This is a genomic window from Prosthecobacter sp. SYSU 5D2, from assembly GCF_039655865.1.
Lineage (GTDB): Bacteria > Verrucomicrobiota > Verrucomicrobiia > Verrucomicrobiales > Verrucomicrobiaceae > Prosthecobacter.
The window spans coordinates 343611-574296 of sequence record NZ_JBBYXL010000003.1; the positions used below are offsets into that span (position 1 = coordinate 343611).

Sequence of the window (230686 nt, forward strand, 5' to 3'; positions counted from 1 at the left end):
ATCCGAAGCCCAAAAAGGCCCTTACCTCGGCAACATCGCCCAGACCTACAAACGCGCTGAGCTGGCCCAAAATATCCTCGATCCCAACAAGACCATCGCCCAGGGCTTCGCCAGCGAGATGATCACGCTGAAGGACGGCACCCAGCAGATGGGTTTCATCACCCTGGAAGGCTCCGCCGAAGTGAAGCTGCGCAACATCGCCGCCCAGGAGTTCACCTTCAAAACCGCCGATATCAAAGAGCGCCAGAAGCTCCCCATGTCCATGATGCCCCCCGGCCTCATGCTCAACTTCACCGTCCGCGAGTTCGCCTCCCTCCTCGATTACCTCGAAGCCCTGGCCAAGAAATAAGCAAAGCCCGCCCCTCCGCATCTTCTGACTGGAAAAGCCCGCATAACTCGCTGAAGTGAAGCCCTTATGACCGCAGGCAAACGTTTGATCAGCAGCGCCCTATGGGCAACAGGATGGCTCGCCTTCATGGGCAGCCTCCTGGGCCAGGCTGCACCGTCTCTGAGCGAGCAGAAAGCCCAGGCCGAGGCCCTGGAAAAGCGCCTCCCCGTCCCCACCCTGGACACCAAAAAGAGCTTCGATCTCAGCCCCGCCCGTCAGGAACACCTGCAAAAATACCTGCCCGAGACCTACCGCAAACTCTCCCAGCGCGAGCCCCTCCACCTCCTGGTCCTGGGAGATGCCAGCGCCCTCCAGATCCAGGAAGGCCCCGTCACCGACACCTTCCCAGGCGTCTTCGCCAGCCACTTGGCGGACCAGTTTTTCTACACCGGCGGCGTGCAGGAGACCGGACACGCAGAGTCCACCGACGTCATGCCCGCCATCGTCCTGCGCAGCCTCGCCCGGCCGGATGGCAGCGTCCTGGATGCCGCCGCCATCCTGGAATCCACCGCCCGTCAGACCCCCGTGGATGTCGTGCTCATCTGCTACGGTCAAAACGATGCAGCCATGCAGCCCCCCGCCTTTTCCCGCGCTATCGGGGCCGCTATCGCCGGGGCTCGCGCACTCGGCGCAGAGGTCATCCTTTGCAGCCCCTGGCTACCCGTGGCTGAGCGGTCGGAGGCCGTCCTGGGACTCGCGCGTCCCCTGGCAGATGCCCAGCAAGAGCTCGCCTCAGAGCTTGGCGTACTGCATTCGGACCTGGGCGATCTATCCCGCCTCCTCTCCATCCCCTCCCATCAGAGCTTGGATGAAGGCCAGGTGTTTGAGCGCATCGAGCGCACCTACCGCGAGTACTTTTACCTGGATGCTACTGGGGCCTTCACCCCCCGTCCCAGCCTTCATCATCAGCTTGGCTCCCTGCTTTATAAAGACCTCCTGGAGCCCCGCACCGCCCTGCCCTGGCAGCTCATTTCCTCCACCGCCCAGGAGTTAAAGCCCGGTGAACTCACCCTCACTTATCGCCTCAAAAACCTCACCCAAAATCCCCTCACCCTCACCGCCCTGCCCCTCATCGCCAACGGCTGGAAGCCCGTCAAAGCCCGATCCTCCGTCACCCTGGACGCCGCCGCGACCCAGTCACTCAGCGTTTCCTACGCCGCCGAATCCGAAGCCCCCCCGATCCAGGAAGCCCTGCTCCGCCAGCCCATCCTCATCAGTTCGGATACCATCGCCCGGGTCGAAACCCTCCGCGCTCCTCTCGCTCCCGTTTCCATTGTCTGGGGCTTGGAAACTCTCTTCAACCAGGAGTCCGCCTTCCTCGCCGGATGCCAGCTAGTCAACCCTTCCAAAAAAGCCCTCAAAGGCTCCTGGCAGGCCGACTTCGGCGGTCAGATCATCAAGGAGAACTTCGACCTCCCCAGCGAGGCCACCATCCCTCTCAACCTCCGTTTTGACCTGCCTAAAGACGCACCCGCCATCCGCAATGTGCCCCTCAAGCTCACCGTCACGCTTGATGGCCAGACGCTCACTTCCACCCGCCAGGTCCTCCTCACCCGCAATCTAGGCCTCGGGCAGAGCATCCCCCTCACCACAGACAACGGCCAGCCCCCTGCCCCTATCACCCTCACGCCCAAGGCGGACAACAACACCCTCACTCTCGTCTTTGACCTGCCCAGCGCCAGCCTCCTGCAGGAATCCCCTGATGGCAGGGGCCCCTCCTGGCAGGTGGAGCTGAACCTGGATGCCCGCAGCTACGGCAAGCGCCTGGAACCCGGCAGCACCGCCACCCTCCGCGCCACTGGCCAGGCCACCGACGGCCCCGGCAAAGTCCACCCCATCCCCGCATGGGCCTTTGGCAACGGTTACGCCGCCACCTTCGATCCCAAGGAATTTAGCGCCGTTCTCTCCAGCAGCGATGACAAACGCCAGATCACCTTCACCCTACCGCGCACTTATCTTTACCTGCACGAATGGGCCTTGGAAAACGGCAACAGTCAGCTCGGCCTTGCCGTCCGCCTTAGCCTTCAGGGCTCCGATGGTTATACCACCCATCATCTCCCCCTCACCGGTAAGCCCCGCAACGACATCGAATCCCTCGTCGTTCTCGAGCTCGCCAAACAGCCGACTCCCCGGGTGACTGTTGACATCGAATAAGGCGACCCGTCGCAGCCACCGTGAAGGCCGGCCCGGCTCAGTCCAGTTCTGATACTTCCGTGACACACCTTGCATTTCCCGCACAACCTGGCCCCGCCTCAGCGTCATTAACTCCTGATCATGCAAACCACACTCAAGGCCAAACTGTCCGTCTTCATGTTCCTCCAGTACTTCATCTGGGGGTCCTGGTATGCCAGCATGGCGGGGTATCTCATCAAAGGGCTTAACTTCACCGGCCCGCAGATCGGCGCCGCCTATGGCGCCCTCGCCATTGCCTCCATCATCTCCCCCTTCATCGTCGGCCTCATTGCCGACCGCTTCTTCGCCTCGGAAAAGCTGCTCTCAATTCTCGGCCTCATCGGCGGCATCGTCCTCTGCATCATCCCGCAGTGCGGCAGCTTCAGCAGTTTTTATCCCACCCTGTTGCTCTACTGCATCCTCTTTGCCCCCACCCTGGCGCTGGGCAATTCCCTCTCCCTCACCCACCTGGCCAATTCCAAGACGGACTTCCCTCGCGTCAAGCTCTGGTCCGCTGTGGGCTGGATCGCCGGGGGCGTTACCATCAGCCTCCTGAAGGCGGAGGAAAGCTCATTGCAGTTCTACCTCGCCGGCGGCATCTCCATCGTCTTCGGCCTCTTTGCCCTCGCCCTCCCGCACACCCCGCCGACCAAAACCGGGGCCAATGTCAGCGTCAAGGAGCTTCTCGGCCTGGACGCCCTTGCCCTGCTGAAGAAGCCCTCCTTTGCCATCTTCATGGGCTGCATGTTCCTCATCTGCATCCCGCTGTATTTTTACTTCGTGCTGATGCTCACTTACCTCCTGGAGATCGGCTGGACCAACCCCGCTGCAAAGATGACCCTCGCCCAGGTGTCCGACATCATTTTCCTCTTCCTGCTGCCCATCATGCTGCTGAAGCTCGGGTATAAAAAGACCATCTCCATCGGCATCCTCGCCTGGATGGCCCGTTACTTCCTCCTCGCCGGCAGCGTCGAAGGTGGCGGCCTCTCCGCCCCCATGATCTTCGCCGCCATCTTCCTCCATGGCGTCTGTTATGACTTCCTCTTCATTGCCGGCCAGCTTTATGTGGATGACGAAGCCACCCCCCGCATGCGCGGAGCCTGCCAGGGATTCATCGCCCTCGTCCTTTGGGGCGTCGGGGCCTACGTCGGCACCCTCGTCGCTGGCAACGTCCTGGAGATGCACGTCATCACCGATGCCCTCGGCAACAAAACCCACGACTGGTCCCAGATCTGGCTCACTCCCGCCTGGCTCGCCACCGGCGTCCTCGCCATCTTCCTCCTCTTCTTCCGCGATCCCCTCAAAAAACCCGCCCATGCCGATGACCTCATCACCGGCCGCAAAGAAGAAAACCTGGAGATTCCCTGACTTCACCAAGGCCTGACAGGAAGTGTGATCAAGACGGTCATGCGGCCAAGGCCGGCCCGGCGTAGATATGGAGGGAGGTGCCTCCTGGGCTCCGGCGCCAGCGGCGCTGCCGAGGCAAGCGACTTGCGTCTTGCCTCTCGGAGTGCGGCAAAAGCGCTCAAGCGCAGTGCCTCTTTTCTTTAAGGGCCCCTCACAACCTAACACCATGTGTGACCAAACGACACCTGCGTATCACAAGCTGTTAAGCCACACTTCCAAATGGGTCCAGCCCTCTGGGCCCGCCACCTTGGCCCCGTCTCTCGCGTCCCGTTCATCCAGCCCGTGCGCTCTTTCCCAGGCATCGGGCAGGCCGTCACCATCCTGGTCTGGCAGGGGATCGCCTCCATTCAAAAGCGGCCACACATCCTCCTCCACAGTCACCCGCTGGCGGCCCGTCCCATCACGCACCCCGGCGATGATGCGTTCGTCCACCGCGTCACGCTGGGGTTTCACCGCCCCCGCATTTTCAAGCACCCGCTCATAAGTGACCCCCGCATCAGGACTCTCCGGCAGCGACTCAAAATCCAGCGGCGTATCGCGCAGGATCAGCGTGCTGCCAGGATTCACCCGCAGCAGATCCGCCTGCGTCGTCAGGACTTGCTGCGGCTTATCCAGCCGGTTGCCTTCCATATAAAGTTCCGCCGTCGCCCCCTGGCTGATCGTAAACGCCTTGCCCCGTGAGGACGCCAGGGTATCCGCGCCCGGTTTGAGATAGTTGCCCACATAGTTCATGGCGATCCGTTCCCGCTCCGTGACCTTGCCTGTTCCCGTATAACCCGCCCCCGAATACCAGTTGAAGATCACATTGTGCCGGAAGTCCACTTGCGGTCCCCGCGACTCCTCGCGCCCCGCTTCTGCCTGGTATCCGCTCACTCTTGGATTACGGGCACGGTTGCTGGCGTATAGGTTGTTCAGAAAGGAAATCCGGCCTTCATACGCCCCGATGATCGACCCCAAAGCATGGCTCGTCAGCGCCTCCGCGATGAGGCAATGCTGCACGGTCACACGGTCAGAATTGCGGGTGATTGAAAAGCATTCGTCCGTACTCCAGGTGGCCGAGCAGTGATCCATGATCACGTCCCTCACTGAGTACAGGCTGATGGCATCCATCTCTCCTGCCCCGGAAGTTTTGTCACCCGGGCGGCAGCGCAAATGACGGACAATGACATCATACGTCGGCCCGATTTGGAATTCCTGCCCCTTTAGGCAGATCCCGTCCCCCGGTGCCGTCTGCCCGGCGATCGTGATGAACGGATGACGGATGCGCAAAGGTGTCTTCAGTTCAATCGTGCCGGACACCCGAAAGATCACCGTGCGCGGTTCCTTCCGTTCCACCGCCGCCCTCAGGCTGCCAGGTCCGTCATCCTCCAGGTTCGTCACCGGGATGACGATCCCCCCGCGCCCACCCTTTGCCCATTTCCCTGCTCCTTCCGCCCCAGGGAAAGCAGGCGTGCCAGGCACCTCTGCCTCCAGCAGACCCGCCATCATAAAACAATAAAACCACAGTCTCATGAATGGCGGGAAAAGACTGAACTGGAGGGCTTCATTTCACGCCTGCACCCTTCTTAGTGCCCTTCTTGGCGATCTTCGTTGCAGCTTTCTTCACGGCCTTTTTAACCACCGCTTTCTTAGCTGGTGCCTGGGTCACTGCCGCCTTGGCCGTCGCCTTCTTCACTGGAACTTTCTTCTCCGCCTTCTTCGCAACTGGAGATTTCTTTGCGACCTTCTTCGCTGCTTTCTTGGCCGCCGCTGCTTTGGCCCTCTTCTCCTCCTCCGTGCCCGTCACCAGGATGCCGATCCCTTCCACAACACCCGCCATCGTTCCAAGAACCGTCTGCACCATTTCCTCCGCCTTAGCCACCAACCCCGGCTCCTCAGAAACCGGTTTCACCAATGCAGGTGTTTTCTTTGCCTTCACACTCGACTTCGACGGAGATTTTTTGGCCATGCCCCATTCCACATCAAACCCGCCCCTGCATTCAAGCCAATTTTCAAACCGTCCCGACTCTCATTCTCATCCTGATAAACGGCGAATCCCATTGAACCCTACCCCTCCCGTGACTTCAAAAAGTCCATGATGGTCTCCGCCAGTGTCGTGCTGATGCCCGGCACTGTGGCCACCTCCGCCGCCGTCGCCTTGCGCAGCCGCGCCACGGAGCCGAATTTTTTCAGCAGTGTCGCCTTTCGTGCCTGGCTCACGCCCGGGCAGTCATCCAGAAGGCTTTCCTCCACCCGCTTGCCTAACAAAAGTTGATGATAGCCGTTGGCCCAGCGGTGCGCTTCGTCGCGGATGCGCTGCAGCAGCTTCAGTGCGCCCGTTTCATGCGGCAGCACCAGCGGGTCAGGCTCATGCGGGCGGTAGATTTCCTCCCGCTCTTTTGCCAGGCCAATGATGGGCAGATCCGCCAGGCCCAGGCGGTGCAGTTCTTTCATCGCCATGCCGAGCTGCCCCTTGCCGCCGTCCACGATGACCAGGTCTGGGAGGCGGATGAACTTCGTCTTTTTATCCTTCGTCACTGACGCCTTGGCAGCTGGTGGCATCTCATTCACCGCATCCGTTTCCGCCACCGCATCTCCCTCCAGTTCCACCACCTGCTCCAGCCGCCGCATCATCTCCAGCGGTGTCTCCTGGGAGAAGTCCGCCTCCTCCGCACCCATCACCTCCCGCCCTTCCAACAGAATGCGGGAGAACCGCCGCCGGATCACCTCCGCCATGCTGATGAAGTCATTCTGGCCGGTCACCGCGCGGATGCGGTAGCGCCGGTAGTTCGAGTTGTCCGGCACCCCATCCTTAAACCGCACCATGCTCGCCACACAGTGCGCCGTGCCGATGTTGGCGATGTCAAAGCACTCCATGACCAGCGGCGGCTTGCCCAGCCCCAGCGCATCTTGCAGCTCTTTCACGTCCGCCATCGGGTCCAGCGTGGACATCACGCGGATGCGGCTGCCACGCTGAAAGCTGCGCGTGGGGCTCAGCGTCTTGCGTAGATCCTCCACCATGTCGCGCAGTTCCGCCGCCTTCTCAAAGTCCAGCTTCATGGCCGCCTTCTGCATCTCCTCCTCCAGCAGCGCCACCAGGTCCTTCGTCCCCTTTCCATCCAGGAACGAGCAGGCCTGCTCCATGCGCTGCCGGTATTCCTCAATCGTCACCCGCCCGATGCAGGGTGCTGAGCAGTTTTTGATGATGTCATTGGAGCAGTGCTTGTACGTCAGCTCATCCGGCCGGATCGGCTTGCACACCCGCAGGCCAAATTTCTTGTTCAGCCAGTTCAGCGTCGTCCGCAATGCGCCGGAATGGGCAAAGGGGCCGAAATAACGTGCCCCGTCGTCCCGCTTCATCCGCGTCAGGGTGAATTTAGGGAAGTCATCCTGCAGGTTCACTCGTACCATCAGGAAGCGTTTGTCATCGCGAAAGCTGATGTTGTACTTCGGCCGGAATTCCTTGATCAGCTTACCCTCGAGCAGCAGCGATTCCGGCTCATTGCGCACCTCATGGATGTCAAAATCCCAAATGCTCGCGATGAGTGCACGCGTCTTCCTGTCCACCAGCTTTGAGCGTGCCGGGGTGAAGTAATTCGACAGCCGCTTCCGCAGATCCCGCGCCTTTCCCACATAGATAACGCTGTTCAGCCGGTCCCGCATCACATACACCCCCGGCGTGTGGGGCACGTCGCGCAGCTTCGCCATCAAGTCAGGTTTGGATCGGGGGTCAGGCACAGGGTTGGATGATGTACAAAATGGAACGTTTCCCTCCCTCCCGCAAGATGCGCTGAAAGTACGGTGGGCACTCCTGCCCGCCTCTTCCTGGAGCGCGCGCGTCCCGCGTGCCGTTTTCCGCGCCTCGCGGGAAACCGTTCCATGATCTGCTTCTTTGCTCCAAGCAAGCCCCTAGAACACCTTCATTCCACCGCATCCCTCAAAACTGCCCCTCATACCCCCAGTTCGCCAGCCTGTACCGATTTCCTCCCGGATAAATCCCTCCCCCGTTCCTTGACCTGCCATCCCCTCCCCGCTATCACCTTCCCATGATCCAACCTGAAACTGTCGGCCAATACACTTCTGTCTGGGGCGAAGGCCCCCTTTGGGACGCCAACCGCAGCCGTCTGCTGTATGTGGACATCGAAACCCACAAGATCTTGGCTTTTGATCCCGCCACTGGCACAGAAAAGATCTGGGATGTCGGCCAGCGTGTCGGCACCGTCGTCGTCCGCGAGCAGGGCGGCCTGGTGTGGGCCGGGGACCAGGGTTTCTTTTTCCTGGACGAGGAAACCGGCGTCAGCACCCCCATCGCCGATCCTGAGCCCGATCTGCTGGACAACCGTTTCAACGACGGCAAGTGCGACCCCTTGGGACGCCTCTGGGCCGGGACCATCAACCTGAAGAAAGTCCAAAACGCCTCTCTCTATTGCCTCGATACCGACCTCACGGTCACCAAAAAATTCGGCCCCGTCACCAACTCCAACGGCATCATCTGGAGCGGTGATGGCCAGACGATGTTTTATATCGACACTCCGAGCAAAAAGGTTCGTGCCTTTGACTTTGACCTCACCACCGCCGGCATTAGCCACGCACGTGTCATCTGGGACACCAGCGACGACTCCAGCAGCCCGGACGGCATGACCATTGACAGCGAAGACCGCCTCTGGATCGCCTTCTGCCACGGGGCCAAAGTTGTCTGCTTTGACCCCGCCTCCTCCAAGGTGGTAGAACAAATAGACTTCCCCTGCGTGGAAACAACCGCCTGCGCCTTCGGCGGCCCGGACCTGCGCGACCTTTACGTCACGACCGGTGTCAAAGGTGACCTCAAAGAAGACACCGCCGGCCGCCTCTTCGTCTGCCGTCCCGGTGCCCAGGGCGTGCCCAGCGTGGCCTTTGCCGGATAAACACGCGCATGTCCTTCCGGCTCGAAATGCTCCAGGTCGCCCGGGTGGCTCCCAAGCTCCTGGGGGAATCCGCCGAACTGGTCACCGCCTTCCTTAACTCGCGCCAGCATCCCGGCGGCGGCTTCATGGACCGCGACGGCAAGCCGGACCTCTATTACACCGTTTTCGGCATGGAAGGCCTGATGGCTCTGCAAGCCACGGTTCCAGTGGATTTGATACGCCAATGGTTAGGCCACTATGGCGATGGCGAAGGCCTGGACTTCGTCCACCTCTGCTGCCTGGCCCGCTGCTGGGCCGGCATCGGCATAGACGGCTTCCCTGAAACCTCCCGCTGCCGCCTGGCCGCACGCATCGAAGCCTACCGCACCCCGGACGGCGGCTACCACCAGGCCCCCGGCCGCAAGAACGGCAGCGCCTACGGCTGCCTCATCGCCTGGGGCGGCTACCAGGACCTCGGCCTGCTGCCGCCGGATGCCATGAACATCGCCCTCTGCATGGACAGCCTGGAGACGCCCGATGGCGCGTGGTCCAACGAGCCCGGCATCCGCCTCGGCTCCACCACGGCCACCTCCGCCATGCTCTCCCTCTACCGCCACCTGCAGATGCCCGCTCCCCCGGCCAGTGTCGAGTGGCTGGTGCGCCAATGCCTGCCCGGCGGCGGGTTCCTGGCCATCCCCGGCGCCCCCATCCCGGACCTCCTCTCCACCGCCGTCGCCCTCCACGCTTTGTCGGGTAACGACGCCGCCATCGAGCGCGTCCGCGAACCCTGCCTCGACTTTGTGGACAGCCTCTGGAGCGCCGAAGGCGGCTTCCACGGCAACTGGACCGACGACACGCTTGACCCTGAATATACCTATTACGGCCTCCTGGCCTTGGGTCACCTGGCTTTATAAAACAGGTGAATTAGCAGGCATCAGCCTCTTTCTGTGTCATTTATCGAACCCTCGGTAAATAGATCGTTAACTGCCACAGGTAGATGCTTTAGCCATTCATAAACCTGTTTGGAGCATAGATAAGACAGTTGGGGGAGTTAGGAAATAGGGCCCAACCCCCGCCCATTTCCAACCCATCTCAGGAGTCCCGTTTCGCGGAATCCTGTCCCGCTGTCTGCCCATGACCAACCATTCCAATACCTGCGCTCATAGGCTGCGTTTCTCCGCGCATCTGCCCATCCTCTTCAGCTCCCTGCTTTCCATCTATCTGCTCCTCCCTCATGGCTCCTGTGCGCTGGAGATCAATCTTACCGCCACTGGCGACTGGCTAAACACTGCCAACTGGAGCAGCGGAACCCTCCCAGGAACGGCCGACCGGGCCAATGTCATCAATGGCCATACCGCCACCCTTTCCGGTGATGGCGGCACTATCAATGCCTTGCGCATCGGCTTCGGCAGCAATGGCACCCTCATCATTGACGGAAGCGGCGGCGGAGCCCTCACCATCAATGACAGCAATGGCAACGGGGCGGATACCCTCATTGCCACAGCAGGAACCACCGGTCTTCTGCAAATCATCAATGGCGGCACGCTTGCTTCCAACAACGCCGGAGCGGATGGGGAGATCATCATTGGCCAAGGGACCGGCTCCTCCGGCACCCTCCTGCTGGATGAGGGCAGCATCACCGCAGCCAGAGGCTTTTACCTTGGCGAAGGCAGTCAAGACGCGACGGGCGAAGCCACCATAGGAGATGGCATCGGAACCGGCGATGCCATTCTAAATACCTCGGGCGGGAATTTGGAAGTGGGGAGCGCTGGCAGCGGCAAGCTCACGGTGAATGCCGATGCCCTCATCAACATCAATTCCAACAACATCGTCATTGCTCAAAGCCTCGGCTCATCGGGAGAAATGATTCTCAATGGCGGCACGGTCACCTTAAATGCCACCGGAGACATCAACATGAACTCCGGTGATTCCATCTTCACCATGAACGGTGGCAGCATCAACGCCCGCGCGGTCAACATGACCAATCATGAACAGGCCAGTGCAGTCCTGAACCTGAATGGCGGCATGCTGACCACCAGCCAGGACATCACCGAAGGCCCCGGTACCACCAGCATTAACTATAACGGCAGCCAGCTCATCATTGAGGGAGGGGACATCAGCACCCGCTCCCTCCATGTCGGCACCGCACAAGCCCTGACCTCCTCGTTGGTCATGAACCTCACCTCCGCCGCCTCGGCGCAGGGAGATGTGCAAACCCAGACTTTCACCGTTGCTGCAGGCATGACGCTCGGCAGCGCCGGGGTGGACACCACGGTCAACATCAACAACGGCTTCCTGGATGTGCGCGCAGGTATCCGCGATGGTGGCAGCGTCACCGCTTTGAACGTCGGCACCGCAGGCACTGCCGGACAACTCATCATCCAGGGCATCTCACCGGCAGTCTCAGTCAGTTCACAGCTCGACAGCTTCAGCCTTGGTGCCAACGGCACACTGACCGCCCGGCCCAATGCCTATGGCATCAATGCCATCCAGACGGCAGCCGCCAACCTCACCGGCGGCACCTTCGTGCTGGATGTCACGGCTTTTGGCGCAGCCACCAGCCTGCCTGCTTATGAATCCGTCTGGATCGGTGGGGATGGGGAATGGGGCGCTTCCCTCACCACCTGGGATGCCGGTCAGCCAGAAGGCTACACACTCACAGCAAACACCCAAATGACAGTGGTATCTTCCGCCACCCCCATCACGGGTGTCGTCACTCTGAGCACCCCCGGCTGGACTTTGGTGGACAATGGCAGCAGCACCGGGACCGTCATCATCAGCAACGATGCCAGCCTCAGCGCAGGCCCCGTCCGGGCAGTGCTGGCCGGCAGCGACGGGACGGTCGCCCAAATCGTCCGCAATACAGACCTCATCATCTCAAATTCCGTCAACTCCGGTTTCATCGGCTCCGCTTCAGCCGCCCATTTGGAAATCCTGGGAAGTGCCGGGCTGACCGTCAATGCCGATGTTTATGTCGGCGGTGCCAGCCAGGGAACGGTTGACCAGTCTGGAAACATGACGGTGAATGGAAACCTCTACTTCGGCCAGAACCCGGCAGGCGGTGACCAGGGCGGCACTTGGAACTTATACAACGGAGTCACCTTGACCGTCACGGGCGATCTCCTGGAACGGGCGGTCAGCACCAGTAATGCCCAGCTTTACATACGCGGCGGCACCCTGGATGTGGCGGGTGACATTACCGTCCAGCGGCTGGACCTGGGGGCTTTATCCGGCCAGAACAGCGTACTGGACATCAAAGAAGGGCAGACAGTCACCAGCACCGGCACCACCCAGATCGGTGCAGCCAGCCCGGGCATCGTCAATGTCACCCACGAGACCTCTGTTCTCCAGGCAGCAAATCTGACTTTGGGGGCTGGAAACGCCAACGGCAGCAGCCTCAATGTCAGCGCTGGACTGGCGGGCACCTTTAGCGGGAACCTGGTCGTTGGCAGCAATGGGGGAGGACAAAACCGGCCTAACCTAATCATCAGCGGCACCGGCACTGTCCATGTCTCCAACAGTGGAGACATCAACACAGTCAGCGGCAATGCCGATTTGGTCATTAATGCGGCAATCCTCTCCACCATATCTCTCAGCCAGCAGGGTTCCCTCAGCATCGCCCGTGACTTTCTTCTTCATAATAACACCACGGCAAATCATCGCGCCCAGGTGATCATGGCGGACGAGGCCAGCCTTTCCATCAACCGGGACCTGAACTACCGCGACGGTACAAGCCAGGTGCTCGTACGCGGCGGCAGCCTGTCCGTGGGGCGGGACCTGTTGCTCGACAGCCCGGCAGCCGCTGGCAGTTCCCTGCGCATCGAAGGGGCGCTGGGCAGCCTCAGCATCACCCGCCATTTCACCCATGCGGCAGGCAACCTCCTGAGCTTTGCCCCCCTTGGCGGCGGCCTCAGCACCATTCAGCTCACAGGAGCCAGCAGCATCGCGACGCTGGCCGGTGACATTGAGGTGGACATCGCCTCCTTCACTGATGCCGCCACCGCCCTGGCTACCACCAGCATCTGGAACACGGGCAGCGGCACCTGGACCGGCAGTGATGCCGAATGGTCCGGGTCCACCGGCACCGCTTTCAATCCTGATGGCGCGGGCGTCCTCGATACAGGGGACCGCTTCACCATTCTCGAAGTTTTGGGAGCCAGCGGCAGCATCGTCAACTCCGCTACCCTCCTGACTCCTGACTGGACGCTGGACACCACCACCGACCCCGCCAAGGCGGATCTGGTTTACAGCGGTGCCAGCCTGGACAGCCTGCCCGTCCATGCCATCCTCAGTGCAGAGTCCGCAGGTGTCCCGGTTGTCATCGAACGCAACACAGACCTCGTGGTCGCGCCTGTCGCCGGCAGCTCTGCCGCCCAGCTCACCATTGAGGACGATGTCACGCTGAATATCACTGACGGCACTTTGGACGGCACCGGCCCCCATCTCATCATCGGCAGCAGTTCAGCGACTGCACTGGCCACCCAGAATGGCGGCCAGGTGAATGGGGATGGCAACCTGATCTTTGGCGTCGGAGGCTCCAGCAAAGGCGGGCAGTATGATCTTTTCGGCGGCACTTTGCATGTCCATGGGGACGTGGTGGAAGGCGGTACCGGAGGCGTGGATTCCAGTGTGGACACGGCCCAGCTCTATGTGGACGGCGGCACCTTGATCGTGGAGGGCGACATCACCGTACAGTCCTTCCGGGTGGGCAATCTTGCGGGCAAGACCGGAAGCTACACCCAGAATAATGTGAACCAGACCCTGACCAATACCGGCACCTTTTACATCGCCGAATCAGGCACCGGCACTTATGCCCTGCAAAACGGATTCATGGTTCTGACCACCACTGAAGTGGCCAACAGCACAGGCAGCACCGGCACCTGGAACATCCAGGGCGGCAAGGTTTCCGCCGGCACCACTAACATCGGCCGCAATGGCACCGGCCTGGTGGAGATCACCGGTGTGGCCGCAGGTGAAGTGCATACCTTTGGCGCCGTCAACATCGGCCTCAGCAACAGTGACACCTCTGTTGGCCACATGGTCATTGATATGCCCAATGCGGAAGATGCCGTGAACACCGCACGCATCATCGTCGGCAATGGCGGCAAAGGCAGCCTGGAACTCATCTCCGGCACCCTGAATTCCGGCAACGGCATCTACCTGGCCAATGATGCAAACTCCAATGCCTCCAATGGCCGCATCTCCACCTTCATCATTGGTGACGGCCTGTCAGAACCGGTCCTGAACATCAGCGGTGCCAACCTGGAAACCGCCGTCAGCGGAACCGGTGTCATCACCATGAACAGCGGCACTTACAACCAGCTCACCAACAATCTGATCATCGGCCAGGGGGTGGGATCGGATGCCACCTTCAACATGAACGGCGGCGAGGTCAATATCCTCAGCCTCCTCCGCATCTCCAACAACGGCAAGGGCCTGCTTAATTTTACCGGCGGCATCATGAACGTAACCGGTCTCATTGACATCGGAAACACGGCCAACACGGATGCCGACGGCCGCATCCAGATGAGTGGCGGTGTACTGAATGCCAACAATGGACTGACCATCGCCACCCAGGCTGGCACATTGGGCTCCGTCAGCCTCAGCGGCGGACAGCTCATTGTCACCGGCACCACCATCGTCGGCAGCAGCGGCGAAGGCAGCCTGACTATCACCGGCGTGGCTGAGGGGCAGCAACATCAGTTTGGCATCATCAACATCGGCGCGTCTAACAATGACAGCTCCAGCGGGACCGTGCTTATTGACATGGCCGACCCCACCGACGCGATCACCATTGCAGGTGCCCTAAATATTGGCAATTCAGGCAAGGCTTCATTCACGTTCATAGAAGGCACGATCAATGCCACCACCGGGTTCACCAATGCGGCGAATGTGAATTCAAATGAGGCCAATGGCCGCACGGCCATTGTCATTATCGGAGACGGAACCAGCACCCCCACTCTGAATATCAGCGGCGATAATTTTGAAGCGGCGGACAATGGCACCGGCATCGTGACCATGAACAGCGGCACGCTGAACCAGACGAACAACAATCTCATCATCGGCCAGACCAGCACTTCCGACGGCACCTTTAATCTCAATGGTGGCACCCTGAATATCACCAACATGGTGCGCGTGGGCAACTCCGCCGGAGGCACCGGCACCTTCAATGTGGCAGGTGGCGACGTCTTTGCCAGCACTCTGGACTTCGGTGCCAACAACGGCACCGGCAGCTTCCACACCTACCACCAGACCGGCGGCAATGTGGAGGTGTCCAGCTTCCTCATTGCACGCGGGACACATTCCACCACCATCACTGCAGGCAGCCTCTCGACGGGCAGCATGGATCTGCACGCCTTTCCCAGCGATCCCGGAGCCACCCTTGAGTTTCTGGGGGGTGACATAGGGATTACCAACAACCTGAACTTCCGCACAGGCCGCACCGTGCTGACTGTTGGCGGCACGGCGGACCTCAGCATCGGAGGCAACCTCCTGCTGAATGCAGGTGGAACCACGGCAGAGCCCAGCAAGTTCATTGTCTCAGGACAGGAAGCCTCCATCACCGTGACAGGAAACCTGGTCATGACCGGAACCGATGAACGCTATCTGTCCTTCATCCCAGACGCAGCCTCACCTACCCTGGTCAGTGCCCTTGAGGTCAGCGGTGACGTGACCGCCGCAGGCACCCTGGAACTGCTCGACTGGGGCACCCTGCTCAGCTCCTCCTCAACCTACGGCACCATCACCCTCATCAACAACCTGGGCAGCAACCCCGTGAACGGCACCTTTTACCAGACCAGCGGCACCTTATGGAATGAAGGCGACTTCTGGCATCATGTGTACGCCGATAATTCTTCCTGGCAGCTCAGCTACCAAGGCGGCGACGGCAACGACATCACCCTCACCGCCGTCATCGTGCCCGAGCCCTCCAGGCTGCTGCTCCTTGTCCTCGCCGTCATAATGATGGGCAATCGTCGTCGCAGGCTCGGGTGAGGGTCCTGCATTTGCAGCAACTCTCAGCCGCCTGCCAGCTCCGCCATCAGTCCGCCCTGGTTCCAGCAATCCCAGCCTTCCACAAACTTTCCGTCCTTCACCCGAAACCACGTCGTCCCGCGAAAGGAGACCGCCTTCCCCGTCGGGGCCAGCCCCATGCCGTTCCCGGTATGCGTGGCCTTGGCCAGCCAAAGGACGCAGGCATCATCGCCATCACAAATCGCATTCAGGATCTCCACATGAATGTCAGGCAGCACCTCAATAAGAGCCTTCTGAAACTCCATGAAGGGGATGTGGCCAACAATCTCCTGCCCACCCTCCAAGTGCCCGATGGCATCTTCCGCCAGCAGTTGGGGAATCAGGTCCAGATTCCGCCGGTTCCAGACTTCTTCAAACCAGCGGACGCCGATTTCCTTGGGAGTGGGAGATGAGGACATATTTAAAGGGGTTCTGGTATTAGAAATTACACTCGGCTAATATTTTTTGTCGAGGTAATCTTCCAGCTAAATACCCTTCATCAGCACCGATGCCAAACCTCCGAAGCAGGCATCAAACCAACTTTTGGCGTCATCAATCCGCTGACTCCAATAGTAGGGACGCCGCTTCGCGTGGGCCACAGCGAGTATCACCACCTTTTCCCGCCAAATCATGTAAGCGATTTAGTACTCCCCAAAGCACGGCGTCAAATTAACGCGCCGGACATCCTTCCAGCGGACATTATACAGGAAGGGATTCTGACAGATTTGATATCTGCATCGGAGATACAGTTCCTCAAACTGGACCACCAATGATTCATCCACACCAGCGAAGAAGGTGATCAAATCATCATGTTCCAGTTTTGCAGCAGGATGAATCTCCCATTCCATCACGGACGATAAACAGGACGAGTTATTTCTTAACGGGCGAAGAGTGCATCGGTGTCACGATCACACTCCTCTCCTGAAATCAGTTCCACGCGGTCTTCGATGACGTCCTGCATGCGGCGGTCAATTTCGGCGTCCCATTCGGCTTCGATGGAGGTGGCTTCATCATCGGCAGGAGGGAGAACATACTCGTTTTGGAGATCACGCAGAAGAGCTTCGATCTCATCGGGACCGAGACTGCGGATCTCCTTTTTGATGTGCTCAACGGCGGCCGTCATTAGTCCAGTTTAAGGTATCACGGGGAATTTGTCCACGGGGGAGGCAGCTATTTGAAGACCTTGTCTTGGTCGTTGCCGCCGCTGATGAGGTAGGCGAGGAGGTCGAGTAGCTCGTCCTGGTTGAGGGCGTTGATGAGGCCCGGAGGCATCATGGAAACTTTGCGGATTTCCTTACTGGCGATCTCGTTTTCATCAATGGCAAGCTGGTCGTTGGGGGCAAAGGGGTTGGCCATGACGAAGACCTTGCCGTTCTCTTCCACAACGATGCGACCAAGGATGGTGCTGCCGTCTTTCTTGGTGATCTGGTGGCTTTCATATTGGTCGGAGATAACCTTGCTGGGGTCCACGATGTTTTCCATCAGGTCGTGCATGGTGTAGCGGTTGCCGCTGCCGGTGAGGTCGGGGCCGATGCTGCCGCCATCGCCATTGAAGCGGTGGCAGGTGGCGCACATGACGCTGCGGTACATGGCCTCGCCATTCTTGAAGTTGCGGCCTTTGAGCCCGCCAGCGGTGAGGGCCACCACTTCGTCCACGGACCAGGCTTTGCCAGGGCCTTGGGGGGCGACGTAGTTAGGAATGTCGGCCCCTTCCACCTTGCTGCTGATGGCTTCCATTTCGGCGAGTTCAGACTCAGGCACAAAGGTGGCCAGAGAGTCCTTGCGGATGTTTTCGATGAAGCCTTTGAAGCTGTTGCCGCCCTTCCAGGTGCGGGCGCGGGGGAACCAGGAGAAGAAGGTTTTGCGCAGCTCAGGCGTCCAGCCGGCCTTGGCATTCCGCAGCGCGAACATGTAGGAGATCTGCTGAGCATTCGGGCGGCTGCCTGCGGCGGCGCGGGCGGCATTGGCATAACCATCATTGCGACTGAGCACGGCATCCGTGGCGACGGCCTGGAAGTCATCTTTGGCGGTGGCCATGAGGGCGATGGTTTTGGCAGGGGCCTGGGTGGAGCCTAGCGCGATGAGGATCTGGCAAAGCTCGCGGTTGATGCTGTCGTCCTCACTGGGGTAGAGGGGCTCCAGCTTTTCAAGAATGGCCTCGCAAACTTCCGGGGCGGGTTTGCCCAGGCGGATGAAGATAAGCTGCAAAGCACGCAGCGCGCCGAGGTGCTGGTTAAGGCTAAGCTCGGCACCTTCCAGGCGGCTGAAGGTCTCCAACATCCGCAACTGAAGCTCGATATTTTCTGGAGAGACATCGCTGATGGCCGGTGAGGAGGAACCTGGAGTGGGCTTGGTGGCAGGGGCTTCTGTCTTGGTGCCATTAACACGGGCCAGGGCAATGGTGGCCTCGATGATGGCCATGGGGTGGCGCTCGCTGAGGGCTTTTTCCTGCCAGAGATCCGGGGGAAGTTTTTCAATGGCAACACGTGCTGCATAGCGCACATGGCGGTCGCTGTGGCTGAGGTAGGGCCAGGCGGCGATGAGGATTTTTTGCGGATCGCCACCTTCCTGATGCATGGCCTCCAGCGTTTGGCGCATGCGGGTTTCTTCATCCAGCGGCAGGGCCTGGACAGGGGCGGTGGATTCCTCGCCCACATAGCTGACGCGATAGACGCCGGACTGGGTGCGGCGGCCGCCGATGGCGAAGTACATGGCCCCATCCTGAGGATGGATGATGACATCGGTCAGGGGCAGCGGTTTGCCAAAAACGAACTCCTCTTTTTCAGCCAGGAAGCTGCCGCCTTTGGGCTGAAGGTTGATGGCCCACATGGTGCCGTAGGTCCAGTCGTTGATGAAAACCGCACGCTGGTATTTGGCGGGGAATTTGGCTCCTTTGCCGCTGACGACGCCGGTCGGGCTGCCGGGACCGATATCCAGCGTGGTGGGCAGGCTGTCAGGATAATACTGGGGCCATTTGCCACTGCCGCTGCGCCAGCCGTAGTCGGCCCCGCTGACGCAATGGTTCACTCGTGTGGGGCGGTACCAGGGGGAGCCGATGTCCCATTCCATGTCGGCATCATAGGTGAAGAGCTCGCCGCTGAGATCGAAGGTGATGTCGAACTCGTTGCGGAAGCCGTAGCAGAAAAGCTCCACGTCTTTCCCATCCGGCGTCATGCTGCAAATGAAACCGCCGGGGGCCATGCGACCACGGGCGTGACCATTGGCATCCCACATGCGGGGGAGAATGTGGTCTTCATCCCAAAGTTTGGCCGGGCGGCTTTTGCTGAGCTCTTCAGGCAGCTCGGTGTGGTTGCCGCCATTGAAATAGATGCGCTTGCCATCGGGGCTGACGACCATGCTGTGCAGGCCGTGCTCGCCGCCTCCGGCCATGGTGACAAGCTTTTCAATCTTGTCGTATTGGTCGTCCTTGTCGGTGTCCTGAAGGCGGTAGAGACCGTTGTCCTTGCCGTTCTCATTGACCATCACATACAGGCTGCCGAAGGCATGAAGAAGGCCGTGGGCCTTGCCGAAATCCACGGCCAGTTTTTCTGGCTTCAACAGCTCTGTCTTGCCGATGGCGGGGACGGCCATGCGATAAAGGCTACCGTATTGGTCGCAAGCGATGAGGCGGCCTTTGTCATCCGTGGTGAGGGCGACCCAGGAACCTTGTTCCTCTTTGGGCACGGAATACAGGAGCTCGACTTTAAAGCCTGCGGGGACCGTGATGTCGGCGGCGGCGATGACGGGCGCGTCTTTCTTCGAGGCACCTCTGCCTTTGCCATCGAAGATCTTGCCCCAGGGGCCGCTGCCATAATTGCCGAGCACGGCGACGGGCTTCCAATCGGTCTGGCCGGTCGGGGTGGACTGCCATTGGGCATTCGTCTCAATGACCTCGACACCACCCTGCTGTTTTTCCAGTTCCAGCTTGGCGATGAGGCCGGCGCTGCCGCCTTTGTTGGTGGCTTGCACTTCAATGAAATTGGTAGCCCCGAGTTCCAGGAACTTGATGACATCCACCTTGACGGGCCTCTGCCAGTCCTCATTCACGACCACCTTTTTGCCATTGATGAAAACGGTGGCCCCGTTGTCACAGGTGAGGCTGAGGATGGCGGACTTGGGCGTGAGCTTGAGATCGAAGGAGTGCTTGAAGGTCGCCTTCTCCTTGGCTTCGGCCTTTTTGGAAGACCATATCCACTGCGGCTCGGCGTGGAGGGTGCCGAGGGTCATTAGAGACAACAAGGTGAAAAGGCGGGCAGAGAGGATCATGGGGAAATTTGGGCTTAACAAACGTACCCGGAACAGGCTGCCTTGCAGGGAAGCAGGGCACATGGAATCAATACCGAACGATCACGCGATACATGGCGCGTGCCATTGGCACAGGACGAGGATCGGGCCAGATGATGTCGCCAGCTATGCCTTCAACAGTGGCCAGACTGGTCCAATCTTCTTCGAGGAGGTTGCTGGAGCTTTGCACCTCATAAAAACGTCCGGGCAGGCTTTTCCATTGCAGGACCGGTTGCGCTGAATTGGGAGGATAGAGCACCTTTAGCCGGAAGACCGAAGCCGGATCCTTTGGAATGGTGCCTGCCAAGTATTCGTGAGCATTGGAAAGGCTGTCTCCATCCGGGTCCAGGTGCGGTGCTCCCAGCGAGTTCTCTTCTCCGAAGAACTCCACCTGCCAGGCATCCTCCAAACCGTCGCCTGCATAGATGCCGAAGTCATCGGTATCCGTATTCGTCACGAGAAAGGAGAACTCGCCGCTCATGTGGGGAACATCTGCCCGGACCATTGCCGTGGTATCGGCGAAGACGGTTTGGGAGGTAAAGCCGCCTTCAGCGGTAATGGCTGAAACTGGGCCGCTCATCACGTTCCACTGGAGAGTCTCCGGATCGACGGCCAGGAAGGTATCGTCATCCAGCCGTTTGAGCACGGAGAGCTGACCGTTAGTTCTTTCAGGAACGGATTCTGGCGATACGGAGATTTCCAGGGCCTGTTCTTCGTATAGCTGGCCGATATAGCCATGTTTGATCATGGATAGGCCAGCCTCACCTGCCGGGGCCGTGGATAAGCCTCCGACAATACCGAAGCTGGCGTCCTGCTGATAATCTGCACTGCCGCCTGAACCTCCGCCAGAGTTGATGGATTCGGTGACGATCTGATAAGCCTGGCTCTCACGTTCCAATGCCATGGCTGAGGCCGGCAAGTTCATCCCAACTGACGCCATGATCAGCGGCAACATCCATTCATTTCGAAGAAGCGATTTCATACGGAACAATAAGTTCGGCAGATTCAAGGTTTCATGTATAGATACATGGGCTCTCCGGGAGTTAGCGTATAACTCCTGTCATTTAAACCGACTCCCCAGAAAATGAATTCCTCACCTGTCCAGACGCCAGTATAATGATATTGTGATGGGGGGGAACCGAGGAGACTCATTGCCGCCCATTTATCTGTTTGAGGGTTATACCGGTATCCAGAGCCGACTTGTGCGTACCCATGATTCCACACTAAAATTTCTTTACCAGTCCATACTGCCAATGCCCTGCCAAAAACAGGTTCATTTTTCCTGGAAAACGATTTCCAAGTGTCAGTTACTGGATTGTAAGCCCCTGAACCATACGATGATACAATGATCATTTCATTACCTGTCCATACTACATTGTTGAGGTCATATGATAAACTTAACGGACCCGATTGATTCATAGGCCGCCACTGATCGGTCGTCGGATTATAACGGGCACCTTGTCCCAAAGGGAGGTTGCTTGAATCTTGCCCACCCCAGATGATCATTTCTGAACCTGTCCAGACAGCCATATGATCGAATCTGCCTATCGGGGCAAACTGAGTGGAAACTGGCAACCATGTATTCGTGGCAGGATTGTATCGGGCACCATCGTTGTGATATCCGCTCGTGACACTTCGACCGCCCCATATGATTACCTCGGAACCCGTCCAAACAGCAGTCGGTGAATATCTAGGAGCAGGAGCACCCTCCTCTGAAGTGGCAGTCCATGCATTCAATGCCGGATCATACAAGCCACCAGATCGGACCCTTGGGGAAGTTGGTGCTTCAATTTCACCTCCCCATACCATCATCTTGTTTCCTGCCCAAATCTGCACATGCTGTTCTCTAGCCTGAGGGGCTCCAACTGTAGATAGCAACTGCCATGTTCCAGCTTGGGGATCATGGCGCAAGCCTTGGTTGCTGTATTTGTTTCCCCAAACAAGCATCTCAGAACCAGTCCATACTGCTTCATTTGAAGGAGCAATCCAGCTAAGATTGGCAATAGCATTCTGGCTCTCCCATTTGTCCGTCGGAATTTCATAAGGCAGTTTGGTGTAACCGGCGGCGAGGAGGGCGGTGTTGTTTTCGACGGGAGAGAGGACCACGCCGCCGCTGGTGACGCCGGACTGGCCGCTGGCTTGCAGGTTGGCCAGGGCGGAACCGCTGGCGAGGTTGGCGGCGGTCACGGCGCCGTTTGAAAGCTGGGCGGAGCCGATGGAGCCAGCGACGAGTTTGTCTGCGGAGATGACGCCGTTGGCGATCTGGGCAGCTCCCACGGAACCGGCGGAGAGGTGGCTGGAATTGACCGCGCCTGCGGCCAGGTGGCTGGCACCCACGGCCCCGGTGGCGAGTTTATCCGAGGTGATGGCTCCATCGGCCACGGAGCTGGCCATGATGGCATAACCCACCGCAGCGATGCGCTGGTCCGGGCTGAGCAACTGCATGCCGTGGACACCATCATCAAACCAGACCCGCAGATACACTTCCGGATGATCAAAGACGGATGGAGGAATGCTGCTCATGCCGGAAACAGCCGGGGAGCCGAGCAGCACAGAATACAGGCCCTTGGTCACGGGTAATGTCAGCGTGCTATGAGGTGCGGTGCCTGCGACGCTGGTTCCGTCGTGACTCCAGTAAGTCGTATAGACCATATCAGCCGAGCCGCTGACGGGTGGGGACACTGAGACTTCAGGAAGAGAGGTGTATCCCGAACCTGGGGAAACGATGACGATTTGCGTCACCTGACCACCGGAGACGATCGCACTGGCACTGGCCCCTGCTCCTTCACCGCCTGCAAGGGAGACGGCGGGAGCGGACTGGTAACCTGAACCCCCATCATTGACCACGATGCTGGTAACAAATCCTGAGGTCACCACGGCGGTGGCGGTTGCCACCCGTGCGCCGGGAAGGCTGGACATGCCGCCGTCCACCAAAGCAAATTTAAACTTGCCCGCTCCATCAAAGTTGATTCCTGCGGAGATGACGCGCCCCTGGTAGCTGAGCACCTGGGGTACCTGAGCGGACAAACTATGGCTGACAGCAAGACAGAAGAGGAGAGAACTAAGTTTTTTCGCCAGCGGGGCCAATCGGTAAAATGCGGGAGACATCATAAGGGCAATCTTGCCATCTTGAAGCACCTTTTTATGCCTGTCCACCTTGTGTTATTTCTGATCTTCTTTTCAGGAGCCAAGTGAGATCTCCCGAGGCGACCTCAATGCTGAGTGCGGGTGCGGGGGTCGTGCTGCCATAGGCAGAAGAGACGGCCATTTCGGCAAGGCTGATGTTCAGACCCTTTCCCTGAACGGCCAGATCCCAAGAATGCGAGCCACGGCTGATGACATAATCCCCAGCCGTGCCGGGGCTTGCTGGAATCAGGCGGCACTTGGGGCTGAAGACCAGACGGAGTTTGAAAGGCTGGCGGGCGGCTTCGAGGTCGGTGATCTGGATGCCGTGATTTAGAAAACGAACGGTTCTTTGGAAGGAGTGGGCTTCGTGATCGAACTGGGCGAGGAGGGTGCGGCCTTCCAAGGCGAGTTTGGGGACGGGATGGTGGCGGGACCAGAGAAAGGGGCCGAGGCGTTTGGGGGTTTTAAAACCGGACGACGGGAGGGGGCCGTTGTGGGAATCCCAGGCGGCGAGGGCGATGCGCCACTGCGGGTGGCCATAATAACCGCCGGTGCCGGGATCAATGAGCAGGGCCTCATCACCGTCCCAGAGGGAGAGATGGAGGGCATCGCCATGACCGTGGGCGGCGAGGGCGCCGAACCCGAGGGGGGAGGCATCCAGGCGGACTTTCCAGCCGTCTTCATGCATGACGGCCATGCCGCTGAAGGGGAAATGACGGCCAGGGTTGGTGGAAGGATGACCAGGGCGGGAACCTAACCAATAATGCAATGCGTTCTCACCGCCCTGAAACCAGCGGAGCCATTCCTGGGCGGCCTGGCTGCGGTCCTGGGTGAGGGGGAGGACCTGGGCATCGTCGTTGTCACCAAAGTCCCAGGGTTCCGGCCCATGGGCGAGCGCCTGGAAATAACCGGCAGCGGTGGCCAGGCGGTCATGCACGTCCCCTGCCCTGCAACCGACGGTGCGGGCGGCCAGCCAGGCCAGGTCAAAGGCGAAGAGATGATAATGCAGGGCCTGCTCACGCGAGCCGCCGTCCGGAGCGAACTGATGGAGCACTTCGTGCCCGAGCAGGTCCCAGGCGGTTTCCGCCGGGCAGGCGATGGCGGCCAGGGCGGGCCATCGGGAAACGGCGACGACGAGGGCGGCGAGCTCGCCTAACAAATGATTGTTTGCCGAAGATCCGGCGGAGCGATAACGCCAGATCCAGGCGGCATGGACGGGAACGATGCTGCGGACCAGAGCGTCCTGCGCTTTGAGAAGGGCGGGATTTCCCTGCGCCCTGACGAGGGCATCGAACCAGGTAAAGTTGATGAGACGCAGCGCCGCCTCCAGCGGACTGGTCCAGTTGATGCCCATGCCCGGGGGATTGCGCACGGTCCAGTCCTCCAGCCAGAGCTGGGCGGTGCGGATGGCGGCCACGTCGTCATTGAGCCAGCCGTGCATGGCCAGGCGGGTCATCTCGGCCCAGCGGTTGAGCTCCCAGATGGTGCGGGCATCGGCCCCATCAGGAAGCTGGCGATGGTTGAGCCGATGGGCCGGTTTGTCGGGATCTATGACGACACCGCAGGCGGCATCGCGATGCCAGCACGGAGGCGAGCCCACGTCCACGTTGCGCCAGCCGAAGAGCTGCCAGCGGCCGGCCTGGAGCTTGCGGGCGTTATCGGCCAGATGCGCGCGCAGGGACATGGAGGCGGCGGCTTTTTCTGGCAAACGCGGCTGCCTGTCAGCAGGCGGGCCGGGATCGAACCCTTCGAGCTTTTTCAGGAAGGCAGGCTGGGTCTGCTGGTTCCAGTGCTCAGTGAGGCGATGGGTGATTTCTGCGGGCGTCATGGCCCGCAGACGGTGCGCATACCAGGCGATGGACTTCGGCGCTTTCATCCGCTCAGACCGCCACGGCACCTCCCTGGCGCAGGCTTTCCAGGACAGCGAAGGTCAGGACCATGCTTTGACGGGCTTCCGGGTAGGCCAGCGGGTGGTCGCCGCCCTTCTTGAGGAAGGCGAGCCAGGCGGCCATTTCTTCGGCGTGGCCTTTGGAAGTGTATGCCATCGCGTTGCGCTTGCGATTGCGATAGAGGGTGAGCTTTTGAAAGTTCTCACACTCGGCGACAAACCCGGAGGCAAAGAGGCGGAAGCTTTCTTTGGGATAGGCCTGATCCCCTTCGGCTGAGTAGAGGATCTGGGCGGAGGAACCGTCGGCAAAGGCAATCTGGGCAGTGACGGAATCCGGAAAAGCGGGACGGCCGATGCTCTGGGCCATGACCTGGACGGGGCGGCCTAACAAGTGACAGGCGTAATCAAAAAAGTGGCAAGCCTCCCCAAGGACTCGTCCGCCGCTTTCTTCCACGTTGGCATACCAATGGTCCGGCGCGAGGGGACCGGCGAAGACGTGATAGGCGAGGGTTTTGGGACCGGGGATAGCGGCCAGGTGCTGCTTCAGTGCGACCGTGGCGGGAGCAAAACGGCGGTTGAATCCGACCATGAGGCTGCCCTGGGTGGAGGCCATGGCGGTGTCAATCTGGGTGAGTTCCTCGCGGGTGAGGCAGAGGGGCTTTTCGACAAAGATGTGCTGGCGGGCGGCGAGCCCCTGGAGGACCAAGGGGGCGTGGAGATGATGGCGGGTGCCGATCATGAGAGCATCACCGGAATGCTTGAAGACTTCAGCGGCATCGGCTTCGGCCTGGGCGAAACCAAACTTTTCTTTGACGTGGCGGGCGCTGAGGCCAGTGGCATTGACGATGGTGCCGAGGGGCAGGTTACCCTTGAGGTGCGGGAGGAGCATGGTGCGGGCGAAGTTGCCGGCGCCGAGCACGTGAAGGGATGAGGGTGGGGAGAAGGAGGAATTATCCGGCGAAGAGGCACCGAATGACGAACCTGAGAGATCGGTTTGAGGTGCGATGGTCGGGAGGAGGGGGGCGCTGTTACCGTAATCCAGGATGACGCCGATGTCGGTGTTGCCGGGTTGCATGAGGGCGTCATAGACGGAGACGGCGTCGGTGAAGGGCGCGCGGCGGGTGGTGAGGGGGGCCAGGGGGAGCTGGCCGGTTTTCATTAGCTGGAGGCAGGCGTCGAAGTTGCGGTTTTCGGTCCAGCGGACGTAGCCGATGGGGTAGTCCCTGCCGCCCCATTCGTACTGCGGATCGTAGCGGCCGGGGCCGTAGCTGCGGGAATAGCGGACCTGAATGTCCTTCATGTAGGCGATTTTCCAGGAAAGCTCAGCATCGTAAATGCCGACAATGACCATGACGCCCCGGTCGCGAAGGCAGGTGATGGCGGTATCGGCGGCTTCATTGCCCCGGCCACCGACACAGAGCAAGACAGCATCCACGCCATCACCGCCGGTCCAGTCGCGGACGGCATCAGGGAGGCTGGACTGGCCGGGATTGACGGTGCGCTCTGCCCCGAGGGTGAGGGCGGTATCCAGGCGGGTCTCGGCATAATCCGCCACGAGGACGCGGGCCCCGGAGGCGCGGAGGAGGCTGGTGGCAAGGAGGCCGACGAGACCCTGGCCAAGGACGAGGACCCGGTCCCCCAACTGCACACTGGCCTGGCGGACAGCCTGCATGGAGATGGAGGCGAGGGTGGTGTAGGCGGCCTGCCAGTCTTCGACACCCTCCGGCACGGGAGCGGCGAGGAGATCCGGCACGGCGATCATTTCGGCATGAAAGGCGCATTCGGCTCCGCCGCAGGCCACGCGGTCACCAATGCGAAAGCGTGTGTTCAGCTCATCCACGGCGATGACGATGCCGGCAGCGGAGTAACCAAGGGGAGAAGGCGATTCCAGACGGTTACGTACTTTTTCCAGGGCGGATTTCCAGCCGAGCGTGCGCGCGGTATCGAGCACTTTTTTGACCTGGTCCGGCCGGGCTTTGGCCTTTTGCAAAAGGGACATGCGGGCCTGCTCCACCTTCATTTTTTCCGTGCCGGGGGAAATGACGGAACAGGTGGTCTGCACCAGGATGCCGCCGGGCGGGGGCATGGGCGTGGGGACGTCCTGGAGTTCGAGACGGCCGTCCTGGTATTGGGCGAGCTGGCGCATGGATAGGCGGGACTTAAATTAGAAGCGACGAAGCACAACCGGCGTCTTACCATCGGCATTGGTTTCGAAGTTTTGATTCAGGCGGTAGGCAACCTGCATGTCAGGGCCGAAGCGAGAACGGAGCTCTTCCTGGACCTGGAGGAAAGCGGGATGGCGGTCAAAACCCTCGGCCGTACTTTCGATGTTCACCACGATGTTTGCGGCACCAGACTGCACGATCTGAAAACGGACGACTCCTGGCACAGCGCGGAATACGGTGTAAAAATTGACGGAGGGAAGCTGGCGGCCATCGGGGGTGAGGATGACGTCATCTTTGCGGCCCTGCACACGGGCGATCTTGCGCGGATAAGGCTCGCCAAGCGGGACCAAGGGATGAGGCGTTATGATGTCCCCTGTGTCATACCGGATGAAGGGCATGACGGGATTGTGGAGGCTGGTGGCGATGAGGCGGCAGTCTCCCGGAGCCAGAGTGGCATCGGGAATGAATTCAGGATGGCCATACTGCCAGACGATGTTCAGTCCGTCGTGATCGGTGCCTTCATAAGCGACGAGGGTGGGCTCCGTCATGCCATACCAGTCGAACAAGATGGGGCCGAAGACACACTGAATGACTTCACGCTCATGGGGCAAAAGGGTCTCTGAGGCGGTGAAGACGCCTTTGACGGAAGGGAGGCTCTGACCGGTGCGCTCCAGGTATCCCGCCAGGACCAGCAGGGAGGAAGGGTAGCTGCGGATGAATTTGGGCTGAAAGGAGGTGATGGCCTGCATGTACTGCGCCGCTGTGCCGGGTGAGAAGTGGTAGGCCGACATGAAGAGGGTGTTTTGCACCTGGTCATGCATCCAGAGGGAATCCTCCGCACGCGACGGCACGTAACTGCGCAGGGCCAGAAAACGGTCCCTGAAGCGGTAGCCTGCCTGGGACCACATCTGGTACATGCAGGCATAGTCCAGGGCGATGTAGCTTTCATTCAGCAGCATGCGCATGGGCATGCCGGTGGTGCCGCTGGTCTCCGCTTGCGCGCTGAAACGGCGGTAGCGGGGATTGATGAGATCGTGGAAACGCTCGCGAATGATTTCCTTGGTCAGCAACGGCAGTCTCGTCAGGGTCTCTGGGCCGGTGAAGTCCGTGCGTGGATCGAACCCGATGCCTTTAAACACCTCCGCGTAATAGCGTGTGCCGAGGTAGGCAGTGACGAGAGTGTGCTGGAGCTGGCGATGAATCCATGCCTGGCGGCGGTCTTCTGAATAAGCGGAGGTCCGCCGGAGGAAGGAATGGCAGGTCCACCAGCCATGAAGCTGAGCCAGGCGGCGGATGGACTTTTTATGCATGGACGGCGGGATGCGTGACGAGCTCAGCCAGGGCATGGGGACTGCTGCCGTGACGGGCGTTCCAATACAGCCGGTAGGCCTGTTTGGCCAGGGGAAGAAGCGGACGGGGAACGGCCAGGAAGCGTTTTACAGCATAGTATCCTGGAGCGTATCTGCGCTCCGCCGTGGTTGCAGACTGGGGCCGGGAGAGGATGCGAAAGGGAGTCTGGCGGCGGAGCATGGCGCGGACGGTCTCCTCCGCCGTGGCTGTGGCGACGATCTCGTTCACACACTGGCCGACATCCGCTTCATAATGGGCATCGCTGCCTCCAAAAAATGGCGGTGCCAGCTGTTCGTGAAGCTGGCGGGCCAGAAGATTGTCCGCGTGGCTGCCTTTGGCATTGTGGATCTCGTAAGCGTCAGCGGCGGTCATTTGCGCCAAATCCAGGCCGCGTGGGCCTAACAAACCGTCTTTCAAACGATACGGATGGGGCACCAGGACAAGACCGCCCTGGGCGTGGATCTCATCCATCACGTCCTGGGCATCCTGGGAGACGATGTCGCCATGAAGAAACAGGCCGATGAGATGGCAGCCGTTAGATAGGGTGCGTTCCTCGCCAATGAGAATCTGGGTGGCGGAGTTCTTTTTGCGGAACCATTTTTGAAACTCAACGGCTCCCCCGGTGGTGTCGTGATCCGTGATGGCAATGATATCCAGTTTTTGAAGAGCAGCCGCCTTTAGCAAGCCGTCGGGAGTGATCATACCATCACTGGAGGCGATGGTGTGACAGTGAAGCTCCGCACGGACCCGCTGGGAAGGTGATGGCTGAGAAAGCGACATGAACCCTGGAAACTTGGGAAGCGAAAGGGATGCCACCTTTGACTTGTCCGGGCTCGAACTGCCAGCTGCCAGGTGAATGGCCGCAATCAGCTCAGTTTGCGCCAGCGACGAAGCATGACGGCAAGGCCGAAGCAGCCAATCAGCAGGGCACCACCGGGCTCAGGCACCGGTGCGACGATGATGAGGGCGTCCTGATAATTGAAGGCATCACCTTCCGGGAAAAGGGTGTTGGCGATGTAGTAATCATTGACGACATCGTAGCTGGCGAAGAAACCGAGGCCGTCTTTGTCAGCCACATCCAGCAGGATGGACTGAAAGAGAGAGGAGCGGGCGAGGCCGGCTTCGCTGAGGTCCCCAGACCAGCGGTCTGCAAAGTCACCGAGGTCGGTGAAGTCCGTGTGGGTGGGCTTGCCATAAACCTCGGCGAGGAAATTCTGCACCGCGAACATGGAGTTGTAGAAGGTCTCATTATTGCCGTAGTGACCGGCATTTTCGCTGCCCTCCAGAAGTGCACCCGGGGTGGTGAGGGTGGCGATGGGCAGATACGTATCCAGCACATACTCCATGATGTTGATCTGCTTGCCCAGGGCAGCCTGTGCAGCCAGGGCATCTGGCGAGGTGGTGTAGTAGTCGTTGCGCTCGGTGTTCTGGCGGGTCCACGCATCCGTAAGGCTTAAGGCATCCCCGAGAAAACCATCTCCTGCAATGGGAGCAGGTGAGCCGTTTGGCTCCACGCAGAGCCACCAGTAATGCTGGTCATTGATGTCATAAACACCGATAAAGCCATCATTGTCCACGCCGTTGAAAGCCGTCTGGCTATGAGAGGCCGCCGTGAACGCCAAAAGAAAGCTGAAAATCAGAATGCCAAACTTCATACAGCCAAGTTTCTCATAAATTTCATAATAAATCTAGGGGATATTGATTAAATTTTAAGAAAGTTAATTTCGCTGTGCGGATAATCAGGAATACTTTAATAAATTCAAGCACCAATCACAACAGGCTTGTGAACTTTTTGAAGAAGGGTCTGCCGCCACGACATGGTCCAGACTTCCAGCCGGGGGCCGATTAGGATCAGGATGGCCATGACGATGGAGAATTCGATGAGCGTGTGCCACAGGGGGTAGCGATTGACCAGGCTTCCCCAGTGCATGTCCACAAAGTGGTCCAGCAGGAGCAGGAGCTGCATGTGCAGGATGTAGCAAGGGTAGCTGAACTTGCCAAGCCAGCGGCAGACCGGCGTGGCCCAGGCACGGGCGGAGAGGCGGGTGTAGCGCCCACCCAGGAGAAAAAGCATGAGACCAGGAATGGCACTCCACCCGGCCAGATGAACGGCCCAGGTAGGGTATTCTTTAAACTTGAGGATAATGAGCAGGCTCTCCGACAGGATACACAGGACGATGGAGGCGATCCAGGTGCGGCGGGAGATTTGCAAACGGGGGCTGCCCCAATGAGCGGCCAGCCAGGCTCCGCAGACCCAGACAGGGAGCAGCACGGAGACGATCCAGACACCCTGGACAAAAGCGCTGGACTCGAGGAGATGAAGCCCTTTCCAGAGGATCATGATCGTGGCGGCCACCAGAAGGACGGAGAAGATGGAGAGGGCCGCGGCAAGGCTGGCACGGCCCCGAGCAAAGAAGAGGGCCACGGGCCAGATGGCATAATAGATCATTTCACAACTGAGGCTCCATGAGGTCTCATAGGCCGGGAACGGGGTGGTGAGGATCTGGAGGCTAAAGAGCGTGGCGGCGAATTCGCGCTTGGGAGCGGGATTGTAACTGCCGCCGAAGGCCTCATGCAGCAGCCAGGCCGCCACGGCAAGGGCCAGGCCCAGCAGAAAAAGCGGGTAGATGCGGGTGATGCGCGCCAGGGCATACCGGCCGAATGAAAAGTCCCCGGCGGCGATGCTGCGGGAGATGGACTGGTGAATGCAAAAGCCTGAAATCATGAAAAAGCACCAGACCAAAAAGCTGCCATGCCCCAGGCTGGCACGCGCCCAGCGCCAGATTTCAGGGCTGCTGGCATAACTCCAGCCATAGGCATGGGCCACGGCCAGGTCAAAGGCGTGGGTGAAGACAATGAGCAGAGCTGCAATGCCACGCATGGCATCAATCATCAGCTCTGTGTCCCTGTCCAGTCTGCGGGTCATGAGGTATTTAATGAGCGGGCCGGCCTTCCGTCATGAAAGAAGTTTGAAAGCGGGGTGTCAGATTTTTGATCAGCGTGAGGATGACCTCCATGGTTTCTTCTGAACTCCGGCGGCGCTGGCCGGTTTCTGCCGGATCGAAATTTTCTGTGACCCAGGCGGTGACGCTGGGGTAGGCCCAGCGGTGATTGACGTTGCGGGTGATGTTGTCCCAACTGCTGAGCCAGACCCGTGTGGCATTGTGGGGAGTGGTGACATCTGTGCCGACAAACCAGTAAACATAGTGCGCACGCAGGGGTTTGCGGCTGCCGTCAGGGGCCACCCAGATGCGCTCGATGTGGAGGTCCTTTACCTCCAGGATGCGGCCGGGGAAGATCTCCACAGGAATGACACGGGACTCCAGCAGCGTCCAGCCCTGTCCGTCCAGGCAGACTTCGGGACGGTGGATGCTTCGGCGCTCGGCACCGGACAGCACGAGGGTGACGTTGGCCACATCCCGCATGTCTGGGGAGGATAGTGTGCGGTAGCGCTTTTTAACGATCTGAGTATCGGCAGGCAGAAGCTCTTTTTCGACTTTGTCAGGCTCTTCGGCATCGCCCACGAAGCGGCCAATGCCAGTGGGGAGTTCCATGACCACCCCGGCCTGGCTGCCCGCAGTGACTTCGGGCGAAAGGCGGCAGCCGGCGATGGCAGCCAGGACCAGGGCAGCCATGACCCAGGGGCGTAAAACAAAAGCAGCGGAGAGAGGCTGAGCAGCCTTTCCCGCAAGCAATGACTCACGAGGCTGATCCGGACCGGCGAAGCGGTTCAGGAGGACTGCGACGGTCTGCAATCCCAAAAGGGCGACGAGATAAACGGCGATGCCGGAGACAAAGTGGAAGGTGGAAACTTCCTTGTCCTCATTACCGACCGCGAAGTCCTGGCCAAAAACCACGGAGCCGCCTAACAAAATAAAGATGCGCGCCATGTTGGCGATGATGGCCAAAGGCAGGCTGCACGCGAAAATAACCAGGCGACGCCACAAGGTTCTTTGGCTGAAGTAACCGAAAAGAGCCGAAACCATCAGCAAGGCAAAGAGGGACCGCATGCCACTGCATGGACCGTCCACTTTCAGGCTGAAAAGCTGCCCCAAGGCATGGCCGGAAGCGGCATCAGGTGCTGAGGTCAGAGCAGTGCCGTCGCGGATGGTATCCACCTGGATGAAGTTCAGAACCATGGAGACACTTTCCACCATCAGGACCCGCAGGCGGTAGCCGACACTTTCTTCCAAAAAGACCAGAGGCCAGGTGAAGCCGAGCATGAGCCAGGCAAAGAACAAACGCTTCGAGTGCCCCACGCCCCAAATCCACAAGACGACACCTGCCACAAACCACTGGATGCCAAAGGCCCCGAAGTAATAGTTATTGGCCTTGTATCCCGCGTAGTAAAACAGCATGGCCACCACCATGATCAGCAGTCCCCAGGCACTGCCTCTGGCCGGCAGCGCGGCCAAGGCCGCGCGCTGACGCCACACCAGCCAGCCCGCGATGAACGGAGCCAGGAAACCGTGCTCCCAGGTAGGGTCCAGCCAGCGGATGACCAGTTCCCTCCCGATGGTGAGACGGAATTCGCCATACCCTGCGGCATACGGCTGCCAGCCGACGAGCAGCAGCAGGGCAATGCCACAGAGGGCGAGCGGCCACCCATGGCTTTTGAATAAGGCGGTCATGATTGCAGCAACTCCATATAGATTTTTTGCAGCCCCTGCCAGTGGGCTTTCCAGGTGAATTCTGCGGCCCGCTCCAGCCCGGCGGAGATCTTTTGCTGGCGCAAAGACGGGTCCGTGAGGATTTGCAGGCAGAGCGCGGCAGCCTGGGCGGCATCGGCCGGGTCGAAACCGAGACCTGCCTCTCCCGCCACTTCCGGCAGACTGGTGGCCAGGCTGTGGACAACAGGGCAGCCGGCGTGCATGGCCTCCAAAACGGGCAGGCCAAATCCTTCGTGAGTGGAAGGAACCAGGGTCAGGGCCGCCGTTGCATAGGCAGCCGCCAGGGCGGCATCGGAGACGCCCCCCAGCTCATGCAGGTCCGCATGCTGGCGGATTTCGGAAGCGAGGGATTCGTCCAGCCGGTCGCCTGCCCGCACCAAGGTGGCACGATGACCTTGCGCCGCCAGATGCCGGGCCAGAGGTGGCAGCAGAGCGAGATTTTTTCGCGGCCGTGAACTGCCGACGGTGAGGATGAAAGGCGGGAGTCCGCTGAGATGCTGGCGCATGCTTTCCTCCGGTGCGGGGAGGGTGGAGGTGCCGTTGGGAAGGACGTGGAGTTTTTCCTCCGGAATGTGCAGCAGCCGCCTGACCTCTGACCGGGTATGCTGCGAGACACAGACCACCCTGTCCGCCAGCGCCACGTTGGCCACGGTCCTTGCAAACCGTACCTGCTGGGACGCGGTGAGACCTGAGTGTTCCGTCAAGGGAATGAGATCATGCACGGTGATGACGGTTTTGACGCCAGGAGGAACCTTTTTTAAAAGGTCCGCAAAACTGTGATCCAGCAAATGCATGACCCCCGCTTTCACCTTGGAACGGATCAACTTGGGATAGGCAAAGCGGCGCACCCACAGGCGCACCCAACGCGGGCTGGCGGGAGATTCCACCGGCACCTCAGGAAACAAGGACCGGACATCTGCATCCCCGGCAGACTCAAGAAGGAGAGCCTGCCAATACCGGTTCATGCTGATCCAGCCCATGCAGGGATGAGCCGGGGCCAGATGAATGCGCGGTGCGGAGGTCATGCGCGGGCTTGAAGAAGGCCGGTATAAATTTCATCCAGGCGGGCAGCATAAGCTGCGGCATTCAGGCTGCTGGCCGGACCCGGTTTCATGGAGTGCCTGCCGGAACGCAGAAAGTCTGCAAGGCAGGCATCCACCCCTTCCTGGTCCCAAGGCAGCAAACATCCGTTTATACCCTCTTTTAGATACATTTCATGTCCGTCATAAGGAGTGATGAGAAGCGGCAGTCCGCAGGCGGAAGCCTCCAGTGCGACGAGGGAAAAGGTCTCATACCGCGAAGGAAAGAGAAAGGCGTCTGAGGCCGCGTACCAGCTTTCCACATCCGTGACTGGAGGCACAAGTTGAATCCAGTCACGCCAGCCAGGCACCAGTTCATTCAACTGGGGAATGAGGGACTGCTGTGCCCGGTCCCCTGCCCCGACGACGAGAAAGCGCAGATTCAGGCCGCATTCCTTACGGGCCATTTCCCGGCATGCACGGATGGCGCGAGCGGCTGGCCAAAGGCCTTTGCGGTGGTAATGGCCGGTGCTGACAAAGATGAAGATGTAATCCCGGTCATCTGCCTGAAGCCGGGTGCGTAGCGCGGCCCGGTGAAGCGGCCGGACGGAAAGATTGAAGCGTTTTTCATCCAATAAGTTAGGCAACACCAGAACTGATTTGTCCGGAGAGAGCTGGGGGCGGACGCGTTTGGCCAGGCCCTCGGAGACAGGTAGAAGGATGCGCCAGCGTTTCGAGCTCAGGGCCACCGTTTCCTGGATGAAGCCGATGACCGTGTGCAGAATCTTGAGGCGGTCTTTAAAAGAATGGGACAGCTCATGCACCTGAAGGCCGATCCAGGTCCGGTTGTGAAAATGCAGAGACATGACATCCGCGCCTGGAATGTCCGGCCCGCTGGTGTGGACGATGTCTTCATTATGACCACGCCATCGGCGGATGGTGAGCAGGCAGAAGGCCGCCAGCCAAAACCACAATGGCTCCAGCAGACGGAGCCAGCGTGCGCGCGGCAGCAGCCGCACTTTGACCCGCGGGTCCAGCGCCTCATCATGGTGCAGGCACCAAAGCTCCATCTGCCAGCCTTTCTCCAGAAGAAAAGGAAGAGCCAGGCAAAGGCTCTGCGCGGTGGGCCGGCTGGCGCGAAAAGCGGGGTCCATCCAGAGGAGTTTTCGCCCGTGCGGCTGTGAGGGGGGTGCCATCAGGCTGCTTTTTGAAACACAGTCAACAGCCCATAAGGACGCAGGGCGCGGCGTTCCTTGGGAGACAGGTGGGTCTCTCCGTCCACCAACACCACAGGCACAAACATACCACGCACAGGCAGCCGGGCGCAGCTCAGCATCCGGTCCACGGTATCCCGGGTGAGGAACCAGTCATGGGTGATCGTCTTCATGCCATAGGGGGCAAACAGGGCGGTCAGCTCCTCTTCGGTATAACCTTCCCGCATGTGGTCCGCATTGGGAAAGGGCTCCGGCGGCCGTGGCACGGTGATCACAGCAAATCCGCCGGGTTTGAGAATGCGGCACAGCTCAGCCGCTGCGCGTTCGTGATTCGTGATGTGCTCCAGCACCTGGGTGGAAAGGACAACGTCCACCGAAGCATCCGGCAAGGGGATATCCAGCAGCGATTCACGCATCGTGCGCACCTGCGGGAGGCGGCCGGCATTGGCCTGCAGACGGGCATAGTTCTCCTCATCGTATTCCAGGGCAATGGCTTCATCAAAACCCAGTTCAATGCAGCGGCGGACAAACTCACCCGATCCCGCACCGCCATCAAAGAGGACTCCGCGCAGGGGTACATGAGCCAGGAGCGCCTGCTCGATCCGGGGCCATTCCACACGGTAGCGGATGGTGTTAAAGGTAAACAGCCAGCGGCGGGCCATGGAGCGGAGCAGCGACATCAGGCTAAAGGATGAGTGAAGTAAAAATTGCCATCGGCAGGCCGTGCCTCCTGGTAACCGAGGCCGAGTATGAACTGCTGCAACTTTTCCCGGCTGCAACCAAATTCGCGGAGCTGATGGTCATAGGCCTCAACGATGAGGGCGGGTTTCTGCCGTTGCAGGAAGCCGGTCATGCCGTGCAGAGCCAGGAGTTCAGCTCCTTCGATGTCCATTTTCACGCAGTGGATACGCGGCTCGGGCCGTTGCTGACTCCACCATTCATCCCAGACAATGACCGGCACCTGGATATCCCCCGTGGCACCGTCCGCAGCCAGACGGGAATGCCCGGTGTTGGTCTCATGCAAACAGAAGGGCAGGACGCCAGGGACATTGCCCACGGCAAGGCGGTTGACGATGACCCGACCTCTCAGACCGTTCAACTGCACGCTTTCCTCCAGCAGCGTGGCAATGGGCGGATTGGGCTCAAAGGCATGGACCGTGGCCCCTGGACGTCCGGTGGCCACCCGCAGGGTGAAGTAACCGACATTGGCACCAATGTCTGCAAACCCGCCGCCCGGCGGTACATGAGCGAGAATGAACGCCTCAGTCACCGGTTCAATGTTGCCAAACAGCTTCAGCCCCATGGAAATGAAGTCATTGCCCGGATTGACGCACATGGAAAAACCAGCCCGCACCTGAACCCGCGAGGAACGGCCCGCGAGCGCATCCCGCCAGGCGGGCCTGCGGAGGATGTTCCTGAGCATGAAGTCACGCCCCCGCACGAACGGCCAGACACGGGCAAGCGCCCAGTAAACCTGGAAAAAACGTCTCATGAATGATGCATACCTCCCTGCCGGCTGCGTGGCCTCATCGGCACGATTCGCTCCCCTTTTGGTGGCAGGGTCAAAGAAGGAAAATCTGGAGAAGAGGCGTATTTTTCGCGCTTTTCCTGAATGGACTGCGCACGGGCCAGAACGGCCACGCCGGCCAGACACATCCAGAAGAATACATTGTTAGGAAAGACGGAAAGGATGCTGCCGCTGATGAGCGAAACGGCCAGGATGGCGAAACTGAGGGCGATCATGCGGGCGGCAAACTGGCGGTCCTGGCTCTCATGCAAACGCCAGGCCTGATGATGGCTGAGGCGCAAAAAGAGCAGGCCTGACACCACCAGCGTAAAGAGCACCACGGCACCGAAGCGCACCAAAATTTCGCTGAGCGGATCATGAAAATGAAAACGCCCTTCACCGTTTTCATCAATGCCCCAGCCAAACAGCCTGTAGGCATCCGGGTTCATCAGCACGGTGGCAAAGCCCTCCAGACGGTCCCAATAAGTCCCGACGACCACCATGCGGCCAATGAAAGTTTCACGGGGCGCGAGGCTAGAGATGAACTGGTTCAGATAATCCATCCTCTGCACCAGCCAGGGGGAGGCCACGATGAGAGTGATAAAAGCTCCGGCCGATACGGCATAAAAAAACTGGGTTCGTGATTTGGAATAAAAACACCAGCCACCGGCCAGCGCGATGGGAATGATGAGAATGGGGGTGCGGCTCGTGGCCGCGATCAGGCCGGCGCAGTGGATGCCAAAGCAGAGAATCGCGAGAGCAGGATGCAGCACTGGCGGCGTGTTCTTGTCACGCTGGGAGAAACCGAGAAAGAGGCTGGCCACGGCCAGGGTAGCGCAGACCACGGAAAGGGCGCTGGGAGAGTTCAGGGTGGAAAAGGCCCGCACCTCCTGGGTGACAAGCTGCTTGATCTCGATGCTGAGGCCGGTCTCCAGGTAATCCAGTTCAAACGCCGCAAAGCCCTGCATCTGCTGGATGACGCCATAGATGGCCACTGGCAAAAAGATAAGCACCAAAAAGCGCCACAGACGCTGCAGCTCATCCACTTTGCTGAACATCATGGGCAGGACAAAGAGCAGCAGAGCGTAGAGACCATTATTGGCCATGGCCTGAAGCACCCCGTTCAATCCGCTGCCCTCCTTCAGATAGGCGATGGCGCCGGTGGCAACCATGAGCACACAGCCAGCGATGATGGCGATGAGGTCCCGGAACATGAGCCGCCGGCCACCGATGAGGCCGCCCAGAATCAACGCCACGACCACACCGCCGAACATCGCCGGCGTGATGCCCAGGACAAACGGCAGGTCACCATGGGTGACACGGCCTCCCATGATCATGAGACGCTTGAGCAGGTCGTTATAACCGCAGAGCGTGAGCCAGATGTAAAACCCGGCACGGGGTGCAACGACACTGAGGAGAAAACCGCCGACCAGCAGGTAGCGGCAAAATTCTCCAATGGTGTTGCCTTCCGTCAGAAGGATGGAGGCAAGGGCAAACAGCCCGATGCCCCCCATGACAAACATGGGAAGCAATGCGCCTGAGCGTCCTTCATTCATGCGTTGAACCTGTAAAAATGCTCCAGGGCACGATCACACACCGTTTCCGGTGCAAGCGAGGAAAGACAGAAGGGCCGGAGCTTTTCATCGCGTGCTTCAGCCGGGACTTTGCAGGTCGTCGCACAGCAGGGCACGCAGGCCAGCGGTGCGTTGAGAGCCAGGCCGTGAGGCGCGCGGAAAGGCCCGGTGCGCGCCACCGCCGTGGGGCCAAACAAACCAACGGCAGGTATGCCCATGGCCAGGGCAATGTGGTATAACCCAGAGTCATTGCCAATGAGTCCGGCACAGCGGGAGATGTAACGGGAGACTTCCGTGACGTTGTGTTTGCCCAGCATGTCAACCGTGCCAGCGGGCATGGTTTTCATGTCGAGATCCCCTTCCCGACCGAGAACAACGGGGATCCATTTCTGCGCCAGGAGGCCTTCCGCCAGCCGCGGCCAGTGGCGCAGCGGCCATTGCTTCAGGTCTCCGGGCACCAGTTCATTTCCCGCACGGGGAACGAGGGCGATGTGACGCGCCAGGCGGCCCCCTTCTCTATCCTGGAGATGCCGCAAATCCGCCGCAAAACCATGATCCTTCACATCCGCAGCCCCGGCCCACAAACGCAGAAACCAAAGGGAGGTATGATCGGCATTGCGCGGGTAATCCAGCGGCACCGTGACATCAAAGTTGAAAGGAAAATACGGTTTCCACGACTCGGTCCGGAACCCGATACGCCAAGCCGCACGGACAGAGCGGGAATAGAGGCTGCGGGACCAGGAGAGATCCAGGCAGAAAAGAGCATCAAAGATTCCCTGCCTGCGAACCTGCCGCCAGAGGCGTTTATACAATGGATCCCTGCCAGAAGAAGCAAAGTCGGATGCGGGTAAAGCATGGACTTTGTCCACCCAGACGGAGCCGTGCAGCAAAGGGGCCACATTATCATTCAAGAAGACTTCCACCTGGGCCTGAGGGGCATCCTGCCGGATCTGCTGTAAGAGCGGGGTCATCTGCGCCACGTCGCCCAAACCACAGCAGCGCACGATGGCGATGCGGCGGAGATTGACGAGGTCCAGAGGGTCTGATTTCACTGCATGAGCACCCTCCACTGCCGGAGGTCTTTTGCCAGCCAAAAAGGGCTGGTCAGACCGGCGAATTGCTGGTGGCCGACAGGCCTCAAGGCTGGCAGGATGAGGGAGGCCACCAGCCAGACCAAGGTGTAGGCAATGGCAGTGGCCCAGGCGGCGCCAACTGCTCCATGGACGGGCACCAGCCAAAGGTTCAAGCCAATATTGATGAGCAGCCCTGCAAGCGCGCAACGGATGCTCCAGACGGTCTTCTTTTCGATCACCAGCACGGCACTGCGCAGTTCTCCATGAAGATAGGGAACGGCGGCGATGCCATGGACAAGCAGGACCAGTGCGGCCTGCTCAAAAGCCTCACCATACAAAATCCGCACCACGACCCCGCCCGCCAGCCACCAGAAGAGGATGGAGGCATACCCCACCAGACTCAGAGCACCGAACAACCACGCGCACTGCCGGTGATAACGGGCGGGATCCGTGTGAAAGGTACGCGTCAAGACAGGCATGAAGGTCATGATCATCAAAGGTCCGGCGGCATAGACGATTTCAGAAAGACGGGTAGCAGCGGCATAAACCCCCGCTTCCGCCGCGCCACGGAGCTGATAAATCATCAACTGGTCCGCGCGCAGCAAAAGCAGGGTGCCTGAATGGGCCAGGAAAAGCGGCAGTGATTCACGAAGCAGTGAACGGGCCACCTGGGCATCCCAGGCGAGGAGATCGGATGCCCAGCCATTTTTGACCGACCATCTCCAGGCGGCCGCCGCAGAGACGACCACCTCCAGCACTATGGTCAAGGCAGCCCAGCGGAGATCCGCCCCTGCCAGGATACAGATGACCCGTGCAATGGCGGCCAGCACATTGGCTAAAATGCCAAGGCGGGCGGTGCGCTGCGCCTGCTGGGCGGCATCCCAGCGTGAAAGGACGGCCAGGTAGGCATTCAGAGGGAGGGATGAATAAAGAATACTGCCGACGATGAGCATCTCCACCCCGCCCCACCACCAGGCCACGGCCGAGGCGATGAAAAAACACACCATGCCCCAGAAGAACATGATGCGCGCCGCCGTCCCAAAGACCAGCCCGGCATCCTCGCTGCGGACGGACAGCTCTTTGATCAGCACCTGGCGCAGACCAAGCTCCGCCGTGAAGCCCATGAGGGAGCTGATGACCAACGCGGTGCCCAGCAGGCCGTTTTTCTCCGGCCCCAGGGCACGGGTGAGCCAGGCTCCCACAAACAGGCCTGTGACCAGGCGCACCATCTGCGAGACCGTGAGCCAGGAGAGATTCCGCAAAATCATATCAGTCCAGCCGCATCCACCACATGGTTCTGCCGTAAAAGTGACGCAGGCCGAAACCCTGCCGGGTCAGCAGTTCTGCGGACTGGGCCAGCTCCTCATCATGGTGGATTTCGACAACCACCCAACGGACGGTTTGCAAGAGACTGGATGCTCCGCGCAGGGCCGGGGAGGCATGGCCCTCGATGTCCAGTTTCAGCAGCAGCGGTTTCTTCATCGGGGCACGCTGCAAATAGGCGTCCAGGGTATTGATCTCAACCGTGCGCTGAATACCGCCCATGGGGTTATCCAGGCTGTTGGTGCCTTCCATGGGATCGTCGAAACGGACCGTCATCCGGCCTTCGGCGTCGCCAACTGCTCCGAGGACAGGATACCAGTGGCTGCCCAGGTTTAAGACGCTCATGCAGCGTCCCGTGTAGTCCAGGGCCTCCTGCATCATGTCTATGCCGATGACATGGAGATCGGGATTCAGCGTGAGCCACCAGCGTGAGGTGATGCCGACATTGACCCCGACCTCGATGACTTCGCCAGCATCCGCGGAACGGAGCATTTTTTCCACCTCCGGGTGGCGCAGTTCACCGAGGATGAAGTTATCCAGGTAATTGACGCCTTCCCGCCAGTTGGTAAGGCAGAGCATGGGATGGATATGCACGGGCCACCAGAGACGGCGGAGGACAAAAACGGAGAGGGATAGATATGCGCCCTTCCAACCATGCTGCTTCAGACTTCTAAGCAAAGCCTGCGGAAAACTGGCAAAAAGGTCTCTCCAATACATGCGGTTCATGAGGATCAGCAGATCGAAGATGACAGCCTTCTGGCAGGGGGTGAGTCAGGACCACGCCTGCCTCTCAATCCTGAAACGCGGCTTCCACGTATTCACACAGCACGTGACCGGCCAGCAAATGGCACTCCTGAGCAAAGGCGGTCACGGTCGTGGGGACGCAATAGGCGTGATGGGCAAGCGCGGCGCAATCAGCCCCGTTTTCCGCCGTGAAGGAGACGACCACGCAACCGGCCTCACGGGCGGCTTTCAGGCCGGCGACGACGTTCTTGCTGGTGCCGGAGGTGGAGATGCCGACGACGACATCGCCAGGCTGGGCAAGAGCCTCGACTTGGCGGGCAAAGACGGTTTCAAAACCGTAGTCATTGCTATGGGCGGTGAGCACGGAAGTGTCCGTGGTGAGAGCCAGGCCGGCGAGGGCACGGCGGTTCAGGCGGTAACGCACGCAGAGTTCGGCTGCCAGATGCTGGGCATCCGCAGCGCTGCCGCCGTTGCCAAAAAAGAGGACTTTTTTGCCATTTTTAAGCGCGTCCACCCAGGCCTGAGCGATGGCGGCGAGCGTGTCGCGGCATTCATCAAGACGTTTCAGCGTGGCGAGGTGGCCATCCAGGTGGCCTTGAAGCATAGAGTTAAAGTCAGACATAGAGACAGGTCGGTTCAGTCTTCGAAGGCTTGCAGAAGCTCGTCTTTCATCACGCGGGCGGTGCCCAGCTTGCCAACGACGATGCCGCTGGCGTGGTTGGCAATGTCCGCCGCAGCCTCGGCACTGAAACCTGCTGCCATGGCGAGGGTGAGGAAGGCAATGGCCGTATCCCCTGCCCCGGACACGTCATACACTTCACGCGCACGGGTGGGGATGTGAAGCGGGGCCAGATCACGCTGAAACAGCATCATGCCCAGCTCACCGAGGGTGACGAGCACTTTGCCGACCGCCCATTGATCCAGCAATTGCTCTCCCACTTCCAGCAGACGGCGGTCCTCCAGCGGGGGGCCGGGCGTGCGATGATCCAGGATGCCAGCGGCGGCAAAGGCCTCCAGCCGGTTGGGCTTCACCAACGAAGCACCGCGCCAGCTCAGGGGATTGCGCGGTGAAGGATCCACGGTGACGAGCTTGCCAGCGGACTTAGCCAGGCCAAGGACCTGGTCCACAAAAGCCTGGGTGACGAATCCTTTGCCATAGTCCTCAATGATGAGGCCGTCCAGATCAGGCAGCATGGCGTCCACTTTCTGGCAGACCTCTTTGAGCTCCTCGGCGGAGAGTTTTTCAATCGTCTCCCGGTCCACCCGCACGACGTGCTGCTGGCGGGCGATGATGCGCGTTTTGGCGATGGTGGGCAGCACGCTGCTCTCCAGCATGGGGTCCGTATTGACGCCTTCCTCATGCAAAAGGCGGCGCAGTTCTCCTGCGGAACTGTCCCGGCCAACTCGGCCCATGAGGTAAGCATGGGGTGTGAAGGCGGACAGGTTGCGTGCGACGTTGGCTGCCCCCCCCGGGAAGGTGGTTTCCTTGGTCACTTCCACGATGGGCACAGGCGCCTCAGGAGAGATCCGCCTCACCGCCCCCCAGATGAAATGGTCCAGCATGACATCCCCGATCACAAGAATACGGGCTTTTGAAAAGGATTCGAGATGGGCGGCGGTCACGGATTTACAAGGCTTGGAATACCTCAAGTTGTCCAGGAGTGATAGTAGAAACGGCCAGTGTCTTCATCAACGATAAGATGCCATCCCCATGAGCCTTCATTCTTTTGGAAGAACCGGCCTCGTTGGATCACATCCACATCATAGAGACTGGTCAGCCATTTTTTTCCAAGAGCGCCAGGTTCACGGTGGTAGTTGGGCAGGAAGACCTTTTCCCCATTCATCATGAACGATTCATCTTTAAGCTGGTCCCGCCATATCTCGAGGTCCGCTAAACGTTTACCAGTCAGGCTAAGCACCACACCATCAAGATGTGAAAGGCTGTCCGTATAAGCAAGGAAGACCCGGTGATCCAGAAATCCGTCAATGTAATAATAGGCATCCCGCGAACTTGCAGACGGCACGAATTTAGCATCCATTTTCTTGATGGCCTGCCCATCGAAATAAACCTGAACGTCTTCCCATGCGGTAAAGGCTTGCCCAATAATATTCGCAAACCAAAAAAAGCCGACTGCCCCTGCACCTACTGACAATCCTGTCAGGAAAATGAACCAGGGGCGTTTAAACATGCCAGTCAAAGGTGCTCCAGGAAATCCGCCAGACTAAACCGCCCGGCGCGCACGCACGGCGGCGGAGAGTTCATCCAGCATGGCCTCTGTGGCGGCCCAGTTGACGCAGGCATCGGTGATGCTCTGACCGTAGGCCAGGGCCTGACCAGGTTTGGCATCCTGCCGTCCTTCCACCAGGTGGCTTTCGATCATGACACCGGTGATGGCCTGGCTGCCGGCGCTCATCTGTTCGGCCAAGGAAGCGGCAACGGCGGGTTGCTTGCGGTAATCTTTGAGGCTGTTGCCATGGCTGCAATCCACCATCACGCTGGCAGGCAGGCCACGGGTGCTGAGCTGGCTGACAACAGACTCGATGGACTGGGCATCGAAATTGGTGCCGGCTTTGCCACCCCGCAGGATGACATGGCAGGCGTCATTGCCACGGGTTTTGACGATGGCGGCGACGCCATCCTTGGTCACGGACAGGAAGCAATGCTGTCCGGCGGCGGCCTGGATGGCATCCAGGGCGGTCTGGATGCTGCCATCGGTGCCATTTTTGAAACCGACTGGCATCGAAAGTCCGGACGCGAGCTGGCGGTGAACCTGGCTCTCCGTGGTGCGGGCGCCAATGGCCCCCCAGGCCACCACATCGGCGATGTACTGCGGCGTGATGACATCCAGGAACTCGGTTGCGGCAGGCACCTTCATCTGGGCCAGGTCAATGAGCAGCCCACGGGCACCGCGCAATCCGGTGTTGATGTCGTAGCTTTCATTGAGGTGCGGATCATTGATGAAGCCCTTCCAGCCGACGGTGGTGCGCGGCTTTTCAAAATACACCCGCATCAGGATCTCCAGATCGTTGCCGTACTTTTCGCGGGCCTTGACCACCCGTTGGGCGTATTCAAGGGCGGAGAGGCGGTCATGGATGGAACAAGGGCCGACGATCACCAGCAGGCGGTCATCCTGGAGTTTTAAAATGGCTTCCGAACGGCGGCGGGCCTGCTCCACAAAGGCTGCCTCCTCTTCCCCGAGCGGAATATCGTGCATCAGCAGCGCAGGCTGGATCAATGGCAGGATCTCCGCCACGCGGAGGTCATCGGTAGGATGGGATTGGCTCACAGGTCAGTCAGGTTGGCAAAAAGGGCGCACAACGTGGGCTCTTTTGCGAAATTCGCAAGCAGGTGAATTGGTGAACCAGCCAACGGATGCTAATTAACGTAGCTGCCGCCCCCGGTCAGGCAACTTGCGCTGCCACCGCTCGCGACTCCTAGAAGTTCCGGGTGCAAGTCCACGCGGGGCACGATCACCCTGCCCTTGGGGGCATGGCAAATATGTCTGTTACGAAAATTTAGACCCATGAACTCAATTTGCAAAGCCTTAAGTTTAGGGATGCTAAAGCAAATGCCGTCACAGAACCACAGGGAGGTCGTCCAATTCTCGCAACCGAGGTGCGACGAGCCAAGCTCAATCCCATTCATTTTCGGAAGCACGGCGTCCGCGCTCCCGTGGTTTGGGCTTCTTGCCGCCCCGGCTCCTGTCATCCCAGTCGTTATAGCTGGGTGCTGGTGGACTGCGAAAACCGCCGGCATGACCCCTGTCTGGCTTCTTTTTGTGGCCGTCCGCATAGCCGCCGCCTCCGACCATAGGCCGGGGTCGCTCCTCTTTAGGTCTGGCCTCGACGATTTTCATGGCGCGTCCGGCCAGATTGGCCCCCTCCAGGCTGGACATGGCGATCTTGGCCTCCGCATCATCCGGCATGTCCACAAAGCCGAAGCCACGGGAACGCCCGGTCTCGCGGTCCATCACCACACGGACGCTGGACACCTGGCCAAAGGCAGCAAATTCGCTGCGCAGTTCATCATCAGTCACGCTGTAAGCAAGATTGCTGACGTAGAGGTTCATTGAAAAGTTCTGAGTCAAAAGCCGCCACTTGGATCTATAACGGAAGCCTGGCCCATGGCGTCGGAGTCAATCTTCAGTCCGCCATCACGAATGGAAGGCTGGCGAGGAAAATAGGCGGATGAATTTCTTCTGTCAATTGTCCCGAGAGGGACAAAAGAGGTTTTGCCGGACTTGCCAGCCCTCCTCTGCGTTGCAAAATCCCGGATGGAAACACCCGTGCGATCCCCTCGATTTGCCAGCCCGACAGGCGGCCTGCCTTCCGCCGTGCGCTGGGCCCAACTGCTCCTGGCTGATCGCTTGCAGGCAGGGGACATTGCGCTGGATGCCACAGCCGGCAACGGACATGACACCCTGTTTCTCTGCCAGTGCACAGGCACCTCCGGGCATGTCTATGCCATGGATGTGCAGGCCGCAGCGGTGGCCGCCACCCGCAGCCGGCTGCTGGAAGCAGGCATTCAGGAAAACCGGTTTACCGTGGTGCAGGCAGGCCATGAAACCATGGCCGGGACCGTTGTCCCGGAGCACCAGGGAAAGCTGGCAGGCATCATGTTCAACCTGGGCTACCTCCCCGGGTCCGATAAAACGGTCATTACCCGCACTGAGACGACGCTGGCTGCGGTGAATGCGGCAACCCGGCTGCTCAAACCAGGCGGCCTGCTGACCATCGCCGTCTATCCAGGGCACGAAGGCGGAGCCCAGGAGCAGCGGGCTTTAGGCGAATGGGCCGCAGGCTTGTCCCCGAGAGAGTTCGAGGTGCAGCATCTGCGCCCGGTCAACCGTAATGCGAATCCGCCGGAATGCTGGCTGGTGTGGAAGACGGCTCCTTCTCACGGGAAGTGACTTCAGCAAACCGCTTTTCATACTCCTCATGGTTGGTGCCCATAAGGCGGTCCCAGTAATTGAAGTAAAGCCCGTAATTCCCCCGCATCTTCTCATGATGCATGATGTGGTTGGTGGGCGTGTTCAGGATGTAGCGCAGGGGCGAGCGCATGAGCCAGCGCGGGTGGATTTCATACCCGGAATGGCCGACGATGTTAAAGGCGATCTGCCACATCATGAACAAGGCAAAGGCCAAACCGTGCATGGGCATGATGAAGACCAGGAGCGGAAAAATGAGCGCCTGCACGAGAGCCTCCAACGGTGAAAACGCATACGCCGCCCAGGGGGTGGGATTATGAGAAAGGTGATGCACACGATGAAACCAGCGAAACAGCCGGCGGTGATGCATGAGCCGGTGCGTCCAATAAAACCAGGCATCGTGAATGAGAATGGCGCAGCCGATGCTGAGCCAGAACCACAGCAGACCAAATTTGGCAATCTTGCCTCCATACAGCTGCGTCCATCCCTGACGGGTAGCATAGACAGTGGCCGCGCCGACCAGGCCAAAAATGAGCATGGAAAGCGCCGAGTAGCCAATGTCCCGCCAGACATCCGATGACCGGGGATACTTGGCAATGATTTTACGGTGGAACCACTGACGCTTGAAGATGAAATACCCAAGCAACCAAGCGACGCCGGCAAATAAAAAGTACCTCCCGCCCAAAGCCACGGTGCTCTCATAAGTATGCTCCAAAAAATTGAAGGGCTGGCGGGCAAACATCATGAAAAACAAAACGATGCGCTTTCGCGCCTCTGGCAAATCATTTCATGGAACCACAAAAAGTTATTCCATCATCAACACCCCCTGCTCCAGCACTTCTGGAACGGGTTCCACCGACCTGGCCTTGACCATTTTGAGAGTTTCCAGATCATGCACCAGGGATTCATTTTCTTCCGTCAGGCTTTTCACGCGACCACGCAGCTCCTCTAACTCTCCGGCCTGCTCGGTCTCTTCTTTTTCTCGGGCGGACGCTTCCAGGGCCTCACTGAGACGATATTCCAGTTCGGCTATTTTATAACCGTCTTCGCGCCCTTTCTTGCGCGCCTCGGCTTCCGTCTGGAGAAGCCTGGCCTCCAGCTCGCTCACGCGCCGGTCTGTCACGGCAGGGGAATCCGCCGCAGGAGGTGGCGGCAGCACCCCCACTGCATTCATATATTCCTTCTGCACCATCGCCGACTTGGCCTCGGCGGCAGCCAGCTGCCGCTGAAGGCTGCTGATACGGGACTCTGCCGTGGATTGATATGAAGAATGAAGCTCTTTGAGCCGGGCAGTCTCCTCATCCACGGTCGCCAGCCGCGCCTGATCCGCCGCCAGCGACTGCTCCCGTTCACTCAGCTGGATCAAAAGCGCGGCTTCCCGTTGCTGAGCTTTTTCCCGATGGTCGGTGAACTGGGACTGGACCTCCTGCAACTGGGCGCGCAGTTCATTGCCGCGCAAGGTGGTCACGACCAAGGTCTGCTCCAGCGCACTGAAACGGCCCCGCTCTGCCGTCAGTGTGGCTTCCAGATCTCCGGTCCGGGCCTGTGCAGCAGGCAGCAATGCCGCTGTCTCACGGGCTGCCGCGAGATCGGTTTCAAGCCGGCCGATGCGTGCCAGGGAATCACTTTCACGCCGCTGGGCGGCCTCACGGTGCATGCTGAAACGGTGCTCGGCCGCCGCGAGCTCTGCCGCTGCCTTTTCCAGGGCTTTTTGAGCCAGGGCTTCCTGCTGATAGAAGGCGGATTTTTCCGCATCGAGCTCCGCCTTCCAGTCCGTGCGCTCCTCGTCCAGCCGGGTTTGCATCCAAATGATTTTTTTCTGCTGCAACCACCAAACAATGGCTGAAGCAACCATGGCCGTCACAAGCATCGCGGCGAGCGCCGGAAACTCAAAAAGTGAGGCCAAAAAGAAGGGGGCTGTCATCGCGGCACTGAAAAGGACATCCCTGCCGATGTCGAGCACAGATCATGCCTGCCTGGCATCAAGACTGCCTTTTTCACCCTTGGACAATCAAACCTGCTTGAGCCTGCACCGGCTGTCGTATGATACATAAGTGCCAGTCACCAAACCTGCCATCACCGCTGAAATCGCCCCTGGAATTTTGCTGGATTCCAGGCGCGCATTGATCAATCCCATGGAAGGCTGGATGGCGCTGGCAGACCTTCATTATGGCTATGAAATCCACCGCAGCCGGGCTGGCGCCCTGCTGCCTGGATGGGGCATGCAAAAGTGCCGCGACACCCTTCTGGCGTTAATAGATGACCACGCTCCGCAAAGGCTCATCCTGGCGGGTGACATCATGGATGGCAGCGGTTCAGTGAGCGAGACTGGAATCCTCCTGGAAATCTTACGCAGCCGGGTGGAAGACCTGATCCTCATCGAGGGAAACCACGACCGCGCCGGGCTGAAAAAGGGATGGCGGCTGCAGCCTTTTTATCGTGAGAAAGACTTTGTCTTTCATCATGGCCATCAGGGCGCAGCTCCGCCATCAGTGGCAGGCTGCCTGCCAGCAGAAAGTCCACACATGACTTTCGTCACCGGTCATGAGCACCCGTGTGTCTCCTTGCGCGATGGTGCAGGCCTGCGTTTAAAACTGCCGGCGCTGGTGCAACAGCGTCTGCGGCAGGATTTGCATCATTGGATTCTTCCGGCTTTTTCGCCCTGGGCAGCTGGAGGAACCTTTAGGACCTCGCAGGAACATCTGGCCACCTGGGCCTGCACCCGGACAAAGGTCTGGAAACTCAGTTAAAATCAGACGTCCGGCAGGCTGTGCATGGCATGCTCCATCATTTCCCAGGCCCGCCTGAAATCGCTGATTTCCGCATACAAGGCGGCCAGCTCCAGCTTCATGTACACAGGCACATCAGGCAGCGCCACAACTTTTTCAGCAGTGGATTTTGCAGAATCAACATCTCCTGATGCCCGGTAGGCCAGATACAGTTCAATCCCCGGACGTACATCCGTGGGATTAAAGACGAAGGCCCGCTCCAGCCGCGCGAGATTGGCGACATCCTGGCTGCGTGAAGGACGCAGCGGCTTTTTTATGAATTTATTGGCGACGAAATAAGCTTGCTCATATCGTCCTGCGCGAGCCAGTTCCACGGCCATCGTTCTCCAACCATAAGGCTGCAGGCTGTGGTTCTTTTGCAGGAGGCTCACCAAAGCCTCTCGGTCCCCACGGTCATGCCAGGCACGCAGCAACGTCTGCAATTCTTTTGGTCCCAGGACTTCCAGCTTAGGATGCAGTTTCAGAAATTTGCCCAAATACTCCTCCCACTCACGGCCCTGGCTGGTATTCATGAGAAAAACAAGCTGCATTTCCGGCGTTTCCGCCAACGCCCATAGGGGGGGGCGCAGTTCTGGATAGAGCCCCGTCTTACTGAGCATGCTGGCATAAACGTCACGCAATTGAGACGAGCCAGGCTTATGTCGGCGCAAACATTCACGCCAGGGAATGATGGCCAGATCAGGGGCAAAGGGCAGCCAGTACACCCCTTCTTCAAAACAGGTCTTTGCATAATGGGGCTCCAACGTCCTGGAGCGCCCGAAATCCAGCAAGGCACGTTCCGGATTTTGCCGCAGTAGCAGGAGCATCTGGGCTCGCATGTAATACAGCCGGTAGTCCAGGGGTGCCAGATGGATGGCACGGTTAACCAGGGTGAGACAGTCACGATAACGCCCCTTCGCGGATTCTGTCCTTATCTGCTCCCGCAGCACCTGGACAGAAGTCGGTAAAGGCGGCATCCAATGATGCAGGCCAGTACCCAACCACATGATCCCCATGCCGAAAATCAACAGGCCCGCGAGACGAAACGCCCACGGCTGCAACCACCGAGCCGGTACTGACAGACACCGGGGACGGACAGCCAGGCCCAGCAGCAGGGCCGTCTGCATCCCATACCCCAGCCCGTGGTTTGGCACATCAAAGACGGAGTGCAGCAGAGCCATGCCCGCACCAATGGCAGCCGCCTGGCGCAACCGGCGGCCGGGACGGTCGCTCATTTCCTCGCGTCCCGGATGGCTGGTCCAGCTACCGCTTGAGCTTGCGGCCCAGAGGAGCAACACCAGGCAGGGCATAAGCAAGAACAAGCCGCCTTCAAAAAGAACCAGCAGCAGATCGCTCTCAGGATGCAAAAACCTGAAATGGGGAAACTTAAGATCCGAGATGAGCGGAAACACCTGATAAAAGGTATCCAGCCCCTGGCCCCAAAAGGGACTTTTGGCCGAAAGTGACAGAGTCTCCCTCGCCAGATCCATCCGCATCGAGGAGCTTAGCAAAGATCCGCCGTCCTCTTGAACAAGATCACGCAACCGGGAGCCAAGCCGGCCGCTGGAAACCAGCGCGACTGAAGCCACCACCATCAGCACAGCAGCCCCCACTGCCATCTTGCGGAACAGTCCTTTTTTCATGGCGGCAGTCGTCACCCAGGCGACCAGCCCCAAAAATAGCAAGCCCACGCCACCGCGGGAAGTGTTCAGGAAAATGGTACACAGAGGGAGCCAGAACAGCAGCAGAAACAACCAAGCCAATGAAGACTTCCTCCGGTATGCATCGTAAGCCGAGGCAGCACACAAAATGGCACTGATGGCACTCAGGCTGGATGCATGATTCCGGTTAAAAAACGGACCAAACCCTTCCGCTCTGTAAATGCCTTCCCGCGGCCACCAAGGAATGGCCGCCCAGGAATAGTCAATGAGGGAGGCTCCCGCGATGAGAGCCCCTCCAATAGCCAGCCCATAAATGCACCAGCGGCGGCCTTCTTCTGATGCACGCTGCCCAAGGCAAGCCCACAGCCAGACTGCACCCGCAGCCATGACCAGCCAGGATTCAAAAGTGGCATGCGGATCAGGGGAGAGGGTGGCCGGCAGGTAGATGCCCCATGATTCCGCCAGCATGCTGCGCCAGGGAGCCGGTCCGCCAAACCACGACACCGGCAGCAGGCCTGACAACGGAACCAGAAGGATCATCACCAAACTCACCGCAGCAACGTTTGGCAAGCGGTACAAGGGAGGTGCCAGCACTACAGCCATGCCCATCAGACACATTGAAGCCCCCAAGGACCACGTCACCTTGCCAGACCCCAGCATGAAACCCGCCGTCACAACGAATGCCAGCAACACCATCCGCCAGACCGGGGGTGCCAGCCCCTCCGCGTCTGCGCGCGGTCGCCTGCCCCGCCCCCTACGCCGGCCCTTCAAAGGCTGGGGAGTATCACTTTCAGAAACTTTTGGAGATGGGGACATGAACTTAATCAGTTTAATCGCGAGTCATGCACCTGCTTTTTGGCAGGGTCTTCCGGGGATGCTTCAAGGGTGCCATGTTCAGGGCGGCTAAATTCCAGAGCGGGAGGCAGGCTCCCCCAGCGCTCAATGCAACGCTCCAGAACGGTCTCCAGTTCATCAGCACGCCTCTGCCATTCCCCTTCTTCATGCAGATGCTCCGGACGGTAGAGGTGACAGATGCTGCCATCGGAAAACTGCATGCTGACCGGGCTCACCCCCTCTGCCCGGGACGTGTTGAAATCCATCCATTTCAGCCTCTGAACAAGCAGTGCGGAAAATTCCTCCAAATGACAGCAAAGTTCGATGTCAAAGTCCAAAACCCGCGCATGCGCTCTCGCGTGCTCAAGACGGTGGCGCCGTTCCATGGCCAGATTCATCTGTTCACGCAAATTCGACCAGCTGCGCACGTATCCAAGATACCGGGCAGCGCCTACCGCCAGGAGAAACAGGACGGCACCAGCCACCGGCAGCGCCACCCCCTTGGTCAGCAAAATGCTGATTCCAACCAGACTCAGCACCGCACAAACCGAATACATGGCCACCAGGGCCCGGCCTTTGCTGTAACCCAGTAAAATCAGCCGGTGGTGGATATGCTCCGCATCCGCACGGAAGATGGGCACACCACGAATGGCACGACGAAGAATGGCAAAGGCGGTATCCAGGATGGGTACCCCGAGGGCAATGACAATCACGAGCAAAGCCGCAACGATGGATCCTTTATTCGAGGATTTTAAGGATACCGATGCCACGAAAAAACCAATGAGATAAGCCCCGCCATCTCCCAGAAAAATTTTCGCAGGCGGAAAATTAAAGTACAAAAAACCCGACAGGGCTCCCGCCATCACGATGGACATGATCATGATGTCGTTAAACCCGGATACAAAACCGACAAACGCCAGCGTAAGTGACAGAAAAAGTCCAAACCCGCCCGCCAGCCCGTCCATCCCATCAATAAGATTGATGATGTTTGGGATGGCCACCAGCCAAAGCAAGGTCAGAGGCAGGCTCCACCAGCCAATCTCCAGTCCGCCCTCCCCAAATGGATTGCTCAGCACATCTATCGAGAGGCCAGATGAATAAAGAATAAGGGCCGCCCCAATCTGACCGGTCAGTTTAACCCGGGCACCCAGAGACTTGAAATCATCCGCCAGCCCCACCGAAAACATGAGAAAATTGCACAAAATCAGCGGGAGCCAGCCTTCAAATCGGACATCTAGGAACCAAAAGGCCGCAACGAACCCTAACATAAGCGTCAGGTAAATGGGCAGGCCGCCCAGTCTGGATACAGGCCTTGCATGCAGCTTGCGGCGGCCATCCGGTGTATCCATCCCCAGCTTTCCCTGGTGGCGGATCACCGCCATCGTCCCAGCCCAGGCAACCGCAAAAGAGCCTGCGTAAAACGCAACGACTGTTGGCCAGTCGAAAAGCAGCGGCTTCGGCGGTCCGACAAAATTCGACATATCCGCCGCTGGCAAAAAAACAGCCGTTATTAAATCCATCAAGCTCATTACTTTTGGGCCGCTTCCTCAATGACGCGGATCAGCCTGGAACGCAAGGCCTCCGTCGCAAACTCCCTGGCCAGCCTCTGCGCATCCAAGGATCTTCTCCCTGGACTTTCTGCAGCCTTCACCAAGTGGTGAACCACCTCCTCAACGCTGCCTGGCCGCGCCACATAGCTGTCACCCGCTGGCAGTTTTGCCGCAATGTCCCCCAGGTGGCTTTCCTCCGGGCCGATGGCCATGAAGGGTATGCCCAGCGTGAGAATATTGTAGATTTTACAAGGATGCACAATGCCAACGAAGGGCTCCCCCAACACCACCACATGAAGATCTGCGGCAGACAGCGAGGCCGCGAGGCTGGACATGGGTTGATATGGCAAGGTAGTGATATTGCCCAGTAGCTGCCGCTCCCGGAACTGTTTCACCTTTTCAAATTCACTGCCTCCGCCCACAAACAAAAAATGAAGATGCGACCGGTCGCGAACGGCCAGCGCAGCTTCCAGCAAAGTGTCCAGAGGATGGCAGGGACTGTGATTGCCGGAATACATAATCACGAATTTATCCTTGAGCCCGTGCAGGGACCGGAACTCCTCCCTGCCCTGTTCATCATACCGGACGGCCTCATCGTGTGACCATGGCGGATCGGTATGGATCACTTCAGGCGGGACCCCTTTCTCCATCAGCCTGCGTGCCATGAAGCGGTCCAGCGCCACAATGCGCGCCGCCCGCCGGAAACTCCATCGTTGCAGAAACCCGAGCAGCCTTTCCGCCAGCCCGCCAGCCCGCAGCCAGCCAGCCGCCACCGCCTCGTCCGGATTCAAATCCATCACCCATGGCACCACGCTGCCGCCTTTGAATGCAGCCATGACCGTGCCGAGAGTGGATATCAGCGGAGGTGAGGTCAGACAAACGGTGACATCGAAACGGGGCAGCCAAAGCAAAATCCACGTCGCGCTCAGCCAGAAGCTGCCAAAATCCACCAGCCGCCTCCATTTCGCCGATTTCCCAAGTCCAGGTGTCCAGATGCGGTGGATATCCATTCCCTGCCAGAACTCATGCGCCGGATAGCGAATCTGCGGACTGTCGTAACCGCGGGAACACGCCACGACCGTGACCTGATGCCCCGCTTTGGAAAGGCCCAGAGCGAGGTCGGTCAGATGCTGCGCGGTGGCCACATGATCTGGATAAAAGCACTGGTTAAGCAGCAGGATGCGCATCGTGTTCAGTGTCTCCTCTCCTCGCGAAGACGCCGGATCTTCAGGATGTCTTTCGCCATGAAAAGGGAATCCCGGACCAGGTGCACCTTGCCCCCCGGAATCTCAGACCAGTCCACCGGCACCTCCACGACTTTACAACCGCCGTCCAGCAGGGCGGCCAGCAGTTCGGCATCAAAGGCAAACCCTTTGATCTGCAGCCCCGCCGATATCTTCTCATAAGCCGGTGCTGGCACCAGTTTCAGGCCGCACTGTGAATCATATACACCGATGTCGAGCAGCTCAGACACCAGCGTGGCGTAGATCCGACCTAACAAATGACGCTTCAACAAACGCTCCACCCGGCGCCCCAGCAGTTTCACCCGCGAGGCAAACAATGCCTGCCCGGCATGCTCCGCCGACCTGGCCAGCCGTATCAGCCTGGCCACCTCCCGCGCCGGAGTGGCCCCGTCAGCATCCACAAAGCCCAGAAGCCCTGCCTCCTCCGCCCTTGCCCATCCGGCATACACGGCCCCTCCTTTGCCCAGGTTTTTGTCCAGCATCAACGGCTGGCCGAGGCAGGGATATTCGCTGCGCCAGACCGAAATTAAATCCCGCATGATCCCCTGCTCTTCAGCGTCCGAACCGTCTTCCACCACCATCACGACCACATCTCCGAGACGTTGCATTTCCTCGCACAACTCCGGCAGGAAGCTGCCAATCCGTCCGCTTTCCCGATAGCAGGGGACCACCAGATGCAATTTCATCATGCGGATTTCCCGGTCCTCCTGGCCTCTTGGATTTTCAGCCTGATCTCTCCAAAATAGCGCCGCTTGAGCATGCCAAAACGAAATCCGTTCATCCCATCCATAAACCCTTTCTTAATCCATACCGAGACCCCCCAGTACAGCCATGCCAGCCACCAGCGGTCAAGGTATCGGTACTTAAAACGCTGCCTGCCATTGAGCGGCAGCCAGGCGGAAGCATCCGCAGAATGCAACCACAGGAAACGGTTGGCCTCCCAGGACGAGTATTCATTGTGCCGGGCCAGATAGTTTTTGAGCCCCCGGTAGTCCTGGTGCTCCAGCCTGGATTTCATCTCCCCCGCAGTCCCTTCCAGCACAGGGTGTTCATGCACCTCCATGTCCAGATGGCTCCAGGCATCCTCGGCGAAGCGCTCATACTCCCCTGCCCCCGCTTTAAAAAGAGCCAGCTTATGAAACACATCCCCATGATGCAAAGGCGCCCCCATGAACCAGTTCGTAAACGATATCCAAAAGCCGGCATGTGAAGTCCCCGGAAGCACGCTGCGCAGTTCATTGGCAAAAGCTTCATTCATGCGCTCATCCGCATCCAGAAACAGCACCCAGGGGTGTTTGAAAACATGGTTCTTCAGCACCCAGTTGCGCTTCTTGGGCAACCGGCCGTCCCATTGAAATTGCAGCACCGTCGCCCCCGCCGCCGTCGCGATTTGCACCGTCCCGTCCGTGCTCCCAGAATCCACCACCACCACCTCATCAAAGTCCCCTAATCCCGCCAGGCAGGCAGGCAGGTTCAACGCCTCATCCTTGACTGGGATGCAAACGGATACTGGGAGAGCGGCGGCCATCATTTGATCAGCCCATTGGTTTTTCCGCCACCACCATCATGGTCATGGCCAAGGCGGGAACGCGTCCCAAACGGCGAATTTTGAGGACTTTGAATCCAGCTTCGGTGAGCAACTGCGAAATAGTTTCCCTGGACCAGAATTTAATGTGACCATGATCCCACAAGACCGTGAAATGTGAGTCCATTTTTCCAGTCAAAGCCAGCATGAGATTTTTCCAATAGCCATGATAGGGGGTGCTCAAAATAAAACGCCCCCCAGGTTCGAGCATTTCATAAACCCGGGCAACCATCTTTCGTGGATCATAAACATGCTCAATCACCTCAAGGGAATAGATCACCGGAAAGGTACCGAACCTGGCACCCAGATCTTCATAACCGGAACCAGTCTCCAGTTTTAAGTCTGGCCAGTGTCCCCGCGCCATCTCGATGCCCGTTACTGACGGGTCACATCCGGTCACCTGATACCCCGCCTTGGCCACCTCCGCAGCCACGCTGCCATTGCCACATCCGAGGTCAAACACGGGCATCCCTGTCCCGCGCATCTCCTGCCCGGCCCGAATTTCTTCAAGCAGGGCCGGAAGCAGCAGGCCATGCATGTGGCCGCACTCTACATCCCCATAACTATAACCATCAATCGATCCTGCCGTGCTCATAACTTCATTCATCTGTCCTTGATCCAACGCGCCGGGTTTCCAGCCACGACCGCCCCCCCTGCCACATCTTTCACCACCACGCTGCGCGCCCCCACGACCGCCCTGTCCGCCACCTTTACCCCAGGTCCGATGAAAGCATCTGCACAAATCCACACCTCAGAGCCAATGACGACCGGCGGCTTCAGCAGCGGCATGGAGGAATCCTGATAATCATGTGTACCTGCGCAGAGATGAACCCGCTGTGAAACCGTCACCCGCTCCCCGATGGTGACTTTTCCCAGATTATAAACAAGCGTCCATTCACCGATGCATGACCAGTCCCCAATCTCCAAGTTCCAAGGATAATACACATGGGAGGAGGGATAGACATGCACCTCCTTGCCAACAGAGGCACCAAACAAACGCAGCAGCCACCGTCGAAAACCAAAGCAGGGCCTCGGACTGAGGCGAAACAACCACAGGCCCGGCATCCAAAGAAGACGACGCCACATCTCACCGCGTCCATATTTCACAGCGGAGCGGTTTTCCTGGATATCGGGCTGGCTCATGGGGGGCGGAAAATCCGAATTAAACCATCATCACGCAAGAAGGCGGGCAGCCTCCTTCGACCATCCAACGGTACACACCCGCCATCTGTGCTCCCACCCGGCACCATGTAAAACGGGATTCCACCAGTTTTCTTCCGCGCAGTCCCATCGCCAGTCGCTCCGCCTCCGTCATTTGCATGAGCTTGATGAGTCCTTCAGTCAAACTGGCCGCCTCCGGTTCCACGGGGATGGCAGCCTCTGCCGCGAAACCCTCCGGCAGATTGCACATGCGTGTCATCAGAACCGGCTTTCCGTAGGCCCACGCCTCCAGGACCGACATAGGCAACCCTTCACTCAGCGATGGCAGGACAAAAGCATCACAATCACGCAAACAGGCTTCTTTCTCCGCGCCAAATTGCGGGCCGGAAAACACCAGCCTGGCTCCACCCTCGTTTCCCCTATTGACGGTTTCAAAGGGAATGTCCAGTTCATCAGCCAGCTTCATCAGCTCTTCCTCATGTCCCACTTCAGACCATCCTGCAATGGTCAGGTTCCAGCCCTTGCCTACCTCAGAACTCATGACGGCCTTCCAGGCGCGGAGCAAATTCATCAGACCTTTTTTCGGATGCAGGCGTCCTAAAAACAGCAGCCGGCGACGGCCGCCCGGAGCCTTGCGGAGTTGCACTTCATCCGGCAAATCCATCCCATTCGGAATCACGGCAAGCGGGTTGCCCAATCCAAACTCCCTGGCCGACCTTGCCTCCGCCTCCGACAGAACCTGGATGCAAGCAGCATCTTGCAGATTCCGGCGCTCATACAAAAACAGCGCCATTTGTTTCTTCCATGATGAATTTCTCAGAGCCCAGGCATCCAGCATGCCATGGAGCGTGATCATGTAAGGCCGCCCTGAAGTCCGGGCCGAGCGGTTGACGACAAGAGAAGGATACATCCACAGCATGTGCAAATGTACCACATCTGGATTCCAGGCTTCAAGCCCCTCTGACATGCCGGGCGAATAGCCAAACGCCTTTGGCCCAACACACTGGTAAAGCTTGGGCCGGAGCGGCAACCAGGAAGGCGCATCCGCAAGCGAATGAACATCTTCCCCGGAGAAAACCTCCACCTCATGCCCTAGCGGCCCCGCCAGTTCGAGACTCAATCGCCGCTCCACCTCAAATATGCCTCCCGCAGAGCGCGAAGCGGAAGAGGAAACCATCGCAATTTTCATCGGAGGCAAAGCAGTTTCAAAAGAACCCGGTCAAACAGTCCTGGCTGACGTGGACCTTTGGCTGTCGCCGCTTCTGCTGCGCCCAGCAGACCGTGGGCAAAGCGCTCAGGCCCCCATTGGCTGATGATTTCCTCCCCAGCCCGTCCCATGCGCCCCAACTCTTCATCAGACAGCCTGCTCATGCGCAGCATCAACTGTGCAAGTACCTCAGAATCACGGGGATCAAAAGTATAACCGTTGACCCCATCACGGACGAGATCCGCCGCACAACCGCATCGGTTCGAAACCAGCACCGGAAGCCCGCTTGCCATAGCCTCATTCACCACCAGTCCCCATTGCTCCGTCGTGCTGGCATGGATGAAGACCCTCGCATGCGCATAGTAGGCAGGCAGCTCCTCATACTGTTTGAAGCCTGGCAGAAGCACACAGTCCTCCAGTTTGAGCTCCACCACCAGCGCCTCAAGTTCCGCACGCATCGGACCATCCCCCAACAAGACCAACGACCAGGGCCGGCCCGCCGCTTCACGGTATCGGGCATAGGCACGCAGCAGCAACGGCAGATTTTTTTTGGTGATGAACCGCGCACTGGCCAGAAAGTACGGCGCAGTCAGATCTGCCATTGAAAGTGGCATCTTGCCTCCCGCCTTCGCCTTCTTGGCAGAGGTGCGGAAATACTCATTGTCCACCGCATCATAGCCCAGAAAAATCTGCTCCTCCGCCATCCCCAGCCGCATCAGATAATCCCGATGCAGACGGCCTCCCGCCAGCCCTGCAGAAAACAACCCCAGCACCCTGCCCTTCACCCACTCCGTCAGCCAGCTTCTCCGCTCATCATGCGCACAGCTCTCCGACATGACCACCGCAGGCACATTATTAGCCAGGCACCACTTTAGGGCCCAAAGAGACTCAAAAGCGCTCCATCCGGGAACGACCACGACCTCCGGTCTGAGTTCATTCAAAGCACCTTCCAGCGCCGTTTTAAAAGCCCCCTTCCAGCCAGCCGGCCGGCCCGCAGACAGAACCAGGGTCTCCACATTGGCCGCCCGCCCTTCAGCGACGGCCCAGCCATAATCCGCACTCCGCCTATAAAACTCAATACCTCTCACATCCGCCGCCCCCCCAGCCGCGCGCAGCCTGGCCAAGTGATACGGACCAAAGTGGTCAAACAAAAGAGCCACCATCACGGGTCAGTTTAAGATTTACTTGGATTCCAGACTTTGATAACGCCCGCAGCCAGCCGGGCTACTGAGATGATGGGAGCTGTAGTGGAGGGCCGTTGCCGGTTCCTGCCATTTTGCCCGGACTCGCCCGTCCAGCAGACGTAAACCTCGGACCTCGGTCTTGTGCATACAAAAGTCCGAGCCAAAGAAAAATGAACTGATATGTAAATCCGGGCAGGAAATCCACTGTCTGGTGGGTTACCGCACGCATGGCAGAAGTACAGATAAGCAGGTAAACTAGCTGGGCAAACATGGCGTGCGGGTGAATGGCGGCGAGCCAGAACGAACGGAAAATCAGCGCCACCAGCGCAAAGAAAAGACATCCGAACCAACCAAACTGTTTAAATGAGTCCCCCATGCCGGTCTGAGTTGAACCGGTCATAAATTCATGCGCAGTGCCTCTCTCGGCCTTGAACATATCCTCCACAGTATATCCAATCAGCAACGAATCTTTAAACTGCTTGCCCACCAATTGAGCAGGGACGAATCGAAATACCATTTGGTTCCAATATCCTGCCCCAAAGTCGTAATTGCCAAACCTTTGGGTGGATTCAATAACAGCCGCAGCATTGCGAAGCTCCAAAATAGATTCTTTGCCGAAGTAATCTTTGAAATTCTTAATCAGATCGAGCTTTCTGATTTCAACCATTCGTCCCTGATACGCAAGTTCCCTGTAGATGCCAGTGGCAGGAATGGCGAGCATGGCCAGACTCAACGCACCATACACTAACAGAACCGGGGGTTTTATGCGCCGATTAAAATACAAACTAAGAAAACCGACCAACCCCAATGCCGCAGCTGCTTCCCTGCGCCCAGCTAAGAACACTTCAACTAAAGGAATCAGAATTCCCAGGAAAGTCCAAAGCAAACGTGGAAGAGTAAATTCCCGCAGAAGAAGGCTGAAAACGATTGCCAGGCCTGGCAGTTTCAAGCTTGCAAAGAACAGATAAAGAGTCCCGGTCCCCGTCATTCCTCCTCTCTGGTCATTATACTCCACCTCGACCTGAGTCAGTTGATAACCAAAGAAATATCCACATAGAATAAAGAATGCGCCAATATGCAGCATACGGGCAGGCAACACCGGCCGGACAACCAGCCTGACCAGCTTCATTGAGGGAGCGATGCTATAGCCAATCACTGAGGCGGCAAAACACAAGCAGGTCATCAGCAGCGCATCATCCACCGCCCCATCAGATACACGACCGGGAAAGCGGGCTAGCGAAAAGGCCTGCGGAAGTATGAAAACTGCGAATACCGCAGACATAAAGTATGGGTATTCAAAGATCCGGGCAGAATCTCCTGCGACACGCAACAGAGTAGCAGCGATGCCGATAACTAGTAATATCAAATAAAGGTCACTCATCTTTTAAAGGGCCGACGCAATTAATCTAAACTTTATGGACTTTGGTTTGTCCTTCAATTCATCCTGACCTTGGAGACAATAAAAGTGGCCGCCTGCGGACAGCCCTCCGAGCAGCCGGGCTCCAATTCCACAACCACTCAGGTCCAATTTGGCATAAACGGTTGTTTTAACAGATTTAGTTCTCCGTGTTTTAACAGGATTTTCGACTTCATAACCACAACGGCCTCAATGCTGCCCGAGTATGTCACCAGAAACCCGCGCAGAGGCGGAGGCCATGTTCACATCGGCATATACCTGGGCGCATGAAACAGCCGCAGACCGCCAGGAGCAGAGGTCACCCAGCCATTTTTGACTTTCTACGGGAAGCGTGGCAACTCCCTGTGAAACCGCAGCGGCCAGTTTGGTATAATCCGCATCGTCACCAACATAAGCCTGAAATTTTTCCAACAGATCGCTACCCCCACCCACACAGGGAAATGCATAGATTGGCAGGCCGCTGCTTGCGGCTTCTAACAAAACAAGGCCAAAGGGCTCAACTTTTGAGGTGAACAGAAAAGCGTCAGCACATCCAAAAAGCTCGGCAGGATCTTCCACCATGCCGGTAAAAACAGGCAGGATGCCCAAGGATTGGTCCGCTAAGAGCTCTTTTAGCCAGGCCCCGTCCGGCCCGTCTCCCATCACCACCAGTTTAACCTGAGGAGAAAGGCACTTTGACACGCCTGCCAGCCGGTCCAGCCCCTTAGTCTCCCTGTCCAGGCGTCCAGCCCAGAGCAACAGGGTGTCACCCTCAGAGATTCCCAGACGTGACCGGACAGCACGACGGACATCAGCCTTCCTGCGAAAGAAACGCCGGCGGTCCACTCCGTTGGGAATCACGGTTAGTTTGCTCCCTGCCATGCCGCTGGAGGCCCAGCTTTCCGCCACCCAGCTGGAAATGGCAATGAGGTGATGGGTAGTCATCAGCGTCACCAGATGTGTCCACCACGCCGAAGAAAAAAAAAGTGCTGCGGGTGCGCCTACATGACCATGACTGACTTTAGCTATTCCCAGCCCCAAGCAGGCCAGTCGCGGCCATAGAATGCCATCGTGGTGATGGATGACATCCGGTTGCAGCCGCCTGACCAGACTTCGCAATGCCAGCAGCCCGCGGGTCCAGCGTGACTTGCGTGGGGCGGCACAGCAGATTTCAAAAGGCTCCAAAACCGCCTTTTCACTGGCGGCCGGATTTTCATAAAGACTGACCAGCCAGGCATCCATGCCCAGTTCCCTCTGAGCTTTGACCAGCGCTCTAGCCACGGTCAGGGAACCGCCAATGCTGGCATCTGAGCTTTGAACAAAATGCAAAATCTTCATGCCATGTTCTTGGAAAACGCAGCCGCGAGTCTCCTGGCGCGAACATCCCAGGTGTGTTCACCGGCCGCCTTTAGCATAGCAGGAAGACGCGCTCCGGGGCAGGCCTCCCTGCAGATCATCTCAGCCACCTGCTGCACAAAGCTGTCCTTCTGCCCTTTGATATGGATCATTTCATGAAATGAACTGACCTGGTCACAGCAGTCTGTCGCGACGACAGGTTTCCCTGCCGCCAAGTGATCATATAAACGCATGGGGGAGCAGGCACGGTTCAAGAGTGTATCCCGATAAGGGATCAAGGCCACGTCAAGGGCCTGCATCCAAACGGGAATCTTGTCATGTGGCTGCTGCCCTGCAAACACACACTTCGGGTGGGAAAGCAGCCGTGTCAGGCCTTCACTTTTAAAAGCCTTGTCCACACTTCCAACCAGCACCAGACTGCCCGTTTCAGCGAGATCAGCGCAGGATGCAATGAGATCAAAATCCAACCGGTCATTGATCCCCCCCACGACTCCGACCAGCGGCCGACGAAGTGTGGGAAAAGCATGAAAAAGATCGCCCATTTGCTGTTCATCCACCGCATCCAGACCTTTCGCATCAGTGGCGTTGGGTGAGACACTGACGCGGTCGGCAGATATTCCATATTCATGGACAGCGCGGTCTGCCAGCACCTGCGAGACAAAAAAGGCATGATTTACAGATCGGACCAGTTGCGCCTCCTTCTTTATTACTGTCTCACCACCCCAACCCTCATATTGTGTGTAATCATCGGAACAATAGTAGAATGTGGCCAGATGAGGTGATGCCAGTTTGACCAGTTCGACATAATGAAGTGAGGTCACCACCAAACCGTGAAGGCTTCCGATCTGATTTTGAGTGTGCTGCTGAACCAAGCTCCACAACCGTTTTCCAGTCCATTTTTGCCAGCGGGATGCCCAACCGGGGGGCATTAAAACCGGTTTCCCAAACTTTGCAGCAACCGAATTTGATGATCTTCCGGCGCGCAGGCGCCACGCAGCCAGGAGGTCCTGAGGTGCCAAACCGAGGACCGGCGTCATCGCAGACAAGGCCTCAAACGGCTTGGCACGCCATATCGTGTTAACGTCTGCGACGGCGATCATAAATTCAGCTCCTGGGCAGCAGAGCCACATTGGCCAGCACCACACCAGAAGCGTTTTTGACATCTACGATCTGGCCAGGATTTCCTTCGTCATCAAGATGGCGGAGACACCAACCGGCAGATTCCGCAGCGCACAGAAGATCACTCACGTCATATCCCGCATTATGGAGATTTTCAGGGCACAGTTCCACCAGCCCGGCCCGGCATCTGCCGCTTCGCAACAGCATATCCGCTCCGGCCAATACCGACGGCTCATGGCCCTCAACATCAATCTTCAAGAAAGCCACTTCGTCATCAAGGTATGGTTTGAGAAAACTGTCCAGACTGACCACGCTGACCTCCACGAAGGGTCCAGGTTCGCCATCCTCCGTCGTGACAAGGCGGTTGCTAGTAGGTGACCTGCTGTCATTAAGGAAACACTGCCGCCCATCTGCCTGACTGGCAGCGTACTGGCAGGGAATGACCCGGTCGGCATGGTTGCGCAGCAGGTTGGCCTTAAGGCAGGCAAAGCTTTCAGGCGAAGGTTCAAAGGCATGGACAATGCAGTCCGGGCGCAGATGCGCCAAGATCATGGCCATGCTGCCAATATTCGCACCCACATCTAGTATGATGCCCCTGGAGCCGGCAAAGCTGCTAATAAAATTCACCTCAGCAACCGGCGGGACCATGCCCTGCGCGCTTCGGTACTCGCTGAAACTCCTGAACCCGCGCATCACATCCCCCGAAGGAAGTTTCACTCCGGGCTCCAGTCCTACATGATGAAGTTTCCATCGCAGCCAGTCCCGCATCATGCCTGGGACGGTGAACAATGTGCACACATTTTTAAAGAAGCCCATGATTCGATCGGCTTTTATGGTTTTCTAACAACCACAGGCTTATGGCCTGAGAGAACTTGATCAAACATTCCAGGATGGCTGAGACATTCATATCCCCTGGACTTGAAAAACAAGATGGCGTCCATGACATCTATCGAAGCGCAGGCGTCACAGTCTGCTATAAAAACATCACTCCCCATATAAGGTTGCAATTCCTGATAATGCAGAGGCAGATGTGACCTTCCAAAATTCGCCAGCGCGCGCCATAGTCGGCGGGGCACACGCAGGCAGAACTTGACGCCCCTGTTGCGCAGGGCTGGCAATGAAATCTTCACAAGCTTGTCCATTCCTTTCAACTCTGAGTAGGAGCGAACGGGAATCAGCCGGTTTTGGATAAAGCTGCAGTTCCAGGCAGGATGCAAAATGGCATAGCCGCCAGGCGCCAGCACCCTGTCAACCTCCAGAAAGGCAAGGTCCGGCCGGGGCACATGCTCCAAGGTATTGAAAGAAAAAACCATCTCCATGGAAGAGTCTGTGAGAGGGATGTACTGCGCATCTCCAACAAAACGCCGGAAGTTTTCAAAGCCCTCCGCAAAAACACTGGAGCAGCTATAATCCATGCCAATGTACTTCGAGGAACAATCCGCAAAAATGCCCGTCCCGCAGCCGATCTCAAGTACCCAACCCCTAATCTTTTTTTCCTTTATGAAATGGCGCACCATTTCGCGTTCATGCGCCAGATAATCGGAGGCCAAATCTTCAAAACGGCTTCTCCCGCCGTAATGTTGAATATAAAATTTCTTCCTCTCCTCTTCCGTGATTTTTTCATCGCCCTCAATTCCCTCCAGAGGCAGCAAAACGGGCACTCCGGCAGTCAGTTGATAAACATTAGAGCTGAAAATTAAACTGCCAAACTCACGCTGCAATAAATGCGGACAGATGGTTGCGGTGGAGTTCCTCTGCTTGCTGAGCTGGGTCGGGCATATAAACGGCACTTCATTTACCCAATCGCTATTTAGTAAAATCGGAACCATATATTTAATACCGGCAGTCGTTTAGCATTGGAGATCCTCATTCCTGAACATGGTGTTAGCCCATAACGGTCCTTCTGATCCTCTATAAGCTGCAGGAATGCCGAATCTGCGAAACCCGAGAACAGCTCCGCCTAGAGGTTGGTAAACCTTGGGCTTAAAACCAATACCCCTCACTTTCCAGGAAATCCAGGCAGACAGCATTCGAGATGTCAAAAAAGGGTTTTTATATTTTGGCCAAGGCCATGATGAACCGCCACTATATTGGCGTTCTTACTTCTGAAACAAGTCAGTTATTATTCAACTAAAAATACTGCTTCATATATTTGAGCAAGCAGCACCGATCATATGTCGCCCTCCATCAATTAAAGTAACCTTCAATTGAAACAGGATGTCCTTCATTCTTTTTTTGCTTCCCAGTATTGAGAACACTCAGGGACAGCCATTGGAAATCTGATGGGATGTGTATCAAACCCCCCAAAATTTGAATTTTTATCCCTGTAACTGGATGGGATTACCTCACTAAATCCTGTTTTACGAATAAGTGACTCCAGCTCATTTTCTGAATATATATGCCGGTGATCATGCAGATAGAAAATATCATTGATCGGCTTGGTGTCATCTGGCTTTGAACGCACTTGTTCGATGAAATAATCAAGACTGGGGGTCGTAATTCGAATCCATCCCCCAGGCATTAGAGCTTGAAAACATCTGCTGAGCAGAGCCTCACCCTGCTCTTTTGAGATATGCTCAATGACTTCTTCCAGATAAAAGACATCAATGGAATTGGGAGGGAAAGGCAGCTGACCCGTCAAATCGGCCCAGACATCACTTCTGGGGTCTATGTCAGCTGTCAGCCAACGTTCATGCAGCACTGAACCTCCACCTAAATTGACAATATGGACATTCCCACTGACAAGCCATTGTTTAAGATATTTCCTGGTAACCCAAGGACCAACAAGACTCCAAAATAGAAAAGAATGCCGTCCAATGTAACTCAACACCGCATGCACATAACCATAACGCGAACCATAAAAATATAGGCGCTTCAAAAAAGAAGATGGCGGCAAAAGACGGCCCTCCATTGGATTATCTGTCACATGACAGGTTTTTTCCCTCATACTACTTATATTATATTTTGGTTATTTCCTGACATTCGTGAAGGTTACGTCATCCACATTTCGGCTGGCTTGCCAGGGTTTTTAGCCAGGAAAAGATTTCAACTCAGCCACCAGCCGATCCCCGTAGCATTTCCAGGTGTAGTTAGCAGCCCGAGTTCTGGCAGCAATGAAAAGAGCTTTGTGGATTCCCGAATGAAATTCAAACTAATGTGGATCGTCTGGAATTGTCAGTCTGGCTCCTGACGGTATCGTCACACATTGGATTCCGCTGAAGAAACGCTGGTGCAACCTTACGAGAGTGAATAGGCCATGTCTCCGGCTCATTGCAAAAATAAACTTATTGATGCGTGGCAAATACCTCTGCGTTGGAAAATTCGACATGCCGCTTTATAAAAAATTGATTTTGTGATCCTCAACACAAGAAGCTTTGATTTTACTCATCATGAAAGAATAAGATGCCCGGTGCACCTGATCTTGCCCCTCCATAGGGCCGTCTAATATTTCATTACCAACCTTCAGAATCCATCAGTTTTGTTCTACCCTGAGTTTGACAAACACACGACCATTGATGGGACAAATAATAACGCTTGAAACAGTTTCCGCCAAACTGGTTTCGCTTAATACAGATTCACTGCTGACATTTGCCCGAGACCACATCGTAAGATCATTGCTAACCATGAGCTGTAACGTAAGATCAGACAGCCATTTAGAACGGCGGTATAGGACTTCAATCCTGTCCACGCCTTGGGAAATATTTCTCTGGAGTTTTACCTGAACCGGTGATGCGGTCGTACCTTCAGCGGCAAATCCCATTGCATACCTCATGAGATTCGTCTGACCATCTCCAGTATAACTGGCGCATGGACTGCTGATCTCGGGATCACCCAGTTCCTCCTCTGTAAAATTTTCAATCTGCCAGTCGCTAAAGCTGCTGGCGGGCGATTCGAACGCCCCGATGTCATTGCGCCGTTTGAAAAATTGCCCGCTGTGATCTATGGCTGGTCCCAAGTCAAGGCCTGCGTTGATCAGCGGACTTCTGGGCTGAGGTCGCAGTCCGTCCAGCTCAGGATTTTCAATGTTGAAGCTGCCTGACTCCTGGCCCTTTGCCTGCCATTGGGAAAAGCTGAGGTTTTGACTGACATTATCTTCCTTGAACATGTGATGTATCTTCGATTCTCCAAGCTGATAAGCATTGTGGCTAAACTGAAGACTGTCCTGGCTTTCAAAATTTCCAAACACGCTGGCTAAAGGCACTGACTCAGGCATCAGCACCAAATTGTTTCGGAAAACAAATCCCAATTCTCCTTCTCTCGTGAACAGAGAAGACTGGGGCACCCCCCCCAAAATATCCGTCACCTGCAGAGCGTCAAAAGAACAAGACTGGATGTCCACACGTCCATGAACAGGATTGCGGCCTAGAGTTCCGGAAATCACATGGATGCAGTGTCGCTCATTTAAGGAAGCCCCTGGGTAAACCTGGTTCATGCCTTGAAAAGTGCAACGTTCGGCCACAACATCTGACAATAAGGCGAGAGTACCACAGCGAGTCCCCTGGAGAAAGGTTTCCTTAACCCCTCCACCTTGAATATTGCCTTTGCCAAAATCGCAGTCAATGAACTCAAACCTGTCAAACTGTTGGGGTTCATCTGGAAAACCCATGTTGTGGCAATAATAAACAGGATAATGCAGAGCCATCACTCCCTCAGCCGAGCCTATCAAACCCGAGTTTGCCAGGGAACGGCAGCGGTGAAAACGGTGAACGATTTGAAGATCCTCCTGCCAGTGGGTGAATGACACAAAAACAGACTGGCCACCAGGTCCTGGATAGGGGGAGCCTTGCTCACACTGGACATCATCAACCAATACATCGTCTCTAAGTCCTGCTTCTGCTATACCAATAAGGTGCTTGGACCCATAATACAGAAAGCAGTGCCTCACAACAGACTGTCCAGGAACCGCTGTGAATGCCAGACAATAACTGCCGATCGGGTCATTGGTCAGCGCATGGGCCAGACAAGTCTTACCAGTGCGGATGTCTTGCACCCTGGCATTGGAGGCATTGATCAATACCGCCCCGCCATCTGAAAAATTATGGCTCCTTTCATACCGCTTCCCATCTGTCCTTGGGTCCGTGCTGCCGAAAGGATGCACATACAGGGTGATTCCGTCTGTCCAGAAAGACCCGGGCGTTGATGTCAGCGCTTCCTGGACAGAGGCAAACGAATCCCCCGTCGGATGATGCATGAATTTGTCATCCTCCCATAGCACGATGTGATCCTGCGTATCTGATGTTGCGAAGACATTGGTCGTGGCGGTCACCACCCAGGATGTGGCTGGCAGATCACGGTGACTTTTGATGCGGATCCATTCTTGCCCCTCCGCAGCCCTCACGTTAAGTCCGGGAGTGGAGAATTTCAGTGCAATTCCGTCGAGGTCCAGTTCCTGCCCCGCAGTATTGATAATGAGTGTATCCCCCTCTTCGTAACTGCTAGCGGGCAGCATACCTGTGTAGAGACTTTCCTCGTTCACTTTGGCAGCCGATTTCCAGGCAGTTTGCGGAGAGGTGCCATCAGCTTCATCGTCACCGCTTAGGGGATCACAATACCAGGTCAGTCTGGATTCCGGCTCGATCAGATCAGCCGGATAAGCAACGTCGGAGAAGTCATTCTCTTCAAAAGCATAGGCTGAAGGAGCGCCGACCCGGCCTTTGAGGAAAGTTCCATAGGACCAGCTTCCTGCGAACGTGTATCCAAGAGAGGCAATGCCTGCATGGCCGTTATCAATGGGTGCCCAGGACTGCATGGGCTGGCCGACGTGCTTGTAATAAAAACGCACATCTGCAGTCGTGCCTGACTTGAGATGGATGGCTATGCCGAGATATATCCACTGGTTATTCCATGACACGCCGGCAGGAGTAAATGAATTGAACATGATGCCGCCGCCAAGCTTGCCATCCTGAATGGAAATATAGGGGGAGGTGTTGCCATAAATGTCACATAGACCAAGCAGGTCCACATATCCTCCCTGCAAATCTTTCAGCATAAACCAGGCTCCAACGAATATCTTCCGGCGGTCAGAGGAAGCAAAATTATACCAGCCAACAGCAGGAGCCCCCTGCCCTCTCAGCTCTGCACTGGAACCTGGACTGCCAGCCAAGTGCGGACCGCCAGGCCGTGACAGCAAATTTCCAGCTACCGAGGTGAAATTTTCTCCCGGACTCTCCGGCGTGAGGGCCTCTGCTGAAGTGAACATTTCACGGTGCAGCAGCATCATCTCCGCTCGCCCAGCCAGCTCTCCCAGCAGGAGCAAGACAGGAAGAAGCACCCAGAGTCTGAGGTGATTCGTGAGTGACTGCAGATGCATGATAAGCTTACCAAGTGACCGATCGGCAAAGGAGTAGGTGGCGGCTGAAACAACCGTCTGACGCATTCCCATCAAAGACTACGAATTTAGAAAGCATCACGGAACCCAAACCTTCCGTTTAGGTCGCTCCGGCTGAAAATAGGCATGCGCGCCATGCGCATCCAGCCGAGGTATGTTTTCCAAGGCACAGGCGTGCGGCAGCGGGCACAATTCCTCATCCCCTTCATTGCTGCCCACCACCAGCGGGGTTCCTTTATTACCCAGGCAGCGCCTACTGACCACGCATGACAAAACTGCCGGAGCACACGGAACAGCGTGACCGGGACTATCCAGAGCCCGGGGCACCGCATCCAGACACTCCAGATTTCATTTCTCGCATTTAAATGATGGGTGCGCAGCTCATCACGGTTTGCCTGGGAATAATGGTGGCGAATGGTCAGTGCAGGCTCAAACCACACACTCCGGCCCAGATGATACACTTGCAGTGCATAGTCAGGCTCTTCGTAAGCGTGCAGAAAAAATGACGGGAACCCGGCGGTGCGAAGGTAGTCCTGCCTGCGCATGGCTGCGGCACCGTTCGCATAGGCGGCCACATAATGTCCGGGAATCTGGGGTGATCTGAAGGGCGGCACGTAGGAGCCGTCATCACGCAGTTCAGGAAATGTGACCACGGAAACTTCAGGATGCCGGGCAAAACATTCTTTGAGCCGGTCCAAAAAATCATCGTCCACCGGGTAGCTGTCATCATCCAGGCTCAGCACAATGTCCTCTGTGGCGGTGCGCAGCATCCGGTCACGGGAATAGATGGAGCCCAGATTCTTCTCGTTCACAAAAAGCTGACACATGCTGAAATCCGTCCTCACCATTTCCACCGTGCCGTCACTGCATCCATCAGCCGTGACCAATATTTCATCGGGTGCAGGATTGAGGCGCATCACTCTCTCCAGCGTCCTTCGCAAATCCGCACATCTGTTGCGGGTGGTGATCATGACAGCAATTTGCAAGTAACTCATCTTGGCAGTTTTCCGGGATGCCGGGTAGGGGAATTGCGAATTAATTAGATTGGAGGATGGTGGACAGTCCGCGGCCATCAGGCTTCAGAAAGCCTGCCATGGATGCTGCTGAGAGCAGAGGCAAGAATGCGCGCATGGCAGTCCCGGGTATATTGGAGGGCTCTGGATTTTGCGGCCATGGCCATGCGCGAGCGAAGTTCCCGGTCATGGGTAAGCGTCAGGATGGCCTGAGCCCATGCCTCGCTGTCTCTGGGTTCCACCACCAGGCCGCTGACGCCATGCTCGACAATATCTGCACAGTAGGGAGAACAGATGACAGGGATGCCTGCCGCCATGGCCTCCAAAATGACGGCACCAAAGGAATCCGAAAGGGTGGGAAAAGCCAGGACGTCTGCAGTTTCATAAAGCTGGTTGATATCCACGCGGGGAACCCGTCCCAGAAAACGGATGGCTGAACAAAGCGGCTTGTGACGGACCACGTCGCTCACATCCCCGGCTGCGGTAAAAGATATCCGCCCCATGCCAGCACCCTGCGCGATGCGCTGGGCTGCCATGGCCAGATAATGGATGCCTTTCATGAGAGTACAACTTCCAACAAAGAGGACACTCCCAGGGTCGGGTCTGTTTTTGATGCTGAAAAAAGCCTCATCAATTCCGTAGGGAACCACATGGATGTGGGCTGCAGGGAAAAGTCCTTCCGCAACAATGTCCTCTTTGACCGCTTGAGTGGGGGCGATGACTTCGTCTGAAAGCTCACAAATGAACATGCGCAATCTTTCGGTGGGATTTGCACACGCCATGTAGGGAGGCTGAAGCTCCCAGTCCGGGAACCGGGCGTATTCATCCCGATGCACCTTCCAGTAGGAAGGCCGGACATAAAACTCAGTGACGACCCGCAACCCCTTCCGCCTTGCATGAGCAAGAAAAATTGGTGACCAGCCGAAGGAGGAGTATAACAAGTCCGCCTCACCCAGACCTTTTCGGATCATGGACATGCCAAGCATCCGCCCCTGGTTGCCAGCACCTGAGAGAGAGTCAGCCAGACTGTCCATGGCGGCCGAAATTGGAAACGTGCGGGTGAACGGCAGAACGCTTTCAGGAACTTTGCGGTTTTTCAGCAAGCTGAAACGCCTGCTCAAGGAAGAAATACCCGACAGCATGGATGCCACTTTTCCCAGCCCCTGGTTACCACACGCATCGGTGTAAAAACCCGAAAGCATTTCATGTCTGGCGAGCGCCAGAGGAACAGCATAATTGTGCCTCGCGCCATTTTGCACGACAAGCACCCGGCACTCTCGCGACATGGTGGTCATGCAGACAATCCCAGCATCCGATGAATAAGATTGAGATAGCTTCCCGCTACACGGGCAGGTTGAAATTGCTGCAGATGAGCTTCCCGGATTTCTTCCTGTTCTTCGACGCGCAAAGGCTGGGCTGCCAAATTTTCGATGGCTGCTGCCAGCGCTTCGACATTCCCATTGGGAACCGTCACTCCACAAGGGCCTATGGCTTCCGGAAGACCACCATCGCTTGTACCGATCACTTCACATCCACAGGCAATCGCTTCCACCGCAACGACTCCAAAGGGCTCGGCCCAGAAAGAAGGGATTACAGCCACGTGGTGGCGGTTCATCAGTTCAGCGAGGGAATCACCGGTCACACGGCCTGCCAGACTGATGTGATCTGTCAATCCATGAGCCTTCACCGCAGCCATGATCTCGTCCCGACAAGGCCCCTCCCCCACAACCGTCAGCGGGTAAGCAAGACCTCTTTTTTTGAGGTGTGCCAGGGCCTCAATCAGAACCAACGCTCCTTTTTCAGGCACCAGCCTCCCCACGAATATCAGAGACCCCGGCACGCGCTTAACCGGACGGATTCTGAAAATGGAAGATTCATAGGGATTGTAAATACAGGGAGCATCTCCGGTAACACTGGTCCCGACGGCTTTACTAATCACCACATTGGTGGCGCCGCGCAAGAGCAGGCGGCGCATAAAGTTAAGAGGTTGCTCAAGAATGCAGAAGCCGTGGTGTATGATCACCGTGGAGGAAGTCCGAAACAGTGCCGGCCATCCTAGATGGAGCGTGATGCCATGGATCAACACGCAGTCGGCTTGCAGAAATTGCCATAGAAGCGTCAAAACGGAAGGTCTGCGTATGATTTTGTAGGGTCTGCGGTCTGCCGCCTCTGTGTCTGCCAGGGTGACCAGCGTGACATCCTGGCCAAGCGCGGACATTTCATCGGCCAAGACTGCCGCCACTGTTTCAAGACCTCCTGTCATTGGGTAAAATGGAACCGCCAGCATGAGAATGCGCAACGGCCGGATGCATGCATGACTGTTGTTGACCATGGGGCAGCTCATCACAGGCACGGCTATTCTGTGCGGAAGGGTGCCCGGGCAGGCTCCGTCGCAAAACCGGTCTCCTGCAAACATGAGGCGTAAGTTTTGAGGATGCTGGCCGCTTCGTCTGAATATCCCCGCGTGTAACTTGCGTTGGCCAGCAGATTTTCCCGAAGGGACGCATCTGCAACAAACCGTTCCATTTGCGTGGCAAGAGCACCTTTTTCCAGCCAGTTGAAAAGCAGCCCGTTGTGGCCACATTGAATGGGCTCAGCAGCACTGGAATGGGTGGATGCAATCACAGGAGTTCCGTTAGCGAGGGATTCGACCACTGTCAGGGGAAGATTATCCAGCCAGACCGATGGAACAATCATGCAATGAATCTTTGAATGAGCCACGGCAATTGACTTTTCATCCGCCCCGTCAAACTCCCCCCATTCAATCCTCTCCTCGAAAGGCAGAAGGCAGCGCCGTGCGTCAGCAGCATACGGGCGGAACAGTTCACTTTTAGCGACGAACAATAGCAAACGGACATTGGGCCAAACGGCTGCAACCCTGGCAAAAGCCGCAGTCATCAGGTGAAATCCTTTTTCGTAAACAGGCCGTCCTGCATAACCAAAAACAATATCTCCCCCGTGCACTTTTTTTGACCGTGCCGGAGCAGCGTCAAATCCGTATGGGACATGGTCTATTGCCGATGGATTCACCCCATGAGCCCGCAATTTTTCAGACATTGCTATTGAGGGTGCTATCCAACGGCGTGTGACCCGCAGAAATGCGGGCCAGTTTTCCAGAGCTTCGCCGAGCCTCTTCCGGTTGCCTGCTGCATCTCTCGCCACCGTTGCCACGAAAGGCCAATCCACGGCCCTTTCCGGCAGCAAGCTTGAAGCCCGCCGGACCCATCTGATCAGTGGTGTGCGGCCGCTCATCAGGCACGATGAGCATTTTTCCCGCCCTGGATTTCCCTCGCAAATATCCCCCTGCCCCGTCACCAAAGTGGATCTGGCGCAAAATGGACCAAAGTCCAGAGCAGTAAAAACAACGGGAACAGCCCCGGTTCTTTCCAAGGCTTCCCCTAGCTGACCATGCCAGCATTCATATTGGAAGACATGTATCAGGTCAGGCTCAAACTCCCTGCAGACAGCCAATAGAGCGGCGGCCACTTCAGTCTCGCCCCCCTTTGGGGTCAGCAAACTGTCTCCAACAGACAGCGACCAGGTGGGCATCCCATTCCAAACTTTTTTCCTGAGGCGGCCATTGAAATTCTGCGCGGTCTCACCGTTAAAGACACCGCAACCAACCCCTGACCTGACCAGAGATCTGGCCACGCGCAAAGCCACTAAAGCCCCCCCGTTAAGCCCCCCGCTCAACGGAGGAAAATTCCCTGTTATAAACAGTACTTTCACAGGCGCCTTGGATTTTAAATGATCAGGCCAGCCTGACCACCCCGTACTCTTTAAACCGCATCGCCGGTTGCAGCCTGCTGTGGTCTGCATATGACGCGGCAATCGTAGTGCAGATCTGCCAATGCAGTCCTGTCCAGGCGTTTAAGTTCACCATCCCAGATGGTGTAACCGCATTCCTCCAGCATTTCAGGAATGCGGGCAGGATTGATGCCACGCTTTACCAGCATGGAACCATGAATTTCAAGAAAAAGAACGGGACGCACCCTCCTTAAAAAGCCCAGGCTTGCTCCAATGGCCTCATATTCAAAACTCTCAATGTCGAGCTTGACGTGCGTCGGCTCAAAGCCTGTCCTGGCCACTAAAGACTCCAGTGTAAGTTGCGGCACTGACACAGTATCTGACCTGGCTTCTGAAACCGAAACAAAATAATCCCCTCCGAGGGGTCCGGTGGAAAGCATCTCAAGCTGGCCATCAGCATCTCCAATGGCACAGTTAATAATTGTAACCTGTCTGTCTGCACCGTTCATCTCAAGATTGGCCCGCAGGATGTCCGCCGCTTTGGGCGATGCTTCCACACACAGGATCTGGGCAGATTTCCCGGCGAAGTGCCTGCAGGCCAGTGCAAACAGACCATAGTGCGCACCCACGTCCAAAAGCTTCATTGCGGGTGTGCATTGGGATGCAAAAGCCTGAAGTTCTTCAGCCTGGGAGGCATCGCTCCTGAACACTTCAAAACAGCTCCTAGCAGCAGGATGGCACCACAGCTCCCACCCTTCTGCGGGACTAACTTTGCGCCTGGCTCCCGCCAGGAAGGCGATTCGGTGAAATATATACTCACCTGATCTGGCCGGACTGCGCAGCCAGTTTCTCAGAGTACGGGGTACAAACCTCCTGGCTAAATTGTAATTCATCTAAAAATAAGGGTAACACGGTGGATCAAGCGGTCACGCTGTGCCCTCTCCAGGACACCATACCATAATGCCACGGACAGCATGACCGAAGTCAGCGTCAGGGCGGCAACAACGTTCAGCCATACGCCATAAGATCCCGAAAAGCGGGAGATAAAAAGTGACATCCAGAAACTCACCCCAAGCAGGATCAGCATGGGCACCACCACACGCACCAAATATGAGCGCATTCCAATCTGCAGCCTTTGCAAAGCACGATGGACCATATACCAATGGTTGGTCAGCAATTGGGCAATCAAGGTTCCCAGCGCGATGCCCAATACCCCATAGCGGTTGCCGAGCAGCCAGGAGAGCAGCACTTTGAGACCTCCCGCAGTGAGCGCCCAGACCACAAATGCCTCATCCTCAGTCGCACGGGATGCAGTTGTGAGGATGTAGGCCTGCGCCTCCAGCAGAAGCAAAGCAAAGAACACGGTAGCAACGGGCAGCCCGATAAAGCTGTCCGGCCCCAGCCAAAGATCGAAAAACTGCGATCCCAGCCCAAGTATGGAGCCGCCCCCGGCAGCCATCACAAACATGCCAAGACGGGAGTTCCGAATGACGATGCGCTGAATTTCAGAAATCTCCCCGCTTTGCCAGAGCTGGGTGATGAATACTGCCGAGATCGCAGCGACCGTCACTGCCAGCACATTCAGATTTAAAAAGATCAAATAGGCGGCCCTATACATAGGCAGGCTTGAAGCCCCCCCCATCCTGGCGACGAACAGGTGATCTGTATTCAACACCAATGTGAAGCCAAGTGCAGTCAGCCAGGTCCGCAGGGCCAGAGGTCGCATTTTCTGCCAGATCCGCTTCTGCCACACGCCTTTCATCCTGGAGATCTCAGGGTATCCGCGCAAGGTAAAGGCAAGAAATACAAATCGCTGGGTGATTGCACCGGTAACCGCCACCACGGCCAGGGTGACCAGGCCTCCGCCAAACAGCACCGCTACGATCTGGCCTGCCAGGGTGAGGGCATTGACAAAACTAAGCAAAAGAGAATCCCACCCGACGTATCCCACGCCTTGAAGCAGACAGCTCCAAGGTGTGGCCCAAGTATTGACCGCATAACTTAAGCACAAGATTCCCCACGCAATCCAGACTTCATAGGCCGGAATATCTTCAAGATTCAGCCCATTGAAATAAAGAGCCCCCAATCCGAAAGAGATAAGAAACGCAATGACTGCCAGAGCTTTGTAAATCCGCACACCTGTAGCCAGCACATCGCCTATTTCCGCCAGGCTTTCTTCATTGAGGCTTACCCCAGGATCAGATCCGCTCCTGCCTTTTGCAAACGCAATCTGCCGGGTTAACGTTGCTCCAAATCCCAGATCGAGAATGCCCATCGCAGCCCAGCTCTGGCCTAACAAAAGCCAGATCCCCAACTCCTCCTTCGGCAGATTTCTAAACAGAATGGGCAGCAACACCAGTCCCAGAACAATGGTGATCAGGCGGCTGAACCAGCTCGCTGCTGCTCCAAAGAAGATTCGTCTGGTAAAGGACATTGGTTTTGCTGACGGCGTGCCCCCTACCCCTGATTACCCAAATTTTCCCTTCCCTGCCAGCCATGCATTTTTCACGCATCCGATTTCCGGCCTCCAGCCTATTGATTCAGTTATCTTCGAGACATTGAGGGCATATCTCCAATCATGACCAGGACGGTCAATGACAAAGTCTATCAGTACCCGAGAGGCTGTTCCGGCCGGATGCTCTTCATCCCATAGATCACAAAGCTGCTCCACCAGCTCCACATTTTGCCACTCCTGCCCGGAGCCGATGTTATACACTTCCCCTGCCCTGCCTTTCAGCAGGACTTGCCAGAGAGCCTCCGCGTGGTCGCTGACGTGCAGCCATTCGCGGATTTGCCGGCCATCTCCATAAACGGGAATGGGGCGGCGGTCGCGGAGGCAGGCGAGGACGGTGGGGATGAGCTTTTCGGGGTGCTGGTGAGGGCCGTAGTTGTTGCAACTGCGGGTGATGATGGCGGGGAAACCGTAGGTGCTGTGGTAGCTGCGCACCACGCAGTCGGCGGCAGCCTTGCTGGCGGAGTAGGGAGAGTTGGGCAGCAGCGGGCTTTCTTCTGTAAACGGGGGATCAGACGGCCCCAGGCTGCCATACACTTCATCGGTTGAGACGTGGATAAAACGGTGGCCGGAATTTTCATTTCCCCAGGCAGCACGGCAGGCGTCCAGGAGGTGGTGGGTGCCCAGCACGTTGGTCTCCATGAAAGGGGTGGCGTTTTGGATGGAGCGGTCCACATGGGATTCAGCCGCCAGGTGGATCACATGGGTGATCTGATGCTGCCTTACACACTGATGGACGGCCGCACGTTCCCGGAGATCCACCTGCTCAAAGGTGTATTTGAGATGTTGCCCATGAATGCCGACCAAGTGATCCAGATTCCCGGCGTAGGTGAGTGCATCCAGATTGACCAGCTTCTGCACTTCCGGCCGGTCAATGATGTGACGGATAAGATGGGAACCGATAAAACCGGCCCCGCCTGTGATGAGGAGATTCATGACGGCAGCGGCAGATGCTGGCGGGCGGCCTCTTTTCCGATTCCCTCAAGGTAGTGACGGTATTCACAAGATGGCATGCTTGCGGCCAGTTTTTCAAAGGCTTCCAGGCTGAGAAATCCCCGCCTCAGTGCCGCTTCCTCCGGGCACCCCAGCTTGATCCCCTGCCGTTTTTCTATGGTCTGTACAAAGGCCGCTGCTTCAAACAGGCTGCTGCTGCTGCCAGCATCCAGCCAGGCAAAACCCCGGCTGAGACGGTTGACCTGAAGCTGGCCCCGGCTCAGATAGGCCCGGTTCACATCGGTGATCTCCAGTTCATTCCTTTCGGATGGCTTTAAGCTCCTGGCGATTTCCACCACCTGCCCGTCGTAGAGGTACACCCCGGGGACGGCGTATTGACTGCGGGGACGGGCAGGCTTTTCCTCCAGGGAAACGGCCTGGCCGCCGGCATCAAACTCCACCACTCCGTAGCACTCCGGGTTGGTGACATGGTAGGCAAAAATGGTGGCTCCTCCTTTGAAGTCTGCCAGGGCTCTGGGCAGAGCGTCTCCGCCAAAAAAAAGATTATCCCCTAAAATCAAAGTCACGGGGCCGTTCCCAATGAAATCCGCCGCGATGATAAAGGCCTGGGCGATGCCCTCCGGATGGGGCTGCACCCGGTATTCCAGTTTGATCCCCCATTGGCGGCCATCCCCTAACAACTGCTGAAACTTGGGCAGATCTCTTTCCATGGCGATGAGGCAAATTTCCCGGATGCCGCCTGCCATCAGAACCGTCAGCGGGTAGTACACCATGGGTTTGTCATAAACCGCCTGGAGCTGTTTGTTGACCACCTGGGTCAGCGGATAAAGCCGGGAGCCGCTGCCGCCCGCCATCAAAATGCCCTTCATGACACGGTTAAGATCCCTGGCCTCCCCCAGCCAGCCAAGCTGCCGCCTCTGGTCGCCCGGCATGAGGCGCCACTGACAGGATGATAATGGGGGTTTTCTGCCTCTTCAGGCATGAATAAGGGGGAGACTGTATCACGCTCATTATCAGCGCAAAGCTCAAACTCCAGCTTTGACAATTCAGCTTGACGCGACTGGCGATTTACCCCGAAAAAATCCCTCCCGTTCAGCTGGCGGAACTTTTTTGAATGAAGGAGCCGCTGGACTGTTCTATCCTTGAACTGTGATTGTGCGCTGTATCCTCTCCTGCCTGTTTCTTGCCTCGTTCTGGCTCGGACTCACCCTGAGCATTGCCTGGGGGCAGGTTCCTGCTGAAAAACTGGAGCATCGCAGCAATCTGGGGATGAAATTTGTCTCCGTTCCCGGCACCGCAGCCCTGCTGGCCGTCCATGAAACGCGTGTGGCAGACTGGCAGGCTTTTTTGTCCGCGACGGGTTATGACTGGACCTACAAGCCGCATTTTGAACAGGGGCCGGACCATCCGGTGGTGGGAATCACCCTGGCGGATGCCCGCGCCTTTTGCAGCTGGCTGACGGAGCAAGACCGGGCGGCAGGGACGATTAACACCGCGCAATCCTACCGCCTGCCAACGAGGACCGAGTGGGATGCCGCCGTCGGCCTGAAGCGGACACGCAAGCCGGATCTCACGGTCGAAGAAAAAGTGGACGATGAGCGGACGTTTCCATGGGGCATGGCCTGGCCGCCACCCGCCAAGACGGCCAATCTGGCGGAAGGGGAAATCCCTGGCTATTCGGACGGGTTTCCCTTCACGGCTCCTGTGGGCCAGTTCACTCCCAGCGCGGAGGGCCTGTATGACCTGACGGGCAATGTCTGGGAATGGTGCTGGGACCCTGAGGTCCGGGCGGAACAGGTGGGCGTGCTGCGGGGGGGCTCCTGGGCCTACTTCCGCCAGGAGTGCCTGCGCTCCTCCTATCTGTATCTGGTGCCCGTGGACATGCGCATGCCCACCATCGGCTTCCGCTGCGTGTTTGAAGACAGGCAGCGCACTGCCATCATGCTGGCAGCGGCAGAAAAGATCAAAACTGAGATCCGCACCCAGCGGCGCGAGGAGATCATTGGGGGAGCCGTCAATAAAGAGGAGCTGGCGGCCATGAAGGAAAAGCTCACTGCGGCTCCTGCTTTAGCCGGCCTCACGGATGCTTCCACCCCCCTTGTTCCGGCCAAACCGGGCCAGCCGCATACCAACAGCCTGGGGATGGAATTTGTCCCGCTGCCTGACAGTAATTTACTCTTCGGTGTCACCGAAGTGCGCGTGCAGGATTTTGAAACCTGGTTAAAAGACGCCGGCCGGAGCTGGGAAAACAAACCGCCCTTTCTTCTCAGCACCGAGCATCCTGCCGTGAGCGTCACCTGGGAAGAAGCCACCGCCTTTTGCGCATGGCTGACCGAAAAGGAGCGCAAGGAACAGCTCATTTCCGCCAATGCCAGCTACCGCCTCCCCGCGGACCTGGAATGGAGCCAGGCTGCGGGTCTGACCAACGAGACCGGGGCAGATCCCGCTGCCAGGGCGGAAGCAGTGACCCTGCATTACCCCTGGTCAGCAGAAGGCGTGTTCCCGCCACCGATCGCCAGCACCAATCTGGATTCTCTCAGCATTGATGGCTACCGGGACAGCCACTCCTACACCGCCCCGGTGATGAGTGAGGATGCCAATGCCCTCGGCATTCGCGGCCTGGGAGGAAATGCTTCTGAATGGTGTCTCGATATCTGGCCTGGCGCCCCGGATGAAAGGCTGGTCCGCGGGGGCTCCTGGCTCAGCCGTGACAAAGACCAGCTTCGTACCGGCAGCAGACAGCACCTTGCCAGCACCAGCAGCAACACCGGGGTGGGCTTTCGGGCCGTTCTGGAGATGCCTGCGCCGTGAATGCCAGTAATCAATGATAATCCCATCTGATGCCCCCTGACGGCCCGCCAGCCCCACCCGCCCTGCCGCCACAACGCCCCTGGCTGACGTGGATTTTGGGAGCTCTCTTTTTACTCGGGGCAGCCTACTGGCTGGTTGGCGGGCGGACAGTTCAGTTCCTGCGCTCCCAGGCCGCCATTTATTATGCAGGAAAGGCTCAGGAGCAGATCCGGCAAAAAGACTGGACGTCCGCCGGAAAAGAGCTGGCCCGCGCCCGCTCCTGGCAGGTCCACCAGCCGCAGGTTTTGCGCGCCTATGCGGATCTGCTCATTGCCACCCGCAGTGACAGCCTCTCGCTCCTCCAGGTCCTGCGCCTGCTGGAGTCCACCCCGGAGGCCAGTCCAAAGGACCGGCTTCACATCAGCCAGATTCTGATCTCGCTGGGGCACATTGCAGATGCCCGCGCCCAATACGACCAGATCCCCGAGGATTTGAAACAAACGCAGGAATCCATGGAACTGCTAGCCACCCTTTATCAAGCCGAAGGCCGCCACGAAGAGGCTGATAAGCTCATGCGCCACGCCCTGGCCATGACCCCGGGGGACCCAAAGTCCCGCCTGCGCCTTGCCATGCTGGATCACCGGGACAATTTCCCTGAAATCCAGCGGCGCGCCGAGGCGGAAATATGGGATCTTGCCGTGACGCAGGGTGATGATGTCGGGCTGAAAGCCATTGAATTTTTAACTTCCCAGGCCCGGCTGGACGGGGAGGAAGCAGAAAAGCTGCTGGCCCTTATCGAACAGCATCCTGATGCCACCCCTGCCACGCGCTATGCCGCCCTTTCCGCCCGCCTGCGTGCAAGGCCCCAGGACCGGCAAGCCGTGCTGAAAACGGAAGTGCAAAAACTTCAAGGCGCAGGAGTCACCATGCTGGTGCCCGCCGCAGCCTGGCTGCTTCAGGAAAAGCAGCCCCAGGAGGTACTCAACCTTTTGTCAGAAGATCTCTGCCTGAAATCGGCCCCGCTTTTTCATTCCCGACTCCTCGCCCTGGCGCAGCTGGACCAATGGCCAGAGATAGAGGCCGCATTGGAAAACCAGGGCAGACTTCCCGTCTCAACTCACTTTTTCCATCTTTGGAAGGCACGCACCGCAGAAAAGCTGGACAAGGGTATCCGCGCCGTGCGCCATCATCTGAACGCCGCCTTTGCTGAAACACTGGGCGGCCAGGATGAACCCGCTGCCATGATGGCAGCCGAGATGGCGGAGCAGATGCATCAGTGGGATCTCGCCTCCCGCTTTTACAATGACATTGCAGATCAGCACCCCATCAGCCGCAGCCGCATGCTGGAAAAAGTGTATGTGCTGGCCCTGCGCGGCAGGGACACTGATGCAGCCCTCCTGGCTGCGGCGGCGCTGGCGGCACTCCAGCCGGAAAACCGGATTTTCAGCCAGCGTCATCTTTACCTCAAACTTCTCGCCGGACAGGAGATCGAACGCTGGGTGCAAACTGCCCTGAACCTGCCCCCCTCCAACGACGCCACCTCCAGCCTCCTCCGTGCCTTGAGTTCCTACCGCATGGGGGATCTGGCCTCTGTCAAAACGCAGCTCAGGACTTTCCCAGATCAGACAGACCTCCCCCCCGGTCAGCGCGCGGTCCACGCGGGTCTGCTGTCTGTTTGTGGCCAGACAGGCCCCGCCTTCCGGCTGGCAGAAGGCATTCCATCACCCCTGATGCTGCCAGAAGAGCTGATTTTCCTGAAAAGAGCGCTGTGATCAGCCTCAGCCGGACAGGCGCTCTTTAACCGCCGTAGAAGCTGGCGATTTTTTCATTCACCGAGCGCAGACGGCGGGCGATTGTTTTGCCCACACCGATGAGCAACCAGGCGGCTGCACGGGGATACTCGTTGATGTAAGACTCCAGGCTCTTCGAATCAATGTACCAAACCTGGCTGAAGTCCACCGCTGTGACTGTGGCGCTGGCTGCAGAGGGGTCCAAAAGATTGATCTCCCCCACGGTCTCACCTGACTGCACACTGCCCAGCAGTACTTTGTGCCCGGTACGCATGGCGGTGGCATGAAGCTTGCCCGAAATGATGTAATAGAGCCCCGTTTGGACCATTCCCTCTTCGATCAAATGCTGACCAGGCTGCACGGGGCGGAATTCACCATATCCGCTCAGGATGTCCCGGTCTTCATCACCGAGGGGTTCAAGAATTCCGAGAGGGGGAAGCTGGGGAGTGGAGAAGTCTGCGCTCATTTTTCAGGAGAATTTTAGTTTTTAGGGGGTCATTCAGGGAATGGCAAGCCTGCTGAATAAGAAAGCATCAAATCAGCCATGCAACGGGCGAAAGGGATGGAAAAGAGCGGGCGTTCTTTGCTTGCACCTCAGGGGATTGCCATTCTCTGGCCCTCAGCACCTAAATTTTGCTGGATTTCCCAGGTGACCCGTTCAGAATCGACCCTCCTATTCCTCTCCCAACCTAGAAAACTAAAATGTCCGACATCCATTCCTCCTGCTGCCGCCGCCTTGACCTTGCTTTCGCCAATCTGATCACACGTCTTTGGGTGGCTCTGCGTCTCTTCATGGCAGGTGTGGACAAGTTTCGTGCGGGTGACGGTGCCGAGGCGACTTTCAACGCCGCCAATTACGAAACCAAGACCAAACTCATCGCGAACCTGATGACGGAGAACAGCATGCTGCCAGCTTTCCTGCCGCAGGCTGCCATTGAACAATATGCCCACAGCATCGGTTACGTCCTGCTGGCCGTCGGCGCCTGGGTCGCCATCGGTCTCCTGAGTGAGTTTGCCCTGCTGGCCGCCGGTCTGGCCTTCCTTTCCCTGGGTTTTGGTCTTTCCGCCCTGCCGGATGACATGGAACTCACCGCCAACATCGGTGTCGGCATCCTTCTCACAGCCTTTGCCCTTTATACGAACAAGAGTGGTTACCTCTCCCTGGACGGCATCTTTGGCCGGCATCGCGCCAAGAAGACGGTGATTGTTGAAGGCTGATTGCCGCCTCGCATCGTAACCAAAGAGAAGCTATGAGCATGTCCACCACCCCTTCCCACAACACTGGCGGCCTGTCCAAATTCATGGACCGCCGCTCCTTCCTGCGCACCAGCGCGGCCAGCGGTGCCGGTCTTTACCTTGCCACCAGCAAAAGCGCCATTGCCCAGGGCAGTGAAGCCGGGCGCACTGTCAAATGCGCCCTTGTCGGCTGCGGTGCCCAGGGCGACCGTATCCGCGTCGCCGCCTCCAAGATCATGACCGGCATCCAGTGGGTAGCCGTGTGTGACATCTGGAAGTACAACCGCAATCCGGTGGCCCGCCGCATGGAATATGAAAACAAGCACCAGGTCGAAGGCCCGGTGACCCAGTATGAGACCATTGAGGAAATGCTGGAAAAACAGACCGACATTGAAGCGGTCTTCATCGCCACTCCGGACCATCTTCATGCTCCATTCTCCCGCATGTGCCTGGAAAAGGGCCTGTCCGTTTACTGTGAGAAGATGATGTCCAACACCATCGAAGGCGCCCGCGACATGGTGCGGGCCGGACGCGATAACAACGGCATCTTCCAGATCGGCCACCAGCGCCATTCCAATCCCCGCTACATCCACCTTCGGGAGAAGATCGTCAAAAACGATCTCATGGGGCGCATCACCCACTGCTATGGCCAGTGGAACCGGGGCGTCGCCGCCTCCCAGCCTCTGGGCCTGATCAAAAACCAGGACATCCCCAGCGAGATGCTGGAAAAATACGGCTTCGGCAGCATGGAAGAATTCCGCAACTGGCGCTGGTTTGCCAAATACGGCGGCGGTCCGATTTCAGACCTGGGCGCCCACCAGATTGACATGTTCAACTGGATGTATGAGACCACCCCCGTCTCTCTTTATGCCGCAGGTGGCGTGGACTATTACGACGGCACCCCCGGCCCCGACGGGCAGCCAAAAGCCAAGTTCGAGCTTCCGGACAACGTCATGTGCCTTTATGAATACAAGCTGCCCACCGGCACCATGCGAGCCTACTACCAGGTGCTCACCACCACCGGCAGCCAGGGCTATTACGAAAAACACATGGGTGTGAACGGCTCCGCCATCATTTCCGAAAGCCCTACCTACAACCAGGTCTATGCTGAACCCGGCCAGGACTGGACCCAGTGGACCACCGGTGACGATCCCATGCTGGTCAAATCCCCGGATGCGGTGAAAAACAAGTTCTGGGAGCACACCCGTTCCTGGGTCAAGCCGGCACCCAAATCCTACGCCGTCAGCGGTGTGGCCAAGGCCGTCGCCGACGCCCGCGAATCCAAAGCCCTGGATCCCTGGGAAATCCCGGTCATCCTGGAAACCTATCCCCACACCCCGCACGTCGCCAATTTCATTGAAGCCGTTCAGCGCAAAGATCCGGCCCACCTCACCTGTAACGTGGTGGACGCCTTCAAGTCCTGCGTCACCGTCCTCAAGGCCTACGAGTGCCTCAAAACAGGTCAAAAATACACCTTCACCCCGGCTGATTTCGAGGTTTGATCCGTATCACAGAGCCGAGAACCCAAAGCGGCTTGATTTGCACTTTTCAGTTCTCAGCCTGCAATATTCCGCCTCATCATCCGTCCTATATCCAGGCTCATTCAGCCTGAACAAAAATCCCCCTACAGTATAGCAAACATGAAACACACGACCCTTGCCTTCGCTGCTATCGCAGCTCTCAGCACTTCCCTTTCCGCCCAGGAAATGGAAGAGATCAAAATCGAATTCCCCAAGCCAATGTTCATTGGTACTCCGGTCCCGGCCAAGCTGCCGAACCTGGAGCAGCCTGATCCTTCCAAGATCGTCAAATCCTTCCAGGCCCCCAAAGGCACGGTCAACCTGGCCAAGGACAAGGAAGTGACCTCCAGCGATCCAGCCCCGATCATCGGTGAGCTGACCCTCGTCACCGACGGTGATGCGGACGGTTCCGACGGTTGCTTTGTGGAACTCGCCCCGGGCCCGCAGTGGGTCCAGATTGACCTGGGTGCATCCACCAGCATCAACAAGATCGCCATGTGGCATTATCACAAGCAGGCTCAGGCCTACGTGGACGTCATCGTGCAGGTCTCTGACGACAAGGAATTCAAGACCGGTGTCACCACCCTCTTCAACTCCGATCACGACGATACCCTGAAAATGGGCGCAGGTGCAGACCCTGCCTACATCGAGACCAATCATGGTCGCGTCATTGACGGCAAAAACACCAAAGCCCAATACGTCCGCCTTTACAGCAATGGCAACACCTCCAACGAGATGAACCACTACTGCGAAGTCGCCGTCTATGGCGTTCCTGGGCAGTAAGCCTTCAGGGAGGTTAGTCCCCTTTTGTTTTAAAACCGCCGCCAGTTCGTTCTGGCGGCGGTTTTTTGTTTTTTGAAGAGCGCGGCGGCGGAAGGCAATCCAATCGCCAGATTTCGTGAAACTTCATCCCTGACCAAACCCTCAAAGGGCAGTCTTTAATCAGGATTAACCTGCAAGCTGTTCATCGCAGCGGCGGCACCGAACACCATGAGTCCGATCACCATCACGATCCCCAGACCAATTCCAACCAGGGTCAGCACACCGATGATTTTCCAGAACGAGCGCTGGGTGTTCAAGGCCATCACCAGGTCAGCAGAGGCACGGCTGACAGCCAGCCTGGCAATCTGGGTCCCATAGGCCCACAGCTTGACCGCCGGAAAGATATAAAAGAGGGCCATCAAGACATACATGACGGAGACGCCGATCAGAGGACCTGCTTCCGCAGCTCCCGTCGTACCACTGAAGCCAGCAACAGCGCCCAAGCCCATGGCCAAGCCACTCAGCAGCATGAGAATGGCCGAAATCCAAAGCAGCACCGAAACCAGGCGCACCCAAAACTTGGTGCGCACAAGCGGAGTGATCACATCTTGGGGCACGGTTTCCATTTCAGTGCCGGAGGATCCAAAGAGATTGGCAGACGGAGACGTATAGGGATTGCTTTCCATAGTTTAAGTAGGCTGAGGTTGTGACCCAAGCCCGTTTCTGACGGGCGGCTGGGATGAATGCCAGTGTGAAGACATTCCCATTCAAGGCAATCATCACTTTTGACAGCCCCCTATGTTCCTTGAACACACAGCCCAGGAATCAGCAGACCAGTTTCGTCAGCCGCTGAATCACTTCACTACCACCGCTAAGGCTTTCGGAGACAGCAGTTGCTGCAGAGGCTTCGGATAGACGCCCACGGCAATGATGACCACCGCCAGGACCAGAGCACCGGCTTTTGTCCCCAAGGAGAGACGCAGAGGCTCAAGCGTCTGCGCGTCGCTGGTGTACATGACCAGGATGGTCCGGAAATAATAATAAAAACCGGCGGCCGCACCGATGACTGCGCAGACCAGCGCGCCCCATGCAGCCTGGTCCACCAAGCCGATGAAGACAAACAGCTTGCCCATGAAACCGGCCGTCAGCGGCAGGCCTGCGAGTGAAGCCAGGGCAATGGTCATGAGCAGGGCCAGCAGGGGACTGCGTTTGGCCAGGCCCCGGAAATCACGCAGGTCTTCCCCGCCGCCGCTGGCGCGGATGAGGGCCAAGACCAGGAAGCTGAGGACCGTCATGGGCAGATAGGTGGCCAGATAGAATGCCACCACACCGCCAGAACCAAGGTCAAACCGGGCGGAACCCGCGCTCAGGGCCAGGAGCAGATAACCCGCGTGGCTGATGCTGGAATACGCCAGCAGGCGCTTGATGCTCGTCTGGAAAATGGCAGGCAGGCTGCCCAGGAGGACTGTGGCCGCACCGATGATGATCAGCAAGGCGTGCACTTCATTGGCAATGATGGAACCCTGGGCGGTGAAGGCTTCCACTGTACGTGTCAGCACCACAAAACCGGCCGCTTTGGACCCGACCGAGAGGAAGACCGTCACCGGAATCGGCGCGCCCTGATAGACATCCGGGACCCACATTTGGAAAGGAGCCGCAGCCACCTTGAAACCCAGGCCTGCAATCAGAAACGCAGCCCCAAGAAGCGCGGCCTGCTTGGAGACTGACCCACCGGCCAGAGCCGCAGAAATGCCCTCAAAACTCAGAGCTCCCGTGGATCCATAGACCCAGGCAATGCCATAGATCAGCACGCCAGTACTCAGCGCTCCCAGAATCAAATACTTCACCCCGGCCTCCAGCGCCAGATTGCTCTTGCGGGCAAAAGCGACGAGCACATAAAAAGACACGGTGACCAGTTCCAGACAGACAAACACGGTGACCAGATCCTTGGCGGAAGCCATCCACATCATGCCCACGCACACCAGCACCGGCAGACTGAACATCTCGCTGTAATTGCCGCCAGGGGCGAACTTGGTGAGGTAGGTGGCGCTTTCCACCGTCAGCCAAAGCACGATCAGGGTAATGACCAGGGCAAAGCCTTTGTAGAAGACAGCCAGGGTATCGAGCTGATGAAACGGCTGGATGTAAGCAGGCAGGTCAGCAGCGGATTTGGAAGCAAACAGGAACAGCACCAAGGCCAGCGCCACACCGCTGATGCTGATGGTGGACAGAGTGCGGCGGGTGATGGACGGAACCAGAGCCTCCAGGCTCAGCAGCGCCAGAGCAAAGACGACCAGGAAAATTTCGACGGAGAAAACGGACATGGAATCTAAAGAGCTTCGGTTTCTACATCGTAGCCACCGTGGCAGCAGAAAGGGACTTCAGCAGGCCGAGCAGAAGCCAGGGACAGCAACCGACGATGAGCAGGGCTGCGGCGAGAAGGAACAAAGGAATGCGCTGGCTGACGGCCGGGTCGTTCATGAACAGACCGGCGCTGGCCGTGCCCTGGAAGATGCTCCGGTAAGCACGCAGCATGTAAACCGCAGACATCACCACCCCCCACAGGGCCAAGATGACCGTCCACTGAAGAGGTCCCAGTTCGCTGCTGCCATCGCTGCCGAAAGCACCCAGGAAGATCATCACCTCACCTGCGAAGTTTGCCAGACCAGGCAGGCCAATGGAGGCAAAGGTACCGAACATGAAAAGAATGGCAAAAACCGGTGCATGCGAGGCCAGGCCGCCCAGCTTGCCCAGCTCCAGTGTGCCGAGCTGGATCCGCATCCGGCCGGCCAGGGCGAACAGCAGCGCGATGGAAATGCCATGGGCAAACATGAGCAGCACAGCCCCCTGCAAAGCAAGCTCCGTCCCTGCGGCGATGCCCAGGAAAATGTAACCCATGTGCATCACTGAGGAATTGCCCAAAATCTGGTCCAGGGACCGCTGGGCAATGGTGACAAAACCCATGATGAGGATGTTCCCCAGCAGCATGAAGAGCAGCGCCTGCTGCACCCACTCCACCTCAACGCCCTGCGGCAGCAAAGGCATGGCGATGCGGATGAGACCATACAGGCCGAATTTTTTCAGCACGCCTGCATGCAGCATCGCCACAGGAGTCGGTGCAGTGGCATAGGCAGGGGCGGCCCAGCTATGCAGCGGGAAGAGACTGACCAGCGTTCCAAAACCCAGCAGCAGGACAAAGAAGATCATCCCCTGTTTTTCCACCGGCAGCGGTGTGCTGGCGGCCTGGGCCTTCAATGCATTCAGGTCAAAGGTCAGCTTCTGGCCGCCGCTGTATTCCAGCACCAGCCAGGCAAGACCGGCCAGGAGAACCAGGCTGCCTGCACCGAGATAAATCGTGGTTTTCCAGGCGACCGCCTTGCGATGCGAATCCTCACCATGACCATAGAGGCCGATCATGAGGAAGGTGGGGATCAGCGCCAGCTCATGGAAGGCATAGATGAAAAAGATATCCGTCGAAAGGAAGGCTCCCAGTGCTCCGCCTGCGATGAGCAAGGAAGCGATATGATAGATCGCGGGTTTTTCCTTGGCGATCTGCCAGACGGCCGCAAAAGTCACCAGAACGGTCAGCAGCGCCATGATCAGGGAGAATCCGTCAGCCCCCACGCCGAAGGTGATGGCCGGATTCTCCAGCACCACCCGAGCATTTTTGAAGGCCATGCCTCCGCCTTCGAGCGCGGCTGCATCAAACTGCAGCAGCAGTCCCAGGACGATGACCAGGTTGATGATGGCCGCGCCCACCGAGGTGGCACGGGCCGGTGCCCCGAGCCAGATGGCTAGGGCGGCGACGATTGGCAGCAGGATGACGATTTCGAGAACGATGCTCATTCCATTCCTCCATCAGTGGCCCACAGAGGGCAGGACAAATACAACCACATAAATGACAAGCAGGACGCCCAGCCCCAACAGGAAGGTATATCCCTGCAAGTGACCGCCCTGAAGAACCCGCGCGGCAGAACCGACACGCGCGGCGAGATAAGCTGGCAGACGTGCCATGATGCCGTCCACGATGAGGTGTTCCAGACCGGCCACAATCCAGGCCACGGCATCTTGGAAAACTTTCACGATCACCGCATAGATCTCATCAATGTAAAACTTGTTGGCGAACAGCTTGATGTTCAGCGGATCCTGGTTCTTGCCACGATAAAGCACGAACCCGGCGCCGGCACCGATGATGAGCGCCACAATGGAGGCAATCATGACCGTCATGTGCGTTTCCGCATGGTTCGGTTTCATCGCTTCAAACAACCCGGCCAGAGGCACCGAGAAGACGGTCAGACCCGCCAGGATGATCAGCGGCAGGACCATGATGATGGGAGCTTCCACGGAGTGGTGCGCAGAATCGGTCCTTGGCTTGCCCATGAACACGACCACAAAAAGCCGGGTCATGTAAAAAGCAGTAAGCATGGCTGTAATGACGCCGATCCAAAAAAACGGACTGCCTCCCTTCACTTCAAAAGCGAGACCCAAAATGGCCTCCTTGCTCCAGAAACCGCTGGTGATGAAAGGCACGCCCATGAGTGCGGCCGTGCCGATGGCGAAGGTCACAAAAGTCACCGGCATGTGCTTCATCAGACCGCCCATCTTCCACATGTCCTGCTCGTGGTGGCAGGCATAGATGATGGCCCCAGAGCCCAGGAAGAGCATGGCCTTGAAGAAGGCGTGGGTGTAAAGGTGGAACATCGCCGGATGTCCCGGACCTGCCTCATGCTGATGCGTGCCCACCTGCATGGCCAGAAGGCCCACCGCCATCACCATATAACCGAGCTGGGAAAGAGTGGAATAGGCCAGCACCCGTTTGATGTCATTCTGCTGCGTGGCCATGAGCGCCGCCATCAGGGCTGTGATGCCGCCGATCCAGGCGATCACCTGCGCGGCATCCGGGGAGGCCTCAATCACAAACGAACAACGGACCAGCATGAAAACCCCGGCGGCCACCATCGTCGCTGCATGGATCAGTGCTGAAACAGGTGTCGGACCTTCCATGGCGTCCGGCAGCCACACATGCAGGGGTGCCTGTGCAGACTTGCCCACCGCGCCCATGAACAGACACAGGGCCGCCGCCATCATGAATCCAGGACTCGTCGCCGCCACATGATGAAGCGTGCCGTTGGTGAAGCTCGCCCGCAGGCCGTCAGCCCCGGCAAAGTCCACATTCCCGTGATTCACGGCAAACAGCATCAGGATGCCGATCATGAAACCAAAGTCACCAATGCGGTTGGTAAGGAATGCCTTTTTGGAGGCATCTGCTGCCGAAGCCTTTTCAAACCAATGTCCGATGAGCAGGTAGGAACTCAGGCCAACCAGCTCCCAAAAAATGAACATCATGATCAGGTTTCCCGCCAGGACGATGCCGGTCATCGAAAACATGAACAGCGATAGCGCCCCAAAGAAGCGCACCTTGCCAGCATCCTCTTTCATGTAGCCCAGCGAGAACACATGGACCAGCAGCCCGATGGAGGTCACGATGAGCATCATCCCCCGGCTCTGCTGGTCAATGAGGGCATCAATGGCGATCTTGATATTCCCTACTGTCAGGAAGGGCAGCAGCACCGGCGAAGAATCCTGGGAGTGCAACAGCGCCACGCTGATGACAAAACAAACCGCCGCTGATGCGACGGAAAGGAACACACTGGCACCTTTCAGCAGCTTGTGGCCAAGCAGAACCGTCAGTGCCGTGAAAAGCGGCAGCAGCAGCAACAGTGAGGGGAGGAGGGCGGCTTCCTGGTCGGGCATGAGCGGGAGATAGGTTTGCGCTTAGCCTTGCAGCTTGGTGACAGATTCAGTTTCGACGCTCTGCTTCACACGGTAGAGCGCCACAATGATGGCAAGGCCGACGGCCACCTCAGCGGCCGCCACGGTAATGGTGAAGAAGACCAGGGACTGCGCGGCATAATCCGGCAGACCTTCCGTGACCTGAAACCGGGAAAAAGCGACCAGCGTCAGGTTGGCGGCGCTAAGCATCATCTCCAGGCACATGTAGATGATAAGGATGTTCCGGCGCGCAATGACACCCGCCAGCCCGAGGGCAAACAGCATGCCGCTGACAACAAGATAATGGCTCAGGGTGATCATCGGACTTCCTTGGCTCCTTTCTCACGCTTGCTCAGCACCACCACACCGACGGTGCCCACCAGCAGCAACAGGCCCACCACCTGAAGGTGGAACCCGTATTGATGGAAAAGGGTGAACCCCATGAGCTTGGCATCCGGCAGGACGCCCGCTTTCAGATCGTTCGCGATGGTTGGCAGTTCGGCTGCCTCCCCGGCGGCCGCCAGGGCCAGCGGTGCGTCTTTCAACTTCACACTGCCTTTGTCAAAACTGCTGCTCACTGTGATGATTTGCAGCGCCAAAATCACCGCCAGGGTGAGGCCTGCGGCGACAGCCGGCACATTCGGCTTTTTGCCTTCTTCGGCCTTGATGTCCATCAGCATGATGATGAACAAAAACAGCACCATCACCGCTCCGGCATAGACCAGGATCTGAATCGTGCCGATGAAGTAGGCATCCAGGCTCAGGAAAAGCACGGCGAGTCCCACAAAGCTCATCGCCAGACTGAGGGCGCTCGTCACCGGATTGCGCGCCGTCACGACCATGAGGCCAAAGCCCAGGGTCAGCGCGCTGAAGAGGTAAAAGAAAATGGACGGCATGGCTCTACTTCAGTTCATTCCACTTGTTGACGAGACCGATGCGCTTGCCGCCGATCTCATAGAGCTTCTTCTTGTCATGCACCATCTCGGCCCGGGACTCACCAGTGATGGCGTAGTCTTTCCGCAGGTAAATGGCCTGCTCCGGGCAGACTTCTTCGCACATCCCGCAGTAGATGCAGCGGATCATGTCAATTTCGAACTCCTTCGGACGCTTCTCCACCTTTGCCCATGGGTCATCGCTCGGGATCTCGCCGGGGATGATCTTGATGGCCTTCGGCGGGCAGATGAATTCACAGAGCTGGCAGCTCACGCAGCGCTCACGGTCCTGCTCATCGGTGACCAGCGCAGGCGCACCGCGATAATAGGAAGGCAGGTTGGCATCCCACTTCTCCTCGGGATACTCCATGGTCACCTTTTCCTTCCCGCCGGTGATTTCCCGGAAGGTTTTCAAAGCGTGGCCCAGGGTGATTTTCAAGCCTTTGGCGAGAGTGGAAATGAACCACCTCTCATGCCAGGCAAGTTTGGGACGTTGGACGATAATGGTTGCCATCGGAGCGGGTAATTACTTCGTAAACCAAGCGATGATCGCAGCCGTCAGGATGACGTTGGCCAGTGCCAGCTCGAACATGTAAAGCCAGCCAAGCTTCATGAGCTGGTCAAAACGGAACCGTGGCAGAGACCAGCGGATCAGGATGAAGAAAAGGATGAAGACGATGATTTTGGCAAAAAACGTCCCAATGTGAAGCAGCCCAAGCCAGAAAGGGGTATTTCCCGCGACATAATCAAGCCCGAGGAGAGGCGCGAAGGGGATGCTCCAGCCGCCCAGGAACAGCGTGACCGCAATGCCGGAGCCAATGATCATCGCCGCGTACTCGCCCATGAAGAAGAGGGCAAATTTCATGGAACTGTATTCGGTGTGATAACCGGCCACCAGTTCCGTTTCGCACTCGGCCAGGTCAAAGGGCAGGCGGTTTGTCTCGGCAAACATCGCCACTGTGAAGATGCAGAAAGAAAGCAGCATCGGCACCCACAGCACCCAGCGGCTAAAATCCCCACCATTGGCCCATGGAGCACTGTCACCCCAGAGTGGCAGCAGCAGCCAGCCGTTGGCGTCCTGATCCGCAGCGATTTTGGACAGGTTCAGCTCTCCAAGAACCATCAGTACCGGGATGATGGACAGGCCCAGCGAAAGCTCATAGGAGATCATCTGCGCCGAGGAGCGGATGCTGCCCAGAAACGGATACTTCGAGTTCGAAGACCAGCCCGCGATGACGATCCCGTAAACACCCAGGGAGGCGATGGCAAAAACAAACAGCGGCCCCACGTTGAGGTCGGCAATGACGGACTTTACCGGCTGGGTGAAATTGGTGCCGATGAGCGGATTCAGGAAGCTCAGGTCCAGCTCACTGCCAAAGGGCAGCACCACGCAGGTCAGCAGTGCCGGGACCATGGTCAGCGCCGGGGCCAGCCAGTAATAAAAGGTATTCACCGACCGGGGCGTGAAATCTTCCTTCAGCAGGAACTTAAGGCCGTCTGCCAGCGGCTGCACCAGGCCGCCAATGCCGAAAATCTGGATGTCCTTCTTGAATCCGAAAAGCGTCAGCGGGATGCCCGTGCGGTTGGGACCCACACGATCCTGGATGATCGCCGAAAACCGCCGCTCCGCATACACCGAGTAGGCGACCAGGGGCAGGATGACCAAAAAGGTCAGAAAAACGATCTTCACCACGGATGTGATGAGAAAGGCTAAGTCGAAGCTGGCGAGAAGTATTGCCATGGGGCGGGACCATTATCAGGAAGGCTTTAAAAGGGGCAACCCGAATTTGTGAAAAATTTCACAAGCTCCTCCTCATACGCTCAAAAATGAGCCTCGCGCCGTCTTTTTTAGCGGCCCGCCCAAGTCCTGCGCAGGTCAAACAGATTCCTTTCTTCTTTTCATCCCACGATCAGGCACCGAAACAGAGTGCAGCCCTCTCTTGCAAACTGCTCCAGTTGCACTGAAAACTGACGCCAGCCTGACCATGTCCTACCCTGCCCCCGCCCCTGCCCGTCTTGATTTGTCCCAGCTCGGAGAGCCCGTTTATCTCGGCTCTGTGCAACATCTCTATGCCGTGCCGGACCATCCTTCTTACATCGTCTGCCAGACCACGCCCGCCGGGTCGGTCTTTGATGTGGGCAGCATTTTCAGCATCGCCGGCAATGACCTCAACCGGGCCATCTTCCGCCACGCCATGTATTCACGCCTCACCCAGCCGGCCACCTGGCGGCGTGTGCAGGACGCGCTGCTGCGCACGGACGGCCTTGGCGTCACCTGGCGCGACCAGCTCATGGACGGCCCCCTGCAGACCATGCTGGAAGGCGGAGCCCGCACCCACCACGTCGGCATGCTGGATGGTGATACGGGCGAAGTCATCGCCCAGGGCATGCCCGCCACCCCAAGCTGCTACAACATCGTCCGCCGTTTCCCCGTCATGAAGCCGCCCCAGCGGAATGTGATGGGCAATTTCGTCTTCGACTACGCTCAGTTCCACCAGAGCGACACCTACGTCATCCCGCTGGAGTACATCGTCCGTTTTGGCGTGACCAGCGGCAGCTCCGTGCTGCGCAAATACGAGGCCTTGAGCGAAAAAGAACGCCGCGCCTTTGAGCAGGAGCTCGGTCTGACCGGACCCATGCAAGCCTGGCAGATGCTGGACCGTCCCATCTACGACCTGACCAGCAAATACGAGCCGGAAGACCGCGCCGTCAGCAAACAGGAAGCTCTGCTCATGTCCGGCCTGAGCGCCCAGCATTTCACCGACACCATCAAAATGGCCCTACTCGGTGCCTGGGCTGTCCGGGACATGCTGGAGGAGATCGGCCTGCAGCTTTGGGATCTCAAATGGGAGTTTGCCGTGGACCGCGAGACCCTGCTCTTTGTGGATACCATTGATGCCGACAGCTTCCGCGCCACGAGCACCGTGCCGGTGGATGGCCGCAACCTCATCATCCATTACAACAAGCAGGCGATGCGGGATTATTACCGCCTGGTCTGTGCCGACTGGTATGCCGGCATCAATGCCGCCAAGGCCGAGGCCCAAAAGACCGGCACCGCCTTCAAGCAGGTCCTCGCCGACGGCCAGGCTGCCGGTCTCTACCCGGCCACGCCGGAAGTGGACGCCGCCTTCCTGGACCTTCAGGCCACCAAAACCGCCCTCATCAAGGACCACGTGCTCGGGGCCAAAGACGCCGCTTCCATCCGCAGCGGCCTGGTCGAAACCGGCCTGGCTGAAGCGGAGTTCTATCGCAGCAAAGGACTCCTGGATGAGCTTCTCAAGCTGAACGCCGTCTGATTAACAAAAAAGCGCCAGAGGACCTGCCCCTGGCGCTTTTTGACAAACAGCTTCTTGCTTCAGTGGCTGGTGGCTTTTTCTGAGCCCAAGCCTGTGTGGGCGCGGACGGTGAGCTCTGAAAACTTAGCCTCGGCGACGAGATCCCGAGGTGTCAGGATGGTGCCCAGATAGGCGGCCAGGAAGCCGAGGGGAATGCTGACAATGCCGGGATTTTCCAGAGGGAAAGGCGCACCCGCTTTGCCGAAGATGCCCACCGGGCTGAGCAGGATGAGGATGATGGCTGATGCCAGACCCGTAACCAGGCCCGCCACGGCACCGGTGGTATTGAACCGCTTCCAGAACACACTGAAGATGATGACCGGCAGGTTAGCGCTGGCAGCCACGGCAAAAGCCAGTCCCACCAGGAAGGCGGCATTCACGGCCGGGCCCAGGAAAATGGCGATGCCGATGCTCACCGCACCCACCACAAAGGCGGTGATGCGGGCCACCTTCACCTCGGCACCGGGGCGGTTTTCTTTGCCCGCATGGATGACGTTGGAATAAAAATCATGCGCAAACGAAGCGGAGGCGCTCATCGTCAGGCCGGCCACGACGGCGAGAATTGTCGCAAAGGCCACGGCGCTGATGAAGGCGAAGAAAAGCTCACCCCCCAGCTCCTGGGCCAGGATCGGAGCGACCATGTTCGGATTTGGAGCACCGCTTTCGGTCAGGATGAGCGCTTTTTTCAGGATGGTGGCGGCACCAAAACCAAAGAAAGTGGTCATGATGTAGAACACGCCAATGATGGCCATGGCCCACACGACACTGGAGCGGGCGGTCTTGGCATCCGGCACCGTATAAAATCGCACCAGGATGTGCGGCAGCCCGGCGGTGCCGAGTACAAGCCCCAAGCCCAGAGAGACCAGGTCTAGCGGCCCCCAGGGACCGGCCACCGCGATGCCAAACTTCAGACCCGGCTCCATGAGGTTTTTCGGCTCTGCCGTGCCCGCGTAGTCGGCTTTTGAAACGGCATCAAAGAAACCGGCGAGGCTGAAATCATGGAACTGGAGGACCAGGTAGCTCAGCAAGATGGCCCCGGCCATCAGCAGCAGCGCCTTGATGATCTGCACCCACGTCGTCGCCAGCATACCACCAAAGACCACATAGACCAGCATGAGCACACCCACGCCGATGACCGCCGGGGCGAAGGGCAGCCCGATGAGACGCTCAATGATCACCCCGGCGCCCACCATCTGGGCGATCATGTAAAAGGTGGAGACTGTCAGCGTGCTCAGCGAGGCCATGGCCCGCACAGGGCGCGGATTCAGGCGATAGGCCAGCAGGTCCGCCATGGTGTACTTGCCCGCATTTCTCAGTGGCTCCGCCACGATGAGCAGCACGGTGATGTAAGCCACCAGGAAGCCCACGGAGTACATGAATCCATCGTAACCGTAGAAGCAGATCATCCCGGAGATCCCCAGGAAGGAGGCGGCGCTCATGTAATCCCCGGCCACGGCCAAGCCGTTTTGCCAGCCGGTGATACTACGACCGGCGGCGAAATAGGCGCTGGCACCGGTGTTGCGCTTGGCGGCCCAGAATGTGATCAACAACGTGAGCGCCACGAAGGCGATGAACATGATGAGAGAGATGGTCATGCGGAAAAGTCAGGAAAAGGTCGGGTTGATTGCAAAAATACGGAGCATTTACTTCGCGTCGGCGATAACCGCCGCCGCTTCACGGTCCCAGCGCGAGGCGACGCGCACATACACAAAGGCCATGATCCAGGCCATGAAGAACTGCGACAGCGCGAACAGGTAGGCGATGTTCACCTCCCCGAAGACCTTCTTTTTCATCAGTTCAGGCGCATAGCCCACGAGGATGGGCAGCGCCAGGTAATAGGCCATGAAGAAGACCGTCGCCTTGATGATGAAGCTCGCCTTCCGGCTCAGCAAAGCCTTGAATTCAGGCTTCGCCTCCAGCCGGTCCCATTCTACAGTTGCTTTATTTTTTTCCATGATGGCGCGGAGCGTACGGAGCGTGGCCGGAAATGGCAAGAGAGGAAATCATCAAGTTCTCATCCGCATAAAATCATGTCGTAAAGCACGGACATTCACGTTAGGTATCGTCAGCCCTTCGAATTATGACCCGCCGCCATCTGCTTCCCGTCCTCAGTTCCCTCTTTCTCACCTGTACCGCGCCTGCCGCAGAGAACGTCCCCGCTGAAGTTTACGAATTGCGCATTTACACCACCAACGAAGGCAAGCTGGATGCCCTTCAGGCCCGCTTCCGCGACCATACCTGCCGCCTTTTTGAAAAACACGGCATCACCAACGTCGGTTACTGGGTGCCCATCGCCAAAGAGGACGGAGCAGACAACACCCTCATCTACATCCTGAAGCACAAAAGCATCGAGGGAGCCAAAGCCTCTTTCGCCGCATTCGGCAAAGACCCCGAGTGGCAGGCGGCCCGCAAAGCCAGCGAGGAAGGCGGAAAAATCCTGGCCCGTGCGCCTGAATCTTATTTCCTCTCCACCACTGACTATTCACCACCCGTCCCTTGCGGTGCCAGCACCGGCGAGCGTGTTTTTGAGATGCGTACCTACACCACCCATCCGGGCAAGCTCCCCGCCCTGCATGACCGTTTCAAAAATCACACCATGAAGCTCTTCAGCAAACATGGCATGTGTCACGTCGCTTACTGGACCCCCGCCGAAGGCCAGCCGGATGCAGACATCAAGCTCATCTACATCCTTTCCCATGCCAGCCACGAGGCCGGGCTCGCCTCCTTCACCGCCTTCCGCGCCGATCCGGACTGGATCACCGCCAAGGGCATCAGCGAAAAAGAAGGCTCACTCACCGTCCCTCAACCGGAGGGAGTCAAAAGCATCTACATGCGTGCTACAGACTACTCACCTTTGCGATGAAGCTCCTGTACGGTTTTTTTCAGAAAATTTCTTGATCCACGTCGCACCATAATTATTACATAAGAATGGCTCCTGCCAATCTTATGAACTCTACCCTGCGACTGCTGCTGTCTGGCCTCGTTTTATCCAGCCTCCCGGCATGCAATAAAAATGCTGCCGTCAAGCAGGAGAATGCTGAAATCATGCAGCGCGTCGCCGATATTCAGACCCAGATCAGGCAGATCGAAGCCGAAACCGTCGCCTTGAATCCGCTGGGCCAGTACAACATCACCCAGGCCGCGCATCTGGAGGGCTATAAAAGCCAGATCGAAGTCTCCAAGGTCCGCGTCCAGACTCTTCGTGAGGAGCTGGAGGAGACATTACAAGAACTCGACCAGGCCCAGCTTGAATTCAACAGTTACAAGGACAAGCACAGAACGCTGTAAGTTTTATCCCCGAGTATGGACGCTAAAATTATTGGTTACATCGCCGCCCTTTTCATGGCCATTGGCCTGACGTATTTCATTCATGAGTCCGTGTCTGCTGACGCTTCCAACAAAAGCCTGGTGGAAGCCCGGCAGTTCGAGGCCACGCTACAGGACCAGTTGAGGTATCACCTGGCGCAACTGGATGTGCGTAAAGAGGCGGCAGCCCTGATCGCCGCCAACTCACATCTCAAGGAGGAGATGAGCAAACTGCAGGCTGAAATTGACAAGACCCGGCAGGCCGTCACCCAGACCAAAAAGGACTTTGAACGCTATGTGATCAACAAACGGCAGGATACCGTCGGTGCCGAGCTGGGGGATTTGCCGTTATCCAATGGCACCCTGCTCAAGGGCGTCCGCATTCAAAAAATCGAAGGCACTTTCACCACCGTCATCCACTCCCAAGGCATTACCCGGCTGGCCGCCGATCTTCTTCCAGAAAAATTGCAGGACCGCTTCCGTTTCGGCCTTCCCTCTGACAATGTGCCGGCCAGCACGCCCCAGAAGGAATTTCCAGCCGTTGCAGCTGTTGATCCCAAAAGTGTGGCCATCAAAAGCGCACGCAGCAACCTGGAACAATTGCAAAAACAGCTTCCCAACATCCAGGCTGAGTTCTATAAAGCCGAATCGGAAGCCAACGGCGGCAGTTCGCCAACCAAACGGTTCTACGCCAAAAAGCGTGTGGACGAGATCGCCCAGCAGATCGGGGCCATGAAGCGCAGAATCTCTGATGCTGAGGCCCATCTCGCCCAGCTGGAAAACAGCAAATAAACCGTCTTCATATTACTCAGCCACCTGCCCACCTGCCAGGACATGGCGGCCCCCGAGCCCTTCTGCATTTCTCGCAGCCATGCGGCTGGCGAACCCGGCACACTTTTCCAGGGACCACTGCTGCAACCAGCCATGGAGGAAGGCCCCATGAAAAACGTCTCCGCATCCCGTGGTATCCACGAGCGGAGAGGCCGCAAATGCTGGCTGGTGAAAGGCCTCCCCGTCACTGCTGCGGACATGACAGCCACGCACCCCGTCCGTCAGCACAACAAGCTTTGCGGGCGGCGCCAGGAGCTGCTGCATCATCCCCTCCAGGTTGACCGTGCCGCAAAAGCAGCGCGCAAATTCCAGCGACAGGATGCGTATCTCGCTGGCAATTACCAGGTCACGAATCTCCTCACGGTACCGTCCCGCGCCACCATCAAAGGAGACCGCGACTCCAGCTTCCCGGGCCGCCTTTACGGCTTTCCGGGCTGCCTGTTCATGGCGGCCGTTGAGATGTAAAAGACGCGCGTTCCGGATCAGGCTCACCTGCTCCTCATCCAGGTGCAGTTCACCCGCCGTGGACGGCAGATAGTGAATCTGCCTGGCTCCGTCCCCTCCCCGCACTAATATCACTGCCCGCGCCGATCTTGCGCCCGGTACGAGACGCATCCCCTGCGTGGACACACCGGCCATGCCCAGGCCTTGAAGGATGGAGTTTCCCTCAAGGTCATCACCCACATTGTCCATCAGCACCGCTGAATTTCCCAAAGCCGCCATAACACAAAGGGCGGTGGCCACAGGACCACCACCCATTTGTACATACGCCAAGGCTGGCGCGACGATTTCCAGATCACTGAAATCTGCAACCGCCCACAAATCATCCAATGTCGCCGCACCAATCCCCACCACATCCGCTCCAGAAAGAAGAACAGCGGAAGGAAAGGTCACGCAGCGCGGCAAAGATGACCGGAGCGCCGCTTACAGCCCTGCGCCGCCGCTCTTGGCAATGAAGTTCAAGGCCAGTACAGCGACCGATAGAAGGAAAACAACCCAGGCGAGAATCATAAAATGGAATTTGGAAAACTTGGAACGGAATGACGGATGAAACCCTGAATGCCTTTACTGCGGCAGAGTAGGCAGTTGGGAACCAAAGTTATTGGCCCAGGAACCATCCGGGTTTTGAACTTCCCAGGAGGCCTTCACCACAGGCGGGACCATGATTGGCGACTCCGCGCTAGCGGAGACACGGTCGCTGCCAAACATCTGCACAAAGAGCAGCACCGCTGAGAACAGCAGACAGACCACGGAGAGAGGCATCAGGCCTTCTTCCGGATCTTTTTCTTCGTAAAACTGCTGAGAATCCGAAGCGGCTGTCCTTTTGATCGGCGCACTCGGAGGAGCGGAGACGCTCGGACGGGCCATCGGCTGGGTCTGCTGCAGCTTGACCGTGGCCTTGGGCAGTGCACCCGTGCCAGCAGCCAGAGGAGCGGTTCCTGCGCCCGGAGCTCCGGGAGCTCTCGGTGCGCTCACGCCGGGGCGGGCAGGCATCGGTCCAGGTTTGCCCAGAGGAGCTGTGGTCGCTCCCGTTTCCATACGGGGAGCCGCCGGTGCGCCAGGCACTTGCGGGGCGGCTGGCGCTCCAGGTGCCTGGGGTGCCGTCGGACGGGGAGCAGAAGGCGGTACGGGGGCTCCAGGCACACCCGGGGGACGAGGAGCTGCCATCGGGACGGTTGCCGCAGGGGGTGCGCCCAGTGGACGTGCGGGTGGCGGCACTGGCCGTGGCATGGCCGCAGGAGGTGCGCTGGGCGCAGGTGCTGCCACGACAGGAATCGCAGAAGTGGTTTTGCGCGACACGGCCACAGGCGCAGGTGGCAGTTTCACCGGTGCGGTTGCTGATTTTGCAGCAGGCGGCGGCAGGGGCGCGGAAGGAAGCTGGATGGGGGCGGTCGAACGTTTCGGACGCAGATCAGGAGCAGGCAGCCCGGAAGGTGAAGGCAGTCCCGAGGGTGCCGGAGGCACCGGTGAGGTGGCTTCACGCGGCTGGGTGGCCCCCGCTCCGGGGCGCGCGCGCAGGGTAATGCGCACGGTTTCCTTTTTCAGGGGCACCGCAGCAGTCTTCGGGGTGCTGGGCGGCGGCGGGGTCGGCGTGTTTTCGGATTCGCTCATGATGAAAGGAGAAACTGCAAATATTACAGATTTATGTATTTAGCGGGGACGCGCCTTTTGCGTCAATGCCATTTCTTCAGACAGGACGGAAAAGAGCCTTAAATTTGCAAATCAGACGAATTTCTTCAGCCGCTGCGCCACATCCGCCTCCAGCCGCCGCACATAGCCCAGTGTGTATTCCTCCACATCAATCTGGTCATCTTCCACAAGAGGGGTCAGATCCATGGCAAAGGTCAGCAGGCTCGTCTTGTCCGTCGTGTGGGAGTCAAAGTACGTCGCATTGGCATGGCGCAGGCCTTCTTCGGCCAGGTCGTAGCGCTTGCCACCGCTGATCTGGCTGTCAAACACCCCCAGCAGCGGCCGCAGCAGATGCGGATATTTGTCCACCCACAGCATGGCCTTGTCCTCATGGAGCAGCCAGTCCAGCTTCCGCCACACTTCACAACCGTACACTTTTTTGGGTCTCATCTCCACTGGCAGCGCGCGCATCGCCTCCAGGCAGCGCAAAAAAGTGGCCACATGGGTGTCATGCCGGTCGCAGGGATTGTGTACATAGAGCACCTGAGGCTGGCAGTGCTCCAAAATGAACTTCAGATCCTCCAGCACCGGCCCATACTGCTTCAGCTTCAAGTCCTCGCTCGGATAGCCAAGCTGCGCCATGAAACTGTATTCTCCCACAAAGGCCGCCTTGCGCTGCTCCACCAGCCGCACCTTCTGCATCTCCTCATCGGTGTACTCCGCATAGGGCCCTTTGCGCGGGCTGCCGGATCCATCGGTGACCACCACGCCGCCGAACCACTGGTTCGCACTGTGAAAGCACTCCGTGATGCCCTGATAGGCGGCGATTTCCAAATCGTCCTGGTGGGAGACGATGCCCAGGTGCGTCACCCGGCGCAGCGCTGTCCAGGGATCCGTGTGGTCGGGAATAAAAACGTCGTGTTTAGGATGGCGGAAGGTCACCCGCCTCTTAAAGCGCAGACTCCGGCAGGATGCAATGCAGTCCTCACAGACAATTCTGCAACCATTGGCAAGGAGCGTGGTTGATAGCCGTCATGACTGCCGTTAGCGTCATGCGCCTGTTGCCCACCCTAGTCATGCCGGATCCGGAATGGCCCGCCTCCCCTGCCCCCATCGCCGCCCATGGGGCCGCTGAAGATGCATTTTCCGATGACGAGGAAAATGTACGCCTCATGCTGCGCATACGCGATGGCGACGTGGCCGCCTTTGAGCGCCTGGTGGAGCTGCATCAGCACATGGTCATCGGCACCGCCTGCCGCATGCTCGGCAACCAGGAGGATGCCCACGACATCGCCCAGCAGGTTTTTCTGCGCATCTGGAAAAGCGCGCCGAGGTACGAGCCCACGGCCAAGTTCACCACCTGGCTCTTCACCATCCTGCGGAACCTCGTCTTCAATGAGACCCGCCGCCGCTCCCGCCGCAAAGAAGTGCCGCTGGAGCCGGAGGAAGACGACCAGGCCCCCCGCCAGTACGCCGACCACACCGCGCCCGCCGCCGACCAGCTCACCCAGCAGGATGAGCTGGAGCAGGCGCTGGACAAAGCCATCGCCGCGCTGCCGGAAAAACAGCGCCTCGCCGTGGTGCTGCGCCGCCACGAAGAGCTGCCCTACGAGCAGATCTGCGAGATCCTGGACATGTCCCTCCCTGCGGTGAAGAGCCTGCTTTTCAGGGCCAGGACGGAACTGCGAAAACACCTGGCGTCTTATTTGGGCGAGGAGGCTTGAGTGGGAGTGTGGAGGTTCTTCGTGTCCCTTTTAAACCTCCATGTTTCCATGACAAATGAAGCTAAAGTGTGCGCGGCATTCACAGCAAAGCGGGCATGGCGGGGAGAGATTCGATAAGCGCCTTTTTCTCTGCCATGTGCACTACCTGCATGAGTTCTAAACGCGGCTATTCCCTCAACAATGCTGAAGAGACCAGAGAGAATCCGTTTCAAGTCATTGTCGTGCAATTGATCTGGCGATAGACCGATGTGTTTTGCAGTCACACTCCAAAGCGGTGATAGAGTTTTATTTGTTGGCCAAACCAGGGACTCTTCTTCGATGTACGCTTTGCACAGTGACTCCAGCAAACTACAAGCAGCTGTTACAGCAGCAGGCGGGTCTCGCTCCACCGCATTGAGTGCTCTTCCGATCTCAACATCAATCTCGGCGAAATTGCCCTCTCTGATGTGCTCAATCAGTGTTTTGGAAGCAGCTCCGATCCCAGGATCAATGAGCTTGCCTCCCTTGGCGTATGACATGCCATAGTCTGCCAAAAATTGCATCAGACGCGCCTTCTCCTTCGCCTTCTCTTCTTCTGTGTGGAGCTTGCGCGTAAAGTCGCACTCCATGAACTCTTCCAAAATTTTCCCGAGAATGACAATCGTGGCTCCGGGATCACGTTCGTTCTCCTGCAAAAGCCAACGAGTGATTTCACTCTCGCAGTTCGGGTTGCCTTCTGGCGGATCGGTTTTTGCCCCCGCTCCACAAAGTAGAGCATGAATTTCACGGTGACTGTAATAATAGCGCCCCAGGATGTTGCCCACCACTCGGGCCAGCGCGTGAGGAATACCTTGTTGCATTTGAGACAATGCGTGACTCAAAACTCAAAACAAGCTCCAGAACGTAATAAAGATTCAGTGCAGCTAATATAGCTTTGCCAATTTTTTGCTGAGAACTAAAAATTCGCCAGCAAACCTCTCTCTTACAGTAAGAGAGTGGCGACCCCTACGAGAATCGAACTCGTGTCGCATCCGTGAAAGGGATGTGTCCTAACCGCTAGACGAAGGGGTCATGCTCAGTTTGAGCGGGCCGTTATAGTGGCGGAGAATCCCATCCTCGCAAGCAGAAATTTGTCTTTTTCTGAACTTCTTTTTTCCGGCTCTTCAACTCCGCCTTTTCAACCCGGCGACAATGAAACACACTCTTTGTTAGGCGGGTTTCACATTGATCTCATGAATGCTGTGAGCCGGACGGCAGCCGTCTAGCCGTCCGAAGACAGGGGCTGAATGGAACCTCCCATGAGCACGGCTTCGATGCGGTAGCCGTCGGGGTCTATGACGAACGCGGCGAAATAGTCCGGGCCGTATTCCGGATGCAGGCCGGCGCCCCCATTGTCCCTGCCGCCGTGAGCGAGTGCAGCCCGGTGAAAGGACAGGACCTCACTCTGGGAAGAGGCTGTGAAGGCGACATGAAAGCCATCGCCAGGCACTCCGGTATGGGCAGGCCGGTGCTTGAGTGCGAAGAGGTCTTTCCCTTCCTCCAAACCGTAGCCGATGAAGGTCGCATCTGCCCAGACACGCCGGTAACCAAGCGTGGCAAGCACGGCGTCATAGAACGCTGCGGAACGGCCCAAATCGGTAACGGCAAAGGAGAGATGGTGGAGCATGACGGTGCGGTTGAACGGTGTTGTCGGCGTGGATGGTGCCATTACCGCAGGTGCCATGCATCACCGGAGGGGTGCGTTGAAGACACGTACTTCTAGCCGCCCAGACGGAAGCCCTTTCGGGACTTGCCCATCTTGGGCATTTTGCCGCCGGGGAACATGCCTTTGGGAAGCTGCGGCATCCCGCCTGCGCCCATGCCTCCTATGCCACCGCCGCCACCGAAAAGACCGCCGGCCATCTGCGCCATGGCGCCTTTGTTTTTCATGAGGCCGCGCATCATTTCAAACTGCTTCAAGAGCTGGTTGATCTCCACCACGGGCCGTCCGGAGCCTTTGGAAATGCGCTTGCGGCGGCTGCCGTTGATGATGTCCGGCTTGGACCGCTCCTTGGGCGTCATGGAAAGGATGATCGCCTCCACATGCTTCATTTTATTGTCATCCACCCCTGGCATGCCTTTCAGCTTGTTCATACCTGGGATCATGCCCAGCAGGCCTTCCAGCGGCCCAAGCTTTTTCATGAAGCGCAGTTGCTTGAGGAAGTCGGTGAAGTCGAACTTGTTCTCCTCCATGCGGCGCATCATGCCCATGGCCTCTTTTTCATCGATCTCCTCCGCCGCTTTCTCCACCAGGCTCACCACATCGCCCATGCCGAGGATGCGCTGGGCCATGCGGTCCGGGTGGAAGACCTCTAGCTGGTCCACCTTTTCACCCGTGCCGATAAACTTCACCGGACAGCCTGTGACCTGGCGCATGGAAAGCAGCGCACCGCCACGGGCATCGCCGTCCAGCTTGGTCATGACCAGGCCGGTGATGGTCACGGTTTCATGGAAGCGGGATGCCACCGCCACGGCCTGCTGACCGGTGGCCGCATCCGCCACCAGGAGCGTCTCCTGCGGCTGCACGAGGTCGCGGACTTTTTTCAGCTCGCTCAGCAGCGCCTCATCCACTTCCTGGCGACCGGCGGTGTCAAAGATGGCCACGCCGGGCCCCTGCTGCTCAACCCAGGCCAGCGCGGCGCGGGTCGCCCGTACCACATCCGTCTCGCCTGCCGCAGGAATGCAGACTGGCACATTCAATTGCTGCCCCAGCACCTGGAGCTGCGTCACGGCGGCCGGGCGGTAAAGGTCCAGCGCGACCAGCAGCGGGCGCTTGCCCTGCTTCTTGAGCCAGTTGGCCAGCTTGGCGGAAGTGGTGGTCTTCCCTGCTCCGTTCAGACCCACCATCAGGATGCGTGAGGAATGAGCCAGCTCCAGTCCTGCCGCTCCGTCGCCCAGAATTTTGACCAGCTCATCGTGGAAAATTTTGACGATCTGCTGCCCAGGCGTGACCGTCCTCAAGACTTCCTCGCCGAGCGCGCGCGTCTTCACCGCCTCGATCAGGTCCTTGGTGACCTTGAAATCCACGTCAGCCTCCAACAGCGCCATGCGGATCTCACGCATCGCATCGGTCACATTGGATTCGCTGATCTTGCCCAGTCCGCGCAGCTTGCGGAAGGCATCTTCGAGTTTGTCGGTAAGGGCGGAAAACATGGAAAGAATTTAACCTGGATTCATCGGCGCATCCCCCTGCCGTCGCAAGCAGGGATTCAGCCCTGATGTCAACTCCCCTGAATTCGGGATACCTAGACGGCCGCGTGAAAAAGGAGGTTGCCTTGGATCAAAAACGGATATTGATACAATTGGCACTTAATCTCCTATCCATATGAAAACATCTATACTCTGCCTCCTAGCCTCTTTTACTCTCACGGCTTTTGCCGCAGACGGACCCGAAGTGCGCAATGGCGACTTTGAAAAAGGGAAGCAGTTTTGGAGGGGGGACGGCAAGGTGGTCACCCTGCCCAATGGTGGCAAGGCCTGCCAGTTGGAGACCTCCCAACGGTACAGCGATGAACTCACCCAGGAAGTGGACTTCGGTAAAGTTACCGCGGTCGAAGTCACTTGGAAAATGAGAAGCATTGGCTATGAAGGCAACGGGCTCAAGGTCTCCTTCAAACGCCCTTCAGGAGGTTTCACTTTTTTCACCTACAAAACGGAAAACGGCGATTCATGGAAGGAAATGAAGATGACATTTAACCGCTCCACTCGTGATGAAAAACAGGTACTCGCTTTCAGTCCGTATCTGGGCAAAGGCAGCATCCAGATAGACGATGTGAAGATCACCACCGGCAGCGGCGGTTCTCCGAATCTGCAATAAGGCTCCGTTTCTGGCTGCACGTCAGAAGACCGCGCCTTATCGCAGCATCGTCAGCAGTTCCCGCATCCTCAGCTCGATGTTCAGCAGGCTGGCCTGCACCATCGCCAGCCAGCCCAGGTCCGTGCCCGGGTTGGCGTGCTGGATCATCTTGTCCGTGGCATTCAGGGCAGCGGCAAACAAGGGCAGTGACTGCTCCAGATCCACCACCAGGAAATGCCAGTGGGCGTTTTTGGATTCTGAAAACTGCCGCAGGACATGCACCAGGTGCGCCGTCAGGTCCGCCACAGTGGACAGCAGATGCATCACCGCCGGACGGGTCCTCACCTCCTCATTAAAGACCAGCAGGTGCTCAAACCTTCGCAGTTCCTCCGCGAGGGCCTGGGAGCGTTTGGCCGGATTGGGCAGGTTGGACTTGCGCTCGTTTCCAGGATGGGATGAGAACAGGCTTTCTTCCAGACTGGCAAAGGGATCTCCGCTGCTGAGGTCATGCGGCTCAAAGGGGTCCGGCATGCCGGGGGCATGCAGGGCATTCGCCTTGTCCTGGGTGCCGCGCTGGTTCAGCAAAAAGTGCTTCCGGCGCGCCCGTGCCTGGCGCAGCAGCGTGGCCTCCTCCTCCCCGCTCATCTGCCAACGCGGCGCGCTGACCCGCATCTGCAAATGCCAGGACTGGATGAGCACGCGCTGGCTTTGCTGGTTGAACCACTCCAGGAACAGCAGGTTTTTCAGCCCCTGGGGCTCCGGCAGTACAATATCGCCTGAGCTGCGCCGCCGGGGCAGCTTGGCCACCCGGTAGGAGGCGGTCATGACGCCGCTAAAGCCAAACTGCTGCGGGGAGAGCCAGGCCACCTCGTCCATGTCCCCATGCGGCAGCGGATTGTGCAGGTCCACCCGGCAACCGGCGATGTCCCGGAGGAAATTTCCCACCATCTCCACCCGCACCGGCTGCTTGGACCCTGCCACATGCAGCATCCCCGTCACCAGACCAGGCACTTCATTGGAGAGATAACCTCCGAGGAGGGAAGATTCGAGGCAAAGGATCATCAGTTACCAGATAAACTAGAATCAGATGCCCATCCGGGCAAGAGCGATTCATGATGCACAAGGGAGATTTAACAAGGAGCGGCACTTGCCAAGTGCCGGTTGGCTTCACCAGAATCCCTCCGATAGAACTCACCCGCCGCCACAGTTACCTCCCCACTCCCATGTCCGCCCGCTTCTTCTGGCTCAGCCTTGCCAGCATCACTGCCGCTTATCTGCTGTTCTGGTTCCTGCTCATCGCCTCCACAGCCACCTACAGCACGCCGGAGGCCTGGATGTCCACCCTGATGAAGCCGGAGATCCGCTATGCCACCATGCTCAGCCTCATCACCTGCACGGTCGCTGCGGGCTTCGCCCTGCTCATTGCCATCCCCATCGGCTATCTCATGGCCCGCCGTCAGTTTCGCGGCAAGTCCCTGCTGGATGCCGCGCTGGACATCCCCATTGTCCTGCCGCCCATGGTCATCGGCCTCTGCCTGCTCATCTTTTTTCAAACCCAGATCGGCCGGATCATCGAAGGCGGCATCGAAAGAGGCGACTGGATTTATCTTCTGAAAAAGGTGGATGCCCAGGGCAATGACCTCGGTTCGTGGAGGTTCAAGGCCCCCTTCTCCATCCCGGCCACGATGCAGTTCACCTACACCGTGGCGGGTGTCATTCTCGCCCAGTTCGTCGTCGCTGCCGCCTTCGCCATCCGCACGGTTCGCGGCACCTTTGACCACCTTTCCGCCCGGCCTGAGGATGTGGCGCTCACTCTCGGTGCCACGCGCCTCCAGGCCCTGTGGCACATCGCCCTGCCGAGCGCCCGGCGCGGCCTCGTCGCCGCCTTTTGCATCGCCTGGGCCCGCAGCCTGGGGGAGTTTGGCCCCATCCTTGTTTTTGCCGGAGCCACGCGCAACCGCACCGAGGTCCTGCCCACCACCGTCTGGCTGGAGCTGAGCGTGGGCAATCTGGAGTCCGCCGTCGCTGTCAGCCTGGTCATGATCCTCATTGCCATCGCCGTGCTCCTCGTCGTCCGCGCGAGTGGTGAGCGGGTATAGACAGCCCGGAGGCCGCTTCGCCAAATCATTCGCTCCAGTTTAGCGGGATCATTCGATATCCGTCCTTTCTGCTTGCTACATTTCGATATTTGTCGAATCATCAAACAAATTACCTTAGCCTGCATGAACAGCCTTTTCAAAGCACTCAACGATCCCACCCGTCGGCAGATCCTGGAGCTTCTCCGTGTCCAGTCCCTCACTGCGGGCGAGATCGCCGACAGCTGCCAGGTGGGCAAACCGACCGTCTCTCACCACCTGGACATTCTGCGCCAGGCTGAGCTGATCGAGGAAGAGCGGCAGGGGCAGTTCCGCCGCTACCATCTCAACACGAGCGTCGTCGAAGACGTGATGGTCTGGCTCAGCGGCCTCGTCGAAGCCCCGAAACCTGCGGCCAAAAAAGCCGCCGTCGCCCTGAAGAGGCTCAAGCCCCGCACCTCCCCATGAAAACCCAAATCAGCGCCTTCATCCGCCGTGAGTGGCTGCAATTGCTCCTCATCGCCTTCCCTTTGCTGGCTGCGCTCGCTGCCATGCCCTTCGCCGCCGACCGCGTCCCCATGCAGTGGAATCTCCAGGGCCAGGTCAACTGGTATGCCCCCAAGTCCTGGGGCCTGCTCATCCTCCCGCTCACCACCCTGCTCACGATAGCCCTGGTGCTCTTCCTGGAGCGCCGGGACCCCTCCCGCCTGCGCAACGCCGACGGCCAGCTCACCGCCCACGGCAAAGCCACCCGCATGATCCGCCTGGGCATCACCCTGCTGCTGGGGGCCGTTACCCTGGTCCAGATCTCCGCCTCCCTGGGCCATGCGCCGGATGTCAGCCGCTGGGTGGTCACATCCGTGGCGCTGCTCTTTGCCTTCATGGGCAACCTTTTCGGCAAGCTGAAGCCCAACCGCTACGTCGGCATCCGCGTGCCCTGGACGCTGAATTCCGAGCATGTCTGGCGGCAGACGCACCGGGTGGCTGGCAGGGTCTGGAGCACCAGCAGCCTCATCGTGGCCGCCATGTCCTGGCTCCTGCCCCTGCATCTCATCCACACCCGCCTTACCCTGATGTGGCTGTTTTTCCTCATCGTCGTCCCCTTGTTCGTTGCCTGGAATGAAGCCCGCAAGGAACGCCTGTCGCTCATCAAATAGCCGCGTGGTGCCGCAATCCCTCAGCCCCCCCGCTTCAGCAGATGCGGCATCTTGCTCTGGATCTTCTCTTGCTCCTCCAGATGCAGCCGCTCCTCCTTGGACATGGACTCACTCTTTATCCGGTCCTGATAGGAGGCGCCCCAGAGAAAAAAGCCCACGTCGGCCACAAGAAACAACATGGCGACAATGATGCCGTATCGTTTCAAATTCTCATCAATCCGCTTGTTCCGGTTCACGGAGAAATCCTCCGCCCGGCAGAACTTCGACTGATACAGCCGCCGCCACTGCCTGGGTTCCCGCGCCACTACAAACGACCACACAAACAGGGCCGTCAGGATGATGCAGATGATCTGGTAGATTAAGGGGAAGCGCTCGTCCATACACTGGGAGATAACGGGTGCATCCGTTATAACGCCCAGCAATGAACCGCAATAAAGGAAAACTTTATGCCAACATGAAACGGTCCGATGCCGGGCCTTGGGTACCGAGGCTCACCTTCGCCTTGCCATTGGCTGCCAGATGCCCCGCCATGTGCCAGGCATCCTCCGCATCAATCCCCAGCTTTGCCGCAATCTCGTCCGCCGTGGCCCCGTCTCCGGAGCCGGGCAGCGCGCCCAGCACCTGGCCCATCTGCTTCAGGAAATCTGTGGCTGCCTTTTTTCCGGCCTCCACGCCTGGCTGGTGATAGGCATTCACATTCACCAGCGTGGCGTAAAAGCCCACGGCGCGCTCAAACAGGCCCACCAGCATACCCAGGCTGAAGGCATTCACTTCGCCTATGCTCAGCGTGATGGATTCCCGCCCCTTGTCCGCCAGGGCGGTGCGTGTGCCGCGCAGGAAACCCTGCAGGTAATCCCCGCTGGTGTAGCCCGGCTCCACCTCAAAACCGGCGGTGTCCCGTGCCTTCGCCACCTGGATGAAGATGGCAAAAAAATTGTTCACGCCATCGCGAAGCTGCTGCACATAGGCATGCTGGTCCGTGGAACCTTTGTTGCCATACACGGCAATGCCCTGGTTAACCACGGCACCATCCAGATCATGCTCCTTGCCAAGGGATTCCATGACAAGCTGCTGGAGGTATTTGCTGAAAAGCACCAGCCGGTCCTTGTAGGGCAGCACCACCATGTCCTTGGCCCCTTTGCCCTTGCCCGCGCTGTACCACATCAGCGCCATCAGCATGGCCGCATTTTCCTTCGCAGGCCGGGACCGCGTCTCCGCATCCATCGCCGCCGCGCCAGCCAGGAACTGCCGCACATCCACCCCTTGCAGCGCCGCCGCCAGGGTGCCCACCGCGCTCATCACGCTGGTTCGGCCGCCCACCCAGTCCCACATCGGAAAGCGCGCCAGCCAGCCCTGAGCCACCGCCAGCTTGTCCAGCTCGCTGTCCAGGCCCGTCACCGCCACGGCGTGTTTGGCAAAGTCTGCGCCCTGCGCTTCATAGGCCGCCTTGGCCTCCAGCATGCCGTTGCGAGTCTCCTTGGTCCCGCCGGATTTCGAAATCACCAGCGTCAATGTCGTGGTGATCTCCGCGCCGATCTGTGCCACCACGCGGTCCATGCCGTCCGGGTCCGTGTTGTCAAAAAAATCAATCGCCATGGGCGGATTCGCCGGCGTAATCGCCTGCGCCACCAGTTGCGGTCCCAGGGCCGATCCGCCGATGCCCACCACCAGCACCCGCGTGAATTTCTGCCCATTCGCCGCCAGCACCTTGCCCGCATGCACCTCCGCAGCGAAGTTCAGCGTCGCCTCCAGCGTCTCATCAATCTCCGCCTTCAACTCGCCCGTGGGTGCCAGGCTGGAATCCCGCAACCAGTAGTGCCCCACCATGCGCCCCTCGTCCGGATTCGCTATCGCGCCCGCCTCCAGTTCCTTCATCGCCGCGAAGGCCTTTTCAATGGACGCCCCTTGCTGCTCAAAAAGCTCCTCCTCAAAAGCCATCCGGCTGATGTCCATGGAGAAATCAATCTCAGGATAACGGACAAAAAACTTCTGAAACCGGTCCCAGTGGCTGTGTGTGCTGCTCATGCGTCCCTATGGAGCATCTCCCCCGCCAACGCGCAACTGTGATGTGAGGGGGCGGACCATGAAAAGGATGCATGGAGAGGATGAATTCAAACCCATCCTCCTTCATTGACCTGGAGCTTGCGATTTTATAGCAATGCGAAAACGCTGCGGCCAAAGGATGAAAGCCGCCGTGGCCAGGGCCAGGTAGTAGTGCGGCATCTCGATGCGCCCCTGCCCTGCCGGAGTGTAGGCAATGATGGCAAACAGGAGGTATCCCGCCCGCCCGCCCAGCATGATGCTGCGCACCACCAGCGCCCCCAGGGTGCCCACAAACAGCAGCACACCCGGAATGCCCAGCTCCAGCCACAGGGACACGTATTCATTGTGCGGTGCCCAGATCACCCCGGAGACTCCGGTCCCATGGCCGAACAAAGGTTTCTGCATCACGCCTTCCCAGCCATCGGCCAGATCCTTGGCCCGCTCAGGGGACTTCAGCTTTTCAAAGTCCAGTTCATAAATGGCCTGCAGGCGTTCCGAGGTGTTTTTGTCCTTCGTCACCCCCTGCTGGGTCTGGCTTTGCAAAACTGCAAACCCCACCCCCGCCGCCGGAATGGCGATGGCCGCCATGACAATCAAAAACGGCAGATTGCGGCGCGCATTCTGCAGCAGATAGGCCCCGGACATCAGCACCAGGACCACAAAGCCGCTGCGCCCAAAGGTCAGCGCCACGCCCACAAAGGCCACGGCGATGAGGATGCAGTTCACCTTGAAACTCCGGCACAGGGCAAAGCAGATGCCCAGCATCTCACAAAGGAGCACGGGCGGGAAATTCGGATGGTTGTTGAAGCCCGCATACCGTCCCGGAATGGTCGAAAACTTGGCCATCCCCAGCATCTCGGCGATTTCAGAGCCCGTGGTCATGATCATGGCCAGGATGGCGGCCCAACGCACGGCCCGCAGGCCTGGATCCGTGGACAGCACCGTCAAAGTGGCCACGATGACCAGCATCACCCGCAGGTGGTCCATGCCCGCCTGGCCCTGGAAGGAAGTCACCGACCGCGACAGCAGGGCGGCATCAAAAAGCCGCACCGCCGGCAGCAGCAGCACCAGCAGGGCCACTGGCGCAAACCGGATGCCTGCCAGCAGGGGCAGCCCCAGGCAGGAGGCCAGCGCAAACAACGTGAAGATGGACGGCTTCAGAGGCGAAAGGCCCACATTGTAGGAGCCGATGATCACATCTGCCGCCAGCAGGCCGAGGATCGTCCCGCAGACCCAGATGACCATGCGGTGGACCAGCGGCTCCGGCGCAGCGGACAAGGCCGCCATGGGCAGCGATGCGGTGGAATAGCTCGGTGGTGACGGCGTCATTTAACTCACAAAATAAATCACTTCATCCCTGCCAGCCAGGCCTGGAACATGAGCACATCCCACAGATAAAAGTGCCAGTTTCGCGTGCCGCCCAGGTGCTCCTTCCACTTTTGGCGGATGGGCCCCGGATGGAAATACCCTTCCCGTTTCAGACGGGTCTCACTGAGCAGTTCCTCAGCCCAGTCGCGTAGCTCATCCCGCAGCCAGTGCTCCATCGGCACGCCGAATCCGCGCTTGGGCCGGTCAATGAGCGCCTTCGGCACATGGCGGTAGAGCGTCTCCCGCATCAGCCATTTGCCCTTGCCGTCCCGAACCTTCATGGAAAAAGGCACACGCCAGGCGAACTCAATGAGGTCCGTGTCCAGCAGCGGGATGCGGCCTTCCAGGCTCACGCCCATCGCCGCACGGTCCACCTTGGTCAGGATGTCCCCAGGCAGATAGTTCTCCATGTCCAGGTGCATCATGCGGTGGGTGAAGTCCGTCACCCGTGGCCAGCCGTCGCGGTTGGTGATGCTGGTCTGCGGGTCCTGGCCGCCGATGACCACCTGCTCAGGCTGTTTCCAGTGGGACATGAGGTTCAGATACAGCGTCTCCATGCCCGGAGCCGCGACCACCTCCGCCAGCTTGTGCAGCTTGTCGCCAAAGGGCACATGCCGCAGCCGCTTGGGCAAAACTGGCCGCGTCATTCCGCCGATGGAGTTCAGCACCTGCGGCGGCAGGAGGGTCAATGCTCCTGCAGCGGCGCGTTTCATGCCTGGCGGCATCCAGGCAAATTTGTCCCACAGATTCCGCCCCACAAAATACCGTTCATAACCGCCGAACAGCTCGTCCCCGGCGTCGCCGCTCAGCGCCACGGTCACGTGCTCACGCGCCATCTTGCACACCAGGTAGGTGGGGATCTGCGAGTAGTCTGAAAAGGGCTCATCATACAGCCCCGGCAGCAGCGGAATGGTATCCAGCGCATCCTGCCCCGTGACATACATCTCCGTATGGTCCGTTTTCAGATGCACCGCCACCGCTTTGGCAAACTCCGCCTCGTTATACTCTGGCACATCAAAGCCGATGGTAAACGTCCGCACCGGACGCGCGCTCTGCGCCTGCATCATCGCCACGATGAGGGATGAATCTACACCGCCTGAGAGAAACGCCCCCAGCGGCACATCCGAGACCATGCGCATGCCCACCGCCTCCTTCAGCATCGCTTCAAAGGTATCCACCGCCTCCGTTTCCGTGCCGGTGAAGGGATCGTCCACGCCCCGCTCGATCACCTGCCGCAGCGACCAGTACGTCACCGGCACAGGCTTTTCGGCGGGCGTTTTCACACTCAGCAGGCTGGCCGGTGGCAGCTTGTAAAAGCCCTCATAAATGCACAGCGGGTCCGGTACATAGCTGAAGCGCAACTGGCTGCAAATGGCATCCCGGTTGATGCCTGCGGCGAAGCCCGGAAACTCCCGCACCGCCTTCAGCTCGGACCCGAAGACAAACGAATCCCCGCTCCAGCCATAATACAACGGTTTCTCCCCCAGCCGGTCGCGACCCAGGTGCAGCACGCGCTCCTGCCGGTCCCACAGGGCAAAGGCAAACATGCCGTTGAACCGCTTCGTCGCCTCCAGCACGCCCCATTGCTGAAACGCCGCCAGCATCACCTCCGTATCCGAGTGGCCGCGCCAGGTGTGACCCTGCGGCTCCAGCTCCGCGCGCAGTTTTTGGAAGTTATAAATCTCCCCGTTAAACACCAGCACATACCGGCCATCCGCGCCCGTCATCGGCTGATGACCCAACGGCGAAAGATCCAGAATGGACAGCCTCCGATGTCCCAGCGCGATGCCTGTCTCCGCATCCGTCCACGCGCCGCTGTCATCCGGCCCGCGCTTGACAATCGCATCCGTCATGCGCGTTACTTCCGCCGTCATCTGGGTTGAAGTTCGTGAACGTGGAAGGGTGAAATAACCAGCAATGCCGCACATGATGTTTTATATTGGAGCGCGGACGCCCCCGTCCGCTTCAGTCAAAGTTTTCGTCGCACACTGAAAGGGCAGCCTGGGTGAAAGCACGTCCTCAAACTGCCTCAGCACCTGCTCCAGGGAGAAATGCCGGAGGATCCTTTCCCGGCCCGCCTGCCCCATGCGCAGGCGCTCGGCCTCAGGCAGCCGCAGCACCTTCAGGCAGGCTTCCGCCAGCGCCCTGGCATCCTGCGGTGGGACGAGGCAGCCGGTGTCTCCCATGACCCAGGCGGTATCGCCGATGTCCGTGGCCACCACCGGCACGCCGCAGGCCATCGCCTCCCCCACCACATTGGGAAAACCTTCTCCAAAGGCGGAGGATGACACCGCCACATCCAGGCCTGCGGTCAGCTCCGGAAGATCATCCCGCTCGCCCAGCACTTCCACACATCCGGTTAGGCCAAGCTGGCGGACCCGCGCCATCAGCTCCTCATTGGTTTCCTCCACGCCTGTCCCGGCCACGCGGCAGCTCACGCCGGGCATCTCTTTTAAAACCAGCGCCGCTGCCTCCAGAAACACCGGGTAGTCCTTCATTGCCGTGTAGCGGCCGAAGCGGCCCATGCCGCCCCGTTTCTCCGCACCCGGTTTCAAAGGCGCCCATTTTTCCACATCGAAGCCGTTCGGGACCAGCCGCGTTTTGGTGGCGGAATAACCCAGCGCCTCATGCTGGCCCGCGCTGACCTTGGAGTTATAGGTGATCACTTCGGGAATGCGCGACAGCCAGGCCAGCGTGCGGATGACCAGGGCGGATCCGCGCTTTTCCAGGCTCAGATCGTACAAGGACTGCCGGATGTTCCACACCACCCGTGTGCGCACCGCCAGCCGCGCCAGCACCGCAGCCAGGCAGCCATGGTACATCCAGCCCATCGTCACAGCCGGGTGCACCTGCCGCATCAGCTTCAACATCCGCCAGAGCCCTGCCAGCGTGGGCCTGCCAGCGGGCATGTCCAGGGTGAAGACCGCCGCACCCGCCGCCCGCATCGTTTCCACATGCTTGCCGCCCGCCGTCAGGGAGATGACTTTGTGACGATAGCCTTTCAGCCCTGTGACCAGTTGCGCCAGCATCATCTCTGCGCCGCCGGTGCCCAGCCCCGTGGTGATCCAGACCACCGCCTCCTGCCGGCTGCCGGGCAGCATGATCTCAGCGGTGCGTTCCACCATCCGGTCCACGGTGAAATGGTCCAGCACACGCTGGCGATTTTTCCGGCCCAGGGCAGCCCGCTCTTCCGGCGTCAAATTGACAAACCAGTTCATCCGGTCCACTAGCGCCCCCATGTTTCCCGCCGGGAAGACCCAGCGGCCATCACCGACCAGCCACGCGGAATCTCCCGCATCACTGGCGATGCAGGCCACACCGCAGGCCATGGCCTCCCCGAGCACATTGGAAAATCCCTCAAACGCCGAGGTGGACACCACGCAGTCCAGGCCCGGATACACCTTCGGCAAATCATCCCGCGCCGGTTCCCAGCTGAGCCGTTCGGCCACGGCCAGAGTCTCCGCCAGCCTGCGCATCTCCGCCGCATACGCGGCATCGCCGCTGCCGATGATGCGCCCGCTCACCCCCGGCACCACGGCCAGGGCGCGGATAAAGGTGGCCAGGTCCTTCATCGGGTGCAGCCGCCCGATCAGGGTAAAAGTGTTCCCGCCGCCACCCGGTGCCGGTTGAAAGCGGTCCGTGTCTATCCCGTTCGGCACCACCTCAAACTTCCCTTCGGGATAACCCTGCTGTGCATAATAGTCCCGTCCAGCGCAGGAATTGGCGATGATGCAGTCCGCAAAACCGGAAAACAGGCAGTTCAGCCGGAAGCTCAGCTTTCCCAGCACGCCCCAGGTATCCGCGTCGGTCTTGGAATCCCGGATGCCCCACACCACGCGTGGAAAACCGCACAGCGGCTTCAGCGCCAGCGCCATGAGGTTGGATTCATGGAGATAACCGTGGATGACCTCCGGCCGCAGCCCTCGCATGACCCGCACCAGGCGGACGAAGAAGCCCAGCAAGTCCCAGCGCCAGCGCTTGCCCACGCAGACGGTCTTCACCCCGGCGGCCTGCAGCTCCTTCTCAAACGGACCCGGATAAAAATGCACCACCGTGACTTCGAACCCGCCGCGCGCCGCCAGCGCCCGGGCCAGCGTGACCAACTGCCGCTGCGCCCCGCCGTGACCCAGGTCACGGATGAGAAAGACAGATCGGCATGGCGCATGGCGTTCGGGCATCGCCCGATACTATAATCTCCATAACGGCGGCCTGGCAATTAAGGAATGCGAACAATCCGATGCCTTGACACCGCCCACGTTACTCGATGCCCAGCAGCTTCGTGGCCACCTGCTGGCGGATGGGCAGCTTCTGACCCTGGACATCCAGCGTGATGTCCGCCCGGAAAGCTCCAAAGGAAACGGTGCCGCGGTCAATGTCGAAGAGGATCTGGCCAAAGGTTTTGGATCCCTTGCCAATGACCACCTGCCGGACCGATCCGGCAGCCTCTTCACTCTTCATGTCACCTTCGAAGCTGATTTTGGCATGCGGCCCGGTTTCATAGTTCACGATGGCGTCAAATTTCACCCGCAGCTCCACATTCACCGTGCCTGCGCTGGGGAACTGGATGGTCTGCTGAGAGGTCCAGCGGTCGCCCGGTTTGACCTTGATCTTCGGCAGGCCCATCTCCAGCGACTGGCGGTATAATTCCGCCACTTCCTTGGCCTCCGCCAGCTCTACCAGCACCGGATTTCCCAGGTTACTGGAGGTCATGGCCCCGGTGTCCTTCACCTCCACAAAGGTGTCGTCCTTGTCATACAGCATCACAAAAGACTTCCCCACGCTCTGGCCGACGGAGGCCTTGATCATGGGATGCGCCTCCCGCAGGTCCTTGGAATCGAAGGTTTGCAGCTTGCCGTCCAGCATCACCTCCCCGGTCATGCCTTTGAAGGTCACGCGTGCCTCTTTGGGCCCCTTCTCCTCGCCCTCCACCTGGATCACGGTAGTCTGCACCACCTTCATCTTTACATCCGCCGCCTTGCCCACGGCGGTCAGCGCGGTGTTTGTCTCCGTGGTGGTTTCCTGGGTATAAGTTTTCCCCGGCAGCCAGCGCAGCTTCAGGGACACGGGTGCATCCTGTGCCTGCAGGGCGGAGGCGGCCAGCAGGGCGGCCAGGACGGTGCAGGAACGGAGGGCTGTGCGGGAAAAAGTCATCACCCGGCGAGCTAAGGTCAAAACCACTCCGCTTGCAACTGCCACGACAAGATTGCGTGTGAAGGATTGTCAAACCCGCGTCACCCGCCCATGCTGCCTGCATCTCTTTTATGTCCCCCGTCATCCAGACCCTGGCCGATCTCGTCCGCATCAACAGCGTGAACTCCTCCTATGACGGCGGTCCGGGCGAACGCGCGATCGCCACTTATGTCCGTGAGTTTTTCGAGCAGCGCGGCATCGAGGTCTGGGAGCAGGAGGTCTTTCCAGGCCGGCCAAACGTCATCGCCCGCCTGCCCGGGTTCAATCCGCAGCGCCGGGTCGTGCTGGAGGCCCACACGGACACCGTCTCCGTGCAGGGCATGACCATTCCGCCGTTTGACCCGGTGATCCGCGACGGCCGCATGTATGGGCGCGGCACCTGCGATACCAAAGCCGGCCTGGCCACCATGATGCACGCCCTCGCCTCGCTAAAAGAAGCCGGTCTCACCCCGCCGTGCGAGGTCCTGCTGGCGGCGGTGGTGGACGAGGAGTACTCGTATCGCGGAGTGGTGCGCCTGTGCGAGGACCTGCGTGCCGATGCCGCGATCGTGGCCGAGCCGACCGAACTGCGCGCCGTCATCGCCACCAAGGGTGTGCTCCGCTGCCGCCTCACCGTCCAGGGCCGGTCCGCCCACAGCTCCAAGCCCCACCTGGGCATCAATGCCATCACCCAGATGGCCCGCGTCATTGCCGCCATTGAAGAGAACAGCCAGGGCCTGAAGTCCCGCCAGCACCCGCTCACTGGCCACGGCACCTGCAACATCGGCGTCATCACCGGCGGCGTGCAGGTTAATTTTGTTCCCGACCGCTGCAGCATCGAGTTGGACCGCCGCCTGCTTCCTGGCGAGCGCGCAGAGGACGCAGTGGCCGCCTACCGCCACCTCCTCACCACCCTCCCAGACATCCAGGCCACCCTCGATGAGCCCCTGCTCCTGGTGGATGAAGGCCTGGATACCCCTCCCGACGACGCCGTGATGCAGACCGCCGCGCAGGTCCTCACGGCCATGGGCCTGGACCCCGCGCCCGGCGGTGTGCCCTTTGGCTGCGATGCCAGCAAGCTCTCCCGCGCCGGCATTCCCAGCATCGTCTTCGGCCCCGGCAGCATTGACCGCGCCCACACGGCGGATGAATACGTCGAGCTGGACCAAGTGGAACAAGCCGCCGAGTTCCAAAAAAGATTCCTCCTCGCCTTCACGTAACCCCTTGCCTCCTCTGCAACTGAGCACTGAGCACTTCTTCCTTTCCCGCCCTTCCTCCCACTTCGCTGGATCATTCGTCATTCGTCATTCGTCATTCGTCATTTCCCCATGCCCTCCCTGTCCCGCCGCCAGTTCCTCACCACCGCCGCCGCCGCCACCCTCGGCACCCAGTTCAGCCAGTGCGCCAGCGCCACCCTTCCTGGCGGCAGCGCCATTGATGCGCATGTGCATGTCTGGACGCCGGATACCGACCGCTATCCCCTGGCCCCCGGCTTTGAAAAACGGACCATCGCCCCGGCCAGCTTTACGCCGGAGGAGCTCTTCGCCCAATGCCGTCCGCAAGACGTCGGCCGCATCGTGCTCATCCAGATGAGCTTCTACAAGTTCGACAACCGCTACATGCTGGACAGCATCGCCGCGCACCCCGGTGTCTTCAGTGGCGTCGCCATTGTGGATGAGACGGCGCCGCACCTGCGCACCCGCATGCAGGACCTGGCCAAGGGAGGCGTGCGCGGCTTCCGTATCGTCAGCGGCAAAAACGCCGCCTCGTGGCTGACCGATCCCGCGATGACTGAGATGTGGAAAATCGCCGCCGATGAAGGCCTCAACATGTGCCTGCTCATCAATCCCGATGACCTCGCGATGGTGGACAAGATGTGCGTGAAATTTCCACAGACACCCGTCGTCGTGGACCACTTCGCCCGCGTCGGCATGGCCGGCCCGGTGAGCCGCGCACACCTGGACCGCCTGCTGCATCTTTCCGTCCACAAAAACCTGACCCTGAAGACCTCCGCCTTCTACGCCCTCGGCAAAAAGACACCGCCTTATACCGACCTCGCCCCGATGATCAAGGAGTGCCATCAGTACTTCGGTGCCCAGCGCCTCATGTGGGCCAGCGACTGCCCTTTCCAGGTGGACCCTGGTCATACCTATCAAGACTCCATCGCCCTAATCCGCGACCGACTGGATTTCCTTTCCGCCACGGACAAAGCGTGGATGCTCGGCAAAACGGCGGAGAAGGTTTTCTTCGGCAAAACGGCCTGAAAAAGCATTCCACTCAACACCTATTGTTAGGCCATAACTGGCGTTATCCACATTGCACTACCATAGACCTGCCCCGCCGCCATCTCCCGCGCACGCATCATAAGATCAGCCGCAATCCGCCAAAAAAAGCCAGCGAGACAGAAATAAAAACGGATTCTTCCTGCCTGCCCCGCTTATAAAATCCGGCTGCGCCTGGCGGCCAACTCTCACTTGCGACGGAGAACCACGGACAGAGTCTCGCTGGAGAACTCGACTCCATCCGCAGTAAAAGCCACCTTCCAGGGAGTCTCCATTTTGCCGCTGGTTAGGCTCAACCCATGCAACTGATCCGTGTGGACATAGGGAAGGCCAAGCCCTTCATAGATAAACGGTAAGAACACCGACTGCCTGGCGAAGGCTATTCCGAACCATTTGTCCATCCGGTTTGGGGCATCTGGAACATGGATGAAATAAGGTTCCGAATGGAACAGCGGAGTCATCAACTCGGCCCGCACCGGCTGGCCGTTGAGCATCGCCGTCACGGCATAGGCCCGGGAAGGAATCACCGGCTGCCGCAAGGTCAAAACGCCCGTTGCCAGCAGCAAGAGCACAAGCAGCGCCCCGATCCAAACGATTCGTTTTTTCCTCATGGGCCAGGTTTAACAGAACGCGGCTGCAAAAGGAAAATCATAAGGTGAGGCATGGACAGGGATCAATCAGCCCCTTGTCCGTGAAGGTTGGTCAGTCCAGTGGGAGGATTGTCGGGAGCGGGGAAGACGGCACTTGGCAAGTGCCGCTCCTTGCCTCACTCCAATTCCGGCGGCACATTCCCATAAGCCCAAGGGTTGCCGCCGAAGATGGCTTTGGGGTAGGTGAAGACGGGGCCGGGGGTCAGTTCTTTGGCGAGCTCGATGCCCGCATCGGCCATCTGGCGGCCGGCGGTGATGATGAGATTGCTGTAGGCGGTGAGGCGGGTTTCATAACCGCCACCGGCAGGGCCAAAGGCTTCCTCAGTGGGCACATAGCCGACGCTGCCGTTGGCCAGCTCCACGGGAAAGGTGAAGGGAAACGGGCTGCCTTTTTTGATGTCGAGGCCGAACTGGACGAAGTATTCGGCGGGGTTGCTGACGAAGGCGGCGGGGCCGACCTGGATGACCTGGACCTCGCAGTCCACATTCGGGGAGACGGTGCAGAGGTGGTCCAGCATGAGGATTTCTTTGGCGAAGGTCCAGCCGGAGGTGTCGCCTTTGGGCTTACCGGCCTGGACGATTTCCAGGCTTTTTTGCACCTTGGCAGGGGCCGGTTTGCGGCGCGGGATGGAGAGCACTTTCAGGCGGACATCCAGCGGGACCTCCGTGCCGCGCGGGGTGGAATAGAGGACTTTCAGCGCCTCGGCACCAATGCGGCCGCCGACGAGCAGCGCACCTTCTTCTCCGCCCATGCGGCGGGCGGTGCTGAGGTTGTCCACCTGGGTGACGTCGCCACAGGCCCCCTGCATGAAGACGACGGGCACCTGGCTGCCGAGCGCGCCCTGAATGGTTTTTTCCATGTAGTAGATCCAGTTGGCGGAGATGCCGCCAGGGCTGGTGGTGGCGTGGCAAGCATAGTTCACCATCACGCCCAGGAGCTGGCCGTTCATGTCCCAGGCACCGATGACGCCGACCTGCGGGTCAATGGGCCCGGCGTATTCCACGATGTCAGGATTCCCCGCGCCCGGGTGGCTCCAGCTCTGACCATTTTTCATGCGCAGACGGCGGTTGAAGGCGACCTTGTCCTCATGCCCGTAGCCGACGCAGATCTGCGCCGGAACGCGCAGCATCTGGGCCAGGCGCACGCCTTCGACGATCTCATGGGTGACCCGCAGGAGGAAACCGGGATCAGCGGCGGAGGACTCTTCATAAGCCAGCTTTTTGACGAGGTCCGAGGCGGTGTCGTATTCGCCGGGGAGGACCATGCCCACCGGGCCGGAGGAGTGGGAATGGGAGGCGCCGATCATGACGCAATCGCCCGGAATGGAGAGCTCCTTTTCAATGCGGGCCCGCGCATCCAGGACGACCTGACGCGGCACGACCAAGGTATCCAGGCCGACAAGAGCGACGGTCTTCTTGCCATCGTCAAAAACGGCCACGCGGACCTTGCAGGCATCGTGAAATTTGCGGTGGTAGCTTTTCCCATAACCACCCGGCTGCTCCATGCCAATGCCGGGCGTGATGTCCCGCTCAGCAAAGCCCGCCCTGATTTTGGAGGCGGGCGCTGGCGCAGGCGCGGCGGTCTGGGCCCAGACGGCGGAGGTGAAGAGGCTGAGGACGAGGAAAAGCTTTCTCATGGAGAGAGGATACAGGCCGGAAGGGAGATGTTTGCACGGCTTCCTCACGTCATTTTGACTTTTCATGACCTGTTTGTGGGGGGGGAGGAACAGTGGTGGATCTGAATCTTCATCCTTGTCTTGTTCAAGACCTTCATCCGTGCCCCGTTCATGAACCGGGAAGAACACAGAAAGATGAAGACAAGGAACAAGGTCTCGATGAAGAGCCAGACCCTCTGAAATCTTCATCCTTGTCTTGATGAAGAGAAAGACCTTCCCGCCTCATCCTCCCCCCAGCCCGCAGGGCTGCCCGTGAATAGCCGGAGGTGAGGCGAGCCTGGGCGAGCTAACCTCCGGACACCCGCCACGATATGTCCGAACGACGATCTACTCCGCAGGAGTAGCCCCATCGGCCACGCCCGGTCTATTCATGCCGCGACCTGATGGGCCAACCCTGTCGGGTTGATCTTCAGCGTGGGTACGTCTTTCCCCCAACCGGAGGTCCAGCTCGCCAAAGGCTCGCCGACGCTCCGGCTACTCACGGGCAGCCCTGCGGGCTGAAGCTCACATCTTTCCCCGATCCTCCAAACCGGATGAAGATCTTGAACAAGGTTAGGATGAAGATGGGGAGAGACGCCTTTATTTGACAGGGGTTTGCACCTGCATGCATACTGGCTCCACCATGCCCAGCCTCGAACACGAAAACCGCCTTCGGTCCTCCGGGCACCGGGTCATCGTGGGCATTGACGAGGCAGGACGCGGACCGCTGGCGGGGCCGGTCTCGGTGGCGGCGGTGGTGCTGCCAGAAGCCTATGAGCACCCGCTGCTGAATGACTCCAAACAGCTCACGCATGCCAAACGCGAGCTGCTTTATGAGGAGCTGACGCAGGATGAGCGCATCCGCTGGCACTGCGTCATGATTGGCGTGGCGGACATTGACCGCGTGAACATCCTGCAGGCCACCTGGCTGGGCATGCGCCGCTGTGCGCTGGAGCTGGATCCCCGCCCTTGTGCAGCCCTCATTGACGGGCGGCCCGTGCGCGACTTTCCCCTGCCCCAGGTGGCGCTGGTGAAGGGCGACAGCCTCAGCTACTCCATCGCCGCCGCCAGCATCATCGCCAAGGTCAGCCGCGACCGCCTCATGGTACAGATGGCCCTGCAGTATCCGGGCTACGGTTTTGAGATTCACAAAGGCTACCCTACCCCCCGCCATCAGGAGGCGCTGAAAAAACTGGGCCCCTGCCCCGAGCACCGACGCAGTTTCAGCCCGGTGGCGCAGATGGAGTTGGATTTGTTTTGATGCGTTTAGGCATCTTGGGATATTGCTTGCAGATTTCGCTTTAAACAAAGTCACGGGAGCGATAAAAGCGGGACGTTGCAAGGTGCATCGCTCTTATGAAAATCACACCGCTCCTCAGCCTCGCCGCCGTATGCCTGCTGGCCCAGTGCAACAAATCAGCCTCCCCGGTGACGGTGATGGCGGAACCGCTTATGCCCAGCGTGCCGGTCATTACGGCAAATGCGTCTCCGCATTTCATGAAGGTGGCCTCGCAGCTTGAGCTGGGCGGCAGCGCTTTTAATTATGCGGACCAGGAAGGATTCATGGCGGCGGTCGCGGTGATGCTGGATGACGCGCTCCAGAACATGCCAGCTGAGCAGCGGCAGGACGTGCCGCCCGGGCTGTCCTTTGTGAAGCTGTTTGACGCCTTTGGCTTGAACAGTGTGAAGGCGATGGGCTCCAGCTCACGGCTGACGGATTCAGGCCTTTATCATTCCCGCTCCTATGCCTACATGCCCGGAGGGCGCAAGGGCCTGTCAACGCTGAACGGTGCAGAGGCACAGGGCTTTCTGACGCATGAAATGGCGCCGAAGGGCACGGACCTGGCGCTGGAGTTTCCCATTTATCTAAAGGCCATCGCCACGGATTCGCTGGCCAGTTTTATGGGCATGGCCCCGGCTGAGGCACGGGCGGAGACGGAGGCCAAACTGGCGGAGCCCATCCCGCCGCTGGGCATCACAGTAAGGGAGCTGATCGAGAAACTGGATGCGCGGCTGGGACTCTTCATCCGGGTGGATCCAGAGCAGCAGATGGCGGTCCCAGGAGCGGAATTTCCCCTGCCTGGCGTGGAGGCGCTCATCGTGGCGGAGCACCTGGGGTGGCTGCTGGAGCCGCTGAAGACGCAATTCATGCCCATGCTGCTGAGCCCGGCGCTGCCGGTGGAAGTGGAGGACAAGGACGGCATCCTGACCATTACTTTTAAAATGCCCATGGGTCCTGCACCGATGGATTTCCAGCCGGTGCTGCGCTTTGACAGCAAGGCGGACCGGCTCATGGTCGCCACCCGCCCGGCCTTTATGTCGGCTGCACTGGAGGGCAAAGAACTGCTGGCGGCGGATGCCGAATTCCAAAAAGCCTGGACGGGCCTGCCGGACGAGGGCAACTCGGCGCTGTATGTCTCCCCCGTCTTTCTGAAGACCCTGCGCGGCATGATGCGGCAGAGCCTGGCCCTTTCCGATGAGCCGCAAGCCTCCAAGGAAATGATGGAAAAGGCTCTGGATTTCCTGACGCCGTATCTGGCCCAGGGCCAGGCCGCATGCACTGCCAATTCCGCTGACGGCACCCTGGGCGTGGCCAACCTGGCCTTTCCGTTGGGCAATTCCTCCACCCTGGCCACCCTCACCACCCTGTCCATCGTCTCCTCTCTGGCCGTACCGGCTTTTAACGGCATGCAGACCAAGGCGAATGAAGCCAAGACCGGCAGTGAACATCTGCAGATTTTCACGGCTTTGATGGCCTATGCCGCCGACAATAATGGACAGTTTCCGGCGACTCTGGAAGAGCTGAAAACGGAAGGGCTGCTGGACAGCAGCAGCCTGACCAGCGGTACGGTGTGGCTCTATAATCCGACGCTCCATGGCAGTTCACCGTCAAAGGCGATCCTGCTGGCCAGCGAGCCCGACCCTGACACGGGGTATCGTACTGTGTTACGCGTCAGCGGGATCACAGAAACGCTCACGGAAAGTGAGTTTGAAGAGCAGAGGGACGAGAATTTGAGGTGAGCTGAAAATCCCTAGGCAGATGTCACACAGCCCGGCTTCCAGCATCTTCATCCTAGTCTTGTTCAAGACCTTTATCCGGCTTGGGAAAGCGGGAGGATGAAGGTCCCGAACAAGGTCTGGATGAAAATTAGCAGCGACCGAGAGATTGCGATTCTTGGCTAAATCGACGGCAGGCCGCCGCGCTCGTTTTTGCTGCCGCAGGAGGGGCAGACGGTGATGTGGGCGGACTTGCGGGTGATGGCGTAGGTGCAGCCGCAGATGCGACAGAGGATGGCGATGCGGCGGCGGCTGGCCTCCCGCCGTTGCTCACGATAGAATGTGTAAAACCACATCAGACAAATAGTGGTCACGCCAATGAGCATGACCAGCATGATGAGCTGGGCGAGGCCGATGTTGATCATCGGGAGCCGCCCTCCTCCCGACGGCTCCATTTAAAGGAAACCTGCGCCCATTCCACCTCCGACTCGGCTGGAGCAAAGCGCATCTGCATGATGAAATGATGCAGCTTTTGATTGATGTCCGCGTCGTCCGAAGAACTGAGAGGCAGGGCCATCATCACGCGTCCGCGCGGGCCCACGGCCACCTGGAAGCGCGGGCGTGTGACATCCGCCAGGGGCACCTCCGGGATGACCAGGCTGCTGCGGGCACGCCCCGCGGCAGGCCCTTCGACTGCGGCGCGCAGCACCTGTGGTGGGGCGGGCGGGGGGCGCTTCAGCTTCGGGGCGGGCAGGGGCGGCAGGATGTCCATCTCCTGCGCAAAAAGGCGTGCCTGCCTGCTGGCATTCAGCCCCGCGGGCAGAGGTTTCAGGCGCAGCTCGTATCCGGCATAGCTGGGGGTGAATTCCGGCAGGGTCAGCCCTGCGGGAGGCTCCGTCACGGCCGGCTCCGAAGGCAGCATGCCAAAGCTGCGGTCCATGGCCTGATGGATCAGCGCCCGTTCAGCGGGTACATTGGGATTCAGCAGGAGCACCCGCTGCGGCCGGACATCCACCGGGCGGGATTCCGGCGTCACCACCCGGAAGACGATGAACATGCCAACGATGGCCACCAGGGTGAGCAGCATGGACAGGCCCATGCGCAGGAAGCTGCGGTCATGCGCGTGCCAGTCAAAGGTGAGCGGGCGTTCCGGTTTCATCGGACCATGGGCGCTGAGGTGGGGGTGGTGGAGAGGGCCGCCTCATAGCCGAGCTCCTGGGCCAGGTTGACCACCTCCACCACGCGGCCGCTGGGCGCCTGGCGGTCGTGATGGATGATAACCCGCCGTTCTCCGGCACGGCCTTCCACCAGCCTCTCGGTCAGCTCCTCAAAAGTTACCCGCTTGCCATCAAAATAGAGCGGAATCTCAGTCCCCGGGGCGATGGTGATGATGTGGGCGCGGTCAAAGCCGGTGAGCCGGCTGGAGGAGCGCGGCTTTTCCACCGTGATGCCGGACTGGATGACGAAGCCGCTGCTAAAGAGGAAATACACCAGGAGCAGCAGAATGGCATTCAGCAGCGGGGTGATGTAGAGCCAGGGACTTTGCCTCGGCAGATGACTTTCAAGCTTCATCGGTGGCTGGGCAGATGGGGGTGCCGGGGCAGTTTAACTCAGGCGCGATGTCCGCGCGAGCGTCCTTTTGTCTGCGGGTGGGCAGATTCTTCCATTCCGGCCTGGCGGAATTCCACAATGTTATCGGTGGTCTTGGCGTCCTCGATGAGGTTGACGATTTCCACGCCGGCGCGCTCCAGATCATGCATGATGGAACGGGAGCGGGCGCTGAGAAAGGCGTAACAAAGGTAGGCCGGAATGGCCACCACCAGGCCGAGGGCGGAGGTGATGAGGCTCTGATACACGCCCCGGGCGACTTCTGCAGGGGTGGTGATGCCATTGGCGGAGGAGAGATTGGTAAAGCTGTCCAGCAGCCCGATCATGGTGCCGAGCAGGCCGACAAGGGGGCCGACGTGGGCGATGGCGTTCAGAATACCCAGGTAACGTTCCAGGCGCGGCACCTCCAGCTGCCCGGCCTCCTGGACGATCTCCTTGAGCTGCTCACGCGGGGCGTGGTGGCGGAGAAGCGCCGCGTGGATGACCCGGCCTGCGGGTACCCGGGTGGCCAGGGCTTCTTGCAAAGCTTCGGCGTAGTTGCGCTTGCGGATCAGCGCGGCAAGCCCTGCCAGAAACTCCCCGATGTTCATCGTCACCCGATGATAATAGGAGAGACGTTCCAGAAAAATGGCGATGGAGAATCCCATGCAGGCCATGAGTAGCCATACCAGGGGTCCTCCTTTAGAAATCAGTTCAGTCATGTCGTTGCGGTGTGCCCAGGCGGACGGGAAGCTCGAGCAAACTGCACGAAGCTTCTTTTGTTCCAGCATGTTTTATGCCTCTTGATTCGAATTGTAAACCTGAGAATCGTAAACTTGCCTTCAGCCCCCGGTAAGTTCTTTACACCTCCCGCCCACTTTTCGTCATGTTCCCCCACACCCCTTCCCCCCCCGCTGTGAAAATCTGCGGCATCACCCAGGAACAGCAGGCACGCGATATCATCGCTCTGGGGGCAGATGCGCTGGGCATCAATTTCTGGCCCAAGTCCAAACGCTATCTGCCCGTGGAAAAAGCCGCCCTCTGGCTGCCGGAACTGCGGGCGGCAACGACACTCGTGGCTGTGATGGTGAATCCTGACCGGGCGCTGCTGGACCGGTTGCTGGCGGATGGACTGGCGCACATTTTGCAATTGCACGGAGATGAGCCGCCAGCTGAGGTGGAGCGGCTTATGGAAGCGGGTGCCCAGGTGATCAAGGCCCTGCAAATCCGCGACCGGGATTCCCTGGACCAGATCGGCCAGTTTCCCTGCGAGACTCTACTGCTGGATGCCTACAACCCAGGCCTCTACGGAGGCACCGGGGAAACTTTTCCCTGGGACCTGGCCGTGGCCGCCCAGGAGCGGTATCCGGAGAAAAAAATCATCCTCTCCGGTGGTCTGACGGCGGCCAATGTGCGGGAGGCCGTGCAGCAAACGCATCCTGCGGCGGTGGACGTGGCCAGCGGCGTGGAATCGGCCCCAGGGATCAAGGATCTAGACCTGGTGCGGCGGTTTATTGAGCAGGCCCGATTGGGGTGAAGGTGTGGGGTCTCTGCGCTGTGAAGCCCAGCAGACCGGCCACTCGCACCATGAGCTTTCCAGGCAGAGGGTCAAAGCCAGTCCGCAAAGCTTTTCCCTATCTTTTTCAATACTTGATCCAATAGACCGCACGGTTGCAGCGTTCCTTATGACCATGCGCCTGCTCCTGACCTGCCTTGTCTGTTTTGCGACCTTCCTGAATGCGGCGGATCCGGCCCCGAAGCCGACGCCGCCTGCGCCAACACCAGAGCCGGGGCCGAAGCCTGCGCCGGGACCAATCCCAGGTCCGCCGCCGAAACCCATTCCTGACAAGCCGGTGAGCGAGCCGAAGGAGGCCAAGGCTCCGGTGCCGGAGAAAAAGGAGAACAAGGAGGCCTCAGCGAAAACGACGCCGGCGAAAAAGAAAACGGTGGCGGAGTTGACCAAGGGGCATCAGCACCTGACGGGGCTGTTTGATTTCTACCTGGATCGCGAAAAGGGCACACTGCACCTGTATGTGAAGAAGGACCAGATCGGCCCGGAGTTCATTTACTTTAACCAGACCATGGACGGTGTGGTCCAGGCGGGACATAACCGGGGCCGATATGGCAGTGAGCGCATCTTCCGCATCGCCCGCAGCTTTGAGCGGGTGGAGTTCATCGCGGAGAATACGGCGTTTTATTTTGATCCGCAGAGCCCCCTGGCCCGCGCGGCGAAGGCCAATACCTCCCATGCTGTGCTGGCCAGTGAGATGGTGGTGGCGGAGGATGCCAAGGGCTATCTGATCTCCGCCACAAACCTGTTCCTGCGGGAAAGCCTGCTCATGATCAAACCGATGGGCAGCGAGGGCAGCAAGGCGGTGCTGGGCAAGCTCTCTGAGACGAAGACGAAGCTGCAGAAGATCAACGGCTATCCGGACAACACGTCCATCCTGGTGGAGTTCGTTTATGAAAACGCCAGCCCTTCCTGGACGCGTGATAGCAAAGACAAGAACGATGAAATCACCGACCCGCGCTATGTCAGCATCCGCGTGCTGCACCACCTGATCCGCATGCCGGTGAATGACTTCAAACCGCGTTTTGATGACCCGCGCATCGGCTATTTCAACACGCAGGTGACGGACATGACGAGCACGGCGCCGACGCCCTTTCGCGATGTGATCCACCGCTGGCACCTCATCAAACAAAAGCCCGGCACGGCCCTGAGTGAACCCGTACAGCCCATTGTTTTCTGGATTGAGAACACCACGCCCGTGGAACTGCGCGACACCATCCGCGAGGCGACGCTGCGCTGGAACCAGGCCTTTGAAACGGCGGGTTTTAAAGACGCCATCGTGGTGAAGCAGCAGCCGGACAATGCCACCTGGGATGCGGGAGATATCAATTACAACGTGCTCCGCTGGACCTCCTCTCCCAACCCGCCCTTTGGCGGCTACGGGCCCAGTTTTGTGAACCCGCGCACGGGCCAGATCCTGGGGGCGGACATCATGCTGGAGTTCAGCTTTCTGACCAACCGCCTGCGCAGCCAGCGCCTGTTCATGGAGCTGGGCCTGGCCTCGCCAGTGGATGAGGCGGCCAGCTCTGTCCTGGAAGATCCGAAGCTGTGCCTGGACGGCAAATTTGCGCAGCAGGGCCTGCTCTTTGGCCATGCGGCCCTGCGCCTGCGCGGCAGCCGGGAAACGGACATGAAGGACCTGACGCGGGAGGCGCTGATGAAGCTGATCCTGCATGAGGTGGGCCACACCCTGGGCCTGAACCATAACTTCCGCGCCAGCCATCTTTATGACCCGGTGACCATCCACCAAAAGGAGGTCACTTCCAAGACGGGGCTGACCGGTTCCGTCATGGATTACATGCCGGCGAACATCGCCCCCACGGGCATCAAGCAGGGGGAGTATTACATCACCAAACCCGGCCCCTATGACCACTGGGCCATCGAGTTCGGCTACAGCGAGGCGCTGGAAGACCCTGAGGCGGATGGCAAACGGCTGACAAAAATCGCCGCCAGGTCTCATCAGCCGGAGCTGGCCTTTGGCAATGATGCCGATGACATGCGCCGCGCGGGCAAGGGCATAGACCCGCGGGCGATGATTTATGACATGAGCGCAGATCCTGTGGCCTATGGCCTGCAACGCTGCGAACTGGTGAAAGCCCGCCTTAATGACCTGCTGGAAAAAGAACCGCAGGAGGGAGAAAGCTGGCACAGCCTGACCCAGGCCTACATCACGCTGACCAGTGAATCCGCCAATGCGCTCGTCTCCATGTCCCGCTACATCGGCGGCGTGTATGTGGAGCGCGGTTTTGTGGGCCAGGCGCCCGGCACCGTTCCCTACCGGCCAGTGCCGAAAGCGATGCAGGAAGCCGCTTTGGCCGCTCTTTCTTCCCACGCCTTTGGCCCGGATGCCGGGAGCATCCCGCCGGCCCTGGCCGCACACCTGCAGCAGCAGCGGCGCGGCTTTGACTTCCGGGACGAAGGGGAGGCCCCCAAGCTGCATGACCGCATCGCCCAGTTGCAGAAGTCTTTGTTAGACCACCTCCTGCATGTGGAGACCCAGCGCCGCATCCTGGACAGCAGCCTGTATGAAAACGAAATGACCCTGCTCCAGGTGATGGAAGGCCTGACCAGCGCCATCTACAACGGCGATCCCGCCACCGGGCCGAACCCTGTCCGCCAAAATCTGCAGAGCGAGTATCTGGACCGCCTCATCAAAATGGTCAACAGCAGCAGCTACCTGCCCGCCGCGCAGGCCGTGGCCCATGGCCAGATTGAAAACATCCGGCTCCACCTGGACAGGCCGCCTCATAGCAGCAACCGGGTGCATGCCCAGTTCCTGAAGTACAAGATCAAGCGCGGCCTGGACGAATAGGAGCAAAGAAAAGGGCGGCAGTCCGGTCTGTCACAGACCGGACTGCCGCCTCATTTCAAAATCAACCCGGCGTATCAATGCACGCCGATATCGGCAAGATAACGCTCTGCCTCCAGCGCCGCTGCGCAGCCCTGGCCAGCAGCGGTGATGGCCTGGCGATAGACGTGGTCCGCCACATCCCCGGCGGCAAACAGGCCGGGGGTCTTGGTGCGGGTACCTTCCGTCTGAAGGATGTAGCCACCTTCATCCGTATCCACCAGATCCCCGAGGAATCCGGCATTGGGGGTGTGGCCGATGGCCACAAACACGCACTTCAACTCCAGCTCGCTTTTCTCACCTGTCACCAGGTTTTCCAGCGTCACGGCGCGCATCTCGCCCTTTTCATCGGTCAGGTATTCGGCCACGGTGCTGTTCCACACCGGTTCGATCTTCGGATTGGCCAGGGCGCGGTCCGCCATGATCTTGGAGGCGCGGAGGCTGTCGCGGCGGTGGATGAGGTACACCTTGCTGGCGAACTTGGTGAGGAAACCGGCCTCTTCACAGGCGCTGTCGCCGCCGCCGATGACGCACACCGGCACATTGCGGTAAAAGGCCCCATCGCAGGTGGCGCAACTGGTCAGCCCGTGGCCGATGAGGCCTTTTTCATTGGGCAGGCCCAGGTGCTTGGGTGAGGCCCCGGTGGCGATGATGACCGTCTGCGCCTGGCGTACAGTGCCGTCGTCACTGGTCACTTCAAAGTGTCCCTCGGGAGTTTTTTTCACCCCGGTGACGAGGGTGTATTCAATACGTGCGCCGAATTTCTCCGCCTGGGTCTGCATGTTCATCATCAGCTCCGGGCCCATGATGCCCTCTGGAAAGCCGGGGAAGTTTTCTACCTCCGTGGTGGTGGTTAGCTGGCCGCCGGGCTGGTTGCCTGAGAGAATCAGAGGCGTCAAATTCGCGCGTCCCATATAAATGGCCGCAGTGTATCCTGCGCAGCCGGTCCCGATGATGATGACATTTTCCATGAGTGAAAGAGTGAGAAAAGAAGGAACGAATGTGGACAGGGTACGGACCGGTGCAAGATGTGCTTTCCGAATGTGAAACACAGATGCGGCGGATTATTCCCGCGTCAATTCATGCAATGAAAGCATCTAGTGAAACTTCTTCATCAACAGGACTGCCACATCATGCCTTTTGTAAGCGAACAAAACAATTTCAACGTTCTTGTTATCCGACAAAATCCTGGACTCGGCACACCCGTCCTTGAAACGGTCCGATGAAGCAATTGCTGAAATTATTTCTGGTGAAACAGGCAGAATGAACAACTCAGCCAGAGTGACTCCCCGGAAATGACACCGGTTGACCGGCTGAAATGGGAAAGGGGTTCCACCCCTTCATGTGCAGGAAGGCACCTTTGTCAAGCAGGGCGCGAGACCAGCCGTGAAACCATTTCACGCACGTGAGAAGCTTTCGACTGGCGGGGCTTCAAAATGGCCAGGCTTTTGACAAAGCAACCCCACTTGACGATGCGGATGTTCACCTTGCGCACGCCCCAGATGTTCATGGACGAGCTCGTCGGCTTGTAGAGATCAATGGTCTTCGTACCAACAAGTGCGGACCCGTAATCGTCCACAATGTAGAGGGCGCTGTCGCCTTCGATCTGGAAGACGGTGCCTACCGGATAGACGGACCAGTCTGCCGCCGCGCTGCGGACCTGCCCGTACTTCAAGCTGGTGCCGGAAGCCGTGCGGCTGCCGTACTTGATGTGATCCGCCTCAGAGTGGGTGTAGGCGGTGGTGCGAATTCCATGCAGGATCTGACCTGGTGTGCCTGTCGGCTTTGTGGCTTGGATTTTGACTTCCCCCGCGAGGGACTGGGCACACAAAACGGTCAGGCAAAGAAGGATGGATCGGGTCAATGAGTCGGTTGGGTTGTTTGGTCGCGCTTTGACAGCGGGGGCTGTCAAAGGGACGCGAATAGTGCCTTCCTTCCCGAAAGTGTCAACCATCTATTTTCCATATCAATCATACTTCATGTTCGGCATCCAAAATCAGCAGCGCGCCGTATGCCGCCACACTCATGGTTCGGCACCAAGAATCACACTTCTTGTTATTCCTCATCATGCAGATGCAGCTTCAGGCCGAAGTTTCCCTTCTCCCGCCACAGGGCATACCAGCGCACATGCCGCCCCTGATAAGCCACAAAGGGCAGCCGCAGCCGGCCCTTCTCAATGACCGCCCAGTTCCACCCGCCCTCGGCTGGAAACACCTTCCCAGGCCGTTTCCCGCGCCTAACAAAATCTTTGTCATGAACGCCAATGACGTAAAAGGTGAAGTTGTGCAGCGGGTTTCTGAGCTGCCACAGCGCACCCCGCGCGGGCTGTCCGGGGCGGTACCAGTGCGGTGGCACGGGATCATCCGCATTGCCGAACCACCACACCGGATTCCACTTCTTCGTGCCGCCTGGCGGCGGTTGCGCCCGGTGAAAAAAAGACCCGTCCGCTTTCGCCTCCGGTTTCGAATCCCTTAATGACACACAGCCTGCCGTCATCATCAGGCAGGCCGCCGCCAGGAGCCGGGGAATCAGCATAACAAGAGGTTTCTTTTGGTTAGGCCAGCCAGCTTTTCAGAAACTTCACAAAGAAGTCCTTCCCGGCCACCAGATCTTCCACCGCGATGAACTCATCCTTCGTGTGCGCCTGGGAGATATCCCCCGGGCCCATGGCCACCGCCGGGGTGCCCGCCGCCGCCAGGAAGGCCGCATCGCAGAACCACGGCGCACCGGTCACCTCCGTGCCGCAGTCCAGCAGCCGCTGCACAAAGGGATTTTCCGCATCCGTATCCAGCGGAAAGGTCTCCGGCAGCGGCTCCACCCGCGCCGTTTCATCCTGCCGCCGGACAAACTCCGTCAGAGCCGCCACCGCCCCGCCCGCGCGGTTCAGGCCCGGCGTGGTGCGCATGTCCACGCGCAGCACACAGTGGTCCGCCACAATGTTAGACCGCGTGCCGCCGCGGATCATGCCCAGGTTCACGGTGCTGCATCCCAGCCACTCATCCTCACCGCCCGTATCTCTCAGCACCTGGCGGAAGTCCGTGTCCAGCGCCTGCACCAGCGCCGCCATTTTCACGATCGCATTCACCCCCTTCTCCGGGATGGAGCCATGCACGGCCACCCCGGTCGTATGCACATCCGCCCACAGGCAGCCCTTGTGCTTGTGCACCACCTTCATCCGGGTCGGCTCCCCGATGATGGCAAAGTCATACGGCCCATGATGCGCGGCAAAATGCTGCGACCCAAGCTGCGCAGACTCCTCCGACATAAAGCCCGCGAAGTGTACCTCCACCGGCAGCCGCGCGATCTCCGCCCGCATCTCATGCAGCGCCCACAGCATCGCCGCCATCGGCCCCTTCGTATCGCTGGCCCCGCGCCCCCAGAGGCGCCCGTCCCGCAGCTCCCCGCCAAAGGGATCTATCGTCATGCCGCCCACGCTCACCGTATCCGTGTGCGGCCCGAAGACGATGCGCGGCTTGCGCCGGCCATCCGGTGAAGGCTCCGTGGGAAACCGGCCGATCACATTCGGCCTGCCCGGCACCACTTCCTCCAGTTGCACCGACGCGCCGCTGGCTGCCAGAAACTCTCCCACATAGGCCGCGCAGGCCGCCTCTCCCGTCTGGTCACAGCCCGGATCACCGTCAGGATTCACCGATGGAATCTGCACAAGAGCCTGGCACAGTTCGATGACATTCGACGGATGTGGATTCATACCGCCCAGCAAGCCACAGTCTGCCAGCCGGATCAAGCCTGCTTACGCCACCGCTCCAGCAGCCGGCATAAATTTTCCACCACCAGCGCGCTCGGAATACCGTCCAAAAGTATCACCTTTTTTCCAAACGTCGTCTCCGCCTTCACCACATGATACTGCGTGCTCCCGGAGCTCATGTTTACCGAGTTCAAAAACTGCACCAGGTGCCTTCTCTCATACACCTGGCGTCCGCCCCACGGCCCCAGGCTCCACGCCACCTCCAGCCCATCGTCAGTGAAACGCAGCCGCTTTCTTTTCATCTGCATCACGATCATCCACCACAGCATCGCGGAACTGCCTCCCCAAATCAGCGGAAACAGGCCCGGCGCATCCGAATTCAGCAGGATGATAAATGCCACCGTCCAGACAGAAGTGAAAATGACCAGAAAAAGCCGCACTGGGGCGAACCGTTTCGGGCTCAGGTCCATGCTCACCGGATACTCCCGCCCGTCAAATTCCGCAGCAACGTGATACCGCTTCAGATGCATCACCAGCTCATCGGCATCCAAATCCAGCAGCGGGGTGGCCTTTTTTTGGGGCCGGTCTTCCCTGAATCCATCCGCTGACACCTGCGCCGGTTCCATTTCAAAAACCGGCAGGTCATACACCATCGGCTGTCTCAGCTTATTCGCCCGCACCTCCAGCTCCCAGACATGTTGCGTGGCATCCTTCCATCCCGTCTCGGCCAGCGCCACTGGCATCGCAGGCAGGCCTGCGGGAATCTCCTGCCGCAGCGGCAGGCGGCTACCGGCCCCCTCACGGGCAGCCTCGCTCATCGCCGCCTGATTCAGACCGCTCCACAGCACCTCCCGCCGCACCGTTGTATTTTTGCCTGAGCGCACCGTTACCTCTTTTACACACCGCACCTCCGTCTCCACCACGTCATGCAGGCCTAACGTCAAGTGCTTCGGGATGCCCAGATAACCCTGAAAAACTTTTCCCGGACTCACCGGGCGCGGCTCCACATACAAAAGAATCTCCCCACGCCGGCTTGCCAGCAGCCTTTTCAAAGCTCCCCGGCCCACCAGCAGGATCGCCACCGCAGGCAGGAAGGCCAGCAGGCTCAGCGGATTGGACATACCCGCATCCCCATCCACCAGCAGGGCATGCATCATCGGCAGCCAGATGATGCCCATCCATACCGTCACCACCACCCAGGCCCAGGCACCTCCCGTATTCTTTGGCCGCATCCAGTCCTCACCCCAGGCCGGTTTCCAGCGCCAGGGCTGCCCAGGGTAGCGGGTCTTATAGTCCTTCAGCCGCCGGTTTTGTCTCAACCCAATCAGCCCAAACAGGCTCACCAGCCCGCCCACCAGTGGAAAGACCAAAGGAAAAAGGCTCATGAACAGCAGGATCGTCCACCGAGCCTCCCGGAAGATCACCGACTCCTCAGGTAAATCTGGATTCACATAGCAGCGAAACGGCCGCCCGCTGGCCCGATGCTCATCCAAAATGGAAAACACCCTTTGATGATGATCTCCAAAGCTGTCCGCCCCCAGGCTCAGCGAGACCTCGTCCCCCTTATAAGTCCTCCCGTTATACTCATACCGGTAGGCCGCCTCCACCTCATACGTCGTCGATGTCCCGTCCGAATCCGTGGATACCCGCTCCTGCAAGTCACTGGATTCTATGACGCATGGCACCTCCACCCAGCCGCGAGCCTCATACCACCGGCTCAAAATGCTAAAGTAAAAAATGCCCACCCCAAGACCCGCCAGCAGAAAGACCAGGCCGAAAGGTATAAGGAAGGTCTCCCCTGTTGCTGATTGTCGCCTAGCCATTATGAACCAGTGATTATCTAAACCGGACCGTCCGTCAACCTCCCCGCCGCCTCTTTCCAGCGGCCGTGCCCGTGTCATGATCCTTTCTTGAATAAAACCGCGCATAGGATTCAGTCTGCGCCACTTCTTCTGCCCTCCGCTCCCATTCCACCGCATGCCCGCTCCATTCCATGCCTTCGGCCCCAGCCATCTCATCGTCTTAAGCCTGTGCGGCACTCTCCTGGTCGTCATGGCCATTGCTGCCAGATGGGCACCTGCCCTCAGCCGGGTGCTGGAGAAAATGCTCGCCATCCTCCTGCTCACCAGCTGGCCGCTTTCCCTCCTGGCTCATGGGCAGCTTGGCGAGCTGCACCCCGGCAATTCCCTGCCCCTGCATTTTTGTGATGTCGCCGCCATCGCAGGCGGCCTGGCGCTCCTGATCCGGCATAGGCTGGCCGCAGAAATCCTGTACTTTTTTGGCATGGCGGGCACGCTTCAGGGCCTCATCACGCCGAATCTCAACGTGGATTTTCCCCAGATGCGTTTCATTTCCTTCTTCATCTTGCACGGCGGCGTGGTCATCGCCGCGCTGCATGTGGTGACCGCAATGAAGTGCCCGCCCCGTCCTGGCTCCGTCCCTCGAATGCTCGGGCTCACCCTGGCCTACGCCGTCGCCGTCGGCGCAGCCAATGCCGCACTCAATACCAATTACGCCTTCCTTTGTCATAAACCGGAGCAGGCCAGCCTCATGGACGCCCTCGGCCCCTGGCCCTGGTACATCGGCAGCCTCGTCCTCCTTTGCGGCCTCTTTTACACCCTTCTCTACGCCCCCTTCTTCATCGCCAGCCAGTGGCGCCGCCGTAGCGCCCGGACAGGAGAATGAGATTTTGCCTGTTGCCTCCCCGCAGCCTGCGTGGTAGCAAGCCCGCCCCATCAACCCCTTTTTTTGAATCCAGGCGCATGAAAGCCCAACAACTCCTCCAGGCCGTCGGCCCCGAACTCCGTCAGCAGATCATCAGCTATGTGCAGACCGATGAACGCCCCGCCTACCGCGCCGTCATCCAGTCCCTGGCCCAGGCCCGCAAGCTGCGCCCCCAGTTCATCCTGGAAAAATCCCGCGAGAAGCAGGGCGAGTGGCTGGTCAACCAGCTTTACATGAAGACCAACGACCCCGTCGCTGAGCAGCTTCTGCAAATCTGGCTGCTCAAGTCCCAGGGTACCATGCTCACCACCTTCCTGGATGCCGTCGGCATCCCCCACGATGGCAAAGGCCAGGTGGAAGACCTGCCGGAAGAGATTAGCGAAGAAAAAGCCGCCGCCGGCATTGACGCCCTCCTCGCCCTCTATCCTCCGCAGCAGGTCTCCCTGTATTTGCACATGTTCCAGCTCCAGCGCCCTGAAGGCTGGCCCGGCCTCACCGCCGCCATGGACAAGGTGGAGTCCCTGAAGCTTGCGTAACCTTTCGCGATTCTTCGCTTCACTATCAACGGAACGGCCCCTTCCAAAAGGGGCCGTTTTTTGTGGATGGCAGGCGTGGGAATATCTGCCCGAGACCTTCCAGCGGCCTAGCGCCTCGCACGCTCACAACAGTTTATTTTTTCTTCGCCAACAGCTCCCTCAAAATGAGATTTGGATACCTTCGGTTAGGCGTGATGGCGTAGAAGGTCTCCTTGATCTGCGGAAATTGGTGCCTCTCCACCAGGGTGCCGTTTTCCAGCTCATCTTTGACGACCACAGGTGGAACCAGGGTCACCCCCTTCGTCTCCCTGGCCATCAGGCGCAGCATCGCCATGTCATCCACCTCGGCGGCAATGATGGGGCGGATGCCGGCCTGCTCCATCAGCACATCAAAGGCGGTGCGGATGCTGCTCTCCAGACTGGGCAGGACCACCGGCGTGGTGCGCAAATCCTCCGGAAAATTGAAAGCCTTCATCCGCCGTGTTTTGTGCCCCACGAGACTCACCGGCTGTTCATCCAGCAGGTGGCTGTACCAGCCCGTCTCCGCATCGCGGCGCACCGGTGTATTGGAAAGCACCACATCCAGGGTATGCGCCTGGAGCTGCGCGAGGAGCTCCCGCAGGGTGCCTGAGTGAATGACCAGCTCCACCTCCTCCCGCCCGATCAATGGACGAAGAAAGGCGAGCTGGAAATTGCGGGAGAGATTCGCCGCCGCCCCCACCCGCAGGCAGCTGCGGCTGCGCCCGCTGCGGTTTTGAAGAAGCCCTGTCAGCTCCTCTCCGCATCGGAAAATGGTGTCTGCATATTCCAGCGCGATTCGGCCCGCCTCCGTCAGCACCAGGGACTTGCGCTTCCTCTCAAAGAGAGGCTGCCCCAGACTTTCCTCAAGGTTTCGCAACTGAACGCTCAGCGCCGACTGGGAGAGGTTCAGATGCCGCGCGGCTTTGGTCAGACCGCCCTCGGTGGCGACGGCGCGGAAGTAACGGAGGTGGTGGTAGTTCAGCATGGCGATGAATCCATCCATATACCAAAGCGAACGATTTTTGCCAAAACATGAATTGGAGAGAACCAAGAAAATCCGTGAATCCTCTGTGCCACCCGAAGCCTCCTATGCATCAAACGCTACTTGCCACACCTCATCTCGTCCAGGTCCCCGAATGGATCCCGCCGCTCTTTTTCCTCATCCTTGCAGGCGCCTGCGCCCTGTTAAGACATGGCCGTCAGGCGGCGGAGGGTGCCGCGTGGATCGCCCGCCTCTGCTTTGCCCTGGCTGCCATCCTCTCCCTCCCGGTTGTGTTTGCCGGTCCTGTGAGGATTGAGCTCGCCGTCTTTGGCCCGGCCAAACTGGCCTTCCTTCTAGATCCCCTTTCCATCACCATGCTCGTTCTGGTCAGCTTCCTCGGCCTCATCGTGACGCGCTATTCGGTCAACTACCTGGATGGCGATCCGGGCCAGGCGAGGTTTTCCCGCTGGCTCATCCTCACCCTCACCAGTGTGCTGATTCTTGTCATCTCCAGCAATCTGCTCCTGTTCACGGCAGCCTGGATCGCGACCAGCTTGTGCCTGCATCAGCTGCTCATCTTTTGCCGGGAAAGGCCAGGAGCCCAGATGGCCGCACGGAAAAAATTCATCATCAGCCGGCTCGCAGACGCCTGCATGATCACCGCAGTGGCGCTGGTCTGGCATGGCCGGGGCACCTTGGAATTTCATGAGCTTTTCGCAAATCCCGCCGGGCCGCACACCGGTCTCATCGCCGGGCTGTTTGTCACGGCGGCCATGCTGAAGTCAGCACAATTCCCCTTCCACTCCTGGCTGCCGGACACGCTGGAGACGCCCACTCCGGTCTCAGCACTCATGCATGCGGGCATCATCAATGCCGGCGGCTTTCTCATCGTGCGGCTGAGCCCGCTCATCACACAGTCACCGGCAGCCCTGAATGCCCTGGCGCTGGTGGGTGCCTTCACCGCCCTCTTTGCCTCCGTCATCATGATGACCCAGACGAGCATTAAAAAGTCGCTGGCTTGGTCCACCGTGGCGCAGATGGGATTCATGATGCTGCAGTGCGGCCTGGGGGCCTTTGCCCTGGCCATGATGCACATCGTCGCCCACTCGCTCTACAAAGCGCACGCCTTTCTCAGCAGCGGCAGCGTGGTGCACCTCATGCGGTCCGCCTGGACGCCGGCAGGCCGGCCGGCGGCACATCCTCTCGTCGTCCTCGGCTCACTCGCAGCAGCCGTCGCGACAGGCCTGGGCCTGGCCTCAGCCTTCGGCCTGGGCAGTAATGCGGACCCTGGCCGGCTGCTGCTGGTCACCGTCTTCATCATGGCGCTGGCGCATCTGCTCTGGACGCTCTGGAGCAGCAGCCTGCGTGAGAGGCTCATCATGCGTGGCCTTGCCCTCGCCTCGGCCGCAGCAGCCGCCGCCTTTGCGACGCACCGCCTCTTTGAGCACTGGCTGGCCACGGTGGTGCCAGCTTACGCGCCCCCACGCAGCGCGATGGAATACAGCATCATGATCCTGGTCGCCATGCTGTTCCTGGCCGTGCTGGTCCTGCAATCGCAACTGCCCGCCTGGGCCTCACGTCCAGTCTTTGCCCGCCTCTATGTCCATGCCAGCAACGGCTTCTACCTCGGCACCCTTTTCAACAGATTCGCCCAGAAAATCCTCGCCTGATCCACTCCCCATGACCTCCCTCCACAACATCGCCCCCCTCCTCGCCACCATCCCTGCATCGCCCTCCCGCAGCCCGGAAAAACCCAGGTGGCTCCAGCACGCCCGGCAGGCCTGCCTGCGCATTCCGCCGCTCTGGCCGCTCCGGAGTTTCGTCGCCGTGAATCCTTTTACCGGCCTCGCCGACAGGCCTTTTGCTGAAGTCTGCGACCTCATGCAGCAGGTCACCCACAGCAGCATGCTCATGAGCGCGGAATACTTTAATCAGCAGTTTGCACAGGGGCGGATTACTTTTCAGGATCTGGACGAGGCCCTGGCTCATTCCGGGACCGGCCTCACCACTGAAGACATGCTCATGTGGCTGAAGAAACCCGCAAATACGACCGCGCCGCGGCCCTGCATCCAAAGCCTCGCCGACATCGCCACGGAGAAGTTCCAGGCCAACTGGAACCAGCTCATTACCGAGGAGGTCTCCAAGTGGTGCGCCGCCTGGTTCGATGAAGGCCAGTCCGCCTGGCGCATGCCATGGAAAAAACTGCCGCTTTATACGGCCTGGAAACAGGCGTCCCATATTGATGCGACCCCTGAAATGCTGGGCTTCAAAGGCTTCCGCAAGCACGTCGCCTCACTTCCCGATGCAGCTTCTGAGGCCATCCCGGTCATGCTTGATACGTTAGACCTGAAACCGTCTCAGGCGGAAGACTATCTTCACCGCCTGCTCATGACGCTGCCAGGCTGGAGCAGTTACGCCCAGTATCATGCGCGGCAGCAGAGCATGCATGGCAGCCCAGAGGAAGAAACACTGCTGGGCCTCCTCGCCATCCGGCTTGTTTTTGAGACCGCCCTGCTGGAACAGTTCGGCTCCTCTGACCTGCGCGACTCCTGGCTCGCCAGCCTGACGGCAGCACCCTACGCACCGGGAAAGGAAGCTCACATCCCCCTGCTCTGGCAGAACGCGCTGGAGGCAGGCTTTCAGCGGCAGCTCTGTGCGCGGATCAAAAAGGCCGCCCGGCCCGGCATCCATGCTGAAAAAGGCAGGCCTGCCGTCCAGGCTGTCTTTTGCATTGATGTCCGCTCAGAGACGATGCGGAGGTCCTTGGAATCCGTCTCTTCAGGGATTGAGACACTGGGCTTTGCAGGCTTCTTTGGCATGCCCATCGAGCATGTGCCCTATGGCCAGCGGCAGGCCGTCTCCCAGCTTCCGGTGCTCTTCGCGCCTAAATACCGGGTCCGGGAACACCAGCCATCCGCCACCGCTGCCCAGGAGCGGCACACCCGCCACCAGCTCCAGCTCACACGCCGCACCACACACTCTTGGAATGCCTTCAAAACGTCCGCAGTGAGCTGCTTCAGCTTCGTCGAGGCCGCAGGCATCCCCTATGCCTGGAAGCTGCTGAGAGACAGCTTCCAACTCGCGCCCAAAGCGAAGAGCCACACTTGCAACTCCTCCACCGCCCCCTGCTTGCATCAGCATCACCACGGTCAGGACCATGCGCCAGATAAGGCGCTCCTGGAGTCAGGCATCCCGCCGGAGGACCAGGTGCAGCTGGCCCTCGGAGCCCTGAAAAACATGGGCCTCACCAGGAACTTCGCCCGGCTGGTCATGCTCTGCGGCCACGGCAGCCACACGACCAACAACCCCTATGCAGCCGCGCTGGATTGCGGAGCCTGCGGCGGTCACGCAGGGGATCCCAATGCCCGCGTCGCCGCAGCCCTGCTCAACCAGGCCTATGTGCGCGCCGCTTTGGAAAATCAAGAGATCTGCATTCCCGATGACACGCACTTCATCGCCGCCCTGCATGATACGACCACGGATCGCATCACCCTGTTTGATACAGACCAGGCCCCCACCTCCCACAAGATGGACATCCACCAGCTCCAGCTCTGGCTGGAGCAGGCCGCCCACGGCTGCCGCAGCCACCGCGCCGCCGGCCTGGGCATTGGCTGCGCCGACGATGCCTCCGTGGAAAAACGCATCCTCCAGCGCAGCTGCGACTGGGCCCAGGTGCGGCCCGAGTGGGGCCTGGTGGCCAACGCCGCTTTCATCGTGGCCCCGCGCGAGCGCACCCAGGACCTGAACCTTCACGGCCGCGTTTTCCTGCATAACTACAACCACGAAACCGACACCACCAAAAGCACGCTGGAACTCATCATGACCGCGCCCATGATTGTGACCAACTGGATCAACCTGCAATACTACGCCAGTACCGTGAACAACCGGCTCTGGGGCAGCGGCAGCAAGGTCACTCATAACATCGTCGGCACCTTCGGCATCCAGCAGGGCAACGGCGGCGACCTCCGGGCCGGCCTGCCCATGCAGAGCCTTCACAACGGCGAGACCTGGATACATGAACCCCTCCGCCTCAGCGTCTTCATCGAAGCTCCGCGCGCCGACATTGACGCCGTCTTGGCCCGGCATGAAAACGTCCGCCACCTGGTGGAAAACGGATGGTTGCACCTCTACGCCATCGAGGACAGCGGCAAGCTCATCCTGCGCCGGAAATCCGACGGCACCTGGCTCCCCGCCTGACTCTGCCCTCCTTTGGGAATGCCCCAAACCCTTCCCCCGAAGAAAACCAAAACTAACAAAAAACATGAAAACACGCCTCCTGATCCTCGCCCTCATCAGCCCCCTGCTTGGCTCATGCAGCCATTACGAAATCGCCTCCGCCCAGGATACCGAACACCCCTGCTACAGCGAGTGGCACCCCTACCCCAAAAACAGCTGACGACCGCAGCTCAACCGTGAGCCGGACACCGCGATCCCTCGCGGAGTCCGGCCCTCCTCTAAATCGTCCCCCGCTTTTACACCTATGATCACTCAAATAGACTGGTTTGGCTGCTCCCCAAACACGGCCTGGGAAACCCAGATTCACCAGACACTGCACAACTTGTCCAAGATCAAGCCCATCTCCCGCGCCAGCCTGCGGGTTGAAGAAGAAGGCACATCGCCAGAGCCATTTCACCTGACCCTCATGCTCACCATGCCCGGCCCCGATGTGCTCGTGCATGGTCGCGGGCAGAGTTTTCAAAGCGCCCTGCTACAGCTCAGCACAGGAGCCTGGAAAAAACTTTCCTCCTCTGTCGCAGTTGGCTCAGGCTTGGGCGGACATTGAGGTGCCCTTAAACCTTCATCCGATCGGCCTTTTCCTCAGCGCCTTCTCCACCTCTCCTAGTGGCAGGCAGTTGATCACATCCTTCCGGGTCAGCCAGCCTTTCCGGGCGGCGCGGACGCCGTAGATCACATCCTCCAGACCGCGTGTGCTGTGGGCATCGGGGTTGATGCTGCATTTCACGCCTTTTTCCTTGGCCAGCCGCCACCAACGCCAGTCCATGTCCAGCCGCCAGGCGCTGGCATTCAGTTCAATGATGGTCCCGGTCTCCGCTGCGGCATCAATGATGGCGGGGATGTTCACGGCATAGGATGGACGCTGCAAAAGCAGCCTGCCAGTGACATGCCCCAACATGGTCACATGCGGGTTTTGGATGGCCCGGATGATACGCTTGGTCATCTCCGCCTCCGGCAGATTGAAAACGTTATGTACACTGGCCACGCAGTAGTCCAGCTCCGCCAGCAGCTCATCACTGAAGTCCAAAGAACCGTCCTTCAGGATGTCCACTTCGGTGCCGGTGAAGATTTTAAAATGCCCGTCGAAGGTCTCATTCAGCTCGCGGATCTCCGCCATCTGCGCACGCAGGCGCACCTCGTTCAGACCGTTCGCCTGGAAGCTGCTCTTGCTGTGGTCCGCAATGCCCAGGTATTGCAATCCCAGCTCTTGCGCAGCTTCCGCCATCTCCTGCAGCGTCGCCAAGCCATCGCTCGCGGTCGTGTGGTTATGAAACACACCGCGCAGATTCTCCAGCAGGATCAGGTGCGGCAGGCCGCCATTCTCCGCCGCTTCAAATTCGCCCGCGTTTTCACGCAACTCCGGCTCGATGTAATCCAGCCCCAGCGCGCGATAAATGTCTCCTTCATCATGCACCGGCGGGATCACCCGTGCCGTCTTCCCTTCCGCCGGAGTGAAGCCATATTCATTGAGCGACCACCCTTCCCCCAGCGCACGGTGGCGCATTTCCACATTGTGTTCCTTGCTACCGGTAAAGTAATTCAGCGCAAAAGGAAACTCCTGGCTGCTCACTGCCCGGAGGTCGCACTGCACCCCGCCTGCCGTATAGACACTGGCCTTCGTGCCCCCTTGCGCGATGGTTTTTTCAAACATCGGCAGCCCGATGAAATCCGCGATCACCACCTCAGGCTTTTTCGTGGCGCAGAGAAAATCCAGGTCATGCACCGTCTCCTTGCCCCGCCGGAAACTGCCACACACCTCTGCCCGCGACACCGCAGGGTGGGCACGCAGCGCTTCAAGCACCGCATGCGCCAGACCATAAACCTGGTCCACCCGGAATTCCGAAGCATGCTCTTCACGAAAAGCCAGGCTCTCCAGAATCTTCACCACCGTCTTGCCCCCAAAGCCGCTAAGCTTCGCCGCCTCGCCGCTTTCACACGCCCGCTTCAGGTCCGCGATGGATCCCACGCCCAGCTCGGTGTAAAGCGCCGCGATCTTCTTCGGACCCAGCCCCTGTACCTCAAACAGCTCAAAAAGCGTCTCCGGAAATTCCGAGCGCAAATTCTCATAAAACTCCAGTTTCCCGGTAGTTGCCATCTCATGCAGCTTGTCCCGCAGCGCGTCACCAATGCCCTTGATGCCCGCCAGCTTGTTATCTGCCGCCATACGCATGATATCCCCGGCATAAGCTTCCACCACCTCGGCCCCCGTCCTATAGGCACGAATTTTGAACGGATTTTCGCCTTTAAGTTCTAGCAACAAGGCAATGCGTTCCAGGATTTCAACGGCAGCTTCGCGGGTCATACCCCGCAGCATGGCGAGAAAGATCCAAAAAACAATTGGCCCTCTGACGCAAAAAACCCGCCACTTGGCAGGCAGTTTGCATTCTGTTAGGATGGGCCATGCCAGACTTGAAAGAATCTTCGTCTAGCGAAGTTCCTCCTAAAATCATTATTGCAATTTCATTAACTTCTATTAAATTTTATAGCCAATGCACTCCTTCACCCCTCTCCCGCGTGTGCTCGCTCCCCAGCCACTGTTTGTCAGGCTTGGGCTGACAGTCGCTGCAGGCGTGATGCTGAGCCATTGCACTTCGTCACCCAAATCTGAAGTCGTCGTCAGCGTGGCCGACCAGCGCATGGGGCTTTATGAAGAAGGCGTGCTGAAAAAACAGTACGTCATCTCCACCTCCAAATTTGGTCTGGGTGACCAGCCTAACAGCTACCGTACTCCTACCGGCAGGCATGAAATCATTGCCAAAATCGGCCAGGGGCTGCCTCCTGGGGCTGTATTGAAAAGCCGCTCCTGGAATGGAGAAGTCCTGAAGCCCAATGCTCCCGGGCGTGACCCCATCGTCTCCCGCATCATGTGGCTGCGCGGTCTGGAAAGCAGCAACCGCAACGCCATGCGCCGCTATATCTACATCCATGGCACCACTGAGGAGAACCGCCTCGGCCAGCCCGCCAGTTATGGCTGTATCCGCATGGGAATGAAGGATGTCGTGGATGTGTTCGACGACATCGGCATCGGGGCTAAAGTCGTTATCACCAAGGATCACCTGCCCGGTGGCAAGAAAGCCGAAAAGGTCAAGGAAGAACCTGTACCGGAACCTGCTGCCCAGCCATCTCCTGTAACACCTCCCTCGCAGGAACCGGCTCTTCTGGCTGCAGCACCGGCACGCACCGGACCACAGACTCCTGAAAAAGCCGCTTCCATGGCCGCCGCCGCTGCGGCTCCTGTGCCAGCAGGCCCTGTCCCGGTCACAGATGGCCAGGTCGGCAAATCATCCTCGTCTTTTTCCTTCCTGCCCTGGTCGCGTAAGTCCAAAGTCCAGGAAGCTCCCCCTGTGGCACCTACCGCAGCAGCAAACCCCACAGCATCCAAAAGAAGCGATACCGCCCCTGCTCCTGGCGAGCTTGCAGTGAAAAAAGACGACTCCGCACCGAAATCATCTTTCCTGCCATGGTCACGCAAATCCAAAGCTCAGGCAGCCCCCGCTGAAGCTCCTCATACAGTGGCAGCACCTTCGGCGAGTAAACTTCCTGACGGCCCCAAGATTGCCGCCGCACCCAAAAGAAGCGATGCCGCCCTTGTTTCTAGCGATGTTGCAGTAAAAGAAAACGCGACCGCACCCAAAAGAAGTTTCCTGCCATGGTCACGCAAATCCAAAGCTCAGGCAGCCCCCGCTGAAGCTCCTCGCACAGTAGCCGCAGCTGAGGCAGCACCTTCGGTGCGTAAACTTCCAGACAGCCCCAAGATCGCCGCTGCACCCAAAAAGAACGAAGCCGCACCTAAAGTAACCTACGACGCACCGAAAAGAGGTGAAACCCGGTATCTTCAGGAATCCCGGATCGGTCCGGAAAAGCCTCAAACCCTTGCCAACGACAAAAATCAGCCCGCTGAAAAGTCCTCCCCCCTCGGCACCTTTGGCCGCATGCTAAGCTTCAACAAAGCAGAAGGCTGATCCGTCAGTCAGGCTGAAACATCGGGGAGCGGGTCATCAATCCCCTCATCGCCGTGCCGGCTGTCTTCCTTCTCGGACAGTTCCCTTCCGTTATTGTCCAGCTCTCGGGTTACCCTTTTCGGCACAGGCACGTCCACAGTGGTTTCGTCTTCACGCACAGGCATTTCTTCCACATCCACTTCATAGGGGGTGGGTTGCTCGGGCTGGTCGTCAATGGATGCGGTTGTCATGAAATTAAACACGGTTGTTGAGTTATTGATCAATGATGGATGAGCTTGCTGGTATCGAAACCCAGCCTTTGCGCCTCCGCTTCATAGCTGCTTCGCAGTTCAGCGCTGATTTTGGGCCTCCGCGAGAGCAGCCATAAAAATTTCCGGTCCGGTGTCCCCACCAGCGCAGTTGAATAGTCCGGAGCCAGCTTGATAATCCAGTAGTTGCCTTCTTCAGGAACGGGAGCAAGCGCCGCCGGGCCTTCGAATCGTACCCGGAAACGGCTGTTTCTCCCATCTGGAACAACAGTGGCTGTCCCGGTGACGGTCACGCGCTCCTTGTCCGGACGTGTCTCGGTATTTACAACGAGGACGGTGCCATCCGCCTGGAGCTTATACTGCGCCTCGGCCTTCGAATCATCTCTCTGAAAGCTGTTTGGCAGACGGAAAAGCTCATACCAGTGTCCGGTATAACGTGCGATGTCCACCTGCGTTGCCGTCTGCAAAGGAGGGTTGCGGTGGCTGGTGCAACTGGCCAGGCCAAAAGCGAGACCTGCGAGGAAGAGGGGCAAGATGAAGGTTTTCACGATGAAGGAAAAAAGACTTTTTTGGCCTGCGCTCAGCCCTGAAGCAGAGACTGGGCGCCATCAATGTAGATCTCCGTGCCGGTGATGTGGCTGGCGGCATCCGTGGCCAGGAACCAGACAAGCTGTGCCACCTGTCCGGCTGTGCCGGAATCGTCAGGACTCAACGGCACTTCCCCTTCAGGATACTCCACCGGCACCCTGATCTCCTCCAGTCCCCGGGTGACAGTCTTGTCGTGGATCTCCGTCTGGATGGCCCCAGGGCAGATCACATTGATGCGCACCTGCTGCCTGGCCCATTCAAGGGCCAGCATCTTCACCATGGCCACCTGGGCGGCTTTGGAGCAGGCATAGGCGGTGGCTCCGGTGTTACTGAACATCCGGGTGCCGTTGACGGATGCAGTCACAATGACCGACCCGCCCTGTTTCTTCAGATGCGGAATGCTGTGCTTGAGGGTCAGGAAGGTGCCTTTGAGATTGACGTCCAGCGTCTTGTCCCATTCCTCCTCCGTCAGGCTTTCCAGAGGCGCCCAGACCCCGTTGGTGCCGGCATTGGCCAGCACGATGTCCAGACGGCCCCAGTTTCCAATTGCCGCCTCCACTGCGGCCTTGATCTCATTGCTCTTGGAGACATCTGCACAGATGGAGACAGCCCTGCCACCATGGTTTTTGATCTCTTGTTCGGTCTCTTGCAAGTCCTCAAGAGTGGTGCCGGTGAGCACCACGGCCGTCCCGGCATAGGCCAGGGTCTTGGCAGAAGCCCTGCCAATGCCTGAACCGGCACCGGTCACAAGGGCGACACGGCCGGTCAGCGATTGGGAGGGCAGTTGCATGGCAGTAAAAGGGTGATGGCGCTGGCGCAGCTCCTCATGAGCTGCGCACCATCAACACTTCGCACTGCCTGCCTTAAATGGATGTAAGCTCAGCCTTTCCTGCTCAGATCATTCCGAGCTTCATCTTGCCTTCGATGGAGATCATGCCCTGGTTCCAGGCGGGTTCCCACACCAGTTCCACGGCGGCATCATCTATGTCCTCGATGGTCATGATGCGGCTTTGGGCATCAGCTGCGATGGTCGGTCCCATCCCGCAGCCGGGGGCGGTGAGGGTCATCTTGACTACTGCCCGGTTCTTGCCTTCCTCCGTCTGCTCCACCTGGCAGTCATAGACCAGGCCCAGGTCCACGATGTTGACGGGGATCTCGGGGTCATAGACGTTCTTGAGCTGGTTCCAGACCTGCGCTTCCAGGTCGGTGGCACCTTCGGGAATGTTGGAGGAGGCGCTATCGGCATCCTTTTTTGAGGCTTCAGGGTCAATTCCCAGGGCATCCACATCCTTGGCACTGATCCGGGCCAGGCCAAAGTCAGTCGCCACCGTATAGGTGCCGCCCAGGGACTGGGTGATGATCACCTTCATGCCCAGAGGCAGGTTGATGGCATCTCCGCTTGGGATCTGGATGGCTTCAACTTCACGTTTCAGTTCAAGAGAGGAATGCATGGGAAAAGGGGGTGCGTGGCTGGGATGGATATCAGGGTGAGCATGGCTGCGGCTTGCCCTATGTCAACTTGCGTCAAGACCCGCGTTTTGTCTAAACTGAACGGCTTTTCCTTTCCTGTCGGGCAGTGACTCAGAATTGATAAATTCAAACCTCTTGCGCCACCATCAAGAGAGAGATCGCACGTTTACTTACGCCTATTAATATTTTTGCGCATCAAACACGATTTAGTTCACCTTAATTTGTGACACAAGGACGAAAAAGCTGCTTAATTTTTCCATGTGTTTTTACAAATTATGGATTTTATCATTTCAAAGTCTTAATTTTACGATATTAGACAAGTAGATCTGCTGAACCTCACCCTGCCAGACATGCGCCTGCTACTCTCTCTTGACGACATTGAAACCGCCCTTTCCAAGCTGCCAGGCTGGAGAAGAGAGGGCGCGGAATTGATGAAGACCTACCGCTTTCAAACTTATCTCGAAGGGATTGATTTTGTGAATTGTCTGGGCCGGTCTGCGGATGCACTGGACCATCATCCGGACATGTACGTAGGTTGGAAAAAGGTCAAAGTGAAGCTGACCACTCACAGTGCAGGAGGCATCACCCATCTAGATATCCAGATGGCACAGAATGCTGAAAACTGCTGCAAAGAAGCGGAACTGATTTCCGCAGGTGGAGAAGCTTAGAGCTTCTTAAGCAAACCCTGGAGAAGATCCCCCAAACCTTCACCGCTCATCAGATTCTTCAAAACCCGTTCGGTTTTGGGTTTGACCTTGGGATCGGACAATGAACCTGAAGACTCGATATCGAAGGTCATCCGGCCCTGGCTGTCAGAAAGTGACTTGGTAAGAGCACGGGCGATGGATTCACCGAGCTTTGCCTGGGCGATGCCGTTGCTGAGCCGGGTCTGCAATTCCGGACCGGTGGAGAGACGGAGATTGATCTCATGCCTGTCCTTGGCGGCATTGACCCAGGATTTCGGTTCAATGGCCACTTCATATTCGGGAAACACAAACTGTGTGAGACTGCGCGTGATGAAGAGGTCATTGGCGAAGTCGCCACTGACGACGGCATCCTGCATCAAAGGGCCCCCGATGATAATGGGGGAAAGATCCACCCCATATTCCTGGAGCTTGCGCAGTTCCTTGCCTGCAGCCTCGCCGATGGTCATGAAACCGCCCAGGACGGAGCCTTTGGCCAGGGTCAGGCTGAGCTGGGAGAAGGGCTTCCATTCCAGTGTTTTGGGGTTGATGGGCCGGATGTCACCCGTGCCGGAGACGACCAGATGGGCCAGTTCAGCCGGACGCATGGCCCCGTCAATGCGGGCCATGCCGGTGACATCAATGGTGGTGTTTAAAACGGCCTGGATGCGATTGTGGTTGGCGAGGTCCGCCTTGTCCACATCAATGCCGGTGAGCTTGAAGTCCAGGTCACGGATGCTAACCTGAGTGGTGCCGGTGGTGATGTTGAACTGGCCTTTTTCAATGGTGGCGGAACTGACGGCATACGTGAAAGCCGGAGCGGGTTCTTCGGACGCCTGGCTTTCCACTTTGGGAGGAAGAGGCTCTGTTTTTGGGGTGGCGGCGACGGCTTCGGTGCTTCCCGGTTTTTTAAACAAGGCCTCCAGCGTGCTTTTGCCTTCGTCATCCTGGATCTCCGTGACGGAGGGGCTGACAATGCCGACGTGCTCCACAAACAGGCGGCGGTTGATCAGGTCGTCCAGCTTCACTGACAGGGTGAGTTCGGGAATCACCACGACGGCGCTGCCTTCGGCCAGAGGTGTCCTTTCGGCGTAAGCTTTGGCCACTTCGAGGTCTCTGGGAGCCAGGCGTACGTTGATGAATTTGAGGGTGGCCGGATTGGTTAGCAGATTGAGCTTTGCATCGCCCACCTCAGCGCGGCAGTTCCAGTTTTCCTCGGCCAGCTCCACCCAGGTTGCCGGGCCCATCTTCTGCATGATCCACCAGGACGCGGCTCCCAGCGCAGCTCCCGTCAGGACAAAAAGGATGAGGACGACATAGAGGAACTTTTTCATAAGGACAGGTTAGGCCGAATCTGGCCCTGAGGCAAGAAGGTGCTGCCTAGGGTTCGATGACGGATGTTTGTTTGCCCGCAGCGTCCCAGAGCCAGACTTTGCCCGCATCACCGCCGGCGAAGACGGTTTTGGCATCGGAGGTGACGGCGACGCTGTAAAGCATGGCGGCGATGCCGGTGAGTTTGGTCTGTTTGGCGGTTTCGCTGCGCTGGGCACCGTCGTGCTTTTTGAGTTCGGTGTAGATGCTGCCGTTGCCTTTTTCAGTGACGGCGACAAGGGCCTTGCCATCGGGGGTCCAGGCGAGGGCGGTGAAAGCGGTTTTTTTGTCGCCGAGGGTGACGTCCTGCTCTCGGCTTTTGACGTCCCAGACTTTGATTTCGCGGTCGGCTCCGGCGGTGGCAAGCTGGGTGGCGTCTTTGTTAAAGGCGACGGAGAGGACGTGGCTGGTATGGCCCTCATAGGTGGAGATGAGCTTGCTGTCGGCGACCTTCCAAAGGCGGGCCAGCTTGTCGGCGCCGGCACTGGCCAGGGAGCTGCCGTCAGGGGAAAGACGGAGGGCATAGAGGGTGTCGTCGTGGGCTTTCCAGGTGGAAAGCAGCTTCTTTCCTGGCAGGTCTATGCGGTGGATGAATCCGGCACCACCGGTCTCGCCATCGGCGGCGAAGAGGATTTTGCCATCCGTGGTAAGAGCGAGCGCGGTGAGGTTGCCGACGAAGCCGGTGCTGATCTGGCCGGTGGTTTTGAAGGTGGTGATGTCCCAGAGTTTGAGCTGGCGGAAGCCACCCGTGATGAGGGTCGTGCCGTCCTGGGTCCAGGCGAGGGACTGGATGGCTTCTTCGTGACCGCTGAGGCTGCCGAGGCGGGGCCGGTCAGGCTGGGTGAGGTCGTGCAAATGGACTCGGGAACCGGCGGCGATGGCCAAAGTCTTTTCATCCGGGGAAAGGGCCAGGGCGAGAACAGGCTGGTAGGTGACGGGAACCGGGGCCAGGGCGACAGGCTGGGGAACGGGCAGCTCATCGAAGACGCTGGCGTCCCAGACGGCACCCTGGGTGATCCAGTTTTGGAGCGCGGTGACCTGGTCCTTGGAGAGCTGCTTTTTAGGCGGCATGTGGGGATCGGCATCTTCCAGCACCAGCTCGTAGAGAAGGCTCTCCCCTGCCCTGCCGGGGATGACGGAGGTGCCGCTGTCACCACCGAGGATCATCTTTTCCCGGGTGGTGAGAAGCAGGCCACCTTTGGCCTTGCCAGGCTTGTGACAGCCCAGGCACTCATCCCGCAGCACCCGCATGGCCGTCAGTGTATCCGTTTCAGCGGGAGCGGCCGCCTGGGTATGGACGGCGTGGATCGAGAGGGCGATGAGGATGAAACGAAGCATGGAGGGATAAACCCTTATACGGACCGGTCAGGCACTTTCTCCCGTGGGTTTGCGTTCGTTGACGATGCGGTCCACGGCGTGTTTGGTGACGATGTTCCCCTGGGAATCGCGGCCTTTGATGGCCATGGCGGCGACAGGGAATTTCAGCGACAGGGTGCGCAGGTAGAGAGCGGGTTTGAGATGCACCAGGAGGTTCTGCGCGTCGCTTTCTGCCTCGGTTTCGTGGCGCGTGAAGAAGAGTACAAGGCTGCCTGGAGTGCCCTTCGTCAGCGTGTAGGCTTTGTCACGGGTGATGCCGCCAATGCGGAAGCGCTTGGCCATGACGGGGCCGTTTTTGCCATCGCGATAGATGAGGGTATAGACAGCTTCCTCGTCCTTTTTGAAGAGGTTGATGTAGAGCGGGTTTTTGCCGACGTGGATCTTCGGGGCCACCTTGGAGACGGTCATGACGCCATCCTTCGAGAAGAAGATGAGGTCATCCAAGTGGGAGCATTTGCAGATGGGCTCGCCTTCTTTTTTGAGGCCAGTGCCGGCAAAACCTTCTTTGGCATCCAGGTAGAGGATTTCGTTGGCGATGATGACCTGGGCGGCGGCGACGCGGTCAAAGCTGCTGACGACGGTGCGGCGCTCGCGGCCTGCACCGTAGGCTTTTTTCAAGCGCTCAAAGTGGGCGATGGTGTAGCGGGTGAGCTGCTTGAGGTGTTTTTGGACCTGGTCAATGTCCTTCTCCAGATTGAGGATGTGCTGGTCGGCCTCGAAGCTGTTGAATTTGGAGATGCGCTTGATTTTGATCTCGGTGAGGCGGGCGACGTCTTCATCGGTGACGGCCCGTTTTAGAAGGGTGAGATGGGGCTTGAGGCCTTTCCAGATGTTGGCCATGACTTCCTCCCAGGTCTCGGCTTCTTCGATCTTCCGGTAGATGCGGTTTTCGATGAAGATCTTTTCCAGGGAGCTGAAGTGCCATTTTTCCTCCAGTTCGTTGAGCTGGATCTCGAGTTCGGCCCCGAGGAGTTTTTTGGTGTGCTCGGCGCTCTCCTTGAGGAGGTCATTGACGTTGGCAAAGCGCGGCTTGTCATCCTGAATGACGACGGCATTGGGGGCGATGGAAACCTCGCAATCGGTGAAGGCGTAGAGGGCCTGGATGGTCTGCTCCACGTCGGTGCCGGGAGGGAGCTGGACGACGATCTCGACAAACTCGGCCGTGTTGTCATCCACGCGGGCGATCTTGATTTTGCCCTTCTCGTTCGCCGCCACGATGCTGTCCATGACACCGCCGGTGGTGGTTCCAAAGGGAACCTCGGTGATCAGCAGGGTATTCTTTTTGGGCCCTTCCTCAATCTTGGCACGGACACGGATGCGGCCGCCGCGAAGGCCGCCGTTGTAGTCGCTGGCATCCATGATGCCGCCCTGGATGAAATCGGGGACGAGATAGACTTCTTCGCCACGCATGGCGGCGATGCTGGCATCGCACAGCTCGATGAAATTGTGTGGAAGAATGCGGCAGCTAAGGCCAACGGCGATGCCTTCGACTCCCTGGGCGAGCAGGAGCGGAAACTTCACCGGGAGGGTGACGGGCTCTTTATTACGGCCGTCGTAGCTGGCGGACCAGTCGGTGACCTTGGGGCTGAAGACGACGTCGAGGGCGAATTTGGAGAGGCGGGCCTCGATGTATCGGGGAGCGGCGGCGTTGTCGCCGGTGAGGATGTTTCCCCAGTTGCCCTGCATATCAATGAGGAGGTCCTTCTGGCCGATCTGGACCATGGCATCGCCGATGCTGGCATCGCCATGAGGATGGTACTTCATGGTGTTGCCGACGACGTTGGCCACCTTGTTGTAACGGCCGTCTTCCAGCTCATCCATGCTGTGGAGGATGCGCCGCTGGACGGGCTTGAGTCCGTCGTTAATGTGGGGCACCGCGCGCTCGAGGATCACGTAACTGGCGTAGTCCAGGAACCAGTCGCCATACAGATCGTCAATGGGCTTGATCTCAATGGGAGCACTGTCCGCCAGGATGGGGGAGGAATCTTCGGTTTTGGTAGGTTTCTTGGCCACGATTAAAAAAAGGGGATGAGACGGAGGGCGAGCATAGACGCTCAGGTCCGGCTGGCAAGCGATGGGAGAGGGGAAGGAGTGCTCTTCCCGCTAGAGCGGGATCAGCTTTAGCGCTGAGTGCAGGAATTGAGGGAGAGGGTAAAAAAAAGATTTTGGGCAGAAGATTTTCCCAAACCACTGATGGCCGGTAAATCGGCATCATAGGCATGGACGGCAAACGCACCATCCTGGGCGTCAGAGACGATCACTCAGGCAAGGCTCAAAGAGCGCGTGGGATTTTACGCCAAAAGCGCCCCCAAACTCGCCTCCTGGATGGAGGCCAACATTCCGCAAGGCTTCGCGGTTGACGGCCTGCCGGCAGCTCATCAGCGCCGGATTCGCACCAGCAACGCCATCGAGCGCGTCATCAACCAGGAGGTCAAGCGCCGTCCACAGGTCCTCACGATCTTCCCCAACGAAGCCTCTCTGCTGCACCTCGTCTCAGCCCCTGCTCTGAGAGCAGAACGACGAATGGAGCACCGGTAAAATTTACCTCAACATGAACTCACCTGATCCATCGCGAACCTGATTGACACTTTTACAGAATGAACTTTGCCCGGCCAAGGACCACCTACTCCGAAGGAGTAGCCCTATCGACCCGAGCCGGTCTAACATGGCTTCGAGATGATGGGGCAACCCTGACGGGTTGAACTTCCGCGCTAACGCTTCGTTTCCCTTACCGGAGGTCTGGCTCGTCAAGACTCGCCTGACCCTCCGGCTACTCATGGGGCAGCCCTGCGAGCTGATGGGCGGAACCAAAACCACAACACTTAACTTGTGAGATTATTCTTTTCATCTTGATTAAGTTAGTCCAGCAGACCGATGCTACACAGTGAAAGCCAGCTCAATGGTCTTTCTGTTCAAGAAGACATTCATGTTCGCTTTTATATAAGAAAGCAAAGATGTCAAAATGATTCCCCGATCCCATATGTCATTCAGAAAATCTGACTCGGCATCATCCAGTTCAGCGGCTAAGGTTTTTCTACGGTCAATTGTCAATCGCTCAATCCGTACAAGGTCTTCCTCTGAATTGCAATCAAGTCCGTAACGGCCAAGAACTGCCTCGATAGAATGCTTCCATAAATTGAGCCTTTCGACGTTCAATACACCAATTGCAGCCAAGCCCCTGCTGATGACTGCGTAATTTTCATTTGTGATTAGATCGTTGATACCATTTCCATAAGTGGAGTCGAAATTCCACGCATTCAGCACAACTTGCTCTTCATGATATAGAACAGTGTAGGGGACCGTTGACAGAATGCTCCATAACTGAAAGAGCACTTCAGCCGGATTGGCATTCTTCTGGATAAGGTCGTTAATATCGTAATTCATGAGGAGCGTTCTGCCAGCAGGTTGACCGGCACTTTATCTTAATCCCATTCACCGCACCTGCCCTTTGCTGCGCACCTGCTCCAGCAGGCCAGTGAGCTCTTTGACCTTATCAGGCTTTTCGGCGTAGAGGTTGTGCTTTTGGGCGAGGTCGGTGGAGAGGTCGTAGAGTTCGCCTTCGTGCTCGTTTTTCGCGTAACCAAACTCTTCGTTATACCAGGCGGGGACTTTGCTCTGGGCACCGGATTTGGCAGCGACGAGGAGCCAGTTTTGGTGGCGTAGGGCGTAGGCGTCTTCTTTGGTGTTGTGGACGATGGTGGTGCGGGGGCTGGGGGCGTTTTCTTTCCAGACGGGGAGCTGGTTATAGCTGTCATTAGCGGAGCCTGCGGGGATCTCGGCACCGATGATGGCGGCGACGGTGGCGAGGATGTCCACTTGGCTGGTGAGGGCATCGCTGACGGTGCCGGGCTTCACCACGCCGGGCCAGCGGACAACGAAGGGCAAGCGGTGGCCGCCTTCATGGAGGTCGCGCTTCACTCCGCGCAGGGGGCCGGAGCTGCGGTGGCCGAAGTTCTGGATGCGGGGGTAGGCATAGTGCTCAGCACCGTTGTCAGCGGAAAAGATGACGAGGGTGTTGTCCGCAAAGCCGTTGGCCTCCAGCGCCTGGAGGATCTGCCCGGCCTTGGCATCGGTCTGCACCATGAAGTCGCCATAACCTCCGGCCTGGGATTTGCCAGTGAACTCATTGGTGGGCACGATGGGGGCGTGCGGGGAATTGAACGGGACGTAGAGAAAAAACGGTCCCTCTTTGCCCTTCTGCTGGCCGATCCATTTCACGGCCTGGTCACGCAGCCGGGGCACGACGGCGTAAAAGTCCCAGCCGGGCGTCATGGGACCCGGACGGGCCTCCCAGTTGCCTTCGCGGGTCTCGGGAGTGATGGTGAGCGGCTCGGACGGGACGGTGATGACACGGTCGTTTTCAAACCAGGCGTAGGGCGGGAAGTTGGGCACGTCGTCGCCAAAGTAATAGTCGAACCCATGGGACAATGGGCCACCGGAGACGGGCTTGCCCCAGTCGAAATCGCCGGAGGCAAAGACGCGGTGGCGGCCACGGGCGTCCATGACGGGTTCGGCTCCGGGTTTGAGGATGTCGTCCCAGTTCCAGCCGAGGTGCCACTTGCCAATGCAGGCGGTGCGGTAGCCCTGGGTCTTGAGCAACTCAGGCAGAGTGGTATCGGCCTCGTCCAGCACGGGTTTGTCAAAGGAGTTCACAATGCCATGCATCTTCCGCCAGTGGAAGCGGCCCGTCAGCAGGGCGTAACGGCTGGGCGTGCAGATGCCGGAGGAGCTGTGCGCATCCGTGAACCGCATGCCCTGGGAGGCGAGCTTGTCGAGGTGCGGCGTCGGGATTTTTGAATCCGGATTCTGCGCGCCGAGGTCGCCATAACCCATGTCATCGGCATACAGAATGACGATGTTGGGGCGGCTTTCGGCGGCAGGCAGGGAGAGGCAGGCCAACCAGAGAGGCAGGAGGAGCAGGAGGCGGAGCGGTTTCATAAAGTTTGTTAGGCGGCGGGTCAGGCCTTTTTCTTCGGGGTGTTCTTGCCTTTTTTCGGCTTGCGGGAAAAGCGGTGCTTTTGCAGGGCGTCCCATTCCCAGACGCCGCTGCGCTGGGCCCAGGCCTGCCAGAGGGTGGAGAGTTCGCTGAGCTTTTCGGGCTGTGCGGCGGCTTGGTCGTGCTGTTCGGCGCGGTCGGTTTTCAGGTTGTACAGGGCCCATGGGCCACGGCCTTTGGCGACGGCTTTCCAGTCGCCCAGGCGGACGGATTTATTGCCTTCATGCTCCCAGTAAAGGGGACGTTCCGGCAGGGCGGTGGTCTGGCCGGCAGGCAGGGAGAAGACCGGGCGCAAGCTGAGGCCTTCCATCGGCAGGACGGGTTTTTCATTCCGCGTTTGCGGATAAGTGGCCGCGCCGATGTCCACCAGGGTGGGCATGAGATCCATCACGTGCGCGGGGTCCTGGCGGAGTGCGCCTTTATCTGCGATGCCCGCCGGCCAGTGGACGATGAGGGGCGTGGCGATGCCGCCTTCATGGGTGAAGGTCTTGAATTTGCGGAAGGGGGTGTCGGAGACGTTGGCCCATTCCAGCCCGGCGCTGGCATAGGAGAGGCCGGTGCCGATGGGGGCATCTTTCATGCCCCGGCTGAAGCCGCCCGGGCCGCCCTCTGCCGAGCAGCCGTTGTCCGAAAGGAAAAGAATGAGTGTGTTCTCCAACTGGCCAAGTTCCTTCAATGCAGCGACGAGGCGGCCGACGTTTTGATCCAGGCAGTCCACCTGGGCGGCATAGACAGCCATGCGTTTTGACAATGCTTTTTGTTCGGCAGCGGAGAGGGCGGACCATTCACCGGCCTGGTCATCGCGGGGGCTGAGCACGGCTTCCGGCGGCACGATGCCCAGCTCCTTTTGACGGGCGAACCGCTGCTCCCGCACGGCATCCCAGCCGATGTCATAACGGCCTTTGTATTTGGCGATGTCCGCCGGCTTGGCCTGCAGGGGCCAGTGCGGGGCGATGTGGGCGAGGTAAAGGAAGAAGGGCTTGCGGGTCTCCGTGACGGCTTCTTTGATGAAGTCCAGAGCGTGGTCGGTGAAGGTTTCAGTGGCGTAAAAATCATCGGGCAGTTCGACCGTCACGGAGCCATTGACGAAGAAGACCTCCTTGCGGATTTGCAGGGTGTCTTTGAAATAGACTCCGCCGCCCGAAGGGCTGCCCCAGTAGCGGTCGAAACCCCGGTCCAGCGGCCACTGGCCCGGTGCGGAGCCGACATGCCATTTACCCGTCATGAGGGTGGTGTATCCGGCGGGCTTCAGCGCCTCGGCCAGAGTGATGCAGCGGTCGTTCAGATAGCCCTGATAGGAGGGAATGCCGTCATTGGGGGCCATGTGACCGACCCCGGCCTGATGTTGGTGCAGGCCCGTGAGCAAGGCGGCGCGGGTGGGGCAGCAGCGGGAGGTGTTGTAAAACTGGGTGAAGCGCAGTCCGCCCTTGGCCAGGGCATCCAGATGCGGTGTCTCGATCTCGCTGCCATAACAGCCGATGTCGGAATAACCCAGGTCATCCGCCAGGATGACGACAATGTTCGGCTGCTTGGAAAAGGCAGGCTGGAAGGCTGCCAGGCAGGTGAACAGGAGGGAGAGGAGGAGCGGCAGGCGGATCATGGAACAGGGTGGGAAACGAAAGAAGACGGGCGGGATTGCGGGGAATTGTGCGGAGGAGGAGGCAGGAGGACTGGGGCGCGGGGATTTTTTGACAGGATTGCAGGATTGGCAGGATTTACAGGAGGGGAAGGGGTTGGGACCTGGGGTTTTGAGGTCTGGGGAGGGAGGGAGACTGGGGGTTGGGGTGCGGTTTTTTAAACAGGATTAACAAGATGGCAGGATTAACAGGATTTGGAGAGGGGGTTTGGCGGGATGGATGGAATATTTTTTTATGATGTTCGTTGGCGGACGGGAGGCTGGTGGAGGGGATTGAGGCGGGCTTACTTTTTCGCGAAGGTATCGCTGAGGACGATCTGTTCGATGAGGGTGCGGAGGCCGTAGTTGGATTTGGCGGTGGTGGTAAGGATGGTGTCCACCTGGGGGCGGTCCATGGACTCGATGCGGCGGCCGCAGGCGTAGGCGAGGAGCTTTTCGGTGAGCATGCGGGCGAACTGGTCCTGGCGGGCAACGAGGATCTTTTTCAGGCCGGCGACGTCCTGGAAGGACTGGCCGCCGGGGAGCTCGCCTGCGGCGTCAATTTTGGGTCCCTGCTTTTTTCCCTGTTTGTAGTGGGTGCGCCAGGCGCCGATAGGGTCGTAATTTTCCAGGGCGAAGCCGAGGGGGTCAATCTTTTGATGGCAGTCGTAGCAGCCGGGATTGTCGCGATGTTTGATGATGATCTCACGCATGGTGGTGGCACCGCGCACGTCGGGGTCAATGGGCGGCACGTCATCAGGAGGAGGTGCGGGCGGGGTGCCGAGGAGGTTTTCCAGCAGCCAGACGCCGCGTGTGACGGGGGAGGTCTCGATGCCGTTGGCGCTGACGGTGAGCACGCTGCCCTGGCCCAGGAGGCCGCCGCGCTGGGGATTGGTGAGCTTGACCTGGCGGAACTCGTGGGCCTTTTCCGGCGGACTGATGGGGCCGAGGCCGTAGAGGGTGGCCAGGGGCTGATTGACAAAGGTGAAGTCGGCGTCCAGGAAACGGACGAGGCTGCCATTGGTCTCCAAAAGGTGGCGCATGAAGAGCTGCGTCTCCCGCTTCATGGCGGGCTGAAGGGCGCTGGCGTAATACTGGCTGAAGGCCTCGCGGTCCGGCGGCATGTCGCCGAGGCTGCGCAGGTTTAACCAACTATTGAGGAAGGATTCCACAAACGCATCTGACCGGGGGCTGGCGAGGAGGCGGCGGGCCTGGGCCTGAAGAACGGCGGGCTTTAAAAGCGCGGCGCTGTCCGCCAGGGCACGCAATTCGGCATCCGGCAGGCTGCTGGTGAGGAAGTAGGAGAGGCGGGAGGCGAGGGCATGGGCGGTGAGGCGGCCCTGGTCATCCACGGGCTCGGCCAGGTAGATGAAGGCGGGCGCGCACAGCACTGCCTTGAGCCCGTCCTTCATGGCGGCATAGGGACCGGCACCGGACTGCTGGCGGGATTTCACGACGGCCATGACGCGGTCCACCTCATCCTCCTGCACGGGGCGGCGGTAGGCGCGGGTGGCAAAGGTGTGGATGATTTCGCGGATGCGCTCCGGGGTAAAGGGCCGGTCCCCCAAGACGGCGCGCTGGGTGGCAGGCGGCCACTGGTCCAGGATGGGGCCGCGGATCTGCACCTCGTGAATGCGGATGTGCGGCATGAAGCCGTACTTCAGCACCACACGCCGGGCCTGGAAGATGCCGAGGTCCTGGCGCTCATGCTCAGGCCACTGGTCCTTGTATCTGCGCGCCACCTGCTGGAACGCCTGGCGGCTGCCGGCCATGCCATTGGGAAAGGTGAAGCGCGGCATCTGGCCTTTGTGCAGGGGCACGGTGAGGGTGTACCATTCCGGGTCGCCATCGGTGAGCGTGACCTCGGCAAGCTGCGGCTCAATGGGCTGCGGATGGTGCAGCGGCCCGGCTTTGGCGTCGCCCGGCACGAGGCCTAACCGAAAGGGTTGCGCGGTTTCGCGGCCAAAGATTTCGGGATCATACGGATGCTCGCGGTTCATGGCCTGGGCCATGACGCGGATCTCATACACGCCATCCGCAGGCACGCCATCGCGGAAGCCTGATACGGGCACATAGCCGCCCTCGTGCTTGTCATTGTCCGGCACCTCATAGACACAAAGGTAGCGGTTGTCATAAACTTGCTTGTGCGGAAAGCTATGTTCCTGCTGCGGGTGGAAATTGCCTTTGAATGTCCATATTTTCTCCTGAGGCCGCTCGCGCTCGCCCAGGGCTTTTTCAACCACCTGGTCGGCGGCATCCAGGTACTGCGCCAGCAGGTAACCGGAGGTCTGCAGGACATCCCCCAGGTTGTCCATGTGATCGGCCATCTGGTCGCGGGGAAACTTGGTGGTGGGGTCAAAGAGGCGCATGTCCAGCGCAAAGAGATCTCCCACGGTCTGGATGTATTCGCGGCGGTTCAGGCGGCGCAGGACGGTCTGGCCGCCGGTGCTGCGAAACTGCGCCCGCGCAGCGGTAACGGCCTGGGTCAAAGCGGCGACGGCTTCTTTGGCCTCATCCGCCGTAGGCTGGGGAGATTTTTTCGGCGGCATGTCACCGAGGGTGACCTGGTCAATGATGTCCTGGAGGTCCAGGACGTCATCCGCCTTGGTGGCCGGCAGGGTCAGCAGGTCAAAGCGGCGGTCGCCCTTTTGTTTTTCGGCACCGTGGCAGTCGAGGCAATAGGTTTGGAGGAAGTCGGCGGGGGAAGCGGCAGCGAATGACGAATGCAGAATGACGAATGACGAAATGAAGAGCAGTGGGATGGAGATTTTCATTGATAGTGGCCGGACGTCTTTGTCATTTGTTCCCGCACGGGGGATCATTCGTCATTCGGGATCATACGTCGTTACGCAAAGTTGGTTAGCGTGCCGCTGCCGATGCCGAACTTGTCCACCTCCAGGCCGAAGCGCTGGAGCATCGTGGTGTAGAGATTGCACAGGGGTTGCCTGCCGGGGCCGGTCATGGGGTAGGCGCGGTGCTGGCCGTGTTGGAAGGCGCCGCCGGCGAGGATGATGGGCAGGTTGGTATTGGTATGGGCATTGGCATTGGCCATGCCGCTGCCGAAGAGGACCATGGAGTGGTCCAGCAGGGTGCCGTCGCCGTCCTCGATGGACTTCAGCTTCGTAAGGAAGCGAGCGAACTGCTCCATCTGGTATTTTTCCAGGCGGAGGAGGCCATCGATGTTTTCCTGCACCTGGCCGTGGTGGGAGAGGGCGTGGTAGTCCTTTTTCAGATCAAAGGAGGAGGCTTCAAACCCGCCGGCGATCTCCAGGGTGGCGATGCGGGTGGAATCCGTCTGGAGAGCCAGGGCCATGAGGTCGTAAAGGACGGGGAGGTCGGAGACGAAGCCGGTGTTTTCCGGCTCGGGCATGCCGGGGGCGGGCTTGGGGACATCGGACCAGCGTTTGCTGAGCTCGAGCTGCTTTTCCACATCGCGGACGGAGGTGAAGTATTCGTCCAGCTTTTCCTGGTCGCGCTTGCCCAGGCGGGTGTGGAGGGATTTGGCATCGCCATGGAGGGCATCCAGGATGGAGCCCTGGAGGGCAAGGCGGTCCTGCGTGCGGGTGCGGTCGGCGGCGGCCTCGGAGATGAAGAGCTTGCGGAATAGCTCGCGCGGGCCGGGGACCGGGGGCACGCGGGTGCCGCTGCGGGTCCAGGACATGAGGCAGCCGCCGTGGATGCCATCCTCGGACCCGATGGTGAGGGAGGGGAAGCGGGTGGCACCGCCGATGGTCTCGGCCGCGAGCTGGTCCAGGGTGATGTTGCCATCCGGCATGCCTTTGGCATCCATGGTACGGACGCCGCTGAGGTAGGAATGGATGGCGAAGTGGCCGCCTTTGTGCCCGTGATCCAGGCCGGAAAAGAGCGTGAAGTCCTTCTGATGCTCTGCCAGCGGCTGCAGCAAAGGAGGCAGGTCATAGCCTGCGCCGGTCTGGGTGGGAAAAAAGGCGGGCTGGTAAAAACCCAAGGCATTCCCCACGGCGACGATGCGCTGCGGGCGGGCGCCTTTCACGGCGGCACCGGCCTGGCTCGCGACCGCGCTGCCGGCCCCGAGGACCTTTTGGGTGAGCGATTCCATGAGTGGCAGAGCCAGCGTGACTCCGGCAGATTTCAGAAAGAACCGGCGGCTGGAAAGGTGGGGGCGCGTGGACATAGGCAGAGGGGGATACGCCCTGGAAACGGCGGGGAGCGCGGGAGCTTTCGGGGAAATGGCAGAGGGGAGAGTTTAGACAGGATTGCAGGATTGGCAGGATTTATAGGAGGGGGATGAGGGCCTGAGGGGCAATCTGCATGAGGGGGCAGCGTAAACACTAAAGGTTATGCCAGGTTGACTCCTACGGGAGGCGAGGAACTGTCCCTTCCCCCCATGTTGAGCCATACTTCATCTCCACCTTTTGCCGAGGGTTTTCGGCCAGCCAATCTTTCCGCCAGGAGTGTGAAACAGGCGGCACGTCTGAGCCTGGGCCTGTGGCTGCTAGCAGGCGCTTCATTAGCGGCAGAGCCAGGCGTCCCTCAACTGGTGGTTACCGACGCTGCGGCCGTGACAGCCGTCTCAGGGATTCCTTCGGACCTGGGCACCTGGGACTTTCCCGCCACCCACGCTGCGCGGCCCGCCCAGGTTTCGGCCATCGCCAACGGCTCTTCTCATTCAATGGTCCTCAAGACGGATGGAAGCGTGGCCGGGTGGGGCTACAACATTTCCGGCCAAACCACACCACCCGCGGACTTGGGCCCGGTATCTTCGATTTCTTCAGGTTCCGGTTTCACCCTCGCCATAACGGCCGATGGTACGGTCCGCGGCTGGGGCTTCAGCTACCAAGGGCGGTTGCCGGTGCCGCCGCTGGTGGACGTCATCAGCATCTCAGCGGGAGGTGGGCATAGCCTGGCCCTGAAGAGGGACGGCACCGTGGTGGCGTGGGGAGACAACTCCAGCGGCCAGTGCACGGTGCCTGAGGGCTTGACGAATGTGATTGCCGTGGCGGCCGGGAACCTGCATTCTCTGGCGCTGCGGTCCGACGGCAGCGTGGTGGCCTGGGGAGACAACCGGTCAGGCCAGTGCGACGTCCCTGCGGATGTGATCAATGTGGTGGCCATCGCGGCCGGGCAGTGGCACTCGGCCGCCTTGCTGGCGGACGGCAGTGTGCGCTATTGGCGGAGATACTGGCCATTAGGCAACCGCCCTGCTGCAGAATCTCTGCGGGACGTCGTCGCCATTTCAGCGGGCGGTTACAGTGTGATGGCCTTGCGCAGGGGCGGCAGCGTGGTCGCCTGGGGAACCTATGAGGCGAACATCCCTGCGGGCTTGGAACAGGTGGTGAGCGTTTCCGCGGGTTATGTTCGTGGAATGGCCCTGCATGGGGATGGAACGGTGACCAACTGGGATGATCCAGGCTACTACACCCTCTGGCCCAGGATGCCGCGTGAACTTGCGCCCCCAATGACCGGTCCGGACCGCGAATTTACCCATCTGGCATATCTTGAAAACCGGGGGACGGCGGTGCTGACGGATGTCCAGGCGGTGATCGAAGGGCCGGATGCAGACCAGTTCTCCGTCTTGATGACGCAGGTGAACAACATCGCCATCGGTGGAGAAAGCGCCTTTGCTGTTCGTTATCTTCCCACCCGAAGCGGCAGCCTCCATGCTGAGCTGAAGATTTACAGCAATGCTCCGGACAGTCCCTTTGTGATCCCTTTGCAGGGCGCTGGCAGATTCATCCTCGACCTCACCGCCAGAAAGGCCGGGGGCCGTGCCAGAAACTTCACCTATGGGCCGCTGAGGCTGGACCGGCAGACCGGCCTTCTGCTGCGGGAGATTCGCTTCACCAACACCCTGGGAGTGGGCCTCAACGGACTGCGGCTCATTCTGTCACGGGTGCCAGACGGCGTGTCCGTTTTCAGCAGCAGTCCGGGAGATGAGGAGGGAACTTTGGAAGTCCTTTATTCAGCCGCCATCGGGGCCGGGGAGACGGTCAAGTTTGATCTCGTCTATCATGATCCCAAACGGCGGAAGGCCGATACCATCCTTCCGTCCATCCGGGCAGAGGTCATAGGAGAAGCGGCTTCGATCTCCCCGCCAGTGGAAGGCGAGATGGTGCCTCTCACCCGCATCGTCATCAAGCCCCAGGGGCCTCTCTTGAGATGGAAAGCCAAAAAGAACGCCCTGTATGTGGTGGAGTACTCGGATGATGGCGGTGCCGTCTGGCAGAGTGCCATCCATGTCATTCGCGCCACCACATCCACGGTCAAGTGGGTGGACCGCGGGCAGCCGGAAACCTGGACGAAACCGGCGATCAGCCGGGGCGGGAAAAGGACTGAGCGGCAGTATCGGATCAAGCTGCAGCAGTCACTTTAACGTCTGGCCCGTCCAAGGGACCTCCATCATGGCCCCTTGCTGGGCCCCACGCCTTTCTGCGCCTCCCTAAGCTCCTTATACAGATCCAAAACCTCTCGCTGGATATCGGCGGCTTCTTGGGAATCTATGTCCGGTTGCTTTAGCTGAGTTTGCAGGCGTTGCAGTTGTTGCTGGAGACGTGTACAAGAAAGAATTTGTAAACTATGTTTTACATCAATTAATTCACCAGGGGGTTTGCCAAATTGCCGTATATTGGTGATGGCGTTCTGATAGCTTTGATCCAGGGTCGATAAATAGCTATTAAATGATTCTTCGTTTGTGGGATCAAAGTCTGCGAGCCAGAGGGAAGACAATAAATCCATCCCTGGTAGGTCATCTAAAATTTTCGGGTCGCCATTTTGGCGCATCCATGAAAGGAGTTCAAAGTCCCCTAGCGTTAGACGGCAAAGCATCAAAGCAATTGGGTTTTGAATAGCTAAGAGCTTCTCCACGGAATTTTGAGAGACTTCTTCTTTTTTGTTACGGTTAGGAACTCCCTTCGCGGCCTTTACCACAAGCTTGCGCATGATTTCATCTGAGATGCCCAGGCTGCGGGCCACGCGCTGGATGGTCGTCTCCTTAGCCATGGGTGTGTCGAAGAGCTTGACGTTCTCCGCCATCTCCTCGGCGAATTTAATCCGCTCGCGCATCTCCGTGAGATCGCGCCGGGAGCCGACGCTGGCCAGTTGATAATCCACGAAGTCTTTGGCCGATTTGACCAGCTCGCCAAAGGCGTCCACGCCGTTTTTGCGGATGTAGGAATCCGGGTCCTCGCCTTTGGGAAGCGTGGCCACTTTGACAATGAGCCCATAGGGGGCCAATGCCTGGAAGGCACGCTCGGCGGCCTTGTAGCCGGCGTTGTCGGAATCGTAGCAGAGCACGATTTCATCGGCCTGGCGCTTGAGGGCCTTGGCGTGATATTCGGTAAACGCGGTCCCCTGCCCTGCGACGACGTTTTGAAACCCGGCCTCATAGACCATGAGGGTGTCGATCTGGCCTTCGCAGACGATGGCCTGCCCGGCTTTGGAAATGGCGCGCTTGGATTTGTCGAACCCGAAGAGGACTTTGCTTTTGTTGAAGAGCAGCGTCTCGGGCGAGTTCAGGTATTTGGCGGCCTTGGCATCGGCTTCCAAAACGCGGCCGCTGAAGGCGATGACCTCGCCGTTGTCATTGCGGATGGGAAACATCAGGCGGTGCCGGAAGCGCGGGTAGGCATCGCCGCGTTCCTCGCTGGTGGCCAGGATGCCCGCCTCGATGAGCAGGCCGGAGCCGACCTTGTTTTTCATGGCCCATTCGCGCAGCGGCGGCGTGTTCGGCGGTGCGTAGCCGAGCTGCCAGTTCTTGGCCACCTCCGCCGTGATGCCACGGTTTTTCAGATACTGGCGCGCGGCATCGGCCATCGGGTGCTTCATGAGCAGCTGGTGATACCAGGCGGAGATCTCCTGATGCACGCGGATGAGGGCGCTGCGCTGCTTGGCGATGGCCTCCGCATTGGCATCCCACACTTCCTCCTCGATGCGGATGCCCGCGCTGTCCGCCAGGCGTTTCACGGCCTCCATGAACGTGAGCCCGTCATGCTCCATGACAAAACGAAACGCATTCCCGCCCGCGCCGCAGCCGAAGCAGTGGTAGGAATTCGTGGAAGGCCGCACATTGAACGAAGGCGACTTTTCGTTGTGAAACGGGCACAGGCCCACCCAGTTCGTCCCCGCCCGGCGCAGCTTCACGGAGCGCCCCACCAGGTCCACGATGTCCGTGGCGGCGAGCACTTGCTGCAGGGTTTCTTCCGGGATGCGAGGCATGGGGCAGACAACATGGAGCGCCGACGATCCGTCGGCATCGGATTTTTTTCAAAGCTGGCGATTCGTCGTCTCTCCATACCGCCTCAGGCGCAGCCACAGCAGCGACGCCGCCAGCGTTCCCAAAAACCACCAGGGCCACCAGGTGAGGCTGGTGGCAAAGACCCGCGTATCCTCCGCAGGCAGGCCCATCCGCCCCTGCAACCAGCCGGTGTGCCAGCCGAACAGCAGCGTCATCACGCCATAGGCCAGGTTCATCGTCAGCCCACGAAAGCTCAATGCCGTGGCGCGGCGGGAGGAATCCACAATGGCATTCAGATAATGCGACAGGAAGAACTGCAAAAAGCGCATGCCCAGCATCAGCGGCACCACCAGCGCCACACCGGCAAAACCCGGCTGCGGATGCGCGGCGAACCACAGGCCGGTGAAGGTCATCACCGTCAGCCAGGCAAAGTTTCCTTTCAAACTTCCCTTCGTGGCCATGCGCTCCATGAGGCCCGCCGTGGCCAGGCCGAGGAGGGAAGCGACCGTACCAATGACGCCATACCAGGCCTCCGAGATGCCGACGAGGCGGTAGAAATTGCTGCTGACCGTGAGGAAGAGGCGGATGATGCTGTCAAACAACACGCCCAGCAGGATGAGCGTGAAGGCCGCCTGCGTGTTCCAGATCCAGCGCCCGGTTTCCAAAATGCGCCCCAGCGCCAGCCGCGCCTCATGCAGCCATCCGCCTCCCGTTTTCAGCGCCTCGCTTTCTGCCATTACTGGCTCCTTCATGCGCAGCGTCACCAGCAGGCAGGCCACTCCGATGAGGAAATTCAGCCCCAGCGGGATCTTCATCGTCCACTCACGGCTGAGGTCGTTGAAACCGATCCAACCAAGCGCCGCCGTGACCTTTTCATGATCATAGAGCAGGCCGCCGCTGATGGAGGTGATGATGAAGCCAATCGCCATGGCCCGGCTGAGCTGGGCCATGAGCCGGGGCCACATCGCTGGTCTTTCTGCCTCTGGAAGCGAGTCATAGGCCAGCGCCTCATCCGCGCCGCTGGCCGCCGCCTCCGCCGTGCCGCTGAGGATGCGGTTCAGCACAAACAGCCACAGCACCACGTCACGATTTCCCACCGGCATGAGGCACAGCACCGCCATCTCCGCCACCATCAGCCACCCGGCGGCCACGATGAGCGGCCTTCTGCCAAACTGGTCCGCCAGCGCACCAGACGGCACTTCCAGCAGGACAATCGTAATGGCCCACACCACATTCAGCGCGGCGAACTCCCCAATGCTCAGCCCCAGATCCAGAAACAGGACGGTGAAGATGGGATAATAAAGGCGGCAGTTAAACAGCAGCCGGAACCAGATGAACAAACGGGCATTGAGAGGCATGGGAGTATCAGTAAAACGGTATGCAGTGTACAATATGCAGTTTTCAGACCCGGGACTCCGAAAACTGAAAACGGTTTCCTCAAAGCCCGCCAAAAAAACAGTTCTTCCCGTTACCGCCCGGCCACTTTGCCGTTAGACCTCCCGTGGCCCCTTCCCTCCAAAACACCCTCTTCGGCCTGGTCTTCCTGGCGGTCCTCTTCCTGGTCATCGAGCGCGGTCTGGGTCGGGCACGGGGACCACTGCTGCGGCGTGGGTGGCTGACGGATGTGGGTTATTTCTTTTTCACCCCTTTTGTGACGCGGGTGCTGACCAAGACGGGCCTCATCCTTCCGGCGGCGCTTCTGGTCTGGTGCGGAGTGGCCAGTGTGGAGGACTTCCGGCAGCAGTCGTATGCGGGTTTTGGTCTGGTGGGCGGCCAGCCGCTCTGGTTGCAGGCAGTGGAGATTTACCTACTGGCGGACCTGTTGGGTTACTGGAGCCACCGCCTTTTTCATGGCGGGCGCTGGTGGCCCTTCCACGCGGTGCATCACAGCTCCGAGGACCTGGACTGGCTGAGCAGCATCCGCGTGCATCCGGTGAATGACCTGGTGAACAAATTTATCCAGGTCACGCCGCTGCTGCTGCTCGGGTTCAATCCCTGGGTCACCCTCTCCACCGCACCACTTTTCACCCTGTATGCCATCTTCCTGCATGCGCGGGTGGACTGGGACTTCGGCCCGCTGCGCTATGTCATCGCCACGCCCGTTTTCCATCGCTGGCACCACAGCCGCCAGAGGGAGGCCTGGGATAAAAACTTCGCGGGTTTGTTTCCCGTGTGGGACCTGCTGTTTGGCACCTTTTACATGCCACGTGGCCGGGTGCCGGAGGACTTCGGCATCACGGAGCCCTTCCCGCAGCACCTGCCCGGCCAGCTTTGGGAGCCCGTGCGGCGGCTCTGGGGGCGGAAAGCGGCGGCGGATGAGAATGTCTAATTTGGGCCTTTTTACCCCTGCCGCAATTCCAGGCTTGCAACCGGGTGATGGTTTCATGTTTCTGAGTACGTTCCCTTTTGCCTCATGAACCGCCGTTCCTTTTTCCGCTCCACCACCGCCCTGGCCACCGCTTCCGCCGGCTTGGCCATGACCCCCCGCGCCGCCGCCGTCTCCATTGACAAAGCCGCCGCCGATCCCGCCTACAAAATCAAAAACAGCGGCATCAAGCACACGCTTATGGGCTGGTGCTGGAAGCCGATGGACATGCTCGTCCTCGCGCAACACGCCAAGGACATCGGCCTCGTCGGCATCGAGGGCATTGATAAAAAACTGTATCCTGAGGTGAAGAAAATGGGCCTCGGCATCAGCCTCGTCGGCTCGCACGGCTTCGCCAAAGGCCCGTGCAATCCCACTTATAAAGATGAAGTCATCAAGGCCCTGACGGACAGCATTGACGTGGCCGCCGATGTCGGGTGCAAAAAAGTCATCACCTTCACCGGCATGAAATACGACGGCATGGACCGCGACCAGGCTATCCAAAACTGCCTGGACACCTGGAAGGTCGTCCTGCCGCATGCCGAGAAAAAAGGCATCACCCTCGTGCTGGAGCACCTCAATAGCCGTGATGACACCCATCCCATGAAAGGCCACCCAGGATACTTCGGCGATGATGTTGACTTCTGCGTGGACCTCATCAAGCAGGTCGGCAGCGAGAACTTCAAGCTGCTCTTTGACATCTATCACGTCAGCATCATGAACGGCGACGTCATTCGCCGTCTGCGTCAGCACAAAGAATACATCGGCCACCTGCACACCGCCGGCAATCCTGGCCGCTGCGAGCTGGACGAGAACCAGGAGATCAACTACCCAGCCATCATGAAAACCGTCCTGGAGATCGGCTATCACGACTACGTCGCCCACGAATTCATCCCGACTTGGGACGATCCGGTGCTGGCGTTGCGGCATGCCTGCATGGTGTGTGATGTTTGAGGTTTGCCTGGTTTACAGGAGACATTCTTTCCGAACATAAATGAATCAGCTCAAAGCCGCAGGTCGCTGGGCCGTCAGTGAGAGAGGTCGCTCCACGATCCGAAAGTGGAGCTTTCGGTCTGCCTTGATTTTCAGCGCCGTGACGGTTTTGTGCTGGGTTGATTTCCTGGCATTAAGTTACCTGGAACAGAGTAGTTTTCGACCAGAGGATGAGTTCGAATACTTTATATATGAATGTCCGTCATTTCCTTTTCTGATTGCTGGGTTTTATGCTGCATTCGGAGCCATCATCCTCCTGGTGGCGGGAGGTTTGCTGATGCTTTGTGAGTTTGCACTTTCGCAAGCAGCCCACAACGGAAACGGGCCACCGGCAGCGCCGGTGACCCGTTGAATCGTTTTGAAGGAGCCTTAAAGCAGGCCCAGGGAGCGCAACACATCCGTATTGACGTTACCCGTCACCGCCAGACGGCGGTCCCGCTGATAACGTGCGACTGCATCCCGCGAGCCAGGCCCCATGATGCCATCGATGGGCCCCCGGTAATAGCCGCGCTGGGCCAGAGCCCGCTGCACAGATGCCTCATACGAGCGGTAGGATGGCTGGTGTCCCCAGTACTGCTGCGGCACGCGCTCCCGGCTGCTGTAATAGGACACGCCGCTGCCCTGGTAATAATACGAGGCATTCGGAGGACCGTAGTAGTAACCGCGCCCGGCATAACCGTTGCCCAGGGTCACCGTAAAGCTGCTGCGCGGATGGGAAAAGAAACGGCGGCGGTCATCGTCATCATGACGGTGGCGGTCATGGTCGTGGTCATGCCCTTTGCCTTTGCCTTTGCTAAACCAGCTTTTGGAAGGGCCCTTGCCTTTGGAAGGACCTCTGTCCTTGTCGCGGGCTTCGGAATCAGGAGCCACTGCAAGCAGGCCAATGGCGGCCACAACCACAGCACTGACGTTGCGTGTCTTGGAAAAGAAATGAGTTTTCATAAGCGGTGGATTAGATGGGAGCGGTTCCATGTTTATTCGAAACTCATTCAACTTTCGGTTCCCGCATGAAAGAAGTCTCCGCAGACCAATCCACGCCTAACAAACGATTTGCTCAATCTTTTCCCAGCATCTCCTTGCCAATGGCAGTGAATTTCCACCACGGCAAAGCCTCCGCATGCTGCAAATAGTGCCTGACCGCCAGCAGCGTATAAAACACACAGGGATCATGCCGATGGCCCATCACCGGCACCAGTTCCGCAAACAGCACACGCATGTCTTTGGCCAGCAGATCCTGCGGCACCCGGATGCCCGCACTACGCAGATCCGCCGCCAGACTTTTGCCAATATTGGGCAGGTCCTCCAGGCGTGCAGGCATGGCATCACCTGGGGCAGAATGGGTCCCGGCTTTGGAGGCTGGCATGATATCGCATTTTACTCTCCTGCTGTGACACAGCAACCCACTGAAAAAGTAAAATCGTTTCCGTGGTTGTATAAACTGCCGCCGTTTCCTCATGAAACCTGTGCTCCGCGCTTGACCCACCCGGTGCGCCTGCGCCAAACTCGCGCTCCTTTCACAACCCAAAACCCAGTTATCCAAGATTTGTTTATGAGCCGGAAAATTCGTTATGGCATGGTCGGCGGCGGACGCGGCGCTTTCATCGGCGGTGTGCACCGCATTGCAGCAGCGCTCGATCAGCAGATCGAACTCGTCTGCGGAGCCTTCTCCTCCGACCCCCAAAAATCCAAGGACAGCGGCGCGGACCTCTTCCTGCCGCCAGACCGCTGCTACGGCAGCTACGAGGAAATGATCAAGGCCGAGGCCGCCCTGCCAGAGGGTGAGCGCATGGACTTCATCGCCATCGTCACGCCCAACCATGTGCATTTCCCGCCTGCCAAAATGGCCCTGGAAAACGGCTTCCACGTCCTCAGTGACAAGCCAGCCACCTTTGACCTGAAGGAAGCGAAGGAGCTGGGTGAGCTGGTGGAAAAAACCGGCCTCCTCTACGGCCTCACCCACAACTACACCGGCTACCCGCTGGTGAAGCAGGCCCGTGAGATGGTGCTCAACGGCACCCTTGGAAAAATCCGCAAAGTCGTCGTCGAATATCCACAAGGCTGGCTGGCTACCCGCATCGAGGAGAGCGGCCAGAAGCAGGCCGCCTGGCGCACCGACCCGACCAAATCCGGTGCCGCCGGCTGCGTGGGCGATATCGGCACCCATGCCGAAAACCTGGCCGAATACATCACCGGCCTGAAGATCAGCGAACTGGCCGCCGACCTCTCCACCTTCGTCGAAGGCCGCCTCCTGGATGACGATGCCAACATCCTCCTCCGTTTTGACAACGGGGCCAAAGGCGTCCTCCACTGCTCCCAGATCAGCGTGGGTGAGGAGAACAACCTCAACATCCGCGTCTATGGGGAGAAAGGCAGCATCGAATGGCACCAGAAGGAGCCTAACACCATGCTCGTCAAATGGCCCGACCAGCCGATGCAGGTCTATCGCACCGCCAACGGCTATCTCGGTGCCGCCGCCGCCGCCGCAGGCCGTACCCCGCCCGCCCACCCGGAAGGTTACCTGGAAGGCTTTGCGAACATCTACAAAAACTTCGCCAACACCCTCCGCGCCCGCCTGGAAAACCGCGAACCCACCGCCATCGAAAACGATTTTCCCAAGATCGAAGACGGCATCCGCGGCATGGCCTTCATCGAAGCCGTCGTCGCCTCCAGCAAGGCCAACGCCTCCTGGACCCAGGTCGGCTGATGGCAGCCTTCGCCACCGTGTGACGTTTGATCATTCGTTGCCGCCAAGGCTGAATCATTCGTCATTCAAAAAAAAGGCACCGGGAAAAATCCCGGTGCCTTTTTTTTAACTCATCGTTAGGCCACCTCAGGCGCCCACCACGTATTCATACATGCCATTCCGGCCTGGGAACGGAATCGGATACTTGCCATTCGCATCGGCCAGCAGCGGCGCAGGACCGTCCAGCGTCAGCTTGTCCGCGTTCGGGGCGAATTCATGGTCGTGGTTCACCACCTGGTCATAGGTGACGAGCTGGCCGGTGTGCGCCGCCATGCGGCCCATCACAGTTACGAGGCTGGCCTTCGCGCCACGCTCCACTTCATTGTACGGCTTGTTGTTGATGATGGCATCAATGAGGTCCTGCCACTCCATGTCATAGGGATTTGGCTCCGGCTGCTTGCCGCGCCAGATAATCTCCGACGGGTTCTTGTTCTGCCCCTTGAAGGTCATCGCCTTGGACGGGAAGTGCCCGGCGGTGGAGACCACAGCCATGCCCTTGCTGCCATGCACGTAGGAGGCAAATTCATTGTGCGTCTTCATCGCATTGCGGCCTTCCAGCCAGAATTTGCTGCCATCGCGGAAGGTGTATTCCACGCTGTAATGGTCGAAGTTCTGGTCAATGTGGTCGCCACGTTCCGTGCGTCCGCCCGTGGCCTTCGCCTCAATCGGGAAATCGTTCTTCATCCAGCAGATTTCATCAATGTTGTGGATGTTAAAATCACTGAAGGCACCGCCGCTGGCCCAGAGGAAGGAGTGGAAGTTTTTGATCTGCCAGAGCAGCTCGCTCTCATCCTTCTCCCCATCACGCGGCAGCGTGAAGCAGGTGCCCACCGGTCCTTGCAGACGGTAGGCACGGCCCAGGATGATATCGCCAATCTCCCCCTGCTGGATGCGGTCGAAAAGCTCCCCGCGCACGCGGCAGTGGCGGCACATCAGGCCCACGCCCACCTTCATGCCCTTGGCATCCGCCTCCTTTCCCAGCTCCAGCATGCGCTTGCCGCTGGGGCCGTCCACGCAGATCGGCTTTTCCATGAACACGTTCACGCCTTTATCAATGGCGTACTTGAACTGTACCCAGCGGAACGCAGGCGGTGTGGCGAGAACGACCACGTCACCCGGCTTCAGCATGTCAATGGCCTGCTTGTAGGCATCGAAGCCGATGAACTTGGCGTCCTCAGAAACGGAGAACCGGTCCGGGTGCTTGGCGCTCAGTCCGTTGAAGCTGGCCTCCAGGCGGTTTTGCTGCACGTCCGCCATCGCAATGAGGCGCGTGCTTTGCTTCACCCCCATGGAGTTGCTGGCCGCGCCCGTGCCACGGCCGCCGCAGCCCACCAGGGCAATGTTGATGGTATCATCACCGGCAGCATGGACATGCGGCAGGGTGATGCCAGATAAAGTGGACAGGCCGACCACTGTTTTCGTGGTGGTCTTCAGAAAATCGCGACGAGAGGAGGCAGTGGGGTTATTTTCCATAAAAGGATTGAAGCGTGACAGAATAATACGTCTCCAGGCAAGCTTTACTTGCCCCGAAATCACGGCTGCACGCGCAGAGGCTGTGGCACGGCCTCCGGCTCAAAGTCCAGCACGTCCTGGTGCGTGCGCAGCGCCTGGCGGGCCTGGTTGAAGAAGGAGGACAAGTCCTCCGCGTTCGCCAACCGCTTGTCCTCCACCAGTTCGTTCAGCTTCCGGATCTGCGCATCCGCATCCAGGTTCACCCCGCGCATGGACCGCTGGGCGGAGGCATACACCGTCTCAAACTTGCCCTGCGCTTCCGTAAAGGCACGGCGAGCACCCTCCTCGCGCAGAGCCTCCTTTTCCGCCTCGCGGGCCTCTTTGCTGAACATGCGCTTGAAGAAGCCTGCCTTTGGCCGCTCGCTCGTCCGGCTGGCCGCCGTTTCAAAGTAATCCTGCAGCGCCGTGAATTCCATCATCGGCTTCTGATACTGCTTTTGCAAAAAGCTGATGCCGCTGGTGATGATGGTCAGCCGCTCAACCTCGTTTTTGGAAAGCTCCTGCCCGGCCTTTACCTTGCCCTCCAGCAGGTTGATGTATTCAATCGTCTGCTTGTTGCCGGAAAAAATGTTTTCAAATTCCTTGTACGCCGTCGCCATCTGCTGGCGCTGCCCCTGCCGCAGTTCCGTCAGCTTCTGGTCATACTCTTCATTCAGATTCTGCATCGCGGCCTGATGCTGCTCATTTTGGGCAGCCAGTGTGCGCTGAAGTTCCTCGTCCTTTGTATCCAGGGCAAGCCTGTGAGAGGCTTTCATTTCTTCCATTTCCTGACGCAGGCGGCCTGCATCGGAATGATAATACCAGATGCCGTAGCCGAGCGCGGCGACGACGAGAAAGAAGGCAATGTTACGCGCATTCATAATGGGGGATGCACAGACTTTTCGGGCCAGAACAGGGATGTGCAAGGCGCTTTGCACGGACGCGTTGGGGATTTAACGCCGCCTATTGTTCCAATTTTGCCCCCTTCTTGCTCCCAATTGTCCTCATCAGCCCACAGAACCAGGCGTGTGAAGCCATCGTCGTTGACGGTCCATGGATGCGCCCGTAAGGCAAAGTGCCCGGTTCCTGCTCAAAACATGAATACCCTTCGCCGCGATCTGCCCGCCTCCCTTGTTGTCTTTCTCGTCGCAGTTCCGCTGTCTCTCGGCATCGCCTTTGCCTCCGGCGCGCCCATCATGGCCGGCCTCATCGGCGCCGTGGTCGGCGGCATCATTACCGGACTTCTCGCTGGCTCGCCCCTCCAGGTTTCTGGCCCGGCCGCCGGCCTCACCGTCGTCGTGGCGGGCCTGGTGCAGCAGTACGGCTGGGAAACCATGTGCGTCATCACCGCCTGCGCTGGCGCATTGCAATTTTTGTTAGGCATGTTCAAGGTCGCCCGCGGCACGCTCATCATCGCCCCGGCCGTCGTACACGGCATGCTCGCAGGCATCGGCATCTCCATCGCCCTGGCGCAGATTCATGTCGTGCTCGGCGCGGATCCTCAGAGCTCTCCTTTGGTGAATTTGATCACCCTTCCCAAGCAGCTCGGTCTCATCAATCCCTCAGCCGCCATCCTCGGATTCCTCACCATCGCCGTCCTCATCCTCTGGAATAAGCTGACCTTCAAGGCTCTCAAGATGATTCCGGGGCCGCTCGCCGCCGTTGCCCTGGGCACCACCGTTTCCATCGTCGCCGGCATGGAGGTCAGCCGTGTGGACCTGCCGGAGAAATTTGAATTCACCAGCCTCGCCCTCCCCACCGACTGGAGCGGATTCACCATCGCCGTCCTCACCGTCGCCATCATCGCCAGCATCGAGTCCCTCCTCTGCGCCGTCGCCACGGACAAGCTGCACTCCGGCGTCCGCTCAGATCTGGACAAGGAGCTGCGCGCCCAGGGCGTTGGCAATCTCGCCTCCGGCCTCCTCGGCGGCCTGCCCATCACCGGCGTCATCGTCCGTTCCTCCGCCAACATCATTGCCGGTGGTGTCAGCCGCTGGTCAGCCGTCTTTCACGGCGTCTGGATCCTCATCTTCGCCCTGTTCCTGGGCGGCGTCATCGAGCAGGTCCCTCTTGCCGTCCTGGCGGGCCTTCTGGTCCACGTCGGCATCAATCTGGTGAACCTCCACCACATCCGCGAGCTCCGTACCCACAACGAAGCGCCCATCTACTTTGCCACGTTGTTGGGAGTGACCTGCGTCAACCTCCTCGCCGGTGTCGGTATCGGTCTAGGCCTCTCCGTTTTCTTCGCCCTCCGCCGCCTTTCCCTCACCGATATCAAGATCGAGCAGCGCCAGGACAAATGGCATGTCCTCATCGAGGGCACCCTCACCTTTGCCTGCGTACCCAGGCTCAATGCCGCCCTTTCCACCATTCCTCCCGGCCGCCATGTGGACATTGACCTCGCCGTGGACTTTGTGGACCACGCCGCCTTTGAATCCCTCCACGGCTGGCGTGAAAACCACGAGAAAACCGGCGGCCACGTGGACATCGATGAAACCCACGAAGAATGGTACAAACCCGCCAGTGAAGGCAAACCGCGCCGGGGCAAAACCCTCAGGCGCACCGTCAAATCCCTCCTTTGACCTAACTCAAAGTTCAGCGGTATTTCCGTCATCAGGCCCGGCATCCGGAGCTCCGGCACCCGCCGGTCTAAAGGCATTCATTCCTTGCCAGACCGCCCTCACTGGGTACGTAAAATTTTGCCCATGATGAAGCGCACCCTGTTCACCATCCTCGCCCTTGTTTGCCTGGCCGCTCCGCTTGCCGCCTCAGACAATGTCCACGATTCCAACGGCCATCTCTGGTTCATTTATAATGGCGACCACCAGTTCGGCAGCAGTCCTTGGGGCCTCCACCTGGAGGGCCAGGTCCGCCGTGCGGAGATGGGGGACGAATGGCAGCAGTGGCTCATCCGTCCGGGCATCAACTACACCCTCAGCCCCACCCTCCAGTTCAGCGCCGGCTGGGCCTACGCCATGACTTATCGTTATGGCGACTACCCGGTCGCGTTTGACTTCCCTGAGCACCGCGCCTGGGAGCAGGTTGTTTACACCGCCAAAGCCCTCGGCCTCGAATGGCAGCACCGCCTGCGCCTGGAGCAGCGCTGGATCGGCGAAATGGAAGGCGCGGGCAATGACTGGAACGTCGAAAACTGGCGTTATGAAAACCGCCTCCGTTACCTCCTGCGCACCACCATTCCCCTCACGGAAAGCAAGCGCACCTTCCTCATTCTCTGGGATGAAGTCATGTTTAACTTTGGCAACAACGTCAGCGGCAACCATTTCGACCAAAACCGCGCCTTCATTGGCATCGGCCACAAGCTCAGTGAGCACACCCGCATGGAGTTCGGCTTCATGGAGCAGACCCTCCAGCGCCGCGGCGGCCGCATCTGGGAGCACAACCACACCTTCGGCCTCTGGTTCATGACCAAGTGGCCCTTCAAGACCCTCTGAGAATGAGTGGCACTTGCTCAGCGCCATCATTTCTCACTGCGGCCCCATCATTCCCTGCCCCATCGGCACCACATCCTCCTTGATGCGCTTTTCCATCGGCACCTTGAGCTTCTCCTCCAGTTGTTTCATCACATTGATCAGGCTCGGCGTCTTTTTATTTTGGTCATAGGACACCTTTAATAAATCATACGCCTTCTGCCACAAAGCCGGGTCGCTTGTACTGGCATACTGATACGCCGACAGCCGCGCATACCGGACGTCTTTGGAAAGCTCATACACCTTCAGATAGGCGTCTCCCGCCTTTGTCGGGTCCACCACCCGGCGCTCATACACCTCCGCCAGGGTGTTCCATAGCCGGGTGCTTTGCGGCAGCACCCGCAGCCCTTCTTGCAGGATATCCACGCCGCGCTGGATGTGGTCGTGAAACAGCTTCCCCCGTACCGCCGGATTCAGCTCTGTCCTGCCCAGGTAATTTGTCGCCGCATTGTAGGCCATGTGCCAGGCCGCCTCATCCCAGTACTTGTCATAGCGCGGTTGCAGCGTCGTCGTCAGGCGAAAATAAGAGTCCACCCGCGCCCAGTCCACATTCGCCCAGGAATCATACGCCTGCAGGTACGTGAGGCTGGCCACCAGCGACCGCATCCCGCCCAGGGACGCCGCAATGCCCATCTGGCCGATGCTGTCGCGCACGCTCATGTCCAGCGGCGCGCTCAGCAGCTTCACCTCACGCAGGTAGCGCGTGGCAGCTTCCTCCACGGGCAGCTTTACCACGCCCAGAAGCAGGATCACCATCAGAGCTTGCAGCTTCCTTTTCATCAGAGTTCCTTCTCCACAAAGAGCAGGTGGGACACCACGCAGTAGCCCACCACATACATGGCCGCCGTGCCCAGCATCACCTGCGTGGCCGCCCAGGTCACCACCTCCCCCTGGATCACATTTTCCACCACGTCAAAAACACCCAGGTCCGGCGTCAGGATGGCCAGCAGCGCGGACAGCCCCTTTTCCATCACCTCCGTCATCTTCCCATTGAGGAAAAAATCCCGCATCATGGCCTGCCCATGGCCGATGATGACCGCACAAAAGGTGATCACCACCGTGAACAGCGTGCTGCTGGCAAAGCAGGACACCATCATCGCCAGGGAAGCGACCACCGCCGCCTTCAAAAAGACCGCCAGCACCCCCAGGTGCAGATTCCACGTCAGCCCCTGCTTGGCCACATAGCCTTTCAGGAATTCCAGATCCCCCTGCTCCTGCACATTCAGCGCCTCCACCATCTGCGACAGCAGCAGCTTCTCCCGCAAATAAAGAACCCCGCTAAAGGCGATGTCCATCAGGATCAAACCCGCTCCAATCAGCAAAATCACCCCCAGCAGCTTGCCCAGCAGGTATTCATAACGCGGCACCGGTTTGGATAAAATCGTGTAGAGCGTCCGGTCCTCCAGATCCCGTGGCAGCAGCAGCGCCGTGGCCACGATGGCAATCACGATGCTGAAAACCTGCAGCGCGCCAAAGGAGACATCCTTGAGCTGCTTAAGCTGCTGCTCCGGATTCAGCACCGGAAAGGCAAAACCCGCCGCCACCACGATGAAGCTGAACACGAGCAGAAAGACCAGGATCTTCATGCGCAGAAGCTGCGTCACCGTCGCCGCAGCCAGCGTCCAGATTCGCGCCGGAGAAAAATTCGTATGGGACTTGGAGGCCATGAAAAGATAAAATTAAATCGCAGTTCGTCTCAGCGTTTGCCGTCCGGGCGGGAGGCCGCCGCACCCGGCGCTGCCTCCTCTGTCGCTTCCAGAAACAGACGCTCCAGCGTCGTCCGGGGATGCCCGCTGCGGATCAGCTTCGCCTGCCCGCTCCGCTCCACCAGCCGGGTGATCTCCGCCAGCAGCTCAGGGGAAGCATCCTCCAGCACCAGCTCCGTATGGTTTTCCACCGCGATGAGTTCATCCACCCGGCCCTCACGCATCATCTTGCCATGTGCCATGATGCCCACGCGGTCGCACACTTCCTGCATCTGCTCCAGCAGGTGGCTCGTCACCAGTACCGTGATGCCCTCCTTTTTAAAACCCAGCACCAGGTCCCGGATCTTCCGCGATCCCGCCGGGTCCACGCCCGCTGTCGGCTCATCCAGCACGATCAGCCTCGGCCGGTGCAGCAGCGCCTGCGCCAGCCCCAGCCGCTGCAGCATCCCCTTGGAGTAGCCCGCCACACGCCGGTCCGCCGCATCCTCCAGCCCCGTCAGCGCCAGCATCTCCCGCGCCCGGTCTTTTAGCTCCTTGCCACCCATGCTGCATAGCCGCCCGTAAAACAGCAACGTTTCCATCCCGTTCAGGTGCTTATAAAAATACGGATTCTCCGGCAGGAAACCAACCTCCGTCCGGCTCGCCACCTCCGTGCTCGACCGGCCAAAAATCGTCGTCCGGCCCCGCGTCGGCGCGAGCAGGCCCAGGATCGCCTTCATTGTCGTGGACTTGCCCGACCCGTTCGGCCCGATCAGCCCGTACACCTCCCCCGACTTCACCTCCAGCGACAGGTCCTGCACCGCCACAAACGCCTTCTTCCCCAGCCCCCCTTTGAAAACCTTCGTCAGGTTCTCCACAGTCACAGCAGGGGCATGGGCAGCAAGTTCAGACATGGTCAGGTTTCTCTCCAATGAAGGGATACCCGCCTGCCCTGTCAATCATTCGTTCCCGCTTCGCGGGATCATTCGTCATTCTTCATTCGCCATTCTTCATTCCCCTCCCCTTCCCCCTCGCCATCCTCCAAATCATCAGTCATAAATCATCAATCATAAGTCCCGCCCTCGCCCGTATATTCACTATGTCCTTGTTCTCCTTCGTCCTCTCCTCGGCCCGGCACTATTGGCGCGGACATCTCGGCCTGCTGCTCGGGGCCTTTCTCGCCTCCGCCATTCTCAGCGGCTCCCTTCTTGTCGGCGATTCCGTCCGCGCCAGCCTCCGCCGGGTGGCCGATCTCCGCCTGGGCCAGATCCACGCCGGAGTCCTCGGTGGTGACCGCTGGTTCACGGAAACCCTGGCCTCGAAAGCAAACACTACTCCCGCCATCATCGCTATCGGCTCCGCCGCCAGCTCCAATGGCCAGGTCCGCGTCAATGGAGCGCAGGTTCTCGGCGTCGAATCCGGCTTCTGGAAACTCAGCACCAGCGGCAAAGCCATTGAGCTGACCCAGGGCCAGATCGCCCTCAATGAACCCCTCGCCCGCAAGCTCTCCGCCAAAGTGGGCGATACCGTCCTCATCCGCCTGGAGCGCCCCAGCGCCATCTCCCGCGATGCGCCTCTTTCCGGCAGCACCAATGAGGACGTCTCCCTCCGCCGCAGCGTCGGTGCCATCGTCAGCGCCGAGGACTTCGGCGCCTTCCAGCTCGTCGCCTCCCAGGTCTCCCCCGATTCCGTTTTTGTCCCCCTCGCCGACCTCCAGACCCAGATCGAAATGGACGGCAAAATCAACGCCCTCCTCTCCTCCTCCCCCACCTTCGCCAGCGATACCGCCGCTCTGGAAAAAGCCAAATCCATCGCCGACTTCGCCCTCAAAATAAAGCATGTGGAAGCTCCCCGCAAGGAGTGGGAAGTCAGCACCGACCGCGTCTTCATGGACCGCTCCCTCGCCACTGACCTCCTCGCTCGCGACCAGAGCTATGGCGTCCTCACCTACCTCGTCAACGGCTTCAAATCCGCCAAAGGGGCCACGCCTTACTCCATGGTCACCGCCACGGACAAACTTGATGTTAGGCCAAACGAGATCATCATCACCCAATGGCTCGCCGAGGACCACGGCCTCGTCATTGGCGACAAACTGGACATCATTTACTACGTCGTCGGCCTCGGCCGCGAACTCAAAGAACAGACCGCCACCTTCACCGTCAGCGGCATCCTGCCCATGGACGATCCTAACGTCACCCGCGCCTGGACGCCTGACTTTCCCGGCGTCTCCGACGTGGACAACTGCCGCGACTGGGACCCTGGCATCCCCATGGACACCAAGAAGATCCGCGACAAGGACGAAAAATACTGGGATGACTACAAAGGCACGCCCAAAGGTTTCATCAGCCTGGAAGACGGCAAAAAACTCTGGGCTAACCGCTTCGGCAACCTGACCTCCATTCGCTTCCCCGATGCAGGCGAGGACGAAGCCGCCCTTCAGGCCGAAGTCGTCTCCAGCCTCGCCCTCGCCGACATCGGCCTCACCCCCACCGACTTCAAAGGCCAAGCCACCGCCGCCGCCAAAGGCAGCGTGGATTTTGGCGGCCTCTTCATCGGCCTCAGCCTCTTCCTCATCGCCGCCGCCCTCATCTTCGCCGCCCTGCTTTTCCTCTTCACCCTGGAGCGCCGCTCCGCCCAGGTCGGCCTGCTTCTCGCCATGGGCTGGACCTCCAAAATGGTACGACGCTCCTTGTTAGGCGAAGCCGGAGTCCTTGCCGTCCTCGGGGCCGTCCTCGGTGTCTTCGGCGGCGAGCTTTATACCAAGCTCGCGCTGAAGGGCCTCAGTGGAGCCTGGTCCGGTGCTTCCCAGGGCCTCCCCCTTATATATTCAGGCAGCATCGCCACCAAGGCCGGTGCCGGCGTCGGAGCCGTCATCGTCGTCCTGCTCACATTGTGGTGGGCCAGCCGCCGTCTTTTCAAGCAGCAGGCCCGCGACCTCCTCAGCTCCTGGAGCGCCGATGATGCCTCCGCATGCCTCGCCTCCCGGCAGCCACTTTGGAGAAAACTCATGCCCTTCATCTGGCTCGGTGGTGCCGCCGCCCTCATGGCCGCAGGCACCCAGGCTACCGCCCCGGCGGCTGTCGCCGGCATGTTCTTCGGCAGCGGATTCCTCCTCCTCATGGGCGGCCTCTCCCTTGCCCGCCGCTGGATGCTCCGCTCCTCCGGCCTCGCCCACAGCCTCTGGCAGATCGGCGTCCGCAATGTCACCCGCCGCCCCTCCCGCAGCCTCGCCGTCATGGGCATGATGGCCGGCGGCATCTTCCTCGTCACCGCTGTCAATGCCTTCCGCATGAGCGCTGGCGACGTCACCGAACCCGCCTCCGGCACCGGCGGCTTCGCCCTCGTTGGCGAGTCCTCCCTGCCCATCTATGAAGACCTCAACACCCCCGCCGGTCGCGATGCCTTCGGCCTGGATGAAGAGCTTCTCAAAGACGTCACCATCATCCCCTTCCGCGTTCGTCAGGGCGATGACGCCAGTTGCCTCAACCTCAACCGCGCCCAAAAACCCGTCCTCGTCGGCGTGGATCCCGCCAAGCTCGAAGGGCGCTTCAGCTTCGCTGGCGATGGCACCTGGACCGGCCTTAACGAACCCCTCCAGGCCATCGCCGACCAGGCCACCGCCATGTGGGGCCTCGGCCTCGGCGTCGGTGACGCGCTCGATTACCTCGACTCCTCCGGCAATCCCATCCAGGTCAAGCTGCACGCCATGCTCGCCGGGTCAGTCCTCCAGGGAAAAATGATCATCAGCGAGCAAGCCTTCCTCACCACCTATCCCGATGTCGCCGGTTACCGCGCCTTCCTCATTGATGCTCCGGCGGAAAAGATGGACGAAGTCAGCGCCCACCTCACCCGCCAGCTCGAGCCGCGCGGCCTCGCTCTTGAGCCCGCCAAAGACCGGCTCGAAACCTTCATGTCCGTGCAGAACACCTACATCGGCATCTTCACCGTCCTCGGCGGCCTCGGCGTCCTGTTAGGCACCGCCGGCCTCGGCATCCTCGTCGCCCGCCACGTCCTCGAGCGTCGCGGCGAGCTCGGCCTCATGCAAGCCGTCGGCTTCCAGCCCGCCTCCCTCCGCCGCCTCATTTTAGGCGAGCACATCGTCCTCCTCATCGCCGGTGTTTTGCTCGGCGTCCTCAGCGCCATCCTCGCCGTCTGGCCCAGCCTCCAGCAAGGCGGCACCTCCTTGCCCCTCCCCTTCCTCACCGCCCTCATCACCACCATCATCCTCTTCGGCATCCTCATCTGCTGGATCTCCGTTTCTGCGGCCGTGAGAGGCAAGCTGATTGAGGCGATTCGGCGGGAATAACCAAAGGTAGGGACGCGCTGCGCCGCGTCCGACTTCCCTCTTCCGCCCACTTTCATCTCGCCACTTCGTCGTATGAATACCATCCAGCTCCCCAAACTCGCCGGGGGCATTCTCGCCGCCATGCTCATCATGTCCTGCAATCCCGCATCCACTTTTTCACCTCCCGTTGGAGTCGCCAGCATCAAGCAGGAATCGATTGTCGCTTTGCCAAGATTCAATCGTTACGATGCCCTGCTCGATGCCATCCCAAAGATGATCGCGTCTGGAGACTTCTCAACATCTGAAGAATTTCTAGACAGCTTCACCGGACTCTTCAGACAGGACGGCGTCCTTTATTTCCAACTCGGTGGCTCCCCGCAGGCACTGCGGGAATACACCACCGAAGCGAAAGTCCGGGAAATCCCAGGACCTTCAGTATTGGCCGCAGATTCCCCTGCATGGTGGCCCAATCGCGCCGATCCCAAAAACGCACCCTACCTTCAAATGATAGCAGGATCCATGAGTCAGGAACTCTACACCGAACGCATGAATGGCCTTTAGCCCCCAGCGGGACGCCCGAACCATCAACCGCTCTCCAGATCTAAAATCTCTCCCGCCATGGATCACCTCCTCTTCGCCCTCATCCGCCTCATGATCTGGCCGTACAGCGCTTGGAAAACCTCGCTCGAGAACTCCCGCGTCGGCATCTCCCCATCCGAGCGCGACACCCTCCGTTTCTGGAAACGCTTCGCCATCTTCGGCACCCTGTTCATCCTGCTCGCCGTGGCGGGCCTCGTCGCCCTCGTCATCTTCAATGCCTAAGACCACAAGTCCCCCCGCAGCGAACCAGCTTGGCAGGGTTGCGCTAGGGGTAATTCCCAATCTCTGACAAGGCGGTCAAAACAACCAATCGTTATTGTCAGGACGATGCAGTGAAGAAACACTTCTTCCCTTCCTTATCGCAGGGTCACAGAGTCAAAATGTCACACTTGCCCGCCTCTTTCGCGCCATTTCCTGACATTCGCCTCTACCTCCGCCCGTTTCTCAATGCACGCCCGTTCCTTGCCAATTAAGGGCTAGCGCTTCATTGCGACTTCATGGCACACTATAAGCAAAGGAAAAGGCAAACAACCCGCCTTCAATCATCATGTCTCCAGAAAAATTTACCGTTAAACTCCAGGAAGCCTTCAATGCCTCCCAGTCAGTGGCCACACGTTACGGGCATCAGGAGGTGAAAGCCGCGCATTTGCTGACCGCACTGCTGGATCAGGAGGGCGGCATCACGGCCCCCCTGCTGGAAAAGGCCTCCATCAATCCGGATGCTTTTTCCAACCTGGAATCCCAGCTTGCCAATCTGCTCTCCCGCCAGCCGAAGGTCAGCGGGGCCACCGGCAGCCTTTACCTTTCCAGCGAATTCCGCGAGCTGATGACCAAGGCCGAGGATGAGCAGAAAAAGCTGAAGGATGATTTCCTCAGCGTGGAGCACATCCTCCTGGGCCTCTTCAAAACCAAGACTGACCTCAGCGATGTGCTGAAGCAGGCCGGCCTGACCTATGACAGTGTCTCCAAGGCGCTGAGCGCCGTGCGCGGCAGCCAGCGGGTGGTGGACCAGGACCCGGAGGGCAAATACCAGACGCTGGAAAAATACGGCACTGACCTGACCGCCCGCGCCAAGCAGGGCAAGATTGACCCCGTGATCGGCCGTGATGAGGAGATCCGCCGGGTAATGCAGGTGCTGAGCCGCCGCACCAAAAACAACCCGGTGCTCATCGGTGAACCGGGTGTGGGCAAGACCGCGATCGCCGAGGGCCTGGCGCGCCGCATCGTGGCTGGTGACGTGCCGGATTCCCTGAAGGGCAAGCGCCTGATCAGCATGGACCTGGGCGGCATGATGGCCGGGGCCAAGTTCCGGGGCGAGTTTGAAGAACGTCTGAAGGCCTTCCTTAAAGAGGTGACCAGCAGCGAGGGGGAGATCATTCTCTTCATTGACGAGTTGCATACCATCGTCGGTGCTGGCAAGGCCGAAGGGGCGATGGATGCGGGCAACCTGCTGAAGCCGCAGCTGGCCCGTGGCGAGCTGCGCTGCATCGGCGCGACGACGCTGGATGAGTACCGCAAATACATCGAGAAGGATCCTGCCCTGGAGCGGCGCTTCCAGCCGGTGCTGGTGGGCGAACCAAGCGTGGAGGACACCATCGCCATCCTGCGCGGTCTGAAGGAGCGCTATGAGGTGCACCACGGCGTGCGCATTCAGGACGGGGCCATTATCGCCGCCGCCACCCTGAGTAACCGCTACATCACCGACCGCTTCCTGCCGGACAAGGCCATTGACCTGGTGGATGAGGCCGCCAGCCGCATCAAGATCGAGCTGGATTCCATGCCCACGGAGATTGACGTCATCGAGCGCCAGATCATGCAGGGCGAGATGGAGCGCCAGGTTTTGAAAAAGGAAAAGGACCCTGCCAGCAAGGCCCGCCTCGAAAAACTGGAGAAGGAAATCGCCGACCAGAAGGAACACTCCGCGGCTCTGAAAGCCCAATGGCTCAAAGAAAAAGAAACGGTGGATGCCGGTCGCAAGGTCAAAGAAGAAATCGACCGCCTGCGCACCGAACTGGAGCAGGCCCAGCGTCGTGGCGACTTCGGCCGCGCCGGTGAAATCCAATACGGCCTCATTCCCGACCTGGAGAAGAAGCTCCAGCACGAATCCCTCACCGAAGCTGCTGACAAGCCGAAGGCCCAACCAACTTTGCTGCGTGAGGAGGTGACGGAAGACGACATCGCCCGCGTCGTCGCCAACTGGACGGGCATCCCTGTATCCCGCCTGCAGGAGGGCGAGCGCTCCAAGCTCATCAAGATGGAAGAGCGGCTCGCGGACCGCGTCATCGGCCAGCGGGATGCCATCGTCGCCGTTTCCAATGCCGTGCGCCGTGCCCGTGCGGGCATCCAGGATGAGAACCGCCCCATCGGCAGCTTCCTGTTCCTGGGCCCCACCGGCGTGGGCAAGACGGAGCTGTGCAAGGCCCTGGCGGAATTCCTCTTCGACGATGAAGGCGCCATGACCCGCATTGACATGAGCGAATACATGGAGAAGCACAGCGTGAGCCGTCTCATCGGCGCACCTCCCGGTTATGTCGGTTATGATGAAGGCGGTCAGCTCACCGAGGCCGTGCGCCGCCGGCCTTACAGTGTGGTGCTCTTTGACGAGGTGGAAAAAGCCCACCCGGATGTCTTTAACAGCCTGCTGCAAGTGCTGGATGACGGCCGCATCACCGACGGCCAGGGCCGCACCGTGGACTTCAAAAACACGGTCATCATCATGACCAGCAACATCGGCAGCAGTGCCATCCAGGACGTCACCAATGCCGAGCAGCGCGATGCCCTCGTGCGTGAATCGTTGAAGCAGTTCTTCCGCCCCGAGTTCCTGAACCGCATCGATGAAATCGTCATCTTTGACCGGCTGGATGCCACCCAGCTTGACAAGATCGTCAAGATCCAACTCCAGCGCGTCATCACCCGCCTGGCCAAACAGAACATCCACCTCACGGTCACGGATGACACCACCCGCTACCTCGCTGATGCCGGCTTCGATCCCGTCTTCGGTGCCCGCCCCCTGAAACGCGCCATCCAGAAACACCTGCTGGATCCCCTCAGCCTCGCCGTGCTGGAAGGCGGCTTCAAAGATGGTGACCACATCACCGCCAGGATGAAGGACGGCAAAGTGGAGTTTGAGAAGGCGTGAGATTTCGCGGCCAATGAACATTTTCACGGCTCCAATCAGGAGCCGTGATCCGTTCTTACAGGGATGAAGCTCTTTACCTGTCTGCCCCTGCTCGCCTGTCTGGCAGTCCTCACCTCCTGCTCCACTGCCATGAAACAGCCTCCAGTACAAACCGTCGCCCATGTGGACCTGAACCGTTACATGGGGGACTGGTATGTCTTCGCCCACATCCCTTATTCACTGGAGAAGGGCAAGGTCGGCACGCTGGACCGGTATGCGATGCGGCCGGACGGCAAGATGGACAACATCTTCCTCTTCCGCCACAAGACGCTGGATGCGCCGCTGGAGCAATGGAAGGGAGTCGCCTGGGTGCATGACAAGAAGACGAATGCAGAATGGCGCGTGCAGTTTATCTGGCCGTTGCGGGCCAAGTATCTGATCACAGATCTGGACCCGGACTATCAATGGAGCGTCATTGGTTATCCCAACCGCAAGCTCGCCTGGGTGCTGAGCCGCAAGCCGACCCTGGACGAAGCCACCTATCAGGGCATCCTCAAGCGCCTGGAAGCGCAGGGCTTTGATCCCGGCAAGCTGGTCAAGGTGCCGCAGATTCTGCACTGACCCATTGCGTCAGTCAGTCTCCTCCGCCAGCAGCACTGGCGTGCTCACCACCACACGCAGACCGTGCGGCTTGACCGGTTGCAGTTGCAGCTTTCCTCCGCACTCCCGAGCCCGAGCTCTCATGCCTGTCAGTCCCAGGCTCTGACGGGAAGTCTCCCCCTGAGGCGGCAGGCCTATTCCATCATCCTCCACGATGAGCTGCACCTGGCCATTTTCCACGGACAGGGATATCTTCACCTCGGTGGCTTTGGAGTGGCGGGCGATGTTGGTCATCGCCTCCTGGGCGATGCGGAAAAGATGCGTCTCCAGGTCGCTGTGCAGGCGGGTTTCCAGGTGTGAATCATAGGTCATCTCCACCTGGGCACGCTGGGCAAATTTTTCCGTCAGCCAGCGCAGCCCGGCATCCAGACCAAAGTCATCCAGAATCACCGGCCGGAGAAGCTGGGAAAGCTCCCTGACATTGGCGATTGCCTGGTCCACCAGCAGGACGCAGTCGGCCCGACGGTCTTCAAAACGGTCATCCACGCGACGGACGAGGTTGGACCGCACAGCGGCGAGAGACTGGCCCAGCTCATCATGCAGCTCATGGGAGAAGCGGCGTGCGGTTTCCTCCTGCGTCTGCAACATGTGCCAGGAGACGCGGCTCAGTTCATCCTGCTGCCACTCGATGCGGCGGATGCTGTGCCTGACAAAGAAAATGGTGCCAGTGGCGCAGACGCCTGAAAGGAGCAGGCAGGCACCGAGCAGGATGGCGGATTCATCCGCAAGCTGCTGAAGCTGCTGGCCGATCTCCTGGTCCACCTCCGCCAGGTGCTTGGTGCTGTGCAGGATGAGGTCATGGATGAGCTTCACCACCACATCGTGGCTGGAGATCAGCTCATCCATGTGCATGCGGCTGGTGGAGCCGCCGGCCTCCAGGGATATCTGGGCCTGTTTGGAAAATAGCTGGGTGGCCGCAGCCAGTTTCCGCCAGTCTTCGGCATGTACGGTGTGCTGGGCGGCCTCCGCCAGCTTGGCCACACCAAAGTCTGCTTTCTTTAAATCTTGTATCCGGGCCACGCGGTCATCCATGCCCACCTCCCGCACAATGCGATGGACGATGAGCGCCAGGGCATCCTCCTCCGCCTGCACTTCATGCAGCAGCCGTGCCACCAGGAGCTGCTCCTGCACAAGCCGGGCGGCGTTTTTACGGATGGCGTGGCTGTCCCGCACGGCCACCAGGCCGGCGATTCCCAGAAGGATGACGACCAGGCCGAACCCGATGATGAGGCCCCATAGCACCGAGCGCTCGCCCATCCGACGATGAAAGGGAATGGATAAGGAGTTCATGCCGCAGCTCAGTCGATGAGCCCGTTGCGCAGGGCAAAGCGCACCAGCTCGCCCACGGAATGCAGGTTCAGCTTTTCCATCACGCGACCACGATGGGCCTCCACCGTATAGACGCTGAGGTTCAAAGCCGTGGCAATGTCCTTGTTGGTCTTGCTCTCAGCGATCATCTGCAGCACTTCCCGCTCACGGCTGGAGAGGAGGTCCAGGGCATTGGTGACGTGTTTGCGATAGTCATCCAGGACCGCATCGGAGACCTCCGGACTGAGGTATCCTTTGCCCACAGCCACGGCCCGCACGGCCACCAGGAAATCATTTTCGCTGCAATCCTTCAGCAAATAGCCCCGTGCCCCGGCGCGCAGGATCTCCCGCACATACACGGCATCCTTGTGCATGGAAAGCGCCAGCACCCGGGTCTTGGGCGACACCTTTTCCATGCGCCGGGTGGCCTCGATGCCATTGAGCTCCGGCATGGTCACATCCATCACCACAACATCGGGCTGCAAAGCCTCCGCCAGCTCCACGGCCTCCCGGCCATTGGATGCCTGGCCCACCACCTCCATGTCCCACTGGGCCTCTAAAATCAGGCGGAAGCCGTTGCGCACCACGGAGTGGTCATCGGCGAGCAGAATACGGGTGGCTTTGGCGGACATGGTGGTTGGAGGGACTTTAGCGGAATCCCCCCTCAAGAACAACCGCTGTCTCCGGCTTCTTGCATCAGCGTCCAGGCGGAGCAAGCACCGGCACGGTCTGCTCCGGCGTGGTCATGCCGGAGGGCAGCTCCAGGATGCGAATGTTGCGGAAATGGATCTCCGCCCCTTCGGACTCCAGACAGAGATAGCCTTTCCGGTAGGTGGAGCCGCTGACGCCGTTGACAAACTTGCCGTTAATGGAGAGCTTCACCACGCCGTCCACAGCCACCACATCATAAGTATTCCACTCGCCCTTGCCTTTGCAGCGGCTTTCATAGGACATGCTGCGTTTGCCACGCGGATTGTCCGGGATGATCTCCAGGCCGTTGGCACCGAAGAGCTCGCCGGAGACATAACCCAGCGGCTTTGGGGAGCCGTCCTTCTCGCGGTTGATGTAGGGCCATTGCAGCTCCAGCATCTGCACTTCCAGGCCCATGGGCAGATTCGCGCCTTCCGCAGGTGCGGCATTGCTCCAAATGAAGACGCCGGAGTTTCCACCCTCCTCCATGTGCCGCCACTCGATGTGGAGGATGAAGTTTTCATACTGCTTCTCTGAGCGCATGACGCCGATGGGCATCCCTTTGCAAACGAGCAGACCGTCTTTGACGCTCCAGGTCTCCGGGCTGGTATTCACATCCACCCAGCCGGTAAGGTCCTTACCGTTAAACAGGTCACGAAAGCCCGCTGCCTCCTCCGCAAGGGAGAGTGCAGGGCTGAAAGCAAGGGCGGCACAGAGCAGGTGGATCCAGGTCTTCATAGAAAGTGACGGACAGGTACGCACTTCATGAGCCACTTCCTCCAAGAACCCGCACGTCGCACAGAACACTCCGTACTGGACAGCAGATTTAAAGAATCTGCGCAGCATGCATCCCCTGTCCAGGGGAGCTATACTGTAGCCCGCATCCTGGTGGAGTGGTGCCAATAAACCGTGTACAGCCGATGAAAAAGACCCTGAGGAGGCTATTCCAATCGGGGTAGCGGCACGGCTTTGTTAGCGGCCTCAATGGAACTGCTCAACATCATCACCTGGAAGTCTTTCATGTATGCCGGTCTGCTGGCCAGCATTGTACCCAGCGGCTGCCATCCGCACAAGGAAGAAACGCACCACGCAGAGAAATCCAAGCTGGTCGTCACCCGTCCGCTGAAGCGGGACACGGTGGTGAACCGCGAGTATGTCTGCCAGATTCACTCCTGCCAGAACATCGAAGTGCGCGCCCTGGAGCGCGGTTACCTGGAGGCCACCTTTGTCAAAGAGGGCCAGCACGTCAAAGCCGGGGATCCGATGTTTAAAATCCAGCCCTTGGTTTACCAGGCCGAGTTAAAGAGCGCGGAGGCCGAGTCCCAGGCGGCCAAGGTGGAGTATGACAATACCAAACAACTGGCGGACAGCGACGTGGTCTCTGACACAGAACTCGCCATCTCCAAGGCCAAACTGGAGAAGACTCTGGCTGAGGTGAACCTGGCCCAGACCCATCTCAACTTTACCGACATCAAGGCACCCTTCCCCGGCCTGATGGACCGCCTGCACGTCCGGCAAGGCAGCCTTTTGGAAGAAGGTGAACTGCTGACCACGCTCTCCGATAACAGCGAGATGTGGGTCTATTACAACGTGCCTGAGGCCGAATACCTGGACTATGCATCGCAGGATCAGCCCGAGGACCGCAAGGCCGTCAGCCTGGTGATGGCGAACGGTGAGGTCTTCAAAGAAAAGGGCCGGCTCAATGTCATCGAGGCGGAGTTTAACAGCGCGACCGGCACCATTCCCTTCCGCGCTGATTTTCCGAATCCCGACGGTCTTCTCAGGCATGGCGGCACGGGGAACATCCAGATGAAAAAGCTGGTCAAGGGTGCCGTCCTGGTGCCGCAGAAAGCCACGTTTGAAATTTTGGACCATCACTATGTTTTCGTCGTCGGCAAGGATGACGTGCTGACGCAGCAGCGCATCCATATCAGCGAGGAGATCGAGGACCTGTTCATCGTCAGCAAAGGCGTGACGGCGGAGGACAAGATCGTGCTGGAAGGGCTGCAGCAGGCCAAAAGCGGTGAGAAGGCCGAGTATGAATTCGAAGAGCCGGAGGAGGCATTCAAGCACTTGAAACTGAAGGCTGAATAACCCTGGAGAATCCGACCGACCATGTTTACCAAAATTCTCCACAGGCCGGCCCTGGCCATTGTCATCTCGCTGCTCATCCTCTTTCTGGGCGGCCTTTCCATCGTCACGCTGCCCATCTCCCAGTTCCCAGATGTGGCGCCGGTGGTGGTCATGGTCACCGTGGACTATCCGGGCGCGAGCGCCAAGGTCCTCGAAGAGTCCTGCCTCATCCCGCTGGAGCGCTCCATCAACGGCGTGCCTAACATGAAGTACATGACCTCCGATGCAACGAGCGCCGGGGAGGCCACCATCCAGGTGATCTTCAACATGGGCACCGACCCCAACCAGGCGACGGTGAACGTGATGAATCGCGTCAACCAGGTGATGAGCCGCCTGCCACCGCTGGTGCAGCGTGAGGGCGTCATCGTCAACAACCTCTCACCGAACATGCTCATGTACGTGAATTTGTACAGCACGGACAAGAACGCGGACATGCAGTTCCTGTTCAATTATGGCTTCATCAACCTCATTCCTGAGCTGAGCCGCATCCCTGGGGTCGGATCGGCCAAGATCCTGGGCACGCGCCAGTATGCGATGCGTGTGTGGCTGAAGCCGGACCGCATGCGGGCCTACAACATCTCCACCGAAAAGGTGATGGAAGCACTTGCGGAACAGAGCGTCATCGGATCTCCAGGAAGGCTCGGGCGTGCGGACAGCAAGACCTCCCAGGCGCTGGAGTATGTGCTCACCTACTCCGGCCGGTTCAACGACGTGGAGCAGTATGAGAATGTGATTTTACGATCCACGGAAGAAGGCGAGCTGCTGCGGCTGAAGGATGTGGCCACGGTGGAGCTGGGCAGCGAGTTTTACGACCTCTACTCAGACCTCGATGGCAGCCCCTCCGCCGCCATCGTGATCAAGCAGAGCTTCGGCAGCAATGCCCATGAGGTGATCAAGGAAATCAAAGCGAAGCTGGCGGAATTTAAAGAGAAGTCCTTCCCCTCCGGGATGGACTACAAAGTGAGCTATGACGTCTCCAATTTCCTGGATGCCTCCATCGAAAAGGTGCTGCACACGCTGGCGGAGGCCTTCATCCTGGTGGCGCTCGTCGTGTTCATCTTCCTGGGAGACTGGCGCTCCACGCTCATCCCCACGCTGGCGGTGCCGGTGTCCCTGATCGGCGCGTTTTTCCTGATGCAGTGTTTTGGCGTGACGATCAACCTCATCACGCTTTTCGCGCTGGTGCTGGCCATCGGCATCGTGGTGGACAATGCCATCGTGGTGGTGGAGGCGGTGCATGCGAAAATGCACGGGAAGGACAACCTGTCACCGTATGCGGCGACAAAGCTGGTGCTGCATGAGATCGCGGGCGTCATCATCGCCATCACGCTGGTGATGACGGCGGTGTTTGTGCCGGTGACGTTCATGCCGGGTCCGGTGGGTGTTTTCTACCGGGAGTTTTCCATCACCATGGCGGTGGCCATCGTGCTGTCCGGCGTCATGGCGCTGACGCTGGCGCCGGTCCTGTGCGCGATGCTTTTGAAAAAGCCGGACCACAGTCACGGCAAGAAGAAGTGGCGCGGGCCGGTGGCGGTGCTGCTGGACCTTTTCAACCGTGTTTTCGAAAGGATCACGGACATGTATGAGGCCCTGCTCAAGAGGATTGTCCACCGTTGCATCCTGACGTTCATCATTCTGGCGGCCTCCGGTGCAGCCGTTTATTTCATCAACCTGGATCTGCCTTCCGGCTTCATTCCAGCGGAAGACCAGGGCATGATCTACGCCATTTTGCAGACGCCGCCGGGCTCCACGCTGGAGCGCACCTATGCCAAGTCCAAGGAGTTGCAGAAGATCGCGAAAAGCATCGAAGGCGTGGAGTCCGTCTCCACCCTGGCGGGCTATGAGGTGCTCACCGAAGGCCGTGGCTCCAACGCCGGCACCTGCCTGATCAACCTCAAGAACTGGTCAGACCGCACCCTGACGGCACCGCAGATCATTGAGGAACTGGAGAAGAAATGCAAAGAGATCGCCGGTGCGCAGTTTGAGTTTTACGAGCCGCCGGCGGTGCCAGGCTACGGTGCGGCAGGCGGCTTTTCCCTGCGCCTGCTGGACAAGACCAATACGGGTGACTACGACCGTCTGCAGGTGGTGAACAGCGAGTTCATGGAGGCCCTCCACAAGCGCAAGGAACTGCGCGGTTTGTTTACCTTTTTCAGTGCGAGCTATCCGCAAATGGAGATCGTCATTGATAATCAGGTAGCCATGCAGAAGGGCGTCTCCATCGGCAAGGCGATGGACAACCTGGGCATCCTCATCGGCAGCACGTATGAGCAGGGGTTCATCAAATTCGGCCAGTTCTTCAAGCTCTACGTGCAGGCGGATCCCAAGTACCGCCGGATGCCCTCGGATCTCAACGACCTGTATGTGGCTAACGAAGAGGGTGAAATGGTTCCCTACTCCGCCTTCATGAAGCTGGTGCCGAAGCAGGGGCTCAACGAGATCACCCGCTACAATGCCTACCCTGCTCCGTCCATCCAAGGTGCCCCGGCTGCGGGCTACAGCAGCGGCGATGCCATCAAGGCCATCCAGGAGGTGGCGGCGCAGACGCTGCCGCGCGGCTACGACATCGGCTGGGCAGGCCTGTCCTTTGACGAAGTGGCCCGCGGCAACGAGGCCATCTACATTTTCATCATCGTGCTGATGTTTGTGTACCTGGTGCTGGTGGGCCAGTATGAGAGCTTCATGCTGCCGCTGGCGGTGATCCTGTCCCTCCCCGTCGGGGTGATGGGCTCCTTCCTGCTGCTGAAGGGCATGGGGCTGGACAATGACATTTATGCGCAGGTGGGGCTCATCATGCTCGTGGGTCTGCTGGGCAAGAACGCCATCCTCATTGTGGAATTTGCCGCGCAGCGGCACCACGAAGGGCTGCCGATCTTTGAGGCTGCGGTTGAGGGTGCCAAGGTCCGCTTCCGGCCGATCTTGATGACGTCGTTTGCCTTCATCGCAGGCATGGTGCCGCTGCTGCGTGCGCATGGGGCTGGTGCCATTGCCAACCGGACCATCGGCGCCTCTGCGGCAGGCGGCATGCTGCTGGGCACGGTGATGGGCCTGCTGGTGATCCCGGGGCTGTACTACATCTTCGCCAGGCTCTCTGATCGTGGGAAACTCCTCCCCGACGAGCACGACACCCCGCTGACCGAACTGCCCGAGTACCCTTGATTTTCGAACATGAAGAACGTGAAGATCCCGTTTCAATCCCTGGCCGCCCTCTGCCTGCTGGCCACCCTGCAGGCCTGCTCCACCCCGAACCGCGATACCCTGCCCTCCAATGATCCGCCGCTCCCAGCCCGCTTTCCTGATGCTGGCGGTGGCAGCAGCAGCAGTTCCGGCACGCTCGGCTGGCAGGATTATTTTACAGATTCCCATCTGAAGTCTCTGATCGGCACGGCGCTGGCGAACAACCAGGAGCTCAACATCCTGATGCAGGAAATCGCCGTGTCCAAGAGCGAGGTGCTGGAGCGCAAAGGGGCGCTGTTTCCCTTTGTGACCCTGGGCACGCGCGCCGGGCTGGAAAAGGTGGGCCGCTTCACCCGCGACGGCGCGGTGGAGGAAAGCCTGGAGATCAAGGAGGGCAAGGAATTCCCGGAGCCGCTGCCTGAATTTGGCGTTGTGGCCGACTTTGACTGGGAGGTGGACATCTGGAAGAAGCTGCGCAACGAGCGCAGTGCCGCAGTGCAGCGGTATCTGGCCAGCCAGGAGGGCCGGAGCTTCATGATGACGCACATTGTTGCGGAGATCGCCCAGACCTACTATGAACTCGTCGCCCTGGACAACCAGCTCTCCATCCTTCAGCGCACCGTCGGCATCCAAAATGATGCCCTGGGAGCCGTGAAAATGCAAAAGGACGCCGCCAAGGTGACCGAGTTGGCCGTGCGCCGATTCGACGCGGAGGTGCTCAAAAACCAGAGCCACCTGTTTGAGATCCGGCAGAAGATCACGGAGACAGAAAACCGGTTGAACTATCTGGTGGGCCGCTACCCGCAGCCGGTGAACCGCAACTCCTCCGGCTTCGAAACGCTGGCCCTGCGGAGCATCCGCGCCGGTCTGCCGGCCGGTCTGCTGCGGAACCGGCCGGATGTACGCCAGGCGGAGCTGGAACTGGCCGCCGCCGGGCTGGATGTGAAAGCCGCCGGAGCGCGCTTTTATCCCGCGCTGAACATCAGGGCCGCCCTGGGCCTGGAGGCCTTCAGCCTGGACCACACGCTGTTCACCACGCCAGAGTCCCTGGTCTATGGTGTGGCGGCCAACATCGCGGCCCCGCTGATCAACCGCAGCGCCATCCAGGCGGCCTACCAGGGGGCGAGCGCCCGCCAGATCTCCGCCATTTACAGCTACCAGCAGACCGTGCTGAAAGCCTACATCGAAGTGGTGAACCAGCTCGCCGAGATCCGGAACCTGAACCAGAGCTTTGACCTGAAAGGCCGGCAGGTGGCGGCCATGTCCGATTCCATCACCCTATCCACCAAGCTGTTTAACTCTGCCCGCGCGGACTATACGGAAGTGCTGCTTACACAGCGTGAAGCGCTGGAGGCCAGGATGGACCTCGTGGAGCTGAAACAGCAGCAGCTCAGCGCCTATGTGAAGGCCTACAAAGCGCTGGGTGGCGGAGCCGCTGACCCCAACGATGGGAAAACACCTGTCACCGCCTCCGTTTCCGCTGCCGGTCTGGCCCAGCCTGCCAAAGGCGGTCTGTTTCGGAGAATGTTCCCTTACCACGGCGGTACCTAGAGGGCGATCTCCGCCAAAGAAAATGGACCCATCCCTCATCAGTTTCGGGAGCGAGTGGGGGACGGGTCCGTTCTTTGACAGAGAGAAAGTTTTGCGATGCGCCGAATATTGGAAACCGTAGTGTCTAACGGGTCTCGATGCGGTCAATGTTCCAGCGGTAAAAATGATCCAGCGGTTTGGCGTTGGTGGCGGTCTGGTAGTCCGGCAGGCTTGGATGATTCAGGTCCAGGCGGCGGCTGAGCACGGCGCTGCCGGAGGAGGTGGCGATGACCCGGTCGCGGCGGCTGTCAAAACCCTCCGAGGAGGAGGAGCGGACCTTTTGCAGGTCCTGGGCGATGAAATGCACCTTGTAGGTGTTGGAGCGGGTGGTGAGGCGGGAGTACAGATGGGCATAGGGGCGCTCCTTGCTGTTGTCCCCGGTCAGGCGGTGGTTGTTCCAGAAGTCTGCCATCTCGTCTTTGGAAACGGTGCCTGAGGCACTGGCGATCCCTTCGGGCACCAGATACTGCTCGCAGATCTGGCCTGGGGTTAGAAACACCTTTCCATGATCAAACACCTCCTGCTTCCACAGTGCCAGTGTCTGCCGCGCATCCAGATGGCGGCGGAAGCGGTTCAGCGGTTGCTCCCCAGTTTTATAGGAAGCGGCCGCCGTATCGGGAATGGCCATCAGTGTTTCCGCCTTCATCGCCGCATGCAGAGCGGTGGCGCGGGTGATGTGGGTGAAGGGCAGGATTTCATGGTTGAGGTTGATTTTTCCCTCCGTCTCCAGGTGCGTGCTGATGGGCTCCGGCTCCAGCACCGGCATCCAGAAGAGATCCAGCAGCAGGTGGTCAGGCACGCGCTGTGCGCCAAAGTGGTCCGGCTGCGGCCTGAAAAGCAGCGTCTGCCACGGCACCTGGGCACGGGAGCCGGTGGGCAGGCTGCCAAACATGACGGGTGAAGGAAGCATGCGCTGCGGACTGAAGGCGGCCAGGGTCACGGGCGGCACTTCCTTGCCCACCTGGGAGACATTGTCAAAATAGGGAAGCCTGCCGTCATGCGCCGCCGCCCAGTGGCCGTCATCAGGGCGGTTGCCATAGGGGCCGTCCGGGGCATTGCCCACGCCGTTGTCGAAATCTCCGGTGACGCCAGGCAGGGCCGGGCCGCGCTCGCCTTTGTCAAGCCGCAGCCCGTCCAAGGTTTTGGATACAGGGAGGTTCGTCCATTTGCCCAGATTCCAGCTCAGGAGATGCGTGGCCTTGCCTGTCAGGGCGCCTGGCAGGTCTGGCCGTACGGAGGCCGGATAGTTCACCCCGGTGATGTACCCGCGATGCTCCGTTGGGGCCTCTGCCAGCAGGGGATCGCGCAGGGTGTGGACCTGGCTCTGGGAACCCCACATGGGATGCGGCACAAAAATGGGGGAGGTGTAGGAGCCGCTGCGGATCTCCGCCCAGCGCTGGGTGGCGGTGAGGCGGTAGTCGCCATGCGCCGGGGCCAGGGACTGGACAACATCCGTGGCTGCGAGAAAGCGGCTGCCCGCCGCAGCGGAATGGTGCAGGCGGCCTTTGAGATCATGGACCTCCAGGTCCTTGTCCAAAGACGGCGTGGGCAGGCCGCGGATGTCCGGCAGCACCAGCGGCACCACCTGGACCAAGTCCACCTTGTCCAGGGTTGCAGGCGCATCATACAGCGCCACCTTCAACTGGTTGGGATCCCGTGCATCGCCCAGGAATTGCAGCTTCGGCACCGTTCCGTCCGCCTGGGCGCGGATGATGACGGGCTTAAACTGGAGCACGCCTTCAGCAATGGCGCGCACGCCCAGGCTGCCCCCAGCGCCGTTCCACAGCTTGGGCGGCAGTTCGCCGGAGCTGGCGGTCGTCTGTGAATCCCTGGGCACTAGAGGGACGCCGTTGAGGGTGAAAGTCGGCAGCGGGGCCTCCCGATGGTCATGGGACAGCGCGCCGTCCGCCGGACCGCCGGCGAGGGCAATGTTGACAAACGGCCGGTAGTCCGTCCAGCCATGCTGGGGCAGAAATGTTTCCACCAGGAATCCCACCTCCAGTTCGCGGTCGCCCGGATTGCCAGGTCCTGGCGGTTTTCCCCGCTCGCTTTTGCCTTCCAGTGCCGCCTTGCCTTCCGGCGTCGGGTTTCCTTTGACATTGCCAAACTCATCCACCTCGGCCCGGCAGGTGATGACCAGCGCCACCTCGCTGATGGTGAGCATGCGGCCCATGCCCTGGATGTGGTTGCTCTCCGCCTTGGGCGTGCGCGACGGGGCCAGTTGCAGGGCGGAGATCTGGCCAAAGCCGTGATGCTCTGCACCGGGACAAAGCACGGAATACTGCAGTTTGTGATCCAGCTGCATGTCCGCGCAGTTGGCGGCCCGGAGGTAGTCCATCATGCCCAGCAGGATGGCATCCCGGTCCTCACCATACTTGGCGGCAAAGGTGGACCCGGTTACGCCCTTGTGGTCAAAGCCCGGAAAGGTCTGGCTGGTGAGGCGCTGGAGGTATTCAAAAAGCGCGCGGTTGCCGCTGATGACGCGGAAATCATCAATGCCGTTTCCAGGGGCGGACCGCTGCACGAAGTACGCCTTGTCCTTCACCTTGGCGGCCATGGCCACCTTGTGATTGTAAACCGTGTCGCGGTTGGCGGCGGAACTGCCCAGTGTATCGCCATTCAGCAGGGTGTCCTTGGTCATCGGCCACATGGCCACGCGGGGCGTGCCAAAGAGGGTGGTCTCCGGCGCGGCGCTCTGGGTGGTGAGAAAAAAGCGGCTCCTTTGCATCTGCTCCACCGCCTCCGGATGCTGCATGAAAAAGCGGCTGCGTCGGCGCTGCCCGCTCTTCCCGGCAGCGGTCCCCCACATGCCGGGGAAGCGGGAGTCATCCACATGGTCAAACAGCAGCTCGTCCAGGCAGGCATAGCGGGCCTGGCGCACGGATTCATGGGAGGCATGGTTCCACAAAACCGGCCAGTCGGCCTCCGTCGTTCCGCCCAGGGAGGTGCCGTCATTTCTTTCCGCCACGGTTAGCCGGCCCAGCCGCCAGAGGTCGCGGGCATCCTCATAGCTCATCGCTTCCATGGCGGAATTTCCTGTATTGTAAAAGCCCAACGGGGAGAGCCGCCGGTTCGGCAGCAGGACGCTGCTCAGGCACACACCGGCGGGATGGCCCGGATGCCGCATGTACTCCAGCCGGGAGGGCACCGTGGCTGCCAGCGCCCTTTCCTGGGCCGTGTCCGCCCGTGGAGTGTCCCAGAAGGAGCCTTCTGCCGCCGTGTTCACATTCACCTTCGACGACTCATCATCCACCCAGAAGGCAAAGCGTGAGACGACCGGATTGCTTTTGTCCGCCTCCTCGCCGCCAGCGCCGAAAAATCTGCCCTCCTCGTCCAGCGTGCCCAGCGTTCCGTCGCGGAGCTTGTAGATCCAGCGCACCGGCATGGGCAGCCGCTGACCGTTTTCCCCTTCCGCCCTTCTCGGCACCGCACCCTTTTCGTCCCGGTATTCAAAGCCTTCCACGGACGTCTTCACATCCCCGGTCCAGGCACGGGGATCCACGATGGGAAAGCGCAGCGCGCCCTCCGCCGACATGACCGGCTCATTGAGATCCACATACTCATCCGTCCGTGCAGCCCAGTCCAAAGGCACATCCTTTTCCACCTGCTCCACGGAATCCGCCGTCATGTCAGCCGCGCTGTACAGCTTCCAGATTTTCTCCAGCCTGCCGTCCATGCCATGCACCCGGATGGCTCCTGGCTGGCTGGTCCAGGGCTTGGGAACGTTGTTGGAAAAGGTCTCCGAGGTGGCGTTCTTCAACTGCGCCAGGGCGACGTGGAGGGCATCCTGCGAATGCAAGCGGGCGCGGTCACGGCCTGCCACCAGCACGGATTCCTTGTATCCGTCCCCGGTCACATCCAGCAAGGACACCACCAGGATGAGCATCAGGGCGACCATGATCAGCGTCACCAGCAAGGCGACTCCGCGCCGGGGCGCAGGCCGCGCCCGGAGGATGAGGGATGTGAGCTTCAGCATAGGAATTCCGGTCATCATCAAGGAGCGGCCACCGGCTGGCTGAGGAAGAAGGCTCCGGAGAGAATGGGGGTGACATTCGGCTTCTGGCCGCCGGTGGGGACCTGCGGCAGCAGGAAGTAGCCGGCAGCCTTGATCTGGCCGTCCGCCAGCTTCACCACCTGGCCCAGCATCTTCACATTCTTGCGGGCCAGCGGCGGCGTCGTTTCCGCCAGGCTAAAGCTGCCCTTCACGGTGCCTTTGGCCTTTTGGACGGTCAGCTTGACCTTGCCGGCATTCGTCGCGCCGCTGAAATCCACCTTATATTTGTCCGTCCAGACAGCACCGGTGACGTCCGCCACGGTAGCGGAGGATTCGATCCCGCCGCCGAAGAAAGTGATGTCCAGAGCGCCGGTTTCCGGCAGGCCCTCCATGACCGCGCGCTTCGTCGCCGTGCCCATCCAGCTTCCTTCCACCGTCAGGTTCACCGGCCCGAAGAAGCCCGGATAGATGCGTCCTTTGGTGGCCGGTTTCAGCCAGGTCAGGCCGCCGCTGACCACGCAGTCTCTGGCCTGGCCGCTTTCCGCCACACTCACCTGCCAGGCCCCCATCAGGCTGCCTTTTTTGGAATGGACCGGCGCATACACGGCCACCTGTCCGTCCGGCCCCAGATGGGTGGCCGCCACGATGGCCTGACCGTCGGCACTCCGGCCTGCCACCTTCAGCGTGCCCGCTGGCAGGACGGTGAAGGCGGCATAACCGATGCCCTGTGGAATGGCCGCCGCACCGATGTCCTCATCATCCGCCAGGTCCAGGGCCACGGTGTAATATCCCTCACGCGAGGTGGCAGGCGCGGTCTTCTTGTTCCAGACATTGCGCCAGCCATTGATCTCCGCCGAGCCAAAAGTGCCGCTCATCAGACCGGTGTCCGCATCCAGCGTGAGGGTCAGGTTGACGCCGTTCACCGTGGCCTGCACCTCCGGGGCGCTGCTGCCTAGGAAACCCTTGGCAGACTTGGTGGCGCCGCCGGTTTTCACTTTCACCGTGAACGACCCTTTGGAAGTGGTCGTCAGGGTCACCAGGCTGCCCAGGTTTAAATTGACCGAAAGGTCCCTTGCGGCCAGGCCGGTGAAGGTGCCGAGCTGGCCTTCCGGAATGTCGGTGACCACCAGGGGAGCGGTGACGGCCACACTGCTGCCGGTGGCGTTGGTGGCGACAATCTGGACATCATAAGTGCCGGCGGTGGTCGCCCGGCCGGAGATGAGGGCCCGGCCATTGCTGACGGCAAACTTTAGCCCTTTTGGCAGGCCGGTGATCTGATACGATGAAGGGCTGTAAGAGGCGGTGATGGTGAAGTCATAATTGGCCCCCACTTTGGAGGGAGAGAACACCACGGGATCAACCACCGGCACCGGCGCGATGGCCAGGACGTTCAGGTTAAAGAACCGGGTGGCCGTGTAGCCGCCCGCATCCGTGGCCGCCACCGTGAAGGAAAAGTCCCCTGCCGCGAGGGGCCTGCCGCTGAGCACGCCGTTGGCCGCCAGTGACAGCCCGGCAGGCAGCGTGCCTGATTGCACCTGCCAGCCATACGGAGCCGTGCCGCCGCCCAGGGTCATCTCCACGTAATAGTTCAGGTTCACCACGCCCTGCGGCAGCGGGTTTTCAGTCAGGATGGCCAGATCAAACAGCACCCAGTCAAAGGTCTTCGTGGCGGTCAGGCCGTTGTCATCCTGCACCTGCACCGTGAACTGGTATTCACCAGCCTGGTCGGAGGTGCCGGAAAGTACACCTGCATTCGTGAGGCTGATCCCCTCCGGCAGGCTGCCATTCGTCACGCTCCATGAATAGGGCGCTGAACCGCCGGACACCGCCAGCGGCAGGCTGACCGGCCGCCCGGTCCCACGAGGTGGCAGGGTGCCGCCGCTGGTGATCTCATAAGGGGTGACGGTGAGGCTGAAGGCTTTTGTCTCAATGGCAGGAAAGGAATCCGTCACCTGCACAGTGAAGCTGAAGCTGCCCGCCGTCACCGGTGTTCCGGCCAGGACACCGTCCGTGCCCAGGGTGATCCCTGCCGGCAGGTCACCCGCCGTGAGTTCCCAGGTGTAGGGGGAAAGACCGCCGTTGGCCGCCAGGGGCAGCGAGTAGGCAGCGCCTGCTTGGGCAGCGGGCAGAGCGGCCTCACTGGTGATGGCCAGCGGAGCCGGTGCCAGGGGCGCACCGGAGACGCCCCCGACACTCCACGCCACATCCATCTCCACGGAGGTGAAGCTGCCGATGGCTTGCAGCGCACGCTCCGTGACGAGTTCTGAACCGTCAGCCTGCAGTTCCCGCTGCACGGTTGTGGTTGTCGGCTCAGAAGTGTTGTCCATCCAGGGACCGCCGTTGGCGGCCACACGCACGCGCTGCACCACATCCCCAAGTCCGGGGATCAGGCCGTTGGTGCGGTAGCGGAGCGCAGGATACTGCTGCCCCTCGGCCTCCACCAGCAGGAGCTGCGGCCGGGTGCGGTTGTCATCCTCCTCATACGGGTCTCCGCCAAAGGCGTACTCCCCCGCATTGCTGAGACCGTCTTCATCATGATCCACGGTGGGACCTGAGATGCTGTTATTGCTGTAATCATCTCCGACCCCGATCGTGGAATTGGCATGGAAGAACATGGCGTTACGCCAGGTGGCATAGGACTCCGGTGCGAAGAGGGCCGTGACCGTGGTGTCTTGTTGCGGAAACACCAGCTCCAGGCTTTCACCCGGCGTCGTCAGGCCGTCATGAGACCACCCGGTCACCTGCCAGCCGTCTTCTGGGGCTCCAAAAAGGGTGAGTTCCTCGCCGCCCAGGAAATAGCGGCCATCCAGGGTCCAGGGCAGGTTTTTATCCACCACGCCGGGCCGTCCAAAGCGGACTCCGGGCCGGGACCGCGTGGCCAGAATGTAACCCAGCTCTTGCACAAAGGGTACGCCGGTGACCACATCCAGTTGGGCCTGCCAGAGGGGCATGGACGCTTCCGGTGCGGCAAAGGTGATTTTAAAATCGCGGACATTGAGTCCGGTCAGGTTCCACTGAAAGGCACAGACGATGCGCTCGCTAAAAGCGCCGGACTGCGGGTCGTCCAGTCCACGAAAAACCGGGTTGACCGTGACCGGCACACCCGCCTGCTCATAGACCAGTTTCACGCTGTTGACATCCAGGCGGATGCCGCCCGTCTGCGTCTGGAAGATCACGTTGGTGACCATGCCTTCGGCCTCCTCAGCCGGTTGATAGGGCACTTCAAATTTCACCACCTCAGAGAAGCTGTAGATGGCATTGGAAGAGGTGATGAAGGCATCCGTCGCGCCGGTCTGGATCAGCGTGGTGCGTGGGATGGGGTCCGTATCCGGATCCTCATCATGGTCCTCCATCACGGTCGTGGGATTGCCGTCTTCATCCTCGCCGCCAGTCAGCGCGGGAGGATTGGGGTAATTAAAATTGCCGCTGTTGGTCGAGCCTGGCGGACGTTCAAAGAGGTCCCAGTAGGCGAAATCGCTGCCGCCTTCCGCCCGGATGGACGGGATGATGAAGCTGCCGCTCTGGGCCTGGGCGTCGCCTGCGGCGCCCAGAAGGGACATCCAGCATGCAGCGCTTCCTAACAGCGCTGACCTGAGGGAGGAATGAAGTTTGGAAAGGTGCATGCTGGATGTCGTCAGAATGGGAATGGAATCAGAATCAGGGGACCAACGGCTGGCTGATCTGGAAGACGCCGGAGAGGATGGGCGTGGCGTTCGGCTTCTGGCCGTCCGTGGCGATCTGGGGCAGCAGGAAGTAACCGGCCGCTTTGATCTGCCCGTCGCTCATCCGCACCACCTGGCCCATGAACTTGACGCCCTTGCGTACCAGCGGCGGAGTGGTCTCGGTCAATGTCAGGCTGCCGGTGACGGCGCCGGTGGCCTTGTTGACCTTGAGGGTCACCTTGCCTGCATTCACCGCATCGCTGAAGTCCGCCTTGTACTTCTCTGTCCAGAGAGCACCGGTCACATCCGGATTGGTCGCGGAGGCTTCCACGCCGGCTCCTTCGAAGGCCATGCTGAAGCTGCCGGTGGCGGGCAGGCCAAGGACGACCGGGCGCTTGGTGGCGGTGCCCAGGTAGCCGCCTTCGGCCACCAGATCCACCGGACCAAAGCCTGCCGCATACACGCGGCCTTTGCCGGCGGGTTTCAGCCAGGTTAGGGAGCCGCTGACGTCATTGCCCATGAACAGGCCGTCTTCGTCCTCATCCACCGTCAGGGTACCGAGCATCGTGCCTTTATTCGCATACTGGGTGGCATAGAGCGCCAGTTCACCATGGGGGCCCATCGTTGTGGAGGACGTGAGGGTCTGGCCGTCGGCGGATTTGCCGATGATCTTCACCGTGCCGGCGGGCAGGATGGTGAAGGTGGCATAACCCACGCCCTGAGGGATGGCGGCCGCGCCGAGATCGTCTTCATCCGCCAGGTCCAAAATGACGCTGTAGAAACCTTCGCGGCTGCTCGGCGGGTTCAGCTTTTTGTCCCAGACGTTCAGCCAGCCGTTCACAGCGGCCGCTCCATAGGTGCCGCTGACCAGGCCGGTTTCAGCATCCAGCGTCAGGGCCAGGTCAATGCCGTTCACCGCCACCTGCACCTGGGGTGCGGCGGATGCCAGGAAGCCCTTGGCGGACTTCGTTGCGGAACCCGATTTCACCTTCACTGTGAAGCTGCCTTTCCCCGTCGTGGTGAGGGTGAACTGGCTGCCCAGACCGGCATTGGCCGTGGCATCCCGGGCGATGAGACCGGTGAAGGTGCCCACCTGCGTGGCAGGCAGGGCGGTGACGACCAAAGGCGCGCTGACCACGGCACTGGTGCCGGTGGTGTTCGCGGCGCTGACCTGCACCAGATAAACACCGGCCAGGGAAGCGCGGCCACTGATGATGCCGGTGGCGCGGTCCACTTTCAGTCCGGCGGGCAGGCCGCTGACATTGAACTGCTTGGGATAGTTGGCCGCAGAAACGGTGTAGGCAAAGTCTGCGCCGACGGTGGTCGCGCCGAACGCCACAGGGTTCATGACCGGCAACAGGAGAGACGGTGAGACCGTCAGCTCGATCACCCGGCTTTGGGTGGATTCCTCCGCATCCGTGACGGTGAAGGTCAGGGAGGCGGTTGTCTCTGCAGTCGGCGTGCCGGTGAGCAGACCGGCAGCACTCAATGTTAGACCGGCAGGCAGAGTGCCTTCCGTCACGGACCATTCATAGGGGGCCAGACCGTCCACGGCTTCAAGCTGCACGGAATACTCCCGGCCAATGACGCCCACCGGCAGTTCCGCCGTGACAATCTCAATGCCGGAAACCACGGCCAGCGTGTAGGTTTTTTCAGCCTCATATTCCTCTGCATCCTGGGCGATGACGGTGAAGGTCACCTCTTCCAAAGTCGTGGGCGTGCCGCTGATGACACCGCTGCTGCTGAGGGTCAGACCGGCAGGCAGTTCGGATTCATCCGCCAGGCTCCAGGAGTGAGGCAGGGTGCCGCCTTCAGCCTCAAGCTGCACGTTGTAAAGCTGGCCTTTGACCGCATCCGCCAGCGTCTCCGTGGTGATCTCCACGGTCTTCAATTTCATGCTGTCCGCCACGTAACCGTAGGGGCTGAATTTGGTGTCCACGACCACCTTGTCGAAGCTGAAATGCGCCTGGCCTTCCGGACCGGAGATGGCGATGACATAGGTGGCCTCGTTGCCAGGAATCTCCCACTTGGCCCAATACTGCGCGGTATTGGCAGCGCCGCCCTGGACGACCATCGTCGGTGGCACATCGTCAATTGTGGCGGTGATTTCGCCCGCAAAGCTGCCGCCACCCATGCCGCTCGTTGCTGAGGCGATCTGCAGGAAGATGGTGGTGAATCCGGCCTCACCCACCACGCCGCTGGTGGGCACGGTGATCTCTTCCGCCAGGGTGCCGCTGAGGATGTAAAGATTGCTGCCACCGGCGAACTGATGGATCTCGCTGTTCGTGGTGCGGAACCGGGCCTGGGTGCCTGCGTAGTTGCCGATATCAGGCGTGCTGTCATCAATGGGCGCGGTCACTCCGGGCGTGCCGAAGCCGTCCCAGCCAAACCACGTCGTGCCTGCGGTGCCACGGCTGCTCGGTGCCACAATGCCCGTGGCCTGGTCCAAATTAAAGGCAATCGCCGCCGGCTCCTCCAGGATCATCGTGTCTTCCTGCGCCTCAGGCCCCCAATAGGTATCAATGGCGATCTTGTCGAAGGACATGTGGGCATTGCCAAACATGGCATGTGGCACACCGCCGATGGTGAATTCATAGGTGGCCGCATTGCCTGGCACCACCCACTTCACCCACACCTGGCCACGGCCCAGGGCATTGACGCCGTGAATGACCTGCGGAGCCACGTCGTTGATGTTTTCAAAGGTCCACTGGCTGATGAAATTGCCGCTGCTCGCGACAAGCTGCGCGATGATGGTCGTGGTCCCCTCGGCCCCCACGGTGCCGTTCGTGGCCACGGTCACGCGCTCGGCGATCTCCGCCGTGGCGGAGCTGGAGCCGCTGTAGAAATTCCCAGTGCTCGCTGCGCGGTGAAGCTGGCCGTTGGTGGTCTCGAACCTCACACCCGCGATTCCGGTATCCCCAATATCTGGGGTGGTATCGTTGAGGAAGGTGCCGGGGGCGGGATCTTCAAAGTTGTCCCAGCCAAAATAAGTGGTGTTGGCTTGCAGCCGGGTGGACGGCTCCGCCATGGCGGAGAGCTGGTCCATCGTGAAATCAGTGGCCAGGCTGGAGAGGGTGCAACATCCCAAAAAGAGGGCGGCCACACGGGAGGCGAAGTGTTTGGTCATAGAGTTTGTGGAGTCGAGAGGGCAGGAACCGGGTGTTGAACCTGCGTCTCATTAACTCCTCACTGACCTCCTGCGCTTCTCTCAGCGTGTCTTGAACTGTCGCTTGATTGCGTTTTCGCAAACCACCGCCAATCCGCAGCAAATGAGAGCAAGCTTGGCGTTCAAACCCGAGTGATTAACGGCGGCACTGAGAATGAATCGCATTTTAAAATGCCTCCCGCACCGTCATCTACTCCGCCCACCTGGCTCTGGAATACCAGCCAGCGATCCAGCGCGGGCAGCAGTCCCTGGCATGAAGCGCTTAACCCGGACGCGCTCTGTTTCCACCTCAATTTTCACGGTGAAGGCCTGCTCACCCTGGCCAACGGGCGCGGCATGAGCATCAAACCACAAAGCCTGGTCTGCTGCCGCGGTGCCAAAACGGCGGCCCGTACCCTGACCCGCGACCGCCACGAGTGCCTGACTTTGGTTTACCCGGACGCCTGGCTGACGGAGTACCTGCGCGAGGTGATGGGCCAGGTCCCGGATGCCGTCCGCCGCCTGGTGACGAGCCCTTTTCCCACCCTCGGGGTGCAGGTGCGGGCCCTGAGTCCGGAGGACCTGATCTGGGCGCGCAGCCTCATGATGTCCTGCATCAGCGATGCCGTGCGCCGCATGCTGGACACCGCCCGCCTGGCGGACTTTCTCTTGCGGGTTCTGTTCTCCTCCGGCGAGAGCCTGAATGAGTCTCCCGCCCTGCTGTCGCGCTCCCAGCGCGCCTCGCACGACCGCATCGAGCGGGTGAAAAACCAGATCCTCCGCCACCTGGATGAAAACCATGACCTCGAATCCCTGGCGGCCGAGGCGGGATGCAGCCCGCATTACCTGAGCCGCACCTTTGCCCAGGTGAATGGCATTCCGCTCATGCTCTGGATCCGCCGCACCCGCATCGAGCGCGCGGCAGAGCTCATCGCCAGCGGGCGCTGCAATGTCTCCGAAGCAGCCTTGGAGGTCGGCTACAGCAGCTTCTCGCACTTCAGCCGCGCTTTCCAGGAGGAGAAGGGGGTCTCCCCCAGCAAATGGATCTCCCACCTCACGAACACCCGCACACATTGATCCCCAGATACGTACATACTAAAACCATGACCATGAAAAAATCCTTCCTGTTAGTCCTGCTCAGCACGGCGCTGGCCGCCGCGTCCCCTCCGCCGCCGCACCTGCCCGCCCCGGTGGCCAGCTTTGGCGCCGCCGCCACCCCGGAAGGCCATGTCTATATCTATGGCGGCCATGCCGGAACCCGCCACAAGTATAACAAAGAGGATGTCAATGGCGACCTCTACCTTTGGAAGGAAGGCATGACAGAATGGAAGAAACTGGGCAGCAGCGAGCCCGCCCAGGGCGCTTCCCTCATCGCCCTGCCGGACCGCATTCTCCGCATCGGCGGCATGGCGGCGCAGAACAGCAAGACCGAAAAGCAGGACCTCTGGTCCAGCGAGACGACCACCAGCTACGACCTGGAAAAAGGCACCTGGACCGAGCTGCCGAAATTCACCGAGCGCCGCTCCAGCCATGACAGCACCGTCATCGGCAACACCCTCTACGTCGTCGGCGGCTGGTCCCTCGGCGGTGGCACGGTAAAGTCCATTGACCCCGTCTGGCACGGCACCTACCTGACGCTGGACCTGTCCAAGCCCGATGCCACCTGGCAGACGCACCCGCAGCCCTTCAAGCGCCGCGCCCTGGCCGTACAGGCCGTGGGCGGCCGGCTCTATGCCATCGGCGGCATGAATGACGAGGAAGAAACCGTCACTCACGTCAATGTCCTGGACACCAAAACCGGCGAGTGGAGCACTGGCCCGGCCCTCCCCGGCGACAAGCTGGGCGGCTTCGGCTTCAGCGCCATCGCCCATGAAGGACGTCTCTTCGCCAGCGGTTTGCCCGGAGATCTGCTGGAGCTGCGCGGCGATGCCTGGGTGCCCGTGGCCAAGTTGAAGTATCCACGCTTCTTCCACCGCCTGCTTCCTGCCGGCCCTGGCAAGCTCATCGCCCTCGGCGGTGAGAGCCGGAAGGGTGAAAAGGCCTCCCCGGAAATCATCGAGCTGCCCGCCAAGGACTCCGCCCCGATTGAAACCGCCGAAGCAGCCCCTGCCACCAAGCTGCCCCTGGGCCCCACGCCCACCTGGCCGGAAAACCTGCCTGCCGCCGAAAGCGACTGGCCCGGCTACCAGGGCCCGCGTGGTAATAGCACCACCTCCGAGGTGGGCTTTCTGACCGACTGGCCCGCCGACGGCCCGCCCGTCGCCTGGCGGGATCATCTCGGCCTGGGCCTGGCCAGCTTTGCCGTGGTGGGTGACCAGGTGGTCACCGCCAGCAACGACGGCCAGGACAAGGACACCGTGTGGTGCCTGGAACTGAAGACCGGCAAAGTCCTCTGGAAGCATGTCATGGACGTGCCCACCAAGAGCCATGAGATGAGCATTGTCCCCTACGGTCCCGCCGCCACACCGGCCATCACCGGCGGCAAGGCCTATGCGCTCAGCCGCGAAGGCGACCTCGTCTGCCTGGACATGAAGACGGGCACGCCCGTGTGGCAGAAGCACCTGATCAAAGACCTGGGTGGCAAGCGCCCGGTGTATGGTTATGGCGGCAGCCCCGCAGTCATCGCCGGCAAGGTCTATCTGGACATCGGCGGCCAGGGCAAGTCCACCACCTGCCTGGATGCGAATACCGGCGAGACCGTCTGGCAGACAGGCGATGGCGAAGCCGGCTACAGCACGCCCTTCATCACCCAGCATGCCGGGCACGATGCCCTGGTCCTTTTTAAAGGCGAGGCCCTGGAACTCCGCTCCCCGGTTAACGGCAAATTGTACGCCGCCCATGAGACGACCACCCGTGACTACTGCAACTGCGCCACGCCCATCGTGGTGGACGGCCTGATCTTCATCAGCCATACCGGCAACATGGGCGCCCGTGCGCTGGACTGGAAGCATGAAGGCCTGGTGGAACGCTGGACGGACAAGGACCTGGGCCTGCTCTTCCACAGCGGCATGCCTTGGGGCCAGAATGTACTGGCCTTTAACGATGCCCTTCGCGGCGGCAATGACCTGCGGCTGGTGGACCTGTCCAGCGGCCAGATGCGCTGGCAGGACAAAGAGATCCCCAAAGGCACCGGCCTCCTGACCGATGACGGCCACGCCCTCCTGCTCACCAACCTGGGCGAGCTCGTGCTGGCCAAGGTGCAGGCTGACAAACTGGACATCCTTTCCCGCGTGCAGGCCCTGCCTGCGAAGGCCTGGTGCCAGCCCGTCCTGAGCCACCGCCATCTGCTATGCAAGAACAACAACGGCGACGTGATTTGTTATGATCTGACCAAGTGAGCCACCTCAAGCATCCAGCCCCGTCATGGTGCTGGAGCTGGTGGCGAACTTCTCCTCTTCCAGACCGAGGCGCTGGAGAGCGCTGACATAGAGGTTGGGGAGAGGATAGTTGTTCTTCTGGTCGAAGGCGAGGTGCTGGCCGTGCTTGAACCCGCCACCGGCAAAGAGAACGGGCATGTTTTTGTTGTCGTGGGAGGAGGCATTGCCCAAGTTGGACGTCAGCATGACCATGGTTTCATCCAGCAGCTTGTCGCTCTTCAGCTTGCGGAGGAACTGGCCCCACTCGCCGATGACGGCATTCTCGACGATGGCAAGCTGCTCGAGCTTTTCATCGTCCATGCCGTGGTGGCTGAGGCCGTGGTAGCTTTCATCCACGCCTTCCAGGCCGGTGACGTTGTTACCGCTAACATGAAGTGTGACAAAACGCGTGGAATCCGTGCTGAGGGCCAGGTGGATGATGTCCAGAAAGATGCGCTGGACGATGGTCTCATTGTCGCGCGGCACCTGGGTGGGCGGCTTCATGCTAACGGCGGGCTTGGGCCGGCGGATCCATTCTTCATTCGCCACCAGGCGCTGCTCCAGCTCCCGCACGCTGGTGAACCAGGCGTCCAGTTTGTCGCGGTCGCCCGCGCCGACTTCGCGCATGAGGCTGCGGGATTCGGCACCGACGATGTCCATGACGCTGTGGCCGCGGCGGATGAGCTCGGCCTGGCGGTCCTGCTCGGCAGGAGTATCGTTAACAAAAAGTTTGGCAAACAGCTTCATGGGGCTGTTTTCAGGCGGGATCATGGAGCCGTTTTCGGTATAAGAAGGGCTGGTCATGCCGGCGGTGTTGAGAACCATGGACGGGAAGCGCGTTTCATGGCCCAGGTGCTTGGCCATGAGCTGGTCCAGCGAGATGGTGTTGCGCGAGGTGGCGCCGCGCTGGTTCGGGCAGGCGGAAAAAATGCTGCCTTCCGCCGTATGACCGCCAGTCACGCCTGGATGCGAGGAACCGGACACAACCGTGAAGTCATTGCGCAGATCCGTGAGCTGCTTCAGATAACGCGAGGGCTTGTAATCCCGGCCTGCGTTTTCCGGTACCAGGTTGGGATTGTGCAGGCCTAGTGAGAGGCTGACGCCGACGAAACGTTTGGCGGTCTGGGTCTGCGCAGGCGCAGCAAAGGCGGGCGTCATGGCCTCCAGCAAGGGCAGGCTCAAAGAGACACCTGCACCACGCAGAAGGGCGCGGCGGGAAAGCCGGGAACCGAAGTTAAAATGGACGTTTTTCATGCTGAGTTCGGGGGGGTTACTTGCGCAGGAAGACGGGGCTGGTGAGCGCGGCCTTGATAATAGAACGGAGGCCGTGGCCTGATTTTCCAGATTCGGCGACGATTTCGTCCATCAGCGGGGCCTCGCTAAAGCGGACGGGAGCGCCGGTGGAATAGGTGAGGAACTGACGGGCGAAACCTTCGGTGAGCTGGTCGCTGCGGCGGGTATAGATCTGCTTCCAGCTGATGAGGTCGGCGAAAGGGTCGCCATCCGGAGTGATGCCGGAGGGGTCCACCTTGGCACCTTTGCCGCTCTTTCCGTAGCCTTTGCGGAAGAGACCGACCGGGTCGTAGTTCTCCAGCGCAAAGCCGGGAGGATCAATGGTCATGTGGCAGGAAGCGCAGGAGGCGGAGTCGCGGTGTTTTTCCAACTGGTCGCGGATGCTGGTGGCGCCGCGGATGTCCGGCTCGATGGCGGGAATGCCCGGTGGCGGCGGCGGGATGTGCTGGCCAAGGATGCGCTCATTGATGAACACGCCACGCACGACGGGGGAGGTGTGGGTGCCGTCGGCGGTGACTTTCAAAATGGCACCCTGGGTGACGAGGCCGCCGCGTCCGGCGAGGTCGGATTTGGACAAGGAGACTTTCTGAAAACCTTTTCCAGGCTGGAGCGGCTGCTTGCTGCCGTAGTGCTTGGCCAGGCGGCCATTGAGCATGACAAAGTCTGAATCCACGAGGTGCGAGATGCCGAGATTTTTGGTCAGCATCTCGGTGAAGTAAGCACGGGTTTCCTGCACCATGGATTCCTGGACGACGGGATCAAAGGTCGGAAACTGGCGGGTGTCCGGGGAGGTGAAATCAATCTCCTTCAGCTTCAGCCACTGGTCCGTGAAGCTGCGGATGAAGCGGCGGGATTTGCGGTGGTCTAACAAACGATCAACCTGCTGGGCGATGACTTCGGGCTTTTTCAGCTCGCCTGCGGTGGCGAGTTTCATCAGCTCGCTGTCCGGCATGGAAATCCACAGCGCATAGCTCAGGCGGGAGGCGATGGAAAAATCATCCAGCGGCCCAGGGGCCTCAATGAACGTGAGGAAACGCGGCGAGCAAAGGATGGCGCGGTAGCTGGCATGAAGGGCCTCAGGAAGGGAGGCTTCTTCGGTCAGCATCTGGCGGCCAATGCTGCGATAAGGGGCCAGTTGCTCCGTGGTCACGTTGCGGCGGAAGGCCCGCCGGGCGAACTGGGCGATAAGACGGTCCAAGGTGGCCGGGGCATCATCCTCAAGTTTTTTGAACTCGCCAGTACCAAAGAGATTTCGGCGAACGGTGGCGCGGTCGCCCATGGGATAGATGCGCTCCATGTGAATGCCACGATGGGCGATGCCGGAGAAACCGTCCTTTTCCAGATCGCGGCCTGCATAGGAGATGTTGCCGCCTTTGGCCCCGGTGGGCGGACGGCGAAGATTGAAGTCATTGGGCCGCAGCTCCAGCATGTGGTCCTTGTACATCCAGGTTTCAAAAACGATGTCGCGCGGTTTGACGGCGGCTTCGACCAGCCCCGCCATGTACAGCATGGGGTTGGAAGAGACGCAGCGGCCAGAGCGCAAGGTGCCCCAGACGAGGCCGCTGGCATCCGGATTGATGGCACGCACCCCTTTGAAGGTGACGCGATACCACCCATCGTCAGGCACAGCCGTTGCGGGCATGCGACCGGTAAACTGCAGGCCAATGGGCCAGGAGATGCTTTCCTCTTTGCGATGCTCTGGGCCGCGATAGTTGCCCCGGTCATTTTTGACCAGTTCCTTGGGGGCAAAGTATTTTTTGAAAACCTGGTCGCCTTCCAGGGCGCGGCCAAAGGCCTCCGTGAGGGCGAGGTCGGCGACATCCAGGTAACGGGCGAGCTGGTGATGGGAAAGCTGCTGGGCCTCCGCCACCGTCTCAAAACCATGGGCTCCGCGCTCATCCGGCAGGAAGTCCTTCAGCGGCAGGTCAATGCCCAGCAGATCATGCACCGTGTTTTCATACTCCGTGCGCGTGAGCCGCCGGCTGCGAACGCGGCCATTCTCCTCGATGTCCTTCTGATCCGCGACGATCATCGGCTGGCCGAGGTCTTTTAGAAAGGCAACCGCCTCCGCTTTGGATGGCTGTTCCTTTTTAGGCGGCGGCATCTCGCCAGACTCCACCCGCTGAAAAACGCGCTCCCACTTGTGAAAAGCGTCCGGGTCCGTGAGGTCAAACTTCAGCGCCGTGAGGTCCAGTCCTGCCTTCTTCATGTCCGCATCATGACAGTCCATGCAATGGCGGTCCAGGAAGGCGGTGACAGGCGCAGGAACGGCGGCGACCACGCCGGAAGTGCCTAGCAGGAAGGAGAGAAAGAAAAAACGTGAGGGGGGGAACGTCATACGAAGCAGATCAAACCGGGACCGTTTGGGGCTCAGGAAGATACGTCTGCTAAAGGGGTTAACGCCAGGAACGTGCCATCCTTGCGGAAAAGAAGGCGAAAGAGGAGTCGGATTGGCCGCAAAGAGGCAGAGGAGGCAGAGTTAAAGCGGTTTGAATGAGGAAAGCAGGAAGACAGGAGGTTTGGTGTTTCTGGCTTCCGCTTTTCATACATTCCTCATTTCTATGGAATTTCAGATGGGTCTGGCGGCGGAGATGCAGGCTTATTGTTTATACTATCTTACATTATTTTTCAAGACGGTCTTCGCATCTCTTCCCTCCGTGGTCTGGCGCTTGGCACCTTATCTCCGCTCTTCCTTAGGCTCAAATCAGCGTGGCTTCTCAATCCTTGGATTCTGGCGGGCCGCGCAAAACACAGTTTTTATAATAAGGTCGCCTTATTTGAAAAAATAATAAATCTGATTGGCAAATTGGGCGCGAATCACAATCACAGGATCGCCCTTAGTACCACGATCCAGTTCACCCCTAGCATATCATGAAAACGTCACTAAACGATACCCCATCTGTAAATGATCGGCTCTGCCAGAAAGGCTTTTTTCAGCCCTGCATCATTAAATATCTTCTAGCCTTATTACTAGGCTTTGGTTTGCTATCTTCGCCCCCTTCCGCCCGTGCACAAGGTACGCTGGAGGATCTTGTGATTGTAGATGTCAGCCAGACGGGCGCTGATGTGGAGGTGAAGCTGCCGTCGCTGTTTATAGGAAAGGTCAAGTTGATCTTCACGGACGAGAATGGCACGACGGACGAGGTCGTCAGGCTGAATGTGAATGCCCTGGATCTGGTGGATCTGACGCTGCCTGTCAGGCTCAACAATCTGCTACCTGACACTGCCTACACGGTCAGAGCGGTGGCGACGAGCCTGCTGGGCGGAGTCCTGCAGAGTGCAGACGAGGTACTTGAAACGCTGCCGCTGGGCGGCACGCCGCTGCTGGATCTGGCCACTGTGGATATCGGCAGCAGCGGGGCGAAAGTGAACGTCGAACTGCCGGAACTGTTTACCGGCACGGTGACGGTCAACTATGAGGACGAAAACGGCAACCAGGGTTCCGAAGTGGTCGTCGGCGTGGCGGGTGTGACGGATTTGGGCGTTGACCTGGAGGGTTTGATTCCTGGTACCGTCTATACGGTGCAGGCCGTGGTGGACAACCTGCTGGGCGACGTCACGGAGACGATCACCATCATCCTGGAGACCTTGCCAGCACTTCCGGCTACGGAGGCACCTGTGGCCGTGACGGGTGCCGCCACGGACATCACCACCACCAGTGCCACGCTGAACGGGACGGTGAATCCCAACGAGTCGCTGACGCTGTATTACTTTGAGTATGGGAGAACGGCGGCCTATGGCAGCAGCACCCTGCCCGTCCCTCTGCTTGTGGGTGATGCGCCTATCGCGGTCTCCGGCACGGCCAGCGGCCTGATGCCAAACACGCTTTACCACTTCCGCCTGGTGGCAGCCAACAATGTGGCCATCAGCCGGGGCAGCGATGCTACTTTTACTACGACGGCGGTGCCGCCCGATACGCCTAACACAGCTCCTGTGGCCAATAATGATTTCATTTATCCGCAGGGCAACGCGACGACAGCGGCGGTGCTGGACAATGATACAGATGCGGAAGGCGATCCCCTGACCATCTCTGAATTCAGCCAGGGCCAGAGCGGTACTGTCACTGAAGGCCCTGACAATACGCTGGTGTACACCCCAGGGCGCAATTACCGGGGCACGGATTCATTTACCTATACGATCACGGATGGAGAATTCAGCGATACGGCCACGGTGTTTGTGGAGGACTTTGCCTCCGCCACACTGGGCACATACAATGGCCTGGTGGACAACATTACCCCCACCAACGGCAACACGGGGATGCTGACGATGAAGGTGAACAAGCGCCTTTCCTTCACCGGGACGCTCCAGTTGAGCGGGCTGAAATACCGCTTCAAAGGCCGGTTTGACGGTGAGGGCAATGCGGTGGTTAATGTCAAACGTGCGCGGCTCACCCCGGTGAGCATCGAACTGGAGATCAATCCGTTCCGTGGTGCGGTGGAGGGAGCGGTGATGGTGGACGGTTTCCGCTCCACCGTGGTGGCGAAACGCAACCCGTATAACATCAGGTCCAACCAGACGCCGCATTTTGGCAAATACAATGTGGTGCTGAATCCTGTGAACGGCCCCGGTGTGCCGCAGGGCAACGGCTACCTGACCTTCAACATCAGCAAGGTGGGCAAGGTGCGTGTGGTCGGCAAGCTGAGTGACAACCAGTCCTTCACGGCTTCCGCCTTCCTGGCCGCAGACGGCACCTTCCCGCTCTACAATGGAATCTATCGCGCCACACTGAATGAGCGCGGCAGCCTCGGCGGCCTGGTGACCCTGGAGGATCCCACCGACCCGGTGGACGGAAATCTGGCGGCAAACAGCACGCTGAGGTGGTATAAACCTGCGCAGACCAAGGGCCTGTATGCTGCAGGCTTCACCGCTGACGTGGATCTGACCGGGTCGCGCTATGGAAGACCCACGAAAGGAAACCGCGTCTTCGAAGTGGAAAACCCCAACGGCCAGGTCATCGTCCGCATTACGAACGGGAACCTGGCGGCACCGATCACGGCCACCTTCACCTGGGACACAAACAACAAGCTGGTGGCCACAGGTCCGAACCCGGCGAACGTGCAGGTGAAGATCGCCCCGGCGAATGGCAAGATGTCCGGTAGTTTTATTGATCCGGGCACGGGCCGCAAGAAACCCTTCCGAGGGGTGATCACCCAGCGGCATGAGTTTGGCAGCGCACTGTTTGTGGGGACAACGGATACTGGCACGGTCATCTTCTCCGAGAGCGGTTTTGAGCCCTGATTTGAATTCACTGGCACGTCACCTGGTGATCATCGCGGCGCAGTCCTTCGGGGCTGCGCCGTCGCTTCAGTTGCATACCCAACGCTGAGCTTGCCGAAGCGTGAAAGAAAGTCATTCACGCCTTTCTCTTTCCTGTCTTTTTCATTCAGGTCTTTCTCTTTCAAGCCTTTCTCCTTATGTTGGCGGGCCAGTTGGCGGTGGCGTTGGTTTCAGGCTTGGTGGGCGGGTTGTTGAATGCTTGGTGAATCCATGGGATCTCATGGTGAAAGCTTGGAGAATCCATGAAGGTCATTTGGCTCTTTGGCCTGATTTTAAGCGGGCGGGCTCGCAGGGCCGCCGGGTTTTCTTTCGCTGGTCGCCTGTCTTTACCAGTGAAGGGCGCGACGGGTCGGCGTTTGAACTTACCATGTCTCTCCTCCTGCGCACTGCCCTGGCCCTGCTGCTGCCTGCCTTTCCTCTTTCGGCGGCGAAGCCTTTGTTTGAGACGGTCTGCCTTTTTCCCATCACTCCGGATAACAAGCCGAACTACCGCATTCCAGGCCTGCTGCTGGCGGCCAATGGGGATCTGCTGGCCATCGTGGAGCGGCGCAATGACGGGCCGGGCGACATTGGCAATCATGACATCGTCATGAAGCGCAGCAGCGACCAGGGCAGGACCTGGAGTGACGAGATCCTGATTTTTGACGATGAAAGCCGGGTCTGCACGGACCTGACCCTGGGCCGCAACCAGTCCGGCAAGCTGTGGATCTTTTTCCTGCGGGATAAAAAGCGCTTCGTCCACCTCAGCAGCACGGACCATGGCCAGACCTGGACCGGCCCGGTGGACATCCACAGCCAAGTGACGCTGCCTGAGTGGGATACGCTGAAGGGCAAGCCGACCACGGAGCCGGTGAAAAACCCGAAAGGCCGCATGGCGCTGTGGGAAAAGGACTGGGAGCAGCGCTACGGCTGCGGTCCGGGCAAGGCGATGGTGCAGCTCAAAAGCGGCCGCATCGTCGTGCCCGCCCGCCACCGGGAGGACACGGGCAAATTCCGCCTGCGCAGCTTTGCCCATTGTTTTTACAGCGATGACCAGGGAGCCACCTGGAAGCTGGGCGGCACCATCGGCATGCACACCAGCGAGTGCCAGCTCATGGAGCTGGCGGATGGCCGGCTAATGGTCATTTCCCGCAATGAAAGCTCTGAGGACTCGCCGGACAACATCCGCCACCTCCGCGCCTACAGCCGCGATGGCGGCGAGACCTGGGGCCCGGTGGAGCGGGTGGAGGAGCTCATCTCTCCGCGCTGCCATGGCAGTGTGGAGCGGCTGACACTAGCGGGCACCCAGGACAAAAACCGCCTGCTCTTTTCCAGCCCCGCCTCGCCCATCCGCCAGGTAGAGCATCCGTATGGCCGCTACAATCTGACGGTGCGCCTGAGCTACGATGAAGGTGCCTCCTGGTCCGCCGGGCGCACCATCTGGCCGCACCCCGGCTCGTATTCTGACATGGTGGTCATGGAGGACCTGACCGTCGGCTACATCTATGAACGGGCGGAAAAAGGCAGCACCCATTACTGGGATGAGCTCCATTTCGCCCGGTTTAACCTCGAATGGCTGACTTTTGACCGTGATTCTGTAATCGCTCCCTAAGATTCCCTTTTCCAGCCCGTTATTGTTGTCCTGCTCCTTGTCTTGTCCTGCGCTAAAAAAATTCATCCCGGGGGGGAACCGAATTTAAGCAAAGGGCAAGGCAAGGACCAGGACAACCTTTTTGGGGTGGTTGGTGAGACGGGCTGTAGGCCGGATGTGTTCTGCGCCAAGGCAGCTCGCCAGCAGCTTAGATCTCCCTCGCAGAACTATCCGGCTTTCTTCGAGGGTGCGGGGGTCCGCCAAGCCTCCGTTTTTCACCAAGACACGGCATGAAAAAGGGCACCGTCACCGATAGCCGGATAGTTTGGCGAAGACCTTTAGGCCGGACCACGAGCTTCTCTCTCGCCAAACACATCCGCCCTACGGCCCGCCCGTTCTCACATCCGCTCCGTCGTCTGGATGCCCAGCAGGCCGAGGCCGGTCTTCAGCACGCGGCTGGTCGCCTCGCACAGGGTCAGGCGGGTATTGCGTACCGTGCCCTCGCTGTTAAGCACGTGGCAGGCCTCATAGAAGCTGTGATACGTGTTGGCCAGTTCATACAAGTAGTTAGCCAGCGTGTTCGGGCGGTGGTCAATGAGCACGTCATGCGTCGCCTCGGCAAACTGCGCCAGCTTCATCGCCAGGGCGATCTCCGCCGGTTCCGTCAGCGCCACATCCGCCGTCAGGGTCACCTCGCTGCCTTCCAGCTTGCGGAAGATGGAGCGCGTGCGCACATAGGCATTGATGAGATAGGGCGCGGTATTTCCTTGCAGGGAGAGCATCTTGTCCCAGCTAAACTTATAATCAGTTAGGCGATTCTGGCTCAGCTCCGCATACTTCACAGAGCCACAGCCGATAATGCGGGCGATCTCGTCCTTCTCTGCATCGGTCAGGCCATGGTCCTTTTCATCCGCTGCCGTGCGGGCACGCTCGATGGCCTCCTCGATCACTTCGAGAAGCCCGACCGACTCACCGCTGCGCGTTTTGAACATCTTGCCATCCGGGCCCAGAATGCTGCCAAAGGCGATGTGCGTCATCTCCGTCGTGTGGCCCATGCGCTTGGCGGCGGCGAAGACCTGGCGGAAGTGAAGCTGCTGCGGCGCACCCACGACATACCAGATCTCGTCTGCCTGCCATTCCTGCACCCGGTAGTTGACCGTGGCCAGGTCGGTGGTGCCATACAGGAAACCGCCATCGGACTTTTGGATGATGAGCGGCAACTGGACCCACTCCTTCGTCTCGCGGTCACGCGTCATGAATGGATCTTCCTCCACGGCCACGTTGCCCTCGCTGAAGATCACGGCGGCACCTTCACTCTGGGTGGCGATACCACGCGCCAGCAGATCCGTCACCAGCGGAGCCAGGGCTTCATTGTAAAAGCTCTCGCCCAGGTAGTGGTCAAACTGGATGTTCAGGGTGTCATACACCTCCTCCAGCTGCACCAAAGTCAGGCGCACACATTCTTTCCAGATCTCCAGGTTCTCGGCATCGCCCTGTTGCAGTTTCACCAGTTCCGTCCGGCATTGGGTCATCACGGTTTCATCCTCTTTGGCTTCCGCATTGACGGCTTTGTAGGTGCGCACCAGTTCCTGGATGGGATGCTTTTTCAGCGCCTCATGATCCAGCTTGGTCTTCCAGCCATGGATGATCATGCCAAACTGCGTGCCCCAGTCTCCCACATGGTTGTCGGTGATGACGTTGTGCCCGACGAACCGCGACACGCGTGCCAGGCAGTCGCCAATGAAGGTGCTGCGGATGTGGCCCACATGCATGGGTTTGGCGATGTTCGGCGCACTGAAGTCCACGACGATGGTCTTCGGCCGGGCCACCTTCACGACATCGCAGCCGTCACCGGTCAGGATGGCCTGCACCTTACCAGCCAGGGCCGCCGGGCTGATGCGGAAATTCAGGAAGCCGGGTCCGGCGATGCTCACCTCGCTGCACAGCTCATCGACCGGCAGCGCGGCCTTGATCTGCTCCGCCAGCGCACGCGGATTGGTCTTGAGCTGCTTGGCCAGCGTCATGGCCGCATTGCTTTGGTAATCGCCAAATCGGGTGTCCGAGGCCAGCTCAACAGCAACGGAAAAGCCTTCTGGCAAAAAAATGCCAGCGGCGGTGAAGGCAGCCTGGAGACGGTCAGTGAGAGCAGCGCGAAACATGGGGTGGCGAAGATAGCGACTTTTGGCAAAAGTCGAACGCGGATTGCATGCGGATGCTGCCCGTCAGTACCGAGTCTTCATCAGGAACGTCTTGGCTTAAACCGAATGCGGCACTCCGAACGCCGTGATGCTGCGCTTGGATTACCTCATCTATGCGGGCATTGGAGGCCGAACAGTTTCGCCAGTTGCCTCAGCCCCCCGAAAACAGCAGATCCAAGTCATAAGGCAGCTCAAGCGCTGGCATGTCCACACGGCTAAAATAACGCAAGCTCCGCGTTTCCTCAGTGTCCAGAACATCGCTGCAAGGCACCACTCGACACCGGAAAAGCACGATGACGTACTCCACTTCATCCCCATTGGCATAAGTATGCCTAAACTCCACGCCCCCCAGCGTTGTGATCACTTCACTGCTTGTGCTACGCAGACCGGTTTCCTCCAGCACCTCCCTCGCCACAGCCTCTTGCGGTGTTTCACCCGGCTCTATCGCCCCGGCGGGCAGGCTCCAGGAGCCGTCATGCTTTTCCTGCAACAGCAGATGGCCGTTTTCATCGTGAATGACGGCGGCCACAGCCGGCATCAATAAAAGCCTGTGTCCCACCGCCTGTCTCAGAGCCTGGTAATAGGGTGACATGCGATCAAGCCAGCGGCGGTTCAACGCAGTTCATGGAACTGCATGGTTTCCAGCTCCAAGCCACCCAAGGTTCTTACTTCCTGCTTTTGCCGACCTCAATGAGCTTGAGATCGTCAAACCAGGCGGTTCCGCTGGCCGGACTGTACCAGCCCCCCAGACGGCAGCCAACCGTCAAAGTGTCCACGGCTTTGGAATCAAACTCGAACTCCACTTTCTGCCACGACTCGGAGCCCTTGAGGGATTTTGAGCGTTCGTAGCCGCCGGCCAGCGACAGATTAGCCGCCTGGGCGCCTTTGACCTCGACGTCCTTGCTTTTGATATAGCCCGTCAGACGGTAGCGCATGCCCGGCTTGACCTTCACCGTCTGCTTGCAAAAGGTGTCGCCCGCCGAGGGGTTGGTGATGCGGACGCTGGGGGTGTCGCCCCGCTTCACTTCATGGTCCAGCTCAGCCTTTCCGATGTTTTTGTCCGAACTCGTATTCCAGCCGTTCAAGCCCTCCTTGAAATCTGAGTTGCTGAGCAAGTTCGGGCGCCCTGCCCCCTGGCCATACGCCGGAAAAGAAAGGGCTCCAAAACACAGGATGATCGTCTGGATGAGGATGCGCTTATTCATAAAATCACCGAATGGTAACGAGCGTTTTCTCCCTATCAATCAAATTGTTTAAGCATAAAAAATGCTAATCTATTTAGATTTGACGCTTCTATGATGGAATTTATACCCTGCATGTTATGCATAAGACAGACTCATTCCAAAGCATATTTCGATTTCCAGCTATTCGGGATGATCAGTTTCAGGCCATACAGATACCGGATAAGCTGGCCATGATGGGCGGCTTCATGCTCCAGCAGATCAATAATCAGCCGGTTCTGCACATCGCTATAGGTGTCGATGGATTCCAGCACTTCTAAAACCGCCTGTGCTGACCGTCGCAGCGCCTCCGCCACAGGTGCTTTCTCCGTGGCCGTCTCCAGCGAGCAATGAAAGCCCGACCATTGGTTCGCCGCAATCGCCCGGCTGAAGCTCTCCCTCGCACCAACCACGCACCACAACTGCAACCCCAGGGCATTTGAAGGGATCTGCGGCAGCCGGGATCCCAGCATGCCCTCATCAAGCGACGTGATTAAATCATCGTAAAGTCCAAAGGACCTCTCAAAGCTCTCCTCAATAATTTTCCCAATGGCCATCCACCATGCTTTCAGAATCTCCGGTTAGGCGCAATCCTTTTCCTCTCCAGGTTCACTCCACCCTCAGCATCCCGCCACTGCGGATCTTTGCCCTCAGTCCGCCCCGGAAACCGCTTTTCAAAAACGCCTCCGCCCCCTCCGCGATGACGCGGTCCATCCACTGGCAGGGTTTGCATTCCTGGCTGCCTTCAAACTCCACGCCCTGAAAAAGGAACCGTTTGCCCAGCCAGTCCCGCAGGTTTACCCCTTCCACGATCAAGTTGCGCCGGAAGACGGAGGCGGGCAGCTTGGGCAGCTTGAATGTCTGCCGGATTTCCTCCACCACCGCCGCATCAAAAAAAGTGACCTGGCCTTTGAAATCAGGGCGGAAGCCAAAGTAACGGTCTCCGCGCAAACCCATCCCGGCCACGCATTCCACCGTCTGCACCTCCCGGATGCCGCTTTGCATCCGGCCCTCCCCCTGGCGGCCCCAGTAATCATGGCCGCTGGAGATATAGATTTTCACCAGCCTGCCCGGACACACCGGGATGACCGCTGGGTTCGGCTCCGCCTTAGCATCAGCAGCAGGCTGTGAGGGCGTGTGTTCCAGCGGGGCATCCATGGGCAGATCTCATTCTCCGTCTTTCATTTATAAAACATCGGGCGAAGTCCGCTTTTTGGCTCCCACGCGATTGAGTGTTGATCCAATGCACCCAGCCTGACCTTTCGGGTGCCAAAACGTCTCTTAATTTTCTTCGAATGAACCATCCCGCATCTCTTGCCATCATTGGCAGCGGACCCTCCGCCATCTATCTGCTGAAACACCTCCTGGACAGGATGGACCTGCTCAAGGAACACGTGGCTGAAATCTCCATCTTTGAAAAAAGCCTCATGCTTGGCATGGGCATGCCCTACAGCCCGCTGACGACGGACCGCTACAACATGTCCAACATCTCCTCCGAGGAGCTGCCGGAACTGCCAGAAACATTCGCCGGCTGGCTGCGCGCCCGCGACCCGTCCGAACTCAAGGAACTGGACCTGGAAGGCGTGGAGATCAGCGATAGCGAGGTCTATAGCCGCCTGGCCCTGGGCCAGTACCTCCAGTGTCAGTATGAGACCCTGGTCACCCGCTTCATGGAAAGCGGCATCCACTTTTCCGAATACTCCGGCTGTGAGATTGCGGACATCCAGGATCACCCGGACCATGACAAAGTGGCGGTGACCACGTCCAAAGGAACCCGGTTTGAATTCGACCGTGTCATCATCGCCACCGGCCACCGCTGGGCGGACAAAGACCGGCCGGAGCAGGGTTATTATGCCTCCCCCTGGCCCATGGCCAAACTGCTGCCGGACGAAGGCGAGGTGCATAACTTTGCCATCGGCACCCTGGGGGCCTCCCTGAGCGCCTTTGACGTCATCTCCTCGCTCACCCACCGGCACGGAGTCTTTGAGAAGAAAAATGACCGCATGACCTACCTGCCCGCACCGGGCACCGAAGACTTCAAAATCATCATGCATTCCTCCCAGGGCATGCTGCCGCATTTGCAGTTCGACCAGGTGGAGCCCATGCGGGAAATCTACCGTCATGTGGATCGTGACTCTTTGTTAGGCCTGCTGAATGCCAACGGCCACCTGCGCATCGAGACCTACTTTGACAAAGTCTGCCGCCCCGCCCTCAGCGATGCCTTCCAGAAGGACGAGATGTATGCCATGGTGCGCCGTCTGGCAGATCCCAAGTTCAGCATCACGGATTTCGTCGAGGAGATGAACGACAAGCATGATTATGACAACGCCTTTGAAGGCATGAGGAGCGAAATGACGGAAGCCGAGGAATCCGTGCTCAAACACCAGCCTGTGCACTGGAAAGAGATCATGGACGACCTGATGTACACGCTGAACTTCCATGCCGAGCTCATGCCCGCCGAGGACCACCTGCTGCTCCACACAAAAGTGATGCCATTCCTCCTGAACGTAGTGGCCGCCATGCCGCTAAATTCGGCGGATACCATCCTGGCCCTGCATGAGGCCGGCAAGCTCGACATCATCCCCGGCAATGTCACCTTGCCTGAGGACCAGCCTGAACCTGGCCTGATCACCGTCACTGTGGACGATGAAGGCAAGACGAGCACATTGCAGTACCGCATGTTCATTGACTGCAGCGGACAGAAGCCTCTTGATCTGGATGAATACCCCTTCCCTTCCCTTGTCAAGAGCGGCACCGTCCGCAAAGCCCGCGCCCCCTTTGATGACGACAGCGCTGTGGATGAATCCGTGCCCGACAAAAAGAAAGAGCACCTTTTTAAAGACCAAGGTGACCTGCTCTACCACACTGGCGGCATTGACATAGATGGCACCTATCGAGTGATCGGCCAGGACGGCGAACCCAATCCACGCATCTACGACATCGCCTTTCCCCATACGCCAGGTGTCCGGCCCTATTCGTATGGCCTTCAGGCTTGCAGCGATACCAGCGCCATCGTCGTCGCCGCCTGGGTGGAGGAACTCCAGGCAGATGAACGAGTGAAAAACAACCCCGCTGAGATCATGCAGATCTATGAGAAGGTATAGGGTCAAAGCAGGTCCAGAACGTCAAGGCAGGGTCAAATAGGCAGCCGCAACTGCTGCTGAGTTGGCGGCACCAGGGTGGACAGCCCGATGCCCAGCAGGCGCAGCGGCCCCGTGACAAGCTGATGCCGTGCGAGTAAGAAGCATGCTACGCGGTAGATCTCAGAGGCGGAGGTCACAGGATCATCCAGGCGTAGCTGGCGGGTGAGGGTGGTGAAATCACTGTAGCGCACTTTCACTTGAACGGTCAGGGCACCGACTTCATGCTTGCTCAGCGTCTCTGCCACATCCAGGGCCATCTCCTTGAGCGCGGCCCGAAGTTGCGGACGGTGGTCCGTATCCCTGGAAAAGGTGTTCTCAGCGCTGATGCTTTTGCGTTCATCACTCAGGTCCAGGGGCCGGTCATCAATGCCAAAGGCGCGCTCTTTCAGCTTTCCCGCAAAGGAACCTGCGACCGGCCCCAGGGCCGATTCCGTGTCCTGCAAGTCTCCCACAGTGACCAGACCCATGGCCTCAAGCCCCCGAGCCGTCACCGGCCCCACCCCGTGGATGGTGCCCACGGGCAGAGGCCGCAAAAAGGCCACCCGGTCACGGTCCAGGATCACGGTCAGTCCATCCGGCTTTTGAAAGTCGCTTGCCAGTTTCGACAGAAATTTGTTGGAGCTTATCCCCACACTTGCCGTTAGGCCACACTGCTCTTGGATGCGTTTTTTGATATCCACCGCAAAGGGCCGGGCAGATTCGATGGCCGCATCCAGTTCCAGATTCTCATCCACCAGCGCGCTCACATCCAGATAAGCCTCATCCACCGATACCTGCTCAATCAGCGGGGTGAACTCATGCAGGATGGCCATGATGCGGGCGGATTCCGCGCGGTAAACGTCCATGCGAGGCCGAACAAAGATGCCTTCAGGACACAGCTTGCCGGCGGTGCGGGAGGGCATGGCGGAGCGCACCTTGGACTTCCGCGCCTCATAGCTGGCCGCACAAACGACCCCACGCTTGTCCGGGGGCGAGCCCACAATCACAGGCTTCCCGCGGTAGGAGGGGTTGTCGCGCTGTTCCACGGAGGCGTAAAACGCATCCATGTCCATGTGCATGATCACCCGGGGCATCGTACCACTGTACTACGTCTCAGCCGGGCTGCATG

182 protein-coding genes, 1 tRNA gene and 1 pseudogene (1 of these 184 running past the window's edge) are annotated in these 230686 nt (G+C 59.3%); 57 read left to right on the forward strand and 127 right to left on the reverse strand.

Features of this window, described 5'->3' with window-relative positions; genetic code table 11:
• The 3 genes from WJU23_RS06475 to WJU23_RS06485 all read left to right on the forward strand — a co-directional run.
• Positions 1-349, forward strand: the 3' portion of a protein-coding gene (locus tag WJU23_RS06475; RefSeq protein WP_346331727.1) for a discoidin domain-containing protein. The gene continues 4175 nt to the left of window position 1, outside the view; the window shows 349 of its 4524 coding nt (coding positions 4176-4524); its start codon lies off the left edge, out of view; it ends in the stop codon at positions 347-349.
• 66 nt (positions 350-415) lie between these two features.
• A complete protein-coding gene (locus WJU23_RS06480; protein ID WP_346331728.1) occupies positions 416-2542 on the forward strand; it encodes a hypothetical protein in 2127 nt (708 codons plus the stop codon).
• 120 nt (positions 2543-2662) lie between these two features.
• On the forward strand, positions 2663-3928 hold the full coding sequence (locus tag WJU23_RS06485) for an MFS transporter (protein WP_346331729.1): 1266 nt from the start codon (positions 2663-2665) through the stop codon (positions 3926-3928).
• A gap of 231 nt (positions 3929-4159) precedes the next feature.
• Here WJU23_RS06485 and WJU23_RS06490 read toward each other — a convergent pair whose 3' ends face one another.
• The 3 genes from WJU23_RS06490 to WJU23_RS06500 form a co-directional block, all read right to left on the reverse strand.
• Positions 4160-5479 (reverse strand): pectate lyase, encoded by a 1320-nt coding sequence (locus WJU23_RS06490; RefSeq protein WP_346331730.1) that lies wholly within the window; start codon positions 5477-5479, stop codon positions 4160-4162.
• A gap of 31 nt (positions 5480-5510) precedes the next feature.
• Positions 5511-5915, reverse strand: a complete 405-nt coding sequence (locus WJU23_RS06495; protein ID WP_346331731.1) for a hypothetical protein — start codon at positions 5913-5915, stop codon at positions 5511-5513.
• Between the two features lie 98 nt (positions 5916-6013).
• Positions 6014-7684: an excinuclease ABC subunit UvrC gene (locus WJU23_RS06500; RefSeq protein ID WP_346331732.1), complete on the reverse strand. Its 1671-nt coding sequence runs from the start codon at positions 7682-7684 to the stop codon at positions 6014-6016.
• Positions 7685-7992: 308 nt separating this feature from the next.
• Here WJU23_RS06500 and WJU23_RS06505 point away from each other — a divergent pair, with 308 nt between their 5' ends.
• The 3 genes from WJU23_RS06505 to WJU23_RS06515 all read left to right on the forward strand — a co-directional run bounded on the left by WJU23_RS06505 (position 7993) and on the right by WJU23_RS06515 (position 15822).
• On the forward strand, positions 7993-8850 hold the full coding sequence (locus WJU23_RS06505) for an SMP-30/gluconolactonase/LRE family protein (RefSeq protein ID WP_346331733.1): 858 nt from the start codon (positions 7993-7995) through the stop codon (positions 8848-8850).
• An 8-nt stretch (positions 8851-8858) separates the two neighbouring features.
• Positions 8859-9743, forward strand: a complete 885-nt coding sequence (locus tag WJU23_RS06510) for a prenyltransferase/squalene oxidase repeat-containing protein (RefSeq protein WP_346331734.1) — start codon at positions 8859-8861, stop codon at positions 9741-9743.
• A gap of 220 nt (positions 9744-9963) precedes the next feature.
• Positions 9964-15822 (forward strand): PEP-CTERM sorting domain-containing protein, encoded by a 5859-nt coding sequence (locus WJU23_RS06515; RefSeq protein WP_346331735.1) that lies wholly within the window; start codon positions 9964-9966, stop codon positions 15820-15822.
• A 23-nt stretch (positions 15823-15845) separates the two neighbouring features.
• On the opposite strand, the gene WJU23_RS06520 is transcribed toward WJU23_RS06515, so the two are convergent.
• From WJU23_RS06520 to WJU23_RS06640, 25 genes are all read right to left on the reverse strand, one after another.
• Positions 15846-16259 carry an ester cyclase gene (locus WJU23_RS06520; protein WP_346331736.1) on the reverse strand — a complete coding sequence of 138 codons (414 nt, stop codon included), beginning with the start codon at positions 16257-16259 and terminating at the stop codon, positions 15846-15848.
• Between the two features lie 458 nt (positions 16260-16717).
• Positions 16718-16963 carry an addiction module protein gene (locus tag WJU23_RS06525; protein ID WP_346331737.1) on the reverse strand — a complete coding sequence of 82 codons (246 nt, stop codon included), beginning with the start codon at positions 16961-16963 and terminating at the stop codon, positions 16718-16720.
• A gap of 47 nt (positions 16964-17010) precedes the next feature.
• Positions 17011-20106 (reverse strand): c-type cytochrome, encoded by a 3096-nt coding sequence (locus tag WJU23_RS06530; RefSeq protein ID WP_346331738.1) that lies wholly within the window; start codon positions 20104-20106, stop codon positions 17011-17013.
• 67 nt (positions 20107-20173) lie between these two features.
• Positions 20174-21133: a hypothetical protein gene (locus WJU23_RS06535; protein ID WP_346331739.1), complete on the reverse strand. Its 960-nt coding sequence runs from the start codon at positions 21131-21133 to the stop codon at positions 20174-20176.
• Positions 21130-23235 carry a hypothetical protein gene (locus WJU23_RS06540; RefSeq protein ID WP_346331740.1) on the reverse strand — a complete coding sequence of 702 codons (2106 nt, stop codon included), beginning with the start codon at positions 23233-23235 and terminating at the stop codon, positions 21130-21132. Before WJU23_RS06540 ends, WJU23_RS06535 begins: the two co-directional genes overlap by 4 nt.
• Positions 23236-23266: 31 nt before the next feature.
• Positions 23267-25126 (reverse strand): alginate lyase family protein, encoded by a 1860-nt coding sequence (locus WJU23_RS06545; protein ID WP_346331741.1) that lies wholly within the window; start codon positions 25124-25126, stop codon positions 23267-23269.
• A gap of 4 nt (positions 25127-25130) precedes the next feature.
• Positions 25131-27284 (reverse strand): bi-domain-containing oxidoreductase, encoded by a 2154-nt coding sequence (locus WJU23_RS06550; RefSeq protein ID WP_346331742.1) that lies wholly within the window; start codon positions 27282-27284, stop codon positions 25131-25133.
• Between the two features lie 18 nt (positions 27285-27302).
• Positions 27303-28613 (reverse strand): hypothetical protein, encoded by a 1311-nt coding sequence (locus tag WJU23_RS06555; protein WP_346331743.1) that lies wholly within the window; start codon positions 28611-28613, stop codon positions 27303-27305.
• Entirely contained in the window at positions 28606-29433 is an 828-nt protein-coding gene (locus tag WJU23_RS06560) for a PHP domain-containing protein (protein WP_346331744.1), read from the reverse strand. Before WJU23_RS06560 ends, WJU23_RS06555 begins: the two co-directional genes overlap by 8 nt.
• Positions 29434-29519: 86 nt before the next feature.
• Positions 29520-30308 (reverse strand): hypothetical protein, encoded by a 789-nt coding sequence (locus WJU23_RS06565; RefSeq protein WP_346331745.1) that lies wholly within the window; start codon positions 30306-30308, stop codon positions 29520-29522.
• A 104-nt stretch (positions 30309-30412) separates the two neighbouring features.
• On the reverse strand, positions 30413-31579 hold the full coding sequence (locus WJU23_RS06570) for an acyltransferase (protein ID WP_346331746.1): 1167 nt from the start codon (positions 31577-31579) through the stop codon (positions 30413-30415).
• A gap of 7 nt (positions 31580-31586) precedes the next feature.
• Entirely contained in the window at positions 31587-33284 is a 1698-nt protein-coding gene (locus WJU23_RS06575) for an exosortase/archaeosortase family protein (RefSeq protein ID WP_346331747.1), read from the reverse strand.
• Positions 33281-34348, reverse strand: a complete 1068-nt coding sequence (locus WJU23_RS06580; RefSeq protein ID WP_346331748.1) for a glycosyltransferase family 1 protein — start codon at positions 34346-34348, stop codon at positions 33281-33283. The genes WJU23_RS06575 and WJU23_RS06580 overlap by 4 nt, the downstream gene beginning before the upstream one ends.
• Positions 34345-35496: a glycosyltransferase family 4 protein gene (locus WJU23_RS06585; protein WP_346331749.1), complete on the reverse strand. Its 1152-nt coding sequence runs from the start codon at positions 35494-35496 to the stop codon at positions 34345-34347. Before WJU23_RS06585 ends, WJU23_RS06580 begins: the two co-directional genes overlap by 4 nt.
• 41 nt (positions 35497-35537) lie before the next feature.
• Positions 35538-36236 (reverse strand): class I SAM-dependent methyltransferase, encoded by a 699-nt coding sequence (locus tag WJU23_RS06590; protein WP_346331750.1) that lies wholly within the window; start codon positions 36234-36236, stop codon positions 35538-35540.
• Positions 36236-37048 carry an FkbM family methyltransferase gene (locus tag WJU23_RS06595; protein WP_346331751.1) on the reverse strand — a complete coding sequence of 271 codons (813 nt, stop codon included), beginning with the start codon at positions 37046-37048 and terminating at the stop codon, positions 36236-36238. Before WJU23_RS06595 ends, WJU23_RS06590 begins: the two co-directional genes overlap by 1 nt.
• Positions 37045-38619 (reverse strand): hypothetical protein, encoded by a 1575-nt coding sequence (locus WJU23_RS06600; protein WP_346331752.1) that lies wholly within the window; start codon positions 38617-38619, stop codon positions 37045-37047. The genes WJU23_RS06595 and WJU23_RS06600 overlap by 4 nt, the downstream gene beginning before the upstream one ends.
• Positions 38616-39689 carry a glycosyltransferase family 9 protein gene (locus WJU23_RS06605; RefSeq protein WP_346331753.1) on the reverse strand — a complete coding sequence of 358 codons (1074 nt, stop codon included), beginning with the start codon at positions 39687-39689 and terminating at the stop codon, positions 38616-38618. Before WJU23_RS06605 ends, WJU23_RS06600 begins: the two co-directional genes overlap by 4 nt.
• Entirely contained in the window at positions 39686-40978 is a 1293-nt protein-coding gene (locus WJU23_RS06610) for a flippase (protein ID WP_346331754.1), read from the reverse strand. Before WJU23_RS06610 ends, WJU23_RS06605 begins: the two co-directional genes overlap by 4 nt.
• A gap of 1 nt (position 40979) precedes the next feature.
• Positions 40980-41612: an FkbM family methyltransferase gene (locus WJU23_RS06615; protein WP_346331755.1), complete on the reverse strand. Its 633-nt coding sequence runs from the start codon at positions 41610-41612 to the stop codon at positions 40980-40982.
• A 211-nt stretch (positions 41613-41823) separates the two neighbouring features.
• Entirely contained in the window at positions 41824-42381 is a 558-nt protein-coding gene (locus WJU23_RS06620; RefSeq protein WP_346331756.1) for a D-sedoheptulose 7-phosphate isomerase, read from the reverse strand.
• A gap of 32 nt (positions 42382-42413) precedes the next feature.
• On the reverse strand, positions 42414-43400 hold the full coding sequence (locus WJU23_RS06625) for a PfkB family carbohydrate kinase (protein WP_346331757.1): 987 nt from the start codon (positions 43398-43400) through the stop codon (positions 42414-42416).
• Positions 43401-43423: 23 nt separating this feature from the next.
• Complete coding sequence (locus WJU23_RS06630; RefSeq protein WP_346331758.1) at positions 43424-43966, reverse strand: hypothetical protein; 543 nt, start codon at positions 43964-43966, stop codon at positions 43424-43426.
• 33 nt (positions 43967-43999) lie between these two features.
• Positions 44000-45064, reverse strand: a complete 1065-nt coding sequence (locus tag WJU23_RS06635) for a 3-deoxy-7-phosphoheptulonate synthase (RefSeq protein WP_346331759.1) — start codon at positions 45062-45064, stop codon at positions 44000-44002.
• 345 nt (positions 45065-45409) lie between these two features.
• Entirely contained in the window at positions 45410-45847 is a 438-nt protein-coding gene (locus tag WJU23_RS06640) for an RNA-binding protein (protein ID WP_346331760.1), read from the reverse strand.
• Positions 45848-46063: 216 nt separating this feature from the next.
• Between WJU23_RS06640 and WJU23_RS06645 the strand changes: the two genes are divergently transcribed.
• Entirely contained in the window at positions 46064-46687 is a 624-nt protein-coding gene (locus tag WJU23_RS06645) for a class I SAM-dependent methyltransferase (RefSeq protein ID WP_346331761.1), read from the forward strand.
• On the opposite strand, the gene WJU23_RS06650 is transcribed toward WJU23_RS06645, so the two are convergent.
• Together WJU23_RS06650 and WJU23_RS06655 are read right to left on the reverse strand one after the other, a co-directional pair.
• Positions 46620-47450: a sterol desaturase family protein gene (locus WJU23_RS06650; protein ID WP_346331762.1), complete on the reverse strand. Its 831-nt coding sequence runs from the start codon at positions 47448-47450 to the stop codon at positions 46620-46622. The genes WJU23_RS06645 and WJU23_RS06650 overlap by 68 nt on opposite strands.
• 60 nt (positions 47451-47510) lie before the next feature.
• A complete protein-coding gene (locus tag WJU23_RS06655; RefSeq protein WP_346331763.1) occupies positions 47511-48629 on the reverse strand; it encodes a hypothetical protein in 1119 nt (372 codons plus the stop codon).
• A gap of 130 nt (positions 48630-48759) precedes the next feature.
• On the opposite strand from WJU23_RS06655, the gene WJU23_RS06660 reads away from it, so the two are divergent.
• Positions 48760-49455, forward strand: a complete 696-nt coding sequence (locus WJU23_RS06660) for a metallophosphoesterase (protein ID WP_346331764.1) — start codon at positions 48760-48762, stop codon at positions 49453-49455.
• A gap of 2 nt (positions 49456-49457) precedes the next feature.
• Here WJU23_RS06660 and WJU23_RS06665 read toward each other — a convergent pair whose 3' ends face one another.
• From WJU23_RS06665 to rfbA, 24 genes are all read right to left on the reverse strand, one after another.
• Positions 49458-51674 (reverse strand): O-antigen ligase family protein, encoded by a 2217-nt coding sequence (locus tag WJU23_RS06665; protein ID WP_346331765.1) that lies wholly within the window; start codon positions 51672-51674, stop codon positions 49458-49460.
• Between the two features lie 284 nt (positions 51675-51958).
• Positions 51959-53449, reverse strand: coding sequence for an MraY family glycosyltransferase (locus tag WJU23_RS06670; RefSeq protein ID WP_346331766.1), 1491 nt, complete (start codon positions 53447-53449; stop codon positions 51959-51961).
• A gap of 47 nt (positions 53450-53496) precedes the next feature.
• Positions 53497-54705 carry a glycosyltransferase family 4 protein gene (locus WJU23_RS06675; RefSeq protein ID WP_346331767.1) on the reverse strand — a complete coding sequence of 403 codons (1209 nt, stop codon included), beginning with the start codon at positions 54703-54705 and terminating at the stop codon, positions 53497-53499.
• A 5-nt stretch (positions 54706-54710) separates the two neighbouring features.
• The gene (locus WJU23_RS06680; protein ID WP_346331768.1) at positions 54711-55451 is read right to left on the reverse strand and encodes a glycosyltransferase; all 741 of its coding nucleotides are present in this window, start codon (positions 55449-55451) and stop codon (positions 54711-54713) included.
• On the reverse strand, positions 55448-56293 hold the full coding sequence (locus WJU23_RS06685) for a glycosyltransferase family 2 protein (protein ID WP_346331769.1): 846 nt from the start codon (positions 56291-56293) through the stop codon (positions 55448-55450). The genes WJU23_RS06680 and WJU23_RS06685 overlap by 4 nt, the downstream gene beginning before the upstream one ends.
• 4 nt (positions 56294-56297) lie before the next feature.
• A complete protein-coding gene (locus tag WJU23_RS06690) occupies positions 56298-56942 on the reverse strand; it encodes a methyltransferase domain-containing protein (protein ID WP_346331770.1) in 645 nt (214 codons plus the stop codon).
• A gap of 8 nt (positions 56943-56950) precedes the next feature.
• Positions 56951-57490, reverse strand: coding sequence for a putative colanic acid biosynthesis acetyltransferase (locus WJU23_RS06695; protein ID WP_346331771.1), 540 nt, complete (start codon positions 57488-57490; stop codon positions 56951-56953).
• A 19-nt stretch (positions 57491-57509) separates the two neighbouring features.
• Entirely contained in the window at positions 57510-58697 is a 1188-nt protein-coding gene (locus WJU23_RS06700; protein ID WP_346331772.1) for a glycosyltransferase, read from the reverse strand.
• Positions 58694-59878 (reverse strand): glycosyltransferase, encoded by a 1185-nt coding sequence (locus WJU23_RS06705; protein ID WP_346331916.1) that lies wholly within the window; start codon positions 59876-59878, stop codon positions 58694-58696. The genes WJU23_RS06700 and WJU23_RS06705 overlap by 4 nt, the downstream gene beginning before the upstream one ends.
• Before the next feature lie 61 nt (positions 59879-59939).
• On the reverse strand, positions 59940-61280 hold the full coding sequence (locus tag WJU23_RS06710; protein ID WP_346331773.1) for a hypothetical protein: 1341 nt from the start codon (positions 61278-61280) through the stop codon (positions 59940-59942).
• Positions 61281-61505: 225 nt separating this feature from the next.
• A complete protein-coding gene (locus tag WJU23_RS06715; protein ID WP_346331774.1) occupies positions 61506-62633 on the reverse strand; it encodes a glycosyltransferase family 4 protein in 1128 nt (375 codons plus the stop codon).
• The gene (locus WJU23_RS06720; RefSeq protein ID WP_346331775.1) at positions 62630-63751 is read right to left on the reverse strand and encodes a glycosyltransferase; all 1122 of its coding nucleotides are present in this window, start codon (positions 63749-63751) and stop codon (positions 62630-62632) included. The genes WJU23_RS06715 and WJU23_RS06720 overlap by 4 nt, the downstream gene beginning before the upstream one ends.
• 4 nt (positions 63752-63755) lie before the next feature.
• Positions 63756-64541 (reverse strand): FkbM family methyltransferase, encoded by a 786-nt coding sequence (locus WJU23_RS06725; RefSeq protein WP_346331776.1) that lies wholly within the window; start codon positions 64539-64541, stop codon positions 63756-63758.
• Between the two features lie 59 nt (positions 64542-64600).
• Positions 64601-65599, reverse strand: coding sequence for a class I SAM-dependent methyltransferase (locus WJU23_RS06730; protein WP_346331777.1), 999 nt, complete (start codon positions 65597-65599; stop codon positions 64601-64603).
• 395 nt (positions 65600-65994) lie between these two features.
• On the reverse strand, positions 65995-66717 hold the full coding sequence (locus WJU23_RS06735) for a methyltransferase domain-containing protein (protein WP_346331778.1): 723 nt from the start codon (positions 66715-66717) through the stop codon (positions 65995-65997).
• A 525-nt stretch (positions 66718-67242) separates the two neighbouring features.
• Positions 67243-70146, reverse strand: coding sequence for a hypothetical protein (locus WJU23_RS06740; protein ID WP_346331779.1), 2904 nt, complete (start codon positions 70144-70146; stop codon positions 67243-67245).
• 20 nt (positions 70147-70166) lie between these two features.
• Entirely contained in the window at positions 70167-71069 is a 903-nt protein-coding gene (locus tag WJU23_RS06745; protein WP_346331780.1) for a glycosyltransferase, read from the reverse strand.
• Between the two features lie 101 nt (positions 71070-71170).
• Positions 71171-72406, reverse strand: a complete 1236-nt coding sequence (locus tag WJU23_RS06750) for a glycosyltransferase family 4 protein (protein WP_346331917.1) — start codon at positions 72404-72406, stop codon at positions 71171-71173.
• Positions 72403-73443 (reverse strand): glycosyltransferase family 4 protein, encoded by a 1041-nt coding sequence (locus tag WJU23_RS06755; RefSeq protein WP_346331781.1) that lies wholly within the window; start codon positions 73441-73443, stop codon positions 72403-72405. The genes WJU23_RS06750 and WJU23_RS06755 overlap by 4 nt, the downstream gene beginning before the upstream one ends.
• A 23-nt stretch (positions 73444-73466) precedes the next feature.
• Complete coding sequence (locus tag WJU23_RS06760) at positions 73467-74930, reverse strand: glycosyltransferase (protein WP_346331782.1); 1464 nt, start codon at positions 74928-74930, stop codon at positions 73467-73469.
• Positions 74891-75502 carry an FkbM family methyltransferase gene (locus WJU23_RS06765; RefSeq protein WP_346331783.1) on the reverse strand — a complete coding sequence of 204 codons (612 nt, stop codon included), beginning with the start codon at positions 75500-75502 and terminating at the stop codon, positions 74891-74893. Before WJU23_RS06765 ends, WJU23_RS06760 begins: the two co-directional genes overlap by 40 nt.
• Before the next feature lie 245 nt (positions 75503-75747).
• The gene (locus tag WJU23_RS06770) at positions 75748-77292 is read right to left on the reverse strand and encodes a lipopolysaccharide biosynthesis protein (RefSeq protein WP_346331784.1); all 1545 of its coding nucleotides are present in this window, start codon (positions 77290-77292) and stop codon (positions 75748-75750) included.
• Between the two features lie 33 nt (positions 77293-77325).
• The gene (rfbB, locus tag WJU23_RS06775) at positions 77326-78306 is read right to left on the reverse strand and encodes a dTDP-glucose 4,6-dehydratase (protein WP_346331785.1); all 981 of its coding nucleotides are present in this window, start codon (positions 78304-78306) and stop codon (positions 77326-77328) included.
• Complete coding sequence (gene rfbA, locus WJU23_RS06780; protein ID WP_346331918.1) at positions 78303-79193, reverse strand: glucose-1-phosphate thymidylyltransferase RfbA; 891 nt, start codon at positions 79191-79193, stop codon at positions 78303-78305. Before rfbA ends, rfbB begins: the two co-directional genes overlap by 4 nt.
• Positions 79194-79473: 280 nt before the next feature.
• On the opposite strand from rfbA, the gene WJU23_RS06785 reads away from it, so the two are divergent.
• Together WJU23_RS06785 and WJU23_RS06790 are read left to right on the forward strand one after the other, a co-directional pair.
• Positions 79474-81135: an SUMF1/EgtB/PvdO family nonheme iron enzyme gene (locus WJU23_RS06785; RefSeq protein WP_346331786.1), complete on the forward strand. Its 1662-nt coding sequence runs from the start codon at positions 79474-79476 to the stop codon at positions 81133-81135.
• A 29-nt stretch (positions 81136-81164) separates the two neighbouring features.
• Positions 81165-82886 carry a hypothetical protein gene (locus tag WJU23_RS06790; protein WP_346331787.1) on the forward strand — a complete coding sequence of 574 codons (1722 nt, stop codon included), beginning with the start codon at positions 81165-81167 and terminating at the stop codon, positions 82884-82886.
• A 25-nt stretch (positions 82887-82911) separates the two neighbouring features.
• On the opposite strand, the gene WJU23_RS06795 is transcribed toward WJU23_RS06790, so the two are convergent.
• Complete coding sequence (locus WJU23_RS06795) at positions 82912-83370, reverse strand: cyclic nucleotide-binding domain-containing protein (protein ID WP_346331788.1); 459 nt, start codon at positions 83368-83370, stop codon at positions 82912-82914.
• A gap of 236 nt (positions 83371-83606) precedes the next feature.
• Between WJU23_RS06795 and WJU23_RS06800 the strand changes: the two genes are divergently transcribed.
• From WJU23_RS06800 to WJU23_RS06810, 3 genes are all read left to right on the forward strand, one after another.
• On the forward strand, positions 83607-84122 hold the full coding sequence (locus WJU23_RS06800; RefSeq protein ID WP_346331789.1) for a hypothetical protein: 516 nt from the start codon (positions 83607-83609) through the stop codon (positions 84120-84122).
• A 38-nt stretch (positions 84123-84160) separates the two neighbouring features.
• The gene (locus WJU23_RS06805) at positions 84161-85642 is read left to right on the forward strand and encodes a Gfo/Idh/MocA family oxidoreductase (RefSeq protein ID WP_346331790.1); all 1482 of its coding nucleotides are present in this window, start codon (positions 84161-84163) and stop codon (positions 85640-85642) included.
• Between the two features lie 138 nt (positions 85643-85780).
• Positions 85781-86443 (forward strand): discoidin domain-containing protein, encoded by a 663-nt coding sequence (locus WJU23_RS06810; RefSeq protein WP_346331791.1) that lies wholly within the window; start codon positions 85781-85783, stop codon positions 86441-86443.
• A 155-nt stretch (positions 86444-86598) separates the two neighbouring features.
• Here WJU23_RS06810 and WJU23_RS06815 read toward each other — a convergent pair whose 3' ends face one another.
• From WJU23_RS06815 to WJU23_RS06850, 8 genes are all read right to left on the reverse strand, one after another.
• A complete protein-coding gene (locus tag WJU23_RS06815; RefSeq protein WP_346331792.1) occupies positions 86599-87108 on the reverse strand; it encodes a DUF5362 family protein in 510 nt (169 codons plus the stop codon).
• A gap of 168 nt (positions 87109-87276) precedes the next feature.
• Positions 87277-88746, reverse strand: a complete 1470-nt coding sequence (locus tag WJU23_RS06820) for an NADH-quinone oxidoreductase subunit N (RefSeq protein WP_346331793.1) — start codon at positions 88744-88746, stop codon at positions 87277-87279.
• 22 nt (positions 88747-88768) lie between these two features.
• Positions 88769-90268, reverse strand: coding sequence for an NADH-quinone oxidoreductase subunit M (locus tag WJU23_RS06825; RefSeq protein WP_346331794.1), 1500 nt, complete (start codon positions 90266-90268; stop codon positions 88769-88771).
• A gap of 12 nt (positions 90269-90280) precedes the next feature.
• A complete protein-coding gene (gene nuoL / locus WJU23_RS06830; protein ID WP_346331795.1) occupies positions 90281-92176 on the reverse strand; it encodes an NADH-quinone oxidoreductase subunit L in 1896 nt (631 codons plus the stop codon).
• A gap of 21 nt (positions 92177-92197) precedes the next feature.
• The gene (nuoK, locus tag WJU23_RS06835; protein ID WP_346331796.1) at positions 92198-92515 is read right to left on the reverse strand and encodes an NADH-quinone oxidoreductase subunit NuoK; all 318 of its coding nucleotides are present in this window, start codon (positions 92513-92515) and stop codon (positions 92198-92200) included.
• Positions 92512-93090 carry an NADH-quinone oxidoreductase subunit J gene (locus WJU23_RS06840; protein WP_346331797.1) on the reverse strand — a complete coding sequence of 193 codons (579 nt, stop codon included), beginning with the start codon at positions 93088-93090 and terminating at the stop codon, positions 92512-92514. Before WJU23_RS06840 ends, nuoK begins: the two co-directional genes overlap by 4 nt.
• A 4-nt stretch (positions 93091-93094) precedes the next feature.
• Complete coding sequence (locus WJU23_RS06845) at positions 93095-93640, reverse strand: NADH-quinone oxidoreductase subunit I (protein ID WP_346331798.1); 546 nt, start codon at positions 93638-93640, stop codon at positions 93095-93097.
• 12 nt (positions 93641-93652) lie between these two features.
• Positions 93653-94867 carry a complex I subunit 1 family protein gene (locus tag WJU23_RS06850; RefSeq protein WP_346331799.1) on the reverse strand — a complete coding sequence of 405 codons (1215 nt, stop codon included), beginning with the start codon at positions 94865-94867 and terminating at the stop codon, positions 93653-93655.
• A 244-nt stretch (positions 94868-95111) separates the two neighbouring features.
• On the opposite strand from WJU23_RS06850, the gene WJU23_RS06855 reads away from it, so the two are divergent.
• The gene (locus WJU23_RS06855) at positions 95112-96422 is read left to right on the forward strand and encodes a phosphoribosylaminoimidazolesuccinocarboxamide synthase (protein WP_346331800.1); all 1311 of its coding nucleotides are present in this window, start codon (positions 95112-95114) and stop codon (positions 96420-96422) included.
• A gap of 59 nt (positions 96423-96481) precedes the next feature.
• Here WJU23_RS06855 and WJU23_RS06860 read toward each other — a convergent pair whose 3' ends face one another.
• Positions 96482-98056 carry a cation acetate symporter gene (locus WJU23_RS06860; RefSeq protein ID WP_346331801.1) on the reverse strand — a complete coding sequence of 525 codons (1575 nt, stop codon included), beginning with the start codon at positions 98054-98056 and terminating at the stop codon, positions 96482-96484.
• 48 nt (positions 98057-98104) lie between these two features.
• On the reverse strand, positions 98105-98416 hold the full coding sequence (locus WJU23_RS06865; protein ID WP_346331802.1) for a DUF485 domain-containing protein: 312 nt from the start codon (positions 98414-98416) through the stop codon (positions 98105-98107).
• A 125-nt stretch (positions 98417-98541) separates the two neighbouring features.
• Between WJU23_RS06865 and WJU23_RS06870 the strand changes: the two genes are divergently transcribed.
• The 3 genes from WJU23_RS06870 to WJU23_RS06880 all read left to right on the forward strand — a co-directional run bounded on the left by WJU23_RS06870 (position 98542) and on the right by WJU23_RS06880 (position 100559).
• On the forward strand, positions 98542-99324 hold the full coding sequence (locus tag WJU23_RS06870) for an NIPSNAP family protein (RefSeq protein WP_346331803.1): 783 nt from the start codon (positions 98542-98544) through the stop codon (positions 99322-99324).
• 83 nt (positions 99325-99407) lie between these two features.
• Positions 99408-99749, forward strand: coding sequence for a hypothetical protein (locus WJU23_RS06875; protein WP_346331804.1), 342 nt, complete (start codon positions 99408-99410; stop codon positions 99747-99749).
• A gap of 15 nt (positions 99750-99764) precedes the next feature.
• Positions 99765-100559, forward strand: coding sequence for a hypothetical protein (locus WJU23_RS06880; protein ID WP_346331805.1), 795 nt, complete (start codon positions 99765-99767; stop codon positions 100557-100559).
• Positions 100560-100571: 12 nt separating this feature from the next.
• Here the strand turns inward: WJU23_RS06880 and WJU23_RS06885 are convergent, their stop codons facing one another.
• From WJU23_RS06885 to WJU23_RS06895, 3 genes are all read right to left on the reverse strand, one after another.
• Positions 100572-101492: a PfkB family carbohydrate kinase gene (locus tag WJU23_RS06885; protein ID WP_346331806.1), complete on the reverse strand. Its 921-nt coding sequence runs from the start codon at positions 101490-101492 to the stop codon at positions 100572-100574.
• A gap of 171 nt (positions 101493-101663) precedes the next feature.
• Positions 101664-102710, reverse strand: coding sequence for a hypothetical protein (locus tag WJU23_RS06890; protein WP_346331807.1), 1047 nt, complete (start codon positions 102708-102710; stop codon positions 101664-101666).
• A gap of 111 nt (positions 102711-102821) precedes the next feature.
• Positions 102822-103670 (reverse strand): PIG-L family deacetylase, encoded by an 849-nt coding sequence (locus WJU23_RS06895; protein WP_346331808.1) that lies wholly within the window; start codon positions 103668-103670, stop codon positions 102822-102824.
• Positions 103671-103762: 92 nt separating this feature from the next.
• Between WJU23_RS06895 and WJU23_RS06900 the strand changes: the two genes are divergently transcribed.
• Positions 103763-104452, forward strand: coding sequence for a sigma-70 family RNA polymerase sigma factor (locus tag WJU23_RS06900; protein WP_346331809.1), 690 nt, complete (start codon positions 103763-103765; stop codon positions 104450-104452).
• Here WJU23_RS06900 and WJU23_RS06905 read toward each other — a convergent pair.
• The 4 genes from WJU23_RS06905 to ffh form a co-directional block, all read right to left on the reverse strand.
• Positions 104431-105291, reverse strand: a complete 861-nt coding sequence (locus WJU23_RS06905) for an abortive infection family protein (protein WP_346331810.1) — start codon at positions 105289-105291, stop codon at positions 104431-104433. The genes WJU23_RS06900 and WJU23_RS06905 overlap by 22 nt on opposite strands.
• 136 nt (positions 105292-105427) lie before the next feature.
• Positions 105428-105502, reverse strand: a tRNA-Glu gene (locus WJU23_RS06910).
• A 190-nt stretch (positions 105503-105692) separates the two neighbouring features.
• Positions 105693-106097, reverse strand: a complete 405-nt coding sequence (locus WJU23_RS06915; RefSeq protein ID WP_346331811.1) for a VOC family protein — start codon at positions 106095-106097, stop codon at positions 105693-105695.
• A 92-nt stretch (positions 106098-106189) separates the two neighbouring features.
• The gene (gene ffh, locus WJU23_RS06920) at positions 106190-107623 is read right to left on the reverse strand and encodes a signal recognition particle protein (RefSeq protein ID WP_346331812.1); all 1434 of its coding nucleotides are present in this window, start codon (positions 107621-107623) and stop codon (positions 106190-106192) included.
• A 172-nt stretch (positions 107624-107795) separates the two neighbouring features.
• Between ffh and WJU23_RS06925 the strand changes: the two genes are divergently transcribed.
• Positions 107796-108287, forward strand: a complete 492-nt coding sequence (locus WJU23_RS06925) for a hypothetical protein (protein ID WP_346331813.1) — start codon at positions 107796-107798, stop codon at positions 108285-108287.
• Between the two features lie 36 nt (positions 108288-108323).
• On the opposite strand, the gene WJU23_RS06930 is transcribed toward WJU23_RS06925, so the two are convergent.
• The gene (locus tag WJU23_RS06930; RefSeq protein ID WP_346331814.1) at positions 108324-109328 is read right to left on the reverse strand and encodes a hypothetical protein; all 1005 of its coding nucleotides are present in this window, start codon (positions 109326-109328) and stop codon (positions 108324-108326) included.
• A 161-nt stretch (positions 109329-109489) separates the two neighbouring features.
• Between WJU23_RS06930 and WJU23_RS06935 the strand changes: the two genes are divergently transcribed.
• The 3 genes from WJU23_RS06935 (at position 109490) to WJU23_RS06945 (ending at position 111498) form a co-directional block, all read left to right on the forward strand.
• A complete protein-coding gene (locus WJU23_RS06935; RefSeq protein WP_346331815.1) occupies positions 109490-110365 on the forward strand; it encodes an ABC transporter permease in 876 nt (291 codons plus the stop codon).
• A gap of 123 nt (positions 110366-110488) precedes the next feature.
• Complete coding sequence (locus WJU23_RS06940; protein ID WP_346331816.1) at positions 110489-110809, forward strand: autorepressor SdpR family transcription factor; 321 nt, start codon at positions 110489-110491, stop codon at positions 110807-110809.
• Positions 110806-111498, forward strand: a complete 693-nt coding sequence (locus tag WJU23_RS06945) for an SdpI family protein (protein ID WP_346331817.1) — start codon at positions 110806-110808, stop codon at positions 111496-111498. Before WJU23_RS06940 ends, WJU23_RS06945 begins: the two co-directional genes overlap by 4 nt.
• Before the next feature lie 20 nt (positions 111499-111518).
• On the opposite strand, the gene WJU23_RS06950 is transcribed toward WJU23_RS06945, so the two are convergent.
• The 6 genes from WJU23_RS06950 to WJU23_RS06975 all read right to left on the reverse strand — a co-directional run bounded on the left by WJU23_RS06950 (position 111519) and on the right by WJU23_RS06975 (position 120060).
• Positions 111519-111878, reverse strand: coding sequence for a hypothetical protein (locus WJU23_RS06950; protein ID WP_346331818.1), 360 nt, complete (start codon positions 111876-111878; stop codon positions 111519-111521).
• A 64-nt stretch (positions 111879-111942) separates the two neighbouring features.
• Positions 111943-113523: a glucose-6-phosphate isomerase gene (locus tag WJU23_RS06955; protein ID WP_346331819.1), complete on the reverse strand. Its 1581-nt coding sequence runs from the start codon at positions 113521-113523 to the stop codon at positions 111943-111945.
• Positions 113524-113625: 102 nt separating this feature from the next.
• Positions 113626-114828 (reverse strand): O-antigen ligase family protein, encoded by a 1203-nt coding sequence (locus WJU23_RS06960; protein ID WP_346331820.1) that lies wholly within the window; start codon positions 114826-114828, stop codon positions 113626-113628.
• 59 nt (positions 114829-114887) lie between these two features.
• A complete protein-coding gene (gene asnB / locus WJU23_RS06965) occupies positions 114888-116837 on the reverse strand; it encodes an asparagine synthase (glutamine-hydrolyzing) (RefSeq protein WP_346331821.1) in 1950 nt (649 codons plus the stop codon).
• Positions 116838-116843: 6 nt separating this feature from the next.
• Entirely contained in the window at positions 116844-119087 is a 2244-nt protein-coding gene (locus WJU23_RS06970) for a glycosyltransferase (protein WP_346331822.1), read from the reverse strand.
• Positions 119088-119166: 79 nt separating this feature from the next.
• Positions 119167-120060, reverse strand: a complete 894-nt coding sequence (locus WJU23_RS06975; protein WP_346331823.1) for a hypothetical protein — start codon at positions 120058-120060, stop codon at positions 119167-119169.
• Positions 120061-120170: 110 nt separating this feature from the next.
• Here WJU23_RS06975 and WJU23_RS06980 point away from each other — a divergent pair, with 110 nt between their 5' ends.
• Both WJU23_RS06980 and WJU23_RS06985 read left to right on the forward strand, forming a co-directional pair.
• Positions 120171-121298, forward strand: coding sequence for a M20 family metallopeptidase (locus tag WJU23_RS06980; protein ID WP_346331824.1), 1128 nt, complete (start codon positions 120171-120173; stop codon positions 121296-121298).
• Between the two features lie 108 nt (positions 121299-121406).
• On the forward strand, positions 121407-122342 hold the full coding sequence (locus WJU23_RS06985) for an amidohydrolase family protein (RefSeq protein WP_346331825.1): 936 nt from the start codon (positions 121407-121409) through the stop codon (positions 122340-122342).
• A gap of 206 nt (positions 122343-122548) precedes the next feature.
• Here the strand turns inward: WJU23_RS06985 and WJU23_RS06990 are convergent, their stop codons facing one another.
• Positions 122549-122971: a hypothetical protein gene (locus WJU23_RS06990; RefSeq protein ID WP_346331826.1), complete on the reverse strand. Its 423-nt coding sequence runs from the start codon at positions 122969-122971 to the stop codon at positions 122549-122551.
• Positions 122972-123126: 155 nt separating this feature from the next.
• The gene (locus WJU23_RS06995; protein ID WP_346331827.1) at positions 123127-124647 is read right to left on the reverse strand and encodes a hypothetical protein; all 1521 of its coding nucleotides are present in this window, start codon (positions 124645-124647) and stop codon (positions 123127-123129) included.
• Positions 124648-125308: 661 nt separating this feature from the next.
• Between WJU23_RS06995 and WJU23_RS07000 the strand changes: the two genes are divergently transcribed.
• Entirely contained in the window at positions 125309-125926 is a 618-nt protein-coding gene (locus tag WJU23_RS07000; RefSeq protein ID WP_346331828.1) for a ribonuclease HII, read from the forward strand.
• 95 nt (positions 125927-126021) lie between these two features.
• Complete coding sequence (locus WJU23_RS07005) at positions 126022-127686, forward strand: hypothetical protein (protein ID WP_346331829.1); 1665 nt, start codon at positions 126022-126024, stop codon at positions 127684-127686.
• Positions 127687-127844: 158 nt separating this feature from the next.
• On the opposite strand, the gene WJU23_RS07010 is transcribed toward WJU23_RS07005, so the two are convergent.
• Genes WJU23_RS07010 through WJU23_RS07025 form a run of 4 tightly spaced genes read right to left on the reverse strand, consistent with a single transcriptional unit; the run spans position 127845 to position 129917 of the window.
• Positions 127845-128087, reverse strand: coding sequence for a hypothetical protein (locus WJU23_RS07010; protein WP_346331830.1), 243 nt, complete (start codon positions 128085-128087; stop codon positions 127845-127847).
• Complete coding sequence (locus WJU23_RS07015; protein WP_346331831.1) at positions 128084-128821, reverse strand: hypothetical protein; 738 nt, start codon at positions 128819-128821, stop codon at positions 128084-128086. Before WJU23_RS07015 ends, WJU23_RS07010 begins: the two co-directional genes overlap by 4 nt.
• Positions 128818-129234 carry a biopolymer transporter ExbD gene (locus WJU23_RS07020; protein ID WP_346331832.1) on the reverse strand — a complete coding sequence of 139 codons (417 nt, stop codon included), beginning with the start codon at positions 129232-129234 and terminating at the stop codon, positions 128818-128820. The genes WJU23_RS07015 and WJU23_RS07020 overlap by 4 nt, the downstream gene beginning before the upstream one ends.
• Positions 129235-129272: 38 nt before the next feature.
• On the reverse strand, positions 129273-129917 hold the full coding sequence (locus WJU23_RS07025; protein WP_346331833.1) for a MotA/TolQ/ExbB proton channel family protein: 645 nt from the start codon (positions 129915-129917) through the stop codon (positions 129273-129275).
• A gap of 218 nt (positions 129918-130135) precedes the next feature.
• On the opposite strand from WJU23_RS07025, the gene WJU23_RS07030 reads away from it, so the two are divergent.
• Positions 130136-130786: a phosphoribosylanthranilate isomerase gene (locus WJU23_RS07030; protein WP_346331834.1), complete on the forward strand. Its 651-nt coding sequence runs from the start codon at positions 130136-130138 to the stop codon at positions 130784-130786.
• Between the two features lie 154 nt (positions 130787-130940).
• Positions 130941-133631, forward strand: coding sequence for a zinc-dependent metalloprotease (locus WJU23_RS07035; RefSeq protein ID WP_346331835.1), 2691 nt, complete (start codon positions 130941-130943; stop codon positions 133629-133631).
• A 74-nt stretch (positions 133632-133705) separates the two neighbouring features.
• Here the strand turns inward: WJU23_RS07035 and trxB are convergent, their stop codons facing one another.
• From trxB to WJU23_RS07060, 5 genes are all read right to left on the reverse strand, one after another.
• Positions 133706-134638 carry a thioredoxin-disulfide reductase gene (trxB, locus tag WJU23_RS07040; protein WP_346331836.1) on the reverse strand — a complete coding sequence of 311 codons (933 nt, stop codon included), beginning with the start codon at positions 134636-134638 and terminating at the stop codon, positions 133706-133708.
• Between the two features lie 392 nt (positions 134639-135030).
• A complete protein-coding gene (locus tag WJU23_RS07045) occupies positions 135031-135531 on the reverse strand; it encodes a 3D domain-containing protein (protein ID WP_346331837.1) in 501 nt (166 codons plus the stop codon).
• A 191-nt stretch (positions 135532-135722) separates the two neighbouring features.
• Positions 135723-136202, reverse strand: coding sequence for a hypothetical protein (locus WJU23_RS07050; protein ID WP_346331838.1), 480 nt, complete (start codon positions 136200-136202; stop codon positions 135723-135725).
• Between the two features lie 19 nt (positions 136203-136221).
• Positions 136222-137376: a M20 family metallopeptidase gene (locus tag WJU23_RS07055; RefSeq protein WP_346331839.1), complete on the reverse strand. Its 1155-nt coding sequence runs from the start codon at positions 137374-137376 to the stop codon at positions 136222-136224.
• 32 nt (positions 137377-137408) lie between these two features.
• Positions 137409-139196, reverse strand: coding sequence for a DUF3592 domain-containing protein (locus tag WJU23_RS07060; RefSeq protein ID WP_346331840.1), 1788 nt, complete (start codon positions 139194-139196; stop codon positions 137409-137411).
• A 154-nt stretch (positions 139197-139350) separates the two neighbouring features.
• Here WJU23_RS07060 and WJU23_RS07065 point away from each other — a divergent pair, with 154 nt between their 5' ends.
• Positions 139351-140058, forward strand: a complete 708-nt coding sequence (locus tag WJU23_RS07065; protein ID WP_346331841.1) for a TIGR02206 family membrane protein — start codon at positions 139351-139353, stop codon at positions 140056-140058.
• Positions 140059-140135: 77 nt separating this feature from the next.
• Positions 140136-140633, forward strand: coding sequence for a hypothetical protein (locus tag WJU23_RS07070; RefSeq protein WP_346331842.1), 498 nt, complete (start codon positions 140136-140138; stop codon positions 140631-140633).
• Positions 140634-140766: 133 nt separating this feature from the next.
• Here WJU23_RS07070 and WJU23_RS07075 read toward each other — a convergent pair whose 3' ends face one another.
• Positions 140767-141645: a LysR family transcriptional regulator gene (locus tag WJU23_RS07075; protein WP_346331919.1), complete on the reverse strand. Its 879-nt coding sequence runs from the start codon at positions 141643-141645 to the stop codon at positions 140767-140769.
• Between the two features lie 98 nt (positions 141646-141743).
• Here WJU23_RS07075 and WJU23_RS07080 point away from each other — a divergent pair, with 98 nt between their 5' ends.
• The 4 genes from WJU23_RS07080 (at position 141744) to WJU23_RS07095 (ending at position 146419) form a co-directional block, all read left to right on the forward strand.
• Positions 141744-143306 carry a proton-conducting transporter membrane subunit gene (locus tag WJU23_RS07080; protein ID WP_346331843.1) on the forward strand — a complete coding sequence of 521 codons (1563 nt, stop codon included), beginning with the start codon at positions 141744-141746 and terminating at the stop codon, positions 143304-143306.
• A gap of 10 nt (positions 143307-143316) precedes the next feature.
• Positions 143317-145833 carry a DUF2309 domain-containing protein gene (locus WJU23_RS07085; protein WP_346331844.1) on the forward strand — a complete coding sequence of 839 codons (2517 nt, stop codon included), beginning with the start codon at positions 143317-143319 and terminating at the stop codon, positions 145831-145833.
• A gap of 64 nt (positions 145834-145897) precedes the next feature.
• Positions 145898-146032 carry a hypothetical protein gene (locus WJU23_RS07090; protein ID WP_346331845.1) on the forward strand — a complete coding sequence of 45 codons (135 nt, stop codon included), beginning with the start codon at positions 145898-145900 and terminating at the stop codon, positions 146030-146032.
• A gap of 84 nt (positions 146033-146116) precedes the next feature.
• Positions 146117-146419, forward strand: coding sequence for a hypothetical protein (locus WJU23_RS07095; RefSeq protein ID WP_346331846.1), 303 nt, complete (start codon positions 146117-146119; stop codon positions 146417-146419).
• A gap of 15 nt (positions 146420-146434) precedes the next feature.
• Here the strand turns inward: WJU23_RS07095 and polX are convergent, their stop codons facing one another.
• Entirely contained in the window at positions 146435-148174 is a 1740-nt protein-coding gene (gene polX, locus WJU23_RS07100; RefSeq protein WP_346331847.1) for a DNA polymerase/3'-5' exonuclease PolX, read from the reverse strand.
• 187 nt (positions 148175-148361) lie between these two features.
• Between polX and WJU23_RS07105 the strand changes: the two genes are divergently transcribed.
• Positions 148362-149834 (forward strand): L,D-transpeptidase family protein, encoded by a 1473-nt coding sequence (locus WJU23_RS07105; RefSeq protein WP_346331848.1) that lies wholly within the window; start codon positions 148362-148364, stop codon positions 149832-149834.
• Between the two features lie 8 nt (positions 149835-149842).
• On the opposite strand, the gene WJU23_RS07110 is transcribed toward WJU23_RS07105, so the two are convergent.
• The 4 genes from WJU23_RS07110 to sufT all read right to left on the reverse strand — a co-directional run bounded on the left by WJU23_RS07110 (position 149843) and on the right by sufT (position 152121).
• Positions 149843-150064: a hypothetical protein gene (locus tag WJU23_RS07110; RefSeq protein ID WP_346331849.1), complete on the reverse strand. Its 222-nt coding sequence runs from the start codon at positions 150062-150064 to the stop codon at positions 149843-149845.
• A 29-nt stretch (positions 150065-150093) separates the two neighbouring features.
• On the reverse strand, positions 150094-150630 hold the full coding sequence (locus tag WJU23_RS07115; RefSeq protein WP_346331850.1) for a lipocalin family protein: 537 nt from the start codon (positions 150628-150630) through the stop codon (positions 150094-150096).
• A 32-nt stretch (positions 150631-150662) separates the two neighbouring features.
• Entirely contained in the window at positions 150663-151460 is a 798-nt protein-coding gene (locus WJU23_RS07120; protein ID WP_346331851.1) for an SDR family NAD(P)-dependent oxidoreductase, read from the reverse strand.
• A gap of 103 nt (positions 151461-151563) precedes the next feature.
• Positions 151564-152121 (reverse strand): putative Fe-S cluster assembly protein SufT, encoded by a 558-nt coding sequence (gene sufT / locus WJU23_RS07125; RefSeq protein WP_346331852.1) that lies wholly within the window; start codon positions 152119-152121, stop codon positions 151564-151566.
• A gap of 369 nt (positions 152122-152490) precedes the next feature.
• Here sufT and WJU23_RS07130 point away from each other — a divergent pair, with 369 nt between their 5' ends.
• A complete protein-coding gene (locus tag WJU23_RS07130) occupies positions 152491-152808 on the forward strand; it encodes a 4a-hydroxytetrahydrobiopterin dehydratase (protein WP_346331853.1) in 318 nt (105 codons plus the stop codon).
• Here the strand turns inward: WJU23_RS07130 and WJU23_RS07135 are convergent.
• Genes WJU23_RS07135 through WJU23_RS07145 form a run of 3 tightly spaced genes read right to left on the reverse strand, consistent with a single transcriptional unit; the run spans position 152805 to position 157545 of the window.
• Positions 152805-154157, reverse strand: a complete 1353-nt coding sequence (locus tag WJU23_RS07135) for a hypothetical protein (protein WP_346331854.1) — start codon at positions 154155-154157, stop codon at positions 152805-152807. The two genes, WJU23_RS07130 and WJU23_RS07135, sit on opposite strands and share 4 nt — an antisense overlap.
• A gap of 46 nt (positions 154158-154203) precedes the next feature.
• Positions 154204-155532, reverse strand: coding sequence for a c-type cytochrome domain-containing protein (locus WJU23_RS07140; protein ID WP_346331855.1), 1329 nt, complete (start codon positions 155530-155532; stop codon positions 154204-154206).
• A gap of 27 nt (positions 155533-155559) precedes the next feature.
• Positions 155560-157545, reverse strand: coding sequence for a DNA gyrase/topoisomerase IV subunit A (locus WJU23_RS07145; protein WP_346331920.1), 1986 nt, complete (start codon positions 157543-157545; stop codon positions 155560-155562).
• A 309-nt stretch (positions 157546-157854) separates the two neighbouring features.
• Here WJU23_RS07145 and WJU23_RS07150 point away from each other — a divergent pair.
• Positions 157855-158077: pseudogene (locus WJU23_RS07150) on the forward strand (transposase); the annotation flags it as partial.
• A 371-nt stretch (positions 158078-158448) separates the two neighbouring features.
• On the opposite strand, the gene WJU23_RS07155 reads toward WJU23_RS07150, so the two are convergent.
• The 5 genes from WJU23_RS07155 to WJU23_RS07175 all read right to left on the reverse strand — a co-directional run bounded on the left by WJU23_RS07155 (position 158449) and on the right by WJU23_RS07175 (position 166335).
• Positions 158449-158955, reverse strand: a complete 507-nt coding sequence (locus WJU23_RS07155) for a hypothetical protein (protein WP_346331856.1) — start codon at positions 158953-158955, stop codon at positions 158449-158451.
• A gap of 48 nt (positions 158956-159003) precedes the next feature.
• Positions 159004-160509 carry an arylsulfatase gene (locus WJU23_RS07160; RefSeq protein ID WP_346331857.1) on the reverse strand — a complete coding sequence of 502 codons (1506 nt, stop codon included), beginning with the start codon at positions 160507-160509 and terminating at the stop codon, positions 159004-159006.
• 20 nt (positions 160510-160529) lie between these two features.
• Positions 160530-162167 (reverse strand): arylsulfatase, encoded by a 1638-nt coding sequence (locus WJU23_RS07165; RefSeq protein WP_346331858.1) that lies wholly within the window; start codon positions 162165-162167, stop codon positions 160530-160532.
• A 320-nt stretch (positions 162168-162487) separates the two neighbouring features.
• Positions 162488-164956 carry a DUF1592 domain-containing protein gene (locus WJU23_RS07170; RefSeq protein ID WP_346331859.1) on the reverse strand — a complete coding sequence of 823 codons (2469 nt, stop codon included), beginning with the start codon at positions 164954-164956 and terminating at the stop codon, positions 162488-162490.
• A gap of 71 nt (positions 164957-165027) precedes the next feature.
• Positions 165028-166335: a DUF1552 domain-containing protein gene (locus tag WJU23_RS07175; RefSeq protein ID WP_346331860.1), complete on the reverse strand. Its 1308-nt coding sequence runs from the start codon at positions 166333-166335 to the stop codon at positions 165028-165030.
• A 213-nt stretch (positions 166336-166548) separates the two neighbouring features.
• Between WJU23_RS07175 and WJU23_RS07180 the strand changes: the two genes are divergently transcribed.
• Complete coding sequence (locus WJU23_RS07180; protein WP_346331861.1) at positions 166549-168534, forward strand: hypothetical protein; 1986 nt, start codon at positions 166549-166551, stop codon at positions 168532-168534.
• A gap of 26 nt (positions 168535-168560) precedes the next feature.
• On the opposite strand, the gene dnaG is transcribed toward WJU23_RS07180, so the two are convergent.
• Entirely contained in the window at positions 168561-170375 is a 1815-nt protein-coding gene (gene dnaG / locus WJU23_RS07185) for a DNA primase (protein WP_346331862.1), read from the reverse strand.
• 48 nt (positions 170376-170423) lie between these two features.
• Positions 170424-171752, reverse strand: coding sequence for an MFS transporter (locus tag WJU23_RS07190; protein WP_346331863.1), 1329 nt, complete (start codon positions 171750-171752; stop codon positions 170424-170426).
• Between the two features lie 143 nt (positions 171753-171895).
• Between WJU23_RS07190 and WJU23_RS07195 the strand changes: the two genes are divergently transcribed.
• The 3 genes from WJU23_RS07195 to WJU23_RS07205 all read left to right on the forward strand — a co-directional run bounded on the left by WJU23_RS07195 (position 171896) and on the right by WJU23_RS07205 (position 174104).
• Positions 171896-172723: a sterol desaturase family protein gene (locus tag WJU23_RS07195; RefSeq protein ID WP_346331864.1), complete on the forward strand. Its 828-nt coding sequence runs from the start codon at positions 171896-171898 to the stop codon at positions 172721-172723.
• An 84-nt stretch (positions 172724-172807) separates the two neighbouring features.
• On the forward strand, positions 172808-173713 hold the full coding sequence (locus WJU23_RS07200; protein WP_346331865.1) for a TIM barrel protein: 906 nt from the start codon (positions 172808-172810) through the stop codon (positions 173711-173713).
• Positions 173714-173753: 40 nt separating this feature from the next.
• The gene (locus tag WJU23_RS07205) at positions 173754-174104 is read left to right on the forward strand and encodes a hypothetical protein (protein ID WP_346331866.1); all 351 of its coding nucleotides are present in this window, start codon (positions 173754-173756) and stop codon (positions 174102-174104) included.
• Positions 174105-174121: 17 nt separating this feature from the next.
• On the opposite strand, the gene WJU23_RS07210 is transcribed toward WJU23_RS07205, so the two are convergent.
• Together WJU23_RS07210 and WJU23_RS07215 are read right to left on the reverse strand one after the other, a co-directional pair.
• A complete protein-coding gene (locus tag WJU23_RS07210; protein ID WP_346331867.1) occupies positions 174122-174694 on the reverse strand; it encodes a peptidoglycan-binding domain-containing protein in 573 nt (190 codons plus the stop codon).
• A 112-nt stretch (positions 174695-174806) separates the two neighbouring features.
• Positions 174807-175070, reverse strand: a complete 264-nt coding sequence (locus WJU23_RS07215; RefSeq protein WP_346331868.1) for a helix-hairpin-helix domain-containing protein — start codon at positions 175068-175070, stop codon at positions 174807-174809.
• A 231-nt stretch (positions 175071-175301) separates the two neighbouring features.
• On the opposite strand from WJU23_RS07215, the gene WJU23_RS07220 reads away from it, so the two are divergent.
• Positions 175302-176456, forward strand: a complete 1155-nt coding sequence (locus WJU23_RS07220) for a Gfo/Idh/MocA family oxidoreductase (RefSeq protein WP_346331869.1) — start codon at positions 175302-175304, stop codon at positions 176454-176456.
• A gap of 126 nt (positions 176457-176582) precedes the next feature.
• On the opposite strand, the gene WJU23_RS07225 is transcribed toward WJU23_RS07220, so the two are convergent.
• On the reverse strand, positions 176583-177968 hold the full coding sequence (locus WJU23_RS07225; RefSeq protein ID WP_346331870.1) for a Gfo/Idh/MocA family oxidoreductase: 1386 nt from the start codon (positions 177966-177968) through the stop codon (positions 176583-176585).
• A 59-nt stretch (positions 177969-178027) separates the two neighbouring features.
• Complete coding sequence (locus WJU23_RS07230; RefSeq protein ID WP_346331871.1) at positions 178028-178867, reverse strand: hypothetical protein; 840 nt, start codon at positions 178865-178867, stop codon at positions 178028-178030.
• A 216-nt stretch (positions 178868-179083) separates the two neighbouring features.
• On the opposite strand from WJU23_RS07230, the gene WJU23_RS07235 reads away from it, so the two are divergent.
• Positions 179084-180568, forward strand: coding sequence for a SulP family inorganic anion transporter (locus WJU23_RS07235; RefSeq protein WP_346331872.1), 1485 nt, complete (start codon positions 179084-179086; stop codon positions 180566-180568).
• 123 nt (positions 180569-180691) lie between these two features.
• The gene (locus WJU23_RS07240) at positions 180692-181438 is read left to right on the forward strand and encodes a DUF2490 domain-containing protein (RefSeq protein WP_346331873.1); all 747 of its coding nucleotides are present in this window, start codon (positions 180692-180694) and stop codon (positions 181436-181438) included.
• Positions 181439-181471: 33 nt separating this feature from the next.
• Here WJU23_RS07240 and WJU23_RS07245 read toward each other — a convergent pair whose 3' ends face one another.
• Genes WJU23_RS07245 through WJU23_RS07255 form a run of 3 tightly spaced genes read right to left on the reverse strand, consistent with a single transcriptional unit; the run spans position 181472 to position 184073 of the window.
• Positions 181472-182230 (reverse strand): hypothetical protein, encoded by a 759-nt coding sequence (locus WJU23_RS07245; RefSeq protein ID WP_346331874.1) that lies wholly within the window; start codon positions 182228-182230, stop codon positions 181472-181474.
• A 23-nt stretch (positions 182231-182253) separates the two neighbouring features.
• Positions 182254-183141, reverse strand: a complete 888-nt coding sequence (locus WJU23_RS07250; protein ID WP_346331875.1) for an ABC transporter permease subunit — start codon at positions 183139-183141, stop codon at positions 182254-182256.
• Positions 183142-183170: 29 nt separating this feature from the next.
• Entirely contained in the window at positions 183171-184073 is a 903-nt protein-coding gene (locus WJU23_RS07255) for an ABC transporter ATP-binding protein (protein WP_346331876.1), read from the reverse strand.
• 185 nt (positions 184074-184258) lie between these two features.
• Between WJU23_RS07255 and WJU23_RS07260 the strand changes: the two genes are divergently transcribed.
• The 5 genes from WJU23_RS07260 to WJU23_RS07280 all read left to right on the forward strand — a co-directional run bounded on the left by WJU23_RS07260 (position 184259) and on the right by WJU23_RS07280 (position 191783).
• Positions 184259-187465 carry an ABC transporter permease gene (locus tag WJU23_RS07260; RefSeq protein ID WP_346331877.1) on the forward strand — a complete coding sequence of 1069 codons (3207 nt, stop codon included), beginning with the start codon at positions 184259-184261 and terminating at the stop codon, positions 187463-187465.
• A gap of 72 nt (positions 187466-187537) precedes the next feature.
• Positions 187538-188005: a hypothetical protein gene (locus WJU23_RS07265; RefSeq protein ID WP_346331878.1), complete on the forward strand. Its 468-nt coding sequence runs from the start codon at positions 187538-187540 to the stop codon at positions 188003-188005.
• 57 nt (positions 188006-188062) lie between these two features.
• Positions 188063-188266, forward strand: coding sequence for a hypothetical protein (locus WJU23_RS07270; RefSeq protein ID WP_346331879.1), 204 nt, complete (start codon positions 188063-188065; stop codon positions 188264-188266).
• A 325-nt stretch (positions 188267-188591) separates the two neighbouring features.
• The gene (gene clpB / locus WJU23_RS07275; protein ID WP_346331880.1) at positions 188592-191183 is read left to right on the forward strand and encodes an ATP-dependent chaperone ClpB; all 2592 of its coding nucleotides are present in this window, start codon (positions 188592-188594) and stop codon (positions 191181-191183) included.
• Between the two features lie 129 nt (positions 191184-191312).
• On the forward strand, positions 191313-191783 hold the full coding sequence (locus WJU23_RS07280) for a lipocalin family protein (RefSeq protein WP_346331881.1): 471 nt from the start codon (positions 191313-191315) through the stop codon (positions 191781-191783).
• A 9-nt stretch (positions 191784-191792) separates the two neighbouring features.
• Here WJU23_RS07280 and WJU23_RS07285 read toward each other — a convergent pair whose 3' ends face one another.
• The 3 genes from WJU23_RS07285 to WJU23_RS07295 all read right to left on the reverse strand — a co-directional run bounded on the left by WJU23_RS07285 (position 191793) and on the right by WJU23_RS07295 (position 194558).
• Entirely contained in the window at positions 191793-193112 is a 1320-nt protein-coding gene (locus WJU23_RS07285) for an ATP-binding protein (RefSeq protein ID WP_346331882.1), read from the reverse strand.
• 8 nt (positions 193113-193120) lie between these two features.
• The gene (locus WJU23_RS07290; RefSeq protein ID WP_346331883.1) at positions 193121-193762 is read right to left on the reverse strand and encodes a response regulator transcription factor; all 642 of its coding nucleotides are present in this window, start codon (positions 193760-193762) and stop codon (positions 193121-193123) included.
• Positions 193763-193826: 64 nt separating this feature from the next.
• Positions 193827-194558 (reverse strand): DUF1080 domain-containing protein, encoded by a 732-nt coding sequence (locus tag WJU23_RS07295; protein ID WP_346331884.1) that lies wholly within the window; start codon positions 194556-194558, stop codon positions 193827-193829.
• 246 nt (positions 194559-194804) lie between these two features.
• On the opposite strand from WJU23_RS07295, the gene WJU23_RS07300 reads away from it, so the two are divergent.
• The 3 genes from WJU23_RS07300 to WJU23_RS07310 are packed head-to-tail and all read left to right on the forward strand — an operon-like array spanning position 194805 to position 200681.
• Positions 194805-195914 carry an efflux RND transporter periplasmic adaptor subunit gene (locus WJU23_RS07300; protein WP_346331885.1) on the forward strand — a complete coding sequence of 370 codons (1110 nt, stop codon included), beginning with the start codon at positions 194805-194807 and terminating at the stop codon, positions 195912-195914.
• Positions 195915-195935: 21 nt separating this feature from the next.
• The gene (locus WJU23_RS07305; RefSeq protein ID WP_346331886.1) at positions 195936-199112 is read left to right on the forward strand and encodes an efflux RND transporter permease subunit; all 3177 of its coding nucleotides are present in this window, start codon (positions 195936-195938) and stop codon (positions 199110-199112) included.
• 9 nt (positions 199113-199121) lie between these two features.
• Complete coding sequence (locus tag WJU23_RS07310) at positions 199122-200681, forward strand: efflux transporter outer membrane subunit (protein ID WP_346331887.1); 1560 nt, start codon at positions 199122-199124, stop codon at positions 200679-200681.
• Positions 200682-200805: 124 nt separating this feature from the next.
• On the opposite strand, the gene vccA is transcribed toward WJU23_RS07310, so the two are convergent.
• The 3 genes from vccA to WJU23_RS07325 all read right to left on the reverse strand — a co-directional run bounded on the left by vccA (position 200806) and on the right by WJU23_RS07325 (position 211503).
• The gene (gene vccA, locus WJU23_RS07315; protein ID WP_346331888.1) at positions 200806-204696 is read right to left on the reverse strand and encodes a Verru_Chthon cassette protein A; all 3891 of its coding nucleotides are present in this window, start codon (positions 204694-204696) and stop codon (positions 200806-200808) included.
• A 17-nt stretch (positions 204697-204713) separates the two neighbouring features.
• Positions 204714-208274 (reverse strand): Ig domain-containing protein, encoded by a 3561-nt coding sequence (locus WJU23_RS07320; RefSeq protein WP_346331889.1) that lies wholly within the window; start codon positions 208272-208274, stop codon positions 204714-204716.
• A gap of 97 nt (positions 208275-208371) precedes the next feature.
• On the reverse strand, positions 208372-211503 hold the full coding sequence (locus WJU23_RS07325) for an Ig domain-containing protein (protein ID WP_346331890.1): 3132 nt from the start codon (positions 211501-211503) through the stop codon (positions 208372-208374).
• Positions 211504-211713: 210 nt separating this feature from the next.
• Between WJU23_RS07325 and WJU23_RS07330 the strand changes: the two genes are divergently transcribed.
• Together WJU23_RS07330 and WJU23_RS07335 are read left to right on the forward strand one after the other, a co-directional pair.
• A complete protein-coding gene (locus WJU23_RS07330) occupies positions 211714-212598 on the forward strand; it encodes an AraC family transcriptional regulator (protein ID WP_346331891.1) in 885 nt (294 codons plus the stop codon).
• A 32-nt stretch (positions 212599-212630) separates the two neighbouring features.
• A complete protein-coding gene (locus WJU23_RS07335) occupies positions 212631-214859 on the forward strand; it encodes a PQQ-binding-like beta-propeller repeat protein (RefSeq protein WP_346331892.1) in 2229 nt (742 codons plus the stop codon).
• A 6-nt stretch (positions 214860-214865) separates the two neighbouring features.
• Here WJU23_RS07335 and WJU23_RS07340 read toward each other — a convergent pair whose 3' ends face one another.
• Positions 214866-216131: a DUF1552 domain-containing protein gene (locus tag WJU23_RS07340; protein WP_346331893.1), complete on the reverse strand. Its 1266-nt coding sequence runs from the start codon at positions 216129-216131 to the stop codon at positions 214866-214868.
• A 16-nt stretch (positions 216132-216147) separates the two neighbouring features.
• Positions 216148-218508 (reverse strand): DUF1592 domain-containing protein, encoded by a 2361-nt coding sequence (locus tag WJU23_RS07345; RefSeq protein WP_346331894.1) that lies wholly within the window; start codon positions 218506-218508, stop codon positions 216148-216150.
• A gap of 644 nt (positions 218509-219152) precedes the next feature.
• Between WJU23_RS07345 and WJU23_RS07350 the strand changes: the two genes are divergently transcribed.
• Together WJU23_RS07350 and WJU23_RS07355 are read left to right on the forward strand one after the other, a co-directional pair.
• Positions 219153-221408, forward strand: coding sequence for an Ig-like domain-containing protein (locus WJU23_RS07350; protein ID WP_346331895.1), 2256 nt, complete (start codon positions 219153-219155; stop codon positions 221406-221408).
• 406 nt (positions 221409-221814) lie between these two features.
• Positions 221815-223038, forward strand: a complete 1224-nt coding sequence (locus WJU23_RS07355) for a sialidase family protein (protein ID WP_346331896.1) — start codon at positions 221815-221817, stop codon at positions 223036-223038.
• A gap of 377 nt (positions 223039-223415) precedes the next feature.
• Here WJU23_RS07355 and argS read toward each other — a convergent pair whose 3' ends face one another.
• From argS to WJU23_RS07380, 5 genes are all read right to left on the reverse strand, one after another.
• On the reverse strand, positions 223416-225176 hold the full coding sequence (argS, locus tag WJU23_RS07360; protein ID WP_346331897.1) for an arginine--tRNA ligase: 1761 nt from the start codon (positions 225174-225176) through the stop codon (positions 223416-223418).
• A gap of 190 nt (positions 225177-225366) precedes the next feature.
• Positions 225367-225807 carry an NUDIX domain-containing protein gene (locus tag WJU23_RS07365; RefSeq protein WP_346331898.1) on the reverse strand — a complete coding sequence of 147 codons (441 nt, stop codon included), beginning with the start codon at positions 225805-225807 and terminating at the stop codon, positions 225367-225369.
• Positions 225808-225880: 73 nt separating this feature from the next.
• A complete protein-coding gene (locus WJU23_RS07370) occupies positions 225881-226420 on the reverse strand; it encodes a carbohydrate binding domain-containing protein (protein ID WP_346331899.1) in 540 nt (179 codons plus the stop codon).
• A 131-nt stretch (positions 226421-226551) separates the two neighbouring features.
• Positions 226552-226992, reverse strand: coding sequence for a hypothetical protein (locus WJU23_RS07375; protein WP_346331900.1), 441 nt, complete (start codon positions 226990-226992; stop codon positions 226552-226554).
• 52 nt (positions 226993-227044) lie between these two features.
• Complete coding sequence (locus tag WJU23_RS07380; protein ID WP_346331901.1) at positions 227045-227593, reverse strand: MOSC domain-containing protein; 549 nt, start codon at positions 227591-227593, stop codon at positions 227045-227047.
• A 137-nt stretch (positions 227594-227730) separates the two neighbouring features.
• Here WJU23_RS07380 and WJU23_RS07385 point away from each other — a divergent pair, with 137 nt between their 5' ends.
• Positions 227731-229539 carry an FAD/NAD(P)-binding protein gene (locus WJU23_RS07385; RefSeq protein WP_346331902.1) on the forward strand — a complete coding sequence of 603 codons (1809 nt, stop codon included), beginning with the start codon at positions 227731-227733 and terminating at the stop codon, positions 229537-229539.
• 32 nt (positions 229540-229571) lie between these two features.
• Here WJU23_RS07385 and dinB read toward each other — a convergent pair whose 3' ends face one another.
• Positions 229572-230651: a DNA polymerase IV gene (gene dinB / locus WJU23_RS07390; RefSeq protein WP_346331903.1), complete on the reverse strand. Its 1080-nt coding sequence runs from the start codon at positions 230649-230651 to the stop codon at positions 229572-229574.
• Positions 230652-230686 lie beyond the last annotated feature (35 nt).

What these genes read in the sequence shown, in the direction of transcription:
- WJU23_RS07120 (WP_346331851.1), bottom strand. Translation starts at nt 151,460, where the DNA reads ATGCAACTGCCCTCCCAATCGCTGACCGGCCGTGTCGCCCTTGTGACC.
- WJU23_RS07255 (WP_346331876.1), bottom strand. Translation starts at nt 184,073, where the DNA reads ATGTCTGAACTTGCTGCCCATGCCCCTGCTGTGACTGTGGAGAACCTG.
- polX (WP_346331847.1), bottom strand. Translation starts at nt 148,174, where the DNA reads ATGACCCGCGAAGCTGCCGTTGAAATCCTGGAACGCATTGCCTTGTTG.
- WJU23_RS07300 (WP_346331885.1), top strand. Translation starts at nt 194,805, where the DNA reads ATGGAACTGCTCAACATCATCACCTGGAAGTCTTTCATGTATGCCGGT.
- WJU23_RS07065 (WP_346331841.1), top strand. Translation starts at nt 139,351, where the DNA reads ATGCCCGCTCCATTCCATGCCTTCGGCCCCAGCCATCTCATCGTCTTA.
- WJU23_RS07365 (WP_346331898.1), bottom strand. Translation starts at nt 225,807, where the DNA reads ATGTCACCCTATTACCAGGCTCTGAGACAGGCGGTGGGACACAGGCTT.
- WJU23_RS06805 (WP_346331790.1), top strand. Translation starts at nt 84,161, where the DNA reads ATGTCCACCACCCCTTCCCACAACACTGGCGGCCTGTCCAAATTCATG.
- WJU23_RS07380 (WP_346331901.1), bottom strand. Translation starts at nt 227,593, where the DNA reads ATGGATGCCCCGCTGGAACACACGCCCTCACAGCCTGCTGCTGATGCT.
- rfbA (WP_346331918.1), bottom strand. Translation starts at nt 79,193, where the DNA reads ATGAAGGGCATTTTGATGGCGGGCGGCAGCGGCTCCCGGCTTTATCCG.
- WJU23_RS07215 (WP_346331868.1), bottom strand. Translation starts at nt 175,070, where the DNA reads ATGCCTGCACGCCTGGAGGACCTGCCCAATATTGGCAAAAGTCTGGCG.
- WJU23_RS06545 (WP_346331741.1), bottom strand. Translation starts at nt 25,126, where the DNA reads ATGAAAGCGCCGAAGTCCATCGCCTGGTATGCGCACCGTCTGCGGGCC.
- WJU23_RS07345 (WP_346331894.1), bottom strand. Translation starts at nt 218,508, where the DNA reads ATGACGTTCCCCCCCTCACGTTTTTTCTTTCTCTCCTTCCTGCTAGGC.
- WJU23_RS06820 (WP_346331793.1), bottom strand. Translation starts at nt 88,746, where the DNA reads ATGTCCGTTTTCTCCGTCGAAATTTTCCTGGTCGTCTTTGCTCTGGCG.
- WJU23_RS06750 (WP_346331917.1), bottom strand. Translation starts at nt 72,406, where the DNA reads ATGACCACCATGTCGCGAGAGTGCCGGGTGCTTGTCGTGCAAAATGGC.
- dnaG (WP_346331862.1), bottom strand. Translation starts at nt 170,375, where the DNA reads ATGCCTCGCATCCCGGAAGAAACCCTGCAGCAAGTGCTCGCCGCCACG.
- WJU23_RS07105 (WP_346331848.1), top strand. Translation starts at nt 148,362, where the DNA reads ATGCACTCCTTCACCCCTCTCCCGCGTGTGCTCGCTCCCCAGCCACTG.
- WJU23_RS07055 (WP_346331839.1), bottom strand. Translation starts at nt 137,376, where the DNA reads ATGAATCCACATCCGTCGAATGTCATCGAACTGTGCCAGGCTCTTGTG.
- WJU23_RS07130 (WP_346331853.1), top strand. Translation starts at nt 152,491, where the DNA reads ATGCGCCTGCTACTCTCTCTTGACGACATTGAAACCGCCCTTTCCAAG.
- WJU23_RS07355 (WP_346331896.1), top strand. Translation starts at nt 221,815, where the DNA reads ATGTCTCTCCTCCTGCGCACTGCCCTGGCCCTGCTGCTGCCTGCCTTT.
- WJU23_RS07070 (WP_346331842.1), top strand. Translation starts at nt 140,136, where the DNA reads ATGAAAGCCCAACAACTCCTCCAGGCCGTCGGCCCCGAACTCCGTCAG.
- WJU23_RS06615 (WP_346331755.1), bottom strand. Translation starts at nt 41,612, where the DNA reads ATGCTCTGCCTTACCAACTGGCGGGAAGGCGTCAATTACCTGGATAAC.
- WJU23_RS06945 (WP_346331817.1), top strand. Translation starts at nt 110,806, where the DNA reads ATGAAAACCCAAATCAGCGCCTTCATCCGCCGTGAGTGGCTGCAATTG.
- WJU23_RS06770 (WP_346331784.1), bottom strand. Translation starts at nt 77,292, where the DNA reads ATGTCCTTTACCAGACGAATCTTCTTTGGAGCAGCAGCGAGCTGGTTC.
- WJU23_RS06705 (WP_346331916.1), bottom strand. Translation starts at nt 59,878, where the DNA reads ATGGTGGCTCTTTTGTTTGACCACTTTGGTCCGTATCACTTGGCCAGG.
- WJU23_RS07370 (WP_346331899.1), bottom strand. Translation starts at nt 226,420, where the DNA reads ATGAATAAGCGCATCCTCATCCAGACGATCATCCTGTGTTTTGGAGCC.
- WJU23_RS07200 (WP_346331865.1), top strand. Translation starts at nt 172,808, where the DNA reads ATGAACCGCCGTTCCTTTTTCCGCTCCACCACCGCCCTGGCCACCGCT.
- WJU23_RS07020 (WP_346331832.1), bottom strand. Translation starts at nt 129,234, where the DNA reads ATGAAGCTTGAAAGTCATCTGCCGAGGCAAAGTCCCTGGCTCTACATC.
- WJU23_RS06795 (WP_346331788.1), bottom strand. Translation starts at nt 83,370, where the DNA reads ATGAGCGCAGACTTCTCCACTCCCCAGCTTCCCCCTCTCGGAATTCTT.
- WJU23_RS07160 (WP_346331857.1), bottom strand. Translation starts at nt 160,509, where the DNA reads ATGAAACCGCTCCGCCTCCTGCTCCTCCTGCCTCTCTGGTTGGCCTGC.
- WJU23_RS06880 (WP_346331805.1), top strand. Translation starts at nt 99,765, where the DNA reads ATGGACGCTAAAATTATTGGTTACATCGCCGCCCTTTTCATGGCCATT.
- WJU23_RS07090 (WP_346331845.1), top strand. Translation starts at nt 145,898, where the DNA reads ATGAAAACACGCCTCCTGATCCTCGCCCTCATCAGCCCCCTGCTTGGC.
- WJU23_RS06935 (WP_346331815.1), top strand. Translation starts at nt 109,490, where the DNA reads ATGTCCGCCCGCTTCTTCTGGCTCAGCCTTGCCAGCATCACTGCCGCT.
- WJU23_RS06670 (WP_346331766.1), bottom strand. Translation starts at nt 53,449, where the DNA reads ATGTCGAATTTTGTCGGACCGCCGAAGCCGCTGCTTTTCGACTGGCCA.
- dinB (WP_346331903.1), bottom strand. Translation starts at nt 230,651, where the DNA reads ATGCCCCGGGTGATCATGCACATGGACATGGATGCGTTTTACGCCTCC.
- WJU23_RS07250 (WP_346331875.1), bottom strand. Translation starts at nt 183,141, where the DNA reads ATGGCCTCCAAGTCCCATACGAATTTTTCTCCGGCGCGAATCTGGACG.
- WJU23_RS06485 (WP_346331729.1), top strand. Translation starts at nt 2,663, where the DNA reads ATGCAAACCACACTCAAGGCCAAACTGTCCGTCTTCATGTTCCTCCAG.
- WJU23_RS07295 (WP_346331884.1), bottom strand. Translation starts at nt 194,558, where the DNA reads ATGAAGACCTGGATCCACCTGCTCTGTGCCGCCCTTGCTTTCAGCCCT.
- WJU23_RS06955 (WP_346331819.1), bottom strand. Translation starts at nt 113,523, where the DNA reads ATGAGCAGCACACACAGCCACTGGGACCGGTTTCAGAAGTTTTTTGTC.
- WJU23_RS07310 (WP_346331887.1), top strand. Translation starts at nt 199,122, where the DNA reads ATGAAGAACGTGAAGATCCCGTTTCAATCCCTGGCCGCCCTCTGCCTG.
- WJU23_RS06850 (WP_346331799.1), bottom strand. Translation starts at nt 94,867, where the DNA reads ATGGCAATACTTCTCGCCAGCTTCGACTTAGCCTTTCTCATCACATCC.
- WJU23_RS07060 (WP_346331840.1), bottom strand. Translation starts at nt 139,196, where the DNA reads ATGGCTAGGCGACAATCAGCAACAGGGGAGACCTTCCTTATACCTTTC.
- WJU23_RS07225 (WP_346331870.1), bottom strand. Translation starts at nt 177,968, where the DNA reads ATGGAAAATAACCCCACTGCCTCCTCTCGTCGCGATTTTCTGAAGACC.
- WJU23_RS07280 (WP_346331881.1), top strand. Translation starts at nt 191,313, where the DNA reads ATGAAACAGCCTCCAGTACAAACCGTCGCCCATGTGGACCTGAACCGT.
- WJU23_RS07330 (WP_346331891.1), top strand. Translation starts at nt 211,714, where the DNA reads ATGCCTCCCGCACCGTCATCTACTCCGCCCACCTGGCTCTGGAATACC.
- WJU23_RS06730 (WP_346331777.1), bottom strand. Translation starts at nt 65,599, where the DNA reads ATGGTTCCGATTTTACTAAATAGCGATTGGGTAAATGAAGTGCCGTTT.
- WJU23_RS07340 (WP_346331893.1), bottom strand. Translation starts at nt 216,131, where the DNA reads ATGAAAAACGTCCATTTTAACTTCGGTTCCCGGCTTTCCCGCCGCGCC.
- WJU23_RS06595 (WP_346331751.1), bottom strand. Translation starts at nt 37,048, where the DNA reads ATGAGACGTTTTTTCCAGGTTTACTGGGCGCTTGCCCGTGTCTGGCCG.
- WJU23_RS07385 (WP_346331902.1), top strand. Translation starts at nt 227,731, where the DNA reads ATGAACCATCCCGCATCTCTTGCCATCATTGGCAGCGGACCCTCCGCC.
- WJU23_RS07335 (WP_346331892.1), top strand. Translation starts at nt 212,631, where the DNA reads ATGAAAAAATCCTTCCTGTTAGTCCTGCTCAGCACGGCGCTGGCCGCC.
- WJU23_RS06590 (WP_346331750.1), bottom strand. Translation starts at nt 36,236, where the DNA reads ATGTCGCTGCTCCGCTCCATGGCCCGCCGCTGGCTGTTTACCTTTAAC.
- clpB (WP_346331880.1), top strand. Translation starts at nt 188,592, where the DNA reads ATGTCTCCAGAAAAATTTACCGTTAAACTCCAGGAAGCCTTCAATGCC.
- WJU23_RS06650 (WP_346331762.1), bottom strand. Translation starts at nt 47,450, where the DNA reads ATGATGTTTGCCCGCCAGCCCTTCAATTTTTTGGAGCATACTTATGAG.
- WJU23_RS07035 (WP_346331835.1), top strand. Translation starts at nt 130,941, where the DNA reads ATGCGCCTGCTCCTGACCTGCCTTGTCTGTTTTGCGACCTTCCTGAAT.
- WJU23_RS06735 (WP_346331778.1), bottom strand. Translation starts at nt 66,717, where the DNA reads ATGAGGGAAAAAACCTGTCATGTGACAGATAATCCAATGGAGGGCCGT.
- WJU23_RS07015 (WP_346331831.1), bottom strand. Translation starts at nt 128,821, where the DNA reads ATGAAACCGGAACGCCCGCTCACCTTTGACTGGCACGCGCATGACCGC.
- WJU23_RS06580 (WP_346331748.1), bottom strand. Translation starts at nt 34,348, where the DNA reads ATGACCTCCGCACCGCGCATTCATCTGGCCCCGGCTCATCCCTGCATG.
- WJU23_RS07025 (WP_346331833.1), bottom strand. Translation starts at nt 129,917, where the DNA reads ATGGGATTCTCCATCGCCATTTTTCTGGAACGTCTCTCCTATTATCAT.
- WJU23_RS07230 (WP_346331871.1), bottom strand. Translation starts at nt 178,867, where the DNA reads ATGAATGCGCGTAACATTGCCTTCTTTCTCGTCGTCGCCGCGCTCGGC.
- WJU23_RS06490 (WP_346331730.1), bottom strand. Translation starts at nt 5,479, where the DNA reads ATGAGACTGTGGTTTTATTGTTTTATGATGGCGGGTCTGCTGGAGGCA.
- WJU23_RS07000 (WP_346331828.1), top strand. Translation starts at nt 125,309, where the DNA reads ATGCCCAGCCTCGAACACGAAAACCGCCTTCGGTCCTCCGGGCACCGG.
- WJU23_RS06630 (WP_346331758.1), bottom strand. Translation starts at nt 43,966, where the DNA reads ATGTTTAAACGCCCCTGGTTCATTTTCCTGACAGGATTGTCAGTAGGT.
- WJU23_RS06655 (WP_346331763.1), bottom strand. Translation starts at nt 48,629, where the DNA reads ATGACAGCCCCCTTCTTTTTGGCCTCACTTTTTGAGTTTCCGGCGCTC.
- WJU23_RS07170 (WP_346331859.1), bottom strand. Translation starts at nt 164,956, where the DNA reads ATGAAAATCTCCATCCCACTGCTCTTCATTTCGTCATTCGTCATTCTG.
- WJU23_RS06480 (WP_346331728.1), top strand. Translation starts at nt 416, where the DNA reads ATGACCGCAGGCAAACGTTTGATCAGCAGCGCCCTATGGGCAACAGGA.
- WJU23_RS07110 (WP_346331849.1), bottom strand. Translation starts at nt 150,064, where the DNA reads ATGACAACCGCATCCATTGACGACCAGCCCGAGCAACCCACCCCCTAT.
- WJU23_RS06675 (WP_346331767.1), bottom strand. Translation starts at nt 54,705, where the DNA reads ATGCGCATCCTGCTGCTTAACCAGTGCTTTTATCCAGATCATGTGGCC.
- WJU23_RS07050 (WP_346331838.1), bottom strand. Translation starts at nt 136,202, where the DNA reads ATGCTGATTCCCCGGCTCCTGGCGGCGGCCTGCCTGATGATGACGGCA.
- WJU23_RS06565 (WP_346331745.1), bottom strand. Translation starts at nt 30,308, where the DNA reads ATGAAGTTTGGCATTCTGATTTTCAGCTTTCTTTTGGCGTTCACGGCG.
- WJU23_RS07135 (WP_346331854.1), bottom strand. Translation starts at nt 154,157, where the DNA reads ATGAAAAAGTTCCTCTATGTCGTCCTCATCCTTTTTGTCCTGACGGGA.
- WJU23_RS07190 (WP_346331863.1), bottom strand. Translation starts at nt 171,752, where the DNA reads ATGCCTCTCAATGCCCGTTTGTTCATCTGGTTCCGGCTGCTGTTTAAC.
- WJU23_RS06980 (WP_346331824.1), top strand. Translation starts at nt 120,171, where the DNA reads ATGTCCCCCGTCATCCAGACCCTGGCCGATCTCGTCCGCATCAACAGC.
- vccA (WP_346331888.1), bottom strand. Translation starts at nt 204,696, where the DNA reads ATGCTGAAGCTCACATCCCTCATCCTCCGGGCGCGGCCTGCGCCCCGG.
- WJU23_RS07375 (WP_346331900.1), bottom strand. Translation starts at nt 226,992, where the DNA reads ATGGCCATTGGGAAAATTATTGAGGAGAGCTTTGAGAGGTCCTTTGGA.
- WJU23_RS06530 (WP_346331738.1), bottom strand. Translation starts at nt 20,106, where the DNA reads ATGATCCTCTCTGCCCGCCTTTTCACCTTGTTGTCTCTAATGACCCTC.
- asnB (WP_346331821.1), bottom strand. Translation starts at nt 116,837, where the DNA reads ATGTGCGGCATTGCTGGTTATTTCACCCTTCCACGTTCACGAACTTCA.
- WJU23_RS06985 (WP_346331825.1), top strand. Translation starts at nt 121,407, where the DNA reads ATGCCCTCCCTGTCCCGCCGCCAGTTCCTCACCACCGCCGCCGCCGCC.
- WJU23_RS06960 (WP_346331820.1), bottom strand. Translation starts at nt 114,828, where the DNA reads ATGGCGGCCTTGTCCGCTGCGCCGGAGCCGCTGGTCCACCGCATGGTC.
- WJU23_RS06515 (WP_346331735.1), top strand. Translation starts at nt 9,964, where the DNA reads ATGACCAACCATTCCAATACCTGCGCTCATAGGCTGCGTTTCTCCGCG.
- WJU23_RS06825 (WP_346331794.1), bottom strand. Translation starts at nt 90,268, where the DNA reads ATGAGCATCGTTCTCGAAATCGTCATCCTGCTGCCAATCGTCGCCGCC.
- WJU23_RS06740 (WP_346331779.1), bottom strand. Translation starts at nt 70,146, where the DNA reads ATGCGTCAGACGGTTGTTTCAGCCGCCACCTACTCCTTTGCCGATCGG.
- WJU23_RS06680 (WP_346331768.1), bottom strand. Translation starts at nt 55,451, where the DNA reads ATGATGAAATTGCATCTGGTGGTCCCCTGCTATCGGGAAAGCGGACGG.
- WJU23_RS07260 (WP_346331877.1), top strand. Translation starts at nt 184,259, where the DNA reads ATGTCCTTGTTCTCCTTCGTCCTCTCCTCGGCCCGGCACTATTGGCGC.
- WJU23_RS07080 (WP_346331843.1), top strand. Translation starts at nt 141,744, where the DNA reads ATGCATCAAACGCTACTTGCCACACCTCATCTCGTCCAGGTCCCCGAA.
- WJU23_RS06700 (WP_346331772.1), bottom strand. Translation starts at nt 58,697, where the DNA reads ATGAAAATTGCGATGGTTTCCTCTTCCGCTTCGCGCTCTGCGGGAGGC.
- WJU23_RS07290 (WP_346331883.1), bottom strand. Translation starts at nt 193,762, where the DNA reads ATGTCCGCCAAAGCCACCCGTATTCTGCTCGCCGATGACCACTCCGTG.
- argS (WP_346331897.1), bottom strand. Translation starts at nt 225,176, where the DNA reads ATGTTTCGCGCTGCTCTCACTGACCGTCTCCAGGCTGCCTTCACCGCC.
- nuoK (WP_346331796.1), bottom strand. Translation starts at nt 92,515, where the DNA reads ATGATCACCCTGAGCCATTATCTTGTTGTCAGCGGCATGCTGTTTGCC.
- WJU23_RS06555 (WP_346331743.1), bottom strand. Translation starts at nt 28,613, where the DNA reads ATGCATAAAAAGTCCATCCGCCGCCTGGCTCAGCTTCATGGCTGGTGG.
- rfbB (WP_346331785.1), bottom strand. Translation starts at nt 78,306, where the DNA reads ATGAATCTCCTCATCACAGGCGGGGCCGGTTTTATCGGTTCCCATCTT.
- WJU23_RS07240 (WP_346331873.1), top strand. Translation starts at nt 180,692, where the DNA reads ATGATGAAGCGCACCCTGTTCACCATCCTCGCCCTTGTTTGCCTGGCC.
- WJU23_RS06755 (WP_346331781.1), bottom strand. Translation starts at nt 73,443, where the DNA reads ATGGTCAACAACAGTCATGCATGCATCCGGCCGTTGCGCATTCTCATG.
- WJU23_RS07245 (WP_346331874.1), bottom strand. Translation starts at nt 182,230, where the DNA reads ATGGTGATCCTGCTTCTGGGCGTGGTAAAGCTGCCCGTGGAGGAAGCT.
- WJU23_RS07205 (WP_346331866.1), top strand. Translation starts at nt 173,754, where the DNA reads ATGAATCAGCTCAAAGCCGCAGGTCGCTGGGCCGTCAGTGAGAGAGGT.
- nuoL (WP_346331795.1), bottom strand. Translation starts at nt 92,176, where the DNA reads ATGCCCGACCAGGAAGCCGCCCTCCTCCCCTCACTGTTGCTGCTGCTG.
- WJU23_RS07325 (WP_346331890.1), bottom strand. Translation starts at nt 211,503, where the DNA reads ATGACCAAACACTTCGCCTCCCGTGTGGCCGCCCTCTTTTTGGGATGT.
- WJU23_RS06550 (WP_346331742.1), bottom strand. Translation starts at nt 27,284, where the DNA reads ATGCGCCAGCTCGCCCAATACCAGGACGGCCGTCTCGAACTCCAGGAC.
- WJU23_RS06915 (WP_346331811.1), bottom strand. Translation starts at nt 106,097, where the DNA reads ATGCTCCACCATCTCTCCTTTGCCGTTACCGATTTGGGCCGTTCCGCA.
- WJU23_RS07320 (WP_346331889.1), bottom strand. Translation starts at nt 208,274, where the DNA reads ATGTCCCTTCTGGGCGCCGCAGGCGACGCCCAGGCCCAGAGCGGCAGC.
- WJU23_RS06995 (WP_346331827.1), bottom strand. Translation starts at nt 124,647, where the DNA reads ATGAGAAAGCTTTTCCTCGTCCTCAGCCTCTTCACCTCCGCCGTCTGG.
- WJU23_RS07285 (WP_346331882.1), bottom strand. Translation starts at nt 193,112, where the DNA reads ATGAACTCCTTATCCATTCCCTTTCATCGTCGGATGGGCGAGCGCTCG.
- WJU23_RS06540 (WP_346331740.1), bottom strand. Translation starts at nt 23,235, where the DNA reads ATGATGTCTCCCGCATTTTACCGATTGGCCCCGCTGGCGAAAAAACTT.
- WJU23_RS07270 (WP_346331879.1), top strand. Translation starts at nt 188,063, where the DNA reads ATGGATCACCTCCTCTTCGCCCTCATCCGCCTCATGATCTGGCCGTAC.
- WJU23_RS07180 (WP_346331861.1), top strand. Translation starts at nt 166,549, where the DNA reads ATGTTGAGCCATACTTCATCTCCACCTTTTGCCGAGGGTTTTCGGCCA.
- WJU23_RS06845 (WP_346331798.1), bottom strand. Translation starts at nt 93,640, where the DNA reads ATGGCAACCATTATCGTCCAACGTCCCAAACTTGCCTGGCATGAGAGG.
- WJU23_RS07175 (WP_346331860.1), bottom strand. Translation starts at nt 166,335, where the DNA reads ATGTCCACGCGCCCCCACCTTTCCAGCCGCCGGTTCTTTCTGAAATCT.
- WJU23_RS06505 (WP_346331733.1), top strand. Translation starts at nt 7,993, where the DNA reads ATGATCCAACCTGAAACTGTCGGCCAATACACTTCTGTCTGGGGCGAA.
- WJU23_RS06495 (WP_346331731.1), bottom strand. Translation starts at nt 5,915, where the DNA reads ATGGCCAAAAAATCTCCGTCGAAGTCGAGTGTGAAGGCAAAGAAAACA.
- WJU23_RS06890 (WP_346331807.1), bottom strand. Translation starts at nt 102,710, where the DNA reads ATGAGCGAATCCGAAAACACGCCGACCCCGCCGCCGCCCAGCACCCCG.
- trxB (WP_346331836.1), bottom strand. Translation starts at nt 134,638, where the DNA reads ATGGAAAATGTCATCATCATCGGGACCGGCTGCGCAGGATACACTGCG.
- WJU23_RS06950 (WP_346331818.1), bottom strand. Translation starts at nt 111,878, where the DNA reads ATGGACGAGCGCTTCCCCTTAATCTACCAGATCATCTGCATCATCCTG.
- WJU23_RS06815 (WP_346331792.1), bottom strand. Translation starts at nt 87,108, where the DNA reads ATGGAAAGCAATCCCTATACGTCTCCGTCTGCCAATCTCTTTGGATCC.
- WJU23_RS06570 (WP_346331746.1), bottom strand. Translation starts at nt 31,579, where the DNA reads ATGACCCGCAGACTGGACAGGGACACAGAGCTGATGATTGATGCCATG.
- WJU23_RS06720 (WP_346331775.1), bottom strand. Translation starts at nt 63,751, where the DNA reads ATGATCGCCGTCGCAGACGTTAACACGATATGGCGTGCCAAGCCGTTT.
- WJU23_RS06520 (WP_346331736.1), bottom strand. Translation starts at nt 16,259, where the DNA reads ATGTCCTCATCTCCCACTCCCAAGGAAATCGGCGTCCGCTGGTTTGAA.
- WJU23_RS07155 (WP_346331856.1), bottom strand. Translation starts at nt 158,955, where the DNA reads ATGAATTACGATATTAACGACCTTATCCAGAAGAATGCCAATCCGGCT.
- WJU23_RS06800 (WP_346331789.1), top strand. Translation starts at nt 83,607, where the DNA reads ATGTCCGACATCCATTCCTCCTGCTGCCGCCGCCTTGACCTTGCTTTC.
- WJU23_RS06860 (WP_346331801.1), bottom strand. Translation starts at nt 98,056, where the DNA reads ATGACCATCTCTCTCATCATGTTCATCGCCTTCGTGGCGCTCACGTTG.
- WJU23_RS06870 (WP_346331803.1), top strand. Translation starts at nt 98,542, where the DNA reads ATGACCCGCCGCCATCTGCTTCCCGTCCTCAGTTCCCTCTTTCTCACC.
- WJU23_RS06585 (WP_346331749.1), bottom strand. Translation starts at nt 35,496, where the DNA reads ATGGACCCCGCTTTTCGCGCCAGCCGGCCCACCGCGCAGAGCCTTTGC.
- WJU23_RS06990 (WP_346331826.1), bottom strand. Translation starts at nt 122,971, where the DNA reads ATGAGGAAAAAACGAATCGTTTGGATCGGGGCGCTGCTTGTGCTCTTG.
- WJU23_RS06510 (WP_346331734.1), top strand. Translation starts at nt 8,859, where the DNA reads ATGTCCTTCCGGCTCGAAATGCTCCAGGTCGCCCGGGTGGCTCCCAAG.
- WJU23_RS07220 (WP_346331869.1), top strand. Translation starts at nt 175,302, where the DNA reads ATGAGCCGGAAAATTCGTTATGGCATGGTCGGCGGCGGACGCGGCGCT.
- WJU23_RS07235 (WP_346331872.1), top strand. Translation starts at nt 179,084, where the DNA reads ATGAATACCCTTCGCCGCGATCTGCCCGCCTCCCTTGTTGTCTTTCTC.
- WJU23_RS06620 (WP_346331756.1), bottom strand. Translation starts at nt 42,381, where the DNA reads ATGCTTCAAGGCCACCTGGATGGCCACCTCGCCACGCTGAAACGTCTT.
- WJU23_RS06790 (WP_346331787.1), top strand. Translation starts at nt 81,165, where the DNA reads ATGCCCCCTGACGGCCCGCCAGCCCCACCCGCCCTGCCGCCACAACGC.
- WJU23_RS06940 (WP_346331816.1), top strand. Translation starts at nt 110,489, where the DNA reads ATGAACAGCCTTTTCAAAGCACTCAACGATCCCACCCGTCGGCAGATC.
- WJU23_RS06905 (WP_346331810.1), bottom strand. Translation starts at nt 105,291, where the DNA reads ATGCAACAAGGTATTCCTCACGCGCTGGCCCGAGTGGTGGGCAACATC.
- sufT (WP_346331852.1), bottom strand. Translation starts at nt 152,121, where the DNA reads ATGCATTCCTCTCTTGAACTGAAACGTGAAGTTGAAGCCATCCAGATC.
- WJU23_RS06925 (WP_346331813.1), top strand. Translation starts at nt 107,796, where the DNA reads ATGAAAACATCTATACTCTGCCTCCTAGCCTCTTTTACTCTCACGGCT.
- WJU23_RS07305 (WP_346331886.1), top strand. Translation starts at nt 195,936, where the DNA reads ATGTTTACCAAAATTCTCCACAGGCCGGCCCTGGCCATTGTCATCTCG.
- WJU23_RS06840 (WP_346331797.1), bottom strand. Translation starts at nt 93,090, where the DNA reads ATGCCGTCCATTTTCTTTTACCTCTTCAGCGCGCTGACCCTGGGCTTT.
- WJU23_RS07030 (WP_346331834.1), top strand. Translation starts at nt 130,136, where the DNA reads ATGTTCCCCCACACCCCTTCCCCCCCCGCTGTGAAAATCTGCGGCATC.
- WJU23_RS07265 (WP_346331878.1), top strand. Translation starts at nt 187,538, where the DNA reads ATGAATACCATCCAGCTCCCCAAACTCGCCGGGGGCATTCTCGCCGCC.
- WJU23_RS06855 (WP_346331800.1), top strand. Translation starts at nt 95,112, where the DNA reads ATGTCCTACCCTGCCCCCGCCCCTGCCCGTCTTGATTTGTCCCAGCTC.
- WJU23_RS06640 (WP_346331760.1), bottom strand. Translation starts at nt 45,847, where the DNA reads ATGAACCTCTACGTCAGCAATCTTGCTTACAGCGTGACTGATGATGAA.
- WJU23_RS06865 (WP_346331802.1), bottom strand. Translation starts at nt 98,416, where the DNA reads ATGGAAAAAAATAAAGCAACTGTAGAATGGGACCGGCTGGAGGCGAAG.
- WJU23_RS07085 (WP_346331844.1), top strand. Translation starts at nt 143,317, where the DNA reads ATGACCTCCCTCCACAACATCGCCCCCCTCCTCGCCACCATCCCTGCA.
- WJU23_RS07210 (WP_346331867.1), bottom strand. Translation starts at nt 174,694, where the DNA reads ATGAAAACTCATTTCTTTTCCAAGACACGCAACGTCAGTGCTGTGGTT.
- WJU23_RS07010 (WP_346331830.1), bottom strand. Translation starts at nt 128,087, where the DNA reads ATGATCAACATCGGCCTCGCCCAGCTCATCATGCTGGTCATGCTCATT.
- WJU23_RS06875 (WP_346331804.1), top strand. Translation starts at nt 99,408, where the DNA reads ATGAACTCTACCCTGCGACTGCTGCTGTCTGGCCTCGTTTTATCCAGC.
- WJU23_RS07140 (WP_346331855.1), bottom strand. Translation starts at nt 155,532, where the DNA reads ATGCTTCGTTTCATCCTCATCGCCCTCTCGATCCACGCCGTCCATACC.
- WJU23_RS06710 (WP_346331773.1), bottom strand. Translation starts at nt 61,280, where the DNA reads ATGAGTGACCTTTATTTGATATTACTAGTTATCGGCATCGCTGCTACT.
- WJU23_RS06970 (WP_346331822.1), bottom strand. Translation starts at nt 119,087, where the DNA reads ATGCCCGAACGCCATGCGCCATGCCGATCTGTCTTTCTCATCCGTGAC.
- WJU23_RS06610 (WP_346331754.1), bottom strand. Translation starts at nt 40,978, where the DNA reads ATGATTTTGCGGAATCTCTCCTGGCTCACGGTCTCGCAGATGGTGCGC.
- ffh (WP_346331812.1), bottom strand. Translation starts at nt 107,623, where the DNA reads ATGTTTTCCGCCCTTACCGACAAACTCGAAGATGCCTTCCGCAAGCTG.
- WJU23_RS06665 (WP_346331765.1), bottom strand. Translation starts at nt 51,674, where the DNA reads ATGATCCTTCTGGTTCCGTTGTCAGGCCTGCTGCCGGTGTCGTGGTTT.
- WJU23_RS06760 (WP_346331782.1), bottom strand. Translation starts at nt 74,930, where the DNA reads ATGCAGACCACAGCAGGCTGCAACCGGCGATGCGGTTTAAAGAGTACG.
- WJU23_RS06745 (WP_346331780.1), bottom strand. Translation starts at nt 71,069, where the DNA reads ATGATCACCACCCGCAACAGATGTGCGGATTTGCGAAGGACGCTGGAG.
- WJU23_RS06810 (WP_346331791.1), top strand. Translation starts at nt 85,781, where the DNA reads ATGAAACACACGACCCTTGCCTTCGCTGCTATCGCAGCTCTCAGCACT.
- WJU23_RS06930 (WP_346331814.1), bottom strand. Translation starts at nt 109,328, where the DNA reads ATGATCCTTTGCCTCGAATCTTCCCTCCTCGGAGGTTATCTCTCCAAT.
- WJU23_RS06765 (WP_346331783.1), bottom strand. Translation starts at nt 75,502, where the DNA reads ATGAAGCTTTTGGACGTGGGTGCGCACTATGGTCTGTTTGCACTGGCC.
- WJU23_RS06685 (WP_346331769.1), bottom strand. Translation starts at nt 56,293, where the DNA reads ATGATGGCCGCCGCTCTCCCAGTATCCGTTTGCATCCCAGTCAAGGAT.
- WJU23_RS06975 (WP_346331823.1), bottom strand. Translation starts at nt 120,060, where the DNA reads ATGACTTTTTCCCGCACAGCCCTCCGTTCCTGCACCGTCCTGGCCGCC.
- WJU23_RS07005 (WP_346331829.1), top strand. Translation starts at nt 126,022, where the DNA reads ATGAAAATCACACCGCTCCTCAGCCTCGCCGCCGTATGCCTGCTGGCC.
- WJU23_RS06525 (WP_346331737.1), bottom strand. Translation starts at nt 16,963, where the DNA reads ATGACGGCCGCCGTTGAGCACATCAAAAAGGAGATCCGCAGTCTCGGT.
- WJU23_RS06900 (WP_346331809.1), top strand. Translation starts at nt 103,763, where the DNA reads ATGACTGCCGTTAGCGTCATGCGCCTGTTGCCCACCCTAGTCATGCCG.
- WJU23_RS07165 (WP_346331858.1), bottom strand. Translation starts at nt 162,167, where the DNA reads ATGATCCGCCTGCCGCTCCTCCTCTCCCTCCTGTTCACCTGCCTGGCA.
- WJU23_RS06560 (WP_346331744.1), bottom strand. Translation starts at nt 29,433, where the DNA reads ATGTCGCTTTCTCAGCCATCACCTTCCCAGCGGGTCCGTGCGGAGCTT.
- WJU23_RS06575 (WP_346331747.1), bottom strand. Translation starts at nt 33,284, where the DNA reads ATGACCGCCTTATTCAAAAGCCATGGGTGGCCGCTCGCCCTCTGTGGC.
- WJU23_RS06715 (WP_346331774.1), bottom strand. Translation starts at nt 62,633, where the DNA reads ATGAAGATTTTGCATTTTGTTCAAAGCTCAGATGCCAGCATTGGCGGT.
- WJU23_RS06690 (WP_346331770.1), bottom strand. Translation starts at nt 56,942, where the DNA reads ATGAGCACGGCAGGATCGATTGATGGTTATAGTTATGGGGATGTAGAG.
- WJU23_RS06600 (WP_346331752.1), bottom strand. Translation starts at nt 38,619, where the DNA reads ATGAATGAAGGACGCTCAGGCGCATTGCTTCCCATGTTTGTCATGGGG.
- WJU23_RS06725 (WP_346331776.1), bottom strand. Translation starts at nt 64,541, where the DNA reads ATGATGCGGGACTGGCTGCGATGGAAACTTCATCATGTAGGACTGGAG.
- WJU23_RS07095 (WP_346331846.1), top strand. Translation starts at nt 146,117, where the DNA reads ATGATCACTCAAATAGACTGGTTTGGCTGCTCCCCAAACACGGCCTGG.
- WJU23_RS06695 (WP_346331771.1), bottom strand. Translation starts at nt 57,490, where the DNA reads ATGAGCCAGCCCGATATCCAGGAAAACCGCTCCGCTGTGAAATATGGA.